The organism is Streptomyces sp. NPDC002520 (assembly GCF_053595235.1).
In genome coordinates this window covers 1-227,091 of the sequence record NZ_JBSFXG010000003.1, presented here as the reverse complement: position 1 = coordinate 227,091, position 227,091 = coordinate 1, and the positions used below count along the sequence as shown (strand labels likewise).

Sequence of the window (227,091 nt, the reverse complement as noted above, 5' to 3'; positions counted from 1 at the left end):
AGGGGGTGGTGACACCGAGTCGGAGGACTCAGTGGCAACAGCAGGAGGCGGCTTACGGTGAAGATCCGGGTGGAACGCGACGTACTCGCGGAGGCAGTGGCGTGGGCTGCACGCAGCCTCCCGGCCCGTCCGCCGGCGCCTGTCCTCGCCGGCCTGCTGCTGAAGGCCGAGGACGGCCAGCTGAGCCTGTCGAGCTTCGACTACGAGGTCTCCGCTCGGGTGAGCGTCGAGGCCGAGGTCGAGGAGGAGGGCACGGTCCTCGTCTCCGGCCGTCTGCTCGCCGACATCTCCCGCGCGCTCCCCAACCGACCGGTGGAGATTTCCACAGACGGTGTACGGGCGACCGTGGTCTGCGGCTCCTCCCGCTTCACCCTTCACACCCTGCCTGTGGAGGAGTACCCGGCGCTGCCGCAGATGCCGGGCGCGACCGGCACCGTCCCCGGCGAGGTCTTCGCCGCAGCCGTGTCCCAGGTGGCCATCGCCGCCGGCCGGGACGACACGCTGCCCGTCCTCACCGGTGTGCGCATCGAGATCGAGGGCGACACGGTCACCCTGGCCTCCACCGACCGCTACCGCTTCGCGGTCCGCGAGTTCCTGTGGAAGCCGGAGAACCCGGACGTCTCCGCCGTCGCCCTGGTGCCCGCCAAGACGCTCCAGGACACCGCCAAGGCCCTGACCAGCGGCGACAGCGTGATCCTCGCGCTGTCCGGTTCGGGCGCGGGCGAGGGGCTGATCGGTTTCGAGGGCGCCGGCCGGCGCACGACCACGCGGCTGCTCGAGGGCGACCTGCCGAAGTACCGCACGCTGTTCCCGACCGAGTTCAACTCCGTCGCCGTGATCGAGACCGCCCCCTTCGTGGAGGCCGTCAAGCGTGTGGCCCTGGTCGCCGAGCGGAACACCCCGGTGCGGCTGAGCTTCGAGCAGGGCGTGCTCATCCTGGAGGCCGGTTCCAGCGACGACGCACAGGCTGTGGAAAGGGTTGACGCGCAGCTGGAGGGCGACGACATCTCGATCGCCTTCAACCCGACCTTCCTGCTGGACGGTCTGAGCGCGATCGACTCCCCGGTGGCGCAGCTGTCGTTCACGACGTCCACGAAGCCCGCGCTGCTCAGCGGCAAGCCGGCGGTGGACGCCGAGGCGGACGACGCGTACAAGTACCTGATCATGCCGGTGCGCCTCAGCGGCTGAGTCCGTCCACAGGCTGTGCGTGGACGGTGGACGAAGTCCCAGGTGGGGGCATACGTATGAGCGCGTATGCCCACAGCTGTGCACGGAGGGTCGCGATTAGGCTCGGACCCGGGTACGCGGTACCCCGCCTGCCACACAGCGACCTTAAGGAACACCACTGATGGAGCTCGGTCTCGTCGGCCTCGGCAAGATGGGCGGCAACATGCGCGAGCGGATCCGCCGCGCGGGCCACACCGTCATCGGATACGACCGCAACGCGGACCTCGCGGATGTCCACAGCCTGGACGAGCTTGTGGGCAAGCTCAGCGGGCCGCGCGTGGTCTGGGTGATGGTCCCGGCCGGCGAGGCCACCCAGTCCACGATCGACGAGCTCGCCGAGCTGCTGGAGCCCGGCGACGTGGTCGTGGACGGCGGCAACTCCCGCTGGACGGACGACGAGAAGCACGCCGAGGAGCTGGCCGCCAAGGGCATAGGCTTCGTCGACTGCGGCGTCTCGGGCGGCGTCTGGGGCCTGGAGAACGGGTACGCGCTGATGTACGGCGGCGACGCCGAGAACGTCGCCAAGGTGCGGCCGGTCTTCGACGCGCTCAAGCCGGAGGGCGACTTCGGTTCGGTGCACGCCGGCAAGGTCGGCGCGGGCCACTTCGCGAAGATGGTCCACAACGGCATCGAGTACGCGATGATGCAGGCCTACGCCGAGGGCTGGGAGCTGCTGGAGAAGGTCGACTCCGTGGAGAACGTCCGCGAGGTGTTCCGCTCCTGGCAGGAGGGCACGGTCATCCGTTCCTGGCTGCTCGACCTCGCCGTGAACGCCCTGGACGAGGACGAGCACCTCGGGGGGCTGCGCGGTTATGCACAGGACTCCGGTGAGGGACGCTGGACTGTGGAAGCCGCCATCGACAACGCGGTTCCGCTGCCCGCGATCACCGCGTCGCTGTTCGCGCGGTTCGCCTCCCGCCAGGAGGACTCGCCGCAGATGAAGATGATCGCCGCGCTGCGCAACCAGTTCGGTGGCCACGCCGTGGCGAAGAAGTAGTCCACAGATCCACAGCCGCCGGATCCACAGCCCGTGGATCCAGCGTCACTGATCCGCCGGATCGCCCCCGCGATCCACAGCCATCACCACACTGGGGGAGGTCGGCGAACGACCATGCACGTCACGCATCTTTCGCTGGCCGACTTCCGCTCGTACGCCCGGGCCGAGGTTCCGCTCGACCCGGGCGTCACCGCCTTCGTCGGCCCCAACGGCCAGGGCAAGACGAACCTGGTCGAGGCGGTGGGCTATCTCGCCACCCTCGGCAGCCACCGCGTCGCCTCCGACGCGCCCCTGGTCCGCGTGGGCGCCGACCGGGCCGTGATCCGGGCGCAGGTCAGGCAGGGCGAGCGGCAGCAGCTGGTCGAGCTGGAGCTGAATCCCGGCAAGGCGAACCGGGCCCGGATCAACCGGTCCTCGCAGGTCAGGCCGAGGGACGTGCTGGGGATCGTGCGGACCGTGCTGTTCGCTCCCGAGGACCTCGCGCTGGTCAAGGGCGATCCCGGTGAGCGGCGCCGGTTCCTGGACGAGCTGGTCACCGCGCGCTCGCCGCGCATGGCGGGCGTGCGCTCGGACTACGAGCGGGTGCTCAAGCAGCGCAACACGCTCCTGAAGACGGCCGCGCTGGCCCGCAGGCACGGTGGCCGCTCCATGGATCTGTCCACCCTCGACGTGTGGGACCAGCACCTCGCGCGGGCGGGTGCCGAGCTGCTGGCCCAGCGGCTGGACCTGGTCGCCGCGCTGCAGCCGCTGGCCGACAAGGCGTACGAGCAGCTGGCGCCCGGCGGCGGTCCGGTCGCGCTGGAGTACAAGCCGTCGGCGCCCGGTGAGGCGCATACGCGCGAGGACCTCTACGCGCAGGTGATGGCGGCGCTCACGGAGGTGCGCAAGCAGGAGATCGAGCGGGGGATGACCCTCGTCGGGCCGCATCGCGACGATGTGCTGCTCAAACTCGGTCAGCTGCCCGCCAAGGGGTACGCGTCCCACGGCGAGTCCTGGTCGTACGCCCTCGCGCTGCGTCTGGCCTCGTACGACCTGCTGCGTGCCGAGGGGAACGAGCCGGTGCTGATCCTCGACGACGTGTTCGCGGAGTTGGACGCCCGTCGTCGGGAGCGGCTGGCCGAGCTGGTGGCGCCCGGTGAGCAGGTGCTGGTCACCGCGGCGGTGGACGACGATGTGCCGCACGTGCTGGTGGGCGCCCGGTACGCGGTGGCCGGAGGGGCGGTGGAGCGCGTATGAGCACGGACGGACCCGCACCCCGGGACTCGAAGAGCGCACAGAACACGCAGAGTCCGACGGGCCGGAAGAGCCCGGAGAAGTCTCCCGAGCCCTCCGGTGTCGACCTCGCGCGCGTGGCGTTGCGTGCGGCGAAGGAGCAGGCACGCGCGAAGGGCGATGCCGCGCGGCAGAAGAAGCAGGCCCGGCGCGGCGGCGGTCTGCGTTCCGGCGCGCGTGCCGACGGCCGTGACCCGATGGCGCTCGGTGCGGCGATCAACCGGCTGATCAACGAGCGGGGCTGGGAGACGCCGGCCGCGGTGGGCGGAGTGATGGGCCGCTGGCCGGAGATCGTCGGCGAGGACCTGGCCAAGCACTGTGTGCCGCAGCGCTACGACGAGGACGAGCGTGTGCTGTCCGTGCAGTGCGACTCGACGGCGTGGGCGACCCAGCTGCGGCTGCTCGCCCCGACGCTGGTGGCGCGGCTGAACGAGGATCTCGGGCACGGCACGGTTCGGCTGCTCAAGGTCATCGGTCCCGGCGCTCCGGCCCGGCGCTACGGCCCGCTGCGGGCCCCTGGGAGCACTGGTCCCGGCGACACCTATGGGTGACGTACCTCACGTCGTGGGGGCGGCGCGCCCTGCCGTCGTACCCCCCTGTCGTGCGGCTGTCCACAGGTGTGGATCGTGAGCTGACCCCCGGTAGCCAAGGGTTGACGGTGCAAAGCGCTGAGTGCCGCTGTGAGCCGCTTGGAGCCCCCTTCCCCATATCGGGACCCGGCGGAGACCGGTTCAGGGCGGCACATGGGAACTCAGGTACCGGCAAGCCCCCATTACTGTCGGCGCTACCGGTAGACTGGAAGCCAATCCCGCCCCATTGTGGGGACCGCCCGGGACAAGCTGAGCAACGCTGATCAAGGCTGACCAACGCAACATGCCGCAGCCGCTCCGGCAACCCCCTGAGGGGGTACCCCAGGAGCCCGGCTCGTGCTGTGCCAGAAAGGGCGCTTCGTGGCCGATTCCGGCAACCCCAACGAGAACATCCCGTCCACTGACGCCGGCGTGAACGGCGAGGCCACAGAGGCCGCCGTGAGCGGCGGGGCCGCGGCCTCCGCCTCCTACGACGCCAGCGCCATCACCGTGCTCGAAGGGCTGGACGCGGTCCGCAAGCGGCCCGGCATGTACATCGGTTCCACGGGCGAGCGCGGTCTGCACCACCTGGTGTACGAGGTCGTCGACAACTCGGTCGACGAGGCGCTGGCCGGGTACGCGGACACGATCGACGTCACGATCCTCGCCGACGGCGGCGTCCGGGTCGTCGACAACGGCCGTGGCATCCCGGTCGGCATCGTGCCCTCCGAGGGCAAGCCGGCCGTCGAGGTCGTGCTGACCGTGCTGCACGCGGGCGGCAAGTTCGGCGGCGGCGGTTACGCCGTCTCCGGTGGTCTGCACGGTGTGGGTGTGTCCGTCGTGAACGCGCTGTCCACGAAGGTCGCCGTCGAGATCAGGACCGACGGTCACCGCTGGACGCAGGACTACAAGCTCGGTGTCCCGACGGCCCCGCTCGACCGGCACGAGGCGACGGACGAGACCGGTACCTCGGTCACCTTCTGGGCCGACCCCGACATCTTCGAGACCACCGAGTACTCCTTCGAGACGCTGTCGCGGCGTTTCCAGGAGATGGCGTTCCTCAACAAGGGTTTGACGATCAAACTCACTGACGAGCGCGAGTCGGCGAAGGCCACCAGCGGTGCGGACGAGGCGGGTGCGGACGAGAAGGCCGAGGTCAAGGCCGTCACGTACCACTACGAGGGCGGCATCGTCGACTTCGTGAAGTACCTCAACTCCCGCAAGGGCGACGCGGTGCACCCCACCGTGATCTCCCTGGAGGGCGAGGACAAGGACAAGAGCCTGTCCCTCGAGGTCGCGATGCAGTGGAACAGCGGCTACAGCGAGGGTGTGTACTCCTTCGCGAACATCATCCACACCCACGAGGGCGGTACGCACGAGGAGGGCTTCCGCGCGGCCCTCACGAGCCTGATCAACAAGTACGCGCGCGACAAGAAGCTGCTGCGGGAGAAGGACGACAACCTCACCGGTGACGACATCCGTGAGGGTCTGACCGCGATCATCTCGGTCAAGCTGAGCGAGCCGCAGTTCGAGGGCCAGACGAAGACCAAGCTCGGCAACACCGAGGCGAAGACCTTCGTGCAGAAGGCGGTCTACGAGCACCTCAACGACTGGCTGGACCGCAACCCCGTCGAGGCCGCGGACATCGTCCGCAAGGGCATCCAGGCGGCCACCGCGCGCGTGGCGGCCCGCAAGGCCCGTGACCTGACGCGTCGCAAGGGCCTGCTGGAGTCGGCGTCCCTGCCGGGGAAGCTGTCGGACTGCCAGTCCAACGACCCGGTCAAGTGCGAGATCTTCATCGTCGAGGGGGACTCCGCCGGCGGCTCGGCCAAGTCCGGCCGCAACCCGCAGTACCAGGCGATCCTCCCGATCCGCGGCAAGATCCTCAACGTGGAGAAGGCCAGGATCGACAAGATCCTGCAGAACCAGGAGATCCAGGCGCTGATCTCCGCCTTCGGCACCGGTGTGCACGAGGACTTCGACATCGAGAAGCTGCGCTACCACAAGATCATCCTGATGGCGGACGCCGACGTCGACGGCCAGCACATCAACACGCTGCTGCTGACCTTCCTGTTCCGCTTCATGCGGCCGCTGGTCGAGGCGGGGTACGTGTACCTCTCCCGTCCCCCGCTGTACAAGATCAAGTGGGGCCGGGACGACATCGAGTACGCGTACTCGGACCGCGAGCGCGACGCGCTGACCGAGATGGGCCGCCAGCGCGGCAAGCGCGTCCGCGAGGACTCCATCCAGCGCTTCAAGGGTCTCGGCGAGATGAACGCCGAGGAGCTGCGCGTGACCACGATGGACCCGGAGCACCGTGTCCTCGGCCAGGTCACCCTCGACGACGCCGCCCAGGCGGACGACCTGTTCTCGGTCCTGATGGGCGAGGACGTCGAGGCCCGCCGCCAGTTCATCCAGCGCAACGCCAAGGACGTCCGCTTCCTCGACATCTGAGTCGGTCTCAGCTGACCGCATCAGGAAGGATCTTCACCAGCAATGGCCGACGAGACCCCGAACAGCACCCCTGAGCCAGTGACGCCGGAGACCGAGGGCGGCGCCATCATCGAGCGCGTCGAGCCGGTCGGGCTCGACGCGGAGATGCAGCGCTCGTATCTGGACTACGCGATGTCCGTCATCGTGTCGCGTGCGCTGCCCGACGTCCGGGACGGCCTCAAGCCCGTCCACCGGCGCGTCCTGTACGCCATGTACGACGGCGGTTACCGTCCCGAGCGCGGCTTCTACAAGTGCGCCCGTGTCGTCGGTGACGTCATGGGTAACTACCACCCGCACGGCGACTCCTCGATCTACGACGCCCTGGTGCGTCTCGCCCAGCCGTGGGCGATGCGGATGCCGCTCGTCGACTCCAACGGCAACTTCGGCTCCCCGGGCAACGACCCGGCGGCCGCCATGCGCTACACCGAGTGCAAGATGGCGCCGCTGTCGATGGAGATGGTCCGCGACATCGACGAGGAGACCGTCGACTTCACGGACAACTACGACGGCCGCTCCCAGGAGCCGACCGTCCTGCCCGCGCGGTTCCCGAACCTGCTGATCAACGGCTCGGCCGGTATCGCGGTCGGTATGGCCACCAACATCCCGCCGCACAACCTGCGCGAGGTCGCGGCCGGCGCCCAGTGGCATCTGGAGCACCCGGAGGCCTCGCACGAGGAGCTGCTGGACGCGCTCATCGAGCGCATCAAGGGCCCGGACTTCCCGACCGGCGCCCTGGTGGTGGGCCGCAAGGGCATCGAGGAGGCGTACCGCACCGGGCGCGGCTCCATCACGATGCGCGCGGTGGTCGAGGTCGAGGAGATCCAGAACCGGCAGTGCCTGGTGGTCACCGAGCTGCCGTACCAGGTGAACCCCGACAACCTGGCGCAGAAGATCGCCGACCTGGTGAAGGACGGCAAGATCGGCGGTATCGCCGACGTCCGTGACGAGACGTCGTCGCGTACCGGTCAGCGTCTGGTGATCGTCCTGAAGCGGGACGCGGTCGCCAAGGTCGTCCTGAACAACCTGTACAAGCACACCGACCTGCAGACGAACTTCGGCGCCAACATGCTGGCGCTGGTCGACGGCGTGCCGCGCACGCTGTCCCTGGACGCGTTCATCCGCCACTGGGTGACGCACCAGATCGAGGTCATCGTCCGCCGTACGCGCTTCAGGCTGCGCAAGGCCGAGGAGCGCGCCCACATCCTGCGCGGTCTGCTGAAGGCCCTGGACGCGATCGACGAGGTCATCGCGCTGATCAGGCGCAGCGAGACCGTCGAGGTCGCGCGCGTGGGCCTGATGGATCTCCTGGAGATCGACGAGATCCAGGCGAACGCCATCCTCGAGATGCAGCTGCGCCGGCTGGCCGCCCTGGAGCGCCAGAAGATCGTCCAGGAGCACGACGAGCTCCAGGCGAAGATCAACGAGTACAACGCGATCCTCGCCTCGCAGGTCCGCCAGCGTCAGATCGTCCACGACGAGCTGTCCGCGATCGTCGACAAGTTCGGCGACGACCGTCGTACGAAGCTGATCCCGTACGAGGGCGACATGTCCATCGAGGACCTGATCGCCGAGGAGGACATCGTCGTCACGGTCTCGCGCGGCGGCTACGTCAAGCGGACCAAGACGGACGACTACCGGGCGCAGAAGCGCGGCGGCAAGGGCGTGCGCGGCACGAAGCTGAAGGAAGACGACATCGTCGACCACTTCTTCGTCTCCACCACGCACCACTGGCTGCTGTTCTTCACGAACAAGGGCCGGGTGTACCGGGCGAAGGCGTACGAGCTGCCCGAGGCGGGCCGGGACGCGCGCGGCCAGCACGTGGCGAACCTGCTCGCCTTCCAGCCGGACGAGGCGATCGCCGAGATCCTCGCGATCCGTGACTACGAGGCGGCGCCGTACCTGGTGCTGGCCACCAAGTCCGGTCTGGTCAAGAAGACGCCTCTGAAGGATTACGATTCGCCCCGCTCCGGCGGCGTGATCGCGATCAACCTGCGCGAGCGGGAGGACGGCTCGGACGACGAGCTGATCGGCGCGGAGCTGGTCTCGGCCGACAGCGACCTGCTGCTGATCAGCAAGAAGGCCCAGTCGATCCGGTTCACCGCCTCGGACGACTCGCTGCGTCCGATGGGCCGTGCCACCTCCGGTGTGAAGGGCATGAGTTTCCGTGAGGGCGACGAGCTGCTCTCGATGAATGTGGTGCGACCGGGTACGTTCGTGTTCACTGCCACCGACGGTGGGTACGCGAAGCGGACCGGCGTCGACGAGTACCGCGTCCAGGGTCGCGGCGGCCTGGGCATCAAGGCCGCCAAGATCGTGGAGGACCGCGGTTCTCTCGTCGGCGCTCTGGTTGTCGAGGAGAGCGACGAGATCCTCGCCATCAGCCTGTCCGGCGGTGTGATTCGCACGCGAGTCAGCGAGGTCAGGGAGACGGGCCGTGACACCATGGGCGTCCAACTGATCAACCTGGGCAAGCGCGATGCCGTGGTAGGTATCGCACGTAACGCCGAGGCGGGGCGCGAGGCGGAGGAGGTCGACGGCGGGGACGTCGTCGACGAGTCCGCCGAGGATGCCGCGACCACCGGCACGGACGAGGGTGAGGCGCCCTCGGCCGAGTAGCACGAGGAGTGAGTCATCGTGAGCGGAGCCACGGGCGCCGGGTCGGCCGGTACCTCCAGGGGTACGGAGACGCACGGCGGCGGCCGTGGCTCAGCCGCGAGTGCGGGGAGCCACGGTGACTCGCACACCACGAACCTGAAGCCGGTGACGGCCTCGACGCAGGACTCGCCCTCACCTGAGACGCATGGATCCCAGGGGGGAACTGTGACGGACACCCGAAGCCCGCAGACTCATGGCGGGGGCATTCCCGCCTCCCCGCTGCCCGGGGAGCGGCACCCCGAGCAGCCCGCCGGGCCGTACCACCCGCCGCAGGCCTATCCGGCGCAGCCGCCGACCGGTGCGACGCGCCGGCCGCGCACGGGCGCGAAGACGGCTCCGCGGACCCGCAAGGCGCGGCTGCGTGTCGCGAAGGCCGACCCGTGGTCGGTGATGAAGGTCAGCTTCCTGCTCTCCATCGCGCTGGGCATCTGCACGATCGTCGCCTCGGCGGTGCTGTGGATGGTCATGGACGCGATGGGCGTGTTCTCCACGGTGGGCGGCACGATCTCGGAGGCGACCGGCTCGAACGAGGCGAACGGCTTCGACCTCCAGGCCTTCCTCTCCCTCCCCCACGTTCTGACGTTCACGGCGATCATCGCGGTCATCGACGTCGTCCTCGCGACGGCGCTGGCCACGCTCGGCGCGTTCATCTACAACCTCTCCGCCGGGTTCGTCGGCGGCGTCGAACTGACGCTGGCCGAGGACGAGTGACCCCACCTGCCGGGCTCTCCTGACAGCCCCCCGACAACCGATTTTGGGACTGCCCCCCTCGTGCGCTAATCTTCAGGAGTCAGCGCGCGGGACACACACCGCAGAGCGCGGCGGGGCTATAGCTCAGTTGGTTAGAGCGCATCCCTGATAAGGATGAGGCCACAGGTTCAAATCCTGTTAGCCCCACAGAACGAAGACCCCCAGTCGGAAACGGCTGGGGGTCTTCGGCGTTCGGGAGAGAACCTGGGCGGAGGGGACGGGGGCGGGACCGGCACGGGCAGGCGCCGCGTGGCCCGCGAGGCCCGACCGCGGACGCGAAAGGCCCGACCGCTGGCGACGGGGGATGCACCAGCGATCGGGCTATGGCCAAGGGTAACAAGGTTGGTTGGGCTGGGGGAGCCAAGTCAGTAACGAATCTGTAGGCAACCTGCGTGAAACGACGGTCAGTTGGCTGATCTTGATCGGATCGGCGTCACGTCGGCGTCGGATCGGCGGCGGGTCAGCGGGGGCACGGCGGGTCGTACGACAGGCGGGGCAGGTACTCGTGCCACTTCTGCTCGGTCAGCACGCCCCCGGTGACGGCGCAGATATGGCCGATTGCCGCGTCCTCGTCCAGGCTCCACAGACGGACCGTGTCGATGCCGCTGGAGACGCCGAGGACATGGCTGCCGGGGCTGAAGGACAGGAAGTTGCCCGTCTTGGCGTAGGGGCTCATCGACTGGCCGATGGGGGTGGCCGACTCCGGGTCGGTGACGTTCCACAGCCGGACCGTGTTGTCGTTTCCGCCGCTGGCCAGGGTGTGGCCGCGCGCGCTGAACGTCAGGGACGTGACCGCCTCGGTGTGCCCGGTGAGGGGGGAGCCGAGCCGGGCCGGTGCGGCGGGGTCGGTGACGTTCCACAGCCGGACCGAGTCGTCGTCGCTGCCGCTGGCCAGGGTGTGGCCCTCGGGGCTGAAGGCGAGCGCGTTGACCGGGCCTGAGTGGCCGGTGAGCGGCCTGCCGAGCGGTACGGCCCGGCCGGGGCGGGTGACGTCCCACAGGCGGATCGTGCTGTCCGCGCTGCCGCTGGCCAGCGTGTGCCCGTCCGGGCTGAAGGCGAGGGCGTCGACATAGCCCCGGTGGCCGGTGAGGAGCCCGCCGAGCGGCTTGGGGCGCGCGGGGTCGGCGACGTTCCACAGCCGGATCGTGCGGTCGTCGTAGGCGGTGGCCAGGGTCTTGCCGTCGGGGCTGTACGCCAGCGCGTCGGGGCCCATGAAACGGGTCCGCAGGGTCAGCGGGGGCCCGGCCAGGACCGCGTGGGCCGGGTCGGCGACGTTCCACAGGTACACCGTCCGGTTCCCGGTCAGCACGGCCAGGGTGTGGCCGGCGGGGGAGAACACCATCGAGCGCTGGCCGCCGTCGGCGGCCATGAACGGGGTGCCGAGCGGCACGGGCCGGCCCGGCGCCGCCACGTTCCACAGCCGCAGCCTGCCGTCACGGGCGGCCGTGGCGAGGACCCCGCCGTCCGGGCGGAACGCCCCGCTGCGGCCGATCATGTCCGACGTGGGGATCGACCAGAGACGGACCTTGCTGTCGCCGCTGCCGGTGGCGAGGGTGCGGCCGTCGGGACTGAACCCGAGGGCGTACATCTCGCCGCTGCTGCCCGCGAGCGGCTCGCCGACCTGGGACGGGGACGCGGGATCGCTGACGTTCCACAGGCTCGCCGTGCTGTCCGCGCTGGCGGCGGCGAGCCGGCCGCCGTCGGGGCTGAAGGCCACCGACCAGATCGGACCGGTGTGGCCGGTCAGCGGCGAGCCGATCGGTGCCGCGTGCTCCGGGTCGGCCACGTTCCACAGCCGGATGGTGTCGTCCGCGCTGCCGCTGGCCAACGTCCTGCCGTCGGGGCTGAACGCCACCGAGTGCACAAGGTCAGTGTGGCCGGTCAGCCGGGTGCGCAGCGGCTCGGGGTGCCGTGGGTCGGCCACGTTCCACAGCCGGATGCCGTCGTCGTCGCCGCCCGACGCGAGGGTGTGCCCGTCGGGGCTGAACGCCACGGAGCGCACCGGGGCGGTGTGGCCGCGCAGGACGCCGAGCGCGGTGGCACGGCCGGGGTGGGCGACGTTCCACAGGCGCACGGTGCGGTCCTCGCCGGCGCTGGCCAGGGTCTTGCCGTCGGGGCTGAAGGCGACCAGGTAGATCGTGCCCTCGTGGCCGGTCAGGGGCGTGCCGAGCGGCTTGGGGTGGGCGGGGTCGCGTACGTCCCACAGGCGGACCGTGCCGTCGTCGCCGGCGCTGGCCAGGGTGCGGCCGTCCGGGCTGAAGACCGCGCTGCTCACCCAGCCGGTGTGGCCGGTCAGGGGGGCGCCGAGGGGCCTGGGCCGGCTGCGGTCGCGGACGTCCCACAGGCGGACGGTGCGGTCGTAGCTGGCGGTGGCCAGGGTCTTGCCGTCGGGGCTGAAGGAGGTGAGGTAGACGGCGCCGGTGTGGCCGAGCAGGGGTGTGGCGAGCGGCGCGTTCACGACCGAGATCAGCCTGCTGTACGTCCCCTCGTCGCCGGGCCGCAGATCGTGGGCGACCAGGTCGAGCTGGGCGGCCAGCGACGGGTCCGTGTGCTGGACCCGGTCGGCCTCGGCCAGCACCTGCTCGAACACGGCGTCGTCCCGCTGCTGCCACGCCACCACGGCCGAACCGGCGGCGAGCACGGCGAGCACGACGAGCGCCGCCACCGCGCCCCGGCTGACCAGGAGCGTACGGCGGCGCAGCCGGACGGAGGCGGCCAGGAACTCCACCGCGCCACGGGTCGGATAGGTGTCGCCGGCGGACCTCGCCCAGGTGCGGGCCTGCTCCAGCCGGGAGCCCCGGTACAGCAGGGAGCTGTCCCGGTCCGAGGCCTCCCAGGCCCGGCCGTCCTCCTCCAGCCGCTGGCGCAGCAGATGGTCGTTGCGGTTGTCGTCGATCCAGTGGCGCAGCCGGGGCCAGGCGTGCAGCAGCGCCTCGTGGGTGATCTCCACGGTCTCCGCGTCGAGGGTCACCAGCCGGGCGCGGACCAGCGCCTCCAGCGACTCCTCGGTCTTGTCGGGGTCGGCCGACTCCTGGGCCAGTTGGCGCCGGGTGCCCCGGCGGCGGGTGGTCTGCGTGTCCTCACCGAGGCGGACCAGACGCAGCAGGAGCAGCCGGGCGGCGGTGCGGGCGGCCGGGTCCAGGCCGGTCCAGGCGCGCTCGGCGGTGGCCGCGACGGCGCCCTGGATGCCGCCCGCCGCGCGGTAGCCGGCCAGCGTCAGCCGGCCCGCCTTGCGCCGCTGCCAGGTGGCGAGCAGGGCGTGGGACAGCAACGGGAGCACGCCCGCGTCGTGAGCCCCGCGCGGGCCGTCGGCGCTCACCTCACGGACGATCAGCTCGGTCAGACCCGCCTCCAGCTCCAGACCCACGGCCTTCGCGGGTCCGGTCACCGCCTCGCGCAGCTCCGGCGTGGTCAGCGGCCCGAGCACCATGTGCCGGTGCTGGAGCGCGTCGGCCAGTTCCGGGTGGCCGAGGCACTGCTCGTAGAAGTCGGCGCGGATGCCGAGCACCACCAGCACGGGGGCGGGCCCGGCCGAGTCGGCGGGCGGCGTGCAGGCCGCGTGCAGGAACTGGACGAAGGTGCGCCGGGCGGCCTCGTCGGCGCAGAGGGTGAAGGTCTCCTCGAACTGGTCCACGATCAGGACCGGGCGCGGGGTGGCGGGGACGATGCAGGCGGAGGTGCGGTGGCCGGGGGTGCGGTCGTCGGGGGTGCGGTGGTCGTGCGTGCGGTGGTCGGGGGTGCGGTCGCCGGGCGTGCGGTCGCCGGAGGTGCCGTCGCCGGGGGGCCGCGGAGTCGCCAGTCCGTTCTGCGGAGCCGCGTCCGGGTCCGGGTCCTCGGCCGGCCCGCCGCGCGCCCATTGCGTGACGGCCTCCCGTACCGCGCGGGCGAAGTGCGGGGCGTCGGCGCCGGAGAACGCCGGGTTCCGCGTCGCCTTCTCCTCGGCCTCGCGGGCCGCGGCGGCGAGGGGGCCCAGGGCCGGTATACGGCGGGTCAGTTCGCCGAGCGGATCGGCTCCCGGTACGAGCTGCAGCACCGGGCCGGGCCGGCCCCCGCCGTCCTCCAGGGCGCCGCCCTGCACCGCGGGGACCAGGCCCGCGTTGAGCAGAGACGATTTCCCCGCGCCCGAGGCGCCGACCAGCACGACCAGCCCGCCCGTCTTCTCCGCGGCGCGCAGCTGGGCGACGAGCGCCTCCGTGCTGCGCTCCCGGCCGAAGAACCACCGGGCGTCCTCGCGCCGGTAGGAGGCCAGTCCCCGGTAGGGGCACACCCCGCCGGCGACGGGCAAGGACTGCTCCGGGGGCGGCCGCAGCCGCTGTTCCTCCGCGGCCGGGCGCTCGCCCACCGGGTCGGCCAGCGCCCTCTCCCACAGGCGCTGCCACTGGGCGAGTTCGTACAGGCCGCCGGAGACCGGCGTGGGCCGCGCGCGGCGCGCCTCGGGGATCAGGATGTGCAGGACCGCCGCGAGGGCGGCGAACTGGGCCGGTACGTTCTTGGCGCGCCGCCAGTCGCTGATGCGCTGTGCGGACACCCGTACGGGCCGTCCGCGCTCGTCCACCCGCTGGAGTCGTACGACCGCCTCGGACACACTCTTCAGGGGAGGGTTGCCGGCTTCCTTGTAGAGCAGCGCGAGGCGCTCGGCGAAGGCTGTGCGTGCCCCTGAGTCGGAACCCAAGGTCCCACCCCTTACTTCCCCCGCTGTCTGTACGTCCGGACCGGAAAACTCACCTTATACGGCTGACCTGCGACGAAGCTCTGTTCCGGACGCCGGGATCTCCTCGTCGGCAGCGACAGATGGCAGGATCACATCGCGGTGGCGGAACTCTCACGCACCGTCCGGACAGGCCATCGGCTCGCGCCCCGAAGCGGCAGCCCCTGGCGCCGAACGTTCTCGGTCAACTTCCTTTGGAGACGGACGCCGGCCGTGTCGACGGTCGTCCTCCTCGAGCCGGCGGAGTCGTCCGCATCCTCTTCGGCCCGCGCCGGCACGCCGACGCGACGCGGACCGAAACGGCCCGTTCCGTTCGGTACCGGTCCCCGCGTGGGGAGGGACCGGTGCCGGACGGGCGGCGACACCCCTCCTGCCACGCACCGGCCACTCCCGTGTCCCCGCGCCGGCCTCGGCGTCCGGGCGCCGCTCCCTCTGGATATCTGACGGTGCGTCAGTTACGGTCGCCTCGGCCGCCGTTCCCGAAGGGGTTGAGTGCCATGCCGAGTGCCGTGGGAAAAAGCCCGGTCTGTCCGCAACCGCCCGGTACACCGCGCTGGGTCGCGATGTTCTACGAGCCGGCCAGGGCTTCCTGGGAGGTCGGCGCGGATTCCCCGTACCGGGCCCCCGTGCTGTACGCCGTGGGCGACATGGCCCGGACGGTGCGGGCGCGCGGCGACGAGATGACCGTCGCGTTGTGGGGGCCGCGGGACGGCGTCTGGCAGCGCTTCGACACCCCGGACTCCGTGCCCGCCCCCGCGCCCGCCTCGGTCACCGGGACCTCCGGGCCCGCATCACCGGAGACGACCGGGAAGCCGAGCACCAGCCGTGAGGAGCGCATGGCCGACCGCCGCCAGCAGGTGCTCATGGCCGGTCTCGGCAAGGCGGGGCTCTACGACCTGGCCGACGACGACGTGCGCGCGGTGGAGACGATGGTCGGCCTCCTGGACGAACCCACCCTGCGCCGCGTCGCCCACTGGCTCGCCACGGCGGGCGGCGCCCACGCTTCCCTCCCGCCGGTTCAGGGCGGTGCCGAGGGGGCAGGGTCGTCGTAGGTCTCGGCCGGCTGTGACGGCTGCTCCGGCGTCGGCAGGAGCCCCGGACACACGGGCCCCGGTACGTTCAGCCGAGGCCGGCCGGGTGGTGCCAGCCCGTCTCCGCCAGTGCGTGAGCCCTCGCCTCGGCCACCGCCATGCGGGCCGCGCGTTCCTCCGGGTCGGTGTGCAGGGGCAGCCCGGTGATCTGGCCCTCCCACTTGCGGTAGAGGAGCCCGACCTCCTGCGAGAACCACCCCCGGCTCACCGCGTTCAGCGCGAGGAGCAGCCCGGTGTCCTCGGAGGCGGGCAGGGCCATCCAGCCGCCGAGGGCGGTCAGCAGGTCCCGCCGCACGAAGAGGGTCGCCGGGTGCACCTGGGCCCGGAAGTCGTGCCTCTTCCAGTGGTCGAGCACGGCTCCGCGCTCCAGCGGCCCGTGGTCCGGGTCGTCGGGGAAGCCGGCCGTGGAGCCGTCGGGCAGCAGGTCCAGGACCCGGGAGGTGGCCCAGCCCAGCGTGCGGTCGGCCTCCAGCGCGGCGAGATCGCGGGCCAGTGTGCCCGGTGTGAGCTGGTCGTCGGCGTCCAGGACCTTCACGTAGGGGCCGTCGGCGTGTGCCAGGGCGATCGTGCGGGCGACTCCCGGGCCGCCGGGGCGCCCCTGGCGGAAGATCACCCGTGGGTCGTCGGGGATGTACGGGCGGACCTCGTCCGTCCGGCCGTCCTCCTGGACCACCCAGGTCCACTCCCAGCCGTCCGGAAGCTCCTGTGCGCACAGGGACCGGTACGCGTCCGGCAGGAACCGGGCGGACGGGGCGTGGACAGCGGTGACAACGGTGATGCGCCGGGGCACGGCGGCATTCACCACCTTTCCAGACGTGTGGTGAAGACCAGTTCCGTGCGGTCGCCGGGCAGGACGACATGGGAGACGTCCACGACGCGGTCGTCGATGCCGTACGAGGTCTTTTGGAGCAGGATGACCGCCGCGTCGGGCGGCAGCCGCAGCTCACGGGCCTCCTCCCGGGTCGGCGGACGGGCGGTGAGGCGCTCTTCCACGCGGTCCACCTCGACGCCCACGGTGTGCAGCTGGTGCTGGGTGCCGCCGGGCCAGGGCTCCTTCGACTCGTCCAGCAGATCGGGGTTGGCCGCGACCAGGTCGTAGGGGACGTACGAGGTCACGAGGCTGAAGGGGGCCGGGTCGTCGGCGCACCGGGTGCGGTAGCGGCGTTCGAGCAGCGCGGTGCCCTCGGGTACGCCGAAGGCGTCCGCGAGGTCCCTGGGTGCCTCGGTCCTGCGGTAGCGGGCGAGGAAGACGAGGTCGGCCGGTGCGGTTCCGGTGTCGTGCTCGGTGGCGCCGGTCGCGGCGCGGGCCGGTCGCGGCTGCCGGGCCCGGTCCTTCTCCCACTGGTGCCGCCCGTTGTCGCGCACCGCCCGGGTGCGCGGGCTTCCTGCCTCCTTGGACACGCGACCAGGCTACGACGCCCCGGGAGGACGCGCCGATCCGGTGGCAGTGCCCCCGCGAGTGCCCCCTGGCGGCGCCCTGAACAGCGCGAGACCCCCGGCCGAGGGCGGCCGGGGGTCGTTCCGTGTCGACTCATGGGTACGCAAGTCGCCGTGGTGTCGAGACGTCCGCGGTACTGCGTGCTGCGACCGGGGTCAGCAGTCGAGCTGTTCCGTCGCCCAGCGGTAGTGCGCGTCCTGCGTCTCGGCTTCCGTCTCGTCGAGGGTGTGGTGCCGGCAGCCGGGGGTCTTTCCGTGGGCCTCGGCCCGGATCCGCTGCTTCATCGTGGGGGGCAGGGCCTTTGCCTGGGACCAGAGCCAGTGGTTCATCGCCGGGACCACGTGGGCCGTGCGATGCGCGGCGGTGGGGAGGGGCTTCTCGCTCTGCGGCGCCGCCGCGGCGGTGGTGGCGGTGGTGGCCGTGACGAGTCCGAGCGCCGTGAACAGCGCGAGGAAGGCGGTGACGATGGCGGTCCACAGCTTCATGACCTTGTTGTTGGTCATGGCCCCTCACTTTCGGGTTGGGCGATTTGCGTACTTTCCTCATGATGTGTATGGGGGCCGAGAAGTGGTGGACCGACGCCCGTGGCGCGTCGAACTTCAGATGAACACCACTCGGATGGGTGCAAGGGGGTCGTAAAACCCTCAAAGCCAGGTGAGAGCGAGCGAAGAGGGAGCAAAGTAACGGTGTGTGGAGGTGTGATCACCCTCCGATCGGAAGGTGCGCCGACCTGGTCTATTGCGCTGCCGGAGGCGGGAGTTGGGGGCCGACGCGGGTCACCGACCGATATCGGTCGGTGTGTATAGTCGGGCGCCAGAGGTCCCCTACGTCAACGAAAGACGAGGTCGCGCGGTGAAGAAGCTGCTCCTGGTCGCACTGGCCGCCATCGGCGGTCTCCTCGTGTACCGGCAGATCCAGGCGGATCGCGCCGAGCAGGACCTGTGGACGGAGGCGACCGACTCCGTGCCCACGGGCTCCTGAGTCCCGGCATCAGAACCTGAGCAAGCCCCGGCCGCCCGCGCGGCCGGGGCTTTCGCGTTGCCCGTTGTTGCCCGTTCGAGTGCGCGGTGCGCTTCGTGTTGCCGGGTTCCGGAGCGTGGTGTACGCGTTCTCGGACGAGGCAGGACGGGACGGGCGTTTCGTGCGGCTCTTTCGGACGGCCGCACGGAATCCACGGATGGCCCAGGGGCACCCGGGGCAGGATGGGCCACGGCCGGATACGGGCGGGAGCGGAGCGACAGGGGGTGTCACGTGCGGCGGCGAGGACCTACGGCGCGAGGGCGTACGACGCGCGGGCGCGCGGCGCCGGGCCGGGACGGCCGGTCCATGGGGTGGGCAACCCGCGCCGCGCTCGTGGGAGCCGCCGTCCTGTGTGCCGTGGCCACGCTGCCCGGCGTGACCGCCGTCGCCGGCGCGGCCGAGCAGGAGACGTACGCCTTCGCGCCCGACGCCCGGCCCGTCACCGGCACGACCGGCACCGCAGGCGCCCCCCGGCTGGAACCCGGCCGGACCTACCGCAGCTCCCTGGCCAGCGACGGCGTGCTGTACTACCGCCTCGAACTCGGTGCCTCCGACACGGCCTACGTCCCCGTCACCGCCGTCCCCCCGCCGGACACCACGGTCTCCGCCACCGACGGCGTCCGCGTGTCGGTCCAGGACGCCCGCGGCACCCCCTGCTCCTACGGCTCCGCGTTCTTCGGCGCCGGGCTCAGCGCCCGCCCGGTCACGGCTCTGGGGCAGCGCGAGAGCGGAAGGACGCTGTGCCAGGGCGCGGGCACCTACTACCTGCGCGTCGAGCGCCGGGACGCCGCGGGATCGGCCGCCGCGATCCCCGCGCGGCGCTGGGACCTGGAGATCGCGCCCGTCACGGAACCCCGCCCGGCGAAGACCGGGGCCACCACACCGCCGGGAAACTGGGACTCCGCGTCCCCCGAGCCGCTCGCCGGCGAACCCCAGGACCGCTCCGGCGGCACCGGCTTCGCCACGGCGCGCCCGCTGGGCCAGGGCGTCTGGAGCACCCGGATCGCCCCCGGACAGACCCTCTTCTACAAGGTGCCCCTCGACTGGGGCCGCCGGCTGCAGGCCACCGCCGAACTGGACGGCTCCCCGGGGCACGGCTATGTCGGCGGAGCCCTGAACCTGTCCCTCCACAACCCCGTCCGCGGCTACGTCGACGCCGCCTCCCTCGGCTACACCGGCGCCACGAAAAGCGCCTCGCTCGACCCCGTGCCGCCCGTGGAGTACGCCAACCGGTACGCGGCCGTCGGCCGGGTCGGCGCCGTCCGGTTCGCGGGCGAGTACTACCTGGTCCTGCACCTCAGTTCGCAGATGAGCGGCACGTTCGGGCGGGGACCGTTCGGAGCGACGCTGCGCGTCCGCCTCGACGGGCAGGCCCACGCCGGGCCCGGGTACGCCGGCTCACCCGCGCCCGCCGACGTGTTCACGATCTCGGCGCGCGACCGCGCGGCCGCGATCACCGGAAGCGCGGGCGGCACCGGGAACGCGGGGAGCGCGAGTGACGCCGCAGGCGCGGGGAGCGTGAGCGGTGGCGGCGGTACGGCGATGACGGCGCTCGCGGTCGGCGGCATCGGCACCGGAACCGCACTGCTCCTGGTCCTCGGCGTGTGGACGCTGACAGCCCGCCGGGCTCAGACGCGGGCCAGCGCCCAGAAACCCACGGCGTAGCAGGCCAGCGCAAGCAGCAGCACCGGGATCGCGACCCTGGCCGGCGGCCCGGGACGCCGGCTCCTGCGGCGGGCTCGGCGTCCCCGGCCGGCGCGCGGCGCCACAGGCGGTGGAGCCTGGGGCGAAGCCTGCCGGGCTCGCGGGTTCTGCTGGGCTTGCGAGGCATGGGCCGTGTACGCGGCGGTGGGGGTGTGCCGCGGCACCGGGGGTGTGGGCGTGGCTGTGGCGGGGTGCCACGGGGAGGGGGCGTAGACGTGGGGGGTGGGGGCGGCCATGGGGACTGGGGGCGGCTGCTGCGTGCCCCGGTGGTGCTGCGGGGCGGGGACCGGTGGAGGCATGTCCGGGAGCGGGTCCCGCTCCGGCGCCGGAGCCACGTCCAGCACGGGCGTCACGTCCGGAAGCGGCGTCATCTCCTGCTGCGGAGGCGGGAGATGGAAGCTACCGGTGTCGGACATGGAGGGCAGCGGAGGCGTCGGGCGCCGTTCCTCTCCCGTGCCCGCGCCCGTGTCCGGGCCTGTGCGCGGATCCGGGGACGAACCGGCAGTCCCCGCAACCGAGTTCGTCCCGGAGTCCGTGCCGGCACCGGAACGGGAGTCGGTGTCCGCCGCCGGCGAAGCGCGTACACCGGACGCCCGCCTGAGAGGACCCTCCGGGCCGAACCCCGGTGGCAGCTGCCCGAGTTGATCGAAGATCTCGATCGGCTCGTGACCGTGGCCGGATTCCGGCAGGAGCTCCGCGGCGGACGCGAGCGCCTTGCGCGCTCCCGTGGCGGTACGGAAACGCGCCGCCGGATCGGGCTGGAGCAGGGTGGCGACGACCTGCCAGAGCGGCTCGGGAATGCCCTTGGGCGCACTGGGCGTCCCGTGTTCCATGAAGTACTGCATGAGGGCCTTGGCGTCGGGCTTGGCCCCTTCGAGCAGATAGAGCGCGACCAGGCCCACGGCGAACAGGTCGGCGGGGAAGTCCGGTTCGGCCCCCAGCATCTGCTCGGGCGCCAGGTATCCGGGCGTGCCCACCACCAGGTTGGTCTCCGTCAGCCGGACCTCGCCGAGCCGCATCGCGATGCCGAAGTCGGACAGCCTGAGCCGCGGCCGACCGGTGCCGGTGGCCTCCAGCAGCACATTGGCCGGTTTCACGTCACGGTGGACGACACCCTCCGCGTGCACCGCGGCGAGACCGGACAGGAGCTGGTCGAGCAGGATGCACACGAAGGACGGAGGCAGCGGGCCGTAGTCGTTGACGAGATGGACCAGCGAGCCGCCGCCGACCAGGTCCATGGTGAACAGCACCTGGTCGTCGTCGGCGGCCCAGCTCGCCGGGGCGAGCACATGAGGGTGATCGATGCGCAGGGCCTGCTCCCGCACGAAGCGCAGGAGCGCGTGGGCATCGCGCTGCTGGAGCACTTTGGCGGCCACGTAACGGCGCCGGCGGTGGTCCCAGGCACGCCAGACGGCGCCCACACCACCCCGCCCGATCGGGTCGGCCAGCTCGTACCGGCCGGCGAAGACCTCACCCATGACAGTCCGCCGCTCCTCCCCCGGCCCGACCTGCTCCGGCCCGACGCCTCTCCGGTCCCCTTTTGTTTCCCTTGCTTCTTCCCCCGGCCCTGCACCCCCGGATCCAGTTTCCCCCGGATCCTGCTTCCCTCCGATGCGAGAGGTGACCCCTGATGAGTGATACGACCCCGCGCCCCCCGGCGCTTCGCCCCCCCGAACCTCTGCCTCGGCCCGATCCCGGACCCCTCCGGAACCGGGCCGCGGGGTCAGTTCTGGTGGGACTGGTAGTGCGCGACCGCGTCCGAGGTGCGCCCGGCGCCGTAGACCCGGAGGAACTCTGCCAGCTCGGGGTGGCTCACGGCGAGAGTGTCGGCGGCGTCGATGATGTCGCCGGCGGCAGCCACGGAGCGCAGCAGCGACTGGATCTCGCGGACCACCCTCTTGACCGTCGGCGCACCCGAACTGTTCGTCGACTGCGTGGTGTTGCTGAGCACCGAGCCCCCCTGCGACTTCTTGATCTCGTCCATCCGCTCGATCGCCTCGGCCGCGCTGACACTGCCGTCCGCGGCCTGCGCCGCCAGCTCCTGCAGCAGCTGTACCCGCTGGACCACCGCGGGATTACCGATCTTGGCCCGCTGGCCGCTCATCAGCTGCGACAGCATCGGAGCGGACAGTCCGAGAACCGCCGCGAGCCGGGCCTGGTTGAGCCCGAGATCGTCGATCAGCTTACGGAAGAGCGCCCCCAGCGGCTCCCCGTACCAGTTCCGCTGCAGTTCCCGCGCTCTCGCGGTCGCTTCCTGCTGTGCGGCGTCCATTGCGTCTCCCCATCGCTTCCCCAGAAAAACCGCGGTTCGCTGCCGCGAACCACGTCGAGCATCTTACGGAGAGTGGTCATCTGCGGGGACCCCCAATCTTTTTGCGGGATACCGGGGGTGACCCGGTACTCTGGGTCTGCAGCGCCGCCGGGGACGTGATCTCTTCGGCCGGTTGCTTCTGTCCGGGGCCTTAGCTCAGTTGGTAGAGCGCCGTCTTTGCATGGCGGATGTCAGGGGTTCGACTCCCCTAGGCTCCACACCACAAACGCCCCCTGACCTGCAGAAACGCAGATCAGGGGGCGTTTTTTGGCGGGATGGTACGCAGATGCGGAGGCGCCTCGCGCAGGTTTCACGTGAAACACCCTGGGGCGGATGACCCACACGCATCGTCCGCCCCAGGGGTTCGCCGCCTCACCTGTCGTCGTCGCGGTCGGCGGACTCCTCCTCGTCCTGCTTCGCCTGGACCTCGGGGTCCAGCGCCGACGGACCCGTACCGTCCACCGAACCGAGGCGGCCCGACGCCGGGACCTCCGTCGCGGCGGGCGGCTCCACCAGCCAGTCCGGGTTGGCCTGCTTGTCCCACCACTTCCAGGCGGCGACGGCACCTGCCGCCAACACGCCCAACACCGCCAGGTACTTCACGGCACGACCCGCCCGGCACCGGCGCTCGTTGCGCCGGGCCAGCTTCTGGATGTCCTGTGCCGAGACATTGCCGCGCAGCGCGGCCAGCGCGGCGGCACCGCGCGCGGCAGCCTCGTCGGCCACCGGGCCGGCGGCCGCCACCGCCTGCTCGATCTTCGGACGCGAGTACTCCGCCGCCTGCCGGGCGGCCCTGCGAGTGAGCTCAGCGGCCTCCTGCGCGGCCAGGTCCACTTTCGGCGGCACATGCGCACGGGCCTGCTCCAGACGCGGGGCGAACCGGGCGTCGTACTGCACCCGGGCCTGCTCCGCCGCCTGCGACACCACGGGCGCGAGCCGTACGCGCGCCTCCTGCGCGTAGTACGCGGCACGCTCCTTGGCCGTGTCGGCGTACGGCGCCACCACTTCCGCGGCGTGCAGCACGCTGTCCTTCGCCGAACCGGTCGCGGCGCGCACGCTCTCGATGCGGGTCACGGGATCCTCCTCCTCGGTGGCGTACGGTATTTCGACTTTCCACCCTTTTACGGATCATGCCCGCCCGAGGCCCACGAGGCATGCGCGAGCGGGCATACGGGTGCTGATCGCTGCTTAAGCGACGCAAACCGGGCAACACAAGCCTGTCCACGACACTGCCACGAATCGCCGCCGCGCGCCTCCTACCCGCCGGAACTCATGACCGGTCCGGCGACGCGGACGCCGGAGCGTGCGAGGATCGGGAGACACGGAAAGACGCGGAAAAAACGCGGAAAGACACGGAAAGACAACGGAAGGCAGAACGTGGCCGAGCAGCTTTACGCCACCCTGAAGACCAACCACGGCGACATCGAGATCCGGCTGTTCCCGAACCACACGCCGGTGACCGTCAGGAACTTCGTGGAACTCGCCGAGGGGCGGCGTGAGTGGAAACACCCGGGCACCGGCGCGGTCACCCAGGACAAGCTCTACGACGGCACGATCTTCCACCGGGTCATCAGCGGCTTCATGATCCAGGGCGGCGACCCGCTCGGCAACGGCATCGGCGGCCCCGGCTACGACTTCGCGGACGAGTTCCACCCGGACCTGAACTTCGGCAAGCCCTACCTGCTCGCCATGGCCAACGCCGGACCGGGCACCAACGGCTCGCAGTTCTTCATCACGGTCTCGCCGACGACCTGGCTCAACCGCAAGCACACGATCTTCGGCGAGGTCGCCGACGAGGCCAGCCGGGGGGTCGTCGACGCCATCGCCGCCCTCCCCACCGGTGGCAACGACCGGCCGCTGGACGACGTCGTCATCGAGTCGGTCGTCGTGGAGAAGCGCGAGGGCTGAGCCGGCCGTCCGCCACGCCAGCACCGGGGCCGGAACAGGGAACAAAACGCGCCGCTCGTCCGTAAGGATGAGCGGGGCGGGGTAATGCCGGGGGACATCCCACGACGGAACAAGGGGATCTCATGGAGCAGGCCGCAGGCAGTGCACAGGACGACGCCCAGAGCCTGCCCGTGTGCTACCGGCACCCGGACCGCGAGACCGGCGTGCGCTGCACCCGCTGCGAGCGTCCCGTCTGCCCCGAGTGCATGGTGAGCGCCTCCGTCGGCTTCCAGTGCCCGGACTGCGTCCGCGGCGACGGCGGCACGGGCCACTCTCCGGCCGCGTCCCGGCCCCGCACGATCGCCGGGGGGACGAAGGCGGCCGACCCACGGCTGCTCACCAAGATCCTCATCGGGATCAACATCGCGGTGTTCATCGCCGTCCAGTTCGACAAGTCCCTACTGGAACACCTCGTTCTCTTCGGCGAGTGGCCCCCGAAGCCGTACGCGCCCACCGAAGGCGTCGCCGAGGGCGAGTGGTACCGGTTCGTGACCTCGATGTTCGCGCACGAGGCGTTCTGGCACATCGGCTTCAACATGCTCAGCCTCTGGTGGATCGGCGGCCCCCTCGAAGCAGCCCTCGGCCGGGCCCGCTACCTGGCGGTGTACCTGGTCTCCGGACTGGCCGGCGGCGCTTTGACCTATCTGCTGGTCGGCCCGAGCCAGGCCTCGCTCGGCGCCTCCGGCGCGATCTTCGGCCTCTTCGGAGCGACCGCCGTCCTCATGCGCCGCCTGAACTACGACATGCGCCCGGTCATCGCCCTGCTGGTGGTCAACCTGATCATCACCTTCGGCGTGCCGAACATCGCCTGGCAGGCCCACATCGGCGGCCTGGTCGCGGGCGTCGTCACCGGCTACGGCATGGTCCACGCCCCACGCGAGAAGCGGGCGCTCGTCCAGTGGGGCACCTGCGCACTGGTCCTGGTGGTGACCGTGGCCCTCGCCCTGGTCAGGACCGCTCAGCTCACCTGATACCGAACCGTTGTCCACAGTGCGTTCCGGATCTTGTGCACAGTGTGCGGACACGGCTGTGCCCCCTGTCGCTCGGATGAGTCTCCGCAGGTCAGACAGGGGGCGCAAGGGTGTTCGGGAGCCGGTAGGGCAGTCACACCGGCGTCAACGGCTGATGAGTTATCCACAGATCGTCGTTTCTTTTCCCCACCGTGTGGACAATGGCTGTGGATAACTCAGCGGATAGCCCTGGGCAGAGCTAACGCAACCGTGCCGTGAGTGCTACTTCCACTGGGTGGAGACACCGAAGCCGGCGGCGATGAAGCCGAAGCCGACCACGATGTTCCAGTTGTCCAGGCTGTCGATCGGCAGCGAGCCGTCGGTCACGTAGAAGACCACGATCCAGGCCAGACCGATGACGAACATGGCCAGCATGACCGGAGCGACCCAGGCACGGTTGTCGAGCTTGAGCGCCTGCGTCTGCTTCGCGGGCGGCGGCGTGTAGTCGGCCTTCTTGCGGATACGTGACTTCGGCACGAGGGTCTCTCCTGTCGATGCGCTGCGTGGCCGCGCAGGTAACTGGGTCGGGCTCGGGTCAGCGTACAAGGGGACAGATAAGGGCACACTCAGCGCTCCCCCGGGCGTCGGTTAGCGTAGTGCTTCCGCGGCGCCGAAGGAGATAAGGGTACGTTGAGCAATTCTGCCGACTCCCCCGGGACGGGAGCAACGGGTTCCGGTTTTGCGCGTGGCCCGCGCCTGCGGCCGGTGCGGATCCTGACCGCCGCCGTCTTCGCCCTCGCGGGACTCATCTTCTTCACCAGCTTCGACACGGCCAAGGGCACCGACATCCGCGAGGACGGTTCCCTTCTCAAGCTGTCCGACCTGATCCAGGAGCGCAGCCACAAGAACAAGGAGCTGGACGAGAGCAACGGCACCCTGCGCGAGGGCGTCGACGCGCTCGCCGAGAGCGACGACGGCAGCACCAAGGCCCAGGACGAGCGGATGGGCGGGCTGGAGAGGAGCGCGGGCACCCAGAAGGTCACCGGTGACGCGGTCACCGTCACCCTCAACGACGCCCCGCCGAACGCCACGGCCAAGCTCCCCGGCTACCCCGAGCCGCAGCCCGACTACCTGGTCATCCACCAGCAGGACCTGCAGGCCGTGGTCAACGCCCTGTGGAAGGGCGGGGCCGAGGGGATCAAGGTCATGGACCAGCGGCTGATCTCCACCAGTGCCGTGCGCTGCGTCGGCAACACCCTGATCCTCCAGGGCCGGGTGTACTCGCCGCCGTACAAGATCACCGCGGTCGGTGACCCGGACCGGCTGAAGCAGGCGCTCGCGGCGAGCAAGGCGATCCAGACCTACATGGTCTACGTGAACGTCTACGGCCTCGGCTGGAAAGTCGTCGACGACGGGACGGTGACTCTCCCCGGCTACTCGGGCACAGTGGATCTGCACTACGCGAAGCCCGTGCAGTAGCCGTCCGTCCAGGAGCCGCCGGTGCGCGTGATCGTCAGGACCGTCAGCGAACTGTGCATCACCGTCGGGACCCTGATCGTGCTCTTCGTCGTCTACGTGCTGTTCTGGACCGGTGTGCGGGCCGACGGCGCCATGAGCGACCAGATCGACCAGCTGCACCGGCAGTGGTCGACGGGGGGCGTCGCACCGGCGAGCGGCGGTGACACGGCGAGTGGCGGTGACACGGCGAGTGGCGGTGACACGACCGCCCGGAGCGCGCCGAAGCATCAGGCGGCGTACGACTCCGGCCGCCCCTTCGCGATCATGTACATCCCGCGCCTGGGCTCGGGCTGGAACAAGCCGGTCCTGGAGGGCACCGGCACCGACGTCCTGCAGAAGGGCCTGGGCCACTACGCCGGGACCGCGCGGCTGGGCCAGGAGGGCAACTTCGCGGTCGCCGGACACCGGCGCACCTACGGCGACCCTTTCAAGGACTTCCCGCGGCTGAGGCGGGGCGACGCGGTGGTTCTCACGGACGGTAGGGACTGGTTCACGTATCGGATCGACAAAGGGCCCTACAAAACCGTTCCGACGGACGTCGAGGTGATCGACCCTGTCCCACGTAAGTCCGGGTACGCACGTCCGGGCCGGTATCTGACGCTGACCACGTGCGATCCGGAATGGGGACACAGCCACCGGCTGATCGTCTGGGCGCATCTGGACTCCACCCAGCCTGTGGAGTCAGGCCAACCAGCGGCGCTGCGCCGTTAGTCTGGTGCGGGTACGGCGTGAGTCACGTGCCGTGGATGAACGGAAGGGACGGCATGTACGGCTGGATCTGGCGGCATCTGCCGGGGAGCGCGTGGGTGAGGGCATTGATCTCACTCGTACTCGTCCTGGCCGTGGTCTATGTCCTCTTCCAGTACGTGTTCCCGTGGGCCGAGCCACTGCTGCCCTTCAACGATGTGACGGTGGACAACCAGTGAGTACTGCACGGATTCTCGTCGTCGACAACTACGACAGCTTCGTCTTCAACCTCGTCCAGTACCTGTACCAGCTGGGTGCGGAGTGCGAGGTGCTGCGCAACGACGAGGTGTCGACGGCGCATGCGCAGGACGGTTTCGACGGGGTGCTGCTGTCGCCCGGACCCGGTACGCCGGAGGAGGCGGGCGTCTGCGTGGACATGGTCCGCCACTGCGCGGCCACGGGCGTCCCGGTGTTCGGCGTGTGCCTCGGCATGCAGTCGATGCAGGTGGCGTACGGCGGTGTGGTGGACCGGGCGCCCGAGCTGCTGCACGGCAAGACCTCTCTCGTCGAGCACGAGGGCAAGGGCGTCTTCTCGGGGCTCCCCTCGCCCTTCACGGCGACCCGGTACCACTCCCTGGCCGCCGAACCGGCCACCGTGCCAGCCGAGTTGGAGGTCACGGCGCGCACCGAGGACGGGATCATCATGGGGCTGCGCCACCGTGAACTCCCGGTGGAGGGCGTGCAGTTCCACCCCGAGTCGGTGCTGACCGAGCACGGGCACCGGATGCTGGCCAACTGGCTGGTGGAGTGCGGTGACAAGGGCGCCGTGGCGAGGTCTGCGGGGCTCGCCCCGGTGGTGGGCAGGGCCACGGCGTGACCGCGCTGCGCCCCGAGCGTGAGGACTTGTACGGCGAGGGGCCCTACGAGTCCTTTGGGCACGCCTCGCTCGCGGGTGATCCTCCGACGGCGCGGCTGCCTCACCTGGACGGTCAGACGGCTGCGCCGTCGGCGTACGGCGGGCCGTACGCGGCGGCGGGCCACGACGGCTCGTACGGCCACGGGCAGGACGGACAGGACGGGCAGCAGGGGCGGTACGAGCCGTACGAGCAGTACGACGGCCGGGCCGGCGTGTCCCGGGCCGCTGCCGACGACGAGACGATGGCGCTGCGGAGCCCCGCCGTCGACGACGAGACGGTGGCGCTGCGGATCCCCGGTCCGCCGTCGGGGCCCGAGAACGGCTTCCTGGGCGTCTCTGCGGCCTCTGCGGCCTCTTCCGGCTCCTCGGCCACCGGACCCGCACTCGGCGGCCGTGCGGCCCGCAGAAAGGCTGCCAGGCGCGGCGGTGGCCGCCACGGCGGAGGCGGCCGGGAGACCGCGGCCCAGCCGGAATCCGGGAGCGAGCCCGGGAGCGCGCCGGACCGGCCGCTGTCCCGGGTGGAGGCCCGGCGCCAGGCGCGGCTGCGCAAGCCGAGCCCCTCGGTCGTCGCGAGCCGCGCGATCGGCGAGGTGTTCATCACCACCGGCGTGCTGATGCTGCTGTTCGTCACCTACCAGCTGTGGTGGACGAACGTGCGCGCGCACGCGCAGGCCGGCCAGGAGACCAGCAGCCTCCAGCACGACTGGGACAGCGGCAAACGGGCCCCCGGGGTGTTCGAGCCGGGGCAGGGCTTCGCCATCCTGGACATCCCCAAGCTGGACGTGGTGGCGCCGATCGCGGAGGGCGTCAGCAACAAGAGGGTGCTCGACAAGGGCATGGTCGGGCACTACGGCGAGGCGCCGCTGAAGACGGCGATGCCGGACGCGAAGACGGGCAACTTCGGGCTGGCCGCACACCGCAACACGCACGGCGAACCGTTCCGGTACATCAATAAGCTGGTCAAGGGCGACGCGGTCGTGGTCGAGACCCAGAGCACGTACTTCGTGTACAAGGTGACCTCGATGCTCCCGGTGACCTCGCCGTCCAACACCGGCGTGCTGAACCCGATTCCGCCGGGGTCGGGCTTCACCGAGCCGGGCCGGTACATCACACTCACCACCTGTACACCGGAGTTCACGAGCAAGTACCGGCTGATCGTCTGGGGCAAGATGGTCGAGGAACGCCCGCGCAGCAAGGGCAAGCCGGACGCGCTCATCGAGTAGGGACCGAGGAACTGTGGCAGCGACCGCCGACGACACCGAAGACCACACGGCCGCGTCCGGCGTGACGCCGTCCCCCACGGGCCGCCGCGGGCCCGGCCGGATCGCCCGGGCGGTCAGCGTCTTCGGTGAACTCCTCATCACGGCCGGCCTGGTGCTCGGCCTGTTCGTCGTCTACTCCCTGTGGTGGACCAACGTGATAGCCGACCGCGACGCGAACCGGCAGGCCGACAAGGTGCGCGACCACTGGGCCCACCCCGCCGACTCCGGCCCCGGCGCGCTCGACACCAAGGACGGCATCGGTTTCCTGCACGTACCGGCGATGAAGAACGGCACGGTCCTGGTCGAGAAGGGGACCTCCACGGACGTCCTCAACGACGGCGTGGCCGGCTACTACACCGACCCGGTCAAGGCGACCCTCCCCATGACCGGCAAGAAGGGCAACTTCACGCTCGCCGCCCACCGTGACGGCCATGGTGCGAAGTTCCACAACATCGACAAGCTGCGGGACGGCGACCCGATCGTCTTCGAGACCCGGGACAACTGGTACGTCTACAAGGTCTTCTCGATCCTCCCCGAGACCTCGAAGTACAACGTCAAGGTCCTCTCCCAGATCCCGAAGGAAGCCGGCCGCAACAAGCCGGGCCACTTCATCACGCTGACGACGTGCACGCCGGTGTACACGAGCCGGTACCGGTACATCGTCTGGGGCGAACTGGTCCGCGTGGACAAGGTCGATGGCGAGCGGACTCCGCCGAAGGAGTTGCGTTAGCGTGACGTGCTGTCACGCCTAGCATGAGCTGGGCCCGAAGCCGCAACTTGCTCTTGCGGCTTCGGGCCCTTTCCGCGCCGTGCGGGTACTACTTCAGGGCCGTGAGCATGTCGCCCGCGCTCCACTTCTCCACCAGCCCGCGGTGTACGACGGTGATGCCGGCCTCCTCCGCGATGCTCAGGGCGTCGGGGGTGAAGCGGCAGGTCGCGACGTAGATGGCCACGTCCGAGGCGTACAGGACCTTTGCGGCCCCGACGAACCTCTGGACCTCGGGGCTGGTGATGTGCAGGTGGGGCGCGAACCTCTTGCACTGGACGACGAGGCGTCGGCCGTCGGCCGTGAGCGCGGTGATGTCGACGCCTCGATCTCCGTGACGGCCCAGCACATAGACGTTGGTACAGCCGTCGCGCCGCAGGAGTTTGGCGATGTGATGCTCGAACTCGCGGCCGGTCATGGCATCCATTGCGGCCATGACTCCGGCGAGGGGGCGATTCTCGCGGGGGCTCTCGAGCCTCCGGAGGCGGGCGTGGTGTTGTTGGAGCCGCCTCTCGATGTGCTGGACGCCCGTGCGGAGCGCGATCAGCTCACGCCGGTGCTCGCCCGAGGTCTCGATCAGGGCGTTGAACATGGGGACGACCGTCTTGCCGAGGATGTGGGTGATGCGTTGGTCGATGCGGTCGTCGAGGGAGACCGGGGCTGTGGGGGCAGAGTTATCCACAGGCTGTGTGCGCGCCAGGTACTCCATATCGAGGAGGTACACACGCACCTGACGTGCGACTTCGCTGTCCCGGAGGAGCATGGCGATGTTGAGGACGGCGCGGCGGGAGAACAGGGCCAGCGCCTTGGAACGGGTCTGGATCCCACTGGCCCCCTTAAAGAGGGCCAGTCGTTTCCCTGTCAGAACTTGGTAGCCACTGGCCCCCAGTTCTTGCCGATGGTCTTCTACTACGGACTCGAGCGTCTTCACAGCTACTTCGAAGTACGCCGCCACCATCGCCGTCGTCACGTGCATCCCGTCCGGCAGCAACGACAGCGCCTTCACCCTGTCGAGTACGTCCGTGCGCTCCAGCACGCTCTCACGCAGGGTCTTGGACTCCAGCAGAGCCGTCTGGTCGATCATGTTCCGCCCGTTCACTCGTCTCGTGGCCGTATGGCCAGGGCAGAGACTCCGATTCCCTACCCCACCCGCTCAACGAGTCGTGACATATGAAGACACGACCGACAGGCGCACTGCAGTTCAGGCCGAGAGCATGAAGTGAGCCCCTGCCGGGATGTCCCGGCAGGGGCTCACTTCGTTCGGGCTGTGCGGTGGCTCAGCCTCTGGTGCCGCCGAAGATGTTGGTGCCGCCGTTGTTGCCGTTGCCGTTGCCGCCCTGGTCCGCGGCAATCACGGTGACTGTGTCACCCCTGTGGGCGGGGGAGCCGGCGGGCGGGGTCGAGGGGGCGAAGATCACGGCGTTGTCGTCCGTGGCGCCCGTGACGTTCAGCTGAAGACCCAGGGGCTCGAGCATCTTCCTGGCGTCCTTGACCGTTTGGTTCTGGAGGTCCGGAACCTGCACCTGCTCGCCGCCCTGGTCGCCCTGCGACGGGGTGACGGTGAGCGCGACGGGCGTGTTCTTCTTGACCTGCTGGTTCACCCCCGGGTTGGCGTCGCTGACCTGCCCCTTTTCGTCGTCGGGGTTGCAGCTCGGTACCAGACCCAGCTGCGTGAGCTTGGCCTTGGCCTCGGCGCAGGACGTGCCGACGATGTCGGCCGGGATGGTGACCAGTTCCTCGGCCTTGGCGACCGTGAGCGTGATCTTGCTGCCCTTCTGGACCTCGGTGCCGAGGTCCAGGGACTGCCTGATGACGGTGCCCGCCGGCTGGGCCGAGACCTCGTCCTTCCTGATGACGTCGAACTGGTACTTGTTGCTCTCCAGCAGCGTCTTGGCACTGTCGAAGGTCTGGTTGAGGACGTTCGGTACGGCGACCTTCGGGGCGCCCGTCGACACCACCAGGTGGATCGTGTCGTCCTTCTTGACGTCCGTGCCCGCCTTCGGGTCCTGGTCGCAGACCTTGCCCTTGGGCTGGTTCTCGCAGGGCCTGTGGGTGGGCGTGTCCAGCTTCAGATGGGAGTTCTCGGCCATCTTCTGCGCGTCGGTCAAGGTGTTGCCGACGAAGTTCGGGGCCGGGAACGGCTTGTCGGCGCTGCCGTTGCCGCTGAACACCCACTTGCCGATCAGGATCGCGCCGATCAGGACCAGGACGCCCGCGACGACGAGAAGGATCGTGGAGGTGTTGTTCTTCTTCTGCTGACGGCGCCGGTCGGGGCGCTCGTCGTAGCCGTAGCCGCCGTCGTCGGGGTTCATCGGCGGCAGCATCGTGGTCGCCGGCGCGCCCTGGTCCGCGCGCAGGGCCGTCGTCGGCTGGTCGTCGGGGTAGCCGCCGTAACCGCCGTAGCCGACCGCGCCCATCGCGGCGGTGGCGGCGACCGGCTGGCCGTCGAGGCAGGCCTCGATGTCGGCGCGCATCTCGTCGGCCGACTGGTAGCGGTAGTTCGGGTCCTTGACCAGTGCCTTGAGGACGATGGCGTCCATGTCGGGCGTGATCTCGGGGTCGAAGACCGAAGGGGCCTGCGGTTCCTCGCGGACGTGCTGGTAGGCCACGGCCACGGGGGAGTCGCCGACGAAGGGCGGGCGGACCGTCAGCAGCTCGTAGAGGAGGCAGCCCGTCGAGTACAGGTCCGAGCGGGCGTCGACCTGCTCGCCCTTGGCCTGCTCGGGGGAGAGGTACTGGGCGGTGCCGATCACGGCTGCGGTCTGCGTCATGGTCATGCCGGAGTCGCCCATGGCGCGGGCGATGCCGAAGTCCATGACCTTGACCTGGCCGTTGCGCGTCAGCATGACGTTCGCGGGCTTGATGTCGCGGTGGACGATGCCGCTGCGGTGGGCGTACTCCAGGCCCTGGAGGATGCCGACGGTCATCTCCATGGACCGCTCGGGCAGCAGCTTGCGGCCGCTGTGAAGAAGCTCACGGAGTGTGGAGCCGTCGACGTACTCCATCACGATGTACGGGATCGAGACATTGTCGATGTAGTCCTCGCCCGTGTCGTAGACCGCCACGATCGCGGGATGGTTGAGCGAGGCGGCCGACTGGGCCTCCCGGCGGAAGCGGGCCTGGAAGGACGGATCGCGCGCGAGGTCCGCCCGCAGCGTCTTCACCGCCACCGTGCGGCCGAGCCGCGTGTCATGCGCGAGGTAGACCTCCGCCATGCCACCACGGCCGAGCACGTGGCCCAGCTCGTACCGGCCGCCGAGGCGACGCGGCTCTTCCATAGCTACCTACCAGCCCTCTCCGTCGGTCCCGGCCGCACAGGCATGTGCGGCCGGAGGCTGCCGTCCGGGCCTACCGTACCCGGCTCGTTCTGTGTGACCTGGCCAAGCGCGTTATCCGATACAGGACCGGTATCGCAACGTGCACCGATGTGAAGGGGACGTGAGCGGGGTCACTTCTTGGAGTTGATGACCGCCTGCATGACGCTCTTCGCGATGGGCGCGGCCAGGCCGCCACCGGAGATGTCGTCGCGGTTCGCCTTGTCGTCCTCGATCACCACGGCCACGGCGACCGGCTTGCTGTTGTCGGGAAGCTTGGCGTAGGAGATGAACCACGCGTACGGGTTCTCGCTGTTCTCCACACCGTGCTGGGCGGTACCGGTCTTGCCGCCGACCGTGACGCCCGGGATCTGGGCGTTGGTACCGGTGCCCTCCTTGACCACCGTCTCCATCATCGACTGGAGGATCTGCGCGTTCGCCGGCGTCAGCGGGCGGCTCAGCTCCTTCGGGTCGGTCTTCTCGACCGGGTCGAGGTTGGAGGACTGCAGCGAGTCGACCATGTACGGCTTCATGAGCTTGCCGTCGTTGGCGACGGCGGAGGCGACCATGGCCATCTGCAGCGGGGTGGCGGCGGTGTTGTACTGGCCGATGGAGGACAGCGCGGTCTGCGACGCGTTCATGTTGTCGGAGAACACCGAGGCGTTGGCGCGGACCGGCGTGAACTGCTCGGCGTCGAAGCCGAACTTCTTCGCCTCCTCCAGCATCTTGTCGTTGCCGAGGTCGGCGCCGATCTTGCCGAAGACGGTGTTGCAGGAGTACCGCAGAGCGATCCGCATGGTCGCGTTCTTGCAGGGGATGCTGCCCTCGTTCTTCAGCTCGGTCCGGGTGCCCGTCATGATCCACGGCAGCGGCGAGTCGGTGGGCTGGTCGGCCGAGGTGTACTTGCCGTTCTCCAGGGCGGCCGCGGCGGTGACCACCTTGAACGTGGAGCCCGGCGGGTAGGTCTCGCGCAGCGCCCGGTTGAGCATCGGGTCGGACGGGTCGTTCTTCTTCTGGAGCTTGTTCCAGGCGGCGGAGTCGCTGTTGCGGTCACCGGAGAAGGACGAGGGGTCGTACGACGGATAGGAGGCCAGCGCCAGGATCTTACCGGTGGACGGCTCCAGGGCGACCACCGCGCCCTTGCCGCCCTGCCGCTTGAGGCCGTCGAACGCGGCCTTCTGCGCGGCGGCGTTGAGCGTGGTGACCACGTTGCCGCCCTGCTTGGGCTTGCCCGTGATCATGTCGAGGGTGTTGCGGAAGAACAGCCGGTCGTCGTTGCCGGTGAGGATGCCGTCGTCGATCTTCTCGAGGAAGTTGCCGTCGAAGGCCTGCGAGGAGTAGCCGGTGACCGGTGCCCACATGGGCCCGTTCTTGTAGGTGCGCTTGTACTTGTAGTCGCCGGCCTTGGTCTCGACGGAGCCCGTTATCGGGTTGCCGTCGACGACGATGTCGCCGCGCGGGTAGGCGTAGCGCTCGATGGCGACGCGGCGGTTGGCCGTGTCGGTGCGCAGTTTGTCGGCCTGGACGTACTGGAGCCAGTTGTCGCGGATCAGCAGTGCCAGGACGAGGAGTCCGCAGAAGATCGCGATGCGGCGCAGGGGCTTGTTCACGTCCGGCCTTTCCACAAACCAACAGGGGCGCCTGTTGCTTCTGTCTCTCGGAGTCGCGGGTGCTGGCGCTCGACCTCGGCGGCCCACAGTCTAGGGGCCGTTCCTGTCCCGTCGGCACGGGACAGGAACCGTCGTGAAGTGGTCACGATCACCCCGCGGTGGGGCCGGCGGCGCCGGGCCGTACCACCTGGGTCATCTCGGCGTCCGGGTTCGAGGCGGGGGTGGGGGCGGGCCGGCGGGCGGTGTCGCTGATGCGGATCAGGATGCCGATGAGTGCCCAGTTCGCGATGACGGACGAACCACCGTAGGCGAGGAACGGCATGGTCATACCGGTCAGCGGGATGAGACCCATCACACCACCGGCGACCACGAACACCTGGAGCGCGAAGGCGCCGGACAGGCCGATGGCGAGCAGCTTGCCGAACGGGTCGCGGGCGGCGAGGGCGGTGCGCACGCCGCGCTCGATGATCAGGCCGTAGATCAGCAGGATCGCCATGAGGCCGGCCAGGCCCAGCTCCTCGCCGAAGGTGGCGAGGATGAAGTCGGAGTTGGCGGCGAACCGGATCAGTTCGGAGTGGCCCTGGCCCCAGCCGGTGCCGAGGGTGCCGCCGGAGCCGAAGGCCCACAGAGCCTGCTGGGCCTGCTCGGAGTGGATGATGCCGTCGTGGACGCCGGAGCGGCTGAGCTGGAACTCCTTCATCGGGTCCAGCCAGGCCTGGACACGGGTCTGGATGTGCGGCTCGAAGCTCGCCACGCCGACCGCGCCGACCGCGGACATCAGCAGGCCGAACACGATCCAGCTGGTCCGCTCCGTGGCGACGTACAGCATGATCACGAACATGCCGAAGAACAGCAGCGAGGTACCGAGGTCGGTCTCGAAGACCAGGATGAGGATCGACATCACCCAGACGACCAGGATCGGGCCGAGGTCGCGGCCGCGCGGCAGGTAGATGCCCATGAAGCGGCGGCTGGCCAGGGCCAGCGCGTCCCGCTTGACCATCAGGTAGCCGGCGAAGAACACCGCCAGCACGATCTTGGCGAACTCACCGGGCTGGATGGTGAAGCTGCCGACCTTGATCCAGATCTTGGCGCCGTAGGTGAGGTCGGCGCCGAGGCCGGGGACCAGCGGGAGCAGCAGCAGGACCAGCGCGGCCAGCATGGAGATGTAGGTGTAGCGCTGCAGGGTGCGGTGGTCCTTGAGGAAGGCCAGCACGGCGGCGAACAGTGCGATGCCCATCGCGGTGTAGATCAGCTGGTTGGTCGCCTTGCCGCCGGCCACGTGGATCTGCTGCAGCAGCTTGGACTGGTCGAGGCGCCAGATGGCGACCAGGCCGAGTCCGTTGAGCAGGGTTGCCAGCGGCATCAGCAGCGGGTCCGCGTACGGCGCGAACTTGCGTACGCACAGGTGGGCGATGGCGGCCAGCAGACCGAGGCCCAGGCCGTATGCCAGCAGGCCCGCGGGCACCGTGCCGTCGAGGGCCAGGCCCACGTTGGCGTAGGCGAACACGGGGATGGCCACGGCGAAGATCAGCAGGGCCAGCTCGGTGTTGCGCCGGCTCGGCGTGCCGATGGAGCCGATCGTGGACGTATGGTGCGTCGGCGTATTCGTGGAACTGCTCATCGTGTGACGGTGCCTCTCACGGCTTTCCTACTGCTTGCCGCACTGATCGACGACCTTCTGCTCGTCCTCGGAGAGGCTCGGGCCGGGGTTGGGCGTGGCGGTCGCGGACGGGGGCGTGGACTTCGGGGACGTCGAGGAGGACGCCGACGGGTTCGGGGTCGGTGACGCCTTGGACGTCAGGGACGTCCGGGTGGTTCCCGTGGTGCCCTTGGCGTCGCGCATGCCCGTCTTGGCGTTCTTGTCGGTCGCGGCCCTGTCGCTGTCGGCGGTCTTGCGCTCCGCCTGTTTCCTGCACGCGGAGGCCTGGACGGCCAGAGTGCCGATCTTCGTCTCGGCCTGCTGGAGATCGCCCGCCGTGATCGTGTTCTTGACCTGCTTCTGCTGGTAGGCCGGCAGGTACTTGAGTTCGATCTCGGGGTGGTCCTTCTGCACCTTCGACAGCGACACCCAGGCCAGGTCCTGGCTGATGCCGCGGTACAGCGCGACGTGCTCGCCGCTCGCGCCGACGTAGTACTGGGTCTGCGTCCAGCGGTAGCCGCCGTAGAGGCCGGTGCCGAGGACCGCGAGGGCAAGGCCGCCGTACAGCGTCCCCTTCAGCCACTTGCGGCCCTTGCGCGGCTTGACGAAGTCCTCGTCGCCGTAGTCGTCGAAGCTGCCCGCGGGGACGAAACCGGTGGTGTCGCCGGAGCCGGGCGGGCCGAACTCGCCGCCGCCCTGCCCGCGGCCCTGGCGGCCGAGGTGGGAGGCGCGGCCGGCCGGGGTCTGCATGATCCCGTTGTCGTGCAGGTGGAGCTGGTTCTCGGCGACGGCGCCGACCACGACCGGGGTGTCGGACAGCTGTCCGGCGAGGGTGTCACCGGTGTCCAGGTCGAGGACGTCGGCGACGATGACGGTGATGTTGTCGGGGCCGCCGCCGCGCAGTGCGAGCTGGATCAGCTCCTGCACGGTCTCCTGCGGGCCCTGGTAGCTGGCGAGGGTCTCCTCCATCGTCTGGTGGGAGACGACGCCGGACAGGCCGTCGGAGCAGATCAGATAGCGGTCGCCGGCGCGGACCTCGCGGATCGACAGGTCGGGTTCGACGTGGTCGCCGCTGCCCAGCGCGCGCATCAGCAGGGAGCGCTGCGGGTGGGTGGTGGCCTCTTCCTCGGTGATCCGGCCCTCGTCGACGAGCCGCTGCACCCAGGTGTGGTCCTGGGTGATCTGCGTGAGCACACCGTCGCGGAGCAGATACGCACGTGAGTCGCCGACGTGTACGAGGCCGAGCCGCTGCCCGGTCCACAGCAGGGCGGTGAGCGTGGTGCCCATGCCCTCGAGCTGGGGGTCCTCCTCGACCATGGAGCGCAGCTGGTCGTTGGCGCGCTGCACGGCGACGCCGAGGGAGGTGAGGATGTCGGAGCCGGGCACGTCGTCGTCGAGGGTGACCAGGGTGGAGATCACCTCGGAGGAGGCGACCTCGCCGGCCGCCTGGCCGCCCATGCCGTCGGCGATGGCGAGCAGGCGCGGACCGGCGTAACCGGAGTCCTCGTTGCCCTCCCGGATCATGCCTTTGTGCGATCCGGCGGCGAAGCGCAGTGACAGACTCATGCGCACCTCGCCCGTCGGCTCCGAATGCAGCCGGTCGTGTCGAGCCACACTGCCCACCCTCCGGTCGGGAGCGCGCCGGGGACCGGGGTGCGGTCCGCTGTTGCGTGCTCGCTCCGCTCGCGCTCATTCATGATGTAGCACTACTTCCGCAGCTCGATGACGGTCTTGCCGATGCGGATCGGCGCGCCCAGCGGGATCGGTGCGGGGGTCGTCAGCCGTGACCTGTCCAGGTAGGTGCCGTTGGTGGAGCCGAGGTCCTCGACGATCCACTGCCCGCTCTGGTCCGGGTAGATCCTGGCATGCCGACTGGAGGCGTAGTCGTCGTCCAGCACGATCGTCGAGTCGTGCGCCCGGCCCAGGGTGACGGTCTGGCCCTGGAGCGCGACGGTGGTGCCGGTCAGGGTGCCCTCGGTCACGACGAGTTTCGTGGGGGCATTGCGGCCGCGGCGGCCGCCGCCGCCCTGCTGGCCGCGCTGCTGGGGAGGCGCGGCCTGTTGCTGGCGGGCCGCCTGCTGCGGTCGTGCGGCCTCCCGGCGCGCACCCCGCTGCGACCCGCGCTGGGTGACACGCGTACCGAACAGGTCGCTGCGGATGACCTGCACGGCCACGATCACGAACAGCCACAGTACGGCCAGGAAACCCAGCCGCATGACCGTGAGGGTCAGCTCTGACATTGCCCCCGCTTCACCCTTCGGCTTGCCGGTAAATGATGGTGGTGCTGCCCACGACGATCCGCGAGCCGTCGCGGAGCGTAGCGCGGGTGGTGTGCTGCCCGTCCACCACGATGCCGTTGGTGGAGCCGAGATCCTGGATCGTCGAGGGCGTTCCGGTCCGGATCTCGCAGTGCCGGCGGGAGACGCCGGGGTCGTCGATCCGCACGTCGGCTTCGGTGCTGCGGCCCAGCACCAGCGTCGGGCGGGAGATCTGGTGGCGGGTGCCGTTGATCTCGATCCAGTAGCGGGTGCGGCCGCCGCTCGCCGGGGCGGCAGCGGACCGCTGGGGGGCGGGCTGCTGGTGGCCGTAGTCGCCGGGACGGCCGCCGGGGGGCGGCGTGGACGGCATCGGGGGAGCTCCGACGGGCGGGTAGCCGTAGCCGCCCTGGCCGCCGGGGCTCGCGGAGCCGGGCCGCCCGGCCGGCGGGGCGGCGGGGGCCTGCTGGTTGCTGGAGGACGCGAGTGTGCGGCTGCGCACCCGGTACAGGCCGGTGTCGAGGTCCTCGGCCTTCTGCAGGTTGACCTTGATCGGGCCCATGAAGGTGTAGCGCTGCTGCTTGGCGTAGTCGCGCACCATGCCGGCCAGCTCGTCGCCGAGCTGTCCGGAGTAGGGGCTGAGGCGCTCGAAGTCCGGCGTGCTCAGCTCCACGATGAAGTCATTGGGTACGACGGTCCGGTCGCGGTTCCAGATCGTCGCGTTGTTGTCGCACTCGCGCTGGAGCGCGCCGGCGATCTCCACGGGCTGGACCTCGGACTTGAACACCTTGGCGAAGGTGCCGTTGACCAGACCTTCGAGGCGCTGCTCGAACTTCTTCAGGACTCCCACGGGGCACCTCCTCCGTCGCTGCCGTTGTTGCCGTCGTCGTGTTCGGTACTGCTGTGCTCTGTACTGCTTCCCTGCCCGGCTCTGCCTACTGATCGTATCTACGCGCCGCGCGATCAGCCGGTTCCCCGGCGCCTCCCCTTCGAACTCTCCGGTTCATGGATCGTAGAGGGGGACGAAGTCCAGTGTCCCGCACCCGGCGGTGCACCTGGGCCGCCTCCTGGGGAGATGCGGGGGACCGGTACGAGGTTGATACGCGAACAAGCATTCTTCGAGACGTACGGGCGTGCGGCGGGCGCGGGAGAGGGCTGGTCGGGCCGGGTGCGGGCCGGGTGCGGGGCCGGGTGCCGGCGGCTTGGCGGGCCGCCGCGAAGCCCGCCCCACCTGGCCTGCGGGCGGAGCGAAAGGGATGTGAACCCACCCCGTACGGCGTGCTAATGTTCTCGATGTCGGAAGGGGCCAGCCCGCAGGGGAAGCACCGGAAGACACACCCAATGCGCGGGTGGCGGAATAGGCAGACGCGCTGGATTCAGGTTCCAGTGCCCGCAAGGGCGTGGGGGTTCAACTCCCCCCTCGCGCACAATGAGATACCGATGAAACGGGTCTCTGTCAGTGACGAAGGTCACGGCAGGGGCCCGTTTCTCGTTGTGCTCGCAGTTGTGAGGGATTGCACATCCTGGACGCCGTACGCGACCCCGTCCGCCCGTGACCTATCTCACGGGCGGAGTCGACCGTCGCGGTTCCGGTGGCGGAGATTCCTGACTGGGCGTCAGGTCGGTGGTTGTGCCCAGAGGCCGGGTGGGACGACACCGACGGAGCGGCCGTGAGGGTCCAGGAGATGTCCGAGCAGCTTGCCCTGGCGCAGGGCGATGACGCGGTGGGCGACACCGCCGCACGACTGGCGGCCGAACGGGCGGCCCTCCCGGTCGGCGACAGCCTGCAGTCGGCGCTTGATCGTGGTGGCGATGGTGCGCTCGCGCTCGTACCGGCGTGCGTTGTCGATGCACAGTGCGGCATGGGCGCACACGTCCGCCGTCAAGGCGATGTCCTCTTCCTCGAAGGGTTCCTCCGTGCCGCGCCGGTAGAAACTCACCACGCCCATGGCCTGGCCGCGCAGCGCGAGCGGAGCGACGATCAGGGAATGGGCGTCGGAGCGCGCGATGGCCTCGGTCCGTGCCGGGTCGGCCGGCAGCCACAGGCTGTCGAGCTCCACGGGGACGAGCCGCGGCCGCAGGTCGGCCAGTACCCGTGAGAACGGAGTGCCATCGGGCAACCTGCTGACCTCGCCCACGGGATGGGCCGCGACCGGCCCACGGAATGCGGCTCGCAGGAGAGGCACGTTGTTTCGATCACCCGCCCGTCGTCGGCGACCAGGATGAACGCTCCATCGCAGGACATGGCAGTCCACCTCCATCGCGGCCCGTGCCCGGGGCAGAGGCTTCACTCCCGAGCAGGCGTCCGCGGACGCGCCGCTTCCTCCCTATAGTGCGCACCCGGCGCGGAGCGCAGGCAACAGCAACGGCCGCGCGCACGGGTCCACGGGTCTGGTGCGGGGCGGAGGCGCGGGGCGGAGGCGCGGGACGGAGGGAGGGGGTGCGCCTGCCGGGCAGACGCACGCTCTCCTGGTCGGGTGCTGGTCAAGCGATCGTCGTTTGGGTTGTTCGGGTTCTGGTGGCCTTCGGCCTGGTCAGCAGCCTGGTCTTCGGCCTGGTCAGCGGCTTAGGCAGCGGCCTGGTCAGCGGTCGGTGGCGGGGTAGCCGTGGAACGCCCCGGCCACCACGGGGACCAGCTGCCGCTCGATCTGCTCGGCGGACATGGCTGCCAGCTCGGTGCCGATGGGTGCCAGGGCGAGCCAGTTCAGCAGGCCGGCCGCGCATCGCGTACGGAAGATCAGTTCCTGTTCGTCGACCTCCGGAAGGTTCGCCGTCAGCACCCGGAGGGCGATCCGGCGACTCCCGTCGAACTTGCCGGCCAGCCGATCCCATCCCTGGGGCGGATCGATGCCGACGCGCGCCACGGTCCGCATCACGGCCAGGTCCTGTCCACCAGCCGCCAGGGCGCGCACCATCGGCCGGGCGAACGCCGCCGCCACTTCCTGGAGCGTCGAAGTGGGGTCGAGGGCGTCGAGTTCCAGGATCTGCGCGTCCAGATACTGCTCCAGCGCGCGTTCTATCGCCGCGTCGCACAGCGCCTTCAGCGACCCGAAGTGGTAACTCACCGCGGCGACGTTGGCACCGGCGCGATCCGTGATCTCGCGGAGTGTCACGCCCTCCTGGCCCCGCTGCGCGAGCAGCTCCAGGACGGCCGTCAGCAGGCCGTCCCGTGTGCGCTGACCGGCCTCTCGGCGCAGATCCTTCTTTCCCGCTCCTGTCACGGTATGAACTCAAGCAGTCGCTTGAGTTCATTGTCAAACAGTTGCTTCGGTGCATAGCGGATGCCGTTCGCCCGCCACTTCCGTCGCTTTCATCGCTTTCTTCGCTCCCGTCGATCCCACGACGTCGACACCACGGCCCGGGCTACCGCAGGCCGCTCGTCCGCGGCGGTATGACTGCTCTCACGCCCGAGATCCGGCCGACCGCCCAGGAGCCCTGAACTCAGAGGCTGCGCCGGAACGCAGAGGCCGCGCCGGAACGCTGGACAGCAAAGGACGGAACGATGGACATCAAGGGATCGGTCGCCCTGGTCACGGGGGCCAATCGAGGCATCGGCCGGGCGTTCGCCCGTGCACTGATCGAGCACGGTGCGAGCAAGGTGTACGCGGGCGTCCGTGACCCTGCGGCGGTTGTGGACAAGGACCTCACTCCGCTGCGGCTGGACGTCACCCGTCCCGAGGAGGTCGCCGAGGCCGCCGTTGTCGCCGGTGACGTCTCCATCGTGATCAACAACGCGGGCATCGGCGGCGGGGGCACCAAGCTCTGGGACGGCTCGTTCGACGGTGCGCGCCAAGCGTTGGAGGTCAACTACTTCGGTACGTGGGCTGTTTCGCGCGCGTTCGCCCCGGTCCTCGCCCGTAACGGCGGTGGCGCACTGGTGAACATGCTGTCGCTGGCCTCCTGGGTCGGGCAGCCCGGCTTCCCCGGCTACGCCGCCTCCAAGGCCGCGCAGTGGTCCCTGACGGATGCGCTGCGACAGGCGCTGCGTGAGCAGGGCACCTTGGTGGTGGGGGTCCACGCCGGTTTCGTGGACACCGAGCTGAGCGCCCGGGTGACCGACCCGAAGATCAGCGCGGCCGACGTGGCCGAGCAGACCATGCAGGCCCTGACCCACGACCTGAGCGAAGTCCTTGCCGACGAAGAGACCAGGCAGGCCAAGGCCGCCCTGTCGCGGCCGCTCGAACGTGGGCCCCGCGCCTGAAACCCCGGCCTGCCGACCCGCGTGCGTTTGCCCGTCGGCATGGCGGCCCGGGACCCGGCACCTCGTCCTCGTCCTCGTCCTCGTCCTCGTCCTCGTGCGAGAGTGCGCTCCGCTGGGACGCGCTCGCCGCGTCCGGTGTGCTTCCACCATCGGGAAGGCCAGGTGGCGCCAGGAATTGCTCCCGCGGCCTGAACGGATTGTTCCGGTGGCGCGGTGGAAGGTGTCGGGGTGGCGTGGAGGGTGTCACGTTGTCGTCCACAATCGCCGGGTTGTCCACAGAGTCTGACGAGTTCCGGTCGGCGGCTGTACGGTCTGCACGAGTTGATGTTCGAGCTGGACTGCGTGTGCGCGGGTGTTCGGGGGAGGCGGTCGCGATGACCGGTGTCGGTGTCGGTGCGGGTTCGGGAGCGGCGGAGGCGGCCGAGCAGGGGGCGGCGCGCCGGGTGCCCCGGATAAGTGGCTTCGCCCAGTGGCCGACGCAGGGCACCCCCAAGGAGGAGGGCAAGGCGCTCCGGGCGAGCGTGTCGCGCGCCGCCCATCGCGTCCTCGACCTGGACGACGCCCGTCCCGACGCGGTGAGCGCGGTCGAGGAGTCCAACACCGGCCGCATCCCCGAACTGACACCGATGCGGGTGGGCCGGATGGCGGCCACACCGTTCGCCTTCCTGCGCGGCTCGGCCGGACTCATGGCGTACGACCTGGCACGCACACCCACGACCGGGATCGGCGCCCAGATCTGCGGTGACGCGCACGCCGCCAACTTCGGCCTCTACGGCGACGCCCGCGGCGGCCTGGTCATCGACCTCAACGACTTCGACGAGACGGTCCACGGCCCCTGGGAATGGGACCTGAAGCGGCTCGCGACCTCCCTGGTCCTGGCCGGGCGCGAGGCCGGCGCCGACGAGGGCACCTGCCGCGCCGCCGCCCGGGACACGGCCGGCGCCTACCGTCGCACCATGCGGCTGCTGGCCAGACTGCCCGTCCTGGACGCCTGGAACGCCATCGCGGACGAGGAACTCGTCTCCCACACCGACGCCCACGACCTGCTCGGCACACTGGAACGGGTCTCGGAGAAGGCACGGGCCAACACCAGCGGCCGCTTCGCCGCCAAGTCGACGGAGGAGTCGGAGGACGGCGGACGCCGCTTCGTCGCCGCACCCCCGGTACTGCGCCGCGTCCCCGACACCGAGGCGGCCGCCGTCGCCGCCTCCCTGGAGCCGTACCTGGCGACGCTCTCCGAGGACCGGCTGCCGCTGCTGGCCCGGCACGCCGTCCACGACGTGGCCTTCCGGGTGGTCGGCACGGGCAGCGTCGGCACCCGGTCGTACGTCGTCCTCCTTCTCGACCACCGCGGACAGCCGCTTGTCCTCCAGGTGAAGGAGGCCCGCCCCTCCGCGCTGCTCCCGCACCTGGCCACGGCCGGATTCGAGACACCGCCGGTCGAGCACGAAGGCCGCCGCGTGGTCCTCGGCCAGAAGCGCATGCAGGTCGTCAGCGACATCCTGCTCGGCTGGACGACCGTCGACGGGCGCCCCTTCCAGGTGCGTCAGTTCCGCAACCGCAAGGGCAGCGTCGACCCGGCCGCCCTCCCCGCCGACCAGATCGACGACTACGGCCGCATGACCGGCGCCCTGCTCGCCCGCGCCCACGCCCACAGCGCCGACCCCCGCCTGATCGCCGGCTACTGCGGCAAGAACGAGGAGCTCGACGAGGCGATCGCCGCCTTCGCCGTCACCTACGCCGACCGCACCGAGGCCGACCACGCACATCTGGTGTCCGCCGTACGGGCGGGCCGGATCAAGGCGGATACGGGGGTGTGAGGGGCGGGACCGGGAGCGTGGGGGTGACCGAGAGCGTGCCGGTCGGGTGTGAGGCGGCCGGCGCCGTGGGCATGACGGTCGACGCTGTGGGCGTGACGGCCGACGTCGTGGGCATGACGGCCGGCGCCGTGGGCACGACGGTCGGAGGGGTGCGGTGAAGTACGTCGAGGTGACCGGTGGCGAGGGTGAGGAGCCGGTTTTCCTGGACCCCCGGCGCTACCTCGCCCTGCTGCCCTCGTTCGCGGCCGAGCTGCCGCCGGGCGCCCGCGCCTTCGCCACCGACCCCGCGCACTACGCCTTCGGCGGCAAGCGCTGCGTGAAGGACCTCCGGCCCGCCGAGGTGCGCCGCACCGGCGAGGAGGACATCGAGATCCACTTCCTGCACAACTGCTTCAAGCACGACGAGGACCTGGTCGTCCGCTACACCGGCGTCTCCCGCTTCCAGTCGGACGTCCTCGACTTCTGCGACCCCGCCTCCCTCGGCGAGGTGATCCTCGACGAGATCCTCCCGCACCCCGGCGGCTGCACCCACGAGCTGAACTGCCGGCCCGGCACCCTCGTGGTCGCCTGCCGTGACCTGGTGGCCGAGTGGGTACCGGCGAACTGCCCGGACGCGAACCCCGACCGCTGAGCGCGCCCCGCTGCGTGCCCCCACTGTGTACGTCCCCCTGAGCGCGCCCCCCTGGCCGTGTCCCGCCGGCCGTGTCCTGCTGAACGCGGCCTGCCGAGTGGACCCCCCGCCGCCGGGCCGCGCCGCCACGGCTCGCGCGGTCCGCCGCCACGACCGTGTCGTTCCGGCCGTGGCCTACGCTGGTCGGGTGACGACCCCGGAAGCTGAGCAGTCCCAGCCCCCGCGGCCCGAGGAGCGGCTGGAAAAGGCCGTACGCGCCGCCGAGCAGGCGTTGATCGAGTACGAGATCGCCGTGGAGACCTTCCGCGTCGAGGTCGAGAACTTCTCCCGGCTGCACGAGCAGAAGCTCGGCCCGCTCTACAGCCGCATCGAGGAACTGGACGCCCAGATCGCCGAGGCGCGGGCCGCCCGCACCGGCGACCCCGAGGACGTCCGCCGGGCCGAGGAACTGCGCGCCCTCGTCCAGCCGATCCCCGGCGTCGAGGAACTCCTGCACGGCTGGATGGACGGCCACGGTCTGTTCCCGGAGGCCGCCGCGATGCTCACGGACCAGGCCGTACGGCCCCCCGAGCGGGTCCGCCCCAGCGAGGAGGCCCGCAAGCTCTACCGCGAGCTGGCCCGCAAGGCCCACCCCGACCTCGCCCAGGAGGAAGAGGAACGGCAGCGGCGCGAGGAGTTCATCTCCCGCGTCAACGCGGCCTACGCCCGCGGCGACACGGCCCTGCTCACGGAACTGGCCGAGGAGTGGGCGGCGGGCCCCGTGCCGCCCGAGCGGAGCCCCAGCCCCAGCGAGCATCTGTACGCCCGCCTCGAGTGGCTCTCTCAGCGCAAGGAACTGCTCACCCTCGTCGCCCAGGAGCTGGAGAACGGCGCCATAGCCGGCATGCTCCGCCTCGCCCCGGACGACCCCGACGGCCTCCTGGACGAGATCGCCGTCCGCCTCCACGGCGACATCGAGCAGCGGGAGACCCAGCTGGCGGCCCTGCTCGGGCAGGGCTGAGCAACGGCTGGCTTCGGGTAGCGTCGGAGGCATGAGTTTTGGAGCTGGTGTGCCCACGGTCGAGGTCACGGACCTCAAGGACGACGACTTCCTGCTGGACGTCCGCGAGGACGACGAGTGGCAGGCGGGCCACGCCGAGGGTGCGCTGCACATCCCCATCAGCGAGTTCGTGGCCCGCTACGGCGAGCTGACCGAGGCCGCCCCGCAGGACGGCCGCGTACACGTCATCTGCCGCTCCGGCGGCCGCTCGGCCCAGGTCACGATGTACCTGGTCCAGCAGGGCATCGACGCCGTGAACGTCGACGGCGGCATGCAGGTCTGGCAGTCCGCCGGCCGCCCGGTGATCACCGACACCGGCACACCCGGCTTCGTCCTGTAGCCCGCGGCGCCGCGGAACCTCCGGGCCCGCCCACAGGCTCCCGCCGTCCGGCGGACGAGGCCTGCGCCGTCACCCGGGTGCGGCCTCCGTGCTGTCAGCCGGACGAAGTCTCCGTCGACAGGGGGCGAGCCCGCCGGCGGAGCGAGGCTTTCGCGTCGCCGGCGGACCGAGGCCTCAGCGCCGCCGGCAGACCGAGGCCTCAGCGCCGTCAGCTGAGCGGATGCGTCGCCAGCAGGTCGCCGAGCGCCTCCTCGTACGCCGCCGCCGGGCCGAGCGACAGCTCCAGGTGCTTGGCCCAGGCGTGGTACCGGTGCAGCGGATACTCGGTGTCCGCGCCGAACCCGCCGTGCAGATGCTGCGCCGTCTGCACGACCCGCCGCACCCCCTGCGCCGCCCAGATCTTCGCCACGGCGACGTCCCCGGCAGCCGGCAGCGGCCCCGGCGCGCCCGAGGCGATCCGCCACGCGGCCTGCCACAGCGTGGCCTCCATGGCCCGCAGATCGATGTACCGGTCGGCGGCCTGCACGGCGACCGCCTGGAACGTCGCGATCGGGTGCCCGAACTGCTCCCGCTCGCTCGTGTACTCGCCGGTCATCCGAAGCACCCGCTCCCCGAGCCCGAGGGCCAGCGCGCAGGTTCCGGTGGCCAGCAGCGTGTGCAGCCACTCCCCGGCGCCGTCGGCCTCGATGACGTCTCCGGCCTCGATCCGCGCCGACCGCAACCGCACCTCGGCCAGCCGCTCCCCGTTGGTGGAGACCTGCTCGGCCAGGCCCACCCCGTCCGCCTCGCGCGGCACCAGGGCGAGCACGCTCCGGTCGGTGGCAGCGTCCTCGACGTGGGCCGGTACGAGGACGAGGTCCGCGTCGTACGCCCACGGCACCGCCGTCTGCACCCCGTCCAGCACCCACGCGTCCCCGTCCCGCCGTGCGGTGACCGCGAGTTCGGCCGGATCGTGGCCGGTACGGCCGTGCGCGGCGACGGTCAGCACCAGCTCGCCGCGCCCTGCCCGGGCCAGCAGCCGTTCCCCCAACTCCTTCGTCCCGTAGGCCTGCACGGTCGCGGCGGCCGCGCTGTGCTCCAGCAGCGGAACCCGGGCGAGCACCCCCGCGGACTCGCGCAGCACCAGACACAGCGCGATGGCGTCCAGGCCGGCCCCGCCGTGTCCCTCCTCGAGCAGCAGACTGAGCAGGTCCGCGCCGGCGAGCCGGGACCACAGCTCGCGGTCGAACCCCTCGGCCACGGCACCGCTGGTCAGCGACGGACTGGGCACCGCGTCCGGCACCACCCCTGCGAACACCCCCCGCGCCGCCTCCGCCGCCGCCAACTGCTCTTCGCTGAAGGTGAAGTCCACGGCCTGTCCTCCTGGCGAATCCGGTCGCCCCCGACGGCTCGTCTCGACCGACGGAGTATCTGACGGGCCGTCAAGATAGAACAGGTTCTAGAAGAAGGGAACGGCAAGGGAGTGCGGGACGCCATTTCGGACTCTGTGTCCGAGGGCCCTCCCCCTCCCCCTCCCCCTCCCCCCTCCCCGTCCCCCTTGCAGAGGCACCCCTCAGCGGTCGAAGTCCAGCTCGACCTTTTCCGTCATCGGGTGCGACTGGCACGCCAGTACGTACCCGGCCTCTGTCTCCTCCGTCTCCAGAGCGAAGTTGCGGTCCATGCGGACCTCGCCGGAGACCAGGAAGGCCCGGCAGGTGCCGCAGACGCCGCCCTTGCAGGCGTAAGGCGCGTCGGGGCGGTTACGCAGAACCGTCTCCAGCAGCGACTCGCCGTCCTGGACCGGCCAGGTGCCGCCGCGTCCGTCGAGCCGGGCGGTGACGGTGCTGTGCGCGGGCGCCGGTGTGGTGACCTTCGGCGCGCCCTCGTCCACATGGAAGATCTCCTGGTGGATGCGGGTGCGGTCCACACCCAGCTCGCGCAGCGCCTTCTCGGCGTCCTGCACCAGTCCGAACGGCCCGCACAGGAACCAGCCGGCCACCTGGTCCACCGGCAGCAGCGCCGGCAGGAGTCCGATGAGCCGCTCGCGGTCCAGCCGCCCGGACGGCAGACCCGCCTGCTGCTCCTCGCGGGAGAGCACCGTGATCAGCTGAAGCCGCTCGGGATAGCGGTCCTTGAGGTCGGCGACCTCCTCCAGGAACATCGTCGAGGCGGCCGTACGGTCGCTGCGTACCAGGCAGAACCGGGCCTGCGGCTCCCGCGCCAGCAGGGTGGCGGCGATGGACAGCACCGGGGTGATGCCGCTGCCGCCGACGACGGCCGCGTACCGGCCCGGGGACGGTTCCAGGGTGAAGCGGCCGGCCGGGGTCATCACCTCCAGCTCGTCCCCGACGGCGATCTCCTTGAGCGCGTAGGTGGAGAAGGCGCCGCCGTCGACCAGTCGCACGCCCACGCGCAGGGTGTTCGGGCCCTCGCCCGCCGGGTCGGGGGCCGGGGAGCAGATCGAGTACGTGCGCCGTATCTCCTCGCCGTCCGTGCGCCGGCGCAGGGCGAGGTGCTGGCCGGGTGCGTGCCGGTACTCCTCGCGCAGCTCGGGCGGGACGGCGAAGGTGAGGGCGACGGAGTCGTCGGTGAGCCGGTCGACCGCGGCCACCGGGAGCGGGTGGAAGCGTGCCATCACAACTCCTTGAAGTGGTCGAAGGGTTCACGGCAGGCCAGGCAGCGGCGCAGTGCCTTGCAGGCGGTGGAGGAGAACCGGCTCAGCAGTTCGGTGTCGGCGGATCCGCAGTGCGGGCAGCGGACGGGGTCGCTCTCCTCGGCGGGGGCGAAGGTGTCCGTGAGAGTGCGGGTCGCTCCCAGGGACAGCGGGACCGGTCCGGAGTCGTGCCGCACGCGCGGGGGAGCGATGCCGAACTCCTGGAGTTTGCGGCGGCCTTCGGCGGTGATGTCGTCGGTGGACCAGGCGGGGGCGAGCACCGTGCGGACGGTGACCTCGCGCATGCCGTGGGCGCGCAGCACCCGCTCGATGTCCAGGCTCATCGCCTCGATGGCGGGGCAGCCGGTGTAGGTCGGGGTCAGATCGACCTCGACCGCGTCGGCGCCGCTGACGTGCACGGCGCGCAGGACGCCCAGCTCGTGGAGCGTGAGCACGGGCAGTTCGGGGTCGGGTACCGAACCGGCCAGCTCCAGCAGCTCCGCCTCCAGGGCGGTGGCCGTCACCATGACGCCCCCGGGTGGCTGCGGTGCAGATGCTGCATCTCGGCGATCATCCGCCCGAAGGGTTCGGTGTGCAGGCCCTGCCGGCCGGCGCCCGCCGACCAGGCGCCGGTGCGCGGGCCCTCGGGCACGGTCAGGGTGGCCCGGCCGAGCACGTCCGTCACGGACTGTGTCCAACGGGCGTCCATGGTGGCCCAGTCGGCGTCCACGCCGTCCACCGGCTGGAACATCTCGCCGGTGAACCGCCACAGCGCGTCGCAGGCCCGCTGCATCCGCTCCTGGCTGACGGCGGTGCCGTCGCCGAGCCGCAGGGTCCACTGCTCGGCGTGGTCGCGGTGGTAGGCGACCTCCTTGACGGCTTTCGCGGCCAGGGGGGCGAACGGGCCGTCGCCTGTGGTGAGTTCGGCGTAGAGCAGGTGCTGGTAGGTGGAGAAGTACAGCTGGCGGGCGATGGTGTGGGCGAAGTCGCCGTTCGGCTGCTCGACCAGCTGGAGGTTGCGGAAGGCCCGCTCCTCGCGCAGGAAGGCCAGTTCGTCCTCGTCGCCGGCCATGGACAGCAGCACGCGGGCCTGGCCGAGCAGGTCGAGGGCGATGTTGGCGAGGGCGACCTCCTCCTCCAGGACCGGGGCGTGCCCGGCCCACTCCCCCAGGCGGTGGGAGAGCACCAGGGCGTCGTCGCCGAGGGCGAGGGCGGCGGTCACGGGGACGGTGGCGGTCACAGGTGCTTCACCCCTTCCGGGATCTCGTAGAAGGTCGGGTGCCGGTAGGGCTTGTCGGCGGAGGGCTCGAAGAACGGGTCCTTCTCGTCGGGCGAGGAGGCGGTGATCGCGGTGGCGGGGACGACCCAGATCGAGACACCCTCGCCGCGCCGGGTGTACAGGTCGCGGGCGTTGCGCAGGGCGAGTTCGGCGTCCGGCGCGTGCAGGCTGCCGGCGTGGGTGTGGGAGAGGCCGCGGCGGGAGCGCACGAAGACCTCCCACAGGGGCCAGTCGGTGTTCGTCATGCTCGCGTCTCTCCTGTTCCACGGGCGGTCCCGGCGTGCTTGGCGGCGTGGGCGGCGGCCGCCTCCCGTACCCACGCGCCCTCGTCGTGTGCGCGCCTGCGCTGGGTGATGCGCTGGTCGTTGCAGGGGCCGTTGCCCTTGAGGACGTCCCAGAACTCGGTCCAGTCGATCGCCCCGAAGTCGTAGTGCCCCCGCTCCTCGTTCCATCGCAGGTCCGGGTCGGGGAGGGTGAGGCCGAGGGACTCGGCCTGGGGGACACAGATGTCGACGAAGCGCTGGCGCAGCTCGTCGTTGGAGTGGCGCTTGATCTTCCACTCCATGGACTGCGCGGAGTGCTGGGACTCGTCGTCGGGCGGGCCGAACATCATCAGCGAGGGCCACCACCAGCGGTCCACCGCGTCCTGGGCCATCGCGTGCTGCTCGGGGGTGCCCTTGCCGAGGGTGAGCAGCAGTTCGTAGCCCTGGCGCTGGTGGAAGGACTCTTCCTTGCAGATCCGCACCATCGCGCGTGCGTAGGGGCCGTAGGAGCAGCGGCACAGGGGGACCTGGTTGGTGATCGCGGCGCCGTCCACCAGCCAGCCGATCGCGCCGACGTCGGCCCAGGTCAGCGTGGGGTAGTTGAAGATCGAGGAGTACTTCTGGCGGCCGCTGTGCAGCTTGTCGAGCAGTTCGGCGCGGCTGGTGCCGAGGGTTTCGGCGGCGCTGTACAGGTACAGACCGTGGCCGGCCTCGTCCTGGACCTTGGCCATGAGGATCGCCTTGCGGCGCAGGCTGGGTGCGCGGGTGATCCAGTTGGCCTCGGGCTGCATGCCGATGATCTCGGAGTGGGCGTGCTGGGCGATCTGCCGGACCAGGGTCGCGCGGTAGGCGTCCGGCATCCAGTCGCGCGGTTCGATGCGTTCTTCGGCGGCGACGGCCGTGTCGAAGGCGTGCTGGTGGGCCGCCGTGTCGCCGGCGGTGCCGGGTGCGCCGTCCGCCGGTGTACCGGCCGTGCGGTGCGCGGCTGCTGTGGCCATGCGGTCCCCCTGACCTCGGGCTCTCCTTGAGCACGGTCCCGACCGATCGTTCGGTTCGTGCGTCATCAATGGTGTGCCGGGGCGCTGCGGGTGTCAACCGCTGTGGACAACCGGTGCGAACCGCCTGTGGAAAACCGTGGGACGGGCGGCGCGGCGTGGCGAGGGCCACTGTCCGGGGTCGTACCCGGGGCTGCGCCGGACGGCCGGTGCTGAGTACCGTTCCGTGCGAGCGCGGAGGAGTGGCGCTCGTGACGGATGCGGCGTCTGTGGCGCCGGTGGGACCACCGAGCGGAAGCGGGGGACGGGGCGGATGGACGCGTACGACGAGGACTCGCAGGCCCCACCCGGGCCCGACGGGTCGACCGGGGTGCGCCGCCCGGAGCTTCCCGAGCAGGCCGGGGCACGTGGCCGGGAGACGTCGGAGCAGGTCGGGGCACGTCGCCGGGAGGCGTCGGAGCAGGGCGGAGCGCTGCTCCCGGAGGATCCCGAGCACCGGGAGGGTCCTGTCCGTCGAGTCTTCGACGACCTCGACGGACCCGGCGGCGCCCCTGCTGCCGCTTATCCTTCCGAGCCGTCGCCTTCTTCCGGGCAGCCGCCTTCGTCCGAGCCGCCGCCCCCCGCCCCGTCGCCCCGCACCGGCGTCGCCGCCCTCTCCCCCCGCTACCAGGTCGTCGCGGCCGTGGCCCTCGGGCTCGTCGCGGTCACCACCTGTGTGCACCTGGCCATGGTGTTCCTGAGCGTCGCGCCGCCGAACACGGTGACCAAGCAGCACGGCAAGGCCGTCGAGGAGTGGGTGTACCCGGAGTTCGAGCAGAACTGGAAGCTGTTCGCCCCGAACCCGCTCCAGCAGAACATCGCCGTCCAGGCACGCGCCCAGGTGCGGACGAAGGACGGCGACCTGCGCACCACCGGCTGGGTCGACCTGTCCGCGCAGGACGGCGCGGCGATCGACGGCAACCTCGTGCCCAGCCACACCCAGCAGAACGAGGTGCGCCGCGCCTGGGACTTCCTCGCAGCGACGCACGGCGCCGACAACCGTCCCGTGGGCATGCGCGGCGCGCTCTCCGAGCAGTACGTGCGCCGGATCGTCGTGATGCGCCTGTACCGGTACGACACGACCAGCCGGGCGGGCGTCATCGAGCGCGTACAGGTCCGCTCCAGCACCACCAACGTGCAGCCGCCCGCGTGGAGCCGGGAGAAGATCTCCGACAAGCCCGTCTACCGTCTGCTGCCCTGGTGGACGGTGAGCGCCGACGAGGCCGCGGGAGGTGTGCGGTGAGCCGGACCTCCCTGAAGCTCTCGCGTGGCATCGCCCGCGTCACCGAAGCGGCGCTGGGCCCCTACCAGACCGCCGTGATCCGTATCGGCTTCGCCGCGACCTGGCTGCTGTTCCTGCTGCGCGAGTTCACGCACCGCCAGGAGCTGTACGGTCCCGACGGCCCCTGGAGCTGGTCACTCGCCCGGCTGCTGGTCGACGACAACCACGCCTTCACTGCGCTGATGTGGTTCCGCGGGCACCTGTGGTTCGAGGTCTTCTACGTGCTGGCGATCCTCGCCAGTGCGGCCCTGCTGCTCGGCTGGCGCACCCGCACGGCCTCGGTGCTGTTCATGGTCGGGGTGCTGTCGCTGCAGAACCGCAGCGTCTTCATCGGCGACGGCGGCGACAACGTCCTGCACCTGATGTCCCTCTACCTGGTGTTCACGCGCTGCGCACAGGTGTGGTCGCTGGACGCGCGGCGGGCGGCCCGGGAAGAGGCGGCACGCGCGCGTGGGGAGCGGGTTCCCGCCGACCGGCTGGGTCCGGTGCTGTGGGCCGTGTCCGGTTCGACGCTCCTCGCGGTGACGCTGGCCGGCAGGGTCGGCAACGGGCTGCTGGTGCCGGTGCTGCTGTGGACGGTGTGGGCGGCACTCGGCCTGTGGTGGGCCGTCGGGCGCTGGGCGAAGTCGTCGCAGCCGCGGATCCTGCTGGACGTGATCGCCAACGTGGTGCACAACGGCGCACTGGTCGTGATCATGGCCGAAGCGTGTCTGATCTACGCCACGGCCGGCTGGTACAAGATCCAGGGCTCGCGCTGGCAGGACGGCACCGCCGTCTACTACCCGCTCCACCTGGACTACTTCTCGCCCTGGCCCGCCCTCGCCGATCTGATGTCCGCCAGCGGCACGATCATGATGATCGTCGCCTACGGGACGGTCATGGTGCAGGTCGCCTTCCCCTTCACGCTGTTCAACCGGCGGGTCAAGAACGTCCTGCTGGTGCTGATGATGACCGAGCACGCCGTGATCGCGGTCGTCCTCGGGCTGCCCTTCTTCTCGCTGGCGATGATCGCGGCGGACTCGGTGTTCCTGCCGACGTCCTTCCTGCTGCTGCTCGGCGGCTGGGCGGCACGCGCGCGCGGGCGGCTGGTCCGGCGCGGCGACGCGGACCTCGCGCTGCCGTCGCCGCGTGCCCCGCAGGACTCGGAGGAGACCGAGCCGGGGCGCGTAGGGTTCACGGCATGACCGACCCCGTGATCCGCTGGCGGGAGCATGCCGGCGCGGCCGTACTGCTCGACGGCTTCCACGCCCTCAAGCACGCGCTGCGCTTCGGGGCGCAGGTGCCGGTGGCTCTCACCACCGACCGGCCGGCCACGCTCGCTCTCGCCGAGGAACTGGCCGGGGACGTCAGGGACACGCTGGAGGCGCTGCTGACGGAGGTGCCGACGCAGACGTACGCCTCGCTCGTGCCGCGCCCCCACCCGACCGGGGTGGCGGCGCTGGCCGTACGGCCGTCCCGCGAGGCCAATCTCCGGGCCCTGGCGCACATGCCGCGCACCGCGCCGGTCGTGGTCCTCGACAACCCGCGCAACCTCGGCAACGCGGGCGCCGTGATCCGGCTGGCCGCCGGTTTCGGCGCGACCGGTGTGGTCACCACGGGCTCCCTCGACCCCTGGCACCCCACCGTGGTGCGCGGCGGTGCGGGACTGCACTTCGCGACAGCGGTGGAGCGGCTCGGCGTCGAGGAGCTGCCCTCCGGGCCGCTGTTCGCGCTCGACCCGGAGGGTGACGACATCCGTGGCGTCGGGCTCCCCGACGACGCCGTGCTGGCCTTCGGCTCGGAGCGCAGCGGCCTGTCGCCGCAGCTGCGCGCCCGAGCCGATCACCTGCTGCGGCTGCCGATGCGCCCCCAGGTCTCCAGCTACAACCTGGCCACCAGCGTCGCCATGACGCTGTACCACTGGAGTGCGGCCCAGGGCTCGCCCTCCTGAGCCGGGCTACGCCCCGCGGCGGACCTCGATGACCCGGAAGCGGTTGGCCACGAACGCGCCGTCGGTGAGGGCCGCGTTCGCCGCCGGGTTGCCGCCCGAGCCGTGGAAGTCGGAGAAGGCGGCCGTCTGGTTCACGTACACCCCGCCGGTCAGGTTGAACGAGAGCTGCGCGGCCTCCTCGAGGCACACCTCCTCGATGGCGCGGGCGACCTCCGGGTCGGTGGTGTACGCGCCGACCGTCATCGCGCCCTTCTCGCGGACCGTGCGGCGCAGCAGCTCCACCGCGTCGGCCGCCGAGTCGAGGGCGACGGCGAAGGAGACGGGGCCGAAGCACTCGCTCATGTACGCGGCCTCGGCGTCCGGCTTGGCGCCGTCCAGCTTGACGACGACGGGGGTGCGCACGACCGCGCCCGGGAACTCCGGGTTGGTGATCTCGCGGGAGGCGAGGGCGACCTCGCCGAGGCCGGCCGCCGCCTCCAGGCGGGCCTTCACGTCCGGGTTGACGATCGCGCCCAGCAGGGCGTTCGCGCGGGCGTCGTCGCCGAGCAGGCCGTCCACGGCGCGGGCGAGGTCGGAGACCACCTCGTCGAAGGTCTTGGGGCCCTCGTCGGTGCGGATGCCCTCGCGGGGGATCAGCAGGTTCTGCGGGGTGGTGCACATCTGGCCGCTGTACAGGGACAGCGAGAACGCCAGGTTGGACAGCATGCCCTTGTAGTCGCCGGTCGACTCCACGACGACCGTGTTGACGCCGGCCTTCTCCGTGTAGACCTGCGCCTGGCGGGCGTTGGCCTCCAGCCAGTCGCCGAAGGACGTGGAGCCGGTGTAGTCGATGATGCGGATCTCGGGGCGGGTGGCGAGCGTCTTGGCGATGCCCTCGCCGGGGCGCTCGGCGGCCAGCGCGACCAGGTTCGGGTCGAAACCGGCCTCGGCGAGCACCTCCCGGGCGATCTGCACGGTCAGCGCGAGCGGCAGCACCGCCCGCGGGTGCGGCTTGACCAGGACCGCGTTGCCGGTGGCCAGGGAGGCGAACAGGCCCGGGAAGCCGTTCCAGGTCGGGAACGTGTTGCAGCCGATGACCAGGCCGATGCCGCGCGGGACCGGCGTGAACTCCTTGGTCAGCACCAGAGGGTCGCGCTTGCCCTGCGGCTTGGTCCACTCCGCCGCCTGAGGCGTGCGCACCTGCTCCGCGTACGCGTACGCCACCGCTTCCAGGCCGCGGTCCTGGGCGTGCGGGCCGCCCGCCTGGAACGCCATCATGAAGGCCTGTCCGCTGGTGTGCATGACCGCGTGCGCGAACTCGTGGGTGCGGTCGCTGATCCGCTTGAGGATCTCCAGGCAGACCGCCGCGCGGGCCTTCGGGCCCGCGTCGCGCCAGGCGCGCTGTCCCGCCTGCATCGCCGGCAGCAGCACGTCCACGTCCGCGTGCGGGTAGGTCACGCCCAGCTCGATGCCGTACGGCGAGACCTCGCCGCCCACCCAGTCGTCGGTGCCGGGCTGCCCGAGGTCGAGGCGGGTGCCCAGGACGGCGTCGAAGGCGGCCTTGCCGGCCCCGGCGTCCAGGCTGCCGTGTTCGCCGTACGCCTTGGGGTGTTCGGGGTGGGGGGACCAGTACGCGCGCGTGCGGATCGCTTCCAGGGCCTGGTCGAGCGTGGGCCGGTGCTTCGCGATCAGCTCGTGGGGGGTCGGTTGGGCGGCCATGCAGGACCAACTCCTCGTCTGGAGAACTCTTCGTCGAGTTCAGGACCTGGGCAGAAACACAGCGGGAACAGCCAGTCAGAGCTAGAGTAACCGAACGATCGGTCGGGACAAGGGGGTCCGCCGCATCTGTGGAAAACGTCGTGCGGGAGGATCGCGGACATGACAGCACTCCACGTCAGCAGCCCCGTGGCCGTCGTCGGCACCGGCACCATGGGCCAGGGGATCGCCCAGGTCGCGCTGATGGCCGGCCACCCCGTGCGGCTCTACGACGCCGTACCCGGACGCGCCCAGGAGGCCGCCGAGGCGATCGGCGCCCGTCTCGACCGGCTCGTCGCCAAGGGCCGCCTCGACGCGGCCGACCGGGACGCGGCCCGCGCCCGGCTCACGCCCGCCGGCAGCCTCGCCGACCTCGCCGACTGCGGACTGGTCGTGGAGGCCGTCCTGGAGCGGCTGGACGCCAAGCAGGCGCTCCTGCGGGACCTGGAGGAGATCGTCGCCGGCGACTGCCTGCTCGCCACCAACACCTCGTCCCTGTCGGTGACGGCCATCGGCGGCGCCCTCGCCGACCCCAGCCGCTTCGTGGGCCTGCACTTCTTCAACCCGGCCCCGCTGCTGCCGCTGGTCGAGGTCGTCTCCGGGTTCGCCACCGACGTCACGTCGGCCACGCGCGCGTACGAGACCGCCCGTGCCTGGGGCAAGACCCCGGTGGCCTGCGCGGACACCCCCGGCTTCATCGTCAACCGCATCGCCCGGCCCTTCTACGCCGAGGCCTTCGCCGTCTACGAGTCCCAGGCCGCCGAACCGGCCACCATCGACGCGGTCCTGCGCGAGTCGGGCGGCTTCCGGATGGGCGCCTTCGAGCTGACCGACCTCATCGGCCAGGACGTCAACGAGTCCGTCACCCACTCGGTGTGGCAGTCCTTCTTCCAGGACGTCCGCTTCACCCCCTCGCTGGCCCAGCGCCGACTGGTCGAGTCGGGCAGGCTCGGCCGTAAGAGCGGGCACGGCTGGTACGACTACGCCGAGGACGCCGAGAGCGCCGAGCCGCACACCGCGGAGAAGGCGCAGCCGCCCGCGCGGGTCACCGTCGAGGGCGACCTCGGCCCCGCCTCCGAGCTGGTCGCGCTGATCCGCGAGGCGGGCATCCAGGTCCACGAGGAGGAAGAGGACCACGGCACCCGCCTGGTGCTGCCCGGCGGCGGCCAGCTCGCGCTCGCCGACGGCCAGACCTCCGTGGAGTTCCGCGACGTCGTCTACTTCGACCTCGCCCTCGACTACCGCAAGGCCACCCGCATCGCGCTGTCCGCCTCCCAGGACACCTCGCCGGGAACTCTCACCGAGGCCATCGGCCTCTTCCAGGCGCTCGGCAAGGACGTCAGCGTCATCGGCGACGTCCCCGGCATGATCGTCGCCCGTACGGTCGCCCGGATCATCGACCTCGCGCACGACGCCGTGGCCAAGGGCGTGGCCACCGAGGAGGACATCGACACCGCGATGCGCCTCGGGGTCAACTACCCGCTCGGGCCCTTCGAGTGGAGCCGCAGGCTCGGCCGCGGCTTCGCCTACGACCTCCTGGACGACCTGCACCTGCGCGAGCCCTCCGGCCGGTACGCGCCGTCCCTCGCGCTCTACCGTCACGCGTACGCAACCGACAAGCGGGAGGCCGCCTCATGACCACCGCCAGGCGCGACACGTACACCCCCGAGACGCTGCTCTCCGTCGCCGTCCAGGTCTTCAACGAGCGCGGCTACGACGGCACCTCCATGGAGCACCTCTCCAAGGCGGCCGGCATCTCCAAGTCGTCCATCTACCACCACGTGAGCGGCAAGGAGGAACTCCTGCGCCGCGCCGTCAGCCGGGCGCTGGACGGCCTGTTCGCGATCCTCGAGGAGGAGCACGCGCGCGTGGGGCGGCCCGTCGACCGGCTGGAGCACGTCGTGCGCCGCATGGTCGAGGTGCTCATATCCGAGCTGCCCTACGTGACGCTGCTGCTGCGCGTGCGCGGCAACACCGAGACCGAGCGGTGGGCCCTGGAGCGGCGCCGCGACTTCGACCACCGGGTCGCCGAGCTGCTGAAGGCCGCCGCCGCCGACGGCGACGTCCGCGGGGACGTCGAGGTGCGCCTGGCGACCCGGCTGGTCTTCGGGATGATCAATTCCCTCGTGGAGTGGTACCGGCCCGAGGCGCGCGGCGCCAGCGGCCGTGAGGTGGCCGACGCGGTGGTCCGGCTGGTCTTCTCCGGCCTCCGGCAGGACTGAGGACCGCCCCCCCACCGGACTCCCAGGACCCCCACGACGCCGGGCCGGCCGCCGAGCCGGCGGCCGGGTCAGGTCTCCGGTTCCAGATCCTCCTCCTCGAAAACCAGCAGCGTGCGCGTGCTGAGCACCTCGGGGATCGCCTGGAGCCGGGTGAGCACCAGCTCGCGCAGCGCCCGGTTGTCGGGCGTGTGCACCAGGAGCAGGACGTCGAAGTCGCCGCCCACCAGGGCGATGTGCGAGGCGCCGGGCAGCTGCCTGAGCTGCTCGCGGACCGTGCGCCAGGTGTTCTGGACGATCTTCAGCGTGATGTACGCCGACGTGCCGTGCCCCGCCCGCTCGTGGTCGACACGGGCGCTGAACCCCCGGATCACCCCGTCCTCGACCAGCCGGTTGATCCGCGCGTAGGCGTTGGCGCGGGAGACGTGGACGCGTTCGGCGACGGACCGTATCGAGGCGCGGCCGTCCGCCTGCAGGATTTTCAGGATGTCCTGATCGATGGCGTCCAGCGGGCGCGCGGCCGGCGGCACGGTCCCCTCGTCCGGCCCGTGGACCATTTGTTCAGGTGACATGTCCCCCCGCTCTTCCGTCGTGGACGTCCTGCGTTCATTCCAGGCTGTGGAGAACCGTTTGTCCACAGCCTGGTGGGGCCTGTAGCCAAAATGTGCCGACGACCGAACAATCGGTAGGTGAGGCGGGTCACAGCCGACGCGCCTCCCGTAGCCACTCCCACGAGGAGGTGCCGTCATGACGGTCATGGAGCAGCGGGGCGCGTACCGGCCATCGCCGCCGCCCGCCTGGCAGCCCCGTATGGACCCCGCGCCGCTGCTGCCCGACGCCGAGCCCTACCGCGTCCTCGGCACCGAGGCGGCCGGCAAGGCGGACCCGGACCTGCTGCGCCGGCTCCACGCCCAGCTGGTCACGGGCCGCCGCTACAACACCCAGGCCACCGCGCTGACCAAGCAGGGCCGCCTCGCCGTCTACCCCTCCAGCACCGGCCAGGAGGCCTGCGAGGTCGCCGCCGCCCTCGTCCTCGAGGAGCGCGACTGGCTCTTCCCGAGCTACCGCGACACCCTCGCCGTCGTCGCCCGGGGCGTGGACCCCGTCGAGGCCCTCACCCTGCTGCGCGGCGACTGGCACAGCGGCTACGACCCGTACGCCCACCGGGTCGCCCCCCTCAGCACCCCGCTGGCCACCCAGCTCCCGCACGCCGTCGGCCTCGCCCACGCCGCCCGCCTTAAGGGCGACGACGTCGTCGCGCTCGCCATGGTCGGCGACGGCGGCACCAGCGAGGGCGACTTCCACGAGGCCCTGAACTTCGCCGCCGTCTGGCAGGCACCGGTGGTCTTCCTGGTGCAGAACAACGGCTTCGCCATCTCCGTCCCGCTCGCCAAGCAGACCGCCGCGCCCTCCCTGGCCCACAAGGCCGTCGGCTACGGCATGCCGGGCCGGCTGGTCGACGGCAACGACGCGGCCGCCGTGCACGAGGTCCTCGGCGACGCCGTACGGCACGCGCGCGCGGGCGGCGGCCCGACCCTGGTCGAGGCCGTGACCTACCGCATCGAGGCCCACACCAACGCCGACGACGCCACCCGCTACCGCGGCGACGCCGAGGTCGAGGCCTGGCGCGCACACGACCCCATCCAGCTGCTGGAGCGCGAACTCACCGCGCGCGGCCTGCTGGACGAGGCCCGAATCGAAGCCGTCCGGCAGGACGCCGAGGCGATGGCCGCCGACCTGCGTGAGCGCATGAACCAGGACCCCGAGCTCGACCCGATGGACCTCTTCGACCACGTCTACGCCGAGACCACCGCGCAACTGCGCGAGCAGCGCGCCCTGCTGCGCGCCGAGCTGGAAGCGGAACAGGACGAGCGGCACGACCAGGAAGGCGACCCGCGATGACCACCGTCGCCGTCAAGCCGGCCACCATGGCGCAGGCCCTCACGCGCGCGATGCGCGACGCCATGGCCGCCGACCCGACCGTGCACGTCATGGGTGAGGACGTCGGCACCCTCGGCGGTGTCTTCCGGGTCACCGACGGGCTCGCCAAGGAGTTCGGCGAGGATCGTTGCACCGACACCCCGCTGGCCGAGGCGGGCATTCTCGGCACCGCCGTCGGCATGGCCATGTACGGCATGCGGCCGGTGGTGGAGATGCAGTTCGACGCGTTCGCCTACCCGGCGTTCGAGCAGCTGATCAGCCATGTCTCGCGGATGCGCAACCGCACCCGCGGCCGGATGCCGCTGCCGATCACCGTCCGCGTCCCCTACGGCGGCGGCATCGGCGGCGTCGAGCACCACAGCGACTCCTCCGAGGCCTACTACATGGCCACGCCGGGCCTGCACGTCGTCACCCCCGCGACCGTCGCCGACGCCTACGGACTGCTGCGCCGGGCCATCGCCTCCGACGACCCCGTCGTCTTCCTGGAGCCCAAGCGCCTGTACTGGTCCAAGGACTCGTGGAACCCCGAGCAGCCGACCGAGGTCGAACCCATCGGCCGGGCGGTGGTCCGCCGCGCGGGGCGCAGCGCCACGCTCATCACCTACGGCCCGTCCCTGCCGGTCTGCCTGGATGCCGCCGAGGCCGCCCGCGCGGAGGGCTGGGACCTGGAGGTCGTCGACCTGCGCTCCCTGGTGCCGTTCGACGACGAGACGGTCTGCGCCGCCGTACGGCGCACCGGACGCGCGGTGGTCGTGCACGAGTCGACCGGGTTCGGTGGCCCGGGCGGAGAGATTGCGGCCCGCATCACCGAACGCTGCTTCCACCACCTGGAGGCGCCGGTTCTGCGCGTGGCCGGCTTCGACATCCCCTACCCGCCGCCCATGCTGGAGCGGCACCACCTGCCCGGCGTCGACCGCATCCTGGACGCCGTGGCCCGCCTGCAGTGGGAGGCCGAGGGCTGATGGCACAGGTGCTGGAGTTCAAGCTTCCCGACCTCGGCGAAGGCCTCACTGAGGCGGAGATCGTCCGCTGGCTGGTGCAGGTCGGCGACGTCGTCGCCGTCGACCAGCCGGTCGTCGAGGTCGAGACGGCCAAGGCGATGGTCGAGGTCCCCTGCCCCTACGGCGGCGTGGTCACCGCCCGTTTCGGCGAGGAGGGCACGGAACTGCCCGTCGGCGCCCCGCTGCTGACGGTCGCCGTGGGCTCCGAGGACCCCGCGGCGCAGACCGAGGGATCGGGCAACGTCCTCGTCGGCTACGGCACTCAGGCGCCCGCGGCACGCCGCCGCCGGGTGCGGACGACGGCCACCGCCAACGGGACGACGGCCGCGGGCGGGACGGCGAAAGAGCCCGCTCCGGCACCGTCCGTCCCGGAGCGGTTGCCCGAGCGCGTGCCCGAGCCCGCCCCCGCGCGCGTGCTCGCCGAGGGACCGGTCGCCGTGATCTCCCCGCTGGTCCGCAGGCTCGCCCGGGACAACGGACTCGACCTGCGGCAGGTGGCCGGTTCGGGCCCCGAGGGGCTCATCCTGCGCTCCGACGTCGAATCCGCCCTGCTCACCCGGGCCGCCCCGGCCCCCACGGTCTCGGCCCCCGCCGCCGCCCCGGTCTCGGAGGCACCGGCCTCCCGCCCCTCGTCCGGTCCCGTCCGCGACGGCATCCGCACCCCGCTCAAGGGGGTCCGGGGCGCCGTCGCCGACAAGCTCTCCCGCAGCCGGCGCGAGATCCCCGACGCGACCTGCTGGGTCGACGCCGACGCGACCGAACTCATGCGCGCGCGGGCCGCCATGAACGCCGCCGGAGGACCGAAGATCTCCCTCCTGGCGCTGCTCGCCCGCATCTGCACCGCGGCCCTCGCCCGGTACCCCGAGCTGAACTCCTACGTCGACACCGAGGCCCGCGAGATCGTCCGACTCGACCAGGTGCACCTCGGGTTCGCCGCGCAGACCGAGCGCGGGCTGGTCGTGCCGGTCGTCCGGGACGCCCACGCGCGCGATGCCGAGGCGCTGACCGCCGAGTTCGCCCGGCTCACCGAGGCAGCCCGCGGCGGAACCCTCACCCCCGGGGAACTCACCGGCGGCACCTTCACGTTGAACAACTACGGAGTCTTCGGCGTCGACGGCTCCACCCCGATCATCAACCACCCCGAAGCGGCCATGGTCGGCGTCGGCCGCATCGTCCCCAAACCCTGGGTGCACGAGGGCGAGCTGGCCGTGCGCCAGGTCGTGCAGCTCTCGCTCACCTTCGACCACCGGGTGTGCGACGGCGGCACGGCGGGCGGTTTCCTGCGGTACGTGGCGGACTGCGTGGAACAACCGGCGGTCCTGTTGCGCACCCTGTGACCCACGAGAGATCCGCAAAGTGACCCACGAGAGATCCGCAAGGTGACCCACGCGAGGTCTGCAAGCAGGAGGCGGCAGGACATACTCGGGGGGTGACTGCCCACGAACCCGCGGCCCACGAACCCGCGGCCCCCGGACCCACCGGCCCGTACGACGCCGTCGTGCTCGCCGGTGGTGGCGCGCGGCGGCTCGGCGGTGCCGACAAGCCCGGTGTCCAGGTCGGTGGGCGCGCCCTGCTCGACCGGGTGCTCGCCGCCTGCGAAGGCGCGGCCACGACCGTCGTCGTGGCCGACCGGCGCCCCACCGTCCGTCCGGTGCGCTGGGCGCGCGAGGAGCCGCCCGGCGCCGGACCGGTCGCCGCGCTGGACGCCGGCCTGCGGCTCACCAGGGCCGAGCACGCCGTCGTCCTCTCCGCCGACCTGCCGTTCCTCGAAGAAGCCACGCTGCGAAGGCTGTTGACCTCCCTGCGGGACACCGGCGCCGACGGCGCGCTGCTCACCGACGCCGACGGCCGCGACCAGCCGCTCGTGGCCGCCTACCGCACCGCCGCACTGCGCCGGGCGCTCGCCGGTCTCTCCACGGCCCAGGGCGGCCTCACCGGCCTTCCCCTGCGCCGGCTCACCGCCTTCCTGCGCCTCACCCGCGTCGAGGACCCCGTCGCGTCCTTCGACTGCGACACCTGGGAGGACATCTCCCGCGCCCGGGCACGCATCAGGGAGCATGGGCACGTGCTGGATGAATGGATCACCACCGTCAAGAACGAGCTGGGTATCGACCTGGACGTCGACACCCACGTCCTGCTCGACGTCGCCCGCGACGTCGCGCACGGCGTGGCCCGGCCCGCCGCCCCGCTCACCACCTTCCTCGTCGGGTACGCCGCCGCCCAGGGCAAGGGCGGCCCCGAGGCCGTCGCCGACGCCGCCCGCAAGGTGACCGAGCTGGCGCGGCGCTGGGAGGAAGAGAACCGGGAAGAGAACAAGGGGGGCGGCTCCGCCCCGGACGCCGGATGACCGCCCCCGGCACCCGGGCCGGGAAGCCCGCCGAGGACCGTGACGACCTCGACGACCTCGACGTCGAGGAGGCCCTGGCGCTCGTACGGGAGCCCGGGGACGACCGCGCCGGCCACCGGCCCGCCCCCGCCCCGCAGGGCGAGCACCCGGGCTCGCACACCGCGCAGCGACACGAGCGGCACCGGGCCACCCCCTGGCCCCGAGCCCGTGAGGTCGCGGCCCAGGCCGCCCGGTCCGTCCGGTCCGCCCACGGAGCGAGCCATCACGCGCCCGTCTCCGTCCCTCTCGCCGACGCCCTGGGCCTGGTCCTCGCCGCGCCCCTGGACGCGCTCAGCGACCTGCCGTCCTTCGACACCTCCGCGATGGACGGCTGGGCCGTCGCCGGGCCCGGCCCCTGGCAGGTACGGGACGAGGGCGTGCTCGCCGGACACGCCCGGCCCGAGCCGCTCACCGACGGTGAGGCGGTCCGCATCGCGACCGGCGCCCGCATCCCCGCAGACACCACCGCCGTGCTGCGCACCGAGCACGGCCGCACGGACGCCCAGGGCAGGCTCCACCCCACCCGGGAGACGAGTCACGGCCAGGACATCCGCCCGCGCGGCCAGGAATGCCGCAGCGGCGACCAGTTGCTGCCCGTCGGCACCCTGGTCACCCCCGCCGTCCTGGGCCTCGCCGCGGCGGCCGGCTACGACACGCTCGGCACCGTTCCCCGCCCCCGCGTCGAAGTCCTCGTTCTCGGCGACGAGTTGCTCACCGAGGGAATCCCGCGCGACGGCCTGATCCGGGACGCGCTCGGCCCCATGCTGCCGCCCTGGCTGCGCGCCCTCGGCGCCGACGTCGTCGCCGTACGCCGGCTCGGGGACGACGCCAAGGCCCTGCACAAGGCGCTCACCACCTCACGTGCCGACCTGATCGTCACCACCGGCGGCACCGCGGCCGGACCGGTCGACCACGTGCACCCCACCCTGGACCGCATCGGCGCCGAACTCCTCGTCGACGGCGTCGAGGTGCGCCCCGGCCACCCCATGCTGCTGGCCCGCACGAAGGAGAACCAGCACCTCGTCGGCCTCCCCGGCAACCCCCTCGCGGCAGTCTCCGGCCTGGTCACGCTCGCCGAACCGCTGCTGCGCACCCTCGCCGCCCGCCCCGCCCCCGAGCCGTACACGCTGCGGCTGACGGAGGAGGTGCACGGGCATCCGTACGACACCCGGCTCGTCCCCGTCGTGCTGCGCGGGGACCGCGCCGTGCCGCTGCACTACAACGGCCCGGCCATGCTGCGCGGGATCGCCGCCGCCGACGCGCTGGCCGTCGTACCGCCGGGCGGGGCCCGGCAGGGGGAGGAGACCGAACTGCTCGACCTGCCCTGGGCGAGCGCGGGAATCGGGGTGTGTTTCACGTGAAACTTCCCGGACATGACGTCATAGCCCGCCAGACGGGCGACGATCTGGTGACCCATCGGGTGAGACTCCCGAGGAAGGTGGTCGACCGCCCGATCCGGCAGGTCGCCAAACGCGTCCTCATGGCCCTGCTGGTGCTGGTGGCCACCGCGTTCGTCGTCTACGCCGACCGCGACGGCTACCACGACAACGCGGACAACTCCCTCGACCTGCTCGACGCGTTCTACTACGCGACCGTCACCCTCTCCACCACCGGATACGGCGACATCACGCCGGTCAGCGACAGCGCCCGGCTCACCAACATCTTCGTCATCACCCCGCTGCGCGTGCTGTTCCTGATCATCCTGGTCGGCACCACGCTCGAGGTCCTCACCGAACGCACCCGGGAGGAATGGCGCCTTAACCGCTGGAGGTCCACCGTGCGCGACCACACCGTGGTCATCGGCTTCGGCACGAAGGGACGGTCGGCCATCCAGACCGTCTGTGCGACCGGGCTGAAGAAGGAGCTGGTCGTCGTGGTCGACCCCAGCTCCAAGGCGATCGAGGCGGCGAACGCCGAGGGCTACGCGGGCGTCGTGGGCGACGCCACCCGCAGCGACGTCCTCAGGCGCGCCGAGGTGCAGAGGGCACGCCAGATCATCGTCGCGCCGCAGCGCGACGACACCGCCGTCCTCGTCACCCTGACAGCCCGCCAGCTCAACCGGAGCGCGAAGATCGTGGCCGCCGTGCGCGAGGAGGAGAACGCCCCTCTGCTCAAGCAGTCCGGCGCCGACGCGGTCATCACCAGCTCCGGCGCGGCTGGCCGGCTGCTCGGACTGTCCGTGCTCAGCCCCGCCGCCGGCATGGTCATGGAGGACCTGATCCAGCAGGGCAGCGGCCTGGACATCATGGATCGCCCGGTGGTGCGGGCCGAGGTCGGCAAGAAGCCGCGCGAGACGGACGACCTCGTGGTGAGCGTCGTACGCGGACACCGGGTCCTCGGTTACGACGACCCGTCCATCGGCACCCTCCAGCTGACGGACCGCCTGATCACCATCGTGCGTGCGACGCCCGGCGCGCGGGTCACCCCCCAGACCCGCCCGATGTCGCACGACTGAGCGGGTCTCCCCCGGGGCGGGCATCCGCCAGGAGTAGCGTCGTCGCCATGCATGCGATCACGATTCCCGAACCTGGCGGTCCCGAGGCGCTGGTGTGGGCCGAGGTGCCCGACCCGGTGCCCGGCGAGGGCGAGGTACTGGTCGAGGTGGTGGCCAGTGCCGTCAACCGTGCCGATCTCCTGCAACGGCAGGGCTTCTACACCCCGCCGCCCGGCGCGTCCCCGTACCCCGGCCTGGAGTGCTCCGGCCGGATCGTGGCCCTCGGCCCCGGGGTCTCCGGCTGGGCCGTCGGCGACGAGGTGTGCGCACTCCTCGCGGGCGGCGGTTACGCGCAGAAGGTGGCCGTCCCGGCCGGGCAGTTGCTGCCCGTTCCCGAGAGCGTCGACCTGAAGCAGGCGGCCGCGCTGCCCGAGGTGGTCTGCACGGTCTGGTCCAACGTCTTCATGGTCGCCCACCTGCGCCCCGGCGAGCTGCTGCTCGTGCACGGCGGCTCCAGCGGCATCGGCACGATGGCGATCCAGCTGGCCAAGGCGATCGGCGCCCGGGTCGCGGTGACGGCCGGGAACAAGGAGAAGCTGGACTTCTGCGCCGAGCTGGGCGCGGACGTGCTCATCAACTACCGCGAGCAGGACTTCGTCGCCGAGATCGAGCGGGCGACGGACGGCGCGGGCGCCGACGTCATCCTCGACAACATGGGCGCCAAGTACCTGGACCGCAACGTCCAGGCCCTCGCGGTCAACGGACGTCTCGCGATCATCGGCATGCAGGGCGGCGTCAAGGCCGAACTGAACATCGCCGCCCTGCTGAACAAGCGGGCCGCCATCAGCGCGACCTCGCTGCGGGCCCGGCCGCTGAGCGAGAAGGCGGCCATCGTGGCGGCCGTACGCGAGCACGTGTGGCCGCTGATCGCCTCGGGTCACATCCGTACGGTCGTCGACCGCGAGCTGCCCATGACGGACGCGGCCCAGGCGCACCGGGTGCTGGAGGAGAGCGGGCACATCGGGAAGGTGCTCCTCGTCGCGCCGTAGCGGGTTCCCGGCGCTGTGGGTCAGCTCCGCCGTACCCGCAGGCCCACGAACGCCAGGGCCAGGCCCAGCCCGATGAGGACCAGTCCGCTGCCGAGCGGCAGGATGTGCGGCGTCGGCTCGGCGGGGGCCTCGCCCTGGTGGACGGCGGTCCCGGCCGCCGGCGGCGAGGTCCGCACGGGGGCCAGTCCGGCTTCGCGGGGCGTGTCGGAGGCCGCCGGCGTCGCGGCCCGGCTGTCCACAGTCTCCGGTTCGTCCGCGTAGTTGTCCTCGGGGTCGGCGGTCTCGGACGCCGTCGCGGTGTCGGAGCCCTCCTCCTCGGCGGCCGGCCCGTCCGGCCGCCCCGGCCGCATCCGGCCCTCGCCCGGCCGGCTGCCGGCCCGTGACGGCTCGGGGGGCGAGGCGGACGCGGAGACGTCGGCGGCGCCGCGGACCGGGACACCGGCGGAGGCGGACGCCGAGACGTCGGCGGCCCCGGAAGACGCCGAGGTTCCGGAAGACGCCGAGGCGGAGGAAGAGGAACGGGGAGGGGCGGACGACGACGAGGGCGAGGCGGACGTCCGGGCCGAGGACGCGGGTGAGCCCGGCGGGGCCGCCTCGGCGCCGTACGCGGTGGCCGAGCCGTACGCGGGCGCGCTCGCCACGAGGACGAGCAGCAGCCGCACGAGGCGGAGCGTGTGTCGCAGCCATGGAGTCACGTCGGTGACCTCCCGGAGCCCAGTTGCCGTGACCGACGGAAAATCGACGGAATCAAGCCTCACATTTCCGAACAGGTCAGGCATTTTGGATTGGGCCGACAGGTCTACGCCGACAGGTCTGCACGGTGGTGATCGGCGGTACCGGGCGGCCGCCACGGTCGTGATCGCCGGTTCCGGGGGGCGCCCCGGTGGTGAGGTGGACCGGTGCGAGAGAATGGCGGCATGGAGATGCCGAGGAACGAACGGTCGCCGGAGAATCCCCAGATCCTCGTCGTGGGCCAGGACGGAATGGCCCTCGGCGGCGGTGGTGGCGAGGAGCCCCGCGAGATCCCGGTGACGGACCAGGTCGAACAGCCTGCCAAGGTCATGCGGATCGGCAGCATGATCAAGCAGCTCCTGGAGGAGGTGCGTGCGGCCCCCCTGGACGAGGCGAGCCGGGCCCGGCTCAAGGAGATCCACCGCAGCTCCGTGAAGGAGCTGGAGGACGGCCTGGCGCCGGAGCTGGTCGAGGAGCTGGAGCGGCTCTCCCTGCCCTTCATGGACGACGTCACCCCGAGCGACGCGGAACTACGTATCGCGCAGGCCCAGTTGGTGGGCTGGCTGGAGGGACTCTTCCACGGGATCCAGACCACGCTGTTCGCCCAGCAGATGGCCGCGCGGGCCCAGCTGGAGCAGATGCGCCGCGCGCTCCCGCCGGGCATGTCCCACGACGGCGACGAGCCGCACGCGGGCGGCCGGTCGGGCGGCCCGTACCTGTAGCCCCTGGCCCCAAAAAACAGAGGGCCCGGCGGTCGTCCGCCGGGCCCTTCCGTATGCCGTTTTTCCCGCTGGGTTCCCCGCCGCTCTCCCGCGGTCCCGCGCTGTCCGCCGTTACGACGGGTCGCCCGTCGACACATTGAGCTGGATCTCGACCTTCTTCGGGTCGACGTCCGTGTCGGGCTTCGGGAACTGGTCGATGACCGCGCCCTCACCGTAGGTGTTCTCGTCGACCTTCACCGTCGTCACCTGCCAGCCGGCGGCCGCGGCACACTCCTTGACGGACTTGAAGTACTTGAAGCGGAAGTCCGGGAGCTGGACCTTTTCCGGGTCGTTGTACGACTCCGAGGGCTCCGTGCACTCGGTCTTGTCGATCGTCTTCGTGGTGTCCGGGCCCCGGTGGCCCGCCGCGGGGCTCGTCGCCGAGGGGCTGGTGCCACCGCCGCCCTTGTCGTCCTCGCTCCCGCCGTTCAGCGTCAGTGCGACGATCAGGCCGGCGACCGCGACGAGGGACACCACGATCGAGCCGATGATCACCGGTTTGTTGTTCTTGCCACCGCCCCCGCCGGAGGACTGCGTCGTGGTCTGGGGCGTGAGGTTGTAGGGCGGCGGGGTCGAGGACCCGTGCTGCCCGTACCCGACCGCCGGGGTCTGGTAGCCGCCCTGCTGCGGATAGCCGTAGGAGGGGGCCGGGGTCTGGGCCGGGCCGGGGTTGGCCGGCGGCGGGGTGCCGTACGGGCCCGGCGCCGGAGTCGGCTGGTACGGCATCTGCACCGGGCCGCCGGGCGCCGGGGTCGGCTGGCCGACCGGCGGGAACACCGCGGCACCCACGCCCGCGCCGCTCTGCGTCAAACCCGTGCCCGGCACGATGCTCGGCGCCGCCGCCTGGAAGGAGGCGGCCACGCGCAGGCACTCGTCGCGCATGGACTCGGCGGTCGGGAAGCGCTCGTTCGGGTTCTTCTTCAGCGCGCGGGCGATCAGCGCGTCCACGGCGGGCGGCAGCGAGCGGTTGACGGAGGACGCCGTCACCGGCTCCTCCTGCACGTGCGCGTACGCGATCGCGAGCGGCGAGTCCGCCTCGAACGGCAGCCTGCCGGTGACCAGCTGGAACAGCATGATGCCGACCGAGTACAGGTCGGAGCGCGCGTCCACGCCGCGGCCCAGCGCCTGCTCGGGCGAGAGGTACTGCGGGGTGCCGACGACCATGCCGGTCTGGGTCATCGAGGTGACGCCGGACTGCATGGCACGCGCGATGCCGAAGTCCATCACCTTGACCACGCCGCGCTTGGTCATCATCACGTTGCCCGGCTTGATGTCGCGGTGGACCAGCCCCATCTCGTGGCTGATCTCCAGCGCGGCGAGCACGTCCGCGGTGACCTTCAGGGCCTTGTCTGCGGGCATCGCGCCGTAGTGGCGGACGTCCTCGTCCAGGACGGAGCCCAGCGGGCGGCCCTCGATGTACTCCATGACGATGTACGGCGTCGTCATGCCGTCCAGATCGTCCTCGCCCGTGTCGAAGACCGAGACGATGTTGGTGTGCGTGAGTTTGGCCACGGCCTGCGCCTCGCGGCGGAACCGCTCACGGAAGGCCTGCTCCCGGCCCAGCTCGGTGTGGAGCGTCTTGATCGCGACCTGGCGGTCCAGCACGGAGTCGTACGCCAGGTGCACCGAGGCCATACCGCCTTCACCGAGCAGGTCACGCAGCTGGTAGCGGCCGCCGGCCACCGATCGCCCCGCATACCGGTCCTGCGCGCCGTCCTGGCTCATCTCTCCGCGTCCCCCACTGACCGTCCGGCGCCGTCGCCTGGCGAACATGCCTTGATCGAATGTGTCATTCCCGGCCAAGTCTGCCCCAGGGCAGTGACACGTCAAGCTCGGTGCCCGTTCCGTGACCGTACGCGAAGGAAGCGTCGCGGAAGCGTTACCGCAGTCGTACGCCCGGTACACAGAATTTGCACGACAGCACGTGTGGGAGGTTTCATGGCCGGTCCGTCGCGGGCCGGCCCCCGGTGCCGGTTCCGGGCCGGAGGTTCCCGTGAAGGCTGTAGCGTGGCCGACGGAGACCGTGACAACACCGCGCGCACCGCGGGCAGAAACGACGGCGAGGACAGATGGCACAGACGCACAGCGCCCAGGGCCCGTCCGACCCCGAGGCGTCTGGCGGCGGCATGTCGGACGCGCCGGAGTTGTGGGGCAACGGAGGGCTCGTCGGTGACGGCCGCTACCGGCTGACCCACCGCCTGGGCCGGGGCGGCATGGCCGAGGTCTTCGCCGCCGAGGACGTCCGTCTGGGCCGCACGGTCGCCGTCAAGCTGCTTCGCGCGGACCTCGCCGAGGACCCGGTCTCCAAGGCCCGCTTCACGCGCGAGGCCCAGTCGGTCGCCGGTCTCAACCACCACGCGATCGTCGCCGTGTACGACTCCGGCGAGGACGTCGTGGGCGGCCACTCCGTGCCGTACATCGTGATGGAGCTGGTCGAGGGCCGCACCATCCGCGACCTGCTGATCAACGCCGAGGCGCCGGGCCCCGAGCAGGCCCTGATCATCGTCTCCGGCGTGCTGGAGGCGCTCGCCTACTCGCACCAGCACGGCATCGTGCACCGTGACATCAAGCCGGCCAACGTCATCATCACCAACAACGGCGCCGTCAAGGTGATGGACTTCGGCATCGCCCGCGCCCTGCACGGCGCGCAGTCGACCATGACGCAGACCGGCATGGTCATGGGCACCCCTCAGTACCTCTCCCCGGAGCAGGCGCTCGGCAAGGCCGTCGACCACCGCTCCGACCTGTACGCCACCGGCTGTCTGCTGTACGAACTCCTCACACTCAGGCCCCCGTTCACCGGTGAGACGCCGCTGTCGGTGGTCTACCAGCACGTCCAGGACATCCCGGTGCCGCCCTCCGAGGTCGCCGAGGCCAGCCCGCCGGAGCTGGACGGCCTGGTCATGCGCTCGCTGGCCAAGGAGCCGGACGACCGGTTCCAGACGGCCGAGGAGATGCGCGGCCTGATCCAGTACAGCCTGCAGATGCTGTACGAGCAGGGCGGCCACACCGGCACCTGGAACACCGGGCCGGTGGACATGCACGACGGCCGTGTCACCCCGCCCGGCGGCTTCGCCCGGACGACCGCGATGCAGCACCCGGGTGACTTCGGCTCCGGCACCACGCAGATCCCGCAGCCGATCCTGCCCGCCGGGTACGGAAACGGCGACGACGGCGGCTTCGAGGGGCACGGCAACAGGGGCAGCGGTCGCGGCAAGCTGTGGATCCTCGCCGTCCTCGCGGTGGTCGCGATCGTCGCGGGCGTCGCGCTGGCGCTGAAGAACACCGGCGACGGTTCCGGCCCCGCCACCACGCCGCCGCCGAGCCACTCGCAGACCACGAAGGACGACAAGCCCTCCGATTCGCCGACCCACGAGAACACCGACCAGCCCACGGACACGACCACGGACGACAGTTCGGGCACGGACGGCGGTTCGGGCTGGTCGTCGCCGACGGACATCCCGACGCAGGCCCCGTCCGACACCGCCCCGTCCGACCCGACCGACCAGCCGACGGACCAGCCGACCACGCAGGAGCCGACGGACCCGCAGACCACTCCGTCCCTGCCGACGGACCCGGCCGACGGCGGCACGGACGCGGGCACCACGGTCGGCGGCACCGACGGGGGCGCGACGGACGGCACGACGGGCACCACCGGCCCCTGAGCACCCGGCGCCATCAGTACGAGCGCCGCTGCGACGTCGGCGGACCGGCCACCCACGCGCGCGTGGGTGGCCGCTTTGCTCGGCGGCCGGTCTGATCGCACGCATCACCGGACGGGCCGCTCACTGCGCGAACGCGTCGCACACCGCGTCGTACTCCCGCGTCCACCACACCGCGAGCGCCGAGGCGGCCGGGAACTGGCAGTCCGCGCGGGTGTCGCCGCGTTCGTAGTGCCAGCGCAGCATCCAGAAGTCGTTCAGCCGCTCCCACCACACCCGGTGCACGGCCGCCGCCAGCTCCGAGGGCGTGGCCCGGGCCGTGCGCCGGTACGCGCGCGCGTACGCCCGTACCTTCGGCAGGTCCAGCGTGCCCGCGGGCCGTACGAAGAAGATCGCGGCGGCGCGTACGGCCTCCTCGGCGCGGGGCTGCACGCCGAGCCGGTCCCAGTCGACGATGGCGGCGGGAGCGCCGTCCTTGTAGAGCAGGTTGAACGGGTGGAAGTCGCCGTGCACCCAGCCGACCGAGCCGCCGCGGGGCGGGCGCCGGTCGGCATGCTGCTCCAGGAGCGCGCGGCGTTCCAGGAGCCGGTGGCGGGCCAGTTCGTCGAAGGCGTCGGCGGGGCGGTGGCGGCGGACCTGGGCGAGCAGTTCGTCGATGATGGCGCAGGTGTCGGCCGGGGCGGCGCTTTTCACGGGGTGCGGGCTCGTCGCCGGGCGCGTCCGCCCCTTCGGGGGCATCACGCGCTCCAGGCAGGCGTGCACGGCGCCGAGGAGCGCCCCCAGGCGCGCGCTCTCGCCGCGGGTGAGCTGGCCGCCGTGGCGGTGCCTGCCGTCGATCCACGGGTGCAGGGCGTACGCGTGGCCGCCGACGACGGCGACGGTGCGGCCCTCGCGGTGCGCGAGCGGCGGGGCGACCGGGACGCCGAGGTCGGCCAGGCGCTGGGTGGCGCGGTGCCGGCGTTCGATGGCGGCCGGGTCGGCGGTGTCGGGGTCGAAGTGGTGCTTGAGGAAGTAGCGGCCGCGGGTGGTGCGCAGCCGGTAACCGCGGTTGAGCAGTCCCTGGTCGACGGGCTCGCAGGCGAGCGCCGTACCGGCGGCGTACAGGGGCAGGAGGGCGCCCAGAGGGGGCGCGTGGGGCACGAGGGGTGGTACACGAAAGCGCGGCACGCGGCCGATGCTAGGGCACGAAAAAGGGCTGTGAGCTGGGGCTTGTCACAGGCAGTCGCCGACAGTCGCTTTCGGTCACGCCATGCCACGGGATGAACTCCGCAGCGACGCTCGAAAATCCTGCGGATAACTTCGGAGACGTTTTCAGCGGCTTCACCGTTGCCCGTCCCGCCGTGGTGACCGACCGGGAATACCCTGACTTTTCCCTCTTCGCGTGTGAGGTCGGAGTCACACGACGACTCTTCCCGTGTCCGGGGTGGCCGGGATAACGTGCCGTTGTTCCGGCCTCCTGCGAGGCTGTGACCAGCGATCCTCCAGGCCGCGGTGATTTACTTGGAAATCCAAGCAAAAACGCAGGTCAGGTGGGGTTTCACAGAAATGTGGAGCACTGGGTAACGTAAATGTCGCAGGGCGCTCGCCGGGGCACCTGTCACGCCTGTTCCCGGCCGAGTGGCACCCACCCCGTGCCCGGTGGTCGACAACAGGTGAGCCGCACTGGCCTACCGGCAACCCCGGGGGCCGGACCGACGGAGGAGCACACGTGACCGTGGAGAGCAGTGCCGCGCGCAAGCCGCGACGCACCGCCGCAGGCAAGGCCGGCACCACCGGCGCCAAGCGCACCAGCCGCACCACCAAGAAGAGCATCGACCCCGAACTCGTGCAGCTTCTGACGCCCGAGGGCGAGCGGGTCAAGAACCCGGAGTACGACGCCTACGTCGCCGGGATCACCCCCGAAGAGCTGCGCGGCCTGTACCGCGACATGGTGCTCACCCGCCGCTTCGACGCCGAGGCCATCGCCCTCCAGCGCCAGGGCGAGCTGGGCCTGTGGCCGTCGCTGCTCGGCCAGGAGGCCGCCCAGATCGGCTCCGGCCGGGCCACCGGCGAGGACGACTACGTCTTCCCGACCTATCGCGAGCACGGCGTCGCCTGGTGCCGCGGCATCGACCCGACGAACCTGCTGGGCATGTTCCGCGGCGTGAACAACGGCGGCTGGGACCCCAACAGCAACAACTTCCACCTCTACACGATCGTCATCGGCTCCCAGGCGCTGCACGCCACCGGCTACGCCATGGGCGTGGCCAAGGACGGCGCCGACGCGGGCGTCATCGCCTACTTCGGCGACGGCGCCTCCAGCCAGGGCGACGTGGCCGAGGCGTTCACCTTCGCCGCGGTCTACAACGCCCCCGTGGTGTTCTTCTGCCAGAACAACCAGTGGGCGATCTCCGAGCCGACCGAGAAGCAGACCCGCGTGCCGCTCTACCAGCGCGCGCAGGGCTACGGCTTCCCGGGCGTGCGCGTGGACGGCAACGACGTGCTGGCCTGCCTCGCGGTCACCCGCTGGGCGCTGGAGCGCGCCCGGGCCGGCGAGGGCCCCACCCTGGTCGAGGCGTTCACCTACCGCATGGGCGCCCACACCACCTCCGACGACCCCACCCGCTACCGCGGCGACGAGGAGCGTCTGGCCTGGGAGGCGAAGGACCCGATCCTGCGGCTCCGCCGGTACCTGGAAGCCTCGAACCACGCGGACGAGGGATTCTTTGCGGAACTCGAGGCCGAGTCCGAGACGTTCGGCAGACGAGTGCGCGAAGGAGTCCGCGCCATGCAGGACCCGGACCGATTCGCCATCTTCGAGAACGCGTACGCGGACGGGCACGCGCTCGTCGACGAGGAGCGAGCCCAGTTCGCCGCCTACCAGGCGTCGTTCGCCGATGCAGAGGGGGGTCACTGAGATGGCCGAGAAGATGGCCCTGGCCAAGGCGATCAACGAGTCGCTGCGCCGCGCCCTGGAGACGGACCCCAAGGTCCTCATCATGGGCGAGGACGTCGGCAAGCTCGGCGGTGTCTTCCGCGTCACCGACGGCCTCCAGAAGGACTTCGGCGAGAGCCGCGTCATCGACACCCCGCTCGCGGAGTCCGGCATCGTCGGCACCGCGATCGGCCTCGCCCTGCGCGGCTACCGCCCGGTGGTGGAGATCCAGTTCGACGGCTTCGTCTTCCCCGCGTACGACCAGATCGTCACCCAGCTGGCGAAGATGCACGCCCGCTCGCTCGGCACGGTGAAACTGCCGGTCGTCATCCGCATCCCCTACGGCGGCGGCATCGGCGCGGTCGAGCACCACTCCGAGTCCCCGGAGGCGCTGTTCGCGCACGTGGCGGGCCTGAAGATCGTCAGCCCCTCCAACCCGTCGGACGCCTACTGGATGATGCAGCAGGCCATCCAGAGCGACGACCCGGTGATCTACTTCGAGCCCAAGCGCCGCTACTGGGACAAGGGCGAGGTCGACGCGGAGGCCATCCCCGGCCCGCTGCACAAGGCCCAGGTCGTCCGCGAGGGCACGGACCTCACGCTCGTCGCCTACGGCCCGATGGTGAAGCTCTGCCAGGAGGTCGCCGCCGCGGCCGCCGAGGAGGGCAAGTCCCTGGAGGTCCTGGACCTGCGCTCGGTCAGCCCGCTGGACTTCGACACCGTCCAGGCCTCGGTCGAGAAGACCCGCCGCCTGGTCGTGGTCCACGAGGCACCGGTGTTCTTCGGCTCCGGCGCGGAGATCGCCGCCCGGATCACGGAGCGCTGCTTCTACCACCTGGAGGCCCCGGTGCTCCGGGTCGGCGGCTACCACGCCCCGTACCCGCCGGCGCGCCTGGAGGAGGAGTACCTGCCGAGCCTGGACCGGGTGCTCGACGCCGTCGACCGTGCCCTGGCGTACTGAGGAGAGGGTTCGTGACGACGATGACGGAAACTTCCGTACGCGAGTTCAAGATGCCCGACGTGGGCGAGGGACTCACCGAGGCCGAGATCCTCAAGTGGTACGTCCAGCCGGGTGACACGGTCACCGACGGCCAGGTGGTGTGCGAGGTCGAGACCGCCAAGGCGGCTGTCGAACTCCCCATCCCCTACGACGGCGTGGTCCGCGAGCTGCGCTTCCCCGAGGGCACCACGGTGGACGTGGGCACGGCGATCATCGCCGTGGACGTCGCGGGTGGTGCTCCGGCCCAGGCGCCCGCCGCTGCCGCCGTGCCGTCGGCGCCCGCCGAGGAGCCCGAGGCCGAGCCGCAGGGGCGTCAGCCGGTCCTGGTCGGCTACGGCGTGGCCGCCTCCTCCACCAAGCGCCGCCCCCGCAAGGGCCCCGAGGTCACGGTCCCGCCGGCCGCGCAGGCGCTCCAGGCCGAGCTGAACGGGCACGGTGCCGCGACGGTCCCCGCCCAGCCCCGCCCGCTGGCCAAGCCGCCGGTGCGCAAGCTGGCGAAGGACCTCGGCGTCGACCTCGCCGTGATCGTGCCGTCCGGCCCGGACGGGATCATCACCCGTGAGGACGTCCACGCGGCGGCCGCACCCCAGGCGGCCGAGCCGGTCGTGCAGATCCCGGTCGCCGCACCGGTCGCCGCACCTGCCGCCGTCCCGGCTCCCGCACCCGCCGTCACGTCGTACGACGGCGCGCGCGAGACCCGGATCCCGGTCAAGGGCGTCCGCAAGGCCACCGCGCAGGCCATGATCGGCTCCGCGTTCACGGCGCCGCATGTCACGGAGTTCGTGACGGTGGACGTGACCCGCACGATGAAGCTGGTCGAGGAGCTCAAGCAGGACAAGGAGTTCCAGGGCCTGCGCGTCAACCCGCTCCTGCTGGTCGCCAAGGCCCTCCTGGTCGCCATCAAGCGCAACCCGGACATCAACGCGTCGTGGGACGAGGCCAACCAGGAGATCGTGCTCAAGCACTACGTCAACCTGGGCATCGCCGCCGCCACCCCGCGCGGTCTGATCGTCCCGAACATCAAGGACGCCCACGCCAGGACGCTCCCGCAGCTGTCCGAGGCGCTGGGCGAACTGGTGACGACGGCCCGTGACGGCAAGACGTCCCCCGCCGCCATGCAGGGCGGCACGGTCACCATCACCAACGTCGGCGTCTTCGGCGTCGACACCGGTACGCCGATCCTCAACCCCGGCGAGTCCGCGATCCTCGCGGTCGGCGCGATCAAGCTCCAGCCGTGGGTCCACAAGGGCAAGGTCAAGCCCCGCCAGGTCACCACCCTGGCCCTCAGCTTCGACCACCGCCTGGTCGACGGCGAGCTGGGCTCCAAGGTCCTCGCGGACGTGGCGGCGATCCTGGAACAGCCGAAGCGGCTGATTTCCTGGGCGTGACGCCCGTCAGTTGGTAGCCTCTCAGGCTCAGAGGGGGCGGCCGCAACTTCGTTTTGCGGCCGCCCCCTCTGTCGTTCCCGCTCTCAGGCCCGCTCAGCGCTGGTCGAGCACATACACCGGCGCCCCGTCCTCCGCCCCGCCCCGCGAGCGGATGCAGGCGTGCTTGCGCAGCAGACGCAGACACTCGTCGACGCGGCGTACGGAGAGACCCGTGCGGGCCGCGATCGATTCGAGCGGCACGCACAGCTCACCCTGCTCGACGAGCACGGGAGCGATCACCACGGCCACCGTCCACACGTCCTCGGTCACGGACAGCCGCTGCCGCCAGTCGGCCAGTACGGACTCCGTGGTGGGCAGCAGCGCGAAGTGGCCGCCGGGCGACCGACGTTCGAGGACGCGAGCGTCAAGCCGGTCCGCGATGCGTTCCATCGCCCGGACCATGGCTTGCTGCACGGCGAGTGTGGCCTTCTGCGTGGCCAGCGCCTCCCTCTGGATCTCCAGCATCTCCCGCCGTAGATCGACGGATTCGCGCTGCCCGTTGGCGAGCTCCTCGTCCAGCTGAAGGTTGTGCGCCTCGAGCCGGACGATCGCCTCGGCGACCTGCTCCGGCATGGCGTAGGAGATGGGGGCGCCCGGGTCGGCCGGCTGCACCTCGGCCTCTTCGAGGGCGTAGGAACCCTCCCGCTGCACGGTCTCGATGACCTCGGCGGCCCACTGTTTGAAGGGGGCGCAGGCGGGCTTGGTGCAGGCGTTGACGAGGAGGATGAGGCCTTGGAGCGAGATGACATTCAGGTCTCGGCGCCACTCTCTACCTGCGGGAATGCTCAGACCGTAAGCTCCAGTTACGGTCTCGAGAATCTCTCGGTGGACTTCCGGGACGTGATCGGCCAGTGCTTGCCGAGAGTTGCTGTGGCCGAGTTGCTTGCACACATCCACCGCCGGGAACCAGTGTGCCCCGTCCGGCATGGTCAGCCGTCGTACCCGGGCTCCCGTCGCCGCGTACACGAAGTCGCTGATGTCGATCGCCTCGTGCCGTCGGCCCGCGTCGGGCCGCTTGCTGGGTTCGTTCATGTGAACCACCTCCGCCGCAGAACGTAGGGCGAAGAAAATTGAATATGCCAGCTGAAACCCGAGTTATTCATGATTGCGGGGGAAGATCGCGGATTCCGCCACCTCGGACCAACCGCCGCGTGTACAGCGGGCGTTGGCCGGTCAGTCAGACCGTCCGATGGAACCTTTCGGGGCGCGGTCTCCTCCTGGCCTGGCGATGCGGGCCCGACGGGGGGCCGCACCGGCCCGAGAGGGGTCATGGGGTGGCATCGCACACTGTGGTCGTGTCCAAGCGGCCGATGCCCGGGGACATACGCGCGGAGCACCGCCTGCTGGACATCAGGGGGACTCAGATGCACGTCGCCGAGTACAGCTCGCGCAGGACCAGGACCGCACGGTGCCGTACCGGCAGCCGGGCGAGGACGTCCCGGACGTCGATGGGCAGTTCGCAGTCCGCCGACGGCGGGCCAGGTCGGCGGGGTCGGCGGGCTCCTCGACGGCCGTCCGCGTGGCTACCCGCACCGCCTCGCGCACGGTGACGGTGGGCACCCAGCCGTAGAAGGCGAGCGGATCGCGCAGTGCGCGCATCCCCTTGAAGACCGCCACCAGTGACTCCTGTACGGCGGCGGCCACTTCGGTGGCTGCGATCGGCCGGCACAGCCGGGTCACGTACGGCGTCACGAGCGTGAGCAGCTCGTCCAGGGCGAGCGCGTCCCCGTGCCGCGTGGCACGCACCAGCGCGGCGGCCGTCTCCCACGGCTCGGCGCCGCCCCCCTGTGTGTCCATGTCGGGGTCACCCTGTGCCGCCGGGCATGCGAAGGGCCCGCCGCCGGTGGTTCCGTGCGACGGGCCCGTACTGCGCGGGTGGTGTCAGCTGATCCTGGCGTAGCCGTAGCTGACGAGCTTCTTCACGTCCGACGTGCGGTCGGTCGCCGTGGGTGCGGTCATGACGGCGCCCATGACCGACTTGCCGTTCAGCGTGGCGGCGAAGACGAGGCAGTACTTGGCGTCGGTGCCGGAGCCGGTCTTGACGCCGAGCACACCGTTCCAGCCGAGCAGGGTGTTGGTGTTGGTCCACGTCCCCATCGTGCGCGTGGAGCCGGAGGCCGTGATCGTCTTCGCCGTGTACGACTTGGTCTTCACGACGGACTTGAACGTGGTGCTCTTCATCGCGCTGCGGCTGAGCAGCGTCAGGTCCTTCACCGACGAGTAGTTGGAGCCGTTGCTGATGCCGTCGAACGAGTCGAAGTGCGTGTTCGTCATGCCGAGGTTCTTGGCCGTCGTGTTCATCTTCGAGATGAACGACTTCACGCGCGCGCTGACCGTTGTTCCGGAGCCGTACTTGTCGGCGAGGGCCATCGCGGCGTCGCAGCCGGACGGCAGCATCATCCCGTACAGCAGCTGACGGACAGTGACCTTGTCACCGACGATCAGGTGGGCCGACGAGGCGCCCTTGGAGACGATGTAGTCGCTGTACGCCTTCTTGATCGTGACCTTGGCGTCCAGGTTCAGGTTCGACTGCGCGAGCACGACCTTCGCGGTCATGATCTTGGTGGTGGAGGCGGTGAGCCGGTGGGTGTTCTCGTACTTCTTGAAGAGCGTCGTGCCGGTTGCGCTGTTCATCAGGTACCCGCTCTTGGCGGTGATGGTGGGCGTCGTGAGCGCCTGCGCGGGTGCCGCGGTGAGAGCTCCGGTGGCGAGCACTGCGCCGGTCGTCAGGGCGACGGCTGCGGCTCTGCGGACACGGAAGCTCTTGGTGGCGGTTTTCAACTCAAATACCCCGATTGCGTCGAATGCCCCTGATGCGCGGCCGAGTTAGAGGCGAACGGAGGCGAAGGGAAGTGGGGCCGCACGTGTGTGACACGTAAGTAGCACAGATGGTTGCGCGGTTGCGGCGGGGAATTTTCGGCCATTCGCTCAGAGGGGCGGTTTCTGCTGGTCCGGTGACCGGATCCGATTGCCCAGTGGCTGGTTTCGTTCCGCATGCTGGACCCCCCTCCCGCATGCGTACGTGTTGTATCTATCCTGTGGCCATGCAAACGGCCACCAAGCAGCCACCCGCCGCCGACCGCGTCTACAGCCACGTCAAGCAGGGAGTGCTCGACCGCCGCTACGAAGGCGGCACCCTGCTGACCGAGGGGGAGCTGGCCGAGGCCGTGGGGGTGTCGCGCACGCCTGTCCGGGAGGCCCTGCTGCGCCTGGAGGTCGAGGGCCTGATCAGGCTCTACCCGAAGAAGGGCGCCCTGGTCCTGCCGGTCTCCGCGCAGGAGATCGCCGACGTCGTGGAGACCCGGCTGCTGGTCGAGGAGCACGCGGCCCGCAAGGCCGTACCCGCGCCGCAGTGGCTGCTGGAGCGGCTGACCGAGCTGCTCGCACAGCAGAAGGCGCAGGCGGCCGTCGGTGACTTCGCCGCCGCGGCCGTCACCGACCGCTGCTTCCACGCCGAGATCGTGCGCAGCGGAGGCAACGAGATCCTGTCGCGCCTGTACGACCAGCTGCGCGACCGCCAGCTGCGGATGGGCGTCGCCGTCATGCACTCCCACCCCGACCGGATCGCCAAGACGCTCGCCGAGCACGAGGAGATCCTTCAAGCGCTGCGCGCCGGGGACGCGGAGGCGGCCGTCGGGGTCGTGCACCGGCACGTGGGCTGGTTCTCGCACCTCGCACGGGGTGAGGTGCGATGAGCGGTCCGGCAAGGAACGCCACCCTTCCGGGTGATCCGCCGGGCGGCCGTCGCGCCGCCGTCATGTGGTCCGTCGGCGCCGCCGTCTACTTCGTCGCCGTCATCTTCCGTACGTCCCTGGGCGTGGCGGGCCTGGACGCGGCCGACCGTTTCCATGTGGGCGCCTCCGCCCTGTCGACCTTCTCGATCCTCCAGCTGCTGGTCTACTCCGGCATGCAGATACCCGTGGGCCTGCTGGTCGACCGGCTCGGCACGAAGAAGGTGCTGAGCATCGGCGCGGTGCTGTTCACCGCCGGCCAGCTGGGCTTCGCCTTCTCCCCCACCTACAGCATGGCGCTCGCCTCGCGCGCACTGCTGGGCTGCGGCGACGCGATGACCTTCATCAGCGTGCTGCGACTGGGCACGCGCTGGTTCCCGGCCCGGCGCGGACCGCTGGTCGCACAGCTCGCGGGCCTGGTCGGCATGGCGGGCAACCTCGTCTCCACCCTCGTCCTCGCCCGGCTGCTGCACGGCCTCGGCTGGACCCCGACGTTCGCGGGCAGCGCGCTGGCCGGTGCGGTCGTCCTGGTCCTGACCCTGCTGTTCCTGAAGGACCACCCCGAGGGGCACGAGCCGGAGCCGTCCCCGCACCAGGGCGCGGCCTACGTCCGCCGGCAGATCGCGGAGGCCTGGCGGGAGCCCGGGACCCGGCTCGGGCTGTGGGTGCACTTCACCACGCAGTTCCCGGCGATGGTGTTCCTGCTGCTGTGGGGGCTGCCGTTCCTGGTCCAGGCGCAGGGGCTCAGCCGGGCCACGGCCGGCGCGCTGCTGACCCTCGTCGTCCTCTCCAACATGGTCATAGGCCTGGTCTACGGCCAGATCGTCGCCCGGCACCAGGCGGCCAGGCTGCCGCTCGCGCTCGGGACGGTCGCGGCGACCGCGATCATGTGGGCGCTCACGCTCGCGTGGCCCGGCGAGCGGGCGCCCATGTGGCTGCTCGTGGTGCTGTGCGCCGTGCTCGGTGCCTGTGGCCCGGCGTCGATGCTCGGCTTCGACTTCGCCCGGCCGGCCAACCCGCCCGAGCGGCAGGGGACGGCATCCGGGATCACCAACATGGGCGGGTTCGTCGCCTCGATGACGACGCTGTTCGCGATCGGGGTGCTGCTGGATGCCACCGGGGACGAGTACGCGGTGGCGTTCTCGGCGGTGTTCGTGCTGCAGGCGCTGGGGGTGAGCCAGATTCTGCGGTTGCGGGGGAAGGCGGCGCGCAGGGAGCGGGAGAGGCTGGTGGTGAGCCGGGTGGAGACGGTGCACGTGCCCGTGTGAACCGTTGTCCACCCACCCGGCCCGTCCGTGGCTGAGCGCCGTCCGTGGCTGAGCGCCGTTTGCGGCTGCGGGCTGCGGGCTGCGGGCTGCGGGCTGCGGGCTGCGGGCTGCGGGGGCCTTGGCGGTCAGGTGGTCGTCGGTGGTCAGGTGGTCGTCGGTACGAGGGTCAGATAGGTGATGCCGAGGATTCCTCGGTAGGAGAGCCACTGGGAGCGGTGGCGGTCGAGGCGGGTGCGGGTTTCGGGGGCCTCGGGGTGGTTCGGGTGGGTGGCGAGCCAGACTTCCAGGTCGGCCTGGTAGGCCGACTCGAATTCCTCCCATTCCGCGAGGCTCGCCGTCTCCGTCCACTCGGGGCGGAAGTCGGCCTCGACGGCGAGGTCGAGGAGAGTGCCGAGGGAGTAGTGGTCGCCGGCGGAGGCGCCCGGCCACATGCCGGACAGCTCGGCCTCGGTGGGCGTCCGCTCCCAGAAGCCCTCGCCGACCAGAACCCGGCCGCCGTCCGCCACCAGGCGCCGCAGCGCGCGCAGCGCCTCCACGGTGGGCGGCTGGGCCGTGCTCAGCGCATGCGTCGCACCCAGGCACAGCACCAGGTCGGCAGGGCCGCGCCCGTTCCCCACGGCGGACTCCTCGACGAACTCCACCCTCCCGGCCAGCCCGCGCGCCTCGGCGCCTCGCCGGCCCCGCGCCAGATCCTCACCGTTGAGGTCGATCCCCACCCCGCGGGCCTCCGGTACTGCCTCCAGCACACGGAGCAGCAACTCGCCCCAGCCGCAGCCGATGTCCAGCACGGTGCGGGGCCCGTTCCCGGCGAGGCGCCCCACCATCCCGGCCGCGCGAGCCTCGGAGAGGGGGCCGTGGAAGGTGAGTCGGGGAAGCCGCGGCAAGGAGGACGGGGACGGGGACGCGCCGTGCGCTGCGGCCCGCGCGGTGTCCTGCGTCGTGCCCTGAGTCGTGCCTTGTGTCGTGTCCGTGGTCATGCCGGGACGCTAGCGACCCGGCCGGTGGGCTGCACGGCAATTTAGTACCGCGCGGCGCCCGCCTGCAGCCCGCGCCGGCTCACTCCTCACGGAGTGATCACGAAGTTCCTCAGGATGGCCGCCGTCAGGTCCGGGTCGCCCTCCGTCTTGATGCGGTCCGCCACCGCCTCCGGGGTCACGCGGCCGCAGGCCAGACGGAAGAAGGTCTCCCAGTCGAGGGAGAGGGTGGCGGCGGGGCCGAGGGCGGGGGCGGTCTCGAGGGTGCCGCGGCCCTGGATGTCGACGCGGATCGTGCGCAGGAACTCGACCGGGCCGTGCACGTCGAAGACGATCGCCGAGCTGCGCGGCGCGTTCGCGTCCTTGGCGACGACCTTGGGCAGGGCCTCCAGCAGCACGTCACGGACGATGTACGCGCCCGGCGAATCGAGGTTGCCGGGGAGTCCGAGGGCCGTGCGCAGGTCCTGCTCGTGGATCCAGACGTCGAAGGCACGGGCGCGCATCGCCTGCTCCAGCGTGACCTCGGTGCCCAGCGGGCCGCGCACCAAGGTGCCCGGCTCGCGGGTCTCGTTGCGCAGCTGGCGGTTGCGGCGGATGACCGTGTACTCCAGCTCGGACGTCATCTCCGGCGCCGTGTGGTGGCGGCGGACGTCGACCTGCATCTCCATGTAGCGCTGGTGGTCGTTGGTGACGTGGAAGAGATCACGGGGCAGGCTGTGGATGGGCCGCGGGTCGCCGAGCATCTCGGAGTCCAGGCCGATCACGTGCGAGACGACGTCCCGCACCGACCAGCCGGGGCACGGGGTGCGCCGGTTCCACTCGCCCTCGACGAGCGACTGGACCATTTCGGATATCGCCTCGATCGAGTGGGTCCAGGCATCGGCGTAGGGCTGGAGGGTGGGATGCAGACTCACGGAACGGGACCCCTCGGCGGTCGGTACACGGGCAGGTTGTGGCGGCTGTGCCAGCGGGAGGTGGCTGCACTCGGCGGGTGTCTCGACCCGCTAAGTTACGCTGCTCTGAGGCACCCCGGCAGTGCTTTCGTGTGACGATCGTAGGCCCGTGTGGACGACTCGAATGCCAGGACGGTGGTAGTGTGCGCGCTTCGCTCCTCCAGATTGCCGTTGCCGAAGGCGAATCGGTGGCCGAACGGCGGCAGCGAGTGGCCTCTCTGATTCGCGAGCAAAACGGCTCCGACCTGGTGGTTCTTCCCGAACTGTGGACGACCGGCGCGTTCGCGTACGAAGAGTTCGCCGCCGAGGCCGAACCGCTGGACGGTCCCACGTACGAAGTGATGGCCAAGGCGGCGAGCGACGCGGGCGTGTGGCTGCACGCCGGCTCCGTACCGGAGCGCGCTGCCTCCGAGAGCGGCTCCGCCGCGGGCGACGGGCCCCTCTACAACACCTCCCTCATCTTCTCCCCCTCCGGTGAGCTGGCCGCGGCCTACCGCAAGATCCACCGCTTCGGCTTCGACAAGGGCGAGGCCGTGCTGATGAGCGCCGGCCAGGACCTGGTGACGGTCCGTCTGCCCGGGACCACGCTCGGCGTGGCCACCTGCTACGACCTCCGTTTCCCCGAACTCTTCCGCGGACTGGTCGACGCCGGCGCCGAGACGCTGGTGATCCCGGCGGGCTGGCCCGAGCGGCGACGCGCGCACTGGACGCTGCTGGCTCAGGCGCGGGCGGTGGAGAACCAGGCGTTCGTGCTCGCCTGTGGAACGGCCGGGACGCACGCCGGAGTTCCGCAGGCCGGTCACTCGATCGTGGTGGATCCCTGGGGCGAGGTCCTCGCCGAGGCCGGCTCCGGCGAGGAGGTCCTCACGGTGGACTTCGACCCGGCACGGGTGGCGGCCATTCGCGAGCAGTTCCCGGCCCTGAAGGACCGGATGCTCGGCCTCCAGCCTCCGCGACGCCGGGCGTAGTCCTTCGCTGATCCTCTAGGCCCCTCTAGGCCTCCTCCCGCTCCTTCTCCGCCAGGTGGATCACGCACACCGCCACCGCGATGAGCAGCGTCGGGTCCGCGTCCTCCCGTACGACGTCGACGCCGTACGTCTCCCGGAGGGTCAGCCACCGGCGGGAGATCACCGCGAGGAGTTCGCCGTCGTACTCCACGGCGAACTCGCGGTCGAGGATCTTGCCGCTGACGTCCAGCTCGGTGCCGTCCGCCAGTGACACCCGGTAGTGGTTGCGCAGCAGGGACAGCCGTTTGCGCTTGATGGTGGCGAGGCCCTCGCCGTCCCGCTCGATCACCATCGTGTCGCGCAGGGCGAACATCTTCTGGTGGATGTCGATGAGGACGCGTCCGTGCGCGTCCTTCAGCTCGAAGGTGTCCCGCAGCCGCATCGCCTTGCCGTCGACGAGGAAGACCTTCCGGCCGTGCTCGTCCTCGATCCAGTAGTCGTCACCGATGCCGAGGAGCCGGTCGCGTACGAGGAATCTCATACCGTTGCTGCTTCCCCGTTCCGGCGCGATCGTCACGGGGGTTGTGAGCAGCCGTCGTCGAGCAGCGCACGAGTGTGCGCCCGCGCGGCGGAGCCGTCTGTCGATGCGGCCCGGCGCCCCTTCGGGGGGCGCGGGGCGCCCCCTTCGGAGCCCTGGTCACCCCTCCAGGAATGCCACCAGTGCGTTCGCCAGGTGGAACGGGTCGTCGGCGCCGCAGAGTTCGCGGACGCTGTGCATGGAGAGGATGGCGACGCCGATGTCGACGGTCTTGATGCCGTGGCGGGCGGCGGTGATGGGGCCGATGGTGGTGCCGCAGGGGAGGGAGTTGTTGGAGACGAAGGTCTGGAAGGGGACGTTCGCTCGTTCGCAGGCGGCGGCGAAGACGGCGCGGCCCCAACCGTCCGTGGCGTAGCGGTTGTTGACGTTGACCTTGAGGATCGGGCCGCCGTTGACGCGCGGGTGGTGCGTGGGGTCGTGCCGTTCCGCGTAGTTGGGGTGGATGGCGTGGCCCGTGTCGGAGGACAGGCAGACGGTGCCGGCGAAGGAGCGGGCCCGGTCCTCGTAGGTGCCGCCGCGGGCGAACACGGAGCGCTCCAGCACCGTGCCGAGCAGCGGGCCGTCCGCGCCGGTGTCGGACTGGGAGCCGTTCTCCTCGTGGTCGAAGGCGGCCAGGACGGGGATGTGGGTGAGGGGCGCGCCCGAGGTCGCGGCGGCGGCCAGGGCGGCCGTACCGGCGTGTACCGACAGCAGGTTGTCCATGCGGGGGCCGGCGACCAGTTCGCGGTCGCGGCCGAGGTAGGCGGGTGCCTCCACGGGGTGGGCCATGATGTCCCAGCCGGCCACCGAGCCGGCGGGCAGTCCGGCCTCGTGCTCCAGGAAGGCGATCAGGTCGCCCTCGCGCACGTCGTCGCCCACGCCCCACACGGGCTGCAGATGGCGCTGCTTGTCGAGCTTGAGGCCGTCGGTGTTCACCGAGCGGTCCAGGTGGACGGCGAGCTGGGGGATCCGCAGCAGCGGCCGGTCCACGTTGACCAGGACCGTGGAGCCGTCGCGCAGGGTGAGCCGGCCGGCGAGGCCCAGGTCGCGGTCGAGCCAGGAGTTCAGCAGTGGGCCGCCGTAGATCTCCACGGCCATCTGGCGCCAGCCGTGCGCGCCGCTGTCCGGCTGGGGCTTGGCCCGCAGGTTCGGGGAGTCGGTGTGGGCGCCGATGATGCGGTGCGGGGTGTGCGGGGCCGCGCCCTCGGGGACGTACCAGGCCACGAGGGCCCCGCCGCGCAGGACGTACTTGCCGCCGGTGCCGCCGTCCCAGGCGTCCGTCTCGGCGACCTGGTGGAAGCCGGCCTTCTCCAGCCGCTCGGCGGCGTTCGCGACGGCGTGGTACGGCGAGGGGCTGGCCGCCAGGAAGGACATCAGGTCGTCGGTGTGGCCGCGGTCGAAGCGGGACGGTGCGCTCATGACGTTTACCTTAACGACGTGCGCGGGCCCGCTCCCGGCAAGGGGAAGCGGGCCCGCGCGGGCGGTTGGACGCAGGAGAGACGCGGCCCGGTGGAAGGCGGTCTCGGCAGGCTCCTAGAAGGCGGCCTCGTCCAGCTCCATCAGGTCGAGGTCGACGTTCTCCGAGATCTTGCGGGCCAGGGTGACGCCGGGCAGGACGTTGGCCGCGAAGAACTTCGCCGCCGCGATCTTGCCCGTGTAGAACGACTTGTCCTTGGCGGAGGCCGTCTCCAGCTTCTCGGCGGCCACGGCGGCGCCCTTGAGCAGCAGGTAGCCGACGATCACGTCGCCGGAGGCGAGCAGCAGGCGGGTGGTGTTCAGGCCCACCTTGTAGATGTTCTTGACGTCCTGCTCGGTGGCGGCGAGGTCGGTCAGCAGCAGGCCGACGATCGCCTCCAGCTCGACCGCGGCCTTCGCGAGGTGCTCGCGGGCGCCGGCCAGTTCCTCGCCGCCGGTGCCGAGCGCCAGGAACTTCTTGATGTCCTCGGCGAGGCCGTTGAGGGCGGCGCCCTGGTTGCGGACGATCTTCCGGAAGAAGAAGTCCTGGCCCTGGATCGCGGTGGTGCCCTCGTACAGGGTGTCGATCTTGGCGTCGCGGATGTACTGCTCGATCGGGTACTCCTGCAGGAAGCCGGAGCCGCCGAAGGTTTGCAGGGACTGGGCGAGCTGCTCGTAGCCCTTCTCGGAGCCGTAGCCCTTGACGATCGGGAGCAGGAGGTCGTTCAGCGCGTGCTCCGCCGAGGCCTCCTCGCCGTTCGCCTCCTTGACGGCGATGGCGTCCTGCACCGACGCCGTGTAGAGGACGAGGGCGCGCATGCCCTCCGCGTACGCCTTCTGCGTCATCAGCGAGCGGCGCACATCGGGGTGGTGGGTGATGGTGACCTTGGGCGCGGACTTGTCCATGAACTGCGCGAGGTCGGGACCCTGGACGCGCTCCTTGGCGTACTCGAGCGCGTTGAGGTAGCCGGTGGACAGCGTGGAGATCGCCTTCGTGCCGACCATCATGCGGGCGAACTCGATGATGCGGAACATCTGGCGGATGCCGTCGTGCTTGTCGCCGATCAGCCAGCCCTTGGCGGGGTGGCGGTCGCCGAAGGTCATCTCGCACGTGTTGGAGGCCTTCAGGCCCATCTTGTGCTCGACGTTGGTGGCGTAGACGCCGTTGCGCTCGCCCAGCTCGCCGGTCTCCCCGTCGAACAGGTACTTCGGGACGAGGAAGAGGGACAGGCCCTTGGTGCCGGGGCCGGCGCCCTCGGGGCGGGCGAGGACGTAGTGGAGGATGTTCTCCTCCATGTCGTGCTCACCGGAGGTGATGAAGCGCTTCACGCCCTCGATGTGCCAGGAGCCGTCCTCCTGCTGGATCGCCTTGGTGCGGCCGGCGCCCACGTCCGAGCCCGCGTCGGGCTCGGTGAGGACCATGGTGGAGCCCCAGGTGCGGTCGACCGCGATCTGCGCCCACTTCTTCTGCTCCTCGGTGCCCTCCTCGAAGAGGATGCGGGCGAACGCCGGGCCGGAGGAGTACATCCAGATCGCGGGGTTCGCTCCGAGGATCAGCTCCGCGTAGGACCAGATCAGGGACGGCGGGGCGGTGGTGCCGCCGATCTCCTCGGGCAGGCCCAGGCGCCAGTACTCGGAGTCCATGAAGGCCTTGTAGCTCTTCTTGAACGACGCCGGGACCGGCGCGGTGTTCGTCTCGGGGTCGAAGACCGGCGGGTTGCGGTCGGCGTCGGCGAAGGACTCGGCCAGCTCGTTCTCGGCGAGGCGGGTCAGCTCCTCGAGGACGCTCTTGGCGGTGTCGGTGTCCATCTCCTCGAACGGGCCGGTGCCGTAGAGCTTGTCGCGGCCGAGTACTTCGAAGAGGTTGAACTCGATGTCGCGGAGGTTGGACTTGTAGTGCCCCATGGTGACGGCTCCGTAGAGAGATCGGCGAGGCACTGACTCCTCGCGCTTGCGTTCACGTACCAACAAGTAGCTCCGATGATGCTACCCGCCGGTAATAAGACGCAACCCCGAACCCGTCATCTGTGACGCGGCTCAAGCACCGCCCGGGACATCCCGAGGTTCCCCGCGATCCGTTCGGGCGACGGGGCGGCTCGGTACTCTTGCGGCCATGTACGGATACGGCCAGCCCATGGACGGGGCCGCGCAGCAGCAGTACGCCTCGGCGCAGCAGCAGATGCCGGGCGGTGTCGGCGGGTACGGCCAGCAGCCGCCGCTGTACCCGGAGCCGTCCCCGCCCTCGCTCGCGGACGCGGTGCGCGCCTTCACCACCGGGCAGATGTCCGCGGAGGACTTCCAGCAGATCTTCGCGACGTCGAAGGTGTACTGCCCGCGTGGTGACACGCCCGGTTTCCTCGCCCTGCACAACACCCAGCAGCCGGTGATCCCGATGTTCACCTCGCTCAAGGAACTGCGCCGGTACGCGGGCAAGGAGTCCAAGTACTTCGTGATCACCGGTGCCGAGGTGATCGACCTGCTGCCCACCGGCTACGGCTTCGTCCTGGACATGGAGGGCGAGCACCGGATGGTGTTCGACGCCAAGGCGGTGGAGCAGATGGTCGAGTTCGCCATGCGCCGGATGTACGGCTGAGCGCCCGCCCCAGCATGAGGAAGGCCCGGAGGGAATGTCCTTCGGGCTTTCTCTGTTCTGGGGTGGTAGAAAGTTCAACGTTCAACTAGAGTGGGTCCACAAGGAGGTACCGACATGCCTGCAGTGACCGTTGAGAACCCGTTGACGCTCCCCCGCGTGACCGCCCCCGCCGACGCGGTGGCGCGCCCCGTGCTGACCGTCACGACCGCGCCGAGCGGTTTCGAGGGTGAGGGCTTCCCGGTGCGCCGGGCCTTCGCCGGGATCAACTACCGCCACCTCGACCCGTTCATCATGATGGACCAGATGGGTGAGGTGGAGTACGCGCCGGGCGAGCCCAAGGGCACCCCGTGGCACCCGCACCGCGGGTTCGAGACCGTCACCTACATCATCGACGGCGTCTTCGACCACCAGGACTCCAACGGCGGTGGCGGCACCATCACCAACGGCGACACCCAGTGGATGACGGCGGGCGCGGGCCTGCTGCACATCGAGGCTCCGCCGGAGCAGCTCGTCGTGTCCGGCGGTCTCTTCCACGGTCTCCAGCTGTGGGTGAACCTGCCGGCCAAGGACAAGATGATGGCGCCGCGCTACCAGGACATCCGCGCCGGCAACGTCCAGCTGCTGACGTCCCCCGACGGCGGCGCCCTGCTCCGTGTCATCGCGGGCGAGCTGGACGGTCACCAGGGCCCCGGCATCACGCACACGCCGATCACGATGATCCACGCGACCCTCGCCCCGGGCGCCGAGATCACCCTGCCCTGGCGTGAGGACTTCAACGGCCTCGGCTACGTCCTCGCGGGCCGCGGCAGCGTCGGTGCAGAGCACCGGCCCATCCGCATGGGCCAGACCGCCGTCTTCGGCGCCGGTTCCTCGCTGACCGTCCGCGCGGACGAGAAGCAGGACGCCAACACGCCGGACATGGAGGTCGTGCTGCTCGGCGGGCAGCCGATCCGTGAGTCCATGGCCCACTACGGCCCGTTCGTCATGAACACCAAGGAAGAGCTGATGCAGGCCTTCGAGGACTTCCAGAAGGGCCGCCTCGGGACGATCCCCGCCGTGCACGGCATGTCGGAGAGCGGTCCGCAGGACTGACGCTCGCGTACGACATCTCGCCCGGCTCGCTTCGGCGGGCCGGGCGATGTCGTGCCCGGTGCGGGGTGTACGGGAGCGCCGGAGCCCTGACGGGCGCGAGCCCTTCCGGCCCGCCGCGGCCGCCCGCCTCACCCGCCCGGACCGTCGCGGGACGACAGCCGTATGCCCGCGTGATCCGCTGGACGCATGCAGCTGCTGCCCGACCCCGTTCGCCGTGTCGCCGCGTGGTGCGCCGTCCTGCTGCTCGTCGCCGGGGTCGGGTGGGTCGGGATCAGGCTGTGCTCGGAGCTGCGCACCGCCGTCACTCCGGTCCTGCTCGCCCTGCTCGGCAGCGCACTGCTCGGCCCGCTGTACCGCAAGCTGGTGCAGGCGAAGGTCAACGCCTCGCTGGCGGCCGGGCTGACCTGTGTCGCCGTCGTGGCGGTCGTCGGCGGGGCCGTGTACGTCGTCGTGACCGCGCTCGTCGACACCGGCGACCAGATCATCGCCTCGCTCCGGGAAGCGGCCAAGTCCGTCTCCCGGCACTTCGGGTCCGCCGGGACCGGACTCGACGACCTGGCCGCCAACTCCCGCAAGCTGCTGGGCAAGTTCGGGGCCACGGCCGTCTCGAACGTCATCAGCGGCGTCAGCGTCGTCGGCGAGTCCATCGCCGTGGCCGTGCTGGCGCTGCTGCTCGTCTTCTTCTTCCTGCGCGACTCCCACCGCGCCGTCGACGCCCTCAGATCCGTCGCCCCCCGCAGCACCGCCGACACCCTGGAGGCGATGGCACGCCGGGCCTACGAGGGGGTGGAGGGGTTCATGCGCGGGACGACCCTGATCGCCCTCATCGACGCCATCTGCATCACCGTGGGGCTGCTGATCCTCCAGGTGCCCGGCGCGATCGGCCTCGGTGCGCTCGTCTTCGTCGGCGCCTACATCCCCTACCTCGGCGCCTTCATCTCCGGGGCGGTCGCCGTGCTGGTCGCGCTCGCCGACCGGGGCTTCGTCATCGGGTTGTGGGCGCTCGGCGTCGTGGTAGCGGTGCAGCTGCTGGAGGGGCATGTGCTGCAACCCCTCATCCAGAGCCGCACCGTGCAGCTGCATCCGGCGGTGGTGCTGCTGGCGATCACCGCCGGGGCGTCCGTCGCCGGCATCCTCGGCATGCTGCTCGCGGTGCCGGTGACCTCGGCCGCCTTCGGGGTCGTGCACGAGCTGAGAGCGCGCTACGGCACGTCCGGGCCCGCGGAGTCCCGGGGGCCCGAGCCGTCCGGCTCGTAGAGCTCGAACCAGATGCTCTTGCCCTCCCCGCGCGGCTCCACCCCCCAGGCGTCCGCGAGCACCTCGATCAGCATCAGACCGCGGCCGGAGGAGGCCGGCTCGCCGGGGCGCCGCCGGTGGGGCAGGCCGTCACCGCCGTCGGTGGCCTCCGCCCGCAGCCGGTGCCCGCCCGGTGTCCCGCAGACCTCGGCGAGCGTGCCCTCGGCGGCCGCCACATTCCGGTCGCGACGGCGGCGAGCAGGTCCTCGACGGACGGCAGGGGCGCGTCAGTACGCATTGCCCCACTTTGAGAAGATGCGATCGATACCTGCCGCCGATGACGGAGGGCGGTAATGGTGGGGAGCCGATCTTGGGGTGCCCGGTACCCTTGGGAGGAGTTTCACGTGAAACATGGCCCCGATTCGCAAAGACTGGATGAACGACGATGCATCGGTACAGGTCCCACACCTGCGGCGAGCTCCGCGCCTCTGACGTCGGTACCGACGTCCGGCTGAGTGGCTGGCTGCACAATCGGCGCGACCTGGGCGGCATCCTCTTCATCGATCTGCGCGACCACCACGGCATCACGCAGCTCGTGGCCCGTCCGGGCACGACCGCCTACGAGACGCTGGACAAGCTCTCCAAGGAGACCGTCGTCCGTGTCGACGGCCAGGTCGTCTCCCGCGGCGCCGAGAACATCAACCCCGAGCTGCCCACCGGCGAGATCGAGATCGAGGTCTCCGAGGTCGAGGTACTCGGCGAGGCCGCCCCGCTGCCCTTCACGATCAACGCCGAGGACGGCGTGAACGAGGAGCGGCGCCTGGAGTACCGCTTCCTGGACCTGCGCCGCGAGCGCATGCACCGCAACATCATGCTGCGTACGGCCGTCATCTCCGCCATGCGCCACAAGATGTCGGCGATGGGCTTCAACGAGATGGCGACGCCGATCCTGTCCGCCACCTCCCCCGAGGGCGCCCGCGACTACGTGGTCCCCTCCCGTGTGCACCCGGGCAAGTTCTACGCCCTGCCGCAGGCCCCTCAGCAGTTCAAGCAGCTGCTGATGATCTCCGGGTTCGACCGCTACTTCCAGATCGCGCCCTGTTTCCGCGACGAGGACGCCCGCGCCGACCGCTCGCCGGGCGAGTTCTACCAGCTCGACATCGAGATGTCCTTCGTCGAGCAGGAGGACATCTTCCAGCCGGTCGAGAAGCTCATGACCGAGCTGTTCGAGGAGTTCGGCGACGGACGCCACGTCACCTCCCCGTTCCCGCGCATCCCGTTCCGCGAGGCGATGCTCAAGTACGGCTCCGACAAGCCGGACCTGCGCGCCAAGCTGGAACTGGTCGACATCACCGACATCTTCGAGGGCTCGGAGTTCAAGGCCTTCGCCGGCAAGCACGTGCGTGCCCTGCCGGTGCCGGACGTCTCCTCCCAGCCGCGCAAGTTCTTCGACCAGCTCGGTGAGTTCGCGGTCTCGCAGGGCGCGCAGGGCCTGGCCTGGGTCCGCGTCGGCGAGGACGGCTCGCTGTCCGGCCCGATCGCGAAGTTCCTCACCGAGGACAACGTCGCCGAGCTGACCAAGCGCCTCTCCCTGGCCCCCGGCCACGCGGTGTTCTTCGGCGCCGGCGCGTTCGACGACGTCTCGAAGATCATGGGCGCCGTGCGCGTCGAGGCCGCCAAGCGGGCCGGCCACTTCGAGGAGGGCGTCTTCCGGTTCTGCTGGATCGTCGACTTCCCGATGTACGAGCGGGACGAGGAGACCGGCGGGATCGACTTCTCCCACAACCCGTTCTCGATGCCGCAGGGCGGCCTGGAGGCCCTGGAGACCCAGGACCCGCTGGACATCCTGGGCTGGCAGTACGACATCGTCTGCAACGGCGTCGAGCTGTCCTCCGGCGCGATCCGGAACCACGAGCCGGAGATCATGCTCAAGGCCTTCGAGATCGCGGGCTACGACCGCGACACGGTCGAGGACAAGTTCGCGGGCATGCTCCGCGCGTTCCGCTTCGGCGCCCCGCCGCACGGCGGCATCGCCCCGGGCGTGGACCGCATCGTCATGCTCCTCGCGGACGAGCCCAACATCCGCGAGACGATCGCCTTCCCGCTCAACGGCAACGCCCAGGACCTGATGATGGGCGCGCCCACCGAGCTGGACGAGTCCCGCCTGCGCGAGCTGAGCCTGACCATCCGCAAGCCGCAGCCGAAGTAGGGCCCGAGGCGTTCTGATCGCGAAGGGGCCCGGAACCGAGATCGGTTCCGGGCCCCTTCGCGGCTTGGAGGACTTCCAGGCCTGGTGGACTGCTAGGACAGGGCCTTGTATCCGCCCCAGCCGGTGGCGATCCGGGTACGGGACCCGAACGAGCCCTTCCCGTCGCCGTAGTTGCGGTACAGGTTGCCCGCGGTGTCCCGGACGACGAGATCCGCCTTGCCGTCGCGGTTGATGTCACCGACGCCGACGACGGCGTTGTACGAGCCGCCCCAGTCGCCGAACACCTTGGCGCGGGCGCTGAACGTGCCCTTGCCGGTGCCGTTGTAGCGGTACAGCGTGTTCGACGCGTCCTGGGCGATCAGGTCGCCGATGCCGTCACCGTTGAGGTCGCCGGTGCCGACGATCTTCTTGTAGCCCTTCCAGCTGTCGTACAGCTTCACGCGGGCGGACAGCTTGCCCGTGCTGGTGCCCTTGTACAGGTAGACCGTGCCGGTGGAGGCGTTGCGGGCGATCAGGTCGGGTCGGCCGTCGCCGCTGATGTCGCCGGGCGAGGTCAGCACGTCGTACTGGGTCCAGCCGCTGGTCGCGAGCGTGGTGTACGACGTCGTCGGCTTGAGCGCGGCGCCGCAGCCGGGCTTGTACAGCCTGAGGGCCCCGCTGCTGTAGCGCACGAGGACGTCGTTGCAGCGGTCCCCGCTCAGGTCGCCGAACGGGACGGCCTTGACGCTGGTCGCCCAGCCGCTGCCGCTGACCTTGTCGGCGAACTTCCCGCCGCCCGTGCCGATCTGGAAGGTCAGGGAGCCCGAGGAGTTCAGGGTGAGCAGGTCGCCGGTGCCGTCCGGGCCGTCGGGGCTGCCGAAGTCGTGCCGTACCGGTGCCCCGTTGCCGAGGAAGCCGCTGCCGGTCGCCACGGTGGTGGCGGTGGACGTGTTCAGGCCCGTCGCCTTCAGGGTCCAGGTGAACCGGCCGTTGGGGAAGCGTTCCCCGCTCGCGGTCTTGCCGTTCCACCCCGCCGTGACGCGGGCGGCGCTCGCACCGCCGGTGACCGTGCGGCTCGCCTTGCCGGTCTCGCCGCTCTCCACCGAGGTGAAGGTGAGCGACCAGGAGCCGACGGGGCGCGACAGCTGCCAGATGCCCTGCCAGGAGTCGGCGGTGGACGGCGTGGCGTAGCTGCCGGCGTTCACCACGGATGCGGTCAGGGCGGACGGGGTCACGCCGGTGGTGGCGACGTGCGTCTGCTCGAACGCGTCGAACCAGGCGACCAGGCCCGTGTACTCGTCGACGGTCCAGCGGTAGCGGCGGTCGGCGGCCAGACCGGTGTCCGGGACCTTCGCGGCGACCACGCGCGTGGCGCCGGTGGCCGCGTCGGTGAGGACCAGCTCGTCGGCGGCGTGGTCGTGGCGGACGGTGAAGCCGTCGCCGAGCAGCACGTCACCGGGGGCGACGGCGACGGACGTGCCGGCCAAGGTGTCGTACACGCCCGCCGAGGCCGTGCCGCAGGCCCAGTACAGCCAGCGGCCCGCCGCCTGCAGCTCGGTCGGAACACAGCCGGCGCCGGGGATCGTGACCGTGGTGAGGGTCTTGTCCACGGTGAGGCTGTAGGAGGTGACCTGGCCGGCGGTGGCGGTGGCGCTCCACAGGACGGGGCCGTTCAGGGCGGCGGCGCGGATCGAGCGCTTCAGCTTCTGGCCGTAGCCGAAGTGGCCCACGTACTGCATCGGGGCGGAGCCGCCCGAGTTGTAGACCGCGTAGTCGTCGGAGACGTCGACGATCGCACCCTTCTCGGTGCCGAACTCCAGGTCGGGCACGCCCGAGCCGTCGCCGACACGGGCCACCCGGTCCGCGTTCGACAGACCCGTTCCGCCCTCGTCGGCGTCGTCGAACGTCTCGAGGTAGGCGTCCCGGGGGGAGGTGACCATGTTGCCCCACATCGCCGAGCAGGAGGTGCCCGGGTACGGGCACACGGCCAGGACCTTGTCGCCGGCCGTGGCGTCCGAAGCGGTGAGCGTGGTGCCGCCGTTCGTCGTCAGCGTGCGCACGGACGTGGCGTCCATGGTGGTGCTGACGGCGGGGTCGCTCTCCGCCACGCGCAGGCTGCCCCGGCTGAGCGCGAGACCCGTCTTGGGGTTCTCGTACGGCGGCACCTTGGCCACCTTCTCCAGCCGCGGGGTGCCGTCGGCGCCCTGGACGACGCGCCGCACCCACCAGTCGGTGGTGCCCGTGCCGCCGGTGACGAGGGCGGAGCCGTCGGGGGCGGCGACGGGGTCGCCGTACGACCGGGTCAGCAGGGTCCGGGTTGTGCCGTCGGTCAGGGAGAGGGCCGTGACGGGGCCCCGGTCCGCCACCAGGACGAGCCAGTCGCCGACGAGCACGGGGGAGCCGCCCGTGCCGACGCCCGCCACCTGGACCGTCTCCTCGGCGGCGAGGTCCGCGCGGGACTTCAGGTGCAGGCCGGCGGCCGGGGTGTACCAGCCGATCCGGTCACCGGAGAGGACGAGCGACAGCCCGCTCCCGGCGCCGGAGAAGACCTGGGTGAGCTCCGCGGTGGCGAAGTCGATGTAGAGGATGTCGTAGGTCGTGGCGCCGGTCGAGTCGGCGGCGCCCGGGTACGCGAGCAGCGCGCCCTTGGCGTCCCCAGTGCGCAGGGAGGTGACGCCCGTCTTCCAGGCCTTGTCCGCCGGGCCTCCGGTCACCACGCGGGTGCGCTGCCTGCCGTCGACGTAGTCCAGCAGTTCCAGCCCGGTGCCGGGCAGCAGCGAACCGTCGACGGCCTTGTGATCCTCGGCCGCGACGACGGTGGCGCCGTACGTGCCGACGTAGTACAGCCGCGGCATGTCCAGCGTGCGCAGCGTGCCGCCGTCCGGTCCGCCCGGCGTCCACAGCGACACGGGTTCGGTGTACGTCCGGTGCGGGAGCGCGACGGTGTCGGCGCCCTGTCCGAACGTGCCCGAGGGGCAGGTGGCGTGGATGTCGTAGCAGCTGGTGGTGGTCGGCTGGTACGGCTGGCCCGCGCCGGCGTTGCCGGGCGGGGTGGTGACGGTGGTGGTGTCGCCGTCCTCGTAGTCCGTCCAGAGCAGCCCGGGGCCACCGGCCCGCCGGTGCAGGAAGCCGGTCTCGCCGGCCGCGAGCACGCGGTCCGAACGCGTCGTTTCCGTGCGCGGGTCCTGCAGGAGGATTTCCGTCGTTCCCGCTGGCTGTGCGGCAGCCGCACGGGCGGGCTCGCCGCCCCCCGAGACCACGGTGACGGCCGCGACGGCGACCGTGAGTGCGGAGACGGCGACGGTCAGCGCGCCCCGTCCCAGGGCATGTCTGCCCACGTGAGAGTCCCTCCCGGCAAGGGCCCCCTGCCCCCGCCCAAGTGAGCGGACTTTACCAACCCCTTCCTTTTCCTTTACTGGAGGCCTGGGTGTTCTACGTCCCCGGTGGCTTGCGGGCCGTCAGTCTCGGGACTCGGCATCGGGCCAGTCGCCGTCCTCCATCAGCCGCTCGGCGATGTCGTCGGACCAGTGCTGGGCCCAGGCGCGCAGGGCGGTGACCGCCGCCTCGTCCAGGCCGTAGCGGGTGAAGTCCGCGTCGGAGTAGAAGTCCGTGCCGGTGAGACGGGACTGGAGCGTGGGCAGGTCGAAGGGGTCGTGGGCGTGGCGGCGGCCCAGCTCTTCCAGGTCCGGCAGCGAGAACCGGGCCGCCGCGGCCCGCGCGTCGATCAGGTCGACGGCCGCGCCCCGGTCGTACAGCGCCCGGATCTTGGTGCCGACGGCATCCTCCAGGGACAGGGCGGGCCCGTACTCGGTCAGCTCCGGAGGCTGCCAGAAGGCCTCCTTGTGCAGGGCCAGTTCGCACGGCTCACCGGTCGGCGGATCGACCACCGTCAGCTGCGCCGTGAGCGCGGTGACGGCCGCGGTCCGCACCTGCCGGCCCCGCGCCTCCAGCACCGCGCCGACGACACGCGCCATCCGCTCCATGGACTCGCTGTTCTCGGTAGCGAAATCGAGGTTGGCGTGCGGGCGTCGCAGCAGGCCGTGCGCCTGGAGGGCGTAGCCGCCGGCGAGCACCAGCCCGTACGGGCTGCCTGCCGTCACGACGTCCGCGAGAAGCCTGTGGTGGGGATCGGGGAGGTTCACGGCATCCGTACCTGCCAGAGCGGAAGCGGGGCCCAGGGAAGTAGTTGACCGTCGTACCGCGTTACGCGGGCTCGCCGCCGAAGCGCTCCTTGTAGGTCTCCAGGTCCTCGTCCGTCAGCTTGGCGAACAGGACCGGCGGGACCGTGAAGGGGGTGCCGGCCGGGACGAAGGTGAGGGACTTCGCCTCCTCGGGGGTCACCCAGGCCGCCGTGTCGGAGTCGAGGGAGAACGCGGCGCGCATGGTGGCGGCCGTCGCCGGGATGAAGGGCTCGGAGACCACCGAGTAGAGGTGGATGAGGTTCATCGCCGTGCGCAGCGTGAGGGCGGCGCCGTCCTTGTCGGTCTTGATCTCCAGCCAGGGGGCCTTCTCCTCCAGGTAGGAGTTGCCGGCCGACCACAGCGCGCGCAGGGCGGCGGCCGCCTTGCGGAACTGGAGCGTCTCCATGTGGGACTCGTACTCGCCGAGGAGCTTCGCGATCTCCTCGCCCAGCTTCGCCTCCGCCTCGCCCGGCTCGCCGCCGGCCGGCACGTCGTCGCCGAAGCGCTTGCGGGAGAAGGACAGGACACGGTTGACGAAGTTGCCGAGGGTGTCGGCGAGGTCCTTGTTCACCGTGGCCGTGAAGTGCTCCCAGGTGAAGGAGGAGTCGTCCGACTCGGGCGCGTTGGCGATGAGGAAGTAGCGCCAGTAGTCGGCGGGGAGGATCTCCAGGGCCTGATCGGTGAAGACGCCCCGCTTCTGGGACGTGGAGAACTTGCCGCCGTAGTACGTCAGCCAGTTGAAGGCCTTGACGTAGTCGACCTTCTTCCACGGCTCGCGCACACCCAGCTCGGTGGCCGGGAACATCACCGTGTGGAAGGGGACGTTGTCCTTGGCCATGAACTCCGTGTAGCGCACGTCGGTGTCGACGTCGTACCACCACGACTTCCAGTCGCGGTTCTCCGGGTCTGTGTCTCGCGCGGCGTCCGCCCACTCCTTCGTCGCGCCGATGTACTCGATCGGGGCGTCGAACCAGACGTAGAAGACCTTGCCCTCGGCCGCCAGCTCCGGCCAGGTGTCCGCCGGGACGGGGACGCCCCAGTCCAGGTCACGGGTGATCGCACGGTCGTGCAGGCCCTCGGTCAGCCACTTGTGGGCGATGGAGGAGGCCAGCTGCGGCCAGTCCTTGTCGTGCTTGGCGACCCATTCGCGGACCTCGTTCTCCAGCTTCGACTGGAGGAGGAAGAGGTGCTTGGTCTCGCGGATCTCCAGGTCCGTGGAGCCGGAGATGGCCGAGCGCGGGTTGATCAGGTCGGTCGGGTCCAGGACGCGGGTGCAGTTCTCGCACTGGTCGCCGCGGGCCTTGTCGTAACCGCAGTGCGGGCAGGTGCCCTCCACGTAGCGGTCCGGCAGGAAGCGGCCGTCGACGGGCGAGTAGACCTGGCGGATCGACCGCTCCTCGATGAAGCCGTTCTCGTTCAGCTTCCGGGCGAAGTGCTGGGTGATCTCGCGGTTCTCGGCGCTGGAGCTGCGGCCGAAGTAGTCGAAGGCCAGAGCGAAGCCGTCGTAGACCGCCTTCTGCGCGTCGTGCGCCTGCGCGCAGAACTCGGCGACCGGGAGGCCCTGCTCCTTGGCGGCCAGCTCGGCGGGGGTGCCGTGCTCGTCGGTCGCGCAGATGTACAGGACATCGTGGCCGCGCTGGCGGAGGTACCGGGAGTACACGTCCGCCGGGAGCATGGACCCCACCATGTTGCCCAGGTGCTTGATCCCGTTGATGTACGGAAGGGCGCTGGTGATGAGGTGTCGAGCCATCGGGGGCTGCTCCCAGGTCGCGGAGGGTACGAACCTTGAAATCGTAGCCGACATGTGTATGCCGCCCGCCTCCCGTTTTACGGGGTGAGAAAGGCGGGCGGCACGGTCACGCAGAGTTCCGGGCGGTTACGGGCGCCAGATCGCCAGGACACCCTCGTACAGCTCCGTGTCCGTCAGCTCGCGGGGGGCCGGGCCCGCGTGGAAGAAGGACGTGTTGCCGGTCTTCAGCTTGCGGAGGTAGTCGAAGGCCTTGTTGTCGTACTCACCGAAGGCGACGAAGGAGAAGAACACGGTGGGATGGTTCTTCGCGGCCTCGGTGAGGGACTGGGTGGCGGGGGTCTTCGCGTCCGGGGCGCCGTCCGTCTGGAAGATCACCAGGGCGGGGGTGGCGTCGGCGGACTTCTCGTGGTGGGCGAGGACCGCTTCCACGGCGGCGTGGTAGCTGGTACGGCCCATGCGGCCGAGGCCCGCGTGCACGTCGTCGATCTTGGTCTCGTGGTCCGGGGTGAGCGTGAGGTCGGTGGTGCCGTCGACCTCGGTGGAGAAGAACACGACGTGGACCGTGGCCTCGGGGTCGAGGTGGGCCGCCAGGGCGAGGGTCTGGTCGGCGAGGGCCTGGGCGGAGCCGTCCTTGTAGTACGGGCGCATGCTCGCGGAGCGGTCCAGCACGAGGTAGAGCTTCGCTCGGGTGCCGGTGAGGTTTGTCTTCTCGAGGGTGGTGGTGGCGGCGTTGTAGGCGGTGGTGAGGGAGGGGGTGCGGGACGTGAGGCGGGTGAGGGGGGTGGCGGGGCCGAGGGTGTCCGTGGGCTCGGCTTCGGCCTCCGGCGTGGGCGCGGGGCTCGTCGCCGCCTCGGCTTCGCCTTCGGCGTCGGTTTCGTTCCCACCCGCAGCGCCCGTGCGAGTCTCGTTGTCGGCTGCGGGTGGCCCCTGTGGGGCGTCCTCGCCGTCGGCGGCTGCGGCATCGTCCGTCGTGGCGACGGTCGACTCCGTCTCCGTCTCAGCCACCGGCTCGACCTCGGTCACCGGCTCGACCTCGACCTCGGGCCTGGGCTCAGCCTCGGTCACCGGCTGCGCCTCCACCTCGGGCTCGACGGTGGCTTCGGGCTCGACGGTGGGCTCGGGCTCGACGGCAGCCTCGGGCTCCGGCAGTGCGTCCAGCTCCACCTTTGCTTCCGGCTCCGCTGCGGTGACCGGCTCAGGGGCGGCCTCGGTCTCCGGCTCGGCCGCCGGCTCCGCCTCGGCCTCAGCCGTCGGCTTCACCTCGGCCTCTGCCTCGGGCTCGGTTTCGGCCACCCGCTCGGCCGCGGGCTTCGTCTCCTGCTCGGCCTCGGCCGTCAGGGGCGCAGCAGCGTCCGCCTCTGCCTCGGCCACCGGCTCCGCCTCAGCCGCCGGCTCCGCCTCGGCCTCAGCCGTCGGCTTCACCTCGGCCTCTGCCTCGGGCTCGGTTTCGGCCACCCGCTCGGCCTCAGCCGCCGCCTCCACCTCGGCCGCCGGCTCCACCTCGAGCTTCGTCGGCCGGTCGCGTTCGGGGTCGGTCTGCCGGGGGACGGTGATGTTGTCGAAGGCGGCGGTGACCAGGTCGTGTTCCTCGGAGCCCGGGGTGGGGTCCTCGGAGCGGGGTTCGGGGAGTTGGGGGGTGGGAACCTCGTGCGAGAGAGGCTGGCTTGCACTCTCTGCTTCGGCGGAGCGCGACTTGCGCCCTCGGCCGAATGCGTTCCGCAGGAGAGTGAGAATGCCCATGAGCGCAACCCTTCGCGTGAGTTGGTGCCGTCAATCCCTGGCCAGGACGGACACGTAAGGTTAGCGGCCCTGGATTGCGATTCGGTCGCCCCGGTGGAGCGGTCAGTGCGGTGTCGCGATCGCGCGGGCTGCCGCGACCTCCTGACGCAGGGGTTCCAGGACGCTGTCCGAGGGGCCGGTCAGGTGGGTCGAGACCGCGACGAGAGTGTCGGCGTGCCGGACGCCCTCGGAGAGTTCCCGCAGCTGGAGGGCCACATGGCTGACTTCGGCCGGTGAGGGCGGCTGTGCGCCGTGACGGACGCGGACCCGGGCCGCCGTCGTCGCGTCCGCGATGCGTTCCACGGCGACGACGAGGGGCCACCAGGCGGCGGCGCGGCGCCCGGTGGGCGGTGGTTCGGTCAGGGCCCGCTGGAATTCCGTCCGGATGGTGGACAGGTCGCGGTAGAGGCGGCGGCGCATACGGGCGCGGGCGGCCTGCTCGGGGCCGGGGCCGAAGGCCGCCTCGACGTAGGCGGCGGAGTCGGCCACCGCGTCTGCCAGACGGTCGCCCACCCGGGTGTGCCAGCTCTCCGGCCAGAGCAGGTAGCCGACGACGAGTGCGATCGCGCAGCCCATGAGGGAGTCGAGGAGGCGGGGCAGGAGCAGGGCCGTGCCCTGGTGGTTGAGGAGGTCCGAGAGGAGGAGGATCACCGGGGTGATGGCCGCCGTCTGGAAACCGTAGCCGCGGGGGGTCAGGGCGGGGACGAGCGGCCCCAGCACCATCATCGTGGGGACGATCCACCAGCCGCCCGGCACCTCCGCCAGTACCGCCGCCGCCAGGACCAGGCCCACCACCGTGCCCAGCGCGCGCAGCAGCGCCCGGGAGAAGACCGAGCCGAAGTCGGGCTTGAGGACGAAGGTGATGGTCAGGGCCACCCAGTAGGAGCGGGGGACCGGGAAGAGGGACACCGTCGCCTGTGCGATGCCGATGCACAGGGCGAGGCGCAGGCCGTAGCGCCAGGAGTTGGGCGACAGGAGCACGTTGCGGGTGGCGCGGGCGGTGCGGATGCCGAGCGCGGCGGGCCGGCCCAGGCGGTCGTCGATGCCGCGCGGGTCGATCTCGGGGGCGGCGACGACCTCGGCGGCGTGCCGCAGGGCGTGGTCGACGGCGCGGGCGGTCTCGGTGGTGGGGACGGGCAGGGGCGGCAGGTCGACCGGTCCGGTGCGGCCGGCCTCGATGGCGTCGGCGACCCGGCGGACCGCCTCGGGGACCTCCGCGGGCAGTGGCAGGCCGGCGAGGTGGACGGCGGGCGCCGCCTCGACGACCGGGGTGATCGCGTTCAACTGGGCCAGCATCCGGGTCAGTTGGCGGCTGCGGCCGTGGTGGTGGGCGCGGTGGCCGAGGATGAGGTCGTACGACTGGTTCAGGGACCGGGTGACGTCGAAACGGGTGGTGGTGTACCGGTCCGCGTCCCCGCAGGCGGCGAGCAGTTCCGCCACCGCGCGGTACGCGTCCGCGACCGAGGCGCGCTCCGGCACCCCGGCGCGCAGCGGCCAGGCCAGCAGAGCCAGCAGCAGCACCAGCAGGCCGCCGCCGGACATCAGGGCCGGTGGCACCCACCAGGGGTGGGGCAGCGGGAGGCCCGCGCCCACGACGCAGTTGAGCAGGAACAGCAGTCCCGACGCGGAGGCGACCGTGCCGATCGTGGAGATCATCCCGGACACCAGCGCGACACCGGTGACGATGACGACGCCGTACCAGCCGTGCCCGTACGCCAGGGAGCCCAGGACGACTCCGACGGCGCCGGCGACCTGCGGGACGGCGATGGTGATGACGCGCATGCGGTAGGCGTCGGCGGTGTCGCCGATGACGCCGTTCAGGGCGCCCATGGAGGCGAGCGCGCCGTACGCGGGCTCGCCCACCGCGAGTCCGATCGCCAGTGGCAGGGCCAGGGCCACGGCGGCACGGGCCACGGCGGCCCGGTTCACGGGCGCCCGCTGCGGGCGGAGGTTCCGCACCAGCCAGTCGGGAGGGGCGAGGCCGATGGGGAACTCTCGGGACATGCGCCCATTATCGCCACCCCGGCACCGGCGCCCTCAGCCCGCCGGCAGGTCGACCGTCGTCAGGAACTCCGCGAGCACCTTGCCGAACTCCTCCGGCCGCTCCAGGTTCGGCATGTGGGCGGCTCGGTCGACGACGTGCAGGCGGGAGTACGGGAGTGCCCGGTGCATGGCTTCGGCGTCCGCGACCGGGGTGTACGTGTCGTCGGCGCCGACCACGAGGAGGGCCGGTGCCGTGACCCTGGCCAGCAGGGGGCGGTAGTCGGGGCGTTCGGCGCGGCCGCGCAGGGAGGCGGCGGCGCCCTGCGGCGAGGTGGCCGACATCATGCGGTGCACATGGGCCTTGACCTCGGGGTCGGCGTAGGGGGCGACCATCTTGTCCAGGACCTCGTCGGCGTAGCCGCGCATGCCCTCGGCGAGCAGCCGGTCCGCCATGGCCCGCCGGCCCAGCCTGCCCTCGGGGGTCTCGGGGTCGGGGAAGGTGTCGGCGAGGACCAGGCCCCGGACGCGGTCGCCGAAGCGGGCGTAGCACTCCATGGCGATCTGGCCGCCCATGGAGAGGCCGGCGAGGACGAAGGAGTCCACCGAGAGGGCGTCCAGGAGTTCCTCGATGTCCTGTGCGTGCCGGGAGAGCGGGACGGTGCCGGGGGTCACGGGGGAGGCGCCGTAGCCGCGCAGGTCGGGGGCGACGACCCGGCGGCCGGCGGAGAACTCGGCGATCTGCGGGGACCACATCGTGCGGTCGAAGGGGTGGCCGTGGATGAGGACCAGAGGAACGCGTGCGGTTTCGGGGCCTTTGTCATCGTATGCGAGGAAGGGTGGCATGGGTCCGACCCTAGGCGGCGCCAACTTCTCGGTGCAATAAAATCTTTGCCCTCGGTGCCATCCATGAGGCAGGGGAGCAGGGGGAGTTGTGGAGGCTTACCGGCGGATCGCCGACCGGATCGCCGCCGACATCTCCGGGGGGCGGCTGCGTCCGGGGCAACGGCTGCCGCCGCAGCGGGTGTTCGCGCGCCGGCAGCGGCTGGTCGCCGAGGAGCTGGGCGGCTGCGGCTGCGGCTTCGACGTATCGTCCGACCCGGCCGCCTACTTCGCCTGGTGGCGGCTGCCCGCGCCGTGGCGGGCGGACACCTTCACGGCCGCGGCGCGGGCGCACGGGATCGCGCTCACCCCGGGCACGGCCTTCTCGGTCGGCGCCGGCCGCACCCCGGACGCCGTCAGACCCGGGCTCGCGTCGGTTCCGGAGCAGGAGCTGGCGCGGGCGCTGCGGACCCTCGCCGGCGTCGCACGGGGCGCGGCCCGCGCGTGACGCGCAGGAGCCGGGCGGCCAGGGCCACCACGAGGCCGAGGCCCAGCAGCAGCCAGGAGACCGTGCGCAGGGTGGCGGTGAGGGTGTCGTAGACGGCGCCCGCGGCGGCGTGCGACGTGCCGGCGGGCAGGTCGGCGAGGGTGAGGCCCCGGCCGACGGCGACGGCGAGGGCGAGCAGGGCGCCGCCCAGGGCCGTGCCCAGCGCGGTCGCGGTGACGGCGCGGCGACGGTGCACGGCGAGGGCGATTCCGGTGACGGCGAACACGACGGCCGCCACCGGCAGCCAGAAACCGGCGACTTCGAGCACGTGGAACCCCTTTCGTAGCCGGGTGAGTTCGCCCGCCTGGAGTATCGGCACCGCGGTGTGCTCCACCGGGATGCGCGCGGCGAGCGGTACGTGGTCGTGCGTGAGCTGCTGCTTGACCTGGGCGGTGACGGGGGCGAGGTCGACCGTCACCGGCTGTTCCGGCGTGTTCTCGTCGTCGTCCTCCTCGCGCAGGGCGCGCAGGACGGCGTCGTGCGTGACCCGGTTGCCGGTGTCCCAGGCCAGCCGGAAGGCGCGGGTCTGCGTGAAGGAGCGCACCGCGTCGTGCACGAACGGGCCCACCGAGGCGCGGACCGGGCGGACGTCCATGTGCGCGTCCACCTCCCGCAGGATGCCGTCCCCGACGGACTCCGCGACGGCGTCCCGCACGTCCGGGTCGGCGGCGAGCGGCGCCATCGTGGTGACGTACCGGCCGGTGTCGGTCAGCGTGTACGCCGCCCAGGCCGCCACCGCGCCGAACGGCACGAGCAGGCTGGACAGGGCGATGAGCACGGCCGACAGGGCGCTCCTGAGACGTGAGGGCACTTTTCCAGGCAACGGCCCACGGGTCGTCCGTGCGAGCGGAGCGCGTGCATTCGGGCGAAAAATCGAGCTGAACGACCGCGCCACCTGGCGGAGCTGGGGATTCCGCTCTCCGGTGGAGGGTTCACCCGAACGGGTGTTTCCTGGTCCTGGGGACCAGGGGCCCCGGGAACGTCGCCGGGTGGCTGGAGCGAGCCCGGCGACTGGTGAGGAGGGAAACACAGGGGAGTGCGTGGGCCCCGGCCGGGCCGGCCGGGGCCCACGCGCACGCGGTCCGCCCTCGCCCAGGGCTCATCGGATGCGATGTCCGGCCGCGTCCTCGTGCGTGTAGTAGCGGTAGAAGAACACGAGGAACGTGACCACCGCGACCGCCAGCGACATGCCGATCGACCGGATGATCGCCTCGCCGGACTGGCTGTAGAGGAAGCCGAACGCGCAGCCGGAGAACACCGTCCACATCACCGCGTGCATCTCCCGCCGCAGCCGCGGGCCCACCGTCAGCATGCCGGTGCACACGACCGCGAACACGATCGCCGCGACGAACCCGAGCAGCACGTTCCAGCCCGTGATGGGCCCGCCGCTGCGCCGGTTGGCCGCCGCCCAGTAGCCGTAGACCAGCCCCAGCACCACCGGTACGGCCACCCTGGCGATCCGGTGGGTGCGGGCGTCGAAGACGTCCGGAGGACGATAGACGGCGGGAGCCTGCCCGCCGGAGGGGGCCGTGAGGCCGGCACGGGGCGTTCCACCGGGTGCGGGTGCCGCTTGAGCCATGAGAGCTCTCCTCTCTCCTTCTCCCCCGCCTTCCCTCTCCCCCGCCTTCCAGAGCACACCTGGGCCGACGGCCTGGCAAGTCGGCCGGACGGGTGATGTGGGCCCGGATGCGGCCCGGGTGCCCGCGTGTTTCGCTGAGGGACATGGAGCGCTGCCCACGGTGACGCAGGTGGAGCACCGGCGCCGCCGGCGGACGCCGCGGATCCCCGGCCGAGGCACCGCGTGGCTGCTGCCGCTGGTGCTGCTCGTGGTCATCGCGCTGGTGGACTTCAAGACCGGCGAGCGGTTCCGGATCGTCTCCTGGATCGTCCTGGTCCCCGCCATCGCCGCCTCCATGTGCGGGGTGGCGACGACGGCCCTGTACGGCCTGCTGTCGCTGGTGACGTTCGTCCTCGTGGACAGCGTCTGGCCCCAGCAGTACCGGGCCGGACTGGCCGACTTCATCCTGGTCGCCCTCGGTGGCGCCCTCGCCACGCTGGCCTGCGCCGGGCGGCTGCGCCGGGAGCGGCGGGAACTGCGCATGCGGGACATCGCCGAGACGACCCGCCGCACCGTGCTGCGCCCGCTGCCGCCCGGCTGGGCCGGCCTGGAGCACGCGGCGGTGTATCTGGCCGCCGACAGCGAGGCCCGGGTGGGCGGCGACTTCTACGACATCCAGCCCGGCCCGCACGGCACCCGGGTCCTCCTCGGTGACGTGCAGGGCAAGGGCCTGGGCGCGGTGGACACGGCGGCGGCCCTGCTGGGCACGTTCCGCGTGGCCGGCTACCACGAGGCGGACCTGAGGACCGTCGCCGAGCGGCTCGAGGTGCGTATGCACCGGCAGTGCGGGCGCAGCGTCGCGCTCGGCCAGGACGACGAGGACCGCTTCGCCACCGCCGTCCTGGTCGGCTTCCCCGAGGACGCCCAGGACCTCGTCGAGCTGATCAACTTCGGTCACGAGCCCCCGCTCGCCCTCGGCCCGGACGGCATCCGCGTCCTGCCCTCCGGCGACGGGCTGCCGCTCGGGTACGGCGACCTCGCGGACGGCCTCCCGCCGCTGCACCGGGTGCCGCTGAGCAGCGCGGAGACGCTGCTGCTGGTGACCGACGGGGTGACCGAGGCGCGCGACCGGGCCGGGGAGTTCTACCCGCTGGCCCGGGAGGTGGGCCGGGCCGTCGCGGCCGACCCCGGGCTGGCCCGGCCCAGGCCACTGGTGCGGCTGGTCCGCGACGGCGTGCTGCGGCACAGCGGCGGCCGGCTCGGGGACGACACCACCGTCTTCGCGGTCCGGCGGCGGGCCCCGGGCGAGGACTTCGAACGCGAACGTTCGCAGTCCTGAGGCACGGCTTTGCAGCAGCAGCGGTTACGGTGCTGACTGCAGGGGCGATCGACAGGGGAGGGACGATGCCCGGAACCGTGCTGCTGCTCGCGGCCTCGCCGCTGGGCAAGGGGCGTCTGGTGGACGCGGCCGGGGTGCTGCCCGTCCTCGCCGCGGTCGCTCCCGCCGTGCTGTCCGGCACCGACACGGCGAACGTGGTCGAACTCGCCGATCCGCTGGACCCGCAGGCCGTGCTGACCCGGCTGCGCGCGGCGGCCGCCACGCCGGGGCCGCTCACGCTGTACGTCACCGGACAGCTGCACCTGGACCGCCGCCAGCGGCTGCCCCATCTGGCGCTCGCCCGCACCACACCGGCGACCATGCGCTACACCGCGCTGCCGTGGCACTGGATCCGGGAGGAGCTGCGGCTGCGCTCCGCCGCGGACACCGCGCTGGTGGCCGATCTCCATGCCGACGGGGAGACCTGGCGTTATCTGGCCGAGCGACCGCTGGAGTCGGGCCCGAACATCTCCGTGTACGGCCGGATCGCACCCGGCGGTGGCCGCCGGATCGCCGAGCCGTCGTACATGAAGGCCGTGGCGACCTTGCTGCGCAGTGGACACCGGCCGGCGCTCCCGCGGTTGCACGAGCAGGCGTTGACGCGGATCGCCGAGTCCGGCGCGGGGCGGGACGTGGTGCTGGGCGGATTCGGGGCGCCCGCCCCCGGCGCCCCGTTCGCCCACCCGGCCACGCCCAGCGGTCCGTCGAACGGGCGGCACGGACCGGCCCGTCCGCAGGCGCCGGACACCTCGGCGGCCGTGGACCCCCACGCCGCCATCAGCACCGCCGTCCAGGCCGGGCGGCACGGCGACGCCGATGTGCTCGCCGCCCGGTACGAGGAAGCCGCGACACGCGAGCACGGGCCCGTGTCCGACGAGGCGCTCCACTGGGCCGAGGTCAGGGCCGACCTGGCGATGTTCGCGGGGGACGCGGTGCGCAGCTGCCGGGCCTGGATGGACGTGGCCGGCATACGCCTGGCCGCGGGGCAGGCGGGGGACGCGCCCGCCGTGGAGGCGGCCGTGGACCGGGCCCACCACCAGTGGGGGTGCATCGAGGACGCGGCGCGGGCCCGTGAACTCGGGCCGGTGCTCGCGGACTTGAGGCTACGGGTGCCAGGACGCCGGGAGGGCGCGCTGGAGAACGTCCAGCGGCACCTGCGGGAACTCCAGGCCCAGTAGGGGCGCCGTCATGCCGGCGCCAACAGCGCCAGTGCCCCCGACACCAGCGTGCGCACTCCCGGGGCGATCACGGACAGGTCCGGTGCGAAGTGCGGGCTGTGGTTGCTCGGCACGGCCGCGAACTTCTCCTCGAAGCCCTCGCCGGGCGCCTTCTCCCACACCTCGGCCGGAGTGCTCGTCACGAACCAGTACGAGTACGGGATCGAGCCGAGCGCCAGCTGCGGGAAGTCCTCGCTGCCCATCGCCGGGCCCGGGTCGAACACCGTGCCCGCGCCGAACACCTCGCCGTGCACGGCGGCCACCGTGGCATCGGTACCGGCGTCGTTGACGGTCACCGGGAACGCGTTGCCGAGGGTGATCTCCGGCTCGCGCGGGCAGCCGGCGGCCATGCACTCGCCGAGCGCGATGCGCCGGATCGCGGCCAGCATCCGCGTCCGGACCTCCTCGGACTGGGTGCGCAGGTTCAGGGCGATGCGCGCCTCGGACGGGATGATGTTGTGCCGGGTGCCCGCCTCGATCCTGCCCACCGTCAGCACCGCCGCATCACGGGCCGCCAGCTCCCGGGAGACGACGGTCTGCAGCCGGGTGACCAGGTAGGCGGCGGTGACCACCGGGTCGACGGTCGCCTCCGGGCGCGACCCGTGACCGCCCCGGCCGTACACGACGATGTCCACGTCCGTCGACGCCGACATGATCAGACCCGGCGCGTGCGGGTACAGGCCAGCCGGGCCGGGGGCAGCGTGCTGGCCGAGGAGCACGTCCGGGCGGCCGAAACGCTCGTACAACCCGTCCGCGACCATGCGCGCCGCGCCCTGCCCGGTCTCCTCGGCGGGCTGGCCCACGACCAGCAGGGTGCCGTTCCAGGTCTCCCGCCCGGCCGCCAGCGCCTCGGCGGCGCCCGCCAGCCAGGTGACGTGCAGGTCGTGCCCGCAGGCGTGCATCACGCCGTCCGCCTCGGAGGCGTACGGCAGCCCGGTCCGCTCGGCGACCGGCAGCGCGTCCATGTCGGCGCGCAACAGCACGGTCGGCCCGTCGCCGCCCCGCAGCACCCCCACGACCCCGGTCCCGCCGACGCCCTCGGCCGTCTCGAACCCGGCGGCCCTGAACCGGGCGGCCAGCTTCCCCGCGGTGCGGTGCTCGCGCAGGGACAGCTCGGGGTGGCGGTGCAGGTCGCGGTAGAGGTCCTCCAGGTCCGGGACCGGGAGGTCGGCGGTGAGGTCACGGGCGGTGCGCGCGGCTGCGGAGGTCACGGGGGCAGCGTAGGCGCCGACCGGGCCGCGGGGGAGTGGGCGGTGCCTGGGGGGTGTCCGGTGTGGCTCGGTGGTTCACCAGGTGTAGCCCGGCTGGACGTCCATGCAGGCGTCGTCCTTCTCGCCGTTGAGGACGGCCGCCGTGTCGGGTGCCCTGGTCGGGCTCTCGGTCCTGGGATAGGAGTCGCCGGCGCGCCAGTCGGTGCCGACGGTCAGGGTGATCGCCGTGGTGTCGGCGGACTCGCGCACGTGGCTCAGCGGGACCCCGAGCGCCTCGGCCACCGCCTGGGCGTCGCCCTCCAGGTCGGGGCCGGGGTACAGGACGGTGGTCTTGGCCGAGGTGGTGGGCGTGGTGTCGAGGGCCGCCCCGGTGAATCCCTTGTCCCGCAGGACCTGGACGACGGCGCCGGCGCGCAGGGGGGTGGAGGCCTGGGTGTCCGAACCGGCGGCGCCCCGGACCTGCACCGCGATGCTGGCGTCCGGGGCCGCGGGGTCCTCGGACCGCTGCTCGGGCTTGTGCGCCGCGCCGCGCCCGTCGAGCGGGGTGTCGTCGCGGACCATGGAGACGAGCTGGTCGGCGTCCTCGGGCGTGGGCACCAGCCGGTTGTGGTCCTGGGACCACTGCACGGTGGGCAGCGTGGTCATGGTGATCCGCGCGGTGGGGACCTTCTGCAGCTCCTGGGACAGGTCGTACAGCTCCTTGACCGTGCCGAGCCCCTCGTCGACCGTGAGCGCCCGCGTCGCGGTCTCCGCGAGCGCCCGCATCTCGGTGGGGTTGCCCAGCCGCGCGTTCGCGCGCAGCTGACGGACCATCGAGTTCATGTACATGTGCTGGGCGTGGGTGCGGCCGACGTCGGTGCCGTCCTCGAAGCCGTAGCGGGTGCGCAGCCACTGCAGGGCCTGTACGCCCTTGACCGGGTGGGTGCCGGCCCGCAGTCTCAGGCCCGAGCCGTGGCCGTCGGCGGTGTGCGACCAGACGTTCTGCTTCACGCAGACCGGGACGCCGCCGATGGCGTCCGCCATCGCGACCACGCCGGAGAAGTCGACCATCATGAAGTGGTCGATGTGGATGTGCGTGAGGTTCTCCCAGGTGGCGACGGTGCAGCCCGGTCCGCCGCGGCCCAGCGACTCGTTCGCCATGGCCAGGGACAGCGCGCCGTACTTCTTCTTCCGGTCAGGGTCGGTGCACCGAGGGATCGGGATCATGGTGTCGCGGGGCAGGCTGACCACGGACATGTTGCTGCGGTCGGCCGAGACGTGCACCAGCATCTGCACGTCCGCGAGGGGCGGGCGGCCCACGTCGGCCTTGGAGCCGCCGAGTTCGAGGTCCTGCGCGGTGTTCCGGCTGTCCGAGCCGATCAGCAGGATGTTCAGCGGGGTCTGGCCCTCGGTGTTCGGGGTCGGCTCGGGTACGGCGGAGTCGCCGAGGTTCAGCTGGGCCTTTTTGATGTTGCCGTTGAGGTGCTGGTAGTAGGCGTAACCGGCGCCGGCGGCGCCGATGAGGAGGACCGAGAGCAGGACCGCGGTCCACCGGAGTATGCGCAGCCAGCGCCCGGGCCTGCCCGGTTCGGCGCCGCGCCCTCCCCGCCCGGCGGGTTGCGCCGGTGCCTCCTCGTCCGCGCGCACGCTGCTGCCCGTCATCCCCGCGCCTTCCCACCCCTGGCCCCGACCCCGTCTGCGGCGGGGTCGTCGTGGCACCGAAAGAATCCCTGCGTCCTGAGAAACCCCGCGTCCTGGCTGGATGGCGCCCCCCTCGGCGCCCGCCGGACCGGGGCGCTCACCCTAACCGCGCGGTCCGCTGTCAAGCGGAGGCGGTGAGATATTCCACACCCGTACAACCCTGTCCATTGACCCTGTTCGCGGGGAGAAGAGCCCTCGCTTCGGTCCTGATTTCACGTGCGACAGGTCGTCCGGCAGGTCGTCCGGCAGGTTGTCCAACAGGTCGTCGTGCGGAGCCGTCCTGCGGAGCCGTCCCGCGGGGTGTGGCTCAGCGCGGGGCCTGCGACACGGGCCCCACGTCCGGAAGGGAGTCGCTCGCGTCGGCCGGGCCCGCCTTCGCCGCCGCTACCAACGCCAGCACGGTGATCACGGCCGCGGCCACACCACGGACGACGGGAGTGTTCCTGCCGTGACCGGGCCGCGAATGAGGACATGTGCCGGAGCGTCCATAGGGTGCGGATGTACGTCCGGGCACGGTGACCTCGCAACAACAGCGACGTGTTAAACATGCTTAATCCGCCGTTTAACCTAGGGGTGCCGGCTGCCAACGGCAAGGGGCACCAAGGGCGTTGGGGGGAGAAAAGGGATGCGCGAGAGGGACGATCCCGAGGTCATCGGGCGGCGCGTGCAGCAGTTGCGCACCCAACGCGGGCTGACTCAGCGCCAGTTGGCGGAACCCGCCTACACCCCCGCCTACATCTCCACCCTGGAGGCCGGCCGGGTCAGGGCGTCCGACGATGCCCTGCGGCACATCGCGGGACGGCTCGGTGTCGCCTTCGAGGAACTGGCCGTCGGCCGCCCCGCCCGTCTCGCCACCGACCTCCGGCTCCGCCTCACCGGGGCCCAGCGCACGCTCGCCGACGGCAAGGCCGAGGAGGCGGCCGCGCAGTACGCCGTACTGCTCGCCGAGGCGGAGGCGCACGGGCTCGGCCCCGAGCAGGCCACCGCGCTGCTCGGGCTCGGGGAGAGCGCCCTGGAGACCGGCGAACTGGGCAAGGCGCGGGAGTACTTCGAGCGGGCCGAGGAACGGCTGGCCGGGGAGGCGCTGCCGGCCCGGGTCCCGGCCGTCCGGGGCCGCGCGGTCTCCCACTACCTGGCCGGCGAACTCCGGTACGCCGTCTACCTCCTGGAAACCACCCTCGACGAACTCAACCGCGGCGGCCTGCACGACCCCGACGCCCTGCTGCTCCTGTACGCCAGCGTCATAGGCCCCTACATGGACATGGGCGCCCACGCCCGCGCCGCCCAGGCCGCCGAGTTCGCGCTCGCGCTCGCCCCGCAGGCCGGCGACCCCGCGCTGATCGCCCGGATGCACCGCTCGGTCGCCCGCACCCTGCTCGCCGAGGGCCGGGCCGCCGAGGCCGACGCCTCCCTCGCCAAGGCCGCCGAGCTGTACCGCCGGCTCCAACTGCGCACGGAACTCGCCAACTGCCACTGGATGCGCGGCTACGTCTACGCCCAGGACGGCGAACTTGAGCACGCCGAAGCCGAGTTGCGGCAGGCCCTCGCCATGCTCTCGGAGACCCGCGCCGCCCTGTACCGCAGCCAGGTCGCGGTGGAGCTGGCCGACGTCCTGCACCGGCGCGGCAGTTCGGCGGAGGCCGCCGAACTGCTCTCCGGCGTCCTCGGCGACTTCTCCTCCGAACGCGGTGCCGTGCACGCCGCCGGCGCCCACCGCCTTCTCGGCATCATCGCCGAGGACGCCCGGGACACCGAGGCCGCCGAGGAGCACTACGTCCGCGCGCTCAGCCTCCTCGAACGCGCCGGCGCGGCCGGTGACCTGGCCGACCTGTGCCGTCTCCTGGGCGATCTGCTGCGCCGCACCGGCCGTATCGAGGCGGCCCTTGACGCCTACCGCACCGGCCTCGGCCACCGCACGGCCCCGGGCACGACCACCCTGGGCCCGGCCCCGGCACAGCCACCGCTGTGAGCTGTGAGCTGTGGGCGCCCGGGGCTGCGAGTCACGGCCACCGGGCCGGTGAGCGGCGGCTGCCGTGGGGACCCTGAGCCGCGGCCGCCCCGCTGCCCTCAGACCTGGACCCGGCCCTGCTTGCGCACGTCCGCCAGGCGCAGCGCGCCGACCTGGACGGCGGCCTGCGTGGCGTCGTTCGGCACGTCGCCCAGGCCGCCGTTGGTGAGCGCGAAGGCGTCCTCGCCGACCCGGACGGCGGCGATGTCCATCGTGAGCATGACGTCCTGGTCGTCGGACGTGGTGGTGGCCAGGGTGAGGCGCAGGCCCTGCCGCGCGTCGCCGACCTGAGGCAGCGGGGCCTCGACGACCCGGACGTCCTCGGTCAGTCCGGTCTCCGTGGTGGCCGTGAACCGGGCGCACTGCTCCGGCAGGGTCTTCAGCCAGGCCAGCGCCGCGTCGACGTCGGAGGGACGGCGGGCGCCGATCTGGTAGCGCAGCTGGGCGTCGGTGTCGGTGTCGTCCAGGCCGACGGCGACGCGGGCGGGGCCGCCGAGGAGTTCGTCGGTGTAGAGGGCGTTCATCAGGCGCTGGCACTGCGCGGCGTCGCTGGTCGCCTTCAGCAGCCCGTCCCGCCAGGTGGCCGCGCCGCGCGTCGCCGACCAGGGGGCGCCGAGGTCGGACACGCCGATGAGCGCGGTCTGGGCCTGGGTGTCGGTGAGCGTGGACCCGTCGCCGCGGGGCTTCGCCTTCGAGGGCGCGCTCGTCGACTTCTCGACCGTCGGCAGGGGGTACTGGGCGGTCGCCGGATGTTCGAGGCCGAGGGTCGCGCAGCCCGTGAGCGGGAGGAGGCCGGCGGCGAGGAGGGCGGCGGCACGGGAGCCGCAGGTGCGTATGACGGCGGTCATCGGGGCCTCCAGGGCGGGCCGGTCGGGGATGCCTGCCTCTCACGCCACCACCGCCACCACCGCCCCACCAGCGCTCCGGTCCGTCCGGGTGAGGGCGCGGGCCCGCGATTCCGTCCGTCCGGGTGAGAGCGCGGCCCGCGACTCCGGTTGTCGGGGTGGGGGGGCGTCCTGTGTTCCGGTTCGTGGGGGTTGGCACTGTCGGGCGAGGAACGCGCACAAGGCTGCGTTAGCTCAATCGTGTGATGGTCAGCTTCCGGGCTCACTCCTGCTCAGTCTTCAGGAACGGTGGTGGTTTCGGCGCGGAGCGCTGGGTGGGTGTGGGAACGGGGGGTCCTGCGCCGGGGCTGATCTAGGGTCGGTCAGGACGGAAGGAGTCCGCCGTGACCGGTCAGCCCATCCCCGTGATCATCGACTGTGACACCGGCGTCGACGACGCCCTGGCCCTGTTGTTCGCCGTACGGCACCCGGGGCTGGACCTGCGGGCCGTGACCTGCGTGGCCGGGAACACCGACGTCGACGGAGTGGTGCGCAACACCCTGACCGTGCTGGAGCAGGCGGACGCCCTCGACGTCCCGGTGGCGCGGGGTGCCGAGCGCCCGCTGCTGGAGCCGGCCCGTTCCGCCCGGCATGTGCACGGCATGGACGGCATGGGTGACCTGGGCCTGCCCGCGCCCCGGCGCGGTCGCGCCGCCGTGGACGCCGTGACTCTCCTGTACCGCGAGATCCTGGCCTCCCCGCGCCCGGTCACCCTGATCCCGACCGCCCCGCTCACCAACATCGCGCTGCTTCTGCGCACCCATCCCGAGGTGACCCGGAACATCGAGCGGATCGTGTTCATGGGCGGCGCCGCCGGAGTCGGGAACGCCACGCCGGTCGCCGAGTTCAACGTGTGGCACGACCCGGAGGCGGCGGCGATCCTGCTCAGCGTCGGGGTGCCGATCACCATGTACGGGCTCGACGTGTTCACCCGGGTCGTCGTCCCGGGCCCGGAGGTGGCGCGGCTGCGCGGCAGCAAGGAACCCGGGGCCCGGCTGGCCGGGGAGCTGCTGGCCCACCGGCCGTCCAAGCCCGAACCCGACGGCGACGCCCAGGCCGGCGGCCTGGGAGACGCGGGCGCCGTGTGCGCGGTCGCCGACCCGGCCGGCATCACCACCCGGCTGCTCCCCGTCGAGGTCTCCCTCGGCCCCGGCCCGACCCGGGGCCAGACGATCGTCGACCGCAGGCGGCGCCACGGCGAGTCCGAGATCCATCACGGCGAGCGCGAACAGACCCTGGTGGACGTGGCGTTGGACGTGGACGTGGACCGGTACGTGAAGCTGTACCTGGAGACGGTCACGCGCTAGGGACCGGCCGGGTCGGCCGTCGGCCGTCGTCCGGCGCCCGCCTCCCGGCACCGCGTAGCCGGCCTAGTCGGCCTAGTCGGCCCAGTCGGCCTAGCCGGCCGTCGGGGTCGGGCCGGGAACGCCACCGGTGTTCCCGGCACCGCTGTTGCCGCCCACCCCGCCCGGTCCGCCGTTCCCGCCCGGTCCGCCGTTCCCACCCGGTCCGCCGTTCCCACCCGGTCCGCCGGCGCCTGACGAGGCGCCCGTGAGCCCGTTGATGTCCACCGGTGTGGAGGTGGCGTTCGGCGGCGGGGTGAGGACCACCTCCGGCTGGCCGGCGGCCGGGGGCGGCGGGGTCAGGTCGGAGGAGGGCAGTTTCGGCGGGGTGGTCTGCTGGAAGAGGGTCTGGGCGAAGTCGACCAGGCCGGTCTTCTCCATGACCGTGATGTGATCGAGCACGGTGTCGTTGGCCTGGTCGGCCAGCGCCCGGACCAGCGAGTTCTCGGTCGTGGAGCGGATCTTCGCCACCGTGTTGAAGATCGAACCGTGCGTCATCCGCAGGATGTTGGCGAAGTCGGAGTCGAACTTCTGGCCGCTGTCCGACTGCAGCGTGTTGACGAAGCCCTGTTGCTGGGGGCTCGGCAGGTTCGGCAGGGTGATGTTGAGCATCGGGGCGATCTTGCGGCAGGTGGCGTCGAGTGCGGAGTGCCCGTCGACCAGATGCTGACTGGCCGTCCGGACCGCGTTGCTGGTGCCTTTCCGCAGTCCGATCTGACCCACCGGGTACTCCCACAGGCCGGCCGCCCGCACCTTCACCACGAAGTCCCGGTCCGCCTCGGTGAGCGGACCCCACTGGGTGTTGGCGATGACGCGTGTCTGCGAGCTGGAGACGGTGCTCAGCCCCAGCATGCCCGGATAGGCGAGTGCCGCGAGGGTCAGGGCCATCGCGCCGCCCACGAAGAGCGTTCCCGTCGCGTTCCGCGAAAACCGCACCGTGCCTCCTGCCTGGGGAACCCGCCCGCGGGCGGTTCGGACGCACAGCAGTACGGATGCGGGGGCCGTTCGTATCGGCGGATCCGGGTAAAGATTTCCGTCCCTTGGAGCCGAGTTGACGAAAGTGGGCCTCTATTGACGAAAGCGGGGCTCCTGTTGATGAAAGGTTGACCGCTTCGCGGGAGAAGGCAGGGGAAACGCGAGCCTAGATTCGCCGCATGCCCCCACAGCCCAGAACGCCCGCCGCGCTGCCGGTTCTGCCCTACCGCAAGCCCACCAAGGGCCGTGACTACTGGGTGCTGGACGACGTCCTGCCCGACGTCGACGCCGTACGGGAGCGGTGTCTGGCCAAGGACGACTGGGTCGAGGGCTATCCGTACACCTCGCAGACCTGGCCCGGACTGCGTGCCATGCCGGGCCTGGAGCCGGACGAACTCGCCCGTATCGAGCGGCTGGTGAGGAAGTCGACCGGGGCAAAGGAGCTGTGGGTGCAGCAGGCGCCCGGCGGCGGCACCCTCAACCACAACTGTGTGCAGGTGGTCGGCGAGGGCGAGAGCGAGCCGCGCCCGCACACCGACTCGCGTGCGCTGTGCCGGTACGCGGCCGTGCTGTACCTCAACCCGCACGTGCCGGGGGGCTGCGGCACCAGCTTCTTCCGCCAGTCCCTGCCCGGCGGCCGGCTCGGCGGCAATGTCGTCCAGGCCCCGCACAACAACCTCGTCGAGGCCCTCGGCACCCGCTTCGTCAACCCGGACGCCTTCGAGGAGGACGTCCGCGTCCCCCACAAGTACAACCGCCTGCTCCTCTACAACGCCAACCTCGTGCACAGCGCGACCGGCTACACCGGCCGCACGCTGGAGGAGAAGCGGATGACGGCGGTCTTCTTCTGGATGGCGTGAGGCGTCAGCCGGACGGCGTGCGGTGGCCGGGCACGTTCCGGGCACGTGAGGTGCCCGGACGGTCACGGCGACGCCGGCCGTTCACTCGTTCGGAGTAGCCCCCGTGGTCACCGGGCGCTGCCCGCCGGATCGTCGTACGTACGACCGGCTCGGGGACGACGGCGGAGGTAAGGCCATGACGCAGCACACCCCACCGGCCCCGGCTCCGTCCCGCGCGCCGCACGGCGACCTGGCCGCGGGAGGCACCGTCTTCGCGGGCGTGCTGATGCTGGTGAACGGCATCCTCGCGGTACTCCAGGGCATCTCCGCGCTCGCCTCCGACGACGTGTACGCGCGGATCGACACGTACTCGTACAAGATCAACCTCACCGGCTGGGGCTGGATCCTCATCGTGCTCGGCGTGATCGCCGTGATCACCGGTGCGGGCATCCTCAAGGGCGCCGAGTGGGCGCGGGCGGTCGGCATCGTCCTGGCCTCGCTGAGCCTGATCGCCCAGTTCCTGTTCCTGCCGTACGCCCCGTTCTGGTCCCTGATCATGATCGCCATCGACTTCTTCGTGATCTGGTCGCTGGCCACCTACCATTCGCCCAGCTCCAGCTCCAGCTCCAGCTCCAGCCCCAGCGCCTGACCGCGCACACCTCGGATCCGGCCGCCGGCGCGCAGGGGTTCGCCGGCCGGGCGGGTGCGGTAAGGATGCCCACCCATGAGCACCATGGCCATCATCGGCGCCGGCCCCGGTCTGGGAGCCGCCGCCGCACGCCGGTTCGGGCGCGAGGGCTACACCGTCGCGCTCGTCGCGCGCGACCGGCACCGGCTGGACCTGCTGGTGGAGGAACTCGCCGCCGAAGGGGTCGCCGCGCACGGCTTTCCCGCGGACGTGCGCAGGCCCGAGCAACTGGCCGCGGCCCTGCGCGCCGCGGGCGAGGCGCTCGGTCCCGTCGAGGTGCTCCAGTACAGCCCCGTCCCGCACCGGGACTTCATGCGTCCCGTGCTGGAGACCGGGCACCGGGACCTGCTCGGGCCGATCGAGTTCTCGGTGTACGGGCCGGTCGCCGCGGTGCAGCAGGTGCTGCCCGGGATGCGCCGGCTGGGGCGCGGCACCATCCTCCTCGTCAACGGCGGGAGCGCCGCCGTACCGCATCCCGAACGGGCCGGGACCTCGATCGCCTTCGCGGCGGAGAGCGCGTACGGGCATCTGCTGCACGACCGGCTGGCCCGCGAGGGGATCCACGTCGCGCAGTTGGTGATTCCCGGGGCCATCACCCCGGGCCATGTGCGCAAGGATCCGGCCGTGCTCGCGGAGACCCTGTGGCGCATGCACAGGGAGCGGCACGGCTTCAGGCACTACGCCGACGACTTGGACGCCTGACCACCGGCGGGAGCCGCCCTGCATGAAGACCATTTGTGGCCCAATATGGTGATGTTGGCCGTATCGCTCTCTTCAAGGGTCTTCAAGGGGGCCTCAATGGCTGTGGAAATCCCCCCGATTCTCAAGCCGTCCCGCTTCAGAAGCCGGGCGGGACTGCCGGGCGAGTGCCTGGCGGAGTTCCTCGGGACCTTCGTCCTCATCTCCTTCGGCTGCGGTGTCGTCGCGATGGCGGTCGCCGCGCTGCCCGGCTCCGGCCGTGCCGCCACGACCACGACCATCTTCCTCGCGGCCGGTGACTGGCTGCTGATCGCCTGGGGCTGGGCCTTCGCCGTCGCCTTCGGCGTCTACGTGGCCGGCGGCGTCAGCGGCGCCCACCTGAACCCCGCCGTCACCCTGGCCATGGCCGTGCGCCGCGGGTTCCCCTGGAAGAAGGTCGTACCGTTCTGGTTCTCGCAGGTCGTCGGCGCGTTCGCCGGGGCGGCACTGGTCTATCTCGTCTACCACGAGGCGATCGGCGCCTACGACTCCACGGTGAAGGGGCCCAAGGTGAACGGGCATACGAACGCCACCTTCTCCATCTTCGCCACCTTCCCGGCGCCCTACTACCACGGCGGCCACTGGGGCCCCCTGACCGACCAGATCGTCGGCGCGGCCTTCCTCGTCATGTTCGTCGCCGCCATCGTCGACCTGCGCAACCAGGCCGTGAAGGCGAACCTCGGCCCGCTGATGGTGGGTTTCGCGGTCGCCGCCATCGGCATGTCCTACGGCGCCAACGCGGGCTACGCCATCAACCCCGCCCGCGACTTCGGGCCGCGCCTGTTCACCTGGGTCGCGGGCTGGCGGAGCCTGGCGTTCCCGGGCTCGGTGGAGGGCTCGTTCAGCACCTACTGGTGGGTTCCGATCGTCGGGCCGCTGGTCGGTGGCGTGATCGGCATCCTGGTCTACGACCTGTTCATCGGCGACGTGCTCTACGCCCGCGACAAGCTGGGCGAACTGCCCGAACCGGGCCGGGGAGCACGGCCGGTGAAGACCGTCGGCGAGGACGAGACGGCCGGCTCGGGCGAAGGCTCGGGCGGAGGCTCGGGCGGCGGGCAGGGCAAGAACGACGAGGAGTACTAGCCCCGCCGCCATTCGGGGGACAACGTGCCCTGCATGCGAGGGAACGCGGGGACAGGCGTTCGGGCGTTCGTCGCGGCGTGTGATAGCGGGCGCGGGTGCGCCACCCGTGGTGCGGGAGGGCGTTGGAGTTGCCGTGGCGGTGGTGGCAGGAACGATTTCGCTTGGGATGCCGTCGCCGGACATCGCACCGCGCAAGGTATGGAGTGCTGGGAACAGTGTGGGCAAGCGGCGAGGGCGCGTCCGCGGCAGGGCGTCGGGGGACGGGCGGTCTGATCGGCCGCGGGCAGGAGACGACGGCCCTGCGGGAGGGGCTGGCCCGGGGCCGGCTCGTGACCGTGACCGGGGCCGCCGGTGTCGGCAAGAGCGGACTGGCCGCCTCGGTGGCCGTCCCGGGGCCCGGCGGCCCGTGGGGAAGGGTGATCCACGTGCCCTGCCCCGGCGCACCGGCGGCCACCGGAACGCTCGCGGCCCGGGTCGCCGAGGCGCTGACGGGCCACCGGCCGGACGGCGATGACGAGACGACGGCCCGTCTGGTGCCGGCCGCCGACCCGTCCCCGCGGCCCACGCTCCTCTTCCTGGACGACGCCGACCCCGTACGCACCGAGTGCGCCGGACTGGTGCAGCGGCTGCTGATGGAAGCCCCCGGGCTGCGCGTGCTGGTGACGTGCCGGCAGGCGCTCGGGCTCGGCGACGAACGGGTCGTACGGCTCGCACCGCTCGGCGCGGAACCGGCGGCCGAGCTGTTCCTCGCGCGGGCCCGTGCCGTCGTCCCCGGCTTCCGCGCCGAGCGCGACGAACTCGCCTGCGTGACAAGGATCTGCCGACTGGTCGAGGGCCTCCCGCTCGCCGTCGAACTGGCCGCCGCCCAGCTCGCCCGGGACCCGTCCGTGCACGCGCTCGCCGAGCGGCTGGAGCACGGCCAGTGCTGGCTCGCCGCACCGGGGCCCGCGCTGCGCCGGCACCGTTCGCTGCGGTCGGCGGTCGGCGCCGCCCACCTGCTCCTCGACCGGCCCGCCCGCGTCGTGTGGAGCCGCAGCAGCGTCTTCGCCGGTGCCTTCACCGAACCCACCGCCGCCTACCTGTGCTCCGGCGCGGGCGTCGCCCCGCACCAGGTCTCCGCCTGCCTGGCCCGGCTCGCCGCCGCCGGAGTGCTGGAGACGGTCGGCGAGAGCGGCGGGGTCCGCCCGCCCCGCTACCGGATGACCCGCGCCGCCCGCGACTTCGGCGCCGAACGGCTGCGCGCGGCAGGGGAGTTCCCGGTGGCCCTGGAACGCCATGTGCTGCACTGCCGGCGCCTCGCTGAGGTCGCCGAGGACCTCTGGAACACCGGCAACCAGCGCCAGGCCGCCCGGCTCGTCCAGGACGAGGAGGAGGACCTGACCGCACTGGTGGAGAGCGTGCTCGCCCGGCCCGACGCCCCCGCCGAGCACGTGGCGGCGGCCCTCGGCGCCGTGGTCGACCTGTGGTTCTGGTGGGCGGTGCACGGCCACGCGGAGGAGGGCCGTGCCCACCTCGCCCGGCTGCTGCCCCGGCACACCGCCGACGACCCGCTCGCCGCCCGCGCCCGCTGGCTGGCCGCCTGGCTGCACGCGCCTGGCGACCTGGCCACCGCCCGCACCCTGCTCGGCGAGGTCTGGCCGGCCGCGGTCCTGGCCGGTGACGACGCGCTGATCGGCCGTGTCGCCCATGTGCAGGGCCTGCTCGCCTGGGAGCAGGGCGACGCCCGTACCGCCGTCGAGTGCTTGCGGCAGGCCGCCGACATCGTCCCGGTGTACGCCCCCGGCGGCCCCGCCGCCTCCGTGAGCCTCGCCGCGCTGGCCATCGTCCAGGCCCCGCTCGCGCCGGGTGCCGCCCGGCGCAGCGCCCGCCGCGCGCTGGCCCACCCCGGGGTGCGCGAGGACGCCTGGGCCACCGCCCTCGCCCGCTACGCCCGCGCCTGCGTCGACCACCACCAGGGCCACAGCGGCCGCGCCCGGCACCGGGCCGGCCGGGCGCTCGCGGCGCTGGACACCGGGGCGGTCCTGCCCGGCGTCCTGAGAACGCCCGACGTGCCGGACATGCCGCAGGTCCGCGCCGCCCTGCGCCGTCTGCTCGCCGACATCGAGTCCGGCACCCGGACCGGCCTGCCCGTACCGGACGCCGTCCCGGCACCGCGCACCGGCACGGCCGCCCCCGTGTACGCGGCGAGCCCGGTCCGCGGCTGAGCAGGGCCCCCGGCGACGGCCGGAGGGCGAGGACTCACCAACCGGTGAACAGCAGGTGGTTGAGGAGCAGGGCGAGGACCGTCTGGGCGGCGAGCCAGGCCCGCGCGCGGGGCAGGAAGGCGCACGCGGGCAGCAGCCACATCGCGAACGGAAGCCAGATCCGTTCGGTCTCGGCCTTGCTCATGCCCGACAGATCGGCGACGAGGAGGGCCAGCAGGGCGGCGGCCACGAGAAACGCCAGCCGGGTCCGGGCCGGGTCGGTGCGACGGACGAGGGAGGAGCCGGTGCGGCGCAGGCCCGCCGCCGTGGCCAGGCCGGTGATCAGGACCGTGCAGGCCAGGTTCGCCCAGATCCAGTAGCCGTAGGGGCGGGTGCCGCCGACGCCCTGGTAGTAGCGGGTCACCAACAGGTGGTACGCCGTCCACCAGTTGAAGCCGGCCAGCGTGAACGCCAACGGGACGACGGCCAGTCCGGCGAGGAAGGCCGGGACGAGCGCGGCACGCAGGCCCGTGCGGCCCAGCAGCAGGACGGCCGCGCCGATCAGGGCGACGAGCGTGAGGCCGTACGAGAGATAGCAGGTCAGGCCGAAGAGCAGGCCCGAGGCGGCCGCCCAGGGCCAGCCCGTGGAGGGCCGGGTCAGTGCCAGGGCGAGCAGGGCAAGGGCCCACGCGGCGACCGCCGCGTAGTAGGCGTCGGCGGAGGTGCCGAGCCAGACGGCCGCCGGGGTGAGGACCAGGAAGGGGGCCGCGCGGCGGGCCAGGGACTCGTCCGTCAGCGCGCGGAGCGCGATCAGCACGGCCACGCAGGCGGAGGAGCCCAGCACGATGCACCACATCCCGGCCCAGCCGCCCCCGTGCAGCCCGATCCGGTCCAGGAGCACGAAGGTGAGCGTGGCCCCCGGCGGATGGCCGGCGACATGGGCCGGCCAGGGGTGGGGGGTGCCGCTGACGATGTGGTGGGTGAAGTCGCGCAGGGTCGCCGGGATGTCGTGGAAGCGGCCGATGACCCGAAGGTACTCCTCGCGGGTGGTCAGACGGCCCGCGATGCCCCGCTGCCAGCCGTCGACCAGCGCGAGGGAGACGATCCAGGCGAGCGACGCCGCCCAGGCCGTCGCGAGCAGGGCCCGCCAGGGCAGCCGGGCGGCCAGTGGCGGCCCGTACGCCACGCCGGCCACCGCGAGGAGCACGGCGGCCGGGGTACCCGGTCCCATGTGCGGCTCCCACTCGGCGAGCACCGGCGGCCAGTGCACGAACAGGGTGTGCCGGGTGTCCTGGATGTGACGGCCGACCAGCACGGCCACGGTCACGAGGAGGGCGGCGGCACCGGCGGCGCAGAGGTCACGGAGGGGGCCGGAGCGGTCGTGGGGTGGGGTGGTGTTGTCGGTGGTGGGGTGGGCGTCGGGAGGCGAGGCGCTTCGGGCGCCGGGGTGGGTCTTCGGCGGGGAGGCGCCGTCGGCGGTGGGGTGGGGCCGGTCGGGGCCGGAGGCTGCGGGGTGGGAGTGGCGGATCACACCGGCACGTTAGGCCGCACGGCCGTGCGCGAGCCGTCGTACAGGCCGGACGTCAGCGTTTCGTCATGGGTCGCGCACCCGTTTCCGGGTGTCCGCGGGCCTACGGTCGGGACATGCGCGACCATCCCCGGCTTCCCACCTCCCCTGGTTTCTGGCGCAGCCCCCTGCGTGGCACGTGGTTCACCTCCGTGCTCGGGCTCGTGCTGCTCGTCGGCATCACCGTGCTGTTCGTGACCGGCCTGGTGTCGTACGCGGCCTACAACCCGGGCCTGGACCCCGTGAACGACACGACCCCCGACAAGGGGATCCTCGGCTTCTACCTCTTCGCGTGGCCGACCGGCCCGGTGTGGCTGTACCGGTTCACCCAGGGCCTCCACGTCACCCTGGGCATCACCCTGATCCCGGTGCTGCTCGCCAAGCTGTGGTCGGTGGTGCCGAAACTTTTCACGCTGCCCCCGGCCCGCTCGCTCGCGCACGCGCTGGAGCGGATCTCGCTCCTGCTGCTGGTCGGCGGCGGCCTGTTCGAGTTCACGACCGGCGTGCTCAACGTCCAGCTGGACTACATCTTTCCCGGCTCCTTCTACCCGCTGCACTTCTACGGTGCCTGGGTGTTCTTCACCGCCTTCCTCGCCCATGCCGTCCTGAAGACACCGAAGGCGGTGCGGGCGGTACGGCGGCGGCTGCGCGAGGGAGACGACGACCTGGCCACCCCGAGGCCGACCGGCCCGGCCGCCGCGCAGCCCGACGGCCCGGCTGCCTCGGGTCCGGACGGACCGGCCGCCCCTGAGCTCCACGGACCGGCTGCCCCCGAGCCCGACGACCTGGTCTCCCCGCGGCCGGACGCGCCCACCGTCTCCCGGCGCGGCGCGCTGTGGCTGGTCGGCGGCGGCTCGTTGCTGTTGTTCCTGACCACGGTGGGGCAGAGCCTGGGCGGCCCCTTCCGCCGTACCGCCCTGCTCGCGCCGCACGGCGGAAGGGACCCGGGCGGCGGCCCGGACGGCTTCCAGATCAACAAGACGGCCGCCTACGCCGGGATCGACGCGGCGGAGACGGGGCCGGAGGCCTGGCGGCTCGTGGTCACCGGCCGCACCGGAACCGTCCGCCTCAGCCGTGCGCAACTGCTGGAGATGCCCCAGCACAGCTCGTCGTTGCCCATCGCCTGCGTCGAGGGCTGGTCCACGGCCGACCAGTGGTGGCGCGGCGTACGGCTGCGCGACCTCGCCGCCCTGGTCGGGTACGACGGCGACCCGCCGGACGTGTTCGTGGAGTCCCTGCAACGGCACGGCGCCTTCCGCCGCGCCGCCCTGCGCGCCAACCAGGTGGCCGACCCGCGCTCCCTGCTCGCCCTGTCCGTCAACGGCGAGGACCTGTCCCCCGACCACGGCCACCCGGCGCGCGTCATCGTGCCCGCCGCACCCGGTGTGCTCAACACCAAGTGGGTGGCCCGGCTGACCTTCGGAGACCTGTGATGCGCCTGCCCCGCTTGCCTCGACTGCCCCGTCTCCCCCTCGGCAGCCCGTTCCAGCTGCTGCTGCTCGCCGCCTCGTTCGCGCTCGCCGCCTACGCCGGAGTGCGGCTGCTGTCCGGTGACTGGCTCGGGGTGGCGCTGTGGATCGTCGGTGCCGCCCTGCTGCACGACCTGGTGCTCGTGCCGCTGTACTCCGTACTGGACCGGGCGCTGGTGGGCGGCCTGGACGCGGCCGGACGCCGGGCGTGGGTGTCGTACGTGCGGGTGCCGGCCATGCTGTCGGGGCTGCTGCTGCTCGTCTGGTTCCCGCTGATCTCCAACCGCGTGGACGAGCGCTTCCGCATGGCCACCGGCCAGTCCGCGGACGTCTACCTCGGCCGCTGGCTGCTGATCACCGCCCTGCTCTTCGGCGGCTCGGCGCTGGTGCTGGCGCTGCGGGTCCGCAGGGCGGCGAAACGCCGTTCACCGGCCGCCCACTGAGCGACCGTCCGCCACCCGGCCCGCCCGGCGAGCCGGAGCAGGGCGGGCGTACCGATCCGCGCCCAGGCGAACGGTTCGCCCACGGCGGCGGGCCCGAGAGCGACGTCGACCACCTGCACCCGGGCCCGCTCGTCGATGTCCAGGGCATCGGTCTCGACGATCAACAGACCACCCGGAGCGAGGAGTTGCCCCATCCTCCGCAGCAGGGCACCCGGATCGCCGCCGATCCCCACGTTGCCGTCCATCAGCAGCACGGTGTCCCAGCGGCCCTCGCCGGGCAGCGGCTCGAAGACCGAGCGGCGCAGGGCCTGACCGCCGAGGGTGTTGGTACGGGTGACGGCCGCCTCGCTCACATCGACACCGAGGACGGTACGACCCCGGCCGGCCAGCTCCGCGACCAGGCGCCCCGGACCGCAGCCGACGTCCAGGACGGACCCCTCGCAGCGGTCCAGCACGGCCCGGTCCACGTCGTCCGCCCCGGCGCACCACCGCTCCACCTCCAGCGGCAGCAGCCAGCCGTCGGAGCGGCGCAGATACAGCGGGCCGCGGCCGGTGCGCAGCGCGGTGGCGTACGGGTCGGAGGCGGCCCAGGCGGGCGCGGCGGCGGTCGTGACGGCGGGCGCGGCAGTGGGCGCGGCAGTGGCCGTGGCGGAGGGCATGGCTGTGGTCATGGCGCTCGTGGCGCTGGTGGCGCTCATCGGGGGGAGACGCAGTCGGCCAGCCGGGCGGCGAAGGCGCCGTGCGGGGCGAGGGCGGCGACGGCGTGCGCGTCGTCGGCGGTGTCGACGTCCCGCAGCCGGGGCAGGTCCCGCACCCGCAGCCCGGCGGCGACCAGCCGCTCGCGCTGCACGGCACCGGTCACCGGCGAGGACATGGGCACGCCCCGCAGCAGCGCCGGCTCCGGGCGGGCCAGGCCCAGCGCCCAGAAGCCGCCGTCCTCGGCCGGCCCGAAGTACGCGTCGCAGTCCGCGAAGTCCACGGTGAGCAGGTCCGGGGTGACCTGCGGGGTGTCCATGCCGATCAGCAGGGCAGGCCCGGCACAGCGGGCGAACGCGTCCGCGAGCCGTGCGTCCAGCCCGCCGCCGCTCTGCGGCACCACCTCGAACCCGGGCGGCAGCCAGGGGCCCGCCCGGCCGTCCAGCACGAGGACCCGCCGCGCGGCCGGCGCCCCGGCCACCGCCCGCAGCGTGTCCACGAGGGCCGCCTCGGCGAGACCGGCGGCCTGCTCCGGCGTGAACGGCGGACTGAGCCGCGTCTTGACCCGGCCGGGCAGGGGTTCCTTGGCGATGACGAGGAGAGTGGTCATGGGGGCCTTTCTCGGCGGGTGACCGGTGTCGGGGCTGGACGGGGGGTTTCACTCACCCGCAGCCGCCGGCGGTGCCTTTGCGGCGGACGGCGCTGCAACTCCCCAGGGGCGCGGGGCCCCTATCGATGCGCGGCTCCGCCGCGTGGGCGCGACAAGCCCCCGCCGGCCCGCACCGGAGGCGGCTCGTGAAGAACCCTGCTCATGTCCCGCACCGCCTGCCATGTGCCACGCCACGTGCCGGTGACCTTGGAGGCGCCGGTGCGGGGGAGGTAGGGGACGTCGTGCTCGGTGATGTGCCAGCCGGCGTCCGCCGCGCGGACCACCATCTGCAGGGGATATCCGCTGCGGCGATCCGTGAGGCCGAGCGTGAGCAGCGGCTCGCGGCGCGCCGCACGGAGGGGGCCGAGGTCGTGCAGGCGCACGCCGGTGCGGCGGCGGAGCAGGAGGGAGAGGGCGAGGTTGCCCGCGCGGGCGTGGGCGGGCCAGGCGCCCCGGCTCTGCGGGCGGCGCCGGCCCAGGGCCAGGTCGGCCCCGCCGGAGCGGACCTCCTCGACGAAGGGCACCAGCCGTCCGGGATCGAGGGAGGCGTCGCAGTCGCAGAAGCAGACCACCTCGGCGGTGGCCGCGAGCAGCCCGGCATGGCAGGCGGCGCCGAACCCGCGCCGCTCCTCGTGGACGACGTACGCACCGAGCGCACGGGCGACGTCGGCGGAGCCGTCCGTCGAGCCGTTGTCGACGACGATCGCGCGCCAGCCGGCCGGGATGCGCGCGAGAACCCAGGGCAACGCCTCGGCCTCGTCGAGACACGGCAGCACGACATCCACGTCGGGCGGGAGAGATGAGGTGGTCACGGCGTTCACCCTACGGACCCGAAACGTGACAAAGGGGGCATCCGCTGCTTACGAAACGCGGACGTCGACACCATGGACGCCCTCGCCGCGCCGCGCGGTGACAGGCTGGAAGGCATGCAGCAGCCGTACGCAGCCCCACCCCCCGGCCCCGGTCCCGGCCCCGGTCCCGGCCCCGAGCAGCGGCCGGACCACCGGGGCCGGATCCTCGTCGTGGACGACGACCCGACCGTCGCCGAGGTCGTCGCGGGCTACCTCGACCGCGCCGGATACGCCGTGGACCGCGCCGCCGACGGCCTCGGCGCCCTCGCGCGCGCCACGGCGCGGCGGCCGGACCTGGTGGTGCTGGACCTGATGCTGCCCGGCATGGACGGCCTGGAGGTGTGCCGGCGGCTGCGCGAGCAGGGTCCGGTGCCGGTCGTCATGCTCACCGCACGCGGCGACGAGGACGACCGCATCCTCGGCCTGGAGGTCGGCGCCGACGACTACGTCACCAAGCCCTTCAGCCCGCGCGAACTCGTCCTGCGCGTGGAGTCGGTGCTGCGCCGCACCCGGCCCGCGCCCCTTGCGGGAGACTCGCGCCCCGCGCCGGTCCCCCTCGGCGCGGCCGGCCTCCGCGTCGATCCGACCGCCCGCCGTGCCACCAAGAACGGCACCGAACTCGCCCTCACCCTCCGCGAGTTCGACCTGCTGGCCTTCTTCCTGCGCCATCCCGGCCGCGCGTTCGGCCGGGAGGAGCTGATGCGGGAGGTGTGGGGCTGGGACTTCGGTGACCTGTCGACCGTCACCGTCCACGTCCGCCGCCTGCGCGGCAAGGTCGAGGACGACCCGGCCCGCCCCGCCCTCATTCAGACGGTATGGGGCGTGGGCTACCGCTTCGACCCCACCGGAACGGAAAGGGGAACGGGCGCCGGAACGGGAGCGGGACCCGGAACCGGAGCGGTCCCCGGAACGGGAACGGGAGCGGGCCCCGGAACCGGAGCGAGCCCCGGAACGGGAACCGGATCCCTCACGGGAACGGAGGGCGGCTGACATGCGCGACACCCTCCTCATCGCCCTCTACGCCTTCCTCGGCGCCGCCGCCACCGGCCTCGCCGGAGCGGCCGTGCTGCGTGTGATCCGGCGCCGTTCCCTCACCACCTCGCTCGCCGTGGTGGCCGCCGTCGGGGTGGTCGCCATGCTCGCCGGGACCATGGCGGTGGCCCAGGCGATGTTCCTGTCCTCGCACGACCTGCGGGTCGTCACCACCGTCGTCGCCATGGCAGCCGTCGTCTCGCTGCTCACCGCACTGCTCCTGGGCCGCTGGGTCGTCGCCCGCAGCCGTGAACTCGCGGACGCCGCCCGGCACTTCGGCGAAGGCGGCGCCTTCGCCGCGCCCGCGGTACCGGCCACCGCCGAACTCGACGCCCTCAGCCGCGAGTTGGCCGCCACCAGCGCCAAACTGGCCGCCTCCCGGGAACGCGAGCGCGCCCTGGAGACCTCCCGGCGTGAACTCGTCGCCTGGATCTCGCACGACCTGCGCACCCCGCTCGCCGGGCTGCGCGCCATGTCGGAGGCGCTGGAGGACAGGGTGGCCGCCGACCCCGAGCGCTACCTCAAGCAGATCCGCACCGAGGTGGAACGCCTGAACGACATGGTCGGCGACCTCTTCGAACTCTCCCGCATCCACGCCGGGACGCTGCCGCTGAGCCCCGCCCGGATCTCGCTGTACGACCTGGTCGGCGACGCCCTCGCGGGGGTCGGACCGCTCGCCCGCGAGCACGGCGTACGGCTGGTGGGCGACGGGGTGCAGCCGCTGCCGGTCGAGGTGGACGGCAAGGAGATGAGCCGGGTCCTGGCCAACCTGCTGGTCAACGCCATCCGCCGGACCCCCGCCGACGGCACGGTCGCCGTCGCCGCCGAGCGGGCCCCCGACGGCGTGGTCCTCTCCGTCACCGACGGCTGCGGCGGCATCCCCGACGAGGACCTGCCCCGCGTCTTCGACACCGGCTGGCGCGGCACGGACGCCCGTACTCCGCCCGGGGGAGCGGGCCTCGGCCTGGCGATCGTCCGCGGCATCGTGGAGGCCCACCAGGGCCGTACGACCGTCCGCAACATCCCGGGCGGCTGCCGCTTCGAGGTGAGGCTGCCGGCGGCGGGGGCGTAGGGCTGACCTGACCGGCTGTCCACAGTCGGTGGACGACGAGGGGACCCTGTCACCCCGGTCGGCGGCCGATCGCCAGCAGATGGGAACTCGCCGCGAGCAGCTCGGGGTAGGACTCGGCCATGCGTGCGGCAGTCAGTGCGGACTCGAACATGGGCGAGCCGATGAGCGACTCACCGGTGTGCCGTTCGGTCGCGGCCAGGAGCGACCAGGCCGGTCCCTCGACGCCGAACACCTCGGCGCCGCGGAACCCGGCCGCCGCGACTTCGTCCCGCAGTTGCTCGCCGCTGTGGAAGTACGCCGTGGTGAAGGCCTTCTTCCCGTCGTGTGTCTGTGTGGCCAGGATGCCGCTGATGTTCTTCGCCATCGGCTCCTTGTGGAGGTGCGCGAAGGCGGTGTGTTCGAACAGGGAGGCGTATCTGTTGATCCCGGCCGCGGCCAGGAGCCCTCCCGGCTTGAGCACGCGATAGGCCTCGGCAAGGGCCCGGTCCCGGTCTGATCGGTTGGGCAGGTGGTACAGCGGCCCCAGGACCAGGACCACGTCGTAGGAAGCGTCCGCTGCGGTCAACTGCCTGGCGTCACCGAGTTCCACGGACGCACCGGTCTGCCCGGCCTGCTCGATGTGCCGGGGAATCGGGTCGACGAGGTGCACGGCGTAACCGTCCGCGACGAGCCACCGCGCGTGGGTGCCGGGCCCGCCTCCGACATCGAGGATCCCGGCAGGCGGCTCCGGGAGAAACCGGCGCAGCAACTCCCGCGTGCGTACCATCTCCAGACGCCCATCGGCCGTGCCGACCAAGCGCTCCGCCTCGTCGATGGTCTCGCTGTAGAACCTCACGATCTCCGGCGCTACCTCAGGGCTCGTCATACGGGCATTGTGGAGGGCGTCAGGGGCGTAGGCGGATCACTCACGAAGGAACGGCCTCGCCCCATACCCTTTCCAGTGACGAAGCCGCGAGGAGGGGCAAGGCTGTGATGTCTGAAGACGCTACCCCGGATCCCTACGCCGACCCGCTCAAGTTCGGCCAGCGAGTACAGATCCATCGCGAGCGACGTGGGATGACGCAGACTCAGGTCGCCGATCTGCTGGGCATCTCGCCGCACACGTACCGCAAGATCGAGAATGGGCAGCAGAAGGCACCCGGTCTCGAAACCGTGCTGCGGCTCGCCGAGATCCTGTGCGTGCGAAACCTGGCGGACCTCACGGGACACCCAGAGGCCCAAGTCGACCTTTTCGTCGGTCCAGGGCATCCGCGCCTTGCCGCTGTGAAGGCTGCCGTGGACAGTTTTGCCCTGACAAGCAGTGTCGAGCCGCCGCCCGTCGCGCACGTGGAGGCCCGGCTCCATGCGGCGTGGAAGGCGCGTCACGCCTCGAAGAACCACCGGGAAGCGATCGGCGCGTTGCTGCCCGATCTGATCCGGGACGCCCAGTGCCTCGCGCGCCACGCCGAGAGTGCCGCCGAACGCCGACAGGCTCAGGCGCTGCTCGCCGAGTCCTACTCGCTGTCCCAGTTCTTCCTCGCGTACCAGCCAGACGCCTCCCTGCTGTGGCGGGTAGCCGAACGCGGCATGATCGCTGCGCAGGAGAGCGAGGACCCGCACGCCATCGGTGTGGCGTCCTGGCTGCTTGCACAGGCCCACCGCGACAGCGGCTCGCGTCATTTCGACGCAGCCGACGCCATCAATCTCGAAGCCGTCCGCTACCTGGAACCCCTGCTGCCCGACGCCTCGGACGACGTTCTTGCCATCGCCGGCGCCCTGGAGTTCGAACTCGGCTATACGGCGGCCCGCCGACGGGAGACCGGCACGGCCTGGCGTCACTGGGACAAGGCGAGCGACATGGCTGCACGACTGCCGGAGACCTACTATCACCCGGCCACCTCGTTCTCGGGGGCCGTCATGGGCGCGCACGCGGTGACGGTCGCTGTGGAACTGCGCCAGGGCGGGGAGTCGGTACGGCAGGCCGCGCGGGCGGATCAGACCGTCATCAGGTCACGGCCGCGCCGGGCTCGGCACCGCATCGAGGAGGCCCGCGGCTATCAGCTGGACAATCAGCCGGACGTCGCGATCGCTTCGCTGGAAAAGGCCTATGAGGCCGCCCCGGAGACGATCCGCTACAACGGCTACGCGAAGACGATCCTCCTGGAGGGGATCGAGTCGACCCAGTCCTCGCGTCGCCGCCGTGCGTCCGAGCTGGCGATGAAGGTGGGTCTCCTCGCTGCCTGAGCGTAGCGACCGGATTACGGTCGGCGGTACCGCGCGCGTGCTTCTACGGTCGAAACGTCAGGCCCCGGCGAGGTGGTGAGACCTCCCGGGGTGCGGCCAACGCTACGTAGGAGCGTCAACATGACGAACGGTACAGGCACCTCTTACGACCGCCCACCCCAAGCCTCCATGACCCTCCGTGTGTACCAGGTGGACCGCGACGGCACGGTCACCGCGGACAGCGGGAAGACCGTCGTCCCCCCGGCGAAAGAGTTGCAGTGGTCCACGGCGTTCCCGCCGTGCGAGTGCCCCCGCCACCGGGTCGGACAGGCGGCCCGCCGGTGAAGGCCACGACGACGGACAGCGGAACGGCGCACGTCGACCTCGCGGCCGTGCGAGAGGCCACGAACCTGGTGCTCGGGTCGGAGGGGCACCCCCAGGACCTGCCCCCCATGCCGACGGACCTGGACGCCGTCACCGCGATGTTGCGCGGCCACCTGGAGCGGCTGATCGCGGAGGTTGAACTGAAGGCAGCGCGCATGCCGAAGGACAGCGTCCCCCGCTACTGCGCATCCGCCTGCGTCGGCGAGGCCCGGCGGAAGCTCTCGGCCGGCCCCAGCCCCAGGTACGGCGGAGACATCGGCCACGCCCGCCGCCTGGCCCGCGTGCTGCGCGCGCTGTGCGAGCACTACGAGAGCGCGGATGAGAAGCCGTGACGGCGGATATCGGCCTGCCTGCCCTCTGAAGGCCGTGAGTCGGCGCTCTACCGGGCCGGCCGCGCCTGTCCGGCCCCGGCGGGCCGTGCCGTGACAGCTCACCGCGTCCGCGCGAACTCCCGCATCCCCTCGGCGAAGGACACCTCCGGCTTCCAGTCCAGTTCCGCACGCAGCCGCGACGAGTCGGCGGTGATGTGGCGGACGTCGCCCAGGCGGTACTCGCCGGTGACGACCGGGTCCGGGCCGCCGTACGCGGCGGACAGGGCGCCTGCCAGGTCGGCGATGGTGTGCGGGGTGCCGCTACCGGTGTTGTACGCGGTGAGGGTGCCGGGGCGGGCCTCGGTCTCCAGGGCGGTGACGTTGGCGGCGGCCACGTCGCGGACGTGCACGAAGTCGCGGCGCTGGCGGCCGTCCTCGAAGACGCGCGGGGGGTCGCCGTGTTCGAGGGCCGAGCGGAAGAAGGAGGCGACACCGGCGTACGGGGTGTCGCGGGGCATCCGGGGGCCGTACACGTTGTGGTAGCGCAGGGAGATCGCCGTGCCGTCGGTCGAGCGGGCCCAGGCGGCGGCGAGGTGTTCCTGGGCGAGCTTCGTGGCGGCGTACACGTTGCGCGGGTCGGCTGGGGCGTCCTCGGCGACCAGGCCCGGGGTCAACTCCCGGCCGCACAGCGGGCAGAGGGGGTCGAAGCGGCCCGCGGCCAGGTCGGACCCGGCGCGCGGGCCGGGGCGTACGACATCGTGTACCGGGCACGTGTAGCGGCCCTCGCCGTACACCACCATCGAGCCGGCCAGCACCAGCCGGTCCACGCCGGCCCCGGCCATCGCGGAGAGCAGGACGGCGGTGCCGAGGTCGTTGCGGGAGACGTACTCGGCCGCGTCGGCGACCCCGTTGCCCAGGCCCACCTGAGCCGCCTGGTGGCAGACGGCGTCCACGTCGGTCAGCGCGCGGGCGACGGCGTCCGGGTCGCGGACGTCGGAGCGGGGGTCGTCGCGGACGTCGTAGACGACCGGTTCGTGGCCGCGTGCCCGCAGGGCGTCGACGACATGGGACCCGATGAAACCGGCACCGCCGGTGACCAGTACGCGCATACCGCCACGCTAGGGGCGGGACGGGGCCGGAGCGTGGCGCGACGGGCCGTACGTCATCGCTCCGTAAGAAGCGTCCACCCGGACCCGGAGTCACTCAGAGGGGCTTGGCGGGCCAGTCCAGGAGGCGGGCGCCGATCACGGCCGTCTGCAGCATGTAGCGGTGGGCCGGGTCGGCGGGGTCGGCGCCGGTCAGCTTGTGGATGCGTTCCAGGCGGTAGGTGAGGGCCCGCACGCTGAGGGAAAGCCGGCGGGCCGCCTCGGCGGACACGCAACCGGAGTCGAAGTAGGCGGTGAGCGTCTCCAGCAGCGGGCCGGCGCCGCCGCGGGCCGAGGTGAGCGGGCCGAGCGTGTGCGACACCAGGTCGGCCATCGCCTGCCGGTCCCGGGCCAGCACCGGGTAGACGAGCAGGTCGGCGGCGCGCAGCAGCGGCCCCTCCAGGTCGAGTCGCTCGGCCATCTCCAGCGTGGCCAGGGCCTCTTCGTACGACTGCACGACCCCGCCGGGGCCGGGCTGCGGGCGGCCGACGGCGACCCGGCCGCCCTCGGTGGCCGCGTACGCCTGCCGGGCGAAGTGGGCGAGGACGTCGTCCTGGTCGCCGGGCGCGACGCAGATCAGCCTGCCGTTCTTGGTGGTGAGCAGGATGCTGCGGGCGTCGAACCGGGCCAGGACCGCCCGCTCCACCTGCCGGGGCACCGGTCCGCCCTCCGCGTAGGCGGCCGGCCCCTCGGCGACGGCCACCGCGTGCTCCCGCGACAGGCGCAGCCCGAAGCGCTCGGCGCTCTCGACGAGTCGGCCCACGTCGCTGCGGCCGTAGAGGAGGTCCTCGATGAACTCGCGGCGCGCGGCCTCCTCCCGGCGTACGGCGAGTCGCTGGGCGCGCTCGTAGCCCTCGGCAAGCGCGTCGACGGCCTGCTCCACGGCGGCCAGGGTGCTGTCGGCGGACCCGGGTGTGGTGGGCCAGGAGGCGCGGGCGGCGGCGAGATGGGCGACGACCAGGGCGCGCAGTCCGTGGCCGGCGTCGGCTGCCTGCTCGCCCAGCGTCCGGCGGACGGCCAGCTCCTCGCGGGTCAGCCGGCGGCCGGTGGCGGCGACCTCGGTGAGGGTGCGGGCGTACCCGTCCAGATAGTGCTCCGGTATCGCCTGTTCGCTCACGCCGTCCCCGTTCCCCCGTGTTCCGTACGCGCCGTTGACGGTTTCTTGGCGGCCGTCCGGCACCGAGACCCTAGTGAACGTTGCCGGAAACCGGCAATGCGCTGGTGGGCGCCCCTGGGGCACCATCACGCCGGGGGAGCACCACGGAGGGTTCCGGTGCCGGGCACCGGCAGGTGCCCGGCACCGGAACCGGGCTCTTGCCACTTCATCGTCTGACGCACAAGGACGTAGCCATGGAAGCCCTCGGCGTGCTCGTCGCCGTCTGTCTCGTCGTCGTACTGCTCGCGCTGTTCTTCTTCTCCCGGCTGTACCGCAAGGTGGACCAGGGCCGGGCGCTGATCGTGTCGAAGACGCGCAGGGTCGACGTGACGTTCACCGGGCAGGTCGTGCTGCCGGTGCTGCACAAGGCCGAGGTCATGGACATCTCGGTGAAGACCATCGAGATCAGCCGCTCCGGACGGGACGGGCTGATCTGCCGGGACAACATCCGCGCCGACATCCGGGTCGCCTTCTTCGTCAAGGTCAACAAGACCGAGGCGGACGTCATCAAGGTCGCCCAGAACGTCGGCACCGACCGCGCCAGCCACCAGGACACGCTGCAGGAACTGTTCCACGCGAAGTTCTCCGAGGCGCTGAAGACCGTCGGCAAGCAGATGGACTTCACCGACCTGTACACCAAGCGCGAGGAACTTCGGTTCCACATCATCGAGTTGATCGGTGTCGACCTCAACGGCTACCACCTCGAGGACGCCGCGATCGACTACCTGGAGCAGACCCCGCTCGCCCAGCTGGACCCGGCCAACGTCCTCGACGCCCAGGGCATCCGCAAGATCACCGAGCTGACGGCGATCGAGCACGTGCGCACCAACGAGGCGCAGCGCACCGAGCAGAAGGAGATCACCCGGCAGAACGTCGACGCCCGCGAGGCCATCCTGGAGCTGGAGCGCCGGCAGGTGGACGCCGAGATCAAGCAGAAGCGGGAGATCGAGACTTCCCGGGCCCGCGAGGAGGCCGAGACCGCCCGGGTGGTGGAGGAGGAGCGGCTGCGCGCCCAGAGCGCGTTCCTGCGCACCGAGGAACAGCTCGGCGTGCAGCGCGAGAACCAGGCCCGCGAGGTCGCGGTCGCCGCGAAGAACCGTGAGCGGGTCATCGCCGTCGAGAACGAGCGGATCGAGAAGGACCGGATGCTGGAGGTCATCGCCCGGGAACGGGAGACCCAGCTGACGAAGATCTCCGCAGAGAAGGAGGTCGAGGCGGAGAAGCGGGAGATCGCCGAGGTCATCCGGGAGCGGGTCGCGGTGGACCGTACGGTCGCCGAGCAGGAGGAGTCCATCAAGAAGCTGCGCGCGGTCGAGCAGGCCGAGCGCGACCGGCAGGCCGTCGTCATCGCCGCCGAGGCGGAGGCGCAGGAGAAGCTGGTCAAGGACATCAAGGCCGCCGAGGCCGCCGAACAGGCCGCCACGCACCGGGCGGCGGAGGAACTGACGTTGGCCGAGGCCCGGTTGAAGACCGCCGACCTCGACGCGCGGGCCAAGCTGCGGATCGCCGAGGGCGTCCAGGCCGAGGCCGCCGCGGAGGGACTCGCCGCCGTGCAGGTCCGCGACAAGGAGGCCGAGGTCGTCGAGAAGTCCGGCCGGGCCGAGGCGCAGGCCGCACAGGCGCGGATGCGGGCCGAGGCGGAGGGCACGCAGGCCAAGGCGCTCGCCGAGGCGGAGGGCGCGCGGGCGAAGGCGCTCGCCGAGGCCACCGGCATCGGGGAGAAGCTGAAGGCCGAGGCGGCGGGCCTCACCGAGAAGGCCGCGGCGATGGCCGCGCTGGACGAGGCGTCCCGGGGGCACGAGGAGTACCGGCTGCGGCTCCAGGCGGAGAAGGAGATCCGGCTGGCCGGTCTGGAGACCCAGCGGCAGGTCGCCGAGGCGCAGGCCACGGTCCTCGCGACCGGCCTGGAGAACGCCGACATCGACATCGTCGGCGGCGACTCCGTCTTCTTCGACCGGCTGGTCTCCGCGGTCTCGCTCGGCAAGGGCGTGGACGGCTTCGTCGACCACTCCCGTACGGCCCAGGCCCTGGCCAGGCCCTGGCTGGACGGCTCCGGCACCTTCACGGACGACCTGAGCCGGATCCTGGGCTCCCTGGGCACGGCGGACGTGCAGAACCTGACGGTGTCGGCACTGCTGATGAAACTGATGAACTCCGGCGGCCCCGACGCCTCCCAGTTCCGCAAACTCCTCGACAAGGCCGGCGAACTGGGCCTCGCGGACACGCCGGTCACGCAATTGAACGGGCACGGGTCGCGGAACTGAGGCGGGCTGGGGCCGGGGGCGGGTGCGCTTGCCCGCGCGGGCGGGGTGCCTCCCTCCAGAGGGGGTACCCCAGCGCCCACCCTCCCCCACTCCCGGCTTCGTTCGAGCGGGGGGACTCCCCAGCGCCCCAGCGGCACGATGGCCCGCAGCTGCGTGGGGGCGGTTGGCCGCGGTCGCCTGCGGCCGCGTGGGGGCGGCCGCCATATGACCGACGGGGGCTGCAGCCCCCAGGGGCGCGGGGAACCGCGCGACCGGCCACGACGGACCCGCACCCGGCCACAGTCCCCCACCCCCACATAGCTCCCCGTTGCTCCAACGCCTCGCCCACGAAGGAAACCGCCCCATGGCCACCACCCCGGAGACGACGGGCCCGTACGACACCGCGGACGCCGGCACCTACGAGGTACTGCGCGACCGGCTGGCAGCCCACGCGGCGGAGCTGGCGCGGCGGGCCGAGGACCTCAACGCCCGTCGCGCGGACGAGTTCGGGTCCGCCGGGCTCACCCTCCAGGCGACCGCGCGGCTGCGCACCCCGCACCCGTGCGTGCCCCGCGACGTGGTCGCCGTCGGGGACGTGCTGCTGTTCGGCAGCACGGGACGGACCGCCGACGGGACGGACGCCGCGGTCACCGACGTCCTCGCGCTGTACGACCGTGATCTGAACCGGCTGCCCGAGGACGCCGTACCGGGCCTCCTCGACGACCCGGCGCCGGTACGGGAGTTCACCGCGCTGCACCGCTACTACCGGCAGGCCCGCCTGCTGCGGCTGCGCCGCGTGGACGGCCGGCTGCTGGCGGTGTTCCGCACCGGCGACAAGGCCGACGACGTCCGCGCCCTGCGCTGGAACCTGACCGACGACGGCCGGGACGGCCACGCGGAGTTCCTGGACGCGCGCGGCGACCGCGACGACACCTTCCCACCGGCCCACGACTTCACCTGGACCGGCACCAGCCGCGAGGACCACGTCCTCGGCCGGGACCCCTACGTGGCCGTACCCGGCGGCGTGGGCGTGGCGACGGTCGGCGGCCGGCTCACCGTGCGCGGCCCCGAGGGCGAGGAGCTGTACTCCGAGCCGGTCGAGGAGCCGCTGCAGTCGCTCGCCGACGCGGCGGTCGCGCACGCGCGCGTGGGCGCGCTGGTCCTGCTGCGGGTACGGCCGTACAAGGAGGACGCCGACCGGTACCTGGTGTTGCACACCCTGACCCGCTCGGTGGTCCGGCTGGACGGCATCGGACAGGCCTGCTGCCGGCTGCCCGAGGACCAGGGCATCGTGTTCCCGGGCGGCTACTGTCTGGCGACGGGCGCCCACAAGACGTACGAACTGGACGCGGCGGGGCTGGAGTTCGAGCGGGAGGTGCGCGCGCCGAACGGCGAGGACGTGCTGTACGCGTTCCGCTCGCGCGCCGGGGACCGGGCGCTGCTGCTGTCGTACAACACCCTGCGCAAGGAGGTCGCCACCCCGCTGCCCTGCCGGGGCTGGGCCCTGTTCGGGGACGGCGCGCTCGCCGTGCTGCGCGAGGGCGGCGACGAGCCCGCGCACACGCACCCGCTCCAGTGGTGGGCCTCGCCGTACGTCTCCGACACGCACGCGGCCGCCCTGCGCACCGGCACCGGCGCCCTGGCCCGGGTCGGCAACGCGGACCTCGTACGCGGACTCGCGGACTGTCTGTCCGTCGCCGGCCTGGTCGGCGACGGCATCGAAACCGGCGAGGGATACCGGGCGCTGGCCGCCGCCTGCGTGCGCGCCGCCGACACCCACCACTGGCTGGGCGAGCCCGAACTGGGCGATCTGCTGGGCCCGTTGGGGGAGGTGCGGGAGACCGCCGAGCAGGTGCTGGCCGAGTTCGAGACGGTGCGGGCGCTGACCGGGCAGGCCGCCGACGCCCTGGACGAGGCGGCCGAGCGGATCGCGGCGGTCGTCCGCCGGCTGCGCGGCGAGGCCCCGCGCGAGGCGGCCGCATGGGTGCGCGGGCTGACCGAACTCCGGCACGCGCACGGCCACTTGCTGACCGTGAAGGAGCTGCGGTACGCGGACACCGCCCGCGTGGACGAGCTGGCCGCCGGCGCGGCGGCCGACCTCGCGGCCTTCGGGAAGCGCGCGGTGTCCTTCCTGGCCCGCGGGGACGCCTTCACCGCGCAGCACGCCGAGGTCGACGACCTGGTCGCGCAGGCGGAGTCGATCGGCACCGTCGCCGCGGCCGCACCGGTCGGCGCCCGCCTTGACGACCTCGCCGACGGGCTGCGCACGGTCACCGAGGTCGTCACCGGCCTCGACATCGCCGACGCCACCGTCCGCACCGCCATCCTGGAGCGGATCGCCGAGGTGCTCGGCGGCGTCAACCGCGCCCGCGCCATGCTCGACGCCCGCCGCCGCTCCCTCCTCGACCGCGAGGGCCGCGCCGAGTTCGCCGCCGAGACCGCCCTGCTCGCCCAGGCCGTCACGGCCGCCCTCGCCGCCGCCGACAGCCCGGAGGCCTGCGACGACCAACTGGCCGCGCTGCTCGGCCGGGTGGAGGACCTGGACGCGCGGTTCGCCGAGTTCGACGACTTCCTCGACGACCTCGCCACCCGGCGCACCGAGATCTACGAGGCGTTCGCCGCCCGCAAGCAGTCCCTCGCCGACGCCCGCGCCCGCCGCGCCGAACAGCTCGCGGTGTCGGCGGGCCGGGTGCTGGAGACCGTCGCCCGCCGCGCGGCCACGCTCGCCGACACCGACGCCGTCACCACGTACTTCGCCTCCGACCCGATGGTCGCCAAGGTCCGCCGCACCGCCGACGCGCTGCGCGCCCTCGGCGACAGCGTGCGCGCCGAGGAGCTGGACGGCCGGCTGAAGGCGGCCCGCCAGGAGGCCGCCCGCGCCCTGCGCGACCGCACCGACCTGTACGCCGACGACGGCCGCACCCTGCTCCTCGGCGGCCACCGCTTCGCCGTCAACACCCAGCCCCTCGACCTCACGCTCGTCCCGCACGGCGACGGCCTCGCCTACGCCGTCACCGGCACCGACTACCGCGCCCCGGTCACCGACCCCGCCTTCGCCGCGACCCGCCCCTACTGGGACCGGCACCTGCCCTCCGAGTCGCCCGGGGTCTACCGCGCCGAACACCTCGCCGCCCGCCTGCTCGCCGAGCACGGCCCCGCCGCCCTGGCCGCGGCCGACGACCTGCCCGCCCTGGTGCGCGACGCGGCGCAGGCGGCGTACGACGAGGGTTACGAGCGTGGCGTCCACGACCACGACACCACCGCGATCCTCACCGTGCTGCTCCCCCTCCTCGACGGCGCCGGCACCCTGCGCCACCTGCCCGCCGCCCGCGCCATCGCCCACCTCTTCTGGACCCACGGCACCACGGAGGAAACCCGCACGGCCTGGACCCACCGCGCCGTCTCCCTGGCCCGCGCCCGCGACACCTTCGGCGCGGTCACCGTGATCGACGAACTGGTGGAGGAGCTGGCCGGGTCGATCGGCCGGTGGAGCGCCGGTGAGGGGGCGGGCGTGGTCGGGGGAGCACCGGGGGCGGAGGCCGGCGGCCCGTCCGTTGAGGCGGCTCGCGGACTACCGGGGGCGGATGCCCCGGTCGCCGGGCCGCTCGTGGGACGGGCCGGGGGAAGCGATGTGCGGGCGGCCGGGGGGTCGTTCGCGGCGTCGGCGGGGGGAGCCGACGGGCGGGCGGTCGGGGGGCCGTTCGCCGGGTCGGCCGGGAGGCCGTATGCGGCCTCGGCCGGGCGGCCGTATGCGGCGTCGGCCCAGGGAGCCGACGTGGCGGCGGGCGGGGGAACCGGCGTGGCGGCGGGCGGGGGAGGCGGTGGGCGAGCGGGCGGGGGGTCGCTCGCACATGCCGCCGCCGCGTACCTCTTCGACGAGCTGACCACCGGCGACCCCGAGCGCTTCGTCCTCGGCGGCGCCGCACGCACCCTGTCGGAGAAGTTCCGGCACACCGTGGCCGACGCGGACTACGGGCGGGAGCCGGCGGGGCCCGGCGGGCCGGCCGCGCGGGCGCAGCTGGTGCGGGCGTGGCTCGGCGCGTACGCACAGGCCAGTGGCGCCGACGCGGGGCCCGGGGAGCTGGCCGAGGCGGTCGCCGCCGAGCTGTGTCCCGGTCTGCCGCGCTACGACGGCGACGCCCCGCTGACCGCCACCGCCGAGGGCCTGCTCGGCACGCACCCGCGGGTGAACGGCGGACGGCTGGTGCTGCGGCTGGACGAATTCCTCGCCCGGACCGCGGAGTTCGCCGGCCGCGAGGTCCCCGCGTTCCGCGCCTACCAGCGCCGCCGCGCGGAACTGGTGGCCGCCGAACGCGACCGGCTGCACCTGGACGACCACCGCCCGCGCGTGATGTCCGCCTTCGTCCGCAACCGCCTCGTCGACGAGGTGTACCTGCCCTTGATCGGCGACAGCCTCGCCCGGCAGCTGGGCACCACCGGCGAGAGCAGGCGTACCGACACCGGGGGCCTGCTCCTGCTGATCTCCCCGCCCGGATACGGCAAGACGACGCTGATGGAGTACGTCGCCGACCGCCTCGGCCTGATGCTGGTCAAGGTCAGCGGACCCGCGCTCGGCCACACCGTCACCTCGCTCGACCCCGCCGACGCCCCGAACGCGACGGCCCGCCGCGAGATCGAGAAGATCAACTTCGCGCTCGCGGCCGGCAACAACACCCTGCTCCACCTGGACGACATCCAGCACACCTCGCCCGAGCTGCTGCAGAAGTTCATCCCGCTGTGCGACACCACGCGCCGCGTCGACGGCGTACGGGACGGCGAGCCGCGCACCTACGACCTGCGCGGCAAGCGCTTCGCCGTCTGCATGGCCGGCAACCCCTACACCGAGTCCGGCGCCCGCTTCCAGGTGCCGGACATGCTCGCCAACCGCGCCGACGTGTGGAACCTCGGCGACGTCCTCACCGGCAAGGAGGACGTCTTCGCGCTGAGCTTCGTCGAGAACGCGCTCACCGCCAACCCGCTGCTGGCACCGCTGGCCGCCCGGGACCGCGCCGACCTGGACCTCCTGGTCCGCCTCGCCGCGGCCGACCCCACGGCCCGCGCGGACCGCCTCACCCACGCCGTGCCGCCCGCCGAACTGGACCGCCTCCTCGCGCTGCTGCGCCATCTGCTGGCCGCCCGCGACACGATCCTCACGGTCAACGCGGCCTACATCGCCTCCGCCGCCCAGTCCGAAGAGGCCCGCACGGAGCCGCCGTTCCGGCTCCAGGGCTCCTACCGCGACATGAACCGCATCGCCCAGCGCCTGCGCCCCGTCATGAACGAGGCCGAGCGCGACGCGGTCGTCACCGACCACTACACGGCCGAGGCCCAGACCCTCACCACCGGCGCCGAGGCCAACCTCCTGAAACTGGCCGGACTGCGCGGCACCCTCACCCCCGAGGACTCCGTCCGCTGGACGGAGGTGAAGGCCGCCCATGTGCGCGCCCACGCCCCCGGCGACGACCCCCTGACCCGCGCCGTCGCCGCCCTCACGCTCCTCGCCGACCGCGTGGCCGCCGTCGAGTCCGCCATCACCCGCGCGACCGGCCCGGGCCGTCCCGAGCCCCGCAGCGACCGGTAATCCGCTGCGCGGCGCAGCTTTACTGTCTAGGCTGCTGCGCAACACATCAACTGTGCGACGCAATCAATAGCGCGCGCCGCGACGCGTTCGCCGGGCAGCGCATCGACATCGCCTCCGACGAGCGCACCCCCGAGGAGATGGCGCAGATCCTCACGACGGCCCTCGGCCGCCCGGTCGCCCACCACGAGGTGCCGCTGGACCAGGTGCGGACCTGGTCCGCCGATCTGGCCGCCATGTTCGCCTACTTCACCACCCACGGCCTCGCCGTCGACATCGCCGGCCTGCGCCGCGACCACTCCGAGGTCGGCTGGCACGGCTTCGCCGAGTGGGCCGCCGGCCAGGACTGGGACGCGCTGGTGGGTGTCAGCAGCCGGGCGCCTTCGGCGTGAACTTCAGACGGGCGTGGTCGTCGACGCCCAGGGCCTTGTTGTAGGCCGGGTAGGTGACCTGGTACCAGACGTCGTCCCGGGAGGCGTGCCCGCCGACGTCGTCCAGCCGCACGCACCAGCGCTCGCGCCGGAGCACCCTCGTGTACGTCTCGGTCCCCTTGCGCACCTTCCGGCAGGACCGGACCTGCTCCGTGGTGTACCAGGTGCGGGTGCGGCGCTTCTTGCCCGATCCGGAGCGCGAGGTGTGCTTGACCTGGCGGGACTCGATCGTGCACTTCTTGACCAGATGCGGCCGGGTGGCCCTGGTGGTGCGGGCCGGGACGTGCCGGAGCGTGTCCCGCAGCCCGAAGACGGCGTCCGGGGAAGGATTGTCGTGCGCGTTGCTCCCCGCGGCCTTCCCGCCGTTCCCCACGGGCGCCGTGCCGTCACCGCCGCTGTCGCCCGAGCAGGCGCTGAGCCCGGCTATCAGGACCGCCGTCACCGCGGCCACGATCGCTCGCTTGCTGAACATCTCTTCCCTCCGGTCACCGGACGCGCAGCCTAATGGACCACGAGTTCCCACAAGCGACGTGCGTACGAAGAACGGGCGGCGTACGCCGACGGGTCGTCGGTGTACGCCGCCCTCGGGTGGGACGCGTCGCGGGAGGCAGGCCCGCCTCGTCACGGCGGCTACTTCGGGTCGTCGTCGAACTTCGCGGTCGACCAGAAGTAGCCGAGCACCGCGAGGCCCACGCACCACGCGACGGCGAGCCAGCCGTTGTCGCCGATGCCCGTGCCGAGCAGCAGGCCGCGCAGGGTCTCGATGGCGGGTGTGAACGGCTGGTACTGGGCGATGGGCTGGAACCAGCCCGGCATCGCGTCGATCGGGACGAAGGTGCTGGACAGGAGCGGCAGCAGGATCAGCGGCATGGCGTTGTTGCCGGCGGCCTCGGCGTTCGGGCTGATCAGGCCCATGCCGACGGCGATCCAGGTGAGCGCCGTGGCGAAGAGGACGAGCAGTCCGAACGCCGCGAGCCACTCCAGGACGGTGGCATCGGTGGAGCGGAAGCCGATGGCCACGGCGACCGCCCCGACGAGGACCACACTGGTGACGGCCTGGAGCACGCTGCCGACGACGTGCCCGACGAGCACCGAACCGCGGTGGATCGCCATCGTGCGGAAGCGGGCGATGATGCCCTCGGTCATGTCGTTGGAGACGGAGACAGCGGTGCCGATCGTGGTGCTGCCGATGGTCATCAGCAGCAGGCCCGGGACGATGTAGGCGATGTACTCGGAGCGGTCCGGACCGCCGCCGCCGATGCCCGCGCTCATGGTGTCGCCGAAGATGTAGACGAAGAGCAGCAGCAGCATGATCGGGGTGAGCAGCAGGTTCAGCGTGAGCGACGGGTAGCGCCGGGCGTGCAGGAGGTTGCGGCGCAGCATCGTGGAGCAGTCGCGCACGGCGAGGGACAGAGTGCTCATCGGGCGCTCTCCTTGGGCTCGTTCGGCTGGTTCGGCTGGTTCGGCTGGTTCGACTGGTGGGGGATGCGGACGCCGCCGCCGGTCAGGGCGAAGAAGACGTCGTCGAGGTCGGGCCTGTGCACGGTCAGTTCGTCGGCCTCGATGCCGGCCGAGTCCAACCGGTCGAGAACCGAGCGCAGTTCGCGCTGGCTGCCGTCGCTGGGGATCTGGAGTGCGAGGGCTTCGTCGATGGGGGACGCCTCGCCCAGGGCGGAGGCGGCGCTCCGGTAGGCGGCCGGGTCGGTGAAGCGGAGCCGGACGTGCCCGCCCGGGACGATCCGCTTCAGTTCCTCGGCCGTGCCCTGCGCGGCGATCCTCCCGTCGTTCAGGACGGCGATCCGGTCGGCGAGTTCGTCGGCCTCCTCCAGGTACTGGGTGGTGAGGAAGACGGTGACGCCGCCGGTGACGAGCTCGCGGATGATCTGCCACATGGTGTGCCGGGAGCGCGGGTCGAGGCCCGTGGTCGGCTCGTCGAGGAAGATGATCCGGGGGCTGCCGACCAGGGTCATGGCGATGTCGAGGCGGCGCTTCATGCCGCCGGAGTAGGTGGACGCGGGCTTCTTCGCGGCCTCGGTGAGGTCGAAGCGCTCCAGCAGTTCGGCGGTGACCTGCCGTCCCTCGCGCTTGGAGAGGTGGTGCAGGTCCGCCATGAGGAGCATGTTCTCCTCGCCGGTGATCAGAGCGTCGACGGCGGAGAACTGTCCGGTGACGCCGATCGCGGCGCGCACGGCCTGCGGGTCGGTGGCGAGGTCGTGGCCGGCGACGCGGATCTCACCGGAGCCGGGGCCGGGGGAGACGAGGGTGGAGAGGAGCTTGACGGCGGTGGTCTTGCCGGCGCCGTTCGGACCGAGGAGGGAGAAGATCGTTCCCTCCGGTACGGCCAGGTCGACGCCGTCGAGCACGACCTTGTCGCCGTAGGACTTGCGCAGGCCGGTCGCCGCGATGGCCAGGTCGGTCATGAGGGGTGCTCCTTCTGTACGGACTGCGGGCGGTCACAGGCTGTCGGCGGTGATGTCGCCGTGGCTGGTGGTGGCGTGGACGGCCAGGTCGGGGACGCCGGCGCTGTTCTTGAGGGCGTTGCGGATGCGGCCGCTGGGGGTGCCGGCGTCGAGGGAGGCGGAGACGCCGCGGGCGGCGGTGACGGAGATGTCGCCGGAGTCGGTGCGCAGGACGACGGTGCCGCGGGTGGCCTCGGCGATGCGGATGTCGCCCTTCTGGGTGGTGATCTCGGCGGGGCCGCCGAGGCGGCCGACGGTGATGTCGCCGGCGGCGGTGGACAGGCGGGCGTCGGCGGTCTCGTCGAGCTTGACGGTGGCCTGCTGGCCCTCGAAGACGACGTCACCGAGGCGCCCGACGCCCCGGAGTTCACCGCTGGCCGTCTTCGCCTCGACGCGGGAGCCGGAGGGCAGTTGGACCGTCACCTCGATGGATCCGGAGGGGCCGAGGATCCGGCTCGCCGCCGCCGGGACCTGGACGCGCAGGACGCCGTCGGTGCAGGTGACCTCGGTCTGCTCCGCGGCCTTCACGTCGCGGCCCTTGGAGGCGTCCGCCGGCAGGACCTCGACGGTGGTGTCGGTCCGGTCGGCGGCGATGAGCCGGATGCGTCCGGCGGGGATGTCGAGGACGGCGGAGACGGGGGCGGGGCTGTCGAACTTCTGCATGGTGCTCTCCCTTTGTCCGTGTCGCGGGCCCTTGCGGCCCGTGCTTTCTGACGACGGAAAAGCTACGTTGCATTCATAGATGTGGCAACGAGTTCGTTGCGTATGAATGTCATCTATGCAGGTAGATGCTTTAGAAGTGTTGCAATGGATTGAACTTCAATGCAATGACAGCATCATCGACCGTTGCAATGGGTGTGGAATGAACGCTATGCTGGCGACACCACGGGCCAGGCCGAGAAGGAGACCGCGATGCCGGGAGGCAGACTCACCCAGCAGGAACGTCAGCAGATCGCGCTGGGACTGGCCGACGGCCTCGCCTACGCGGAGATCGCCCGACGTCTGGACCGTCCGACCTCGACCGTCACCCGCGAGGTCATGCGCAACGGCGGCCCCACCGCCTACCGCGCCGACCTCGCACACCGCGCCACCGAACACCGCGCCCACCGCCGCAGGCAGGCCGCACCCCGGGACCCGAAGGCGGCCCCAGGGGCCCACGGGCGAGACGACGAGGCCGTACGCGCGTACGAGGAGACGTTCACGAACGTCTTCATGCAGTCGGGCCTGCCCAGGATGACGGCCCGGACCCTGGCCTGCCTCTACACCACCGACGAGGGCAGCCTCACCGCGTCCGAACTCGTCCAGCGCCTCCAGGTCAGCCCCGCGTCCGTCTCCAAGGCGATCGCGTTCCTGGAGAGCCAGGGCCTCATCCGCCGGGAGCGCGACGAACGCCGTCGCGAGCGCTACATCGTCGACGACGACGTCATGTACCAGTCCACGATGGCCGGCGCCCGCGCCACCGCCCAGCTCGCCGAGATCGCACGACAGGGCGTCAGGATCCTCGGCTCCGGCAGCCCGGCCGCCACCCGCCTCGAGAACATCGCCCGCTTCGTCGAGTTCGTCTCCGAGGGCATAGCGCGCGCCGCGGAGCAGGCCCGCGAGATCCTCCACACGAAATCGGAGCCGACTCCATGACCGATCGGCCGGGGGATCCGTGAGGACCGTGGCAGCCTCGCACGGCTACCCCGTGAAGTCCGTGCCCGGCGAGGCGTTGACCTCGGTGGGGGTCGCCGAGCGAAGGATCCGGAAGACCGGCACGCCTAGCGGTCGCGGCCCAGCAGGCGGCGCAGGCGGCCCGGCCGGCGTGGTGCGCGAGGGGGCTGGACGACGATGTTGCCGCCGACGACCGAGCCGGTGACGGTGATGCGGTGCACCACCGGGGCGTTCGGGGCGCGGTCCTTCACACGGCGGTGCACGACCGAGCCGCCGTGCATCTCCACCTCCTGGGCGTCCACGGCGTAGCCGTCCGGGACGGTCAGCCGCAGGTTGCCGCCGTGGATCGCCACCTGCACGTCGGTGACCGGCATCCGCACGGTCCCCGAGGTGAAGTCGAGCAGGACGTTGCCGCCGTGGACCTCGATCTCAAGGCGGCGCGGCACCTCCCAGACGCCCTCGTACCGGACGTTCCCGCCGGTCCGGCGGACCCGCGCGACCTCCTTCGTCCGGGCCGGGTCGGCCACGGCCATCGCCTGCCCGGGCAGGTCGGCCACCAGGGGGGCCAGATCGCCGTACGTCCGTGCCGCGAAGCAGCTCTCCAGCCGCTCCTCCAGCTCGTCCAGGGTCAGCCGTCCGTCACCCGCGGCCACCCGCAGCACCTCGGCGACCTGCTCCCGGTCGTCATGCGAAACCCGCTGCTCCAGCTGTTCCTGGCCCACCCACCGCGCCGGTTCCTGACTCATGCCCGGCACCCTATACGCACGGCATCCGGTCGCCGCGGGCGACGGACACCCACTCCGTCTCCCACGGCGGCACGGGCGTGGGGGCCTTGGTCAGGCCGCGTCGCGCCACACCTTCACGTCCAGCGTGGCGTACGACGTCCCGGCGGATCCCCGGTACGTCACCAGCCCGACGTGCCCCGTCCCGCTGATCACGCACATCCGCTGGCCGACGGTGAGGTCCTTGATCCAGACGTAGCTCTTGTAGCCGGTCGCCGCCTTGCAGGCGTCCAGGCTCCCCGGCCGGCCCGCGGGCAGCAGGGCGAGCGAGCTGCCGGAGGTGGTGCCGGGGGCGAGGAGGGCGCCCGAGGAGTAGACGGCGTAGGTCAGGTCCTCGTCGGAGGTGCCGGTGTCCGCCTTGGCCCGCACCGGGGTGTCCGCCAGGTACAGGTCGTGGCTCTTGGTCATCCGGATCCCCGCGTAGGTCACCGGGACGGGAGTCTTCGGAGCGGCGGGCCTGCTCGCCGCGGTGGCCGGCGGGGGCGGGGGCGCGGTCCGCGAGGGCGTCGGGGACACCGAGGGGCGGGGCGGCGCGGTCGACGTGGAGGCCTTCGCCTTCTTGTCCGTCTTCCCGGCTGCGCCGGACGGGGAACCGGACACCGACGCCGACGGCTCCCCGGACCCGGTCGACTGCGCCGCGGCCACCTCCCCGACCTGCTCACGGCCCTGGTCGCCGTTCCCGGGCACGAGCAGCAGGGTGACGGCCGCCCCGCAGGCGACCAGCGCGACGGCGGCCGCGGCCAGCAGCCAGCCCCGCCCCTTGCGACCGCCCTTGCCACCCGCCCCGCCCTTGCCGCTCGCGGGCACCGGGGCGGTCGCCGCGTAGGCGCCCGGCGCCGCCCCCGGCGCCATGACGAAGGGGGCGGGCATCGCTGCATGGGACGGCGAGGTCGGGGAGTAGGCCGCCGGCGGCCCGAACGCACCGGGAGCGGCGGGCGGTTGGAAACCCGGAGCACCGGACGGACGGGGGGTGCCGGGAGCGCCCGGAGCTTCGAAGGGAACGGGAGCGCCCGGAGCCCCGAAGGGAACGGGGGCGCCGAAGGCACCCGCGGGAGGCGAGGCCTGCGCCGCGCCCGACGCCGCCACGCCCGACGCCGCCGCGTCCGGAGCCGACGTACCCCATGCCGCCGCGTCCGGAGCCGACGTACCCCATGCCGCCGCGTCCGGAGCCGCTGTGCTCGCGCGGGCCTGATCCGCGCCCGCCGCCCGAGCCGCGATCCCCGCGGCCAGCTCGCCCGGCAGCCACGCCCCGGACGCCGACCGCGCCTCGTCACCGTCGTACGACCGGCCCCGGATCCCCTGGATCTCCTGGACGCGGCGGATGACCTCCTCGACGGTGGGCCGCTCGTCGGCGGGCTTGCGCAGACACCGCGCCACCAGCTCCTGGATCTCGGCCGGCACGCGGCCGAGGTCGGGCTCCGCGTGCACGACCCGGTACAGCACCGCGTGTGGATCCCCGTCGCCGAACGCGCCGTGGCCCGTCGCCGCGAACACGGCGGTCTGCCCCAGCGCGAACACGTCGGCCGCCGGGAGGGCCGGCGCGCCGAGCACCTGCTCCGGCGCCATGTAGGCGACCGTGCCCAGGGCCGTACCGCTCTGCGTCAGGGACGTGGCGTCCGTCGCGCGCGCCACCCCGAAGTCGATCACGCGGGGGCCGTCGGCGGCGAGCAGCACGTTCGACGGCTTGAGGTCCCGGTGCACGATGCCCGCGCGGTGCACCGCCTGAAGTGCCTCGGCGACACCGGCGACCAGCCGCAGCACGGTGTCGACGGGCAGTGGCCCGTGATCGCGTACCGCCTCGGAGAGGGAGGGCCCCGGCACGTAGGCGGTCGCGCACCACGGCACCTCTCCCTCGGTGTCGCTGTCCAGGACCGCGGCCGTGTAGACCCCGTGGACCCGGCCGGCCGCGGCCACCTCGGCCCGGAACCGCTTGCGGAACTCGGCGTTCTCGGCCAGCTCGGGCCGGATCACCTTGACCGCGACGGCCCGTCCGCCGGGGGTGTGCGAGAGATAGACCCGCCCCATGCCGCCGGACCCGAGCCGCGCCACCAGCCGGTATCCGCCCACCGTCCGCGGATCGCCCTCCCGTAGCGGCTCGAAACTCCCCTCGGCGAGCCCTCCGTTGCCCAACACCCGTCACCCCGCCCCGAGATCTGCGTCGTCGCCCCCATTGCATCATGGGCCCCGCACACCCCATCGGCCCGCCCGTCGCCCCGGCCGTCCGCACCCGTGAACCGCTCCGGGCCCGCCCGGAAGGTGACCGCCCCTGCTGCATTGGCACCACCGGCGTCACCGGGTCGGGGGACTGTCCCGCTCCTCGACGAGCAGAACATCACGGACAAATGTGACGATCACACCACGGTGACAGCGACTCCCGGCCGTCACCACACGTGGCAGGAGGACTCATCGATGAAGCCCGCTCTGAAGCGCCTGCTGGGTGCGAGCGCCGCGGTGGCCACATGCGCCACCGCTCTGCTCGGCACCGGCGCCGGCACCGCCGACGCCTACGGCAGGGCGCACTGCGACCGAGCCGAACAGGCCATATGGATCGACGATCCCAGCCGCAACCTGACCGCCCACGGCTGCACCATGCCGGACAACAAGCGCAGCTGGTTCAGGGTGAACATCGACACCCTCGTGCTGAAGCACTACAAGGACGAGTACGAGAACGGGAAGGTCGACCACACGAAGACCGTGCACGACAGAACCGTCAGTTGCATGGGCTACACGTCCGACAAGGGCACGGTGAACCTGTTCGGCTGCCCGCCCCGCTGACACTCCCACCTCGTTGACGCATCCGCACCACGCCAGGGCCCAGGTCTCCGACCTGGGCCCCAGGTGTCCGCTCCGTCACCGGTCGACGTGGGGATCGCGAGGCCCGACGCGTGCGGTACGCCCCGGTGCACCCGAACTCCAGCGCCTCGGCGTGCAGGCGGCCAAGCCCTGCCACCTGCGCAGTCATCGACATGTCACCGCGATGTGAACACCGGTGCCTAGCGTCTGGGGTGTTCGGTGCCTGGCACGTCCACGACCCGAGGGGGAGTTCACGAAATGACGGGAACGAGCAGGATGGCACGGGCTGTTCGCACCGCGGCCGTAGCGGCGGTGCTGACCGCCGGCACCGCCGTCGCGTTCCCCGCGGCCGCGCACGCGGCCGACGCGGAGCACTACTACATCGAGATCGGCGGCACCGGTCCCACGGAGAACCGGGACGGCTGCTCCACCACCACGACCTCGTACGACACCGCGAACAGGGTTCTCGGCCTCGGCGACTCCGCGATCACGGTGTGCTACCCGGCCAGCTCCGGCCCGCTCATCGGTCCCACCGGCGGACTCGTCGACGCCAACCTCCAGCCCCACTTGGACGCCCTGACCGCACCGACCTACGACGCCAGCGTGGAAATGGGCTACCAGCGCGGGCTCCGGGCGGCGGAGGACACCCACGCGGCGCATCCCGACGCCCGGATCACGGTCACCGGCTACTCCCAGGGCGCGCAGGCGGCCGACCGGGTGCTCCAGACCATCGCGAACGGCGGCACGAGCATTCCGCGCGACCAGGTCGACGGCATGCTCTACGCCGACCCGATGCAGCCCGGCACCGGCTTCGGGGCGCATCTCCCCGCGGGGCTGGGCATCCCGGGCGTGGCCACCGCCCCCGGCACGGGCCCGGCCGAGTTCAACGGCATCCCGGTCAAGCGGTACTGCATCGTCGGCGACCCGGTGTGCGACCTGCGGTCCGTCACGAACGCGCCCGGCTACTTCAACCTGCACTGGAAGTACCCGGAGTTCGTCATCCCGAAGAACCTCGGCCGGGACGGCGAGAACGGCGTTCAGTGGCTGAACGAGAACGGGGACCCGGTGTAGGAATCCGTTCGCAACGGGGGCGGACGGAACGACGGCCCGGCCGGTCACCCACCGGCCGGGCCCGGCCCGCACCCGGGGCGGGCTACGGCTCGTACTCGGGGCGGGCTACGGCTCGTACTCGCCGGCGTCCGGCGGCTGTTGCTGTCGTCGGCGGCTCAGGTCGTCCAACGCCCGGGAGATTCTCGCCCTGTTGGCGTCGGTGTCGGGAAGCGTGGTGCCGCGCTCGAAGAAGTCGCGTGCTCCGGCCAGGTCTTCGGCCGCGGCGCCGTGCCAGAGCAGCCGGTGGCGGATCGCGATCTCGGACCCGGTGCCGGTCTGCTCGTCGAGTATCGCGTGCGACCGGCGGCGGAGTTCGGCGGCCGCCTCCGGATTGCCCAGGTCGGCCTCGGCCATGGACAGCCTGCCGAGGACGGCGGAGTAGAGGGGGACGTCCCCCAGACGTCCGGCCAGGTCCTCGGCCTTCCCCAGCGTGCCCACGGCCTCGGCCGGCCGCCCGAGGTCGAGTTGGAGACCACCGAGGCGGAACAGGGTCTTGCCGAGGAGCCGGGGACTGTCCGCCCGCTCGGCAAGTGCGATCGCCTCCAGGTAGCGGTCGTACGCCTTGCCGTACTCGCCGAGCTGGTGGTGCACGTCTCCGACGCGCGTCATGACCGAACCCGTGAGCCAGTCGTCATGCGTCAACTCGCCCGCGAGGGCCAGGACTTCGGCGAAGCAGGCCATGGACTCGGCGATCCGCCCCTCCAGGTTGGCGAACGTTCCGAGTCCGGCCGCGGCTCTGGCCCGCTCGTGCGGGTCACCGGCCCGGCGGCTGATGTCCAGCGCTTCGGTGAACCAGGCGCGGGCCTGCCGGTAGCGGCCCTGCAGTCCGTACGCGATGCCCAGGCCCGTACGCAGCGCGGAGTCCATCCGCCGGTCGTTGGCCCGGCCGAGCATCGGCAGCAGCGTCTCCAGCGCGGTGCGGCACTCGTGGAACCGGCCCTGCCGGGTGAGGTAGTCGACCAGGCCCTCGGCGATCCAGCAGGCCTCGTCCAGCCGGCCCTCGGCCGCCGCCTGACCGATCACGTCGAGCGGTTCACCGCCCGCCTCGTCCAGCCAGAATGTGGCCTCCTCCCAGTCCGTGAAGGGCCCGGCGCCCTGCGGCCCGGTCGGGTAGGACGAGCTGCCCCAGTCACCGGCGCGACGGGCGGCGGCCACGTACAGCAGGAACACGCCCTCCCTGGCTGCCGCGGCCTCGTCGGGCGACTCGGCGGCCAGGCGCCGGGCATAGACCGCCACCAGGTCGTGCAGCCGGTAGCGGTCGGCGGTCACCCGCTGCACCAGACTCGCGTCCGCGAGGCTCTCCAGGGCGCGCTCGGCCTCGGAGGGCGTACAGCCGAGAAGGGCGGCCAGCGTCAGCCGGTCCAGCCGTACGGTGGGCGACACCCCCAGCGCGCGGAAGGCACGCTGCTCGGCGGCCGGAAGCTGGTCGTAGGAGACCCGGAACGCGGCTTCGACGCTACGGTCCTCCACGGCCAGCTCGTCGAGCCGGCGCTCGTCGTCGGTCAGCCGCGCCACCAGGGCCTCCACCGCCCACGACGGACGGTCCTGTATCCGCGCCCCGACGATGCGCAACGCCAGCGGAAGCCGCCCGCAGAGCGCGGCCAGCTCGCGTACGGCCCCACGCCCGCGGCCGGAACCGGCACCGCCGTCACCGCCGTCCTCGCAGCCCTCGTCGGTGTCCTCGGTGTCTTCGCCGCGGCCTTCCTCGGCGCCGACGATACGGGTCAGCAGTTCCGCCGCCTCGCCGATGCCGAGAGGGGACAGCGAGACCCTGCGGTCCGCGTCCAGCCCGGTCAGGCGCCGCCGGCTCGTGACGAACACCAGGCTGCCGCCGCCGGCGGGCAGCAGCGGGCGCACCTGCTCGGCGCGGGACGCGTCGTCGAGTACGAGGAGCAGCCGGAGGGAGGCGGTCGCCGCCCGCCACGTCGCGGCCAGCTCGTCCAGGTCCTCGGAGTCCTCCCCCTCGCCGGCGCCCACCGCCCGCAGCAACCGGCGCAGTACGCGTCGCCGCCCCACCGCCTCACGGTCCTCGCGATGCCCGTGCAGCTCCACGAACAGGCAGCCGTCGGGGTACCGGTCCCGCAGCGCTCGCGCCGCGCGCACCACCAGCGCGGTCTTCCCGACCCCGGCCATGCCGTCCACCGCCCGGACGGTGACCCCCTGCCCGTCGGCGGACGCGACGAGAAGCCGGAGCTCCCGGTCCCGCCCCGTGAAGCTCCCTGTCCCGACGGGCAGTTCATGACGTGCCCGGGGCTTGTGGCGAGCGGGATCCGGACGTGGGGCCCCGCTCGGCCGACGAGCCACGCGTTCTCCCGCGGGCCCCCGCCGTACCGCGGTGTCCCCGGCCGGCAGGGCGTCGTCGCCACGCAGGACCGCCTCGTGCACCCGCCGCAGTTCGGCGCCGGGCTCCACCCCTTGCTCGTCCACCAGGCGACGGCGCACCGCGGCGTACACGTCCAGCGCGTCGGCCTGCCGGTTGCCCGCGTGGAGGGCCCGCATGAGCAGGGCGGCCAGTGCCTCGTTGTAGGGGTGGGCCGTCGTCAGCGAGAACAGTTCCCCGACGGCGTCGGCGTGCCGTCCCGACCGGAGCTGGCAGTCCACCTTGTCCTGCACCAGCAGAAGCCGCTGCTCCGCCAGCCGCAACCGCTCCCCTTCCGCGAAGGGCCCGGGTATCCCGGCCAGGGGCTCACCCCGGAACAGCCCCAGCGCCCGGGACCACGTCTCCACCGCGGCGTCCGGGTCCCCGCCGTCCCGCGCCGCACGCCCTTCGGCGGCGATCTCCTCCCACCGCGCCACGTCCACGGACGCGCTCCGCGGTGCGAAGCGATATCCGCCGCGAACCGTGCCGATCACGGAATTCGCCGGTCCCTTTCCAGGTGCATCGAGGCGCTGCCGTAATCGGTGCACGTAGACCGGGAGCACTTTGGTGCCCGTGCCGGGCGGCTCCGCACCCCACACCTCGTCGAGCAGCTGCTGGCGACCGACCGTTCTGCCTGGTCGTAGGAGCAAGGCGACCAGAAGCGCCTGCTCACGAACCGGCCCGGGCCCCAGACTCCCCTCGCCCCGCCAGGCCTGGAGCGGCCCGAGCAGAGCGAAGCGAAGTTGCTGATTTGCATTCGTGTACAACTCGCGCGGAATCGGCACCGGGCGAGCTTATCCAGCGGCCACCCGAGCCATGCCGACCCCCACAAGACCTGCGCCTCTCGAATACGCCGACACCACACCGCCGCCGTCGCCGCACGTGGGCGGAGCGGGCATCGAGTCGCTCAGTGCGTCGCGATGTATGCCGAGACCATCATGGGACCGACGACCAGGAGGACGGTCCGCCCCACGGACAGCAGGGACCGGAGGGGGGACAGGCCCCGGGGAAGCGGCTTGATGCCCAGGTCGGCCTGCGCGAGCCGGGTCACGTGTACCGGGTGGCGACCGGGTGTCTCCCGCGGCCGCTCGACGGCGTACCGACGTATGAGGCGATCCGCCTCGGGGCTCTCGAAGCCCAATCGGGTACCGGAGGCGTCGGTGACGACGATGTACGTGCTGGCACCTCCTCGATAGGCCTCCTTCCAGGTGCGCACGCTCCGCAGGTCGTGCAGGTCGATCCTGCGATGGCCGGTCCAGGTCCGCGCGGTCAGGAACCGCGAGTCGGGGCCGTGCCTGTGCCACGGCCTCCGTGCCAGGCGGAGGCGGGGCAGGGCGAAGAAGCCGAACCCCGCGACGACACCCGCCGTCATGAAGACCGGAACAGGGTCTGCCAGCGGCGCTACGAGCACCGCCGGAACCACCGTGATCGCCACCAGCCCCATGACGATGCCGGCAGCGGCCAAGCGGATACGTCTTGGCGACGCGGGCTCAGGGACGACGGACTCGTCCGGAACATCCGCGTGAGCCGGTCGGTGACCCCTCATGAAGGAAGGGTAGGCGCCACACCATGTCCTGCCATCTGTGACGAGGAGGCTTCTTCGCTGTTCCGAGGGCCCGGTCGAGGTTCGGCCCGACCCGTATCGACTGGCCGCGCCGCGTGAGCCCTGCTACACCGGAGGGAAGGGAGGTGTGCATGCCTCGTGGTCCGGTCAAGGGGCTGACCGCACTCCTTGCGGCGATCGCGGTCCCGCTCGCTGTCTGCGCGCTCCTCGTGCCCGTCCGGGACACCCTGTCCGCCACCAACGTGGTTCTGATCCTGACGTTGGTCGTCGCGGCGGTAGCCGCTCTCGGCTACCGATGGGTCGCGGCCCTCACGGCCATTTCGGCCGCCGTGTGGTTCGTCTACTTCTTCACCACCCCGTACGAAAGCTTCACCCGGATAAACAAAGCGGACGACATCATCACCGCCGGGCTGCTGCTCATCGTCGGCCTTGCGGTCTCTCAGCTGGCTCGCCGCTACACCCGTGAGCACACCATCGCCAAAACGTTGCAGCGCAGTCTGCTGCCCCGCACGCTGCCGGACACCGGCACCGTCCGAGCGGCGTTCCGCTACGTGCCCGCCGAGGCCGAGGTCGGCGGGGACTGGTTCGACGTGATCCCCCTCCCAGGGTTCCGCACCGCCCTGGTGGTCGGGGACGTGTTCGGCCACGGCCTGCACTCCGCGGTCACCATGGGTCGGCTGCGCACCGCTGTCCGCAACTTCTCCACCCTCGACATACCGCCCGACGAGCTGCTGGCCCGCCTCGACGACGTGGTCAGTCAGATGAACGCGGAGGAGGGCGCCGGCCAGGATGTGAGCGTCGCGGCTACCTGCCTGTACGCGATCTACGACCCGGTCTCCTCTGCCTGCACGATGGCAAGAGCCGGTCACGTTCCGCCCGTCGTCGTCCATCCCGACGGCCGCGCGGAGATCCTCGACCTGCCCGAAGGCCCCCCGCTCGGCCTGGGCGGCCTGCGCTTTCAGGCCGTCGAGCTGCAGCTGCCGGAGGACACGCAGCTCGTGCTCTACACCGACGGGCTCATCGAGACCGGTCACCGCGACGTCGAGGCCGGCCTGGAGCTGCTGTGCGACACGCTCTCCGGCGCGGGGCTCGACCCGGAGGAGACGTGCGAAACGGTCCTGGCGGCGGTGCTGCCCGCCCATCCGGTCGATGACGTGGCTCTGCTGATTTCCCGGACCTGCGCGTTCCCGCGTGACCGTATCGCCGAATGGGATATCCCGGCCCTTCCCGCCGCCGTGCCCGCCCTGCGCGCCGAGGTGCTCGCGAAGCTGGCCGACTGGGACCTGGAGGAGTCGGCATTCACCACCGAACTGATCCTCAGCGAGCTGGTCACCAACGCCATCCGCCACGCGGCACCCCCCGTCCACGTGCGCCTTCTGCGCGACAACAGCCTGGTGCTGGAGGTCAGCGACAGCAGCAGCACCTCCCCCCACCTGCGCTACGCGACGACCATGGACGAAGGCGGCCGCGGAATCTTCATCGTCGCCCAGCTCGCCGAGCGGTGGGGAACCCGCTTCACCTCCACCGGGAAGATCGTCTGGGCCGAGCAGCCGGCCCCGTCAGCTCCCGCCGACCCCGTCCCCGCCCTGCCGTCAGCGGCGTGACCGAGCCGGACTGCCCGAGGACTCCATAGGGCCTCGTGCCCGGGGCAGCCTCCGAGCGGGACGACGCCGCATGGCCGGTGAGTGGCGGCGGACGACGCGAAGCGGGACGTTTCGCACGTGGCTCTCCGCGTGGGCCGCAGGGTCGGTGGAGTGTCGATGACCCTGAGGGTGGGGCACCCCGGGATGGGGGCGCCGTCGTAACCCACTGGCTACGAAGGCCGAGGGATGCCCGGAACGCAAAGTTCCGGACACCCCTCGGTGTCGGCTGGTCAGTACAGGGCCTTGTAACCCTGCCACCCGGTGGTGATCCCGGTACGAGGACCGTCTCCGTTGCGGTCTCCGCGTGCGCAGGTGCCACCAGCGGCACGGCGGACACAGTGAGCGCCAACCCGATGAACGTGACAAGGGAGCCACGCATGAAGGTATGACGAGTCACTTGCTTCCCCACCCCGACCGGTCGACACGGTGAGGTGAGCGACCTGGCCGCCTAGCCGTTGACGCAGGTGTTGGCCCCCGTCGGGTTGAGCAGTCCGATGACGTTCACGGTGTTGCCGCAAGCGTTCACCGGGATGCTCACCGGAGCCTGTACGACATTGCCGGACAGCAGACCGGCCGAGCCCGTCGCGGTGCCCACGGCTGCCACCTTTTTCCTGACGGTCAGGGTCGCGGGGGCCGGGGGATTCAGGCCGACCATGGTCATCGTCTCAGGGCGGTTGACGTAGGTTCCCGCCTTGTCGGCGGTGACATTCACCGTGACCGTGCAGGACTTCTGGCCGGCGGCCAGGTCGCCGTCGGTCAGAGCGACGGACGAGTCCCCCGCCGCTGCGGAGACCGTGCCGTTGCCGCAGGTCGTCGATGCCTCCGAGGTTGAGGCGACCTTCACTCCGGCCGGCAGATCGTCGGTGAGGCTGAAGTCGTCCTTGGCCGCGAGTTCACTGGTGTTCGTCACCGTCATGGTGAGCGTCGAGGTGCCACCCTGGTCGATCGTGGCAGGAGTGAACGCTTTGTCCAGTTGCGGAGTCGCGTCCAGGATCCGGATGTTGTCGAAGGCGTGGTCGTCGCCGTCCGGATCCCCTTGCCCGTTGAGCATCTTGATGCCCAGTTGGGTGCCGTTGAACAGTACGGCTCTGTTGCCGGTGAACGAGCCGGCCACGATCCCTCTCATTCCTCCGGGGTAGGGCTTGGCCTTGGGGTCGGTACAGGGATTGATGGGGGTGGTGAAGGTCGGGATGTCCGGACCGCTGCCGGTCAGATAGAACTTCAGAAGCGGATTCTTGAGTGCGCAGTTGTCCGCGGCCACGTCCACCGCGAAGGTGATGTAGCGATTCGGCTTCGCGATCGGGATCGGCTGCTCGGTCCGGAACTCCACCCCGTCGACGCCAGTGTTCACGGTGTCGCTGTACGCCGACACCGCGTGGTTGGTCGCCGGATCAGTCCCGCCGACCTGCCCCAGCGCGTTGGTCATGTCCTTCAGATACTGCACCCACCGGCAGCTGGGCTCACCGGCACCGGTCTGGTTCAGGATGATGCCGTTGCACTGTCCGTGGTCAAGCCACCGCGGATCGGCCGTGTACCTCTCGTCGAGCGGCGGAGAACCGACGTAGTTCTCCAGGAAAGTCGGGGTGTCGCCTGTGTTGTTCTCGAAGTCCTCGACGAACACCGTGGCCGGGGCCTGGGGGTCTCCCGGAGTGCCGGATGAGTGAAGGGTTTCCGCGCTCGCCGGATTGCCCAGGGACGAGGCTTGAGCGGTCGGTAGAGCGCTCGTGAGCGCGAGTGCCGCGAGGAACACTGATGCGGTGCGCGTGCATCGGCAAAGCTTCACTGCGGGAATTACCGCCACTTCTTTTCCAATCATCACGGCATCCAAGCTACAGAGGTCATGGGTGAAAATAAGGCGACCCGGACCCTTACTATGCACTCCGTATTCAAGCAGGCGCGTCCGAGGAAAGAAGGTCGGTGGGTCAGGCAATTGCGTTTTTCACCTCGCTGGTCGAATCGGGATGAAATCCGCGAAGGTGTATCGGAATTTCATTCAATAATGACCAGGAGTGCGCCGTGTGCCAAAAGGTTGGCGGCGTCGACTGGTACTCCCCGCTCGGCCTGGTGATCGCGGCGGCAGCGGCCTGGGGGCTGGCCTACGTCATCGGGACCAAGCGCGGCCGTATGTGACGGCTGGTCAGGCGCCGCCGTCTGTTGTCGGACCCGTACGCCATGATCTCCCCATGGGGGCGTTCGAGCGCGGTACTCCTGCGGAAAAGGAAGGGGGAGCCGGGGTTCGTGGAATCCCTCTCGGTGACGGCTGCCCGAGGGCCGTAGCCCCCGGGGCGACGGGTCACGCAGGGAACAGCGCGATGCGCCCCGCAAGCGGTGCTGGGGTGGCGGGGCTGACGACCCGGAAGTCACGTCGGTCGAGGGTGAGGATCGCGTCGGTGTCGTAGTCGGCCGGCCAAGCGCCCGCATCCGCAAGCGACTTGGGCTCTTCCGTTCGGGTGCACGGTGCGCGTCCGGCACCGGGCGGGACGGGAGGGGGGAGTGCTCTGACCGCGCGAACACCCGATGGTCGGCGTGAAGCAGCAGGTCAGGTGCCGTGCTGCAACGTGAGCGGGGTGTACGCACAAGGCGTTCGTGTCCTCCGCGTGCCCAATCTTCCGGCGCGGGGCCGCAGGCAAAACGCCGAAACGGCTCACCAATAAGCAAGCCCCAGGTCGCTGACCTGGGGCTTCAAAAAGAGCGGGTGACGAGGATCGAACTCGCGCTCTCAGCTTGGGAAGCGACGGCGCTCGGCGCGGCACATAGGTGCTGACCTGCACAGACGGGCTCTTTTGCAGGTGGCAGGCGTGGGCGGGACGTACCGCTGCGGACTCTTGTTGTCCGTTCTCAAGGGCACGCGGAGGGCACGGAGTCATCGGTATGGGAGGTGTGAGGCGGCAGCGGCTCTTGCCGAGTTGCTGTCGGTGCCTCCTGACGCCGCCAGGCCAATGGGCGGTTGCGCTCGCATATGCCGGGGGATCGGGCCACATCCTCGGGTTTCCATTCCGCAAGCGGCGCATGACCTGTCGTCGCCCCGGAAACCGTCACCAGCCGAGAGCATCCTTGTCGGCCCGCGTGTTCCGGGCCGGCATGACCGGGCGTGCCTCGTGGCAGGTGAAGCCGAGGCCGGTCAGTGCCCGGCGCATCTCGCTCGTCGTGAAGTCCCGGCGGTTCAGTCTGGTGATCACCCGCGTGCCGGGACTTGGCCGAGCAGCGCGGTCACCTGGGGCATGAAGCCCATGTCGGCCATCTGGCCGGCCTCGTCCAGGACGGTGACGGCGACCTGGTCCAGTCGGCAGGCTCCTCGCTCGATGAGGTCGTTGAGGCGGCCGGGCGTGGCGACGACGACCTCGGCGCCGCCGCGCAGCGCACTCGCCTCCCGGCCGATCGACATGCCGCCCACCACGGTGGCGAGCCGCAGCCGCAGGGCTCGGGCGTACGGGGTGAGCGCGTCGGTGACCTGCTGGGCCAGTTCCCGGGTGGGGACGAGGACGAGGGCGAGCGGCTGCTTGGGCTGGGCTCGCTGCCCGTCGAGGCGAGCCAGTAGCGGCAGGCCGAAGGCGAGCGTCTTGCCCGAGCCCGTACGACCCCGGCCCAGGACGTCCCGGCCCGCCAGCGCGTTCGGCAGGGTGGCCGCCTGGATCGGGAAGGGAACGGTCATACCCTCGGTGCGGAGTGCGGCCAGCAGCCGTGCGGGCATGTCCAGTTCGGCGAACGTCTCGACCGCGGGCAGCGGCTCGGTCAGGGTGACCGGCAGAGCGAACTCCTGGCGGCGTGCGGTGGGTGCTCGTCGACCTCCCTTGGGCCGGGGGCCCGGACCGGAATTTCGACGGCGCGGCTCCTGCGCCCGGAAGCGGCTGGAACCACTGGAACGAGCGGAACGAGCGGAACGGGTGCGATCCACGATGGAGCCTTCCTCGATGCGGCACGTATCGAGGAATTCCTTGAGGAGGAATCACAGGAATGAGCCGAGTGAAATCCGAAGACCTTGAGTTGGCGTTCCTTGCGTTCCTTAGGGCCTTGCGGGAGTAGAAAAAATGGGCTGGGGCCCGCACCCCAAGAGTGCGGGCCCCAGCCACATACTGCGCGAACCAGTGGCTCGCGACGGTTCGCGTCAGCGTCAGGCGGGAACGATGTTCTCGGCCTGCGGGCCCTTCTGGCCCTGTGTGACGTCGAAGGTAACCTTCTGGCCTTCCTGAAGCTCGCGGAAGCCCTGGGTGGCGATGTTCGAGTAGTGGGCGAACACGTCAGCGCCGCCGCCGTCCTGCTCGATGAAGCCGAAGCCCTTTTCCGCGTTGAACCACTTCACGGTGCCAGATGCCATATTGAATCTCCCTTGAGGGGCAGTGTCGGCTCCGCACTTTGTGGAGCCGAGTCGCCGCAATGATCACCCCTCCGGAAAGATTCCGGAAAGCTTTGCAAAGAAAAATCTCTGGCAACCAAAACTGCAACTGCTATCACGTTAACACAGGAGAGGGCGGCAGCGGTCATGTGTTTTCGGACTCGTTCGGTAATTGTCATCCCGCTGAAGTGTGCATTTCTATATCGGCGAGACTAGGTATCCTCGCCGTGCTCGTCCAGCTTCCGGCGCGTTTCCCGGTTCATCCGGCGGGCGTCGTCGAGCTGGTCCTCCAGGCTGATGATGCGGCACGCGGCCTCGACGGGGGTGCCCTGGTCGACCAGCTCCCGGGCGCGGGCGGCGATGCGCAACTGGCGGCGGGAGTACCGGCGGTGGCCGCCTTCCGAACGCAGCGGAGTGATCAGCCCGGCTTCGCCGACGGCCCGGAGGAAGGCGGGGGTTGTGCCGAGAACATCGGCGGCCCGCCCCATGGTGAAGGCGGGATAGTCGTCGTCATCGAGGTTGCCGGCGACAGGGGTGTTCTCAGCGGGCATGGCACCTTCGTTTCGGGGGCGCGGCGAGGGATCTGGGCGTGCGTGGCACCCGTGCTGCGAAGGATTCGGCGCCATTCGTCTTCGGCGCCGTCCGCCTCGTGCGACAACCCTAACTCCGGCGGGCACGGACATGTGGTCTCGCCGTGGCAGATATCCCCTCTCGGGCCGGCGTACTCAGCTCGCGGATTCGCCCTGCTCCGGTGTCAGCCCGGCTGCGGACATGAGCCATACGGGGCCCGTTCGGTGGCTTCCGGCGGGACTACCAGCAGGTCCCTAAGCCTCCGGGGTGGCGTGCCTCATTGCGTCTCCCCTGCCGTGCCCCCGAGGCGACCGGTCTCGGCGAGCGCCAGCATGCGCGCGGCGGTCAGCGGGTTCTCGGGGTCGGCTGCGGCGGCCAGCAGCCGGGCGGCTGTTCCGGCGGGCTCCTCGGGCGGGACGACCAGCAGCACCCAGCGCCCCACGGTGCCGCAGTCCAGGGTGATGACGTGCGCCGCGCTTCCGGGGCCGGCCGGCTCCACGGCGATCTCCCGGCCGGGTGACATGACCGTGTGCGGGGCGTCGGGCCATTCGGCGGGGTCCACAGTAACCCGCACCGTTGTGTCCGGGTCCGGCTCCAACGAGCCGACCAGTGAGGGAAGTTCGAGTTCCAGTACGGCGCAGCGCGGCCACCAGGCCCCGTCCAGCGGGCCGTGGCTGACGTCCGGGGTGAGGACCAGGCGCGGCAGGGGCATGCGGTACGTGTGCGTGTCGGCCGCGCCTCCGGCCGGCGTACGGCTCGGCTCCATCGTGCGGTCCCGTCCCGGGAGCCGTGGAGCGACTGCCCGTTTCGTCACTCGCCGGGAACGGCACCGCCGGAAGCGCTGCGCGAAAAGCTCTCGGTACGGTCAGGTTACTCCTGGCCGAGGAGAGGCGGGCGGGTCAGTCGCCCGACTGCGACCGCTCTGTCTTCTCCCGGTCGTCCTGCCGCTCTTGGTCCTCCTGCTCCTCCTCCAGCTCTTCCATCAGGCGGATGCCGACGTGTGTCAGCGAGACGGCGGCCGGGGTCCGGTGCGAGGTCCAGTCCACGTGGATCAGGCCCTCGTCGGCCAGGTAGACGCACGCGGCGGAGAGGTCCTCGTCGGGCAGGTCCAGCTCGGCACGGAGCACCGATCCGCTGACCTCGGGGCGGTTGTGCTCGACGGCCCCGTACAGGGATTCCAGGACCGCCTTCCGGATGTTCTTGCGTTCGCGGAGTTTCGTCATGGCTGTCGTTCTCCGAGGTGTTGACGGCCGCGCGGGGACGGACGCGACGGTGGATCCCCGTGGCCTCAGGGATCCGGGTCACACCTCGTCGGCGTGTGCTTGCGCCTGCTCTGTCGATGTACTGGTCGAGAGCCAGGACCGTGCGGGTTCCGCGGCGTGCGCGGTGTCGATGGTGAGATGGAGCCGGGTCCCCCCTTCGCGGCCGGCGGGGTAGCTGCGCTGCTCGGTCGAGGCGAAGCAGCGGCGGAGGACTTCGGCCACGCGCCGGGCGACCTCCGGAGTCGGGGCCACGATGCGGACCTCGGCGTGACTCTCGGAGGGCAAGGGCTCGTGCTCCATAGGGACCTCCTGGCAGGCGACGGGTACACACCAAGAACGCGGTCGCTCCCCGAGCCGCCGAGCGACGGTGACGGGGCGGCGGCGTGTTTCCACGGCGCCCCTCTTCTGAAGGGTATGCCGGGTAAGGGCGGCCGTGCGTCCCATGACCGACCGGCCACCTGCCGACCGGCCAGCTGCAGGTCGCCCGGCCGACCCCGGTGGCCACGCGAGTCGGCCCAGGCGGGGGAAGCAGCGACCGCTCACGGACGGCCGGTGCCGTTCCCGGCGCCGGCTGCCGCAGTCGTCGGCGACCGCCGGGCCGCCGAGGCGGGCCCGGCCGGGAGTACGGTGGAGACACCGAGGGCACGCCGCGCACCGCATCAGGCACCGGCGCCGTTCTCGGGGATCGATGACGCCGGGGCGGCCTTCGTCCGCGCCCGGGGCAGGGTTGGTCATGACCGCGCAGGTGTTCCTCCCGACGACTTTGACCCTCCCCGCTCCGGCGCGCCCGGGGTAGGCCGCGTACCCGCATGCCGGGCCCGCCGAAGAGGGAGCGCAGGTCCTCGCCCCAGGTCGCGGAACGCGTCCGCCCACTGACGCGTGGTCAGGTCGCGGACCGTCTGCAGGAGCTGGGCGACCTGTACGCGGAGACCTCCGGTGGCGACCCATGGGCGTGGAATCAGGGGCGTGTCGCGTTCCTGCGCCATCTCGCGGCCGACGCACGACGACCGGGGTTCTCGCTGCTGATCGCGGAGACCACCGCCCTGACCGGATACGCCTACGGCTTCCCCACGGCCGGCGCGGGTCCGTGGTGGGCAGGCTTCGACGGACATGTTCGGGGGAGTCTGCTCAGGACATGGCGGGGCTCGGCCGATGGCCGCCGGCGCCCAGGTGGGTTCCGAGGATGAGTCCCTGCCCGGCTTCGAGGCACCTGTCGTCGTCCCCGCGTGCCGAGCGCCCTGCGGCCAGCGCCCGCAGCAGCGGACAGCGCTCTCGCGGGATGAGGGCGCCTTCCGGGTCCCGGTGGCACAGGTCATGCAGGTCCTGCCGTACATCGCCACTGCCGTGCGACCCATCAACCGCTCGGCGGCCGGGTTGACCGCGACGATCCGCCCCGCCGGGTCGACCACGGCGACGGCCGTGCCCAGCTGCTCGACCACCCGCTGCCACAGACCAGGCTCTGCCGCCGACAGCCGCCTCTCGTGCTCTCCGCCGGACCGCAAGTCCTCCACCACGTCGCCGCCGTCCTTCCCACACAGACCACACCGCGACCCGGGCCCCCGGGTCGGCGGGTCACAGAGACGTCGGTGCCCTGACGGGTCCTTCTTCGAGTACCCGGCAGCACGGCCGACACGACAGCGCCTCCGCGACACCGCGGTACGGCCGCTCCGGCCGGGCCTGTGACTGCCGGTACGGATCACATCGGTCGTCGCGGACCTCGCTGCGGGTCTGCGCCGCTCAGTCGGTCGGTGTCCCTGGTCCCGCCCGACGACGGGCCGCTCCGATGCGGCCTTCCGGCACCGAAGTACCGGCCGCTGGGAGGGACTTCGGCATCTCCCGAAACCCGGAGTGAAGCTGCGGGTTGGGCGGAAAAGCATGTATGGCTCTGACGCGTAAATAGCAGCAGGTCAGGGTGGGTGTGGGCCGGTATGCACCGACTCGAACATCGACGGCGACCAGCAGCTCGCCTGCCGGGGACAGCCCGCAGACGGACACCCGCGTCCGGACCGGCCTGACGACAGGAGGGCCAAGTCCTCATGTTCCAGGCGTACTTGGCTACGCCAAAGCCCCACGGCTACTCCTAATCGCCGTGCGTCCGTGCTCAGCGGTCGATATAAAGACGGACGGCCGGGCGGGTGTTCCGGAGAGGGCCCCCGCCGTCTCGAACGCGTCAGAGGTGGGGATCGAGAGTGTTGTTGCGGAGAATACGCAGATGGGTCACGGTGGTCGTCGCGGCCGCCGCGCTCGGCGTGGGAGGTGCGACAGCCGCGCACGCCGCGGACCAGCCGGAGGTCACCTACGCGGGGAGCGTGTCGGACGACCTCGGGACCCTGCAGATCAATGCCCGGTCCGGGGTCGACATCACGAGCATCACGGCGCACCTGGTCTCGTACGCCTCGCAGGCCGAAGTCGCCGAGATCGGGACCAAGGACTTCCAGCTCTTCTCCGGCACCCGTCAGGATGGCAACTGGCGTACCAAGAAGCCGTTGAAGCTGCCCGAGTTCGGCTCCTACCGCATCGACGTGGAGGTGACGGACGCCGACGGCGGCCACGTGCTGCGTCAGTCCGCGGGGGACTTCGCCTACTACGTCGTGGCGAAATTCGGCGCGCTCACCGTCGACCGCACTGCCATCGACCGTGAACACCGCGACGTGCGGGTCCAGGGGACGCTGTACGGGCGGTGGCCGACCCGTCAGGTGAAGCCTCTCGCGGGACGCCAGGTCGAGATCGACGTCGACTACTGGACGCAGACCACTGTGACCACCGACGACGAGGGTCACTTCACCGCGTCGGTGCGGCTTGACGCCGCCGCACCCATCCAGGCCGTGTTCAGAATGGACGGTGGCACGCCGACGGTGCTGTACGGGGAGTCGGAGCCGGTTCAGATCGGTGTCGACCAGATTCCCACCCGTTTCACGTCCACGGTGAGTTCGACCGACATCGACTTCGGTCAGCCGGTCACGCTGAGCGTCAAGGTCGAGCAGAAGACCGCGGACGGCTGGGTGCCGCTGGCCGGGCGCTCCGGGGGCGTCCTGTTCGGCCCCGACGACGCGCAGACCGGCCTCGTGGGCGGCTTCACCACCGCTGACGACGGCACCTTCACGATGGACTACACGCCGTGGCAGGGCGGCTACTTCCAGCTCGCCCTGGACACCTCGGACGACCCGTTCCTCCAGGCCGGCACCGGTACGAGCGAGGTCGTCCATGTGCACCGGGCGTCGAAGTTCACGGCCTTCACGGCCGCCCGCTCCGACACGGGACAGGTCCACGCCGAGGGGCTCATCGACTTCCCCGACGGGTGGATGCCTGCCTGGATCTACGTCCATATCCAGTACTCGCCCGACGGTGTGAACTGGTCGACGCTCACCACGGTCGAGGCTTCCTGGGGCGGCAGCGGCAACGATTTCGCCGCGGACCTCGACCAGAGCGGTGCCGGCTACTACCGGGCCGTCTTCGACGCTGACGGCAACTTCCAGTCGGCCACCTCGCAGACGGTCTTCGTGCCGGCGTCCGCTTAGCTGGAGCCTGTCGTCGCCATGAGCTGTCGGACTCTGAGTGGGAGTTCGTGCGAGCGCTGCTGCATGTGCCCCTGCGGGGATGGAGGCGGCTGGACGACGGGAAGGCCCTGCACCGGATCGCGTGGAAGTTCCGTACGGGCTGAATGGGCGCTCAACCGGTGGGGCCGCCGTCCAGGGGTTGAGGACGACGGCTCACGTCGGTCACAGACTCCGGGGAGCAGCCACATCCCTATCAGGTCGATCATCGCGGGCTCCCGACACTGGAAGTCGGCAGTCATGCGGCGTGGAAGTGGTCGCTAGGGTCCGCCTCGGTCCGTATTCGTCCGCCGCTGTTGGTGTCAGCCGTTGATGTCAGACATCAGTGGCCCAGTTGACGGTCGCCCTGGATAGGGAGTGACGGCGCCACTCAGTCGCCGTCGCCGGCACGACGAGTCTTGGCGAACGCTCTGCCCCGGACCTGAAGCGCCGCGCCGAGCACGATGAGCCCCAGAGCAACGGTGGAAAGATTCGCCACCGCTTGGAAAGAGAAGCCGAGCAGTTTGGGGCCTCCGTCCAGGACGAAGCCGCCACCCATCGCTATCCAACCCCAACCAGCCCAAGGCGACCGCGTATATGCCGCAGTTCCCCGGCCGTTCAAGGTCAATACGCCCAGGACTACGAAAAAGCAGCCGATACCCAACATGATCCACGCGGACATGGCACCCCTCCGCGGGGAGGCTACTACACGGGCGGAACGTGTTCGGTGGCCCAGCGATCTGGTAGAGCCCCAGTTCGGAAGATGCCGTATGCGGGTCGCGGCCGTGCTGCACCATGGCGATGTTCCCTCACGGCACCGAAATGACGGTTCACTTCCCGCTGTCCTCGGCGAGGGTGTGGGCGACAAGGGCGTTGGCATGGCCATGGCCGAGTCCATGTCCGGTCTTGAGCCAGGAGACAAGTTCCATGTGCTTCGTCAGGGGCGACGAGCGTATGAGGTCCTTCCACTCCGCTATGGGGCGGCCGTACTTCTCTTCAATCGAGGGGAAGTAGCTGGCAGGACCTTTCACGGTTTCAGCCATGTCGTCAGTGTCCCATCGTCGAGTGTCGAGTAGATGTGCGCTCGATATGACCGGAGAGGAAGGATGAAGTGATCGGTTCGACGCAAGTGACCTGAGTCACATGCCTACCACCCCGGCCACGATGGGTTCTGACCTCGTCCAGGGCGGCGGTGGTCATGATGGCGCGGGCCAGGTTGTTGCGGCTCAACGCTTCGTCCAGGTCGACCTCATGGACCCTTGGGCCCCAGGCGGTGAGAGGTACGGGAAGGCCGGCGTCTCGGACCTCGCAGGTGCCCGGATGCCTCGGGCCGTTGCGGCGAGCATCGCCGTGGCCTCGGAGGGGTGCCATTCCAGGACCGTGCTGATCAGCTCCACGTCCTTCGCCGTGAGGGTGTGGGCGACGGGACCGAGCATCGGGCGTAGGCCGTCCGGTGAGAGTTCGCCGTCCAGGCCGGGACCGGCGACCAACAGGCGGATAGGTGCGTTCACTTGGCAGGCTGCGGCCAAGGTGAGGGCGTCGGCGAGTGGGCTCTTCAGGGTCGGCTCGTCGCCTTGCGCGCGGATGTCGCCGCCGACGTCCAGGAGGTCGATCGACTCCGGGTCCAAATGTCTGATCAGCTCTTCCAGCTGGCGTGTGATGCCTTCGGCGCCGTGGTGCGGGTCGAGCAACGCGAAGGTGTGAGTGAGTTCCGACGCGAGGCGCGGGAGGGTCAGCCCGCTGGAGCGATCGGGCGGGCCTCGGCCGGCACTGCTGAGACAGCCGGGGTGATCTGGTCGAGGCCGGTGAAGTCGTGGTGCGTACGCCTCGCGCAGGCGATCCAGCCTCGCATCGAGGACGGCACGTATCCGCCCGGCACCCGGGTTCCGAGTGAGAATCAGCTGGTGCAGGCCTTCGGGATGTCCCGCCCGACCGTCGTACGGGGGCTTGAGTTGCTGAAATGGGACGGCTGGCTGGAGTCCCGTCAGGGCTACGGCACGATCGTGAGCGGGCGCCCGGCCGGTGTTGAGCAGAGAGATCGTCGGGGCCGTGAGGCCCTGGAGCGCGACGAGTCGCGCACACGCGGTGCACCCGAGGGTGGCACTCTTCGGCCGAGCGTGCTGCCACCTCGCCGACGGGGGCACAATCCGGACGTCTCCGCCTCTGAGGACGAGGCAGGCCCCGACCGTCACGGTCGGGGCCTGCCTCGTCCTCTCGCGGCGTCGGATCAGAAGAGAGCCTTGTAGCCCTGCCATCCGGTGGCGATCTTCACCCGACCGGAGAACGATCCCCTGCCGTCGCCGCTGTTGCGCCACAGGTTGCCGGAGGTGTCCCGGGAGACGAGGTCCGCCTTCCCGTCACGGGTGATGTCCCCGACGCCGACGACGACGTTGTACGCCGCACCCCAGTCGTCGAACACCTTCGCCCGGGCCGCGAACTTCCCCGTCCCCGTGCCGTTGTAGCGCCACAGTTCGTTCGAGGCATCCTGCGCCAGCAGATCCCCGTGGCCGTCGCCGTTCAGATCTCCGACCCCGATGATCTTCTTGTAGCCCTTCCAGTTGTCGTACAGCTTCACCCGCGTCGCCAGCTTCCCGTCGCTGGTGCCCTTGTGCAGATACACCGCCCCGGTGGAGGAGTTACGAGTGATCAGATCCGCCCGCCCGTCACCGGTGATGTCCCCCGGCGAGGTCAGCACGTTGTACTGGTTCCAGCCCGTGCCCAGCGACACATACGACGTCGACGGCGTGACCGCCTTGCCGCAGCCCGGCCGGTACGCCCGCAGGGAGCCGTCAGCCATCCGAACCAGCACGTCGTTGCACCGGTCACCGTTCACGTCCCCGAACGGCACCGCCTTGATGGATGTCGACCAGCCCGAGCCGCTGGTCTTGCCCGAGAAGACCCCCGTGCCCGAACCATGCTGGAAGGTGAGCGAGCCGGTGGAGTTCAGCGTCAGCAGATCCCCGACGCCGTCCGGCACCGAGCCGGCGCCCGCGTGGTCCCTGGGCGCCGCCGTGATGACGCGTGTGGATGACTCGGCCGTCGCGCTCTGCCAGCCGCTCTTGCGGGCGGTGACGGCCAGGGTCAGCTTCTTGCCGCGCAGCGAGGCGGGTACCAGGTACGTGGAGGCGGTGGCCCCCGAGACCGCCTGGCCGTCGGCCTTCCACTGGTAGGTGTACGAGTCCGGGATCGGCGTCCAGGATCCGGGCTTGGCGGTGAGCCGGGAGCCGACCTGGGCGGTGCCGGTGATCGTCGGGGCGGCGGTGTTCGTCAGCGGGGCCGGGGTGACGGTGAAGCTGCCGCGCGGGTACTGCCAGCCGTTGTGGGTGATGACGCTGAGGCTCCAGTCGCCTGGGGTGAGTCCGGTCAGGTCCAGAACGGCCGTCAGCGAATTCCGGTCGGCGGCCACCGAGGTGGTGGTGGACTCGACCGTCCTGCCGGACTGGCTGATCCGCACCTTGTCGTCCTCGTGCAGGGCGGTGCCCGTCACGGTCAGCGTGGTCTTGGTGCCGCTGACGCCGCTGGTCGGGGTGACCGTGCCGGCGCTGACCTTCTCGGTGCCGCAGATCGAGTACACACAGACGAGTTCCGCCTTGTAGGCGGTCTGCGAGGCCTTCTCCGGCAGCCCGACGACCAGGATGCCCGGGGTGACCTCCGTCGTGTACGGCTCACTCACGGAGCATCTGTAGCCGCTCGGGATGTACAGCGTGCAGTTGTTGTCCAGGCTCGCGTCGTACAGCGCGGGGACGGCCGTCTGGGTGCCACCCGCGGTGTCGCTGACCACGAAGTCGAAGGAGTCGTGGTATGCGGTGGGCAGCGCCGCGCAGGCCGCGGTGTGCTGCTCGTCCAGGGTGCCGGTGACCGGCCCGTACCCATAGCTGACGTTCGGGACCTTGGCGCACTCGGCGGCAGGCCCGGCGGGCGTCGAGATGCGCAGGGCGTCGAACCGATAGGACTCGGCGGCCGACAGGTTCGTCGGGACGGTGACGAGGACCTGGTAACTGGTGGAGCCGGTGACCGCGCACGCCTTGTTGCGGTACGAGCAGACGGCGTCGCCCTCCGCGTCGTACGCCAGGATGTTGGCGGTGCCCAGCGGGTCGCGGACGTTGAGGTGCAGGGTGTCCCCGGCATCGGCGGTGGTCACCTGGCGGCAGAGCAGCAGGCCGGGCGCCGCGAGAGTGCCGCCCGTGGACGGACCGCCCACCGCGGTCGCCGGGTTCGCCGTGCAGCCCTTGGCGGTGGCGGTGACGTCACGCCGGGTGAGGGTGTACTCGGCGGCGGTATCGCGGCCGGTGACCAGCACCGTGTGCGCGACGCCCGGGGTGAGGGCGCAGGTGGTCCAGGTGGACATGGAGGGCCAGACGGAGCAGACCTGCTTGCCGCCGGCATCCAGCACCGAGAACTCGGCCGTGGAGCTGCCGGAGACGGCCCGCAACTGGAGGTTCTCCACCGCGCTGTGGTCGTCCGCGGGGATGGACAGGCAATGGGAGAAGACTCCGTCGCCGGTGCTGAACCGGGCCACGGCGCTCTCGGAGGTGAAGTCGCCCGCCGGGACGGCCGGACAGTCGCTCGCCGCGTCCGTGCGGTGCAGGGCGATGCGGTACGAACCGGTCGCCGTGTTGCTGTCGTCGGTGGACACCAGGGCGCGGAACGGGGCGGAGCCGGTCAGTGCGCAGGTGCCCGCGCCGAGGGTCTCCCAGTTGCACCGCTGGACGCCGTCGGCGTCGACGACCACGACCTCCGGCTGCGGAGCCGGTCCGCTCAGGGGCGTCAGCGCGGCCATCCGGGCGCCCTCGGGCAGCGGCAGCGTCAGGCAGTCGATCTCGCCCGCCGTGGCGAAGGTGCCCTGGTGGGTGCCGAGTTCGACCGGTTCGCAGCCGGCGGTTCCGGCGCGGTCGACGATGAGCGTGGCGTGGTCGGTGAGGACGGTGTAGTCACCGGCGGGGATGCCGCAGCCGGCGCAGACGGCTTTCCCGTCACGGTTGTACACACTGAGGCTTGAACGGGCTCCGTCGGTCACCTCGTACACGGAGTACCGCCCCGCCGCCGAGGCGGTGAAAATCTTGCAGCCGACGGCAGGATCCACCGTGGTGGGGGCGGAGTTGTACGCGTTCACGGGGACGCGCGCACAACCGGCGGGGTCGGACAGCCGGCGGATCTTCAGGGTGTACGGGGCGGGGAAGCCGCGCTCGGCCTCGCTGACGCGCCCCAGCACCCGGTACGGCCCGTCGCCGGGCAGCACACATCCCTCGCTGTCGTCCTCGTTGAAGTGCGGGCAGATGTGGGCACCCGTCTCATCGGTGATCCAGTTGATGCTCTCGCCGTAGGTGTCGGTATGGAAGTCGACCGTGATCCGCTCGCCGGGCTTTCCCGTGAACGGATGGCACACGAGGCCGAACGGAGAGGCCACGGAGCCGGTGACCGGAGGAAGGTCCCAGGACGTGCCGGTCTCTTGCGCACAGCCGGCGGTGGCGGCGAGTGGGGTGACGGTCACGGGGATCTCGCTGGACCCGGTCCCCCAGCTGGTGTTGACGAGCTTCAGGGTGAAGGCGCCGGCGCGCGGCAGCGTGCACCAGCCGCTGCCCCACGTGGCGTCGTAGCAGTCCAACTCGGTCTCACCGTCGAAGACCTGGGCGCTCGTCGCGGTGCGCTCCGTCAGCACGCGGTACAGGCCGGGCTGTTCGGCGGTGAAGGTGAAGCAGGCGCTGCCGCCGGCGGGAACAGTCGCCTTGCCCAGCGCGGAACCCGGGTCGCCGAAGGGGGCGAGCGGGAGGCTGGCGCAGTCCTCGGCGGCGGTGGAGGCTGAGGCGGACGATGTGGTGCTGCCGGTCGCGGTGGCCGATGTGGTGGCATCGGACGCGGCAGTGGTCATGGTGCCGTCGGACGCCTGTGCCGCGCCGACGGGGAGAAGGGCTGCCAGCAGGACCGACAGCGTGAGCGTGAACAGTAGTGCGGTGTACACCGCGGATCTCCCGCGCGTACACAGGCAGTAGGGCAATTGCGTTCCCCCCCAGGACGGCGTCGAGCGACGCAAGTGAATGCCGGGGCCCTACGTGACCGCGGGATCGAGGGCGGCGCACGGCGAAATCAGGCGAATGATCGCACAGATGTGCCTCTTGAGACACCTGTTATCAGGTGTCTCGGGGGCGTCTCCCGCCGAACTGGGGACACCGCACCGTGCTCCCTCCCGCGCTGCTCCCTCGACGCAGAGGCTCGCCGCAGCTCGGGCGGGCCGGGCGGCCCGTCGCGGTGTCGGTAAGCCAGGGCTTCCAGACAACGGCGGACACCTACCTTCGGTGATTTCTCTGCGAGTTTCCCTTCCTTTTCAACGCATCGTTCGCCTTGTCGGCGACGACCGCATGGGCCTGCGACGAGGAAGGCGCGGGCCGCTGCCGCGAAGAAATTCCGACGAGCCTTCTGGCACGAATATGGCAAGCGGCGAGTGATCAGCGAGGACAGCAAAAAGGCCCAGGTCTCTGACCTGGGCCTCAATCATGGAGCGGGCGACGAGAATCGAACTCGCGCTCTCAGCTTGGGAAGCGACGGCGCTTCCCGCACCGCATGACTGCTGAACTGCGCTTTTACGATGCGATCGGCTCCGTGCTGCGTCGCCGACGAACCGCTGGTGACCGTGCTTGTCCGCTCTGAAGGGCACGCTATGGGCACGACGCCGTGACGTGGACGAGTGCCTGCCCATGCCGCCTTCTCCCGGCTCGGAGCTCGTTGACGCGTAGGCCGACGGGGAGGAGCCGTCGCGGCTGCACACTGATGCCGGTCGCCGCCCTGGTTCGGAAGATCACAAACTGCCGGTTCCACCTCGCTGCCGCTGCTTGCGACCGCATCCTTGCGACCGGCGGTCTGTCCGGCTCAGCGGACCAGCCTGCCGCTTCTTACCTCACACCGAGAACCTGCCCTGCCTTCCGGCCATCTCTAGGAAGGGCGCATGACGTGTGGATACCGAGCGAGGCGACGAGAACCGAAAGTGAGAAAGCGTGTCGGCCATCAGCCAGCGGGTACACCTGGTGCTGCTCACCGCCTGGACGATCCTCTGGTTCGCCGTGGTCCAGCCCCACGGGGGGTTCTCCTGGCACTACCTGCGTACTGGTGGGGAGCTGCTCTACGCGGGCTCGGGCAGGGCAGATGGCGGTCTGAATCTGTACGCCCACCACCCCGAACTCCAGATGGGCCCCGTCAGCTTCCTGGCGGCGGGCCTGTTCAACCCTTTTCCCGAGCCCGTCGGGCAGTTCCTGGCCGCCGCTGTGATGTCCCTGCTCGGTCTGCTGATCCTGGTGGTGGCCGGACGCAGCGCCGCCTTGCATCTCCTGGGCACGGGCACCAATCACCAGCGACTGCGGCAGCGGGTCCTGATCGCGGGCCTGGCCTTCATCCCGATGTGGATCGAGGTCTCCGTCCGTTTCGGTCACCTCGACGACGTACTGGCACTCTTCTTCACAGCCCTTGCCGTATGCGCTCTCACTCGCGGCAGCCCCACTGCGACGGGCGTCTTCCTGGCCCTGGCCATGGACTCCAAACCGACCACGCTGGCCTTTCTGCCGCTGCTGCTCGCACTGCCGAGGGGGCAGTGGCTGCGCGCGGGTCTGTGGTGCGCGGCTCTGGTCGCGCTCGCCTGGCTGCCGTTCCTCCTCCATGCCCCGCAGTCGTTTGGTGCAGCCGAGTTCACCATCCCCAACCAGCCTGCGTCCGCGCTGCACTGGCTCGGCGTCGACGATCCGCGAACCCCTCCTTGGGACCGGCCCGCGCAGGCCACGGTGGGCCTGGCGCTGGGTTGTGTCGCGGTCTGGCGAGGCCGCTGGCCCGCCGTCGTCCTGCTCGGCGCCAACGCCCGGATCGCCCTGGACCCCAGCGTCTACACGTACTACACCGCCTCCGTCCTGCTGGGCACACTGCTGTGGGACGTGATCGGACAGCGGCACCTGGTGCCCTGGTGGAGCTGGATCGGCCTGATCACCTTGTACGGCACGGTCTTCGTCGTTCCCGATGACGCGGCCCGCGGCCTGATCCGCCTGGGCTTCGTCATCGCCTCCACCGCGTATGTCCTGCTCTGGCCGGTACGAGACCGGCGTCGGCGGCACTCCCGGTCCCACAGCAGGCGGGTGGGAACCGACCAGGCCCCGGGCACGGAGAAGTGAACCACGCCCGGTGCGCCGGAAAGATCGCGTCCCTGACGTGTCAGGGCAGGCCGCGCACGTCACGTTGATGAGGCACCGGGCCGGTGGACCACGGCTCTCGTCTCCCACGCCGAACCGCGATGCCGCGTCCGACAGGCGGGGCGGGCCAGCGGAGTTCGATACGGTATCGGCCGTTCCTTCGAGGGGTCCTCCTTCTGGAGTTCGAGTCCTTGGGTCTGCTCTTCTCCGTCAGGCTCGTGCGGCACAACGAGGAGGCCGCCGAAAGCTAATGGTGCGGTTGTGGTGCCCGACCCGCCCACCGGTCTGGACAACAAGGAACTCCCAGGCCTCTGGCCTGGGGGTTCCTGTTGGAGCGGGTGACGAGAATCGAACTCGCGCTCTCAGCTTGGGAAGCGACGGCGCTTGGGCGGCCACGTGGTCGCTGACCTGCATAGATTCGTTGTGTCACCGCACGCGTGAGTGCTTGGTGGCTCCCCTGTTGACCGTGGTTGTCCGCTCTGAAGGGCACGCTATGGGCACGACGCCGTGAGGTGAGCGAGTGCCGTGCCTATGTCGCCTTCTCCGTGCTCGGGGCTCGTCGACGCGTAGGCGGCTGAGGGGGGCGTCGCTACTGCACATGGATGCCGGTCCCCTGCCTTAGCTCTCAAGATCACAAAAAGCCTCAGTGGTGATGCTGACTCTGATCTTCATGGCGGGCAGCCTTGTACCCAGGGCGGTGGGTGTGGCGCGATACCGCCACTCAAGATTGCGAGATTTACCTCTCCCGGCAAAGACCTCAGCCCTCATGGTGAGGATCTTGCTGTCCGAGGTGAGGAGGCAGCCTGATGGGGTGGATCACCGTGGGATGGAGCTCCGCCCTGGGACTGTTCGTGATGCGCGTGCTGCACCGCCAGGTGCGAGCACTCCTGCTGGACGTGGGTGCCGTTATTCGCGCGTGGCGTGAGCTTCTGCGTGAGGTGAGAGATTCGGCACCTCCCACCAGGGGTGGTGGCCCATGAGGGATTCCTGCCGGCGGGGGCAGTGCCGGAACAGTCAGCTTGCCGCCATTTAAGGAAATCCTTAAACTTGCTGGTGTCGAGGGGAGTCGTCTTGAGCTGGGCGATCAAGGTCACCGATGAGTACGCGGAATGGTTCCGGCGGCTGATCAAGGAGGATCTCGGTTCTGCCTCCCAGATTGCCCAGGCCGTTGCCGCCCTGCGTGACGCTGGTCCCACTCTGGGCCGTCCTCTTGTGGATCGGCTGAAGGGGTCGGACCTGCATCACCTCAAGGAGCTGAGGCCAGGATCGGGTGGCCGGTCCGAGATCCGGATCATCTTCGCCTTTGATCCGACTCGTTCCGCGTTGCTACTCCTCGGCGGCGACAAGACGGGTAACTGGGAGCGCTGGTACCGCGACAACATCCCTCTTGCTGAACAGCTCTACCGCGACTACACCGGTGACACTGAGGACTGAGGAGTAAGCATGCCCAAGAAGGCCCCACAGGACTGGGAGACCCTGGAGCAGGAGCTGTACTCGGCCGGTGTGGATCCCGCTGAGGTGGAAGCTGGTTCGCGTCGTCTGCTGGCGGAAGCCCGCGGTCATCAACTCGCCGAGGCGCGCAAGCAATGCGGGTTGGCCCAGAGGGACGTGGCTGCCCGCATGGGCGTGAGTATCGCTCGCGTATCCCAGATCGAGCATGGCGAGGTCGCCACTCTCGATGTCATCGCACGTTACGTCGAGGCGCTCGGCGGGAGGTTGGACCTGGTTGCCGACTTCGGTGATCACACACTGCGGATGCCGGCAAGTGGTGATCAGGGCAGCGCGGCGGCGTAGCCTCCCCGAAGGCTTTGGAGCGGTCCCGTGCAGTGCACCGCTTGGGTGGGTCCCGACGGGAAAAGAAGGCTGAGGGCTCTCCTTTCCTGAACCAGCACGTCGAACTCTTCCGTTCCGATCGGCGTGCAGGTCGCAGCATCTTCGGTCGGAAACGGTGCAAGGCCCGAACCGCCGTCGGCGTCCCCGACGGCGGAGGCGGTGGCGGTGGTGGCCACCGCATCGGCGGCCTCCCGCCGCGTGCTGACGGGTCTTCACCGGTACCGGACTGGCAGGCGGCCCCTTCCCCGGCACCGTAGCGAGGTACTGACATGCGCCGCACCCTTCCCACGCCCCTGCTGGCGCTTGCCCTGACCGGATGCTTGTTCCTCGGCCAGGACACGACGTGCACCGAGGCCGACGCGGACTCGCAGGTCGCTGCCGTGTGGCGGCCCGCCGACTTCGGCCGGACGGAACGCGGCGAAGATCCGGTTGTGCGTGGACGGCACCTGCGAGGAGCGGACATCAGGCAGCCCTGACGACCCGTTCGCCAGGCTGGTAGTCCGGCTCCCCGACGACATCGGCGCGTCCACCGTGCCTGTACAGCTCACCGTGACCTCCGTGAAAAACAGCGACAAGGTCGTCGAGGACAGTACCCAGGCCAAGCTGACCGAACAGCACCCCAACGGCGCGTCCTGCCCGCCCACCGTCTGGACGGCGACATTCCGTGCCCACCCCGACAAAGGCCTCACCTCGCCCAAGGGCATGAAGCTCCAGGACTGAGCCCCGCACGCAGACGCACGTCCTTCTCCCGGCACAACCGGGGAGGGACGTGTGCTTCGCGCCCCTGCCCCGCCGCGTGTCCACACCCGCCGGGGTCCAGAAGCCCACCTGGTCCCTCGGCGTCGCCTGGCTTTCCAAGCTCCCAGGTATGCGCGAGAAGACCGACCGAGATTTTTGTTAACCCCTGTAATCGTTGGTTCCGGGTTGAGCGAAGGGTCACGGGAACGTTGTCCGACCTGCTTTCACATGCTTTTTTCGTCTAGTCCGTGGCCGTTGCGGTGCAGACTGCCCACCACTCCGCCCAGGTGGACTCATTGAGCACTGTGAATGCGCGTTTGGATCGTACGCCCCAGCCCTCGTAGGGTCCTCACATCGAAGCCTCGGTCAGCCCAACAACCAGGAGTCAACGTGCAGTTGGCGCGCAATGAACAAACCGGCCTTGTCACCCGAAACCAGATAGCAGAGCGTGCAGGCGTGAAGCGTCCGGCCGTGTCGAACTGGGCCCGGCGGCACAAGGACTTCCCCACCCCCGTGCGCTCCGGCGATACGGAGCTCTTCCACGAGGCCGAGATCATGCGATGGCTGAAGGACCGCACCATTCCTCAGTCGCAGTTGCTCGAGGGGGAACAGGCGGGAACCACCTTCGCCGACCGATTCCGCCGGACCGGAGGCGACCGGCCGTCCGCGGTGCCGAGAGCCGTAGGGAGCAGCACTCAACGCATCGGGACCGAGGACAAGAAGGCAGTCGACCAGCTGATGGGCCCGCTCGCGGACCGGGTCCGAGGTCCGGCGACGATGGCGGACTTCGTGAATCTCTGTCTGATCGTGATGTACGCACGACATGCGGAACCGGAGCGGTGGCGCCGGGTCGAGGACGTCATGTCGGCAGGCCAAGGGGCCCGAGACGTGCAGTCGCTGCTCCGTTGCCTCGGTGACATGGCGCAGGACACGCTGCGCCGGAACGGCGACCGCACCGACATGCGCGGCAGCCTGCTGCAACTGGAACCGCGGAGCTGGGACGACCTCACCACGGCAGTACGGACGGCGGCGGGCACGGGCGTCGGCGCGTTCCAGCTCGTCTGGGAGTCCTTCAGCGCCAGGGAAGGGCTACAGAGCTCGGAGTTCTGCAGCCCGGTGGGTCTGGCCTCGTTGTCCGCGGCACTCGTACTGACCCCGGGACAGAAGACCACGGTGCTCGACCCCTACACGAGAGGGGGAGAGATGCTGGCGGCTGCGCACCACCACATCGGAGGCGCGCGTGAGACCTTGTACGGCGAGACCCTCGACGGCCGGCTGCAAGCGGTCGCGAGTCTGTACCTTCTCCACCTCGGCGTACGGCCCAAGCTGACCAGCACCCGGTCCGACCGATGGCCACCGAACCGTGAACACGGTGTTGACGTGGTGCTGACGAACCCTCCGTTCAACATGAGCGACGCACCCGGCCCCGGGCGCCGGACGGGAAACTGGTCGTACGGATCACCGCCACAGGGCAATGACAATTTCGCCTGGGTGCAGTACGTCCTCGGCGCGCTGGTACCCGATGGGCGGGCAGTGGTGGTCATGCCGGTCAAGGCGGGCAACTCGGTGAACGCCGCCGAGCGCGAGATCCGCCGCGCCCTTGTCCGCAGGTGCGCCGTGGAGTGCGTCATCACGGTGCCGTCCCATCTGTTCTCCGCGACGCCCGTGCCGGTGTCCCTGTGGGTTCTGCGGCGAGCGGAGCATCCGTCGAGGGAAGGCATCCTGTTCGTCGACGCCCAGGAGTTGGGAACGAAGGTCCGACGCCGGCGCGTGCTGCGAGACAAGGATCGCGACGCGATCACGGCAGTGGTCCGCCCCTGGCTGGACGGGGAACAGTGCCCGGACAGCGAGTACGCGGTACGTGCTGCCGAGCGAGGCTTCTCCGCTGTCGTCGTGGCCCGTGAGGTCGTCGCCGACGAAGGATGTTCACTCCGCCCTGCCGACTATCTGGGGAGCGGGACCTACGGCGCTGCTCCCGCAACGGCCGCATTGCTCGAAGCCGGCGACGCGGTGGCGGAGCACACGGACAGGCTATGTGCGCTGGAGCGGCGGGCGAGGGAAACGGGGAACGGCTACCGCACGGGTTCGGGACCCGGCGGCTGGAACGAGGCACTGCTCAAGGACCTGTGCGACATTCAACCCGGGCCGTCGTACACCCGCCTACCAGCGGCGGCACGCACGGCGGATGCCGGTGTTCCACTCGTCTTCCCGCAGGATCTCGTTGACGGGAGGATCGCAGACGAAACCCGGGACCGCGTGCCGTGGCAGACGGCCGAGCGCTTCAAGAAGTTCGAACTGCTACCGGACGACATCGTCTGCGTACGCACAGGCGCGCAGCAACAACCCGCGCTGGTCTCCGGCACGCAGGCCGGATGGCTGCTCAGCTCGAACGTGACGCGTCTGCGCGTACTCCGGGACGCCGAGATCGACCCCCTGTACCTCCACGCCTACCTGGGCCTCCGGTACGCGCGCGAGTGGATGTCCCACCGCGCAGCGGCCACGGCAGCCCCGTCGCTGAGCTCCGCGGCTCTAGGCCACCTTCCCGTGCGCTTCCCGCCGATCGGGCAGCAGCGGCTGAGCATGGATCTTCTCGGTGAGCTCGGCCGACGCGCCGACGCGTACGCCTCGTACGTCTCGGCACTTGGCCGACTGCGGGCCGAACTCGCCGAACACCTGCTGCACGGCTCGGTTGAGCCACTGTGACGGCCTGCTACCGCCGATCTCCCTACGCGTCTCTTCTCCCTGTCGCCCCTGACTTTCGGAAGGATCTACGTTCATGCCCGAATCAACAGCCCGTTCCGCACGTACGTGGCAACTGTGGTTGGCTCTGTACGTTGCCTGCTCCATGGTGGTCGGCCTCTTCGTGAGTCTGTTGGTACTCCAGTCAGGCGGTGGCCCCGCTGATGTCGTTCTGGCAGGTGGAGGCGGATTCGCGACCTCCTTCGCCTTGTGCCTCGCACTGCCCGCGGCGGTCCGCGAACTCAAACGACAGAGCTGACCCGCGCCGACCGCCCACGCGGCTGAGCCCGGTCGGCCGACCCCCGCAAGCCACGGATGCGGCGAACTCGGCGACGACCTTCCGTGCCGGCTCTGCTGCCGTCCCGGCTCCGGCCAGCAAAAAGGCCCAGGTCAGTGACCTGAGCCTTTTCCGTGGAGCGGGTGACGAGAATCGAACTCGCGCTCTCAGCTTGGGAAGCTGATGTTCTACCATTAAACTACACCCGCGTAATACACACGGACCGATGACTCCGAGGGGCCGATGTCCGAACGCTCGCTCACTGTACCTCATCGTGGACCCCGGGTGCCCGGATGGCGGCGCGAGGGTCGTGGGAGTTGAGGGGATCCCTGTGCGGGGGACGCGAGTTGGGGCGTACCGTGGGGGCGTGGGAGAGGGGCCGGGCGAGGTCGGAGTGCCGCCTGGAGAGTCGTCTCTTTGATCCCGTAATGTGGCTTTTGTCGTCAGGGCAGTGAGCCCGACGCGGCTCTTGGGGAAGGGACTTAAGGGACTTGATGGAACGCACCGTCGTCCGCTGTGCGGACGGGCACGTCTTCAGCACCGCGTCGTTCCCGATGCAGCAGGCCGAGCGCCTCGGCCCCGGCCGGCTCGTGAGGTGTCCACGGTGTGCCCGGCTCCGCAGTGTGGTGCCCGTCGCCCTGGAGAAGCGGTAGCGGGCGAGAGATGAGGAGCGGGCCGAAGGCCGGCAGCGGGTTGAAGATCGAGTAGCCGGCCGCTGATCGAGAAACCGGTTGGAGATCGAGAAACCGGTTGGAGATCGAGAAACCGGTTGGAGATCGAGAAGCCGGCTGGAGATCGAGAAGCCGGCTGAAGATCGAAAAGGCGCGCGGAGTCGTCGCGATTGTCGTCGCTCCGCGCGCCTTGCGTATCCTCGCTACGTGCTTCTCTCAGACAAGGACATCCGGGCCGAGATCGACGCCGGGCGGGTACGGATCGATCCCTATGACGAAACCATGGTGCAGCCGTCGAGCATCGACGTGCGGCTGGACCGCTACTTCCGGGTGTTCGAGAACCACCGCTACCCGCACATCGACCCCTCGGTCGAGCAGGCCGATCTGACCCGGCTGGTCGAGCCCGAGGGCGATGAACCGTTCATCCTGCACCCCGGGGAGTTCGTGCTGGCGAGCACGTACGAGGTCATCTCGCTCCCCGACGATCTCGCCTCCCGTCTCGAGGGCAAGAGCTCGCTCGGGCGGCTCGGACTCGTCACGCACTCCACCGCCGGGTTCATCGACCCCGGGTTCAGCGGCCACGTGACCCTGGAGCTGTCCAACCTCGCCACCCTGCCGATCAAGCTCTGGCCGGGCATGAAGATCGGCCAGCTGTGCATGTTCCGGCTCAGCTCCCCCGCCGAGTTCCCCTACGGCAGTGAGCGCTACGGGTCCCGCTACCAGGGGCAGCGCGGGCCGACCGCCTCGCGGTCCTTCCAGAACTTCCATCGGACCCAGGTGTGAGGGCGACCAGATCATGAGTGACGTGCGGGAGAACCTGACCTACGAGCGCTTCGGCGTCGCCGTGCGCGAGCTGGCGCAGACCATCGCGGACGACGGGTACGAGCCCGACATCGTGCTGAGCATCGCGCGCGGCGGCGTGTTCGTCGCCGGCGGGCTCGCCTACGCCCTCGACTGCAAGAACATCCACCTGGTGAACGTCGAGTTCTACACCGGTGTGGGCACGACCCTCGAGATGCCCGTCATGCTCGCGCCGGTTCCCAACGCCATCGACTTCTCCGACAAGAAGGTGCTCATCACCGACGACGTCGCCGACACCGGGAAGACGCTGAAGCTCGTCCACGACTTCTGCCTCGACCACGTCGCCGAGGTGCGCTCCGCCGTGATCTACGAGAAGTCCCAGTCCCTCGTGAAGTGCGAGTACGTGTGGAAGCGGACCGACGACTGGATCAACTTCCCGTGGAGCGTTCTGCCGCCGGTACACAAGTCGGGTGAGGCGCCCAAGGAGAACAAGGAAGCGCTCTGACCGCTCTGCCTGACCGCTCTGCGCGACTGTGTCGTCAGTCGGTCGGGGTGGTCGGGGCGGCTGTTTTGCGCAGGGTGGCCAGGACCGGGCCGTACATGCGCGCCTTGATGGTGCCGAGGGTGTCGCCGGCCTTGCCGAGCTGTGCCTCGGCGATCTCCACGGCCGTGGATCGTACGGCGTCCTCGTCCACCGCCCGGTCGACGATGCCGGCGCTCGCCGCGTCCCAGCCGCCGTAGCGGCGGCCGGTGACCATGGCCTCGTGCGCGGTCTGCGGCGCCAGCCGGGCCTGGATCAGGGCGGCCATGCCGGGCGTGAACGGGATGTTGATGTCGGCCTCGGGCAGACACCAGAACCCGCGGTCGCCGCGCATGACGCGGAAGTCGTGCGCGAGGGAGAGCATCGCGCCGGCGGCGAAGGTGTGCCCCTGCAGGGCCGCCACCGTGATCAACGGCAGGGACAGCACCCGGGCGAAGAGGTCATGGACCGTGGCGCGGTAGCTCTCGTGCTGGTCGGGGTGGGCGCCCAGCCAGTCCAGGTCCAGGCCGTTGGAGAAGAACTTCCCCGTCGCGGTGGTCACGAGGGCACGGGGCCCCTCCGCCTTCTCCACCTCGTCCAGGGCGGAGTCGACCGACGCGAGCCAGTCGGGGTGGAAGCGGTTCTCGCCGTCTCCGATGTCGAGCACGAAGACGTTGTCCTGGGTCTAGGGCAGGCATGCGCGCTCCCGGAGGCTGTGCCGACCTCATGGCCGCGGTGCGTGCCACACATCCAGGTAAACGGCGCCGGACGGCCGCGTCAAACCGGTGCCAAACCGGCGCCGGGCAGGCCGTGCGAAAGGGCCCCCAGGAGTCCACGACTCCCAGGGGCCCTCTTTGTTTGAACGTGCTCAGCCAGTCCGTGCCCGGCTGGACCGTGTCCGGTTAGAACGTGCCCAGCTTCACGATCGACAGCAGGGCGATCAGCTGGATCGCGGACGCGCCCAGCGCCTTCGGCCAGGGCAGGTCGTGGGAGCGGGACACCATCAGGGTGAGCAGCGCGCCCGCGCCGACCCAGGTGACCCAGCCGAGGATCTGGACGAAGCCGGCGTCGCCGCCGAAGAACATCGCGAAGACCAGGCGGGGGGCGTCCGTGAGCGAGGTGATCAGCATGGACAGGCCCACCGTGGGCTGCCAGGCGCCGTCGCCGCCGAGCTGGCGGGCCAGGGTGTGGGTGACCACGCCCAGGACGAACGCGCTCAGGACCATGGCGACGGCGGTGATCAGGACGATCGGGACCGCGTTGGAGAGCGTCGCGTTGATCGCGTCCTGGCGGGCGCCGTCGAAGCCGAAGACGGCGAGCAGGCCGTAGAGGAACGTGACGATCAGGGCGGGCGCCCACATCGTGTAGTCACGCATGCGCAGAAAGGTCTGGTCGGGGGAGAAGATGATCCCCCTCAGCAGTTCCTTCCAGTGCAGGGGCGGGCCGATCGGACCGGGCGGGGCGGCCGAGCCTGCGTGGTAGGTCGCGCCGTGCGTGTAGCCGGCGGCCTCGTCGACCGAGAACGCCTGGGTGTGACCCGGCTGGTTCGCCGCGTACGGGTCGTGGCCGCCGGGGCCCTGGTGCGGGTAGCCGTCGTCACCGAAGTACTCGGGCCCGCCGTCGGCCGGATGGCCGTACGGCTGTCCCTGCCCCGGGTACGACGGTTGCCGCGCCGAGGGATAGCCGTACGACGGTCCCTGCGGAGCGCGTTGTCCCTGTGGAGCGCGTTGTCCCTGGGGCGTGCGGTTGTTCCGGCCCCCGCCACCGTTCCTGAATCCAGCCACGTCTTCGAACGTACCTGGTCCCGGAGAGCCGTGTGCCGGGCCCGGCCATCCGGGCCCGGCATTGCGGCCGAGCTGTGACATCCCCTAGGGGACTGAACAGTGCGCCCTAGGGGTTGTCACAGCTCGATCGGCCTGATCGGTCAACTCGGACTGATCGGTCAACTCGGACTGATCGGCCGACTCGGCCTGACCGGCTCAGTCCGCGAAGTTGGCGCCGAAGTACGGGGAACCCGTGGTGGAGACGCCCGAGGTGCTCGGGGAGACCGTGCGGGAGCCGGTCGTGACGATCTTCGTCCCGTTGGAGGGAAGGTAGGTCACCGCGCCGTTGTCGGCGTTCTCCCGGGAGCCGACGATCAGGTCGGCCTTGCCGTCACCGGTGACGTCGTCCAGCTTGACGTCCTGGCCGAAGTAGTCGTCCTTCTCGTCGCTGCCGGGCACGCCCGCCGTGGACTGGGCGAAGAACTGGGCGCCGGAGGCGGTGTTCAGGCCGTCCGCGGTGCCGTAGAGGACCGTGACCGCACCGGTGTTCGCGGCACTGCCGATGTTCTCGCCGGCGACACCGATCGCGAGGTCGAGGAAGCCGTCGCCGTTGACGTCGCCCAGGTCGAGCTCGTAGCCGAAGTAGTCGTTGCCCTCGGCGGTGCCCGGGACGTTGCCGGTGTCCTGGGTGATGCCGGTGGCGCTCCGGGTGAGCGGGCCGCCGTCGGAGCCGTACGTCACCCAGACCTTTCCGCCCTTGCCCGAGTCGGGGAGGGTGGTGCCGTCGGAGGTGACGGGGTTCCAGTAGGCCCCGCTGACGATGTCGCCGTAGTGGTCGTTGTCGATGTCGCCGATCGCGGTGATCACACCGGGCTTGAGCGTCATGGCCTCGGACATGTGCAGGCCGTTCGCTCCGCCGGGGATGTAGTAGTTGCGGTTCCAGCCGTACTGGGTGTCCGTCTCGTAGCCGTCGACGACCAGGTCGGTCTGGCCGCTGTTGTCGATGTCGCCGGCCGTCAGGTTGAGCGGGCCGTTGGCGTCGGTGCTCATGATCGGGGGCTTGACCGTGTACTTGCCGCCGGGGACGCCGGAGGTGTTGATGCCGCCCTTGAGGACGTAGATGGTGGCGGCGGAGCTGCCCACGGCCAGGTCGGCCTTGCCGTCGCCGTCGAAGTCTCCGGCGGCGAGGTTCTTGCCCCAGTAGTCGTGCGCGGTGGGGGCCGGGTCGGCGACCGTGACGCCCTTGCCGGTGATGCCGGAGGCCGAGCCCCACAGGATCGCGAGGCTGCCGCCGTCCTTGTCGGTGCCGACGTCCTCGCCGGGGGAGCCGACGGCGATGTCGTCGTAGCCGTCGCCGTTGAAGTCGGCGTACGCGGTCTCCGCGCCGAAGTGATCGCCGGTCTCGGCGGTGCCGGGGGTGCCGGCCGTGTTCTGGCTGATCGTGGCGCGCTTGGCCGACGAGACGCCGGTCGGGGTGCCGTAGAGGACGACGAGCTGTCCGGCGCCCTGCTTGCCGTTCACGTAGGCGCCGTCGGCGGAGAAGGCCACGTCACCGACACCGTCGTGGTTGAAGTCGGCTTGCGGGACCTTGGTGGAGTCCGCGGCGGTGGCGGTCACGGCCGAGAAAGTGAGCAGCCCGCCCGTCAGCGCCGCGGCGGTGGCGGTCGCGAGGGCGAGTCGCAGAGGCTTGTGCATGCGGGTTTCTCCTGGTGCATGCGGGGGATGCCTGGCGGGCATCCGCAGTCGACGGGGTGCGGATCGCCCGTGTAGGTCGGGAGTTGTCCCGCAGTTCACGGAGCGTTCGGCGATCTAGAGACACGCGTTGGGGTGTAAGGGTTGTGCGTGATTTCGGCAAATCCTCGTGACCGCCGGGGCGCCCGAGCGGGAGGCGGCGGGGCGGGGCAGGATGAGTGCATGAGCGTAGTCAAGATCAACGTACTGACCGTCCCAGCTGAGCAGCGGGAGGTCCTGGAGAAGCGGTTCGCCTCCCGCGCGCACGCGGTGGAGAGCTCCGACGGTTTCGAGTGGTTCGAGCTTCTCCGCCCCGTCGAAGGCACCGACAGCTATCTCGTCTACACCCGGTGGCGCGACGAGGAGTCCTTCCAGGCGTGGCTCGCGGGCCCCATGAAGGCAGCGCACCAGGGCGGTGGCGGGGAGGGCGGCGAGAAGCCGAAGCCAGCTGCCACGGGTTCGACCCTCTGGTCGTTCGAGGTCGTCCAGCAGGCCGAGCCCAAGACCGCGTAGAGCCGGATCTCGCGAACCGTCCGGGCCACCTCGGCCGCCCCGCACCGGCGCGGCATCACGGCAAGGTGATCAGACGACCACCGACAGGCCGGGCGCGAGGACGAACCCGGACGGTACGTGGGTCTCGAACCGCTACAACTCCTACAACTCCTACAACTCCTCCGTCGACTGCAACTCCTCCGTCGGCTGCAACTCCTCCGTCGGCTGCAAGTCCTCCGTCGACGCGGGCGCCCGTGCTCATGCGGGTCCCGCGCGACGGCAGGCGCCGCCGACCCGGGCTTCCTCGCCCTCGGTCCGTCACGGATGACGCACAATGGGCATCGCCCGTACGGCCTCGCCCAGCCTGCCGACCCGGCGATGGGCCGTGACCGGACCTGCGCCAGAGGGACAACGAGGTGATAGCTGGATGTATCACTGGAATTCGGCCGAGTCGGTGTCCTCGATGAGCGCTTGGCGCGACGCTTTCGTCGGTCTCCACGGTGCGAGCCGCATGGCGGTGGCGGATGCCGCGCCGTGGACGGGACGCCTGGAGTGGCAGCGGTCGAAGACGTACGGCATCGCGCTGTGCGGCGGCATCCACGAAGATCTGAGCCGGGAGACCCGGCACATTCGCTCCGACCCCCGGGGTGCCTACGAGCTGCTGGTGCCGGTCGCCGGAGCGGCCCTGGTGGAACAGGGGCCGTCTTCGGGAGAAATCACGCCCGGTTTCCTGGCGCTGTGCGACACGGACCGTCCGATGGCGTTCGCGCACAAGGACGACTTCGTGTCCATCGCGTTGATCGTTCCCGGGCAGGAAGTCGACCGCCGCAGCCCGGCCACAGCCCGCAAGCCGCAGGTTTTCAGCGGTGTCAGCGGTCTGGGCCGGGTGATACGACAGATGGTGACCACGCTTCAGGAAGAGCGCGAGCAGCTCTCGGAGACGACCTTCGACATCGCCTGTGAGCATCTGCTCGACCTCGTCTGCCTGGCCGCGGAAGGGGCCACGGACTCGGCGCCGGCTGAGCAGCGGGCAACGGTCGAGGCGGAGATCCGACGCCACATCCGCCGCCACGCGTGCGACCCCGACCTCAACGTCGCGGGCATCGCGCGGGCTCTCGGCTGGTCGACCCGCTACATCCAGGAGGTGTTGAAGGCCGCCGGCACGACATCGCGGGATCTCATCCGCCGGGAACGACTGCATCTCGCCCGGACCAGGCTGACCAGTGGGAACTGGGCCGGGCATTCCATCGCACAGATCACTTACTCCTGTGGCTTTGGCAGTCACGCGTCGTTCAGTACCGCATTCCGGCAGGAGTTCGGCATGACGCCTCGCGACGCCAGGAAAAGCGTTCTGCCGTTTTCGGTGGACCGGGACTGAGAGGGCGTGGCCGTCAGACCTGCACGGTGCCGCCGTCCACGAAGAGTTCGGTACCGGTGACGAAGCGGCTCTGGTCGGAAGCGAGGAAGAGGGCCGCGTCCGCGATGTCCTCCGGGGTGCCGATCCGGCCGAGCGGGATCCGGGAGACCAGGAACTCCTTCACCTGTCCGCCCTGCTCGGTGTGGGCGCCGCCGATGGCTCCGTCGAGTCCGGGCGTGTCGATCGTCCCGGGGCTGATGGCGTTGACCCTGATGCCCCGGTCCTTGAGCTCATTGGCCCAGGTGCGGGCGAAGGACCGTGCCGCTGCCTTCGTGGCCGTGTACACGCCGAAGCCCTCGGGTCCCTCGACGGTCCAGATCGAGGCCGAGAGGATGACCGAGGCGTGGTCGTTCAACAGCGGCAGCGCCTTCTGCACGGTGAAAACGGTGCCTTTCACGTTCACGCCGAGGACAAGGTCGAGGTGTTCCTCCGTGATCTGCGCGAGTGGGGCCACCTCCCCCACTCCGGCGTTCGCGTACAGCACGTCCACTCGGCGGCCGTCCGCGGCGATCCGCTCGTACAGGCGGTCCAGGTCGGCCGGGCTGGCCACGTCACCGCGGACACCGGTCGCGCCCCGCCCGATGGAGGCGACCGCGGCGTCGAGCACCTCCTGCCGTCGGCCGGTGAGGTAGACGTGCGCCCCCTCCTCGGCGAAACGACGGGCGGCGGCGAGACCGATCCCCGTCGAGCCACCGGTCACCACGGCCGTCTTGCCGTCGAGTTGTCCCATCACGTCCTCCTCGGATTCCGATTACCGCATGCGACCGCCCACAGCCACGGGAACGGCACGGCCTCGCCCGGGTGAACGACATGCCGCATGTCCCTTGTACGGGCCAGGCGTCGGTGGCACCCATCCTCACGTTCCGTGCGCGGGCGATCTTTCGCTCCGGCGCACAGCCCTTGTGTGCGGACGCAGGCTTTGGGGATCCGGTCTTGATCGCGCAACGGCCGCGGTGCACCGCTCACCGGGGCGAAAGCGGTGAGGTTGCGGTGGCCGGAATTCATGCGTAAGCGGCGGCGCCGGAGAGAGCGGCGCGAAGCCGAAGCCCGCCGACGCGAGCCGCCCGTCCGGGCGGACTTCGCGGACGGCCGTCATCTACGTCCGGACACGACGGCGCCCCCTGCCTGTGCGGGTCAGGGGGCGCCGTACGTTCGTTGGGCCGTCGTCGGCTACTTCGCGGGCTCCGGCTCGGGCTCGGCGGCGCTCTCCGGGGCGCCCGCCGGGTCGACCGGCGTCCTGACGGAGTCGAGCAGCAGCTGGGCCACGTCCACGACCTGGATGGACTCCTTGGCCTTGCCCTCGTTCTTCTTGCCGTTCACGGAGTCCGTGAGCATCACGAGGCAGAACGGGCAGGCGGTGGAGACGATGTCCGGGTTGAGGGAGAGTGCCTCGTCGACGCGCTCGTTGTTGATGCGCTTGCCGATGCGCTCCTCCATCCACATCCGGGCACCGCCGGCGCCGCAGCAGAAGCCGCGCTCCTTGTGGCGGTGCATCTCCTCGTTCCTGAGGCCCGGGACCTTGCCGATGATCTCGCGCGGGGGCGTGTAGATCTTGTTGTGGCGGCCCAGGTAGCAGGGGTCGTGGTAGGTGATGATGCCCTCGACCGGGGTGACGGGGACGAGCTTGCCCTCGTCGACCAGGTGCTGGAGCAGCTGGGTGTGGTGGATGACCTCGTAGTCGCCGCCGAGCTGCGGGTACTCGTTGCCGATGGTGTTGAGGCAGTGCGGGCAGGTCGCGACGATCTTCTTCGCGGACTTCGGCTTCTTCGACTCGGGGGTGACGTTGCCCTCGTCGTCCATCTCCTCGCCGAAGGCCATGTTCAGCGCGGCGACGTTCTCCATGCCGAGCTCCTGGAAGAGGGGCTCGTTGCCCAGGCGGCGGGCGGAGTCACCGGTGCACTTCTCGTCGCCACCCATGATCGCGAACTTGACGCCCGCGATGTGCAGCAGCTCGGCGAAGGCCTTGGTGGTCTTCTTGGCGCGGTCCTCGAGGGCGCCGGCGCAGCCGACCCAGTACAGGTACTCGACCTCGGTGAGGTCCTCGATGTCCTTGCCGACGACCGGGATGTCGAAGTCGACCTCCTTGGTCCACTCCAGGCGCTGCTTCTTGGCCAGGCCCCAGGGGTTGCCCTTCTTCTCCAGGTTCTTGAGCATCGTGCCCGCCTCGGACGGGAACGCGGACTCGATCATGACCTGGTAGCGGCGCATGTCCACGATGTGGTCGACGTGCTCGATGTCGACCGGGCACTGCTCGACGCAGGCGCCGCAGGTGGTGCAGGACCACAGCACGTCCGGGTCGATGACGCCGTTCTCCTCGGCGGTGCCGATCAGCGGGCGCTCGGCCTCGGCCAGGGCGGCAGCCGGGACGTCCTTCAGCTGCTCCTCGGAGGCCTTCTCCTCGCCCTCCATGGTCTTGCCGCCGCCGGCCAGCAGGTAGGGGGCCTTGGCGTGCGCGTGGTCGCGCAGCGACATGATCAGCAGCTTCGGGGAGAGCGGCTTGCCGGTGTTCCAGGCCGGGCACTGCGACTGGCAGCGGCCGCACTCGGTGCAGGTGGAGAAGTCCAGCAGGCCCTTCCAGGAGAACTGCTCGACCTGGGAGACGCCGAAGACGTCGTCCTCGCCGGGGTCGGTGAAGTCGATCGGCTTGCCGCCGGACGTCATCGGGAGCAGGGCGCCCAGGGCGGTCCCACCCCTGGCGTCGCGCTTGAACCAGATGTTCGGGAAGCCCAGGAAGCGGTGCCAGGCCACACCCATGTCGGTCTTCAGCGAGACGACGATCATCCAGATGAAGGAGGCCGCGATCTTCAGGCCGGCGAAGAAGTAGGTGAGGTTCTGGAGGGTGGAGACGTCCATGCCCTTCAGCCACGCCACGACCGGGTACGAGATGAAGAACGAGGCCTCGTAGCCGTCGACGTGGTTCTGGGCGCCCTCGAGCGCGTGCAGCATGAAGATGCAGACGCCGACGACGAGGATGATCGTCTCGACGAAGTACGCCTGGCCGGTGTTGGAGCCCGCGAACCGGGACTTGCGGCCCGGCCGGTCCGGCCGGGAGAGCTGCCGGATGACGATCAGCGCCAGGATCCCGATCACCGTCATGGTGCCGATGAACTCGACGTAGACGTTGTACGGCGCCCAGTGGCCGATGACCGGCAGGATCCAGTCGGCCTTGAACAGCTGGCCGAAGGCGTTCACGATCGTCAGGAGCAGCGTGTAGAAGCCGATCGCCACGAACCAGTGCGCGACACCGACGATGCCCCAGCGGTTCATCCGGGTGTGCCCGAGGAACTCCCGTACCAGGGTGACGGTGCGCTGATAGGGCTCGTCGGTCCGGGTGCCCGCGGGCACGCTCTGGCCAAGCCGCATGAAGTTGAAGATCTGCAGGAGGGCGCGGAGGAACAGGGCCACGCCGACCACGATCAGAACCAGCGACACGATGATCGCGGCGAGTTGCATTTCGGGGCTCCTCGGGCCTGCGAGGGAAATTACTAAGCGGTAACTTATGCAGTCCGTCTGAGACTACCCTCATCTTTACTCGCACTGTAGCCAGGTGCGGGGTGATCTGGGTCGCTGAGGGTCGCCTGAACCGGGTGGGCGAACCATGCGATCAGATCGTGTTATTCATACCGAATTGCTACATTCGCGCCTAACTTGGTCGGGTGCTCTACGGGATCATCGCGGCCTCCGCCGCCCTTCTGCTCGCCGCCGTCCTCACGGCGCTGTTGCGGGTGCCCGCGCTCAAGGCGGGCATCGTCGACCGGCGCAGGCAGCGGCCCCTGCCGGTGCCCGGCGGAATCGCCGTCGTATCCGTCACGTGCCTGGTCGCCTGGACGGGTGAGTGGACGCGGGTCGCCCCGCTCGGGGACGGGGTCGGCCGGCTGCTCCTCGCCGCCGCCGCGGTCGCCCTGCTCGGGCTGGTCGCCGACGTGTGGCGGCTGCGGGCGCGGGTCCTCGTCGCCGGTACGGCGCTGGCGGCGGCCTGCGTGGTGCCGTACGACGAGACGGGTGTCGGGGGCGGGGTGCTGGCGGTGGGGTGGATCGTGTTCTCCGCCCTCGCCTTCAAGGGGCTGGACCACGCCGACGGGCTTGTCGGGACCGTGGGGGTGGTGACCGCCTTCGGTGCGGGGGCCTGCGCCGCCGCCGAGGTGATGGACGGGCTGGCCGTGCTGCTCAGCGTGTTCGCGGCCGCCCTCACCGGCTTCCTGATGCACAACTGGAGTCCGGCGCGGGTCGGACTCGGCGCCGGCGGCGCGCTGTTCACCGGGTTCCTGCTGTCCTCGGCCGCCGTCTTCACGCGCGCGGGGTACGCGCTCGCGCCCAGTGCGGGCGTGCTGTTCTGCCTCGGAGCGGTCGCGGGCGCCGACTTCCTGCTCGTGGTCCTGGCCCGGCGGGCGGCCCGCCGGCCGTTGCTGCGGCGCGGGCCCGACCATCTCGCGCACCGGCTGCGGCGGCTCGGTCTCACCGCGCAGGGCGCCGTCGTGGTGCTGGGGGCCGGATCGTTCGCCGCGGTGCTCGTGGGCGTGCTCGTGCATACGGGCTGGATGACGGAAAGTGCCGTGCTCTGGGTGGCGGGTGTGGCTGCTGTCGCCGTCGTCGTACTCCTTCGCATCCGTGTCCAGCAGCCCCGTCGGACAGTATCTGCGCAGGTCAGCGGGCAGTTGCGTGTAAGGAACGGATAAGAGTTGAGCCTCTCTGACTCATGTCTATTGACCCGGCGGCCCGAGTGGTGCACACTTGAGCCTGTTCCACTCAAGTCAGCTGGAGGAATCAACCATGGCACGTGCGGTCGGCATCGACCTGGGCACGACTAACTCCGTCGTCAGCGTTCTGGAAGGCGGCGAGCCCACCGTCATCACCAACGCCGAGGGCGCCAGGACCACGCCGTCCGTCGTCGCCTTCGCCAAGAACGGCGAAGTGCTCGTCGGCGAGGTCGCGAAGCGCCAGGCGGTCACGAACGTGGACCGGACCATCCGCTCGGTGAAGCGCCACATGGGCACCGACTGGAAGATCGAGCTCGACGGCAAGGTCTTCAACCCGCAGCAGATGTCCGCGTTCATCCTGCAGAAGCTGAAGCGCGACGCCGAGGCCTACCTGGGCGAGAAGGTGACCGACGCGGTCATCACCGTACCGGCGTACTTCAACGACTCCGAGCGTCAGGCCACCAAGGAGGCCGGCGAGATCGCGGGCCTGAACGTCCTGCGCATCGTCAACGAGCCGACGGCCGCCGCGCTGGCCTACGGCCTCGACAAGGACGACCAGACGATCCTCGTCTTCGACCTCGGTGGCGGCACCTTCGACGTGTCCCTCCTGGAGATCGGCGACGGCGTCGTCGAGGTGAAGGCCACCAACGGTGACAACCACCTCGGTGGTGACGACTGGGACCAGCGCGTCGTCGACTACCTGGTCAAGCAGTTCCAGTCCGGCCACGGCGTGGACCTGTCCAAGGACAAGATGGCCCTCCAGCGCCTCCGCGAGGCCGCCGAGAAGGCCAAGATCGAGCTGTCCTCCTCCACCGAGACCTCGATCAACCTGCCCTACATCACCGCCTCCGCCGAGGGCCCCCTGCACCTCGACGAGAAGCTCACCCGCGCCCAGTTCCAGCAGCTGACCGCGGACCTGCTGGAGCGCTGCAAGACGCCGTTCCACAACGTCATCAAGGACGCCGGCATCCAGCTCGGCGAGATCGACCACGTCGTTCTCGTCGGTGGCTCCACCCGTATGCCCGCCGTCGCCGAGCTCGTCAAGGAGCTGACCGGTGGCAACGAGGCCAACAAGGGTGTGAACCCGGACGAGGTCGTCGCCATCGGCGCCGCCCTCCAGGCCGGTGTCCTCAAGGGTGAGGTCAAGGACGTCCTGCTCCTCGACGTGACCCCGCTGTCCCTCGGCATCGAGACCAAGGGCGGCATCATGACCAAGCTGATCGAGCGCAACACCACGATCCCGACGAAGCGCTCCGAGATCTTCACGACGGCCGAGGACAACCAGCCGTCCGTGCAGATCCAGGTCTACCAGGGCGAGCGCGAGATCGCGGCGTACAACAAGAAGCTCGGGATGTTCGAGCTGACCGGTCTGCCGCCGGCCCCGCGTGGCGTGCCGCAGATCGAGGTCGCCTTCGACATCGACGCCAACGGCATCATGCACGTGACCGCCAAGGACCTGGGCACGGGCAAGGAGCAGAAGATGACCGTCACCGGCGGCTCCTCGCTGCCGAAGGACGAGGTCGACCGGATGCGCCAGGAGGCCGAGAAGTACGCGGAGGAGGACCACGCCCGCCGCGAGGCCGCCGAGACCCGCAACCAGGGCGAGCAGCTCGTCTACCAGACCGAGAAGTTCCTCAAGGACAACGAGGACAAGGTCCCGGGCGAGATCAAGACCGAGGTCGAGGCGTCGATCGCCGAGCTGAAGGAGAAGCTCAAGGGCGAGTCCGCCGAGGGCGACAACACCGCCGAGATCCGCACCGCCACGGAGAAGGTCGCGGCCGTCTCCCAGAAGCTGGGCCAGGCCATGTACGCCGACGCCCAGGGCGCGCAGGCCGCCGGCGCCACCGCCGGTGCCGGTGACGCGAAGGACGACGATGTCGTCGACGCCGAGATCGTCGACGACGAGCGCAAGGACGGTGCCGCGTGACGGAGGAGACCCCGGGCTTCGAGGAGAAGCCCGACGTCCCCTCCGGCGCGACCCCCGACGACGCCGAGCCGAAGGCCGCCCCCGAGGAGGGGGCGGCCCCGGCCGGGGACGCAAGCACAGACGCCGGTCTGGTGGCCCAGCTGGACCAGGTCCGCACGGCGCTGAACGAGCGCACGACGGACCTCCAGCGCCTCCAGGCCGAGTACCAGAACTACCGCCGCCGTGTCGAGCGTGACCGGATCGCGGTCAAGGAGATCGCCGTCGCGAACCTCCTGACCGAGCTCCTGCCCGTGCTCGACGACATCGGCCGCGCGCGGGAGCACGGCGAACTGGTCGGCGGCTTCAAGTCCGTCGCCGAGTCGACGGAGACCGTCGCGGCGAAGATGGGCCTTCAGCAGTTCGGCAAGGAGGGCGAGCCCTTCGACCCGACGATCCACGAGGCCCTGATGCACTCCTACGCGCCGGACGTCACCGAGACGACCTGCGTGGCGATCCTGCAGCCCGGGTATCGCATCGGCGAGCGCACCATCCGCCCCGCGCGGGTGGCCGTCGCCGAGCCGCAGCCGGGCGCGCAGACCGTCAAGGCCGAGGACGCCGAGGACAACACGGCGGCCGACGACAAGGAGAACGGTGGCCCGGACGAGGGCTGACGTGAACACTACTGAGGGGAAGGAGGGACGTCGGGGATGAGTACCAAGGACTTCATCGAGAAGGACTACTACAAGGTTCTCGGCGTCCCCAAGGACGCCACCGAGGCCGAGATCAAGAAGGCGTACCGGAAGCTCGCCCGCGAGTTCCATCCGGACGCCAACAAGGGCAACGCCAAGGCCGAGGAGCGCTTCAAGGAGATCTCCGAGGCGAACGACATCCTCGGCGACCCGAAGAAGCGCAAGGAGTACGACGAGGCCCGCGCCCTGTTCGGCAACGGCGGCTTCCGGCCCGGTCCGGGCGCAGGCGGCTCCTTCAACTTCGACCTGGGCGACCTCTTCGGAGGCGCCGGCGGAGGCGGTGCCCAGACGGGCGGCGGCTTCGGCGGCGGGATCGGTGACGTCTTCGGGGGACTGTTCAACCGGGGCGGCACGGGCCCGACCCGTACCCAGCCGCGCCGCGGCCAGGACGTCGACACGGAGGTCACCCTCAGCTTCACCGAGGCGATCGAGGGTGCGACCGTCCCGCTGCGGATGACCTCGCAAGCGCCCTGCAAGGCCTGCTCCGGCACCGGCGACAAGAACGGCACGCCGCGCGTGTGCCCGACCTGCGTCGGCACCGGGCAGGTCGCCCGGGGCTCGGGCGGTGGCTTCTCGCTGACCGACCCGTGCCCCGACTGCAAGGGCCGCGGCCTGATCGCCGAGCACCCCTGCCTGGAGTGCAACGGCAGCGGCCGCGCCAAGTCCTCGCGCACCATGCAGGTCCGCATCCCGGCGGGCGTCACCGACGGGCAGCGGATCCGGCTGCGCGGCAAGGGCGCGCCCGGCGAGCGGGGCGGACCGGCGGGTGACCTGTACGTCACCGTGCACGTCGGCGAGCACCCGCTGTTCGGACGCAAGGGCGACAACCTCACCGTCACCGTCCCGGTGACGTTCGCCGAGGCCGCCCTCGGCGGCGAGGTGAGGGTCCCGACTCTCGGCGGCCCCGCCGTCACCCTGAAGCTCCCGCCCGGCACCCCCAACGGCCGCACGATGCGCGCCCGGGGCAAGGGCGCGGTCCGCAAGGACGGAACCCGCGGCGATCTGCTGATCACCGTCGAGGTGACCGTCCCCAAGGACCTGCCGGAGAAGGCTCGCGACGCCCTGGAGGCGTACCGCGAGACGACCGCGGGTGAGGACCCGCGGGCGGAGCTGTTCGAGGCCGCGAAGGGAGATTGAGAGCCCCATGGACACACCAGGCCGTCGGCGCAACCCGTACGAACTGAACGAGGAGACCCCGGTCTACGTCATCTCGGTGGCGGCCCAGCTCTCCGGCCTCCACCCGCAGACCCTCCGCCAGTACGACCGCCTCGGCCTGGTCTCCCCGGACCGCACCGCGGGCCGGGGCCGCCGCTACTCGGCCCGTGACATCGAACTGCTCCGCCAGGTGCAGCAGTTGTCGCAGGACGAGGGCATCAACCTGGCCGGCATCAAGCGGATCATCGAACTGGAGAACCAGGTCGCCGCCCTGCAGTCCCGCGTCGCGGAACTGCAGTCGGCCCTGGACGGCGCGGCGGCGGCGATGCAGCAACGCGAGGCCGCGGTGCACGCGTCCTACCGCCGTGACCTGGTCCCGTACCAGGAGGTCCAGCAGACCAGCGCGCTGGTGGTGTGGCGGCCGAAGCGGCAGCAGAACGACTGACGTACCAGCGACATGTGAAAGGGGCCCGGAGAATCTCCGGGCCCCTTTCACATGCTCAGGGTGCGATGACCGCCGAGGCGGCGCCGGGGGCGGATTCGGTGCCGTCGGCGAGCAGCGCGGTCACCCGGTAGAAGTGGGTGGTGCCCTTGGCTGCGCCGGTGTCCTCGTAGGAGGTCCCGGAGACGGACGCCAGCTTCTCGTACGCCTCGGTGGCCGGGTTCCAGCGGTAGACCTGGTAGCCGGTGGCGTCGGCCACGGTGTTCCAGGCCAGCGAGACGCCCGTCCCGTCGGGGTCCGCTGTCGGCTGCACCGGTGAGCCCTCGGGCGTCGCGACGCTCGGCGTCATGTCCAGCTCGGTCGTGACCACGGCCTCGGCCGGGCCGTGCCATTGGGCGGCGGAGTTGTTCTCGTCGTCCACGGCGTCGACGAAGAAGCAGACCTCTTCGCCGTCCGGAAGGGTGGTGCGCGTGTAGGAGGTCCTGTCCGGCGAGAGGTACTCGGACCCGGTGCCGTAGCAGACCTGATCGCCCGGATCGCCCGGATCGCCCGCCACGTCGCCCCAGACGACCCTGTAGTACTTCAGATCCGTGGCCGGGTTCTTGTCCCAGGTCAGCTCGAAGCCGTACTCGGTCGGGGTGACGTCCAGCCCGGTGACGAGCGGCGGCGGGTCGTTGTCCCAGATCCTGCCGTCGTGGGGCGCGGACCGGGCGGACTCGTTGCCCGCCGCGTCCACGGCCGAGACGCGGTAGTAGTACACGGTGCTCTCGGCTGCCGTGGTGTCCAGGTATGTGAGTTGGTCCGTGCGGCCGAGCTCCGTGTACGTGCCGTTCTCGCTCGCCGACCGGTAGACGCGGTACGACACCGCGTCCGCGACCTTTTCCCAGCCGACCTCCATCCCGCCCGTACCGCCGGTCGGGGTCACCTCGCCGTACGCGGTCACGTTGGCCGGCACGCCGGGCGCGACCTGGTCGGCAGTGGTCACGGCCTGGTCGGCGGTGCCCGCCGACTCGTTGCCGGCCTTGTCGTAGGCGCGGACCTCGTAGTAGTACGTCTCGCCCGTCCTGGGGAGGGTGGAGTCGGTGTACGAGGTGGAGGTGGTCGTGGCGAGCGGCTTGCTGCCGAACGACGTGCCCTTGAGGCGCCGGTAGACGCGGTAGCCGGCGAGGTCCATCTCCTTGTTCTTCGCCCAGGCCGCCTTGGCCTTGCCGGTGGCGCCGTCGTACGAGACGGAAGTCCCCGTCGGGACGAGCGGCTTGACCTTGTCGACGTCGGCCGAGGTCCGGGGTTGGTACGCGAACGTCACGTTCGCCCTGCCCGTCCAGTTGACGTAGTCGACGCGCAGGGTGTGCTTGCCCGAGGGGATGGTGACGTTGGCGGTCTTCGTCACCGTCGTCGAGACGTTCTTCCACAGGTCGACCTTGCGCACGCCGTCGAGGTACACGCGGATGCCGTCCTGGACGGCGACCGGCAGGGCGAAGGGCCCGCCGGAGCCGAAGTCGCGTGTCACGGTCCAGCGGACGGCGAAGTTGTCCTTCGGCAGGCCCGTGGCCGGGGCGCCCGTGCCCCAGTTCTGGTCGATCGCGGAGTCGCAGTCCGTCTTCTTCGGCGTGCCGGAGAAGGCGGTGTTCGCGTAGAACGTCCGCGTGAACACGGGCGAGGCGCAACTCGTCGCGGCGGAGGCGGTGGTGGCGACCGCGCCGAGCAGGCCGCCGGCGGTGGCGAGCACCACGGCCGTGGCGGTCACGTGTCGTGCTGGGTTCATTCGGTCCTCTGGTCGAGTCGACGAGACGGCGGCGGTGCGCCGACGATCACGACCCGGGAGCGGCCGAGTCGGTTGTACTGATCTTTGCCATCTCCTGAACTCCCTTTGGATGGAGGGTCCGTAAAGAGCGTTTGAAGGAGGTTCCACCCGGGGTCGCAAAGCGTTCACAAGGAAGCGGAGCGTAACGTTGCCATCTCGTTAAGTGGCTTCTCTTGACGGTGCTGTGGCATACGCGTTGTCTCTTCAGGACACCTGTGCCGCACAGCGGCACCCACGTCTCGTACGCACCTGAAGTGAGCCCCGAATGCGTCGTATCGCTCTGTCCGTGGCCGCGTCCACGATGACCCTGTCACTCGCCGGCTGCGGCGTGCTGGACGCGGCGGGAGACGGGGCGAGCGCGAGCCCGACGAAGGGCGACGACGTGACCGTGGGGCTGCTGCTGCCGGAGAAGGCGAACACCCGTTACGACAAGTTCGACTTCCCCATCATCAAGAGCAAGGTGGCCGAACTGACCCACAAGAAGGGGAAGGTCGAGTACGCCAACGCCGACGCGGACGCCGCCCGGCAGGCCGGCCAGATGCAGCAGATGATCGACGACCGCGTCGACGTGATCCTGCTCGACGCGGTCGACTCGCATGCCATCACGGGCCAGGTGAAGAAGGCCAAGGAGGCCGGTATCCCGGTCATCGCCTACGACCGGCTGGCCGAGGGTCCGATCGACGCCTACATCTCCTTCGACAACGAACTCGTCGGCGAGGTGCAGGGCCGCTCCCTGCTGGAGGCGATGGGGCCCGACGAGCACTCCTCCGACAAGATCGTCATGATGAACGGCTCGCCCACCGACCCGAACGCCAAGCAGTTCAAGGAGGGTGCGCTCTCCGAGCTGACCGGCAAGGTGCGGATCGCGGCGACCTACGACACCGTCAAATGGAAGCCGGAGAACGCCCAGGCCAACATGGCCGAGGCGATCGGCCGGATCGGCGCGAGCAACATCGCCGGGGTCTACGCCGCCAACGACGGGATGGCGGGCGGCGTCCTCAAGGCCCTGCGCGCCGCCGGCGTCACCGTGCTGCCCCCGATCACCGGCCAGGACGCCGAACTGGACGCGGTGCGGCGGATCCTCGTCGGTGAGCAGTACATGAGCGTCTACAAGTCCTACCCGGACGAGGCCGAGGCCGCCGCCCAGATGGCCGTCGCCAAGGTCCAGGGCAAGGACATCCAGTTCGACGCCCTCACCCAGGACAAGGTGAACAGCCCCACTACCAAGGACATCCCGTCCAAGCTGGTCCAGGTGAGCTCGCTGACCAAGGGCAAGATCAAGGAAACCGTCATCGCGGACGGGATTTACACGGTGGGCGACATCTGCACACCCGAGTACAAGTCCGCCTGCGCGGCGGCCGGGCTGAAGTAGCGCCACGGCCGCGGCGGCGCCAGGACCGAAGATGTCCCACAGCTGAGGCCGTCCCACTGCTGAGGCCGTCCCGCGGCCCAAGCGCCACCCCCCATGTTGCTGCAATGTGATGTCCGGAGGCCGGACGATACCCGGGCATACCGTCCCGTTGCGGCGCCCGCGGCGCGGAGAGCCGTGTTGCGGACCCGGTCGGCGCCGCGCATAGTTGCGCTGCGGAAGTGGCAGCAAGCCGGGGGTGGAATGGGCGATGGCCGGGCACGGGACGGAGGAGCATCCTCACGGTGCCGACCGACTGTGCGGGCAGGGGGACCGTGTGTACTCCCGGGCCGTACGCCGGGGGCGGGTGCCGCGCACGGACGTCGAACCGGTGCCCTGCCTGCTGGAGCTGGCCCTCCTGCACCCCGACCCCGATGACATGGACTGGCTGGTGCCCACCTCCCCGCAGGAGGTCATGACCCGGCTGCTGCGCGGGGTCTGCGACGAGGTCACCGCGAGCCAGCGCAGGGTGGGATCGGCGGTCGCCGCCTTCGAGTGGTACGCCGGACTCGGCCGGCAGCTGCAGGCGCTGTCGGCGTCGGGGGAGGGCACCGCGATCCGGGTGCTGGACGGGCTGTCCCGCATCCAGGCCGCGATGGACGAGGCGACCGAGGCCTGCACCACCGAGGTCCTCACCGTGCAGCCCGGCGGCATCCGGCGCGAGGACGAGCTGACCGAGGGACTGCACCGGGCGCTGGCGCTGCGCGGCCGGGGCGTGCGCATGCGCGACCTGTACACGCACGTGGCCCGGCACGGGCAGGGACTGCTCAACTACTTCGAGCTGATGGGCGAGGCCGTGGAGGCCCGCACGCTCGACGAGGTCATCGACCGGCTCATCCTCTTCGACCGCACGGTCGCCTTCATCCCCGCCAACGCCGATCGCACGATGGCCCTGGAGCTGCGCCACCCGGCCCTGGTCGGGTACCTGGTGACCGTCTTCGAAAGGCTCTGGCGTCTCGCGATCCCGCTGACGGCCCCGCTCCCCGACACCGGCATCGAGGGCATCTCGCACCGCGAGCGGTCCATCGCCGCGCTGCTCGCGGAGGGCCACCAGGACGCCGTGATCGCCGAGCGCCTCGGCATCAGCGTGCGCACCTGCCGTGCCCACATCGCCCGCCTGTCGGACACGCTCGGGGCGGCCAGCCGCACCCAACTGGGCGTGCGCATCGCCCAGGTCGGCCTCGACGGCCCCCCGCGCACCGGCGGCCCCGCCGTCGTCGGCCTGCCCGACGAGGAGTCACCGAGCGTGCTCTGAGGTTCCTCGGCGCTCCGGACCCCTCGGTGCTCCGGACCCCTCGGTGCTCCAGACCCCTCAGTGCTCCTGGACCCCTCGGTGCTCCTGTTCCAGCATCCCGGACTGTGCGATGAGGAAACCGAGTTGGGCCCGGCTGCCGCTGCCGAGAGCCGTGGCCAGCTTGGCGATGTGGGCCCGGCAGGTGCGCACGTTCATGCCCAGACGCCGGGCGATCGCCTCGTCCACATGACCCTCCACCAGGAGCTTGGCGATGGAGTGCTGGACGTCGGTGATGCCGTCGGGCGCGGTCTCGTACGGCGTCCCGGCGCTCAGCGGCACCGCGCGGTTCCACATGAACTCGAACACTTTGATGAGGTAGCGGACGAGTCCGGGGTGGCGCAGTTCCAGGGCGACCTGGCGGTCCTCGCGCACGGGGATGAAGGCGACGGTCTCGTCGCAGATGATGAGGCGCTCGACCAGCTCGTCGATGGTGCGGTACTCCACCTTGCCGTCCGTGAACTGGTCCACGTAGGCCAGCCGGTCGGCGCTGTAGCGGGCGGTGTGCTGGTACAGCGTCCGGATGCGCACCCCTCGTTCGCTCAGCGGCTTGTCCCGTTCGAGGGCCTCCAGGAGCCGGTTCTCGGGGCTGCGCCAGCCGCCGGGCTGGACGGTGAGCACCTCGGTGCGGCACTGGGTGGTGGCCAGGTCGAGCGCGGTGTTGATGCGGTCGAGGCCTTCGAGGACCGTGATGGCGTGGGTGGGGGCGTGCTCCTGGGCGCTGAGCGCCATGAAGGGCTCGAAGACCTCGGACAGGGAGAGGGTCTGCCTGCGCTGCTCGGCGATCTCGCGCTCGATGGGGTTGAGCCGCTGGGCCAGCGCGACCGCCGGCGGGACGGGGAGCAGCCAGGTGGGGTCGTCCGGATCGGCGTGGAGGAGGGCGAACTCCATGAGGCAGGGGGCCACCTCGGTGTCCTCGCGCGGGATGCGGCCTATGCGCAGGGCGTCCGCATAAAGACGGCTCCCTTCTGCACACAGCTCGGTCACCGCGTGGGGATGTGTCGCCCTTGTCTCGTTTGTTGCCAAATCTCCACCCCCCAGGGTCCTGAACATGCAGGAACATGATGCACCGATCGTGTGGCGATGATGTGCCTGAATGAGCCATCGTCTTATCCGACGGGGGAAGAGGGGACTTTCAAGTGAGGACGAAGCCGACTATGCGTAAGAGAATGCTTCGCTCGGTGCTTGTTGCCGCCTTCTCCGCCGTTGTGGCCGTCGGAACGCTGGCTGGCCTCTCCGGTGTGAAGGGCGACACGCACAAGGCGAGTGCCGATCAGTCCGTGACCGCCGCCGGCCAGGCGAACGTCCCTCTTGACACCAGGTGGGACGCCACGCCGCTGGACACCCGGTGGGACGCCGCTCCCCTGGACACCCGGTGGGACGTCGCCCCGCTGGACACCAGGTGGGACTGATCGACATGACCACCCCACCCGACGACCGGTCCTTCCGGCGCGAAATGGCCACGGCGTACCGCTCCGGCTGGCACTTCATCGATCTGGTCACCGCCATCCCCCACAGCGGTGACTCACTGATGGTGACGGTGTTCGGCGAGCCGGTCGTGGTGACGCGCGACGAGGACGAGGACGTACGGGCCTACCGGTGCCTGCGCAAGCCCCGCGGGGCGCCGCAGCCGGTGCGGTGCGCCGTCCGGTACGGAATGATCTTCGTCAACCTCGACGGGCGCGACCACCGGCTCGCCGAGCCGGACGTAGCGGACCTGAGGACCGTTTCTGCCACCCCCCGCAGCGCCTGACGCGATTCCCCCGTCGTAAAAAGATCGCTCAGGTGCTTCCCCCCGCAGCGGCGTCACCGTGACCTGAACACGGTGACGCCGCTGCAGTTTGTGGTGGCATCTGCGGGTATGGGTGCGAGGCCGTGTGGCCGAAACTCGTCCATGCCGGATCGGGGCACACCGGCGCAGAAACCTTTCGCCTGCCGGTCCGGCCCTCCTTCGGGGCGGCGCTCCCTCCGGCGCGGAAACCGTTCACCCGTGCCCGAGCGTCCGCTCCACCTCGATCTCGATGACCACCCGGGCGGGGTTCTCCCGGGGCGTCCGCCGGTACCGCTCGGCGTACCGCCGCACCGCCTCCGCCACCCTCCCCCACTCTCGGCTTCGCTCGAGCGGGGGGACCCCCAACGGCTCGGTGTGCACCCGCGCACGCCCCTCCAGCGTGGCCCAGCGTCGCCCGTCCACCTGGCACACCGCCACCCGGGCGCCCTCGGGGCCGGCCGCGCGCACATGGGACACCTTCGCGCTCGTCCTGTTCGTGATCACCCTCGCCAGCCCCGCCCCGGGGTCGTAGGTCACCCCGACCGGCACCACGTGCGGGCTGCCGTCGGGGCGCAGGGTCGTCAGTGTGCACAGATGCCGCTCCCGCCAGAACGCGAGGTACGGCTCGTCCGGGGCGGCGGGGATCACGGAGTGCGAGTGCGAGGCCATGACCCGAAACCTAGCGGCAGCGTGGTGGTCGAGCTGGTTGAGCGGAATAGACTCAACTTTGTGTATGTTGGCTAGGTCAGCAGTGGGAGACTGGCCGACGTACGGGCCGATGCGGAGGAGGGACAGCGAACGTGGACGCCGAGCTGACCAACAAGAGCCGGGAAGCGATCAACGCGGCCAGCCAGCGAGCCGTGACCGGGGGGCACGCGGATCTGACGCCCGCACACCTGCTCCTCGCTCTGCTCGAGGGACAGGACAACGAGAACATCACCGACCTGCTCGCCGCCGTCGAAGCCGACCAGGCCGCCGTACGCGCCGGCGCCGAGCGCGTACTCGCCGGGCTGCCCAGCGTGACCGGCTCCACCGTCGCGCCCCCGCAGCCCAGCCGCGAGCTGCTCGCGGTCCTCGCGGACGCCGACCAGCGCGCCAAGGAGCTCGGTGACGAGTACCTGTCCACCGAGCACCTGCTCATCGGCATCGCGGCCAAGGGGGGCGCGGCCGCCGAGGTGCTCCAGAATGAGGGTGCCGACGCCAAGAAGCTGCAGGAGGCCTTCCAGAAGGCCAGGGGAGGACGCCGCGTGACCACCGCCGACCCCGAGGGCCAGTACAAGGCCCTGGAGAAGTTCGGCACCGACTTCACCGCCGCCGCGCGCGAGGGCCGGCTCGACCCGGTCATCGGCCGTGACCAGGAGATCCGGCGGGTCGTGCAGGTGCTGAGCCGGCGTACGAAGAACAACCCCGTCCTCATCGGCGAGCCCGGTGTCGGCAAGACCGCCGTGGTCGAGGGGCTCGCACAGCGGATCGTGAAGGGCGACGTGCCCGAGTCGCTGAAGAACAAGCGGCTGGTCTCGCTCGACCTCGGCGCGATGGTCGCCGGGGCCAAGTACCGCGGTGAGTTCGAGGAGCGGCTCAAGGCCGTGCTCTCCGAGATCAAGGACTCCGACGGGCAGATCATCACCTTCATCGACGAGCTGCACACCGTCGTGGGCGCCGGTGCAGGCGGCGACTCCGCCATGGACGCGGGCAACATGCTCAAGCCGATGCTGGCCCGCGGCGAGCTGCGCATGGTCGGCGCCACCACCCTGGACGAGTACCGGGAGCGCATCGAGAAGGACCCCGCCCTCGAGCGCCGCTTCCAGCAGGTGCTGGTCGCCGAGCCGACCGTCGAGGACACCGTCGCGATCCTGCGCGGACTCAAGGGCCGCTACGAGGCCCACCACAAGGTGCAGATCGCGGACAGCGCGCTGGTGGCCGCCGCGACCCTGTCCGACCGGTACATCACCTCCCGCTTCCTGCCCGACAAGGCCATCGACCTCGTCGACGAGGCCGCCTCGCGCCTGCGCATGGAGATCGACTCGTCCCCCGTCGAGATCGACGAACTCCAGCGCTCCGTCGACCGGCTGAAGATGGAGGAGCTGGCGATCGCCAAGGAGACCGACCCGGCCTCCGTCGCCCGCCTGGAGAAGCTGCGCCGCGACCTCGCCGACAAGGAGGAGGAGCTGCGGGGCCTGACCGCCCGCTGGGAGAAGGAGAAGCAGTCCCTCAACCGGGTCGGTGAGCTGAAGGAGCAGCTGGACGACCTGCGCGGACAGGCCGAACGCGCCCAGCGCGACGGCGACTTCGACCGTGCGGCCAAGCTGCTGTACGGCGAGATCCCCACGCTGGAGAAGGAACTGGAGGCCGCCTCCGCCGCCGAGGAGGTGGCCGCCAAGGACACCATGGTCAAGGAGGAGGTCGGCTCCGACGACATCGCGGACGTCGTCGCCGCCTGGACCGGCATCCCGGCCGGCCGTCTCCTGGAGGGCGAGACGCAGAAACTGCTGCGCATGGAGGACGAACTCGGCAAGCGCCTCATCGGCCAGACCGAGGCCGTGCGTGCGGTCTCCGACGCCGTACGACGCTCCCGCGCGGGCGTCGCCGACCCCGACCGCCCCACCGGCTCCTTCCTCTTCCTCGGTCCGACCGGTGTCGGCAAGACCGAACTCGCCAAGGCGCTCGCCGACTTCCTGTTCGACGACGAGCGGGCCATGGTCCGCATCGACATGTCGGAGTACAGCGAGAAGCACAGCGTCGCCCGCCTGGTCGGCGCGCCTCCCGGGTACGTCGGCTACGAGGAGGGCGGCCAGCTCACCGAGGCCGTCCGCCGCCGCCCGTACACCGTCGTCCTGCTGGACGAGGTCGAGAAGGCCCACCCCGAGGTCTTCGACATCCTCCTCCAGGTCCTGGACGACGGGCGCCTGACGGACGGTCAGGGCCGCACGGTCGACTTCCGCAACACCATCCTGGTGCTCACCTCCAACCTGGGCAGCCAGTACCTGGTCGACCCGGTGCTCGGTGAGGCGGAGAAGAAGGAGCAGGTCCTGGAGGTCGTCCGTGCCTCCTTCAAGCCGGAGTTCCTCAACCGGCTCGACGACCTGGTCGTCTTCTCGGCCCTGGACAAGGACGAGCTGGCCCGGATCGCCCGGCTCCAGATCGACCGGCTCGCGAAGCGCCTGGCCGAGCGCCGCCTGACCCTCGACGTCACGCCCGAGGCCCTGACCTGGCTGGCGGACGAGGGCAACGACCCGGCCTACGGTGCCCGCCCGCTGCGCCGCCTCGTCCAGACCGCCATCGGCGACCGGCTCGCCAAGGAGATCCTCTCCGGTGAGATCAAGGACGGCGACACGGTCCGCGTGGACCGCTTCGGCGAGGACCTGATCGTGGGCCCGGCGACGGGCAAGACGCTGTAGGACGACGGGCAGGACGCCTGTAGGGCGCATCGACATGCGGCCCCTCCTCCGCTCACCCTTCGGTGGCCGGAGGAGGGGCCGTCGCGTCTCGCGGGTCGGCTCAGACGCTGCTCATGGCGTCGTACAGCGCGCCGGCCCTGCGGCGAGGGGCGGGAGAACTCGGCGAACGGGGCCGGACCGAGATCGTCGACGGGGTCGGCGGCGCGGAGGAAGGAGCGCGCCGGTACTTCTCGGGGTTGCGACGGGCCAAGGGGCCGGACCAGGGATTCTGGTATTCGCATCGATGATCGGCCACCTCATGGGGGCCGTCGGCTGAGTCGCTTGCCGGGGGCGGGGCAAGAGCGAGAGGGTGGGTTGTACGTCTGGCTTCAGCGATGGCCGGACGAGCCAGACGACCGCAGGAGTATCCAAATATGTCCATCGACCCGTCCTCGATTCCGAACTTCGGGGGCCAGCCCGAGCCGCAGCCCCAGGGACCGGCGGGCCCCGTCCTTCCGGATCAGGACCTCGTGAAGCAGCTCCTCGACCAGATGGAGCTGAAGTACGTCGTAGACGAGGAGGGTGACCTCGCGGCGCCGTGGGAGCAGTTCCGCACGTACTTCATGTTCCGCGGGGAGGCCGAGCAGGCAGTCTTCTCGGTGCGGACCTTCTACGACCGCCCCCACAAGATCGACGAGAAGCCCCAGCTGCTGGAGTCCGTCGACGACTGGAACCGCCGCACGCTGTGGCCCAAGGTCTACACCCACACCCACGACGACGGCACGGTCCGCCTCATCGGCGAGGCCCAGATGCTGATCGGCGCGGGCGTCGACATCAACCACTTCGTCTCGTCCACGGTCAGCTGGGTGCGGGCCGCGATCGAGTTCGACAAGTGGCTGGTGGAGCAGCTGGGCCTGGAGCAGGAGATCAACGAGGCGGACGACGCGGAGAAGCCCGAGGACGACGGGGAGTAGTCGGCACCCCACGGCCTCACGGCACCGTGGAACGGCCCGGGTCCGGGGACGCACCCCCGGACCCCGGTCCCTCACATGCGGCGCAGCCGCTCCGCGGCCTCCCGCAGCACCTCCTCCCGCTTGCAGAACGCGAACCGTACGAACGGCGCGCCCGCCTCGCGGTCGTCGTAGAAGACGGCGTTGGGAATGGCCACCACCCCCGCCCGCTCCGGCAGGGCCCGGCAGAAGGCGAAGCCGTCCTTCTCGCCGAGGGACCGGATGTCGGTGGTGATGAAGTAGGTGCCCGAGGGCCGGAACACCTGGAACCCGGCCTGGCGAAGCCCCTCGGCGAGGATGTCCCGGCGCTCCTGCATCTCCCGCCGGAAGCCGTCGTAGTAGGAGTCGGGCAGCGCGAGGGCCTCCGCCACCGCGTACTGGAACGGCCCCGCCGACACGTACGTCAGGAACTGCTTCGCCGACCGCACCGCCGTGACCAGCTCCGGCGCCGCCGTCACCCAGCCGACCTTCCAGCCGGTGAACGAGTACGTCTTGCCGGCCGACCCGATCGTCACCGTCCGCTCGCGCATCCCGGGGAACGTGGCCAGCGGGATGTGCTCGGCGTCGTCGAAGACCAGGTGTTCGTAGACCTCGTCGGTCACCACCAGCAGATCCCGGTCCACCGCCAGCTCGGCGATCGCGGCAAGCTCCGCGCGGGTGAGGACCGTGCCGGTCGGGTTGTGCGGGGTGTTGATCAGCAGCAGCCGGGTGCGGTCCGTGACCGCCGCGCGCAGCTCGTCGAGGTCCAGCCGGAAGCCGGCCCCGTCCTCGAGGGACGGCCGCAGCGTCACCGGCACGCGCCGGCCGCCCGCCATGGCGATGCTCGCCGCGTAGGAGTCGTAGTACGGCTCCAGCGCCACCACCTCGTCACCCGGCTCCAGCAGCCCGAGCAGGGACGCCGCGATGGCCTCCGTCGCGCCCGCCGTGACCAGCACCTCGGTGTCGGGGTCGTACGACAGCCCGTAGCGGCGCAGCTGGTGCGCGGCGATCGCGGTGCGCAGCTCCGGGACGCCCGGACCCGGCGGGTACTGGTTGCCGCGCCCGTCGCGCAGTGCCCGTACGGCCGCCTCCCTGATCTCCTCGGGGCCGTCCGTGTCGGGGAAGCCCTGGCCCAGGTTGATCGAGCCGGTCGCCGCGGCGAGGGCGGACATCTCGGCGAAGATCGTCGTTCCGAACTCGGCGAGCCGGCGGTTGAGGTGGGGGCGTGCGGTGGAGGTCATGCCGGTCATCCTGCGCCCAAGCTCTGGAGTTCCTCAACTCTGCTTTGGCCGTCGGAGCGGCCGGGCATCCCCCGGTCACCGCGTCAGACGCGGCAACAGAGTGAGGCGCCCACGGGGGGCCGCTTCGGGGGAACGGAAGGAGGGTGGGGCCATGTTCTTCGGCGTCATCCTGGCGGTGGCCGTCGTCGTGCTCGTCGCGGCGTCGGTGAGCAGGGCACGGAGGAACCGGTACGTCCGGGGGCCGCTCGGCGGGAACCGCCGGACGCGCGCGTCCGGCCTGGCGGCCTCGTCGTCCGCGTCGGCGTCGGCTTCGTACGCCGACGGCGACGCGAGCTGGTGGGTGGGGGACGGCGGAGACTCCGGCTCGTCCTCGGGCAGGCACGGGGGCCACGGGGGGCACGGGGCCCATGGGGGGCACGGGGCCCATGGGGGGCACGGTGGCCACAGCGACCACGGCAGCCATGGCGGCCACGGCAGTCACGGTGGCCACTCCTGTGGCGGCGGACACTCGTGCGGGGGCCACTCGTGCGGTGGAGGGTCGTCGTGTGGCGGTGGGGGCGGCTGCGGTGGGGGCAGCTGACGTGCCCGTACCCGCGCTGACCAGGGCGTCCGTCGGAGAAGGTGTCCGGCGGACGTCCCGCGTTCCACAGTTCGCGCCCGGCGTACGCCGTAGTTGAACAGTTGAGCTGTGGAGCCCTCTGAGGGATGGAAACCCTACGAACTTGGGTAAAAACGCTGTGGCGCGGCCACAGTTCGTGATTCCCTCTAAACCACCACCGCAGCCCTCGGGCGTCCCGCAGACACCCCTTCCCCGGTCGGGCCGACCTGGCCAATCGCCCGGTGTCTTCCGAGGTGCGCCGGACCTCACTCCTGCCTCATTGCGTGTTAGCGGAGCCGATCCATGCTCACGACCCTGAACACCTCCTACACCGATACGCGTGCCGCCGACCTCGCCTGGGTCCTGGGGCGCGAACCGCTTCCGGCCCTGGCCACCCTCGATCTCGAACTGGCCGGGGCGAAGCTCCAGTTGCGACTGCTCGGCGCCTCCCACCAGGTACTGCTCGACGAGGAGTGGGGCAACTGCTCGGAGACGGTCGCCTGCCTTCCCGGCTCCAGCACCCCCCTCCCGCTCGGCGTCGCCAAGCGGATCGGCGACTGGGAGTACGAGTTCGCCGCGCGCGTGGAGATGCTCACCCCGGGCTCGTTCGCGGGCCGCGCCCAGGAGTTGCTCGCCCTGGTCTCCGACCACCCGCACGGCCTCGCCGGCGTCTTCCCGGGCAGCCCGCACGCCTTCACCGCGATGCTGGCCCACCGGCACGAGGGCCAGGTGCACTGGCGCACCTGGCACGCGTACCCGCAGGACGGGCAGTTGGTGGCCACGCGCACGCGGGTGGGGGCCCGTGCGGCGACCGGCCTGCCGGGCCAGGGACGTGCCGCGATCCTGCCGGACCGGGTACGCGCCGCGATGGGGCCGGACCGGGCGCGTCGCGGCCCGGCCGACTCGGGTCTGCAGAAATAAATCCGGCCAAACCCGAGGGACGTCAACTGCCCCCAGTTCCACACGTGTGGGTGACGAAGCGTACCGAGCGTGTGACGTAACGTCGCAGAGTGATCGAACCGCACGCCCCCGCGCCCCCGGGCGCCCCGCCCTGCTGGACCGGCCCCGCCCTGCTGCCCGTCCGGCCCGGTACGGGGCGGTTCCTGGTCCTCGCGTGTGTCTTCGTCTGTGCGGCCTGCGGACTGGTGTACGAACTCGAACTCGTCGCGTTCGCCTCGTACTTGATCGGAGACTCGGTCACCCAGGCCTCCGTGGTGCTGTCGGTGATGGTGTTCGCGATGGGCATCGGCTCCCTCGGCGCGAAGCGGCTGCGCTGGCACGCGGCCGCCGGTTTCGGCGCGATCGAGACCGCCCTCGCCCTGGTCGGCGGATGCAGCGCGATGGCGCTGTACGCCGTCTTCGCCTGGACCGGCGGCTGGGGCGGCGTCTGGTCCGACGGACCGCGCTGCCTGCTGGTCGCCTTCTCCCTGGCGATCGGCCTGCTCGTCGGCGCCGAAGTCCCCCTGCTGATGGAGTTGATCCAGCGCATCCGCCGCCAGGACGCCGGCGGGGCGGTCGCCGACCTGTTCGCGGCGGACTACGTGGGCGCGCTGGTGGGCGGCCTCGCCTTCCCCTTCCTTCTCCTGCCTTTCCTCGGCCAGTTGACCGGCGCCCTCGTCACCGGCACGGTCAACGTCGTCGCCGGCGGCGCCCTGGTCCTCGGCCTGTTCCGCCACGACCTCACCCGCCGCGCCCGCTGGACCCTGCTGCTCGTCAGCGTCACCGTGCTCGGTGTCCTCGCCTCCGCGGCCGCCCTCACCGACGAGTTCGAGCGCGCCGCCCGGCACGCGGTGTACGGCGCCGACGTCCGGGTGGCCCTGCAGACCGACGTCCAGGAGGTCGTCCTCGCCGGCGGCACCGACGGCAAGCCCCTCGACCTCTTCCTGGACGGCCGCCTCAGGGTCGGCGGCCGCGACGAGCGGCGCTACCACGAGGCCCTGGTCCACCCGGCGCTGTCCGGTCCGCACGCCCGCGTCCTCGTCCTCGGCGGCGGCGACGGCCTGGCCGTCCGCGAGGTCCTGCGCCACCCGGACGTGCGCCGCGTCGACGTCGTCGAACTCGACGCCGGCCTGATCCGCCTGGCCCGCCGCGACCCCGGCCTGGCCGCCCTCAACGACCACGCGTACGACGACCCCCGCGTCCACGTCACCACGGCGGACGCCCTCGGCTGGCTCCGCCGCGCGCCCGCGGGCACCTACGACGTCGTCGTCGCGGACCTGCCCGACCCCGGCATCACCGCCAGCACCAAGTTCTACTCGCAGGAGTTCTACAGCCTCGCCCGCCGCGTCCTGGCCCTCCACGGCCGCCTCGTCGTCCACGCGGGCCCCGTCACCACCCGGCCCCGCGTCTTCTGGACCGTCGCCCAGACCCTCCGCGCGGCCGGCTTATCCACCACCCCCTACCGGGTCCTCGGCCGCGACCCCGGCTTCCCCACGGGCCCCGACCGCTCCGCCGGCGCCTCCCGCGGCCCCCACGACTGGGGCTTCCTCCTCGCGGCCCCCGGCCCCACGGCCCCCCGCCCGTCCCTGGATCCCGAGGGACCGCACCTGTACACGCTGACGGAGCAGGAACTGCGCGCGGACGAGCAGGCGGCCCGGTGGACGCGGATCGGAGGGCTGCCGGCGTCGACGCTGGTGCGTCCGCGGTACTAGCGAACACCCTGCGCGGTACCCGCACCGGGAGGAGTGATTTCCGGCCCTCACTGGGTAGGCTGAGCCGACATGGAGCACCAGGTCTTCCTCCCGGTTCCGGCCGACCTGCTCAGAGCGGCCCTCGCCGACCCCGCACGGGTGGCCCGGTCGATTCCCGGGCTCCAGCAGGACGCCGGCGCCGAGCCCGTCGCCGGGCGTCTGAAACTGCGCGTGGGCGGCCACTCGGTCACCTACCGGGGAGCGCTCCGCGTCACCGCTCGCGAGGACGGCACGTACGCCGTCGAGGGCGACGCCACCGAGTCCCGCGGTGCCGGCGCCGTCAAACTCGCCCTCGCCCTGCGTCTCACGGACACCGACGGCGGCACGACCGTCACGCTGGACGGCACGGCCGACGCGGACGGCCGTATCGTGGAACTCCCGGCCGACGCGGTGAGTTCGGCGGTAACCCGCCTGCTGAACCGTTTCCTGGAGGCGCTCGCATCGAGCGGACCGACCCCGGGGCCCGACACCGCACCGGCCTCCGAGGCCTCTGCACCCGCCGCCGAGGCCGACTCCGCACCGGCCCCCGAGCCCGCCTCCGCGCCGGAACCCGAACACGCCTCCGTCTTCGAAACCGAGATCCCCCCGCCCTCCCTGGACGCCGACGCCGACGCCGACGAGGGCACCCCCCTGGAGGCCGAGGGCACCCCCCTGGAGGGCGCCATGAACGGTGGCTACGCCGAAATGGGCGAGCCCCCGGCCGAGGCCGCGCACGCGCGCCGGACGATGATCGGCCGCAGCGCCGAGGAGGTCGACCACGCCCCGCCCCGCGGCCGTTACGCCCCCGTACCGGCCCCCCAGAGCGTCGCCTCCAACCAGGTCCTGCGCTGGGCGGCCCCCGCCGCCGCCCTGGCCCTGGCCTCCGCGATCGTCGTGAGTCGGGCGATTCGTAAACACCGGTGAGGCCGGAACACCGGTGAGGCCGGCTTCCTCACGGGCCCGGGGCTGTGCGGGACATGCGGCTCCCGCCGTGTGGGCGCGACCGGCCACGAAGCGCCCGCAGCCGAAGCGGCGACCGATCCCCCCAGTACTGTCATCACGTGAGTAACGAAGACATCACGCTGACAGCAGGCAACGCCGAGGTACGTGTCAGCCCCGCCAACGGCGGCCGTATCAGTGGCCTCACGGTCGACTCCCTGCAGCTGCTGAGGCAAGGGGACCGCTACGGCTGCTTCCCGATGGTGCCCTGGTGCGGCCGCGTCCGGGACGGCCGCTTCCTGGACGGCGGCGTCCTACGCCAGATGCCGGTCAACTCCCCGCCGCACGCCATCCACGGCACCGCCCGCGACGGCGCCTGGCGCACCGCGCGCACCGCGCGGAACGAGGCGGTGATCACGTACGACCTGGTCGACCCCTGGCCGCACCGGGGCCGCGTCACCCAGGTCGTCACCCTCACCGAGGACAGCCTGACGCTGACGATGGCGGTGGAGGCGCACGACGACTCGTTCCCGGCGCAGCTCGGCTGGCACCCCTGGTTCAACAGAACCCTCGCGGGCGAGGACGGCACGGTCGGCGAGGGCGCCCGGCTCGACTTCAACCCCGCCTGGCAGGAGGAGCGCGGCGCCGACCACCTGCCCACCGGCCGCCGTATCGACCCGAAGCCCAGCCCCTGGGACGACTGCTTCGGCATGCCCGACGGCGTCGACGTCACGGTCACCTGGCCGGGGCAGCTGGAGCTGAACGTGAGCAGTCGCGAGGAGTGGGTGGTCGTCTACGACGAGCAGGCCGAGGCCGTCTGCGTGGAGCCGCAGACCGGCCCGCCCAACGGCCTGAACACGCAGCCGCGCCTGGTCACGCCGCTGGAGCCGCTGGAGGCCACCACCACCTGGAGCTGGCGCCGCCTCTAAGCTGGGCGGCATGACGGACGTACGTGGCGCGCTGCTGCAGCAGATCAAGGACAAGGCCGTGGTGCACGGCAAGGTGACCCTCTCTTCGGGTCTGGAGGCCGACTACTACATCGACCTGCGCCGCATCACCCTCGACGGCGAGGCCGCCCCGCTGGTCGGTCAGGTGCTCCTGGACCGCACCGCGGACCTCGACTTCGACGCGGTGGGTGGCCTCACCATGGGCGCCGACCCGGTCGCGGCCGCCATGCTGCACGCCGCCGCCGCGCGCGGGAAGAAGCTGGACGCCTTCGTCGTACGCAAGGCGGCGAAGGCGCACGGCATGCAGCGCCGGGTCGAGGGTCCGGACATCGCGGGCCGCCGCGTGCTGGTGGTGGAGGACACCTCCACCACGGGCGGTTCGCCGCTGACCGCGGTGGAGGCGGTGCGCGAGGCCGGCGCCGAGGTGGTGGCCGTGGCGACCATCGTGGACCGGGCCACCGGTGCCGCGGAGAAGATCGAGGCCGGCGCCGGTGTTCCGTACCGGTTCGCCTTCTCGAAGGACGAACTGGGTCTGGACTGACGCCCGGGTGCGACCCGGACGTGCCCGGGGCTTGACCGCTGGGCCGTCCACCGGTTCATGTCTGGAAAGATGGGGGCGACGATGACGTCGCCCCGCAAGGTCTAGGTCAGGGCCGAAGCACAACCCACCCGCAACACTGAGGAGCGGACAGATGCCCATCGCAACCCCCGAGGTCTACAACGAGATGCTCGACCGGGCGAAGGCAGGCAAGTTCGCCTACCCGGCCATCAACGTCACCTCGAGCCAGACCCTCAACGCGGCGCTGCGCGGCTTCGCGGAGGCGGAGAGCGACGGCATCGTCCAGATCTCGACCGGCGGTGCCGAGTTCCTGGGCGGCCAGTACAGCAAGGACATGGTGACCGGCGCGGTCGCGCTGGCGGAGTACGCGCACATCCTCGCCGAGAAGTACCCCGTCCAGATCGCCCTGCACACGGACCACTGCCCGAAGGACAAGCTCGACGGGTACGTGCGTCCGCTGCTCGCGCTCTCCGAGGAGCGCGTGAAGGCCGGCCGCACCCCGCTGTTCCAGTCGCACATGTGGGACGGCTCCGCCGAGACCCTCGCCGACAACCTGGCCATCGCCCAGGAGCTGCTGGAGCAGGCCCGTCGCGCCAACATCATCCTCGAGGTGGAGATCACCCCGACGGGTGGCGAAGAGGACGGCGTCACGCACGAGATCAACGACGAGCTGTACACCACGGTCGACGACGCGATCCGCACCGCCGAGGCCCTGGGCCTGGGCGAGAAGGGCCGCTACCTGCTGGCCGCCTCCTTCGGCAACGTGCACGGCGTCTACAAGCCGGGCAACGTCGTCCTGCGTCCCGAGCTGCTGAAGGACCTGGCCGACGGTGTCGCCGCCAAGTTCGGCAAGCAGTCGCCGTTCGACTTCGTCTTCCACGGCGGCTCCGGCTCCACCGAGCAGGAGATCCGCACCGCGCTGGAGAACGGCGTCGTGAAGATGAACATCGACACGGACACCCAGTACGCCTTCACCCGTCCGGTCGCCGGTCACATGTTCCAGAACTACGACGGCGTCCTGAAGGTCGACGGCGAGGTCGGCAACAAGAAGGCCTACGACCCGCGCACCTGGGGCAAGCTGGCCGAGGCGTCGATGGCCGCGCGCGTCGTCGAGGCCACGCACAACCTGCGTTCGGCCGGCAACAAGATCAAGTAAGCCCTCGGCGGCGTACACACACGTCGTAGGGCGGGTACAGCCGCCAATTCAGCGGACCTGGTGCCACGGCACCGGGTCCGCTGTATATCTTGAGGACATGCCCGACGTCCGGCTGGCCTCGCCCCAGGGCAGGTGGATCCTGCTCACCACGGTGCTCGGCTCCAGCATGGCCATGCTGGACTCGACCGTCGTCAACGTGGCGCTCCCGCGCATCGGCCGTGATCTCGACGCGAGCCTGTCCGCCCTCCAGTGGACGGTCAACGCCTACATGGTCACGCTGGCCGGCCTGATCCTGCTGGGCGGCTCCCTCGGCGACCGCTACGGCCGCCGGAAGATCTTCGTACTCGGCGTGATCTGGTTCGCGGCCGCCTCCCTGCTGTGCGGGCTGTCCCCGACCGCGGGCGTGCTGATCGCCGCCCGCGCCCTGCAGGGCATCGGCGGCGCGCTGCTCACCCCCGGCTCCCTCGCGCTCATCCAGGCCTCCTTCCACCCCGACGACCGCAGCAAGGCGGTCGGCCTGTGGTCGGGCTTCGGCGGCATCGGCGCGGCCGTCGGCCCGTTCCTGGGCGGCTGGCTGGTGGACGGCCCCGGCTGGCGCTGGGTGTTCCTGCTGAACGTGCCCCTCGCCCTGGTGTGCGTGCCGGTGGCCCTGCGGCACGTCCCCGAGTCCGACGCGGCCGCCTCCGGCGAGGGCCGGCCCGCGGGCCGCTTCGACGTCCTCGGCGCGGCCCTGGGCGCCCTCGCCCTGGCCCTGCTGACGTACGCGCTGATCGAGGCCCGCACGGCCTCCGCCGTGGTGATCGTGAGCGCGGTGGCGGGCCTGGCCGCGGCCGTGGCCTTCTGGTACGTCGAGAAGCACCGCGAGAACCCGATGCTCCCGCTGGACATCTTCGCCTCGCGCCAGTTCACGGCGGTCAACCTGGTCACCCTGTGCGTGTACGGGGCCTTCGGCGGCTACTTCTTCCTCACGGCGCTCCAGCTCCAGGTCGTGGCCGGCTACTCGCCCCTGGCGGCCGGTACGGCCCTGCTCCCGACCACGGTCATGATGCTGCTGTTCTCGGCCCGCTCCGGCGCGCTCGCCGACCGTACGGGCCCGCGGCTGCCGCTGACGGTCGGCCCGCTGCTGTGCGCGACGGCGATGCTGCTGATGCTCCGCGTGGACCGCGACGCGAACTACCTGACGGACGTCCTGCCGGCCCTGCTCGTCATGGGCACCGGCATGGTCATCCTGGTCGCGCCGCTGACCGCGACGGTCCTCGCCTCCGTCGACACCGCCCGCGCGGGCCTGGCCAGCGGCATCAACAACGCGGCGGCGCGGGCCGCCGGCCTGATCGCCGTGGCCGCCCTGCCGCTGCTGACCGGCATGGGGCCGGAGGCGTACCGCGTCCCGTCCGCGTTCAACCGGGCGTTCGACCGGGCGATGCCGATCTGCGCGGGTGTCCTGGTGCTGGGCTCCGTGCTCGCGTTCACCATGGTGCGCCGCCGCCCGGCCCCGGACTGCCGCCGGCCCGAGTGCCGCCGACACGGCTGCGTGCCGTTCCCGCCACTGGAAGGCCCGCAGCGCGCGGTCAGGGCGTCCCACGCGGATGCGGCGGGTCCGGTGGATGCGGCGGGTCCGGTGGGTCCGGTGGGTCCGGTGGGTCCGGTGGGTTCGGCGGGTCCGGCGGATTCAGCGGGTCCGGCGGATTCAGCGGATTCGGCAGGGCCGGCGGGTCCGACCGATCCGACCGGTCGAGGTCGCTGAATCCGGTCGAGGTCGCTGAATCCGGTCGAGGTCGCTGAATCCGGTCGAGGTCGCTGGATCCGGTCGAGGTCGCTGGATCCGGCCGAGGGCGTTGGACGTGGTCGAGGTTGCTGGATGCGGTCGGGGACGTTGGATGTGGTCGAGGATGTTGAATCCGGCCGAGGATGACGCAGAAGCCGGGGCCGATGCGGCAGCCGGGGACGATGAAGCAGTTCGGGGACGATGAAGCAGTTCCGGGACGATGAAGCAGTTCGGGGGCGATGCAGCAGACTGGGACCCATGACGATTCACGAGAACCTCCTCGGTGGTCCGCCCTCCACCCACCTCCCCGACGACCCGGAGCCGCGCGAGCTGCTGGCGAACGGCACCGCGCCCACGGACGTGGCCGCCCAGTACCCCACCTCTTCCCTCGCCTGGGCCCAGCTGGCCGACGACGCGTTCGAGCGGGGCTCGGTCGTGGAGTCGTACGCATACGCCCGGACGGGCTACCACCGCGGTCTGGACGCCCTGCGCCGAGGCGGCTGGAAGGGGCACGGCCCGGTGCCGTGGGAGCACGAGCCCAATCGCGGTTTCCTGCGCGCCCTGCACGCCCTCGCCCGCGCCGCGCAGGCGATCGGCGAGCAGGAGGAGTACGAGCGCTGCTCGCAGTTCCTGAAGGACTCCTCGCCGACGGCGGCCCAGACCCTCGGCTGACCGGTCCGGCCGACCGGTGTGGCCCGTCTGGCAGCAGGCGGGCCTTGCCGTAACCCGGGGTATCACTGAGGATTCCGTTTGGGGACCGGGGCCCCCGTGCCGGCATCGGCAGGGGCGGACCGCTACCCGGAGTAACAACAGGAGACAGCGATGTCCCAACAGGCTCACCCCCCTTTCGAGGCCGCTGAGCCCGAGACTCCGCATCTCGACTTCGCCGGTACGACGCCCTACGAGGACTACGTCAAGGCGGACGTGCTGACCCACCTCCAGCACACCCTCTCCGACGACCCCGGAGAGATGGTCTTCCTGGTCACGACCCAGGTCATGGAGCTGTGGTTCACGGTCGTCGTGCACGAGTGGGAGACGGCCGCGAAGGCCCTCCGCTCGGACGACGTGCCGGTCGCGATCGCCGCGCTCAAGCGCTCCGTCCGGGAACTGGAGGCGCTCAACGCCTCCTGGAAGCCGCTCGGCCAGCTGACGCCGGCCCAGTTCAACTCGTACCGCTCCGCCCTCGGCGAGGGTTCCGGTTTCCAGTCGGCGATGTACCGGCGCATGGAGTTCCTGCTCGGCGAGAAGTCCGCGTCCATGCTCGTCCCGCACCGCGGCGCCCCGCGCGTCCAGGCGGAACTGGAGAAGGCCCTGCACGAGCCGAGCCTGTACGACGAGGTCGTACGCCTCCTCGCGCGCCGCGGCCACGCGATCCCGGACGAGGTGCTCGACCGGGACGTCTCCCAGCGCCACGAGCACTCCGACGCCGTCGAGGCCGCCTGGACGGCGGTGTACTCCGGTGACCAGGACGCCGAACTCGCCCGTCTCGGCGAGGCGTTGACCGACGTCGCCGAACTGGTCTGGCGCTGGCGCAACGACCACCTGGTCGCCACCCGCCGCGCCATGGGCGCCAAGCCGGGCACCGGCGGCTCCGCCGGCGTCGCCTGGCTGGAGAAGCGCGCCCGCAAGAACGTCTTCCCCGAGCTGTGGACGGCGAGGTCGCATGTCTGAGACGAGTGGACCGAGCCTGCGGGCCCAGAAGCTGGACGCGGCGGACGAACTGGCCGGCCTGCGCTCCCGCTTCGCCGTCGACGACGGCGTCTACCTGGACGGCAACTCGCTGGGCGCCCTGCCCGCGCACGTTCCCGACCGGGTCGCGGACGTGGTCCGCCGCCAGTGGGGCGAGCTGCGCATCCGCTCCTGGGACGAGAGCGGCTGGTGGACGGCGCCCGAGCGGATCGGCGACCGGATCGCCCCGCTGGTCGGCGCGGCCGAGGGCCAGATCGTCGTCGGCGACTCGACCAGCGTCAACGTCTTCAAGGCGCTGGTGGCCGCCGTACGGATGGCCGGGGACGACCGCGACGAGATCCTGGTGGACGCGACGACGTTCCCGACGGACGGCTACATCGCGGAGTCGGCGGCCCGTATGACCGGGCGGACACTGCGCGCCGTGACGCCCGGCGAGGTGCGGGACGCCCTCGGCGAGCGCACCGCGGCCGTGCTGCTCAACCACGTCGACTACCGCACGGGCCGCCTGCACGACCTGCCCGCGCTGACGGCCGCGATCCACGCGTCCGGCGCCCTCGCGGTCTGGGACCTGTGCCACAGTGCGGGCGCGCTGCCGGTCGGCCTGGACGAGCACGGGGTCGACCTGGCGGTCGGCTGCACCTACAAGTACCTGAACGGCGGCCCCGGTTCGCCGGCCTACCTGTACGTGCGCCGCGAACTTCAGGACCGCTTCGACTCCCCCCTGCCCGGCTGGAACTCCCACGCCGACCCCTTCGGCATGAGCCCGTCCTACGCCCCGGCCCCGGGCGCCCCGCGCGGTCGTGTCGGAACGCCGGACATCCTCTCCATGCTGGCCCTGGAGGCGGCGCTTGAGGTCTGGGACGGTGTCTCCGTCACCGCCGTCCGCGCCAAGTCCCTGGCGCTGACGGACTTCTTCCTGGAGTGCGTGGCGGCCTGCACCGAGCCGGGGCGAGTCGAGTCCCTGACTCCGGAGGCGCACGACGAGCGGGGCAGTCAGATCGCGCTGCGCTGCCCCGACGCCGGGAAGGTGATGCAGCGGCTGATCGAGCGGGGCGTGGTCGGCGACTTCCGGCATCCCGACGTGCTGAGGTTCGGCTTCACGCCGCTGTACGTGGGCTTCGGCGAGGTGGAGCGGGCGGCTCGGGTGTTGGGGGAGGTGCTGAGGTAGGGGCGCCGTGGAGGGGTGGCCGCGCGACGGTGCGGTGTGCGCACCCCACCCCTCCACGGAACCGTTTTCCTCTCACCCTCTGTGACATCCCCATATCCCCGCACGTCACCGGACTGATACCGTCCCCGCCAACGGCCGACGAAGATCCTTCCGGTCCGCCACACCCTCCCCCGGTGCCGAAAGCCCGGGTGGTGCCCCCATCGTCGCTGAGAGGTCGGAGCATGCCGGACGACGCCGCAGAATCCCGCGCCGCCGCCGAAGAGGAGTCGGCCTTCTCCCACCCTCCGGTGGATCCCGACGTCAGCGTCGTGTACGGCGACCACCCCGACCAGGTGATCGACTTCTACACCCCCCGCACGTCCACCCCTCTCGGCCCGTCGGCCGCCCCCTTGGTCGTCGTCCTGCACGGCGGAGCGTGGCGCGCCCGCTACGACCGCCGGCACATCACCCCCTTCGCGGACTACCTGGCCCGCAGAGGCTTCGCGGTGGCCAACGTCGAGTACCGGCGAGGAGGCGACTCCCCGATTCCCGCGCAGGACACGGGATCCGGCACTCCCCTCGCCGGCCGCTGGCCCGACACCTTCGACGACGTGGCCGCCGCCCTGGACGCCCTCCCCGCCCTGGTCCGCGAGGCGCTCCCGGAGGCCGACCCCCGCCGTATGGTCCTCGTCGGCCACTCCGCGGGCGCCCATCTCGCGCTGTGGGCCGCTGCCCGTCATGTCCTCCCGGCCGACGCCCCCTGGCGCACGAACCACCCGGCGGCGCTGCGCGGTGTCGTCGCGCTGGCCCCGATAGCCGACTTCGAGGTCGCGGAGAAGCTGGACGTCTGCGGCAACGCCGCGCTTCAACTGCTGGGCGGCCAGGACCACTTCGCCGAACGCCGCCCCTGGGCCGACCCCGCTCTCCTCCTCCCCACGGGCATCGCGACGACCCTGGTCCAGGGCCGCACGGACCTGGTGGTCCCGCACGCGGTGGCCGAGTCGTACGCGGACGCGGCGGCGAAGGCAGGCGAGGTGGTGGGCCTCACGCTGCTGGAGGGCGTCGGCCACTTCCCGCTGATCGACCCGGCGGCGGACGCGTGCGCGGTGGTGGCGGAGGAGATCGCACAGCTGGCGTGGTGACAAACCGGGTTCGGCCCCGTCAGGGTCGACCCTGGTCATACCCGTAATACCTGGGAGCTACAACGCAGGACAGCTCTCTGGGGGGACGCTGTCCACAGCCCCCGATTTCTAACTTCCTTGTCAGGCAAGCCCGATGGCCGGGCGGACTGAGGGGGAGGGCGACCATGGGGCGCACAGCGGCGACGCAGGCCACACGGGAGGCGCGGGCGGGAGCCGGGCAGCGGCGCGGCCGACGCCCCACCACCGGACGCACCCCCGCCTGGCGCCGCGCCCTCCTCGCAGCTCTCCTCACCGCCGCCACGGTCGTTCCCCTCGCGGGTGCGGCCCGGCCCGGAATCCCCGCGCCGGCTCCCGCCGCACTCCCCCGCCTCGGACCGTCCACCCTGCGTACCGCGTACGAGGCGAACGGGGCCAACGCCGCGGAGGCGGCCCGCATGGCCGACGCGGACGGCGACGAGCACCGTGCCGCCGCGGACCGCGCCCTGGCCTCCCCGTCCCGGCATCTCCTCTCCTTCGACGGCCGGGGCGCCGGACTGGCGACGGAGGTCCTCGGCGACCTCGCGCACGCCGGTCATGTGGCGGTTCTCGTGCCCGGCTCGGACACGTCCCTGGACACCTACGCCCGCTTCCACGAAGCGGCGGCGGCTCTCTACGAAGACCTCACGGCCCGCGCCCCCACCGACACCCGCGTCGCTGTGGTCGCCTGGCTCGGCTACCGGACCCCGGCCACGGCCGGCACCACGGTGGCGACCCTGGGCCGCGCCGACCAAGCCGCCCCCCGCCTGCGTGACTTCATCCAGCAGCTGCACTACCTCACTCCGGCCCGAGCGCACATATCCCTGCTGTGCCACTCCTACGGCTCGGTCGTCTGCGGCCGTGCCGCCGCAGGGCTGGACGTCGGTGACATCGCCCTCGTCGGCAGCCCCGGCACCGGCGCCGACACCGCCGCCGGCCTGCACACGCACGCCCGGATATGGGCGGCCCGCGGCAGCGACGACTGGGTGGCCCACGTACCGCACATCCACCTCGACCTCCTGGTCACCACTGTCGGCTTCGGCACCGACCCGCTCGCGCGCGCCTTCGGCGCCCGGGTCTTCGACGCGGCCCGCGCCGATCACAGCGGCTACTTCACCCCGGGCTCGGCCTCCCTCGCCAACCTGGCCCGGATCACCCTCGGCGATACCTCGGAGGTCACCCGTGCCTGAGCAACTGGCCCTGAGCGCACCGCGCCACGTGCTGCACGCGATCCGTCAGGGCACCCACCGCGTGGACGCCGCCACCCCCGCATCCCGGGACCGCGCGGTCGACGCCCTGCGCGCCCTGGCGATCCTCGGCGTGGTCCTCGGCCACTGGCTGGTCACGGCACTGGTTGCCGGGGACGGCGCCCTGCACGCGGAGAGCCCGCTCCATCGCATGCCCTGGCTGGCCCCGATCTCCTGGATGTTCCAGACCTTGGCGGTGTTCTTCCTGGTGGGCGGGCACGTGGCGACCCGCAGCCACGCCGCGGCCCAGGCTCGGGGCGTGCCGTACAGCGCGTGGCTGCGCAGCCGGCTGACCCGGCTGCTCCGGCCGGTCGTCGCTCTCCTCACTCTGTGGACGGTGGCGGCGACGACCCTGCTGCTGACCGGAACCTCCTTCGACACGCTCCACACCCTCGTCAAACTGGCCCTGTCCCCCTTGTGGTTCCTCCTGGTCTTCGCCGCGCTGACGGCTGCCACCCCGCTCGTCGCCCGCCTCAACCCCCTCTGGCCCCTGGCCGTCGTCCTCCACGTGGACGTTCTGCGCTTCGGCCTGCACATGGGCCCCGCTGGGCTCGGCTGGGTGAACCTGGCGGCGGGCTGGCTGGTCCCGTACACCCTGGGCGCCGCCTGGACCCGTGGCGAGCTGGAGTCCCGCCGCGCGGCCTGGACCCTGCTCCTCGGCGGTACGGCGGCCACGGCCGGGCTCGTCCTGATGGCGGGGTACCCCGCGTCGATGGTCGGTGTCCCGGGCGCCGCCGTCTCCAACCTCAACCCGCCGACTCTGGCGGCCGTGACCTTCGGTCTGGCCCAGTGCGGCCTGGCCCTGCTCCTGCGCAACCGGCTGCGTACGGCGATGCGCCGCCCGCTCGCCTGGGCGGCCGTGGCCCTGGTCAACCTCTCCGCGATGACGATCTTCCTGTGGCACCAGACGGCCCTGATGGCCACGACAGCCACCGCCCTGCTGTTCGGCCGCCTCCCCGGTCTGCACACGCGGCCGGACTCTGTGTCCTGGGTGGCGGCCCGGATTGGCTGGCTCCCGGTGTTCTTCCTGGTTCTGACCCTGTGCTGGACCGCGTTCCAGTCCCTCGAACAGGGCGCCCGCCGGCGTTCCGGGGTCAGCGGCGCGCCCGTCGCGCGGGGGCGCTCACGGGTGGTCCGGGTGCACCCGGCCATGGAACCGAAGGCTGCGCGGGCGGTCCGCCGTGTCTAAGAGCGTGCGCGGATAGGCGGGTGTGAGGGGCTGGATGCAGGTGCAGGCACGGGCCTGCGCGATCATGTGAGTTCCTACGCTCCGTGACCGTGGA

General features: G+C 71.2%; 189 protein-coding genes, 4 tRNA genes and 8 pseudogenes. 113 read left to right on the top strand and 88 right to left on the bottom strand.

The window, feature by feature from the left end:
- Positions 1-57 precede the first annotated feature (57 nt).
- The 8 genes from dnaN to ACWD5D_RS06975 all read left to right on the top strand — a co-directional run bounded on the left by dnaN (position 58) and on the right by ACWD5D_RS06975 (position 10,110).
- Positions 58-1,188, top strand: a complete 1,131-nt coding sequence (gene dnaN, locus ACWD5D_RS07010; protein WP_451371766.1) for a DNA polymerase III subunit beta — start codon at positions 58-60, stop codon at positions 1,186-1,188.
- Between the two features lie 160 nt (positions 1,189-1,348).
- Positions 1,349-2,224, top strand: a complete 876-nt coding sequence (gnd, locus tag ACWD5D_RS07005; RefSeq protein WP_451371765.1) for a phosphogluconate dehydrogenase (NAD(+)-dependent, decarboxylating) — start codon at positions 1,349-1,351, stop codon at positions 2,222-2,224.
- A gap of 114 nt (positions 2,225-2,338) precedes the next feature.
- Positions 2,339-3,460 (top strand): DNA replication/repair protein RecF, encoded by a 1,122-nt coding sequence (recF, locus tag ACWD5D_RS07000; protein WP_451371764.1) that lies wholly within the window; start codon positions 2,339-2,341, stop codon positions 3,458-3,460.
- Complete coding sequence (locus ACWD5D_RS06995) at positions 3,457-4,047, top strand: DUF721 domain-containing protein (protein ID WP_451371763.1); 591 nt, start codon at positions 3,457-3,459, stop codon at positions 4,045-4,047. The genes recF and ACWD5D_RS06995 overlap by 4 nt, the downstream gene beginning before the upstream one ends.
- A gap of 375 nt (positions 4,048-4,422) precedes the next feature.
- Positions 4,423-6,519, top strand: a complete 2,097-nt coding sequence (gene gyrB / locus ACWD5D_RS06990) for a DNA topoisomerase (ATP-hydrolyzing) subunit B (RefSeq protein WP_451371762.1) — start codon at positions 4,423-4,425, stop codon at positions 6,517-6,519.
- Positions 6,520-6,561: 42 nt separating this feature from the next.
- Complete coding sequence (gene gyrA, locus ACWD5D_RS06985) at positions 6,562-9,174, top strand: DNA gyrase subunit A (RefSeq protein ID WP_451371761.1); 2,613 nt, start codon at positions 6,562-6,564, stop codon at positions 9,172-9,174.
- Positions 9,175-9,192: 18 nt separating this feature from the next.
- Entirely contained in the window at positions 9,193-9,924 is a 732-nt protein-coding gene (locus ACWD5D_RS06980; RefSeq protein WP_451371760.1) for a DUF3566 domain-containing protein, read from the top strand.
- A gap of 112 nt (positions 9,925-10,036) precedes the next feature.
- Positions 10,037-10,110, top strand: a tRNA-Ile gene (locus ACWD5D_RS06975).
- Between the two features lie 313 nt (positions 10,111-10,423).
- Here ACWD5D_RS06975 and ACWD5D_RS06970 read toward each other — a convergent pair.
- Complete coding sequence (locus tag ACWD5D_RS06970) at positions 10,424-14,635, bottom strand: nSTAND1 domain-containing NTPase (protein WP_451371759.1); 4,212 nt, start codon at positions 14,633-14,635, stop codon at positions 10,424-10,426.
- A 599-nt stretch (positions 14,636-15,234) separates the two neighbouring features.
- Between ACWD5D_RS06970 and ACWD5D_RS06965 the strand changes: the two genes are divergently transcribed.
- The gene (locus tag ACWD5D_RS06965) at positions 15,235-15,723 is read left to right on the top strand and encodes a hypothetical protein (protein WP_451371758.1); all 489 of its coding nucleotides are present in this window, start codon (positions 15,235-15,237) and stop codon (positions 15,721-15,723) included.
- Positions 15,724-15,790: 67 nt separating this feature from the next.
- Here the strand turns inward: ACWD5D_RS06965 and ACWD5D_RS06960 are convergent, their stop codons facing one another.
- The 3 genes from ACWD5D_RS06960 to ACWD5D_RS06950 all read right to left on the bottom strand — a co-directional run bounded on the left by ACWD5D_RS06960 (position 15,791) and on the right by ACWD5D_RS06950 (position 17,703).
- Positions 15,791-16,552 carry a glycosyltransferase family 2 protein gene (locus tag ACWD5D_RS06960; protein WP_451371757.1) on the bottom strand — a complete coding sequence of 254 codons (762 nt, stop codon included), beginning with the start codon at positions 16,550-16,552 and terminating at the stop codon, positions 15,791-15,793.
- Positions 16,553-16,560: 8 nt separating this feature from the next.
- Complete coding sequence (locus tag ACWD5D_RS06955; protein WP_451371756.1) at positions 16,561-17,163, bottom strand: GntR family transcriptional regulator; 603 nt, start codon at positions 17,161-17,163, stop codon at positions 16,561-16,563.
- 192 nt (positions 17,164-17,355) lie between these two features.
- Complete coding sequence (locus ACWD5D_RS06950; protein WP_451371755.1) at positions 17,356-17,703, bottom strand: DUF6344 domain-containing protein; 348 nt, start codon at positions 17,701-17,703, stop codon at positions 17,356-17,358.
- A gap of 349 nt (positions 17,704-18,052) precedes the next feature.
- On the opposite strand from ACWD5D_RS06950, the gene ACWD5D_RS06945 reads away from it, so the two are divergent.
- Together ACWD5D_RS06945 and ACWD5D_RS06940 are read left to right on the top strand one after the other, a co-directional pair.
- Entirely contained in the window at positions 18,053-18,181 is a 129-nt protein-coding gene (locus tag ACWD5D_RS06945) for a DLW-39 family protein (RefSeq protein ID WP_003999697.1), read from the top strand.
- Between the two features lie 345 nt (positions 18,182-18,526).
- Positions 18,527-19,885, top strand: a complete 1,359-nt coding sequence (locus ACWD5D_RS06940; RefSeq protein ID WP_451371754.1) for a hypothetical protein — start codon at positions 18,527-18,529, stop codon at positions 19,883-19,885.
- Here the strand turns inward: ACWD5D_RS06940 and ACWD5D_RS06935 are convergent.
- Positions 19,849-21,402 carry a protein kinase domain-containing protein gene (locus ACWD5D_RS06935; RefSeq protein WP_451371753.1) on the bottom strand — a complete coding sequence of 518 codons (1,554 nt, stop codon included), beginning with the start codon at positions 21,400-21,402 and terminating at the stop codon, positions 19,849-19,851. The two genes, ACWD5D_RS06940 and ACWD5D_RS06935, sit on opposite strands and share 37 nt — an antisense overlap.
- Positions 21,403-21,647: 245 nt before the next feature.
- Positions 21,648-22,196 (bottom strand): helix-turn-helix domain-containing protein, encoded by a 549-nt coding sequence (locus ACWD5D_RS06930; protein ID WP_451371752.1) that lies wholly within the window; start codon positions 22,194-22,196, stop codon positions 21,648-21,650.
- Positions 22,197-22,380: 184 nt separating this feature from the next.
- Between ACWD5D_RS06930 and ACWD5D_RS06925 the strand changes: the two genes are divergently transcribed.
- Positions 22,381-22,453 (top strand) — tRNA-Ala (locus ACWD5D_RS06925).
- Between the two features lie 154 nt (positions 22,454-22,607).
- On the opposite strand, the gene ACWD5D_RS06920 is transcribed toward ACWD5D_RS06925, so the two are convergent.
- Complete coding sequence (locus tag ACWD5D_RS06920) at positions 22,608-23,309, bottom strand: DUF5324 family protein (RefSeq protein WP_451371751.1); 702 nt, start codon at positions 23,307-23,309, stop codon at positions 22,608-22,610.
- 303 nt (positions 23,310-23,612) lie between these two features.
- Here ACWD5D_RS06920 and ACWD5D_RS06915 point away from each other — a divergent pair, with 303 nt between their 5' ends.
- Together ACWD5D_RS06915 and ACWD5D_RS06910 are read left to right on the top strand one after the other, a co-directional pair.
- Positions 23,613-24,143: a peptidylprolyl isomerase gene (locus ACWD5D_RS06915; protein ID WP_451371750.1), complete on the top strand. Its 531-nt coding sequence runs from the start codon at positions 23,613-23,615 to the stop codon at positions 24,141-24,143.
- A gap of 122 nt (positions 24,144-24,265) precedes the next feature.
- On the top strand, positions 24,266-25,153 hold the full coding sequence (locus ACWD5D_RS06910; RefSeq protein ID WP_451371749.1) for a rhomboid family intramembrane serine protease: 888 nt from the start codon (positions 24,266-24,268) through the stop codon (positions 25,151-25,153).
- Positions 25,154-25,414: 261 nt separating this feature from the next.
- On the opposite strand, the gene crgA is transcribed toward ACWD5D_RS06910, so the two are convergent.
- The gene (gene crgA / locus ACWD5D_RS06905) at positions 25,415-25,669 is read right to left on the bottom strand and encodes a cell division protein CrgA (RefSeq protein WP_451371748.1); all 255 of its coding nucleotides are present in this window, start codon (positions 25,667-25,669) and stop codon (positions 25,415-25,417) included.
- 153 nt (positions 25,670-25,822) lie between these two features.
- On the opposite strand from crgA, the gene ACWD5D_RS06900 reads away from it, so the two are divergent.
- Genes ACWD5D_RS06900 through ACWD5D_RS06875 form a run of 6 tightly spaced genes read left to right on the top strand, consistent with a single transcriptional unit; the run spans position 25,823 to position 30,245 of the window.
- The gene (locus ACWD5D_RS06900) at positions 25,823-26,611 is read left to right on the top strand and encodes a DUF881 domain-containing protein (RefSeq protein ID WP_451371747.1); all 789 of its coding nucleotides are present in this window, start codon (positions 25,823-25,825) and stop codon (positions 26,609-26,611) included.
- Between the two features lie 21 nt (positions 26,612-26,632).
- Complete coding sequence (locus ACWD5D_RS06895; protein WP_451371746.1) at positions 26,633-27,361, top strand: class E sortase; 729 nt, start codon at positions 26,633-26,635, stop codon at positions 27,359-27,361.
- A 35-nt stretch (positions 27,362-27,396) separates the two neighbouring features.
- Positions 27,397-27,576, top strand: a complete 180-nt coding sequence (locus tag ACWD5D_RS06890; RefSeq protein ID WP_451371745.1) for a hypothetical protein — start codon at positions 27,397-27,399, stop codon at positions 27,574-27,576.
- The gene (locus ACWD5D_RS06885) at positions 27,573-28,214 is read left to right on the top strand and encodes an aminodeoxychorismate/anthranilate synthase component II (RefSeq protein ID WP_451371744.1); all 642 of its coding nucleotides are present in this window, start codon (positions 27,573-27,575) and stop codon (positions 28,212-28,214) included. The genes ACWD5D_RS06890 and ACWD5D_RS06885 overlap by 4 nt, the downstream gene beginning before the upstream one ends.
- On the top strand, positions 28,211-29,476 hold the full coding sequence (locus ACWD5D_RS06880) for a class E sortase (RefSeq protein WP_451371743.1): 1,266 nt from the start codon (positions 28,211-28,213) through the stop codon (positions 29,474-29,476). The genes ACWD5D_RS06885 and ACWD5D_RS06880 overlap by 4 nt, the downstream gene beginning before the upstream one ends.
- Positions 29,477-29,489: 13 nt before the next feature.
- Positions 29,490-30,245, top strand: a complete 756-nt coding sequence (locus tag ACWD5D_RS06875) for a class E sortase (RefSeq protein ID WP_451371742.1) — start codon at positions 29,490-29,492, stop codon at positions 30,243-30,245.
- Positions 30,246-30,333: 88 nt separating this feature from the next.
- On the opposite strand, the gene ACWD5D_RS06870 is transcribed toward ACWD5D_RS06875, so the two are convergent.
- The 7 genes from ACWD5D_RS06870 to ACWD5D_RS06840 form a co-directional block, all read right to left on the bottom strand.
- On the bottom strand, positions 30,334-31,365 hold the full coding sequence (locus ACWD5D_RS06870; protein ID WP_451371741.1) for a restriction endonuclease: 1,032 nt from the start codon (positions 31,363-31,365) through the stop codon (positions 30,334-30,336).
- Positions 31,366-31,558: 193 nt separating this feature from the next.
- Positions 31,559-33,559, bottom strand: a complete 2,001-nt coding sequence (gene pknB, locus ACWD5D_RS06865) for a Stk1 family PASTA domain-containing Ser/Thr kinase (RefSeq protein WP_451371740.1) — start codon at positions 33,557-33,559, stop codon at positions 31,559-31,561.
- Between the two features lie 170 nt (positions 33,560-33,729).
- A complete protein-coding gene (locus tag ACWD5D_RS06860; protein ID WP_451371739.1) occupies positions 33,730-35,205 on the bottom strand; it encodes a peptidoglycan D,D-transpeptidase FtsI family protein in 1,476 nt (491 codons plus the stop codon).
- Positions 35,206-35,353: 148 nt separating this feature from the next.
- Complete coding sequence (locus ACWD5D_RS06855; protein ID WP_451371738.1) at positions 35,354-36,826, bottom strand: FtsW/RodA/SpoVE family cell cycle protein; 1,473 nt, start codon at positions 36,824-36,826, stop codon at positions 35,354-35,356.
- Between the two features lie 27 nt (positions 36,827-36,853).
- Positions 36,854-38,410, bottom strand: coding sequence for a Stp1/IreP family PP2C-type Ser/Thr phosphatase (locus ACWD5D_RS06850; protein WP_451371737.1), 1,557 nt, complete (start codon positions 38,408-38,410; stop codon positions 36,854-36,856).
- A 140-nt stretch (positions 38,411-38,550) separates the two neighbouring features.
- The gene (locus tag ACWD5D_RS06845) at positions 38,551-39,084 is read right to left on the bottom strand and encodes an FHA domain-containing protein FhaB/FipA (RefSeq protein ID WP_451371736.1); all 534 of its coding nucleotides are present in this window, start codon (positions 39,082-39,084) and stop codon (positions 38,551-38,553) included.
- A 10-nt stretch (positions 39,085-39,094) separates the two neighbouring features.
- Entirely contained in the window at positions 39,095-39,949 is an 855-nt protein-coding gene (locus ACWD5D_RS06840) for an FhaA domain-containing protein (protein WP_451371735.1), read from the bottom strand.
- Positions 39,950-40,442: 493 nt separating this feature from the next.
- Between ACWD5D_RS06840 and ACWD5D_RS06835 the strand changes: the two genes are divergently transcribed.
- Positions 40,443-40,526 (top strand) — tRNA-Leu (locus ACWD5D_RS06835).
- Between the two features lie 189 nt (positions 40,527-40,715).
- On the opposite strand, the gene ACWD5D_RS06830 is transcribed toward ACWD5D_RS06835, so the two are convergent.
- Positions 40,716-41,360 (bottom strand): GAF domain-containing protein, encoded by a 645-nt coding sequence (locus ACWD5D_RS06830; RefSeq protein ID WP_451371970.1) that lies wholly within the window; start codon positions 41,358-41,360, stop codon positions 40,716-40,718.
- A gap of 321 nt (positions 41,361-41,681) precedes the next feature.
- Positions 41,682-42,320 (bottom strand): TetR/AcrR family transcriptional regulator, encoded by a 639-nt coding sequence (locus ACWD5D_RS06825; protein ID WP_451371734.1) that lies wholly within the window; start codon positions 42,318-42,320, stop codon positions 41,682-41,684.
- A 281-nt stretch (positions 42,321-42,601) separates the two neighbouring features.
- Between ACWD5D_RS06825 and ACWD5D_RS06820 the strand changes: the two genes are divergently transcribed.
- From ACWD5D_RS06820 to ACWD5D_RS06795, 6 genes are all read left to right on the top strand, one after another.
- Positions 42,602-43,300, top strand: a complete 699-nt coding sequence (locus ACWD5D_RS06820; RefSeq protein ID WP_451371733.1) for an SDR family oxidoreductase — start codon at positions 42,602-42,604, stop codon at positions 43,298-43,300.
- Between the two features lie 374 nt (positions 43,301-43,674).
- Positions 43,675-45,120: a DUF2252 domain-containing protein gene (locus ACWD5D_RS06815; protein ID WP_451371732.1), complete on the top strand. Its 1,446-nt coding sequence runs from the start codon at positions 43,675-43,677 to the stop codon at positions 45,118-45,120.
- 23 nt (positions 45,121-45,143) lie between these two features.
- Entirely contained in the window at positions 45,144-45,278 is a 135-nt protein-coding gene (locus ACWD5D_RS06810) for a hypothetical protein (protein ID WP_451371731.1), read from the top strand.
- Positions 45,275-45,751: a hypothetical protein gene (locus ACWD5D_RS06805; RefSeq protein ID WP_451371730.1), complete on the top strand. Its 477-nt coding sequence runs from the start codon at positions 45,275-45,277 to the stop codon at positions 45,749-45,751. The genes ACWD5D_RS06810 and ACWD5D_RS06805 overlap by 4 nt, the downstream gene beginning before the upstream one ends.
- A gap of 187 nt (positions 45,752-45,938) precedes the next feature.
- Positions 45,939-46,751 carry a hypothetical protein gene (locus tag ACWD5D_RS06800; RefSeq protein ID WP_451371729.1) on the top strand — a complete coding sequence of 271 codons (813 nt, stop codon included), beginning with the start codon at positions 45,939-45,941 and terminating at the stop codon, positions 46,749-46,751.
- Positions 46,752-46,800: 49 nt separating this feature from the next.
- Complete coding sequence (locus ACWD5D_RS06795) at positions 46,801-47,130, top strand: rhodanese-like domain-containing protein (RefSeq protein ID WP_451371969.1); 330 nt, start codon at positions 46,801-46,803, stop codon at positions 47,128-47,130.
- Positions 47,131-47,338: 208 nt separating this feature from the next.
- Here ACWD5D_RS06795 and ACWD5D_RS06790 read toward each other — a convergent pair whose 3' ends face one another.
- The 6 genes from ACWD5D_RS06790 to paaA form a co-directional block, all read right to left on the bottom strand.
- Positions 47,339-48,481: an acyl-CoA dehydrogenase family protein gene (locus ACWD5D_RS06790; protein WP_451371728.1), complete on the bottom strand. Its 1,143-nt coding sequence runs from the start codon at positions 48,479-48,481 to the stop codon at positions 47,339-47,341.
- Positions 48,482-48,682: 201 nt separating this feature from the next.
- Positions 48,683-49,744, bottom strand: coding sequence for a 1,2-phenylacetyl-CoA epoxidase subunit PaaE (gene paaE, locus ACWD5D_RS06785; protein ID WP_451371727.1), 1,062 nt, complete (start codon positions 49,742-49,744; stop codon positions 48,683-48,685).
- Entirely contained in the window at positions 49,744-50,289 is a 546-nt protein-coding gene (paaD, locus tag ACWD5D_RS06780; protein ID WP_451371726.1) for a 1,2-phenylacetyl-CoA epoxidase subunit PaaD, read from the bottom strand. The genes paaE and paaD overlap by 1 nt, the downstream gene beginning before the upstream one ends.
- Positions 50,283-51,002: a 1,2-phenylacetyl-CoA epoxidase subunit PaaC gene (gene paaC, locus ACWD5D_RS06775; RefSeq protein ID WP_451371725.1), complete on the bottom strand. Its 720-nt coding sequence runs from the start codon at positions 51,000-51,002 to the stop codon at positions 50,283-50,285. The genes paaD and paaC overlap by 7 nt, the downstream gene beginning before the upstream one ends.
- Complete coding sequence (paaB, locus tag ACWD5D_RS06770; protein WP_451371724.1) at positions 50,999-51,286, bottom strand: 1,2-phenylacetyl-CoA epoxidase subunit PaaB; 288 nt, start codon at positions 51,284-51,286, stop codon at positions 50,999-51,001. The genes paaC and paaB overlap by 4 nt, the downstream gene beginning before the upstream one ends.
- Positions 51,283-52,302: a 1,2-phenylacetyl-CoA epoxidase subunit PaaA gene (paaA, locus tag ACWD5D_RS06765; protein WP_451371723.1), complete on the bottom strand. Its 1,020-nt coding sequence runs from the start codon at positions 52,300-52,302 to the stop codon at positions 51,283-51,285. The genes paaB and paaA overlap by 4 nt, the downstream gene beginning before the upstream one ends.
- Before the next feature lie 310 nt (positions 52,303-52,612).
- Here paaA and ACWD5D_RS06760 point away from each other — a divergent pair, with 310 nt between their 5' ends.
- From ACWD5D_RS06760 to ACWD5D_RS06750, 3 genes are read left to right on the top strand one after another with little or no spacing between them, the layout of a single operon-like run.
- The gene (locus tag ACWD5D_RS06760; protein WP_451371722.1) at positions 52,613-53,581 is read left to right on the top strand and encodes a DUF5819 family protein; all 969 of its coding nucleotides are present in this window, start codon (positions 52,613-52,615) and stop codon (positions 53,579-53,581) included.
- Positions 53,578-54,804 carry an HTTM domain-containing protein gene (locus ACWD5D_RS06755; RefSeq protein ID WP_451371721.1) on the top strand — a complete coding sequence of 409 codons (1,227 nt, stop codon included), beginning with the start codon at positions 53,578-53,580 and terminating at the stop codon, positions 54,802-54,804. Before ACWD5D_RS06760 ends, ACWD5D_RS06755 begins: the two co-directional genes overlap by 4 nt.
- A complete protein-coding gene (locus ACWD5D_RS06750; RefSeq protein ID WP_451371720.1) occupies positions 54,801-55,550 on the top strand; it encodes a TrmH family RNA methyltransferase in 750 nt (249 codons plus the stop codon). Before ACWD5D_RS06755 ends, ACWD5D_RS06750 begins: the two co-directional genes overlap by 4 nt.
- A gap of 6 nt (positions 55,551-55,556) precedes the next feature.
- Here the strand turns inward: ACWD5D_RS06750 and paaN are convergent, their stop codons facing one another.
- Complete coding sequence (paaN, locus tag ACWD5D_RS06745; RefSeq protein WP_451371719.1) at positions 55,557-57,248, bottom strand: phenylacetic acid degradation protein PaaN; 1,692 nt, start codon at positions 57,246-57,248, stop codon at positions 55,557-55,559.
- A gap of 159 nt (positions 57,249-57,407) precedes the next feature.
- Here paaN and ACWD5D_RS06740 point away from each other — a divergent pair, with 159 nt between their 5' ends.
- On the top strand, positions 57,408-58,922 hold the full coding sequence (locus ACWD5D_RS06740; RefSeq protein ID WP_451371718.1) for a 3-hydroxyacyl-CoA dehydrogenase: 1,515 nt from the start codon (positions 57,408-57,410) through the stop codon (positions 58,920-58,922).
- Positions 58,919-59,506, top strand: a complete 588-nt coding sequence (locus tag ACWD5D_RS06735) for a TetR/AcrR family transcriptional regulator (RefSeq protein ID WP_451371717.1) — start codon at positions 58,919-58,921, stop codon at positions 59,504-59,506. The genes ACWD5D_RS06740 and ACWD5D_RS06735 overlap by 4 nt, the downstream gene beginning before the upstream one ends.
- A gap of 68 nt (positions 59,507-59,574) precedes the next feature.
- Here ACWD5D_RS06735 and ACWD5D_RS06730 read toward each other — a convergent pair whose 3' ends face one another.
- Positions 59,575-60,075 (bottom strand): Lrp/AsnC family transcriptional regulator, encoded by a 501-nt coding sequence (locus ACWD5D_RS06730; protein WP_451371716.1) that lies wholly within the window; start codon positions 60,073-60,075, stop codon positions 59,575-59,577.
- 175 nt (positions 60,076-60,250) lie between these two features.
- On the opposite strand from ACWD5D_RS06730, the gene pdhA (ACWD5D_RS06725) reads away from it, so the two are divergent.
- The 7 genes from pdhA (ACWD5D_RS06725) to ACWD5D_RS06695 all read left to right on the top strand — a co-directional run bounded on the left by pdhA (ACWD5D_RS06725) (position 60,251) and on the right by ACWD5D_RS06695 (position 68,314).
- The gene (gene pdhA / locus ACWD5D_RS06725; protein WP_451371715.1) at positions 60,251-61,405 is read left to right on the top strand and encodes a pyruvate dehydrogenase (acetyl-transferring) E1 component subunit alpha; all 1,155 of its coding nucleotides are present in this window, start codon (positions 60,251-60,253) and stop codon (positions 61,403-61,405) included.
- A complete protein-coding gene (locus tag ACWD5D_RS06720; RefSeq protein ID WP_451371714.1) occupies positions 61,402-62,406 on the top strand; it encodes an alpha-ketoacid dehydrogenase subunit beta in 1,005 nt (334 codons plus the stop codon). The genes pdhA (ACWD5D_RS06725) and ACWD5D_RS06720 overlap by 4 nt, the downstream gene beginning before the upstream one ends.
- The gene (locus ACWD5D_RS06715; RefSeq protein WP_451371713.1) at positions 62,406-63,782 is read left to right on the top strand and encodes a dihydrolipoamide acetyltransferase family protein; all 1,377 of its coding nucleotides are present in this window, start codon (positions 62,406-62,408) and stop codon (positions 63,780-63,782) included. The genes ACWD5D_RS06720 and ACWD5D_RS06715 overlap by 1 nt, the downstream gene beginning before the upstream one ends.
- Before the next feature lie 92 nt (positions 63,783-63,874).
- On the top strand, positions 63,875-64,792 hold the full coding sequence (locus tag ACWD5D_RS06710) for an NTP transferase domain-containing protein (RefSeq protein ID WP_451371712.1): 918 nt from the start codon (positions 63,875-63,877) through the stop codon (positions 64,790-64,792).
- Positions 64,789-66,192, top strand: coding sequence for a molybdopterin molybdotransferase MoeA (locus ACWD5D_RS06705; RefSeq protein ID WP_451371711.1), 1,404 nt, complete (start codon positions 64,789-64,791; stop codon positions 66,190-66,192). Before ACWD5D_RS06710 ends, ACWD5D_RS06705 begins: the two co-directional genes overlap by 4 nt.
- Positions 66,189-67,286 carry a potassium channel family protein gene (locus ACWD5D_RS06700; protein WP_451371710.1) on the top strand — a complete coding sequence of 366 codons (1,098 nt, stop codon included), beginning with the start codon at positions 66,189-66,191 and terminating at the stop codon, positions 67,284-67,286. Before ACWD5D_RS06705 ends, ACWD5D_RS06700 begins: the two co-directional genes overlap by 4 nt.
- Positions 67,287-67,333: 47 nt before the next feature.
- A complete protein-coding gene (locus ACWD5D_RS06695; RefSeq protein WP_451371709.1) occupies positions 67,334-68,314 on the top strand; it encodes an NAD(P)H-quinone oxidoreductase in 981 nt (326 codons plus the stop codon).
- A gap of 20 nt (positions 68,315-68,334) precedes the next feature.
- On the opposite strand, the gene ACWD5D_RS06690 is transcribed toward ACWD5D_RS06695, so the two are convergent.
- A complete protein-coding gene (locus tag ACWD5D_RS06690) occupies positions 68,335-69,009 on the bottom strand; it encodes a hypothetical protein (protein WP_451371708.1) in 675 nt (224 codons plus the stop codon).
- 222 nt (positions 69,010-69,231) lie between these two features.
- Here ACWD5D_RS06690 and ACWD5D_RS06685 point away from each other — a divergent pair, with 222 nt between their 5' ends.
- A complete protein-coding gene (locus ACWD5D_RS06685; RefSeq protein ID WP_451371707.1) occupies positions 69,232-69,768 on the top strand; it encodes a bacterial proteasome activator family protein in 537 nt (178 codons plus the stop codon).
- 111 nt (positions 69,769-69,879) lie between these two features.
- Here ACWD5D_RS06685 and ACWD5D_RS06680 read toward each other — a convergent pair whose 3' ends face one another.
- Positions 69,880-71,532: a protein kinase domain-containing protein gene (locus tag ACWD5D_RS06680; protein WP_451371706.1), complete on the bottom strand. Its 1,653-nt coding sequence runs from the start codon at positions 71,530-71,532 to the stop codon at positions 69,880-69,882.
- A gap of 344 nt (positions 71,533-71,876) precedes the next feature.
- Here ACWD5D_RS06680 and ACWD5D_RS06675 point away from each other — a divergent pair, with 344 nt between their 5' ends.
- On the top strand, positions 71,877-73,472 hold the full coding sequence (locus tag ACWD5D_RS06675) for a protein kinase domain-containing protein (protein ID WP_451371705.1): 1,596 nt from the start codon (positions 71,877-71,879) through the stop codon (positions 73,470-73,472).
- 120 nt (positions 73,473-73,592) lie between these two features.
- Here ACWD5D_RS06675 and ACWD5D_RS06670 read toward each other — a convergent pair whose 3' ends face one another.
- Positions 73,593-74,609 carry a phosphotransferase gene (locus ACWD5D_RS06670; protein WP_451371968.1) on the bottom strand — a complete coding sequence of 339 codons (1,017 nt, stop codon included), beginning with the start codon at positions 74,607-74,609 and terminating at the stop codon, positions 73,593-73,595.
- A gap of 568 nt (positions 74,610-75,177) precedes the next feature.
- On the opposite strand from ACWD5D_RS06670, the gene pdhA (ACWD5D_RS06665) reads away from it, so the two are divergent.
- The 3 genes from pdhA (ACWD5D_RS06665) to ACWD5D_RS06655 are packed head-to-tail and all read left to right on the top strand — an operon-like array spanning position 75,178 to position 78,771.
- Positions 75,178-76,365 carry a pyruvate dehydrogenase (acetyl-transferring) E1 component subunit alpha gene (gene pdhA / locus ACWD5D_RS06665; protein WP_451371704.1) on the top strand — a complete coding sequence of 396 codons (1,188 nt, stop codon included), beginning with the start codon at positions 75,178-75,180 and terminating at the stop codon, positions 76,363-76,365.
- 1 nt (position 76,366) lies between these two features.
- Positions 76,367-77,344: an alpha-ketoacid dehydrogenase subunit beta gene (locus tag ACWD5D_RS06660; protein ID WP_451371703.1), complete on the top strand. Its 978-nt coding sequence runs from the start codon at positions 76,367-76,369 to the stop codon at positions 77,342-77,344.
- 11 nt (positions 77,345-77,355) lie between these two features.
- On the top strand, positions 77,356-78,771 hold the full coding sequence (locus tag ACWD5D_RS06655; RefSeq protein WP_451371702.1) for a dihydrolipoamide acetyltransferase family protein: 1,416 nt from the start codon (positions 77,356-77,358) through the stop codon (positions 78,769-78,771).
- Positions 78,772-78,864: 93 nt separating this feature from the next.
- On the opposite strand, the gene ACWD5D_RS06650 is transcribed toward ACWD5D_RS06655, so the two are convergent.
- From ACWD5D_RS06650 to ACWD5D_RS06640, 3 genes are all read right to left on the bottom strand, one after another.
- Positions 78,865-79,842, bottom strand: coding sequence for a BRO-N domain-containing protein (locus tag ACWD5D_RS06650; RefSeq protein ID WP_451371701.1), 978 nt, complete (start codon positions 79,840-79,842; stop codon positions 78,865-78,867).
- 318 nt (positions 79,843-80,160) lie between these two features.
- Positions 80,161-80,607, bottom strand: a complete 447-nt coding sequence (locus ACWD5D_RS06645) for an RNA polymerase sigma factor (protein WP_451371700.1) — start codon at positions 80,605-80,607, stop codon at positions 80,161-80,163.
- A gap of 84 nt (positions 80,608-80,691) precedes the next feature.
- A complete protein-coding gene (locus ACWD5D_RS06640; RefSeq protein WP_451371699.1) occupies positions 80,692-81,591 on the bottom strand; it encodes a D-alanyl-D-alanine carboxypeptidase family protein in 900 nt (299 codons plus the stop codon).
- A 263-nt stretch (positions 81,592-81,854) separates the two neighbouring features.
- Between ACWD5D_RS06640 and ACWD5D_RS06635 the strand changes: the two genes are divergently transcribed.
- Both ACWD5D_RS06635 and ACWD5D_RS06630 read left to right on the top strand, forming a co-directional pair.
- A complete protein-coding gene (locus ACWD5D_RS06635) occupies positions 81,855-82,505 on the top strand; it encodes a GntR family transcriptional regulator (RefSeq protein WP_451371698.1) in 651 nt (216 codons plus the stop codon).
- Positions 82,502-83,809, top strand: a complete 1,308-nt coding sequence (locus tag ACWD5D_RS06630) for an MFS transporter (RefSeq protein WP_451371697.1) — start codon at positions 82,502-82,504, stop codon at positions 83,807-83,809. The genes ACWD5D_RS06635 and ACWD5D_RS06630 overlap by 4 nt, the downstream gene beginning before the upstream one ends.
- A gap of 143 nt (positions 83,810-83,952) precedes the next feature.
- Here ACWD5D_RS06630 and ACWD5D_RS06625 read toward each other — a convergent pair whose 3' ends face one another.
- Positions 83,953-84,786 carry an SAM-dependent methyltransferase gene (locus ACWD5D_RS06625; RefSeq protein ID WP_451371696.1) on the bottom strand — a complete coding sequence of 278 codons (834 nt, stop codon included), beginning with the start codon at positions 84,784-84,786 and terminating at the stop codon, positions 83,953-83,955.
- 86 nt (positions 84,787-84,872) lie between these two features.
- Positions 84,873-85,697 carry a maleylpyruvate isomerase family mycothiol-dependent enzyme gene (locus ACWD5D_RS06620; protein WP_451371695.1) on the bottom strand — a complete coding sequence of 275 codons (825 nt, stop codon included), beginning with the start codon at positions 85,695-85,697 and terminating at the stop codon, positions 84,873-84,875.
- Between the two features lie 182 nt (positions 85,698-85,879).
- On the opposite strand from ACWD5D_RS06620, the gene ACWD5D_RS06615 reads away from it, so the two are divergent.
- Entirely contained in the window at positions 85,880-86,704 is an 825-nt protein-coding gene (locus ACWD5D_RS06615; protein WP_451371694.1) for a carbon-nitrogen family hydrolase, read from the top strand.
- Positions 86,705-86,729: 25 nt separating this feature from the next.
- Here ACWD5D_RS06615 and ACWD5D_RS06610 read toward each other — a convergent pair whose 3' ends face one another.
- The 3 genes from ACWD5D_RS06610 to ACWD5D_RS06600 all read right to left on the bottom strand — a co-directional run bounded on the left by ACWD5D_RS06610 (position 86,730) and on the right by ACWD5D_RS06600 (position 90,620).
- The gene (locus tag ACWD5D_RS06610) at positions 86,730-87,224 is read right to left on the bottom strand and encodes an LURP-one-related/scramblase family protein (protein ID WP_451371693.1); all 495 of its coding nucleotides are present in this window, start codon (positions 87,222-87,224) and stop codon (positions 86,730-86,732) included.
- 156 nt (positions 87,225-87,380) lie between these two features.
- Positions 87,381-88,679, bottom strand: coding sequence for a M18 family aminopeptidase (locus tag ACWD5D_RS06605; RefSeq protein ID WP_451371692.1), 1,299 nt, complete (start codon positions 88,677-88,679; stop codon positions 87,381-87,383).
- Positions 88,680-88,793: 114 nt separating this feature from the next.
- Complete coding sequence (locus ACWD5D_RS06600; RefSeq protein ID WP_451371691.1) at positions 88,794-90,620, bottom strand: acyl-CoA dehydrogenase; 1,827 nt, start codon at positions 90,618-90,620, stop codon at positions 88,794-88,796.
- Between the two features lie 208 nt (positions 90,621-90,828).
- Between ACWD5D_RS06600 and ACWD5D_RS06595 the strand changes: the two genes are divergently transcribed.
- The 3 genes from ACWD5D_RS06595 (at position 90,829) to ACWD5D_RS06585 (ending at position 93,657) form a co-directional block, all read left to right on the top strand.
- On the top strand, positions 90,829-91,308 hold the full coding sequence (locus ACWD5D_RS06595) for an SseB family protein (protein WP_451371690.1): 480 nt from the start codon (positions 90,829-90,831) through the stop codon (positions 91,306-91,308).
- 114 nt (positions 91,309-91,422) lie between these two features.
- Complete coding sequence (locus ACWD5D_RS06590; protein WP_451371689.1) at positions 91,423-92,400, top strand: pirin family protein; 978 nt, start codon at positions 91,423-91,425, stop codon at positions 92,398-92,400.
- Between the two features lie 186 nt (positions 92,401-92,586).
- Complete coding sequence (locus ACWD5D_RS06585) at positions 92,587-93,657, top strand: AI-2E family transporter (RefSeq protein ID WP_451371688.1); 1,071 nt, start codon at positions 92,587-92,589, stop codon at positions 93,655-93,657.
- Here ACWD5D_RS06585 and ACWD5D_RS06580 read toward each other — a convergent pair.
- Positions 93,603-93,851, bottom strand: a pseudogene (locus ACWD5D_RS06580) (ATP-binding protein); the annotation flags it as partial. The gene ACWD5D_RS06585 and the pseudogene ACWD5D_RS06580 overlap by 55 nt on opposite strands.
- A gap of 230 nt (positions 93,852-94,081) precedes the next feature.
- On the opposite strand from ACWD5D_RS06580, the gene aspS reads away from it, so the two are divergent.
- Positions 94,082-95,845 (top strand): aspartate--tRNA ligase, encoded by a 1,764-nt coding sequence (gene aspS / locus ACWD5D_RS06575; RefSeq protein WP_451371687.1) that lies wholly within the window; start codon positions 94,082-94,084, stop codon positions 95,843-95,845.
- A 92-nt stretch (positions 95,846-95,937) separates the two neighbouring features.
- Here the strand turns inward: aspS and ACWD5D_RS06570 are convergent, their stop codons facing one another.
- From ACWD5D_RS06570 to ACWD5D_RS06545, 6 genes are all read right to left on the bottom strand, one after another.
- On the bottom strand, positions 95,938-99,162 hold the full coding sequence (locus ACWD5D_RS06570) for an FG-GAP-like repeat-containing protein (RefSeq protein WP_451371686.1): 3,225 nt from the start codon (positions 99,160-99,162) through the stop codon (positions 95,938-95,940).
- A gap of 120 nt (positions 99,163-99,282) precedes the next feature.
- Positions 99,283-99,966: a nucleotidyl transferase AbiEii/AbiGii toxin family protein gene (locus tag ACWD5D_RS06565; protein ID WP_451371685.1), complete on the bottom strand. Its 684-nt coding sequence runs from the start codon at positions 99,964-99,966 to the stop codon at positions 99,283-99,285.
- A 61-nt stretch (positions 99,967-100,027) separates the two neighbouring features.
- On the bottom strand, positions 100,028-101,755 hold the full coding sequence (gene metG, locus ACWD5D_RS06560; RefSeq protein ID WP_451371684.1) for a methionine--tRNA ligase: 1,728 nt from the start codon (positions 101,753-101,755) through the stop codon (positions 100,028-100,030).
- A gap of 126 nt (positions 101,756-101,881) precedes the next feature.
- The gene (locus ACWD5D_RS06555; protein ID WP_451371683.1) at positions 101,882-103,495 is read right to left on the bottom strand and encodes a VWA domain-containing protein; all 1,614 of its coding nucleotides are present in this window, start codon (positions 103,493-103,495) and stop codon (positions 101,882-101,884) included.
- Between the two features lie 102 nt (positions 103,496-103,597).
- Positions 103,598-105,538, bottom strand: a complete 1,941-nt coding sequence (locus ACWD5D_RS06550) for an FUSC family protein (protein WP_451371682.1) — start codon at positions 105,536-105,538, stop codon at positions 103,598-103,600.
- Positions 105,539-105,571: 33 nt separating this feature from the next.
- Positions 105,572-106,360, bottom strand: a complete 789-nt coding sequence (locus ACWD5D_RS06545; RefSeq protein WP_451371681.1) for an alpha/beta fold hydrolase — start codon at positions 106,358-106,360, stop codon at positions 105,572-105,574.
- Between the two features lie 184 nt (positions 106,361-106,544).
- On the opposite strand from ACWD5D_RS06545, the pseudogene ACWD5D_RS06540 reads away from it, so the two are divergent.
- Positions 106,545-106,844, top strand: a pseudogene (locus tag ACWD5D_RS06540) (aminotransferase class I/II-fold pyridoxal phosphate-dependent enzyme); the annotation flags it as partial.
- On the opposite strand, the gene ACWD5D_RS06535 reads toward ACWD5D_RS06540, so the two are convergent.
- On the bottom strand, positions 106,753-107,694 hold the full coding sequence (locus tag ACWD5D_RS06535) for a hypothetical protein (RefSeq protein ID WP_451371680.1): 942 nt from the start codon (positions 107,692-107,694) through the stop codon (positions 106,753-106,755). The pseudogene ACWD5D_RS06540 and the gene ACWD5D_RS06535 overlap by 92 nt on opposite strands.
- Before the next feature lie 288 nt (positions 107,695-107,982).
- Positions 107,983-108,462 carry a hypothetical protein gene (locus ACWD5D_RS06530; RefSeq protein ID WP_451371679.1) on the bottom strand — a complete coding sequence of 160 codons (480 nt, stop codon included), beginning with the start codon at positions 108,460-108,462 and terminating at the stop codon, positions 107,983-107,985.
- 160 nt (positions 108,463-108,622) lie between these two features.
- Here ACWD5D_RS06530 and ACWD5D_RS06525 point away from each other — a divergent pair, with 160 nt between their 5' ends.
- A complete protein-coding gene (locus tag ACWD5D_RS06525) occupies positions 108,623-109,780 on the top strand; it encodes a PP2C family protein-serine/threonine phosphatase (RefSeq protein WP_451371678.1) in 1,158 nt (385 codons plus the stop codon).
- A gap of 65 nt (positions 109,781-109,845) precedes the next feature.
- On the top strand, positions 109,846-110,997 hold the full coding sequence (locus ACWD5D_RS06520; protein ID WP_451371677.1) for a hypothetical protein: 1,152 nt from the start codon (positions 109,846-109,848) through the stop codon (positions 110,995-110,997).
- An 8-nt stretch (positions 110,998-111,005) separates the two neighbouring features.
- Here the strand turns inward: ACWD5D_RS06520 and ACWD5D_RS06515 are convergent, their stop codons facing one another.
- Together ACWD5D_RS06515 and ACWD5D_RS06510 are read right to left on the bottom strand one after the other, a co-directional pair.
- Positions 111,006-112,247, bottom strand: coding sequence for an amidohydrolase (locus ACWD5D_RS06515; RefSeq protein ID WP_451371676.1), 1,242 nt, complete (start codon positions 112,245-112,247; stop codon positions 111,006-111,008).
- Between the two features lie 75 nt (positions 112,248-112,322).
- Positions 112,323-113,888, bottom strand: a complete 1,566-nt coding sequence (locus ACWD5D_RS06510; protein WP_451371675.1) for an LCP family protein — start codon at positions 113,886-113,888, stop codon at positions 112,323-112,325.
- A gap of 664 nt (positions 113,889-114,552) precedes the next feature.
- Here ACWD5D_RS06510 and ACWD5D_RS06505 point away from each other — a divergent pair.
- Positions 114,553-115,896 carry a helix-turn-helix domain-containing protein gene (locus ACWD5D_RS06505; RefSeq protein WP_451371674.1) on the top strand — a complete coding sequence of 448 codons (1,344 nt, stop codon included), beginning with the start codon at positions 114,553-114,555 and terminating at the stop codon, positions 115,894-115,896.
- A gap of 98 nt (positions 115,897-115,994) precedes the next feature.
- Here the strand turns inward: ACWD5D_RS06505 and ACWD5D_RS06500 are convergent, their stop codons facing one another.
- Positions 115,995-116,783, bottom strand: a complete 789-nt coding sequence (locus tag ACWD5D_RS06500; protein WP_451371673.1) for a hypothetical protein — start codon at positions 116,781-116,783, stop codon at positions 115,995-115,997.
- 380 nt (positions 116,784-117,163) lie between these two features.
- Between ACWD5D_RS06500 and ACWD5D_RS06495 the strand changes: the two genes are divergently transcribed.
- Positions 117,164-118,126, top strand: a complete 963-nt coding sequence (locus ACWD5D_RS06495; protein WP_451371672.1) for a nucleoside hydrolase — start codon at positions 117,164-117,166, stop codon at positions 118,124-118,126.
- 90 nt (positions 118,127-118,216) lie between these two features.
- Here the strand turns inward: ACWD5D_RS06495 and ACWD5D_RS06490 are convergent, their stop codons facing one another.
- Entirely contained in the window at positions 118,217-119,098 is an 882-nt protein-coding gene (locus ACWD5D_RS06490; RefSeq protein ID WP_451371671.1) for a DUF4142 domain-containing protein, read from the bottom strand.
- Positions 119,099-119,316: 218 nt separating this feature from the next.
- Here ACWD5D_RS06490 and ACWD5D_RS06485 point away from each other — a divergent pair, with 218 nt between their 5' ends.
- The 5 genes from ACWD5D_RS06485 to ACWD5D_RS06465 all read left to right on the top strand — a co-directional run bounded on the left by ACWD5D_RS06485 (position 119,317) and on the right by ACWD5D_RS06465 (position 124,689).
- Positions 119,317-119,997: a DUF6445 family protein gene (locus ACWD5D_RS06485; protein WP_451371670.1), complete on the top strand. Its 681-nt coding sequence runs from the start codon at positions 119,317-119,319 to the stop codon at positions 119,995-119,997.
- Between the two features lie 175 nt (positions 119,998-120,172).
- On the top strand, positions 120,173-120,625 hold the full coding sequence (locus ACWD5D_RS06480) for a DUF7144 family membrane protein (RefSeq protein ID WP_451371669.1): 453 nt from the start codon (positions 120,173-120,175) through the stop codon (positions 120,623-120,625).
- Between the two features lie 75 nt (positions 120,626-120,700).
- On the top strand, positions 120,701-121,366 hold the full coding sequence (locus tag ACWD5D_RS06475; RefSeq protein ID WP_451371668.1) for an SDR family NAD(P)-dependent oxidoreductase: 666 nt from the start codon (positions 120,701-120,703) through the stop codon (positions 121,364-121,366).
- A gap of 96 nt (positions 121,367-121,462) precedes the next feature.
- On the top strand, positions 121,463-122,485 hold the full coding sequence (locus tag ACWD5D_RS06470) for an MIP/aquaporin family protein (RefSeq protein ID WP_451371667.1): 1,023 nt from the start codon (positions 121,463-121,465) through the stop codon (positions 122,483-122,485).
- A 203-nt stretch (positions 122,486-122,688) separates the two neighbouring features.
- Entirely contained in the window at positions 122,689-124,689 is a 2,001-nt protein-coding gene (locus tag ACWD5D_RS06465; protein WP_451371666.1) for an ATP-binding protein, read from the top strand.
- 34 nt (positions 124,690-124,723) lie between these two features.
- Here ACWD5D_RS06465 and ACWD5D_RS06460 read toward each other — a convergent pair whose 3' ends face one another.
- The gene (locus ACWD5D_RS06460; protein WP_451371967.1) at positions 124,724-125,995 is read right to left on the bottom strand and encodes a hypothetical protein; all 1,272 of its coding nucleotides are present in this window, start codon (positions 125,993-125,995) and stop codon (positions 124,724-124,726) included.
- 317 nt (positions 125,996-126,312) lie between these two features.
- Between ACWD5D_RS06460 and ACWD5D_RS06455 the strand changes: the two genes are divergently transcribed.
- A complete protein-coding gene (locus tag ACWD5D_RS06455; protein WP_451371665.1) occupies positions 126,313-127,668 on the top strand; it encodes a molybdopterin-dependent oxidoreductase in 1,356 nt (451 codons plus the stop codon).
- Positions 127,668-128,147 carry a hypothetical protein gene (locus tag ACWD5D_RS06450; protein WP_451371664.1) on the top strand — a complete coding sequence of 160 codons (480 nt, stop codon included), beginning with the start codon at positions 127,668-127,670 and terminating at the stop codon, positions 128,145-128,147. Before ACWD5D_RS06455 ends, ACWD5D_RS06450 begins: the two co-directional genes overlap by 1 nt.
- On the opposite strand, the gene ACWD5D_RS06445 is transcribed toward ACWD5D_RS06450, so the two are convergent.
- The 3 genes from ACWD5D_RS06445 to ACWD5D_RS06435 all read right to left on the bottom strand — a co-directional run bounded on the left by ACWD5D_RS06445 (position 128,036) and on the right by ACWD5D_RS06435 (position 130,313).
- On the bottom strand, positions 128,036-128,806 hold the full coding sequence (locus ACWD5D_RS06445; RefSeq protein WP_451371966.1) for a methyltransferase domain-containing protein: 771 nt from the start codon (positions 128,804-128,806) through the stop codon (positions 128,036-128,038). The two genes, ACWD5D_RS06450 and ACWD5D_RS06445, sit on opposite strands and share 112 nt — an antisense overlap.
- A 35-nt stretch (positions 128,807-128,841) precedes the next feature.
- Positions 128,842-129,453, bottom strand: a complete 612-nt coding sequence (locus tag ACWD5D_RS06440) for a TIGR04282 family arsenosugar biosynthesis glycosyltransferase (RefSeq protein WP_451371663.1) — start codon at positions 129,451-129,453, stop codon at positions 128,842-128,844.
- Between the two features lie 119 nt (positions 129,454-129,572).
- Positions 129,573-130,313, bottom strand: coding sequence for a glycosyltransferase family 2 protein (locus ACWD5D_RS06435; protein ID WP_451371662.1), 741 nt, complete (start codon positions 130,311-130,313; stop codon positions 129,573-129,575).
- Positions 130,314-130,418: 105 nt separating this feature from the next.
- Here ACWD5D_RS06435 and ACWD5D_RS06430 point away from each other — a divergent pair, with 105 nt between their 5' ends.
- Both ACWD5D_RS06430 and ACWD5D_RS06425 read left to right on the top strand, forming a co-directional pair.
- A complete protein-coding gene (locus ACWD5D_RS06430; protein WP_451371661.1) occupies positions 130,419-131,333 on the top strand; it encodes a response regulator transcription factor in 915 nt (304 codons plus the stop codon).
- Position 131,334: 1 nt separating this feature from the next.
- Positions 131,335-132,447, top strand: coding sequence for a sensor histidine kinase (locus ACWD5D_RS06425; RefSeq protein WP_451371660.1), 1,113 nt, complete (start codon positions 131,335-131,337; stop codon positions 132,445-132,447).
- 49 nt (positions 132,448-132,496) lie between these two features.
- Here the strand turns inward: ACWD5D_RS06425 and ACWD5D_RS06420 are convergent, their stop codons facing one another.
- The gene (locus ACWD5D_RS06420; protein WP_451371659.1) at positions 132,497-133,312 is read right to left on the bottom strand and encodes a class I SAM-dependent methyltransferase; all 816 of its coding nucleotides are present in this window, start codon (positions 133,310-133,312) and stop codon (positions 132,497-132,499) included.
- 107 nt (positions 133,313-133,419) lie between these two features.
- Between ACWD5D_RS06420 and ACWD5D_RS06415 the strand changes: the two genes are divergently transcribed.
- From ACWD5D_RS06415 to ACWD5D_RS06405, 3 genes are all read left to right on the top strand, one after another.
- On the top strand, positions 133,420-134,670 hold the full coding sequence (locus ACWD5D_RS06415) for a helix-turn-helix transcriptional regulator (RefSeq protein ID WP_451371658.1): 1,251 nt from the start codon (positions 133,420-133,422) through the stop codon (positions 134,668-134,670).
- Positions 134,671-134,790: 120 nt separating this feature from the next.
- On the top strand, positions 134,791-134,994 hold the full coding sequence (locus ACWD5D_RS06410) for a hypothetical protein (protein ID WP_451371657.1): 204 nt from the start codon (positions 134,791-134,793) through the stop codon (positions 134,992-134,994).
- Complete coding sequence (locus ACWD5D_RS06405; RefSeq protein WP_451371656.1) at positions 134,991-135,365, top strand: DUF6415 family natural product biosynthesis protein; 375 nt, start codon at positions 134,991-134,993, stop codon at positions 135,363-135,365. Before ACWD5D_RS06410 ends, ACWD5D_RS06405 begins: the two co-directional genes overlap by 4 nt.
- A gap of 98 nt (positions 135,366-135,463) precedes the next feature.
- Here ACWD5D_RS06405 and ACWD5D_RS06400 read toward each other — a convergent pair whose 3' ends face one another.
- Positions 135,464-136,453 (bottom strand): NAD-dependent epimerase/dehydratase family protein, encoded by a 990-nt coding sequence (locus ACWD5D_RS06400; RefSeq protein ID WP_451371655.1) that lies wholly within the window; start codon positions 136,451-136,453, stop codon positions 135,464-135,466.
- 94 nt (positions 136,454-136,547) lie between these two features.
- Positions 136,548-137,606: a PucR family transcriptional regulator gene (locus ACWD5D_RS06395; RefSeq protein ID WP_451371654.1), complete on the bottom strand. Its 1,059-nt coding sequence runs from the start codon at positions 137,604-137,606 to the stop codon at positions 136,548-136,550.
- A 233-nt stretch (positions 137,607-137,839) separates the two neighbouring features.
- Here ACWD5D_RS06395 and ACWD5D_RS06390 point away from each other — a divergent pair, with 233 nt between their 5' ends.
- The 3 genes from ACWD5D_RS06390 (at position 137,840) to ACWD5D_RS06380 (ending at position 145,858) form a co-directional block, all read left to right on the top strand.
- A complete protein-coding gene (locus tag ACWD5D_RS06390) occupies positions 137,840-139,909 on the top strand; it encodes a flotillin family protein (protein ID WP_451371653.1) in 2,070 nt (689 codons plus the stop codon).
- 343 nt (positions 139,910-140,252) lie between these two features.
- On the top strand, positions 140,253-145,469 hold the full coding sequence (locus tag ACWD5D_RS06385; RefSeq protein WP_451371652.1) for a DNA repair ATPase: 5,217 nt from the start codon (positions 140,253-140,255) through the stop codon (positions 145,467-145,469).
- Positions 145,470-145,606: 137 nt separating this feature from the next.
- A complete protein-coding gene (locus tag ACWD5D_RS06380; RefSeq protein WP_451371651.1) occupies positions 145,607-145,858 on the top strand; it encodes a hypothetical protein in 252 nt (83 codons plus the stop codon).
- Here ACWD5D_RS06380 and ACWD5D_RS06375 read toward each other — a convergent pair.
- The 4 genes from ACWD5D_RS06375 to ACWD5D_RS06360 form a co-directional block, all read right to left on the bottom strand.
- The gene (locus ACWD5D_RS06375; RefSeq protein WP_451371650.1) at positions 145,833-146,369 is read right to left on the bottom strand and encodes a hypothetical protein; all 537 of its coding nucleotides are present in this window, start codon (positions 146,367-146,369) and stop codon (positions 145,833-145,835) included. The genes ACWD5D_RS06380 and ACWD5D_RS06375 overlap by 26 nt on opposite strands.
- Positions 146,370-146,527: 158 nt before the next feature.
- Positions 146,528-147,319, bottom strand: a complete 792-nt coding sequence (locus ACWD5D_RS06370; protein ID WP_451371649.1) for an ABC transporter permease — start codon at positions 147,317-147,319, stop codon at positions 146,528-146,530.
- On the bottom strand, positions 147,316-148,317 hold the full coding sequence (locus ACWD5D_RS06365; RefSeq protein WP_451371648.1) for an ATP-binding cassette domain-containing protein: 1,002 nt from the start codon (positions 148,315-148,317) through the stop codon (positions 147,316-147,318). Before ACWD5D_RS06365 ends, ACWD5D_RS06370 begins: the two co-directional genes overlap by 4 nt.
- Positions 148,318-148,350: 33 nt before the next feature.
- The gene (locus ACWD5D_RS06360) at positions 148,351-149,019 is read right to left on the bottom strand and encodes a DUF4097 family beta strand repeat-containing protein (protein ID WP_451371647.1); all 669 of its coding nucleotides are present in this window, start codon (positions 149,017-149,019) and stop codon (positions 148,351-148,353) included.
- A 249-nt stretch (positions 149,020-149,268) separates the two neighbouring features.
- Here ACWD5D_RS06360 and ACWD5D_RS06355 point away from each other — a divergent pair, with 249 nt between their 5' ends.
- Positions 149,269-149,991: a helix-turn-helix domain-containing protein gene (locus tag ACWD5D_RS06355; RefSeq protein ID WP_451371646.1), complete on the top strand. Its 723-nt coding sequence runs from the start codon at positions 149,269-149,271 to the stop codon at positions 149,989-149,991.
- A gap of 125 nt (positions 149,992-150,116) precedes the next feature.
- On the opposite strand, the gene ACWD5D_RS06350 is transcribed toward ACWD5D_RS06355, so the two are convergent.
- Positions 150,117-150,755: a DUF1707 SHOCT-like domain-containing protein gene (locus tag ACWD5D_RS06350; protein ID WP_451371645.1), complete on the bottom strand. Its 639-nt coding sequence runs from the start codon at positions 150,753-150,755 to the stop codon at positions 150,117-150,119.
- 90 nt (positions 150,756-150,845) lie between these two features.
- A complete protein-coding gene (locus ACWD5D_RS06345) occupies positions 150,846-152,921 on the bottom strand; it encodes a protein kinase domain-containing protein (RefSeq protein WP_451371644.1) in 2,076 nt (691 codons plus the stop codon).
- Between the two features lie 279 nt (positions 152,922-153,200).
- Between ACWD5D_RS06345 and ACWD5D_RS06340 the strand changes: the two genes are divergently transcribed.
- Positions 153,201-153,566 (top strand): hypothetical protein, encoded by a 366-nt coding sequence (locus ACWD5D_RS06340; protein WP_451371643.1) that lies wholly within the window; start codon positions 153,201-153,203, stop codon positions 153,564-153,566.
- A 294-nt stretch (positions 153,567-153,860) separates the two neighbouring features.
- On the top strand, positions 153,861-154,655 hold the full coding sequence (locus ACWD5D_RS06335; RefSeq protein WP_451371642.1) for a cutinase family protein: 795 nt from the start codon (positions 153,861-153,863) through the stop codon (positions 154,653-154,655).
- A 105-nt stretch (positions 154,656-154,760) separates the two neighbouring features.
- On the opposite strand, the gene ACWD5D_RS06330 is transcribed toward ACWD5D_RS06335, so the two are convergent.
- The 3 genes and pseudogenes from ACWD5D_RS06330 to ACWD5D_RS06320 all read right to left on the bottom strand — a co-directional run bounded on the left by ACWD5D_RS06330 (position 154,761) and on the right by ACWD5D_RS06320 (position 158,518).
- Positions 154,761-157,496 (bottom strand): ATP-binding protein, encoded by a 2,736-nt coding sequence (locus tag ACWD5D_RS06330; RefSeq protein ID WP_451371965.1) that lies wholly within the window; start codon positions 157,494-157,496, stop codon positions 154,761-154,763.
- A gap of 30 nt (positions 157,497-157,526) precedes the next feature.
- Positions 157,527-157,838, bottom strand: a pseudogene (locus ACWD5D_RS06325) (AfsR/SARP family transcriptional regulator); the annotation flags it as partial.
- Between the two features lie 122 nt (positions 157,839-157,960).
- Positions 157,961-158,518, bottom strand: coding sequence for a hypothetical protein (locus ACWD5D_RS06320; protein ID WP_451371641.1), 558 nt, complete (start codon positions 158,516-158,518; stop codon positions 157,961-157,963).
- Between the two features lie 230 nt (positions 158,519-158,748).
- Here ACWD5D_RS06320 and ACWD5D_RS06315 point away from each other — a divergent pair, with 230 nt between their 5' ends.
- Entirely contained in the window at positions 158,749-160,221 is a 1,473-nt protein-coding gene (locus ACWD5D_RS06315) for an ATP-binding SpoIIE family protein phosphatase (RefSeq protein ID WP_451371640.1), read from the top strand.
- 487 nt (positions 160,222-160,708) lie between these two features.
- On the opposite strand, the gene ACWD5D_RS06310 is transcribed toward ACWD5D_RS06315, so the two are convergent.
- The 8 genes and pseudogenes from ACWD5D_RS06310 to ACWD5D_RS06275 all read right to left on the bottom strand — a co-directional run bounded on the left by ACWD5D_RS06310 (position 160,709) and on the right by ACWD5D_RS06275 (position 166,725).
- On the bottom strand, positions 160,709-161,311 hold the full coding sequence (locus ACWD5D_RS06310) for a chaplin (RefSeq protein ID WP_451371964.1): 603 nt from the start codon (positions 161,309-161,311) through the stop codon (positions 160,709-160,711).
- Positions 161,312-163,295: 1,984 nt separating this feature from the next.
- Entirely contained in the window at positions 163,296-163,439 is a 144-nt protein-coding gene (locus tag ACWD5D_RS06305; RefSeq protein ID WP_451371639.1) for a hypothetical protein, read from the bottom strand.
- Positions 163,439-164,155, bottom strand: a pseudogene (locus ACWD5D_RS06300) (DEAD/DEAH box helicase); the annotation flags it as partial. The gene ACWD5D_RS06305 and the pseudogene ACWD5D_RS06300, both read right to left, overlap by 1 nt.
- A 216-nt stretch (positions 164,156-164,371) precedes the next feature.
- On the bottom strand, positions 164,372-164,575 hold the full coding sequence (locus ACWD5D_RS06295; protein WP_069779708.1) for a cold-shock protein: 204 nt from the start codon (positions 164,573-164,575) through the stop codon (positions 164,372-164,374).
- A 230-nt stretch (positions 164,576-164,805) separates the two neighbouring features.
- On the bottom strand, positions 164,806-165,144 hold the full coding sequence (locus ACWD5D_RS06290; RefSeq protein ID WP_451371638.1) for a MerR family transcriptional regulator: 339 nt from the start codon (positions 165,142-165,144) through the stop codon (positions 164,806-164,808).
- A gap of 296 nt (positions 165,145-165,440) precedes the next feature.
- Positions 165,441-165,929: a DUF5994 family protein gene (locus tag ACWD5D_RS06285; RefSeq protein WP_451371637.1), complete on the bottom strand. Its 489-nt coding sequence runs from the start codon at positions 165,927-165,929 to the stop codon at positions 165,441-165,443.
- 133 nt (positions 165,930-166,062) lie between these two features.
- Positions 166,063-166,386: a hypothetical protein gene (locus tag ACWD5D_RS06280; protein ID WP_451371636.1), complete on the bottom strand. Its 324-nt coding sequence runs from the start codon at positions 166,384-166,386 to the stop codon at positions 166,063-166,065.
- 78 nt (positions 166,387-166,464) lie between these two features.
- Positions 166,465-166,725, bottom strand: a complete 261-nt coding sequence (locus tag ACWD5D_RS06275) for a hypothetical protein (protein WP_451371635.1) — start codon at positions 166,723-166,725, stop codon at positions 166,465-166,467.
- A 509-nt stretch (positions 166,726-167,234) separates the two neighbouring features.
- Between ACWD5D_RS06275 and ACWD5D_RS06270 the strand changes: the two genes are divergently transcribed.
- Positions 167,235-167,612 (top strand): hypothetical protein, encoded by a 378-nt coding sequence (locus ACWD5D_RS06270; protein WP_451371982.1) that lies wholly within the window; start codon positions 167,235-167,237, stop codon positions 167,610-167,612.
- Between the two features lie 135 nt (positions 167,613-167,747).
- Here ACWD5D_RS06270 and ACWD5D_RS06265 read toward each other — a convergent pair.
- Positions 167,748-168,302 (bottom strand): annotated as a pseudogene (locus ACWD5D_RS06265) (PAS domain-containing protein); the annotation flags it as partial.
- A 312-nt stretch (positions 168,303-168,614) separates the two neighbouring features.
- Between ACWD5D_RS06265 and ACWD5D_RS06260 the strand changes: the two are divergent.
- Complete coding sequence (locus ACWD5D_RS06260) at positions 168,615-169,943, top strand: hypothetical protein (protein WP_451371634.1); 1,329 nt, start codon at positions 168,615-168,617, stop codon at positions 169,941-169,943.
- A 406-nt stretch (positions 169,944-170,349) separates the two neighbouring features.
- Here ACWD5D_RS06260 and ACWD5D_RS06255 read toward each other — a convergent pair whose 3' ends face one another.
- The 3 genes and pseudogenes from ACWD5D_RS06255 to ACWD5D_RS06245 all read right to left on the bottom strand — a co-directional run.
- Positions 170,350-170,640 carry a hypothetical protein gene (locus tag ACWD5D_RS06255; protein WP_451371633.1) on the bottom strand — a complete coding sequence of 97 codons (291 nt, stop codon included), beginning with the start codon at positions 170,638-170,640 and terminating at the stop codon, positions 170,350-170,352.
- Positions 170,641-170,788: 148 nt separating this feature from the next.
- Entirely contained in the window at positions 170,789-171,001 is a 213-nt protein-coding gene (locus ACWD5D_RS06250) for a DUF4287 domain-containing protein (RefSeq protein ID WP_451371632.1), read from the bottom strand.
- A gap of 121 nt (positions 171,002-171,122) precedes the next feature.
- Positions 171,123-171,771 (bottom strand): annotated as a pseudogene (locus tag ACWD5D_RS06245) (DUF1152 domain-containing protein); the annotation flags it as partial.
- Between ACWD5D_RS06245 and ACWD5D_RS06240 the strand changes: the two are divergent.
- Positions 171,749-172,045, top strand: a pseudogene (locus tag ACWD5D_RS06240) (winged helix-turn-helix domain-containing protein); the annotation flags it as partial. The pseudogenes ACWD5D_RS06245 and ACWD5D_RS06240 sit on opposite strands and share 23 nt — an antisense overlap.
- Positions 172,046-172,185: 140 nt before the next feature.
- On the opposite strand, the gene ACWD5D_RS06235 reads toward ACWD5D_RS06240, so the two are convergent.
- Positions 172,186-175,953 (bottom strand): FG-GAP-like repeat-containing protein, encoded by a 3,768-nt coding sequence (locus ACWD5D_RS06235; RefSeq protein WP_451371631.1) that lies wholly within the window; start codon positions 175,951-175,953, stop codon positions 172,186-172,188.
- Between the two features lie 994 nt (positions 175,954-176,947).
- On the opposite strand from ACWD5D_RS06235, the gene ACWD5D_RS06230 reads away from it, so the two are divergent.
- From ACWD5D_RS06230 to ACWD5D_RS06205, 6 genes are all read left to right on the top strand, one after another.
- Complete coding sequence (locus ACWD5D_RS06230) at positions 176,948-178,105, top strand: hypothetical protein (RefSeq protein WP_451371630.1); 1,158 nt, start codon at positions 176,948-176,950, stop codon at positions 178,103-178,105.
- 1,089 nt (positions 178,106-179,194) lie between these two features.
- Positions 179,195-179,557, top strand: a complete 363-nt coding sequence (locus ACWD5D_RS06225) for a type II toxin-antitoxin system RelE/ParE family toxin (RefSeq protein ID WP_451371629.1) — start codon at positions 179,195-179,197, stop codon at positions 179,555-179,557.
- A 9-nt stretch (positions 179,558-179,566) separates the two neighbouring features.
- The gene (locus ACWD5D_RS06220; RefSeq protein ID WP_451371628.1) at positions 179,567-179,917 is read left to right on the top strand and encodes a helix-turn-helix domain-containing protein; all 351 of its coding nucleotides are present in this window, start codon (positions 179,567-179,569) and stop codon (positions 179,915-179,917) included.
- Between the two features lie 308 nt (positions 179,918-180,225).
- Entirely contained in the window at positions 180,226-180,432 is a 207-nt protein-coding gene (locus ACWD5D_RS06215; RefSeq protein ID WP_451371627.1) for a hypothetical protein, read from the top strand.
- 82 nt (positions 180,433-180,514) lie between these two features.
- The gene (locus tag ACWD5D_RS06210; RefSeq protein WP_451371626.1) at positions 180,515-180,676 is read left to right on the top strand and encodes a hypothetical protein; all 162 of its coding nucleotides are present in this window, start codon (positions 180,515-180,517) and stop codon (positions 180,674-180,676) included.
- 474 nt (positions 180,677-181,150) lie between these two features.
- Positions 181,151-183,397 (top strand): N-6 DNA methylase, encoded by a 2,247-nt coding sequence (locus tag ACWD5D_RS06205; protein ID WP_451371625.1) that lies wholly within the window; start codon positions 181,151-181,153, stop codon positions 183,395-183,397.
- A gap of 448 nt (positions 183,398-183,845) precedes the next feature.
- Here the strand turns inward: ACWD5D_RS06205 and ACWD5D_RS06200 are convergent.
- Positions 183,846-183,919, bottom strand: a tRNA-Gly gene (locus tag ACWD5D_RS06200).
- 285 nt (positions 183,920-184,204) lie between these two features.
- Between ACWD5D_RS06200 and ACWD5D_RS06195 the strand changes: the two genes are divergently transcribed.
- The 3 genes from ACWD5D_RS06195 (at position 184,205) to ACWD5D_RS06185 (ending at position 185,687) form a co-directional block, all read left to right on the top strand.
- Positions 184,205-184,363, top strand: coding sequence for a hypothetical protein (locus ACWD5D_RS06195; RefSeq protein WP_451371624.1), 159 nt, complete (start codon positions 184,205-184,207; stop codon positions 184,361-184,363).
- Positions 184,364-184,588: 225 nt separating this feature from the next.
- The gene (gene dcd / locus ACWD5D_RS06190; protein ID WP_067004673.1) at positions 184,589-185,164 is read left to right on the top strand and encodes a dCTP deaminase; all 576 of its coding nucleotides are present in this window, start codon (positions 184,589-184,591) and stop codon (positions 185,162-185,164) included.
- 13 nt (positions 185,165-185,177) lie between these two features.
- A complete protein-coding gene (locus tag ACWD5D_RS06185; protein WP_451371623.1) occupies positions 185,178-185,687 on the top strand; it encodes a phosphoribosyltransferase in 510 nt (169 codons plus the stop codon).
- A gap of 34 nt (positions 185,688-185,721) precedes the next feature.
- Here the strand turns inward: ACWD5D_RS06185 and ACWD5D_RS06180 are convergent.
- The 3 genes and pseudogenes from ACWD5D_RS06180 to ACWD5D_RS06170 all read right to left on the bottom strand — a co-directional run bounded on the left by ACWD5D_RS06180 (position 185,722) and on the right by ACWD5D_RS06170 (position 189,160).
- A pseudogene (locus ACWD5D_RS06180) lies at positions 185,722-186,400 on the bottom strand (enoyl-CoA hydratase-related protein).
- A gap of 204 nt (positions 186,401-186,604) precedes the next feature.
- Positions 186,605-187,567: a YIP1 family protein gene (locus tag ACWD5D_RS06175; protein WP_451371622.1), complete on the bottom strand. Its 963-nt coding sequence runs from the start codon at positions 187,565-187,567 to the stop codon at positions 186,605-186,607.
- Between the two features lie 114 nt (positions 187,568-187,681).
- Positions 187,682-189,160: a VCBS repeat-containing protein gene (locus ACWD5D_RS06170; protein WP_451371621.1), complete on the bottom strand. Its 1,479-nt coding sequence runs from the start codon at positions 189,158-189,160 to the stop codon at positions 187,682-187,684.
- 219 nt (positions 189,161-189,379) lie between these two features.
- Here ACWD5D_RS06170 and ACWD5D_RS06165 point away from each other — a divergent pair, with 219 nt between their 5' ends.
- Together ACWD5D_RS06165 and ACWD5D_RS06160 are read left to right on the top strand one after the other, a co-directional pair.
- Positions 189,380-189,709 carry an antibiotic biosynthesis monooxygenase family protein gene (locus ACWD5D_RS06165; RefSeq protein ID WP_451371620.1) on the top strand — a complete coding sequence of 110 codons (330 nt, stop codon included), beginning with the start codon at positions 189,380-189,382 and terminating at the stop codon, positions 189,707-189,709.
- A gap of 313 nt (positions 189,710-190,022) precedes the next feature.
- Positions 190,023-191,066, top strand: coding sequence for an AraC family transcriptional regulator (locus ACWD5D_RS06160; RefSeq protein ID WP_451371619.1), 1,044 nt, complete (start codon positions 190,023-190,025; stop codon positions 191,064-191,066).
- 13 nt (positions 191,067-191,079) lie between these two features.
- Here ACWD5D_RS06160 and ACWD5D_RS06155 read toward each other — a convergent pair whose 3' ends face one another.
- Together ACWD5D_RS06155 and ACWD5D_RS06150 are read right to left on the bottom strand one after the other, a co-directional pair.
- Positions 191,080-191,835, bottom strand: coding sequence for an SDR family NAD(P)-dependent oxidoreductase (locus tag ACWD5D_RS06155; RefSeq protein WP_451371618.1), 756 nt, complete (start codon positions 191,833-191,835; stop codon positions 191,080-191,082).
- 440 nt (positions 191,836-192,275) lie between these two features.
- Entirely contained in the window at positions 192,276-194,558 is a 2,283-nt protein-coding gene (locus ACWD5D_RS06150; protein ID WP_451371617.1) for a (Fe-S)-binding protein, read from the bottom strand.
- Between the two features lie 203 nt (positions 194,559-194,761).
- On the opposite strand from ACWD5D_RS06150, the gene ACWD5D_RS06145 reads away from it, so the two are divergent.
- The 5 genes from ACWD5D_RS06145 (at position 194,762) to ACWD5D_RS06125 (ending at position 200,057) form a co-directional block, all read left to right on the top strand.
- Positions 194,762-195,781: an undecaprenyl/decaprenyl-phosphate alpha-N-acetylglucosaminyl 1-phosphate transferase gene (locus tag ACWD5D_RS06145; protein ID WP_451371616.1), complete on the top strand. Its 1,020-nt coding sequence runs from the start codon at positions 194,762-194,764 to the stop codon at positions 195,779-195,781.
- A gap of 94 nt (positions 195,782-195,875) precedes the next feature.
- The gene (gene dnaK, locus ACWD5D_RS06140) at positions 195,876-197,729 is read left to right on the top strand and encodes a molecular chaperone DnaK (protein ID WP_451371615.1); all 1,854 of its coding nucleotides are present in this window, start codon (positions 195,876-195,878) and stop codon (positions 197,727-197,729) included.
- Complete coding sequence (grpE, locus tag ACWD5D_RS06135) at positions 197,726-198,379, top strand: nucleotide exchange factor GrpE (protein WP_451371614.1); 654 nt, start codon at positions 197,726-197,728, stop codon at positions 198,377-198,379. The genes dnaK and grpE overlap by 4 nt, the downstream gene beginning before the upstream one ends.
- A 36-nt stretch (positions 198,380-198,415) precedes the next feature.
- A complete protein-coding gene (dnaJ, locus tag ACWD5D_RS06130; RefSeq protein WP_451371613.1) occupies positions 198,416-199,594 on the top strand; it encodes a molecular chaperone DnaJ in 1,179 nt (392 codons plus the stop codon).
- A 7-nt stretch (positions 199,595-199,601) separates the two neighbouring features.
- The gene (locus ACWD5D_RS06125; RefSeq protein ID WP_451371612.1) at positions 199,602-200,057 is read left to right on the top strand and encodes a heat shock protein transcriptional repressor HspR; all 456 of its coding nucleotides are present in this window, start codon (positions 199,602-199,604) and stop codon (positions 200,055-200,057) included.
- A 55-nt stretch (positions 200,058-200,112) separates the two neighbouring features.
- Here ACWD5D_RS06125 and ACWD5D_RS06120 read toward each other — a convergent pair whose 3' ends face one another.
- Entirely contained in the window at positions 200,113-201,819 is a 1,707-nt protein-coding gene (locus ACWD5D_RS06120; RefSeq protein WP_451371611.1) for a PA14 domain-containing protein, read from the bottom strand.
- A gap of 304 nt (positions 201,820-202,123) precedes the next feature.
- Here ACWD5D_RS06120 and ACWD5D_RS06115 point away from each other — a divergent pair, with 304 nt between their 5' ends.
- Positions 202,124-203,230: a sugar ABC transporter substrate-binding protein gene (locus ACWD5D_RS06115; protein ID WP_451371610.1), complete on the top strand. Its 1,107-nt coding sequence runs from the start codon at positions 202,124-202,126 to the stop codon at positions 203,228-203,230.
- A 247-nt stretch (positions 203,231-203,477) separates the two neighbouring features.
- Positions 203,478-204,521: a LuxR C-terminal-related transcriptional regulator gene (locus ACWD5D_RS06110; protein ID WP_451371609.1), complete on the top strand. Its 1,044-nt coding sequence runs from the start codon at positions 203,478-203,480 to the stop codon at positions 204,519-204,521.
- Between the two features lie 57 nt (positions 204,522-204,578).
- Here the strand turns inward: ACWD5D_RS06110 and ACWD5D_RS06105 are convergent, their stop codons facing one another.
- Positions 204,579-205,610 (bottom strand): helix-turn-helix transcriptional regulator, encoded by a 1,032-nt coding sequence (locus ACWD5D_RS06105; RefSeq protein WP_451371608.1) that lies wholly within the window; start codon positions 205,608-205,610, stop codon positions 204,579-204,581.
- 116 nt (positions 205,611-205,726) lie between these two features.
- Here ACWD5D_RS06105 and ACWD5D_RS06100 point away from each other — a divergent pair, with 116 nt between their 5' ends.
- On the top strand, positions 205,727-205,969 hold the full coding sequence (locus ACWD5D_RS06100; RefSeq protein ID WP_451371607.1) for a hypothetical protein: 243 nt from the start codon (positions 205,727-205,729) through the stop codon (positions 205,967-205,969).
- A gap of 5 nt (positions 205,970-205,974) precedes the next feature.
- The gene (locus ACWD5D_RS06095) at positions 205,975-206,310 is read left to right on the top strand and encodes a hypothetical protein (RefSeq protein ID WP_451371606.1); all 336 of its coding nucleotides are present in this window, start codon (positions 205,975-205,977) and stop codon (positions 206,308-206,310) included.
- 231 nt (positions 206,311-206,541) lie between these two features.
- Here ACWD5D_RS06095 and ACWD5D_RS06090 read toward each other — a convergent pair whose 3' ends face one another.
- Positions 206,542-206,997 carry a pyridoxamine 5'-phosphate oxidase family protein gene (locus tag ACWD5D_RS06090; protein WP_451371605.1) on the bottom strand — a complete coding sequence of 152 codons (456 nt, stop codon included), beginning with the start codon at positions 206,995-206,997 and terminating at the stop codon, positions 206,542-206,544.
- A 131-nt stretch (positions 206,998-207,128) separates the two neighbouring features.
- Between ACWD5D_RS06090 and clpB the strand changes: the two genes are divergently transcribed.
- Complete coding sequence (gene clpB / locus ACWD5D_RS06085; protein ID WP_451371604.1) at positions 207,129-209,726, top strand: ATP-dependent chaperone ClpB; 2,598 nt, start codon at positions 207,129-207,131, stop codon at positions 209,724-209,726.
- 413 nt (positions 209,727-210,139) lie between these two features.
- Positions 210,140-210,679: a YbjN domain-containing protein gene (locus ACWD5D_RS06080; RefSeq protein WP_451371603.1), complete on the top strand. Its 540-nt coding sequence runs from the start codon at positions 210,140-210,142 to the stop codon at positions 210,677-210,679.
- Between the two features lie 71 nt (positions 210,680-210,750).
- On the opposite strand, the gene ACWD5D_RS06075 is transcribed toward ACWD5D_RS06080, so the two are convergent.
- Positions 210,751-211,944, bottom strand: a complete 1,194-nt coding sequence (locus ACWD5D_RS06075; protein ID WP_451371602.1) for a pyridoxal phosphate-dependent aminotransferase — start codon at positions 211,942-211,944, stop codon at positions 210,751-210,753.
- 892 nt (positions 211,945-212,836) lie between these two features.
- Between ACWD5D_RS06075 and ACWD5D_RS06070 the strand changes: the two genes are divergently transcribed.
- The 13 genes from ACWD5D_RS06070 to ACWD5D_RS06010 all read left to right on the top strand — a co-directional run bounded on the left by ACWD5D_RS06070 (position 212,837) and on the right by ACWD5D_RS06010 (position 226,997).
- Positions 212,837-213,454 carry a DUF2617 family protein gene (locus ACWD5D_RS06070; protein ID WP_451371601.1) on the top strand — a complete coding sequence of 206 codons (618 nt, stop codon included), beginning with the start codon at positions 212,837-212,839 and terminating at the stop codon, positions 213,452-213,454.
- An 89-nt stretch (positions 213,455-213,543) separates the two neighbouring features.
- On the top strand, positions 213,544-215,184 hold the full coding sequence (locus ACWD5D_RS06065) for a polyamine aminopropyltransferase (protein WP_451371600.1): 1,641 nt from the start codon (positions 213,544-213,546) through the stop codon (positions 215,182-215,184).
- 69 nt (positions 215,185-215,253) lie between these two features.
- Positions 215,254-216,126, top strand: a complete 873-nt coding sequence (locus tag ACWD5D_RS06060) for an SRPBCC family protein (RefSeq protein WP_451371599.1) — start codon at positions 215,254-215,256, stop codon at positions 216,124-216,126.
- A 137-nt stretch (positions 216,127-216,263) separates the two neighbouring features.
- Positions 216,264-217,070 carry an aldose epimerase family protein gene (locus tag ACWD5D_RS06055; RefSeq protein ID WP_451371598.1) on the top strand — a complete coding sequence of 269 codons (807 nt, stop codon included), beginning with the start codon at positions 216,264-216,266 and terminating at the stop codon, positions 217,068-217,070.
- Positions 217,071-217,080: 10 nt separating this feature from the next.
- Entirely contained in the window at positions 217,081-217,629 is a 549-nt protein-coding gene (pyrE, locus tag ACWD5D_RS06050; RefSeq protein WP_451371597.1) for an orotate phosphoribosyltransferase, read from the top strand.
- Between the two features lie 151 nt (positions 217,630-217,780).
- Entirely contained in the window at positions 217,781-218,803 is a 1,023-nt protein-coding gene (gene fbaA / locus ACWD5D_RS06045) for a class II fructose-bisphosphate aldolase (RefSeq protein WP_451371596.1), read from the top strand.
- 97 nt (positions 218,804-218,900) lie between these two features.
- A complete protein-coding gene (locus ACWD5D_RS06040) occupies positions 218,901-220,547 on the top strand; it encodes a DHA2 family efflux MFS transporter permease subunit (RefSeq protein ID WP_451371595.1) in 1,647 nt (548 codons plus the stop codon).
- Positions 220,548-220,826: 279 nt separating this feature from the next.
- Positions 220,827-221,240, top strand: coding sequence for a DUF3151 domain-containing protein (locus tag ACWD5D_RS06035; protein ID WP_451371594.1), 414 nt, complete (start codon positions 220,827-220,829; stop codon positions 221,238-221,240).
- 150 nt (positions 221,241-221,390) lie between these two features.
- On the top strand, positions 221,391-222,239 hold the full coding sequence (locus tag ACWD5D_RS06030) for a tryptophan 2,3-dioxygenase family protein (protein WP_451371593.1): 849 nt from the start codon (positions 221,391-221,393) through the stop codon (positions 222,237-222,239).
- Complete coding sequence (kynU, locus tag ACWD5D_RS06025) at positions 222,232-223,425, top strand: kynureninase (RefSeq protein ID WP_451371592.1); 1,194 nt, start codon at positions 222,232-222,234, stop codon at positions 223,423-223,425. Before ACWD5D_RS06030 ends, kynU begins: the two co-directional genes overlap by 8 nt.
- A 221-nt stretch (positions 223,426-223,646) precedes the next feature.
- A complete protein-coding gene (locus tag ACWD5D_RS06020; RefSeq protein ID WP_451371591.1) occupies positions 223,647-224,546 on the top strand; it encodes an alpha/beta hydrolase in 900 nt (299 codons plus the stop codon).
- 164 nt (positions 224,547-224,710) lie between these two features.
- Entirely contained in the window at positions 224,711-225,751 is a 1,041-nt protein-coding gene (locus tag ACWD5D_RS06015) for an alpha/beta hydrolase (protein ID WP_451371590.1), read from the top strand.
- The gene (locus tag ACWD5D_RS06010; protein ID WP_451371589.1) at positions 225,744-226,997 is read left to right on the top strand and encodes an acyltransferase family protein; all 1,254 of its coding nucleotides are present in this window, start codon (positions 225,744-225,746) and stop codon (positions 226,995-226,997) included. The genes ACWD5D_RS06015 and ACWD5D_RS06010 overlap by 8 nt, the downstream gene beginning before the upstream one ends.
- The last annotated feature ends 94 nt before the right edge of the window (positions 226,998-227,091 follow it).

What these genes read in the sequence shown, in the direction of transcription:
- gnd (WP_451371765.1), top strand. Translation starts at nt 1,349, where the DNA reads ATGGAGCTCGGTCTCGTCGGCCTCGGCAAGATGGGCGGCAACATGCGC.
- recF (WP_451371764.1), top strand. Translation starts at nt 2,339, where the DNA reads ATGCACGTCACGCATCTTTCGCTGGCCGACTTCCGCTCGTACGCCCGG.
- ACWD5D_RS06995 (WP_451371763.1), top strand. Translation starts at nt 3,457, where the DNA reads ATGAGCACGGACGGACCCGCACCCCGGGACTCGAAGAGCGCACAGAAC.
- gyrA (WP_451371761.1), top strand. Translation starts at nt 6,562, where the DNA reads ATGGCCGACGAGACCCCGAACAGCACCCCTGAGCCAGTGACGCCGGAG.
- ACWD5D_RS06965 (WP_451371758.1), top strand. Translation starts at nt 15,235, where the DNA reads ATGTTCTACGAGCCGGCCAGGGCTTCCTGGGAGGTCGGCGCGGATTCC.
- ACWD5D_RS06950 (WP_451371755.1), bottom strand. Translation starts at nt 17,703, where the DNA reads ATGACCAACAACAAGGTCATGAAGCTGTGGACCGCCATCGTCACCGCC.
- ACWD5D_RS06940 (WP_451371754.1), top strand. Translation starts at nt 18,527, where the DNA reads ATGGGGTGGGCAACCCGCGCCGCGCTCGTGGGAGCCGCCGTCCTGTGT.
- ACWD5D_RS06935 (WP_451371753.1), bottom strand. Translation starts at nt 21,402, where the DNA reads ATGGGTGAGGTCTTCGCCGGCCGGTACGAGCTGGCCGACCCGATCGGG.
- ACWD5D_RS06930 (WP_451371752.1), bottom strand. Translation starts at nt 22,196, where the DNA reads ATGGACGCCGCACAGCAGGAAGCGACCGCGAGAGCGCGGGAACTGCAG.
- ACWD5D_RS06910 (WP_451371749.1), top strand. Translation starts at nt 24,266, where the DNA reads ATGGAGCAGGCCGCAGGCAGTGCACAGGACGACGCCCAGAGCCTGCCC.
- ACWD5D_RS06890 (WP_451371745.1), top strand. Translation starts at nt 27,397, where the DNA reads ATGAACGGAAGGGACGGCATGTACGGCTGGATCTGGCGGCATCTGCCG.
- ACWD5D_RS06870 (WP_451371741.1), bottom strand. Translation starts at nt 31,365, where the DNA reads ATGATCGACCAGACGGCTCTGCTGGAGTCCAAGACCCTGCGTGAGAGC.
- pknB (WP_451371740.1), bottom strand. Translation starts at nt 33,559, where the DNA reads ATGGAAGAGCCGCGTCGCCTCGGCGGCCGGTACGAGCTGGGCCACGTG.
- ACWD5D_RS06855 (WP_451371738.1), bottom strand. Translation starts at nt 36,826, where the DNA reads ATGAGCAGTTCCACGAATACGCCGACGCACCATACGTCCACGATCGGC.
- ACWD5D_RS06850 (WP_451371737.1), bottom strand. Translation starts at nt 38,410, where the DNA reads ATGAGTCTGTCACTGCGCTTCGCCGCCGGATCGCACAAAGGCATGATC.
- ACWD5D_RS06845 (WP_451371736.1), bottom strand. Translation starts at nt 39,084, where the DNA reads ATGTCAGAGCTGACCCTCACGGTCATGCGGCTGGGTTTCCTGGCCGTA.
- ACWD5D_RS06830 (WP_451371970.1), bottom strand. Translation starts at nt 41,360, where the DNA reads ATGGAGGTGGACTGCCATGTCCTGCGATGGAGCGTTCATCCTGGTCGC.
- ACWD5D_RS06820 (WP_451371733.1), top strand. Translation starts at nt 42,602, where the DNA reads ATGGACATCAAGGGATCGGTCGCCCTGGTCACGGGGGCCAATCGAGGC.
- ACWD5D_RS06815 (WP_451371732.1), top strand. Translation starts at nt 43,675, where the DNA reads ATGACCGGTGTCGGTGTCGGTGCGGGTTCGGGAGCGGCGGAGGCGGCC.
- paaE (WP_451371727.1), bottom strand. Translation starts at nt 49,744, where the DNA reads ATGGCACGCTTCCACCCGCTCCCGGTGGCCGCGGTCGACCGGCTCACC.
- paaD (WP_451371726.1), bottom strand. Translation starts at nt 50,289, where the DNA reads ATGGTGACGGCCACCGCCCTGGAGGCGGAGCTGCTGGAGCTGGCCGGT.
- paaB (WP_451371724.1), bottom strand. Translation starts at nt 51,286, where the DNA reads ATGACGAACACCGACTGGCCCCTGTGGGAGGTCTTCGTGCGCTCCCGC.
- paaA (WP_451371723.1), bottom strand. Translation starts at nt 52,302, where the DNA reads ATGGCCACAGCAGCCGCGCACCGCACGGCCGGTACACCGGCGGACGGC.
- ACWD5D_RS06760 (WP_451371722.1), top strand. Translation starts at nt 52,613, where the DNA reads ATGGACGCGTACGACGAGGACTCGCAGGCCCCACCCGGGCCCGACGGG.
- ACWD5D_RS06750 (WP_451371720.1), top strand. Translation starts at nt 54,801, where the DNA reads ATGACCGACCCCGTGATCCGCTGGCGGGAGCATGCCGGCGCGGCCGTA.
- paaN (WP_451371719.1), bottom strand. Translation starts at nt 57,248, where the DNA reads ATGGCCGCCCAACCGACCCCCCACGAGCTGATCGCGAAGCACCGGCCC.
- ACWD5D_RS06740 (WP_451371718.1), top strand. Translation starts at nt 57,408, where the DNA reads ATGACAGCACTCCACGTCAGCAGCCCCGTGGCCGTCGTCGGCACCGGC.
- ACWD5D_RS06735 (WP_451371717.1), top strand. Translation starts at nt 58,919, where the DNA reads ATGACCACCGCCAGGCGCGACACGTACACCCCCGAGACGCTGCTCTCC.
- ACWD5D_RS06730 (WP_451371716.1), bottom strand. Translation starts at nt 60,075, where the DNA reads ATGTCACCTGAACAAATGGTCCACGGGCCGGACGAGGGGACCGTGCCG.
- pdhA (WP_451371715.1), top strand. Translation starts at nt 60,251, where the DNA reads ATGACGGTCATGGAGCAGCGGGGCGCGTACCGGCCATCGCCGCCGCCC.
- ACWD5D_RS06720 (WP_451371714.1), top strand. Translation starts at nt 61,402, where the DNA reads ATGACCACCGTCGCCGTCAAGCCGGCCACCATGGCGCAGGCCCTCACG.
- ACWD5D_RS06715 (WP_451371713.1), top strand. Translation starts at nt 62,406, where the DNA reads ATGGCACAGGTGCTGGAGTTCAAGCTTCCCGACCTCGGCGAAGGCCTC.
- ACWD5D_RS06705 (WP_451371711.1), top strand. Translation starts at nt 64,789, where the DNA reads ATGACCGCCCCCGGCACCCGGGCCGGGAAGCCCGCCGAGGACCGTGAC.
- ACWD5D_RS06695 (WP_451371709.1), top strand. Translation starts at nt 67,334, where the DNA reads ATGCATGCGATCACGATTCCCGAACCTGGCGGTCCCGAGGCGCTGGTG.
- ACWD5D_RS06685 (WP_451371707.1), top strand. Translation starts at nt 69,232, where the DNA reads ATGGAGATGCCGAGGAACGAACGGTCGCCGGAGAATCCCCAGATCCTC.
- ACWD5D_RS06680 (WP_451371706.1), bottom strand. Translation starts at nt 71,532, where the DNA reads ATGAGCCAGGACGGCGCGCAGGACCGGTATGCGGGGCGATCGGTGGCC.
- ACWD5D_RS06675 (WP_451371705.1), top strand. Translation starts at nt 71,877, where the DNA reads ATGGCACAGACGCACAGCGCCCAGGGCCCGTCCGACCCCGAGGCGTCT.
- ACWD5D_RS06660 (WP_451371703.1), top strand. Translation starts at nt 76,367, where the DNA reads ATGGCCGAGAAGATGGCCCTGGCCAAGGCGATCAACGAGTCGCTGCGC.
- ACWD5D_RS06650 (WP_451371701.1), bottom strand. Translation starts at nt 79,842, where the DNA reads ATGAACGAACCCAGCAAGCGGCCCGACGCGGGCCGACGGCACGAGGCG.
- ACWD5D_RS06645 (WP_451371700.1), bottom strand. Translation starts at nt 80,607, where the DNA reads ATGGACACACAGGGGGGCGGCGCCGAGCCGTGGGAGACGGCCGCCGCG.
- ACWD5D_RS06635 (WP_451371698.1), top strand. Translation starts at nt 81,855, where the DNA reads ATGCAAACGGCCACCAAGCAGCCACCCGCCGCCGACCGCGTCTACAGC.
- ACWD5D_RS06630 (WP_451371697.1), top strand. Translation starts at nt 82,502, where the DNA reads ATGAGCGGTCCGGCAAGGAACGCCACCCTTCCGGGTGATCCGCCGGGC.
- ACWD5D_RS06625 (WP_451371696.1), bottom strand. Translation starts at nt 84,786, where the DNA reads ATGACCACGGACACGACACAAGGCACGACTCAGGGCACGACGCAGGAC.
- ACWD5D_RS06610 (WP_451371693.1), bottom strand. Translation starts at nt 87,224, where the DNA reads ATGAGATTCCTCGTACGCGACCGGCTCCTCGGCATCGGTGACGACTAC.
- ACWD5D_RS06605 (WP_451371692.1), bottom strand. Translation starts at nt 88,679, where the DNA reads ATGAGCGCACCGTCCCGCTTCGACCGCGGCCACACCGACGACCTGATG.
- ACWD5D_RS06600 (WP_451371691.1), bottom strand. Translation starts at nt 90,620, where the DNA reads ATGGGGCACTACAAGTCCAACCTCCGCGACATCGAGTTCAACCTCTTC.
- ACWD5D_RS06595 (WP_451371690.1), top strand. Translation starts at nt 90,829, where the DNA reads ATGTACGGATACGGCCAGCCCATGGACGGGGCCGCGCAGCAGCAGTAC.
- ACWD5D_RS06590 (WP_451371689.1), top strand. Translation starts at nt 91,423, where the DNA reads ATGCCTGCAGTGACCGTTGAGAACCCGTTGACGCTCCCCCGCGTGACC.
- ACWD5D_RS06585 (WP_451371688.1), top strand. Translation starts at nt 92,587, where the DNA reads ATGCAGCTGCTGCCCGACCCCGTTCGCCGTGTCGCCGCGTGGTGCGCC.
- aspS (WP_451371687.1), top strand. Translation starts at nt 94,082, where the DNA reads ATGCATCGGTACAGGTCCCACACCTGCGGCGAGCTCCGCGCCTCTGAC.
- metG (WP_451371684.1), bottom strand. Translation starts at nt 101,755, where the DNA reads ATGGCTCGACACCTCATCACCAGCGCCCTTCCGTACATCAACGGGATC.
- ACWD5D_RS06555 (WP_451371683.1), bottom strand. Translation starts at nt 103,495, where the DNA reads ATGGGCATTCTCACTCTCCTGCGGAACGCATTCGGCCGAGGGCGCAAG.
- ACWD5D_RS06550 (WP_451371682.1), bottom strand. Translation starts at nt 105,538, where the DNA reads ATGTCCCGAGAGTTCCCCATCGGCCTCGCCCCTCCCGACTGGCTGGTG.
- ACWD5D_RS06545 (WP_451371681.1), bottom strand. Translation starts at nt 106,360, where the DNA reads ATGCCACCCTTCCTCGCATACGATGACAAAGGCCCCGAAACCGCACGC.
- ACWD5D_RS06530 (WP_451371679.1), bottom strand. Translation starts at nt 108,462, where the DNA reads ATGGCTCAAGCGGCACCCGCACCCGGTGGAACGCCCCGTGCCGGCCTC.
- ACWD5D_RS06520 (WP_451371677.1), top strand. Translation starts at nt 109,846, where the DNA reads ATGCCCGGAACCGTGCTGCTGCTCGCGGCCTCGCCGCTGGGCAAGGGG.
- ACWD5D_RS06510 (WP_451371675.1), bottom strand. Translation starts at nt 113,888, where the DNA reads ATGACGGGCAGCAGCGTGCGCGCGGACGAGGAGGCACCGGCGCAACCC.
- ACWD5D_RS06505 (WP_451371674.1), top strand. Translation starts at nt 114,553, where the DNA reads ATGCGCGAGAGGGACGATCCCGAGGTCATCGGGCGGCGCGTGCAGCAG.
- ACWD5D_RS06500 (WP_451371673.1), bottom strand. Translation starts at nt 116,783, where the DNA reads ATGACCGCCGTCATACGCACCTGCGGCTCCCGTGCCGCCGCCCTCCTC.
- ACWD5D_RS06485 (WP_451371670.1), top strand. Translation starts at nt 119,317, where the DNA reads ATGCCCCCACAGCCCAGAACGCCCGCCGCGCTGCCGGTTCTGCCCTAC.
- ACWD5D_RS06480 (WP_451371669.1), top strand. Translation starts at nt 120,173, where the DNA reads ATGACGCAGCACACCCCACCGGCCCCGGCTCCGTCCCGCGCGCCGCAC.
- ACWD5D_RS06475 (WP_451371668.1), top strand. Translation starts at nt 120,701, where the DNA reads ATGAGCACCATGGCCATCATCGGCGCCGGCCCCGGTCTGGGAGCCGCC.
- ACWD5D_RS06470 (WP_451371667.1), top strand. Translation starts at nt 121,463, where the DNA reads ATGGCTGTGGAAATCCCCCCGATTCTCAAGCCGTCCCGCTTCAGAAGC.
- ACWD5D_RS06455 (WP_451371665.1), top strand. Translation starts at nt 126,313, where the DNA reads ATGCGCGACCATCCCCGGCTTCCCACCTCCCCTGGTTTCTGGCGCAGC.
- ACWD5D_RS06450 (WP_451371664.1), top strand. Translation starts at nt 127,668, where the DNA reads ATGCGCCTGCCCCGCTTGCCTCGACTGCCCCGTCTCCCCCTCGGCAGC.
- ACWD5D_RS06445 (WP_451371966.1), bottom strand. Translation starts at nt 128,806, where the DNA reads ATGCCCTCCGCCACGGCCACTGCCGCGCCCACTGCCGCGCCCGCCGTC.
- ACWD5D_RS06440 (WP_451371663.1), bottom strand. Translation starts at nt 129,453, where the DNA reads ATGACCACTCTCCTCGTCATCGCCAAGGAACCCCTGCCCGGCCGGGTC.
- ACWD5D_RS06430 (WP_451371661.1), top strand. Translation starts at nt 130,419, where the DNA reads ATGCAGCAGCCGTACGCAGCCCCACCCCCCGGCCCCGGTCCCGGCCCC.
- ACWD5D_RS06425 (WP_451371660.1), top strand. Translation starts at nt 131,335, where the DNA reads ATGCGCGACACCCTCCTCATCGCCCTCTACGCCTTCCTCGGCGCCGCC.
- ACWD5D_RS06420 (WP_451371659.1), bottom strand. Translation starts at nt 133,312, where the DNA reads ATGACGAGCCCTGAGGTAGCGCCGGAGATCGTGAGGTTCTACAGCGAG.
- ACWD5D_RS06415 (WP_451371658.1), top strand. Translation starts at nt 133,420, where the DNA reads ATGTCTGAAGACGCTACCCCGGATCCCTACGCCGACCCGCTCAAGTTC.
- ACWD5D_RS06410 (WP_451371657.1), top strand. Translation starts at nt 134,791, where the DNA reads ATGACGAACGGTACAGGCACCTCTTACGACCGCCCACCCCAAGCCTCC.
- ACWD5D_RS06400 (WP_451371655.1), bottom strand. Translation starts at nt 136,453, where the DNA reads ATGCGCGTACTGGTCACCGGCGGTGCCGGTTTCATCGGGTCCCATGTC.
- ACWD5D_RS06390 (WP_451371653.1), top strand. Translation starts at nt 137,840, where the DNA reads ATGGAAGCCCTCGGCGTGCTCGTCGCCGTCTGTCTCGTCGTCGTACTG.
- ACWD5D_RS06385 (WP_451371652.1), top strand. Translation starts at nt 140,253, where the DNA reads ATGGCCACCACCCCGGAGACGACGGGCCCGTACGACACCGCGGACGCC.
- ACWD5D_RS06380 (WP_451371651.1), top strand. Translation starts at nt 145,607, where the DNA reads ATGGCGCAGATCCTCACGACGGCCCTCGGCCGCCCGGTCGCCCACCAC.
- ACWD5D_RS06375 (WP_451371650.1), bottom strand. Translation starts at nt 146,369, where the DNA reads ATGTTCAGCAAGCGAGCGATCGTGGCCGCGGTGACGGCGGTCCTGATA.
- ACWD5D_RS06370 (WP_451371649.1), bottom strand. Translation starts at nt 147,319, where the DNA reads ATGAGCACTCTGTCCCTCGCCGTGCGCGACTGCTCCACGATGCTGCGC.
- ACWD5D_RS06365 (WP_451371648.1), bottom strand. Translation starts at nt 148,317, where the DNA reads ATGACCGACCTGGCCATCGCGGCGACCGGCCTGCGCAAGTCCTACGGC.
- ACWD5D_RS06360 (WP_451371647.1), bottom strand. Translation starts at nt 149,019, where the DNA reads ATGCAGAAGTTCGACAGCCCCGCCCCCGTCTCCGCCGTCCTCGACATC.
- ACWD5D_RS06355 (WP_451371646.1), top strand. Translation starts at nt 149,269, where the DNA reads ATGCCGGGAGGCAGACTCACCCAGCAGGAACGTCAGCAGATCGCGCTG.
- ACWD5D_RS06350 (WP_451371645.1), bottom strand. Translation starts at nt 150,755, where the DNA reads ATGAGTCAGGAACCGGCGCGGTGGGTGGGCCAGGAACAGCTGGAGCAG.
- ACWD5D_RS06340 (WP_451371643.1), top strand. Translation starts at nt 153,201, where the DNA reads ATGAAGCCCGCTCTGAAGCGCCTGCTGGGTGCGAGCGCCGCGGTGGCC.
- ACWD5D_RS06335 (WP_451371642.1), top strand. Translation starts at nt 153,861, where the DNA reads ATGGCACGGGCTGTTCGCACCGCGGCCGTAGCGGCGGTGCTGACCGCC.
- ACWD5D_RS06315 (WP_451371640.1), top strand. Translation starts at nt 158,749, where the DNA reads ATGCCTCGTGGTCCGGTCAAGGGGCTGACCGCACTCCTTGCGGCGATC.
- ACWD5D_RS06310 (WP_451371964.1), bottom strand. Translation starts at nt 161,311, where the DNA reads ATGCTCAACGGGCAAGGGGATCCGGACGGCGACGACCACGCCTTCGAC.
- ACWD5D_RS06295 (WP_069779708.1), bottom strand. Translation starts at nt 164,575, where the DNA reads ATGGCATCTGGCACCGTGAAGTGGTTCAACGCGGAAAAGGGCTTCGGC.
- ACWD5D_RS06290 (WP_451371638.1), bottom strand. Translation starts at nt 165,144, where the DNA reads ATGCCCGCTGAGAACACCCCTGTCGCCGGCAACCTCGATGACGACGAC.
- ACWD5D_RS06285 (WP_451371637.1), bottom strand. Translation starts at nt 165,929, where the DNA reads ATGGAGCCGAGCCGTACGCCGGCCGGAGGCGCGGCCGACACGCACACG.
- ACWD5D_RS06280 (WP_451371636.1), bottom strand. Translation starts at nt 166,386, where the DNA reads ATGACGAAACTCCGCGAACGCAAGAACATCCGGAAGGCGGTCCTGGAA.
- ACWD5D_RS06275 (WP_451371635.1), bottom strand. Translation starts at nt 166,725, where the DNA reads ATGGAGCACGAGCCCTTGCCCTCCGAGAGTCACGCCGAGGTCCGCATC.
- ACWD5D_RS06270 (WP_451371982.1), top strand. Translation starts at nt 167,235, where the DNA reads ATGCCGGGCCCGCCGAAGAGGGAGCGCAGGTCCTCGCCCCAGGTCGCG.
- ACWD5D_RS06255 (WP_451371633.1), bottom strand. Translation starts at nt 170,640, where the DNA reads ATGTCCGCGTGGATCATGTTGGGTATCGGCTGCTTTTTCGTAGTCCTG.
- ACWD5D_RS06250 (WP_451371632.1), bottom strand. Translation starts at nt 171,001, where the DNA reads ATGGCTGAAACCGTGAAAGGTCCTGCCAGCTACTTCCCCTCGATTGAA.
- ACWD5D_RS06220 (WP_451371628.1), top strand. Translation starts at nt 179,567, where the DNA reads ATGCCCAAGAAGGCCCCACAGGACTGGGAGACCCTGGAGCAGGAGCTG.
- ACWD5D_RS06215 (WP_451371627.1), top strand. Translation starts at nt 180,226, where the DNA reads ATGCGCCGCACCCTTCCCACGCCCCTGCTGGCGCTTGCCCTGACCGGA.
- ACWD5D_RS06195 (WP_451371624.1), top strand. Translation starts at nt 184,205, where the DNA reads ATGGAACGCACCGTCGTCCGCTGTGCGGACGGGCACGTCTTCAGCACC.
- ACWD5D_RS06185 (WP_451371623.1), top strand. Translation starts at nt 185,178, where the DNA reads ATGAGTGACGTGCGGGAGAACCTGACCTACGAGCGCTTCGGCGTCGCC.
- ACWD5D_RS06175 (WP_451371622.1), bottom strand. Translation starts at nt 187,567, where the DNA reads ATGTCACAGCTCGGCCGCAATGCCGGGCCCGGATGGCCGGGCCCGGCA.
- ACWD5D_RS06170 (WP_451371621.1), bottom strand. Translation starts at nt 189,160, where the DNA reads ATGCACAAGCCTCTGCGACTCGCCCTCGCGACCGCCACCGCCGCGGCG.
- ACWD5D_RS06165 (WP_451371620.1), top strand. Translation starts at nt 189,380, where the DNA reads ATGAGCGTAGTCAAGATCAACGTACTGACCGTCCCAGCTGAGCAGCGG.
- ACWD5D_RS06160 (WP_451371619.1), top strand. Translation starts at nt 190,023, where the DNA reads ATGGGCATCGCCCGTACGGCCTCGCCCAGCCTGCCGACCCGGCGATGG.
- ACWD5D_RS06155 (WP_451371618.1), bottom strand. Translation starts at nt 191,835, where the DNA reads ATGGGACAACTCGACGGCAAGACGGCCGTGGTGACCGGTGGCTCGACG.
- ACWD5D_RS06150 (WP_451371617.1), bottom strand. Translation starts at nt 194,558, where the DNA reads ATGCAACTCGCCGCGATCATCGTGTCGCTGGTTCTGATCGTGGTCGGC.
- dnaK (WP_451371615.1), top strand. Translation starts at nt 195,876, where the DNA reads ATGGCACGTGCGGTCGGCATCGACCTGGGCACGACTAACTCCGTCGTC.
- dnaJ (WP_451371613.1), top strand. Translation starts at nt 198,416, where the DNA reads ATGAGTACCAAGGACTTCATCGAGAAGGACTACTACAAGGTTCTCGGC.
- ACWD5D_RS06125 (WP_451371612.1), top strand. Translation starts at nt 199,602, where the DNA reads ATGGACACACCAGGCCGTCGGCGCAACCCGTACGAACTGAACGAGGAG.
- ACWD5D_RS06120 (WP_451371611.1), bottom strand. Translation starts at nt 201,819, where the DNA reads ATGAACCCAGCACGACACGTGACCGCCACGGCCGTGGTGCTCGCCACC.
- ACWD5D_RS06115 (WP_451371610.1), top strand. Translation starts at nt 202,124, where the DNA reads ATGCGTCGTATCGCTCTGTCCGTGGCCGCGTCCACGATGACCCTGTCA.
- ACWD5D_RS06110 (WP_451371609.1), top strand. Translation starts at nt 203,478, where the DNA reads ATGGCCGGGCACGGGACGGAGGAGCATCCTCACGGTGCCGACCGACTG.
- ACWD5D_RS06105 (WP_451371608.1), bottom strand. Translation starts at nt 205,610, where the DNA reads ATGTTCAGGACCCTGGGGGGTGGAGATTTGGCAACAAACGAGACAAGG.
- ACWD5D_RS06100 (WP_451371607.1), top strand. Translation starts at nt 205,727, where the DNA reads ATGCTTCGCTCGGTGCTTGTTGCCGCCTTCTCCGCCGTTGTGGCCGTC.
- ACWD5D_RS06095 (WP_451371606.1), top strand. Translation starts at nt 205,975, where the DNA reads ATGACCACCCCACCCGACGACCGGTCCTTCCGGCGCGAAATGGCCACG.
- ACWD5D_RS06090 (WP_451371605.1), bottom strand. Translation starts at nt 206,997, where the DNA reads ATGGCCTCGCACTCGCACTCCGTGATCCCCGCCGCCCCGGACGAGCCG.
- ACWD5D_RS06080 (WP_451371603.1), top strand. Translation starts at nt 210,140, where the DNA reads ATGTCCATCGACCCGTCCTCGATTCCGAACTTCGGGGGCCAGCCCGAG.
- ACWD5D_RS06075 (WP_451371602.1), bottom strand. Translation starts at nt 211,944, where the DNA reads ATGACCGGCATGACCTCCACCGCACGCCCCCACCTCAACCGCCGGCTC.
- ACWD5D_RS06070 (WP_451371601.1), top strand. Translation starts at nt 212,837, where the DNA reads ATGCTCACGACCCTGAACACCTCCTACACCGATACGCGTGCCGCCGAC.
- ACWD5D_RS06060 (WP_451371599.1), top strand. Translation starts at nt 215,254, where the DNA reads ATGGAGCACCAGGTCTTCCTCCCGGTTCCGGCCGACCTGCTCAGAGCG.
- pyrE (WP_451371597.1), top strand. Translation starts at nt 217,081, where the DNA reads ATGACGGACGTACGTGGCGCGCTGCTGCAGCAGATCAAGGACAAGGCC.
- fbaA (WP_451371596.1), top strand. Translation starts at nt 217,781, where the DNA reads ATGCCCATCGCAACCCCCGAGGTCTACAACGAGATGCTCGACCGGGCG.
- ACWD5D_RS06040 (WP_451371595.1), top strand. Translation starts at nt 218,901, where the DNA reads ATGCCCGACGTCCGGCTGGCCTCGCCCCAGGGCAGGTGGATCCTGCTC.
- ACWD5D_RS06035 (WP_451371594.1), top strand. Translation starts at nt 220,827, where the DNA reads ATGACGATTCACGAGAACCTCCTCGGTGGTCCGCCCTCCACCCACCTC.
- ACWD5D_RS06030 (WP_451371593.1), top strand. Translation starts at nt 221,391, where the DNA reads ATGTCCCAACAGGCTCACCCCCCTTTCGAGGCCGCTGAGCCCGAGACT.
- kynU (WP_451371592.1), top strand. Translation starts at nt 222,232, where the DNA reads ATGTCTGAGACGAGTGGACCGAGCCTGCGGGCCCAGAAGCTGGACGCG.
- ACWD5D_RS06020 (WP_451371591.1), top strand. Translation starts at nt 223,647, where the DNA reads ATGCCGGACGACGCCGCAGAATCCCGCGCCGCCGCCGAAGAGGAGTCG.
- ACWD5D_RS06015 (WP_451371590.1), top strand. Translation starts at nt 224,711, where the DNA reads ATGGGGCGCACAGCGGCGACGCAGGCCACACGGGAGGCGCGGGCGGGA.